Source organism: Prevotella sp. oral taxon 475 (genome assembly GCF_018127805.1).
Lineage (GTDB): Bacteria > Bacteroidota > Bacteroidia > Bacteroidales > Bacteroidaceae > Prevotella.
In genome coordinates, this window is the sequence record NZ_CP072334.1 from 1,467,400 (window position 1) to 1,698,085 (window position 230,686).

Consider the following 230,686-nt stretch of genomic DNA (forward strand, 5'->3'; position numbering starts at 1 on the left):
GCCTTGTTCAGACCGGCAATCACATCGTTGGTGATGTCAAAAGCCTTGTCGGCATAGAGCAGATTGTCGCCTGCCTTACTCAAGATGAGGCTGTAGCGTTTGTCTTTGTTATACTCGGCCAGGAAGTGGCGGATGCTGTCGCGCAGGGCAGCGTTATAGCGGTCGGTCTCCACCTGGAATTCGTTGGTCAATCGCTGGTTCAAGGCCTGCAGGTCATTGTTCTGCTTTTGCAGTCCGGCCTGAATCATCTCTGCCTGTTCGCGGGTGTAGGCATTCTGCTGCACCTTTTGCTGGAAGTTGGCGGCTGCCGTTTGCAGGGCCTGCTGCTTCGAGGCGAGGGTGTTTTGGATGTTCTGCCCCTTCTTCTGAAGGATGAGCGAATAGTCTTTGCAGAATTTGTACTGGCTCATGATGGAGTCTACCTCCACGTAGGCTATCTTCATGCTCGTGGGAGCACCCTTGGCTTTTGTGCCCGAAGGGCTCTCGGCCGGCTCGTTCGACTTGTTGCAGGCTGTGAACATCAGCACCGTTGCGCCCGATAGGGCCAGCGTTTTAAGAATGTTTTTCTTCATTGTTTATTTGATTGTCTTGTTTCGTTTTCGTGGATGGCTGTTAGGCTCTGTCGCCGTGCCTCTCTGTCCTGATCGATCACACAGCGGATACCTTGCTTTCTGAGTCCAGGGTTGTCGTGAATGTGCTGCGAAGAGAATTTTCCGTTTTTTCTTAGAATCAGTTTCACACTGAGCAAAGCGATGGCTATAGTAATTATTAACAGCGATAAAGCCAATGTCTCTTTCATTTTCTATATTTTTGCATTCCGTAAAATGCGCGTTTCAAAACGCTGCAAAGGTAACTAATAAATCACGAAATCACCAAACAAAGAAAGTAAAAATGAGTAAAAGCAACCTGACCCCCAGCTGTGTTTTCGAGCAGTTCAAAAAGATTAATCAGATTCCGCGTCCCTCAAAACACGAGGAAAAGATAGTGGCCTATCTGAAAGAGTTCGCCCAGCAGCATGCACTCGACGTCAATGTCGATGCCTCTAACAATGTCATCATTCGAAAACCTGCCACACCGGGCTACGAAAATCGAAAGACGGTGATCCTGCAAAGCCATACCGATATGGTGTGCGACAAACTCGTCGACATCGAATTCGACTTCTCCAAAGATGCCATCCAAAGTTATGTAGACGGCGATTGGATGAAAGCCAAAGGCACCACGCTCGGGGCAGACGACGGCATCGGAGTGGCCATGGAGCTGGCTGTGCTCGAGAGCAACGACATCCAACACGGACCGCTCGAGTGCGTCTTCACCAGCGACGAAGAAACACAACTCACTGGTGCCTCGGGCATGGAGGCGGGATTCATGACGGGCGACATGCTCATCAATCTCGATTCTGAAGACGAGGGGCAGATTTTCGTCTCCTGCGCAGGCGGTCGCAGCACGCATGCCGTGTTCCGATTCACCCACGAAGAAGCTCCCGCCGGATATTTCTTCCTCGAACTCTCTCTCAAAGGACTCACCGGGGGACACTCGGGAGACGACATCAATAAGAAACGTGCCAATGCCATCAAAATTCTTTCGCGCTTCGTCTACGCCGAACAAGAGAAGTTCGACCTGCGCCTGGCCAGTTTTAATTCGGGCAAATTGCACAACGCCATCCCGCGCGACGGTCGTGTCGTGATCGCCGTCCCCGACGAAGTGAAAGAACAAGTACGTGCCGATTGGAACATCTTTGCCGCCGAGGTGGAAGACGAATTCCACGTAACCGACCGCTCAATGGTGTTCGCTATGGAGAGCACCGGTGCAGAAAAGGTTCTTCCAAGAGAAACCGGTCGCCGTCTGATTCAGGCTCTTCAAGCTGTCACCAACGGCATCTTCGCTATGTGTCAAGACAAAGCTCTGGGCGATTTGGTAGAAACATCGAGCAATCTGGCCGTCGTTAAAACCACAGACAACGAGGTAGACATCCTCGCTTCGCAACGTAGCAACGTGATGAGCAACCTCACCAATCAATGCAATGCCGTGAAAGCCGCCTTCCAATTGGCCGGAGCCGACGTTGAACAAACCGACGGTTATCCTGCCTGGCAAATGAATCCCGACAGCCAGCTCACCCGCCTGGCCGTCGATTCCTATCAAAAACTCTTTGGCAAAGAACCCATCGTGCGCGGCATCCACGCTGGTTTAGAGTGCGGATTGTTCTCCACTCGATATCCGCATCTCGACATGGTATCGTTCGGTCCCACGCTACGCGATGTGCATACGCCCGACGAACGCCTCCTTATTCCTACCGTCCAAATGGTGTGGGATCATCTCTTGGAGATTCTCAAGAACGTTCCCGTCAAATAGCAACCATGAAAACGAACCGCAAAATCTTCGTCTTTGCCTGTCTTTCCGCACTCCTTATCTTAGGATGCGGAAAACAGCACACGGCGAAACAATTGGTTTCCGATTTCATCGAGCAAAACACCACCGTTGTGCCCTCTATCTCTGAAGTCGGTTCGCTTGATTCCGCACTCTACGTCACGGATGAAGCGATTGTTCGAATGAGGCAGTCTGCTGGAAAGAACGGCATCTTCAAACCCGGAATACGTTACGGCGAACGTCCCCAAAACACGTCAACGCTGATGATGCTGTCGGTTACTTACACGCTGGAAGGCAGCCAACGCGCACCGAAAGAATATCGACAAACGTTCTATCTCGACCCCAATCTCACGCGGGTAGTTGCCGTTAAGAGCGACAACCGATAGAAACGTTCCTCCTCTATGCAACATCCCCTGTTCGACACGACCGTCGGACAGGGGATGTTTTTTGTTTTGGCTCTGCAAAAAGAGATGTAGTTGCAAGGTCAGGGAGAGATTAATTAAAGAAATTCCAACTCAATCCGAAGTAGATCACTCGGTCGTTCAGCGGATAATGCGGCGTGAGAAAATAGTTCTTCCTTCCGCTTCCGGCATTGACATGACTGGCCATCAAGAAGAATCGCGCCTGCTTGAGTTGGAAATTGGCATAGACATTCACGATGGGATAGTTGCCGATCTTCGTCAGACTGTTACTTGCCTGAACAGCGAATTGTCCCAACGCCGGACTGTAGTCGGGGGCATAATAGCTGGTGAAATAACGCAGATCGGCTCCCAAGTCGCATTTCAACACGCGCGCAATCTTAAAGCGCAGATAGAGATTGGTGTAGACATTGAGAGTGGGAACGGGCAGAACAGCTTCCTTGCTCGACTTCTGCCAGGTCACGATACTTTCCCAATGAATCGGACCGAGGGTAACATCCTGATTCAGTTCAGCCGTGAGCAGATTGATGGGTGCACCGCTTTGCTCTACCGTCACCGTATTGGCTGTACGCGTAAAATCGTTATTAATGGTGTAACCCTGCGCAAAGTAAGTATAGTTTTTCAGTTCATCCACAGCAAAACGCAGCGTAGTTCGGGTCTTTTTGTAGTGAAAAATGCCTTGCAGACGCGTGTGAATGATTTTCGAGAGCGCATCGTTATCCCACCAAAAGTGACGCGAATGATAATGCCGATAATAGAATGTGGGATTGAGCCGATAGAAGAACGCACTGGCAGCGAGGGTTACCGTGTCGCCGAAAAGTCGGAAGTTGAGATCGGTCGTACCATCGATTTTCAGCTGCCCGGCATCCTTTCCCACCAGCCATGTTTCGGCCGTCACCCCGTAATGGAATGTTTTTCCCTGCGTTTTGCTAAGTTGTCCACCGATGCTAATATTGTGTTCGTTGTAGCTTTGAGCTCGAGCCTGCGTATCGGGGAGCATGAAATGGCGCAATTCGCTGGTCAGAAACGCCTTCAAGCCCGACTTCGCCCACTTGTTAAACCCCTCAAGCAAAGCCAGCGCAACGGTGTTTTTAAGAACGTAGTGCCGTGTTTCGTCGTAGATAGAATCGCCCGTAAGTCGACCCGCATTATAATAACTATTGGCATAATAGTTGGTTGGCGTTTGGTGTGCCTCGTAGATACGGCGGTAGTTGTCGAATTTCAGCGTATGGATAAAACTCGTCACCGGCACATACTCGTTTTTCAACCACGCCGTATCCTCCTTTTCCTTTCTCTGCATAGCCAGCAAACTATCAGCTGCAGCTTTCCCGTTAACTGCGATACGCTCTCCGCCAGCCGTCCCTTTAGCGGGTTCTGCACCCATAATCTTAGCATTATCGGGCCGGCCGGCAAAGCTTTTCTCCTCCTGTCGTTCTTTGTTCGAACTTCCTTCGCTGACTTTTCCTCCCCCTTTTCGTCGTTCACGCTCCTGCTGATCCTTCTTTGCCGCGATGGCAAACTTACGCGCTTCGATTTCTTCTTTCGTCATAGGCACCTTACGATGGAAGCCAATGTTGTAGCGATGAGAAAAGAAGAGGTGCTGATTGTCGTTGCGATTCCAGTTTTTTTGCAGCACAGTAGGGATTTCCGACGTGCTGAACGACTCATTGAACGTTTCCGGATGGGTGATATAATTGTCGTTAGTGATGCCCCCATTCTCGGTTATCTTCTGATGATTGGTAGAGAAAAGCAAGTGTGCCAGATAGCGATCGCCGATGTAAGAGGCGTACATGGTGTAGTTAAAGAGAGCGGTGCTCTGGTTTTGGTAATATCCCCGCCCATAGTCATAATCAAACTGAAACCCCGCCCCAATGCGTTTGCCGGCGTTAACGCCGAAGTTGGCCTTGAAACGATCCTCCCCATCGGTCTTGTCGCCGCAGCTATAATAGCTCAGATTGGTAATGGGCGAGAGCGTATTGGTAAACAGAAACCGCTCTACCGGCACAAGAAAAAAGCTGTAGGGCTGAGTGAAAATGAACTGAGAGCCATCCGTAGGGCGATGGATAAAGACCCGTGCGATGCGCGGTGCCCCCAAATTACCCAGCGAATTATACTCCCCATATCGCCCCATGGTGAATGTTGTGTTCATAAACAGGTGCGAGAGCGTGTCGGGACTTGCTGCATTTCTGTCGCCAAAGCGTGCATCCACCGTCCACACCTTCATCCCCTTAGGAATCTCTTTGTCGGTTCCCAGCGAGTCGGCACCGTTTTTTTGTTTGTCCGATGTAATGTTTCCATCCTCGTTGATCCTGTTCAGTTCGTTCTGTGCGAAGACGTTTGTCATCGTCAGGAGCAGTGTAGCGAGGAGTATCGATGTTTTTTTCATCTATCGTATAAAGCGTAAAATGCACTCCACAATCTTGAAAACCATGGCACCCAGCACCACAAAAGTGCCCATTTGCCGGTTGAAGAAGAAGTAGAGACCGACGCCTACGAGTGCGCCGAGAATAAAAATGAGATTCAAAACGTTGCGAATAGGGAGAAAACGGTCTTCCTCCCGACGATGTCTCTTTCTGTTAGCCTGATATTCCATAAAGATATTGATGTAAAGGGGATGCAAAAAGATCTGTCGCCAGAGCTATTTCAGCACCTGCCGACGGATGATGTCGAAGAGCTCCTCTTTGCGATCGAGAGTTTTTCGACGAAATTTCCCCGACATACGGTTCAGTTTCGTCTTGCTCTTGTTGAGTGCATATTCGTCGGTAATCCAATTTTCAGCCGTCGTTTCCAATCCATTTTTGCTGCCTCGGTTGGTTTCGTAAGCATAACTGATACGCGAAAGAGAGAGGTTGAGATGTCCGTCGCTGCATCTGGCAATAAGGGTATAGTTGAAGAGCGTTCTGTCTAAAGAGAGAAAAGTGCTTTGAAACACGAGCCACTCTTTGAAGCGAGCTGCGATGATATGCTCCCGTCGGTTCACCAAAGCCACATTGCTCTCGGACAATTGGTTCTCAGTTCGGGTCAGACTGTCCAGCGTCGTGTAAACAAGATCATAGATTTTTTGCGCGTTTTTGCCCGGAACATCGAGATCAAAGTCGAAAATCACCTTGCCCTCTTTGAGCGGTATGGCCCCTTGAAGATATTTTTTGTCTTCTATCTCTGCCTTTTCCTTACTGTTTTTACCGTCTTTTTCCTTTTGAGTGGATTGCTGTGTGGCGGGTTGCTGTGGTTTTTCCCAATCGTTCTGCGCCATGGCACAGAACGGCAGAGCAGCCCAGGCAATGAGGAAGAGTATTTTCATCTGTCGTTCTTTTGAGTATATATTTCGCACAAAATTACGAATTAATGCGATGGCTCGACTTCAATATTCAATATTTAACTATTGTTCGGAGCCGAATTCGCCAGCATCTGTAGGCCAGGAAAAGCATTTTCGGCCATCGCCAATCGCCGTTTCTCTTCCATCATAAAGTCCTTTATCATAACCTCCTTCAACAGATTTACGCATACTTTATAACACACTGAAAAACAGGCTGTTACAAACCATTACTTAAAACCTTAGTTTTTGGCATGCAAAAGCTAAGAAAACGCAACCCAAAAGCTAAGAAAACGCAACCCAAAAGCTAAGAGAACGGAAAACCAGCGAGGAGCGATGACAAAATCGACTCTGAACAAAGACCGACAGTGGAGTGGGGCGGTACACCGTTTTTCGAGAGTTTCGCACTTGCAGATTTCGCCGAAAAGAGGTAGTTTTGCAAATGTCAATCCATTTGAACAAGAAAATGAAAATAGCTATATTGCAAACGGATATTGTGTGGGGAAAGCCGACGGAGAATGTGAAACATGCTGAACAGCTGATGGAACGTTGTCCCAAAGCCGACCTATACATTCTCCCCGAAATGTTCTCTACGGGGTTTGCCGTTACAGGCGAGGCCTTGTCTGAGTCCGAAGACGGAGAAACGCTGCATTGGATGAGGACAACGGCCGCTCGATGGAATGCCGCTATTGCCGGATCGGTGGCTATAAAGCAGGGCAAACAGCATTATAACCGTTTTTATTTTGTAGAACCCAACGGGACTGTGCATCACTATGACAAACGGCATCTCTTTGCCTATGGCGGCGAAGATCGGCGTTACACCAGCGGAGAAAGGCGAGTGGTGGTAAGTTTTCGGGGTGTTCGTTTCCTATTGGAGGTGTGCTACGATCTGCGTTTCCCTGTTTGGAGTCGGAATCGGGGCGATTACGACGCTCTTCTTTATGTGGCCAATTGGCCCACTGTTCGCCTCTCGGCCTGGAAAACCTTGTTGCGCGCCCGTGCCATTGAGAATCAATGTTTTGTCGTAGGCGTTAATCGGGTGGGGAAAGATGCGGCCAACGAATACGGCGGTAGCTCTATCGTGCTCAATCCGCTGGGAGAACCGCTTGCCCTTTGCGGACCAGAGCGGGAAGAAACAGCCGTGGCAGAACTGGATATAGCCGAGTTGGCCATGCATCAACAGGCCTTCCCCGTGCTGAGAGATGCCGACAGATTTGTATTGGAATAGCCTCGGAAGGCTTTTTGGCATGGTGTTTGCTTTGGATAGCATGCAAATCCGCAAATCTTAAACATTATATATTCATATGCAAAAAGGAAATATTGGGGTTACAACAGAGAATATCTTCCCCGTGATTAAAAAGTTTCTCTATTCGGATCATGAGATTTTTCTGCGCGAACTGATCTCGAATGCAGTGGACGCAACACAAAAACTGAAGACGCTGGCCGACCGTGGCGACTTTAAAGGCGAATTGGGCGAACTGGCTGTGCACGTCAATCTGGATACCGAAAAAGGCACCTTGACCATCAGCGACCGCGGTGTGGGAATGACAGCAGAGGAAATCGACCGCTATATCAACCAAATTGCCTTCTCGGGTGTGAGCGATTTTCTCGATAAATACAAAGATAACGCCAATGCTATCATCGGTCACTTTGGACTGGGATTCTACTCTTCGTTCATGGTGAGCAAGAAGGTGGAGATTGTTACACGCAGTTATCAAGATGGTGCTGTAGCGGTAAAGTGGAGTTGTGATGGCTCTCCGGCCTACGAAATTGAAGAAGTCGAGAAAAACGACCGCGGTTCGGACATCATTCTCTATATCGACGACGACTGTAAGGAGTTCCTGGAAAAAGGGAAAATTGAAGAACTGCTCAACAAATATTGCAAGTTCTTACCCGTTCCCATTGCCTTCGGGAAGAAAACCGAATGGAAAGACGGAAAACAAGTGGACACCGAAGAAGATCATATCATCAATAACGTGGAGCCGCTTTGGACAAAAACACCCAGTACGCTGAAAGATGAGGATTACAAAAACTTCTATCACACGCTTTATCCAATGCAAGATGAACCGCTATTTTGGATTCATCTCAATGTGGATTATCCGTTCCATCTCACCGGAATTCTCTATTTCCCACGCATTCAGTCGAATATCGAACTGCAACGCAACAAGGTTCAGCTTTATTGCAATCAGGTGTTCGTAACCGATCAGGTGGAGGGCATCATGCCAGAGTTCCTTACGTTGCTGCACGGCGTTATCGATTCGCCCGATATTCCGTTGAATGTCAGCCGCAGCTATCTGCAAAGCGATGCCGATGTAAAGAAAATTTCTACCTACATCACTAAGAAAGTAGCCGACCGACTGCAAGCTCTGTTCAAAGAAAACCGGAAAGATTTTGAAGAGAAATGGGACCACTTGAAGCTCTTTATCAACTATGGTATGCTCTCACAAGAAGATTTCTACAACCGGGCAAAGGACTTTGCTCTGCTGAAAGATACCGAGGGGAAATATTTTACTTATGAGGAATATCAAACTTTGATTAAAGAACATCAGACCGATAAGGAAGGCCAGCTGGTTTATCTCTATGCCAACGACAAGGAAGAACAGTATTCTTACGTGGAAGCTGCTAAGGAAAAAGGTTACAGCGTGCTGTTGTTGGAAGGTCAGCTTGATGTTCCGGTCGTGTCGATGCTGGAACAGAAATTCGAGAAAAGCCGTTTTGTGCGTGTCGATAGTGACATTATTGAACGGCTCATACCCAAGGCAGACGACTTGAAAAGCGATCTGAGCGATACCGATCGTGAGAATCTGTCGCAGGTATTCCGCTCTCAAATGCCCCATATAAATAAGGTGGAGTTTATGGCAGAGGTTCAACCGTTGGGTTCAAAAGCACAACCCATCCTCATTACGCAAAGCGAATATATGCGCCGAATGAAGGAGATGAGCCGTTTCCAACCGGGTATGAGTTTCTATGCACAGATGCCCGACACGTTCAGCGTGGTACTCAATAGCGACCATCAACTGGTGAAGAGAGTACTGGAAGAATGCAAAGCCGATACGGCCGATCGTCTGAAGCCCGTAGACAGCGAGATAAAAGGACTTGAAGCACGTCTTGCCGCTCTGCGTCAGTCGCAGAAAGATAAGAAACCCGAAGACGTAACGGCAGAAGAAAAAGAAGAGGTGCAGAAGACGGAAAAGGACATCGCCGATCAGCGCAGCAAGAAACAAGAAGTGCTGAACAGCTATGCCAAAGACAACAAGGTGGTTCACCAGCTGATCGACTTGGCCCTCTTGCAAAACGGAATGTTGAAAGGTGCTGCGCTTGATGCCTTTTTGAAACGTTCGGTAGACCTTATTAAATAAGGTATATCATCCCATGAAAAGGAGATTTTTCAGAAGAAAGAAAACTTTTTTCAGAAAAATCTCCTTTTATATTTGGCAGAAACAAAAAAACATTTTACCTTTGCACACGCAATTCGGGACAAGGTTCCGTAGCTCAACTGAATAGAGCATCTGACTACGGATCAGAAGGTTGTGGGTTTGAATCCCGCCGGAATCACAAGAATTGAAGGCTGATACATATTTATGTATGAGCCTTTTTCGTTTCTATTGCCTTATCGCACACAGCGTAAGAGGTTGAGAGTTAGCCAGTTCGCGCTTCGAGAAAACAATAGACAAAAGGCAAAAAACCTCCGATAAATTTTCTTATCACGCAAAAAACTCGTATATTTGCAAACCCTATTCAGATAGGATGCAAATGTATAACAATAAATAATAGAGATATAATGACAAAGGCAGATATTATCAACGAGATTGCTATACAGACCGGTATGCAGAAAAAAGATGTTTCTGTAGCTGTTGAAAGTTTTATGGAAACAATCAAAAACAGTCTGTTAGACAAGAAAGAGAATGTTTACCTTCGTGGGTTCGGAAGCTTTATCATCAAGCATCGTGCAGCAAAAACAGCACGTAACATCGCAAAGAATACCACCATCACCATTGCTGCACACGATTTGCCATGCTTCAAACCGGCAAAAAGCTTTGTAGAACAGATGAAAGGTGAGAACTGACCAACTTGCTAAGATTATATAACAACATCATAATTAAACATTAAAAATTTAGAGCTATGCCAAGCGGAAAGAAAAGAAAAGGCCACAAAATGGCTACACACAAACGTAAAAAAAGACTGAGAAAGAATAGACATAAGAGCAAATAAAAGTCTGTTCTTAAAAAGGGGGACGTCAATGCATCCGTCGAGGACATCTTGACGCGCCCCTTTTGCATTTGAAAAGACCACTAAGTATTTGGAAAAAAGAGAAATGACCAGCGAAGTAGTAATTGATGTTCAACAGAAAGAAATCTCGATTGCTCTTCTGGAAGATAAAAGACTAGTAGAGTATCAAAGCGAACCGCGCGCGGTTTCGTTTTCTGTTGGAAACGTCTACGTGGCAAAAGTGAAGAAACTAATGCCAGGACTGAATGCCAGTTTTGTAGATGTAGGTTTTGAACGCGATGCTTTTCTCCATTATCTTGACTTAGGAAGTCAATTTGATTCTTATGCAAAGTATCTGAAACAGGTACAAAGCGACAGAAGAAAACTTTATCCTTTTGCCAAAGCTTCAAGGCTGCCCGACCTAAAAAAGGATGGCAGTGTGCAAACAACACTTACCGTTGGACAGGAGGTTTTGGTGCAGATCGTAAAAGAACCCATCTCTACAAAGGGGCCAAGACTTACGTGTGAACTTTCCTTTGCAGGACGGTATCTGATACTGATTCCCTTTAATGATAAAGTATCTGTTTCTTCAAAGATTAAAAGCGGCGAAGAACGCGCAAGGTTAAAACAGCTGATTCATAGCATCAAACCGAAGAATTGCGGAGTGATTGTGCGAACTGTGGCAGAAGGAAAAAGGGTTGCCGAACTGGACGCAGAACTCAAAACGCTGACCAAATATTGGGAAGATGCTATTGAGAAGGTACAGAAAACTCAAAAAAGACCACAGTTGGTTTTTGAGGAAACCAGCCGAGCTGTAGCCCTGTTGCGCGACTTATTCAATCCGACTTACGAAAACATTCACGTTAATGATGAAGATGTTTTCAAAGAAGTGAAGAACTATGTATCAATGATTGCACCCGAAAAGGTCGACATAGTGAAGCTATACAAGGGAAAAGTTCCCATCTTTGACAACTTCAACATTACAAAACAAATCAAGTCGAGCTTTGGAAAGGCCGTTAATTACAAGCATGGAGCCTACCTCATTATTGAGCATACGGAGGCGTTGCATGTAGTGGATGTCAACAGCGGCAATAGAACCCGATCGGAGAAAGGCCAGGAAGCCAATGCCTTAGATGTAAATCTTGGTGCCGCAGACGAGCTTGCCCGCCAGCTGCGTCTTAGAGATATGGGAGGCATTATCGTTGTAGACTTCATCGACATGAACTTAGCCGAAGACCGCCAATTGCTTTATGAGCGGATGTGCAAGAACATGCAGCAAGACCGTGCACGGCATAACATCTTGCCATTAAGTAAGTTCGGTTTGATGCAAATTACCCGTCAGCGGGTTCGTCCAGCAATGGATGTAAGCGTAGATGAGACCTGTCCCACCTGCTTTGGTAAGGGAAAGATCAAGTCGAGCATCCTGTTTACAGATCAACTTGAAAGAAAAATTGACCGATTAGTCAACAAAATCGGAGTAAAGAACTTCTATTTGCATGTGCATCCTTATGTGGCTGCGTACATCAATCAGGGATTTATTTCCTTGAAGCGTAGGTGGCAGATGAAATACGGATTCGGATTGCACATCGTTTCTTCTCAAAAGTTAGCTTTCTTGCAATATGAATTCTATGACAGCAAGAAAGAATTTATCGACATGAAGGAAGAAATCGAAACCAAATAGCAACTCATAGAAAAAGAGGAAAGCCGATCATGACTTTCCTCTTTTTGTTTATATATCCCTGTGTTTGTCAGCTATCTTGTTGCGTCTTACGGTCAACTCGGTTTTCGTGTCATCGATTATCGCCATTGCCATGAAGTTTTCCACGTTCATTTCTCGACCGAATCTTCTCAATGTTAAGGGCTACCACCTCATCGAGCGAATAGCCTAAGTCATTTGCTAAAACAGAGAGATACCATAGGACATCCCCCAGTTCTTTAGCAATTTCCAATCTATCGCTTTTCGAAAAGATACCATTTCTGTCACGAATCACCTTTTTAACCTTCTCCGCCACTTCGCCCGTCTCCCCGGTGATACCGATGAGTGGGTATATTGTTCTTAGTTCTTGCGGATAGATGGCAGTCTGCAAGGCTTGGCGTTGGAACTCGTTCATTTCCATGTTCTTATCTTTTTTTATTCCAGTTAATCATCAGATCGTTTTCAAAAGCTAAGCTTTTGCACACCGATCTCTTATCTTTTAGGGTGCATTTTCTTAGCTTTTGGCAGGTCATCTCTTAGCTTTTGGAAAACCATCTGCGACTTATCCTTCTCAAATATCACTATCAGATCTTAAAAAAGCACTTGATGAAGAACACCAAGTGCCAATCTACACCTTATTATATAGCGAGAGTCAGGATTTATTTTTCAGCAAGTCGCGAATCTCGGCCAGAAGTTTTTCCTCGTTACTGGGTTGCGGTTCCGCAGCCGGAGCCTCCGGTTCAGGTTTCTTTTTAACCAAAGTATTGACGCCCTTGATAAGCAAGAAGATACAGAAGGCAATGATCAAGAAGTCGATCACGTTCTGAAGAAAGTTTCCGTAGGTGATTTTCGCATCTCCGATAGGGAACGAGAGTCCCTTGAAATCAATCCCACCGATGATCATTCCCAATACAGGCATCAGCAAATCGTCTACCACGGAAGACACAATTTTTCCGAAGGCACCGCCGATAATCACACCTACAGCCATATCTAACACATTGCCTCGCATGGCAAAGTCTTTGAACTCATTTAAAATTTTACTCATTGTTTTTTTGTTTTTTATTAGAAAAATGCAATGCAAATGTAGAAATAAATTCGTAACTTTGCGGAGCAAATAAGGAAAAAAGCATTGTTTAGGCTAACATTTTGATTTTTAAGTTCATTTTGTCATGTCAACTTGCTAAAATGCAATAGATATTTATTTTCAACCCAATAAAATAAAAAAACAAAGATGATTAAAATTGGTATTAACGGATTTGGCCGTATCGGTCGTTTCGTTTTCCGTGCTTCTCTTGAAGAAGCAAATGCAAAAGACGTGGTAGTTGTTGGTATTAACGACCTTTGCCCGGTAGACTACTTGGCATACATGTTGAAGTATGACACCATGCACGGCATCTTCAAAGGTACGATTGAGGCCGATGTTGAAAAATCGCAACTCATCGTTAACGGCAACGTTATCCGCGTAACGGCAGAGCGCAACCCTGCCGATCTGAAGTGGAACGAAGTAGGTGCAGAATATGTGGTTGAATCTACGGGACTGTTCCTTTCTAAAGAGAAGTCTCAAGGTCACCTCGACGCCGGTGCTAAGTATGTAGTGATGTCGGCTCCCTCTAAGGACGACACCCCCATGTTTGTTTGCGGTGTAAACGAAAAGAGCTACGTAAAGGGTACACAATTTGTTTCCAACGCTTCTTGTACCACCAACTGCTTGGCTCCTATCGCTAAGGTGCTCAATGACAAATGGGGCATCAAAGATGGTTTGATGACAACGGTTCACTCTACCACTGCTACTCAGAAAACAGTTGACGGACCTTCGTTGAAAGACTGGCGTGGTGGCCGTGCTGCTTCGGGCAATATCATTCCTTCTTCTACCGGTGCTGCAAAGGCCGTAGGTAAAGTAATCCCCGAATTGAACGGCAAACTCACAGGTATGTCCATGCGTGTTCCTACACTGGATGTATCTGTTGTAGACCTCACCGTTAACCTGGCAAAACCTGCTAAGTATGATGAGATTTGCGCTGCCATGAAAGCTGCATCTGAAGGCGAACTGAAAGGCATCCTCGGTTATACCGAAGACGCTGTGGTTTCTTCTGACTTCCTCGGTGATGCACGCACTTCTATCTTCGATGCAAAGGCAGGTATCGCTCTTACCGATACATTTGTGAAAGTAGTTTCTTGGTATGACAACGAAATTGGCTACTCTCACAAGGTGGTAGAACTGATCAAGCACATGGCTAAAGTAAACGGCTAATCTGCAAATCGATTGGTCTTGACCATAAATAATAAGTCGTCCTGTTTTGCAGGACGACTTTTTTTGTTATCTTTGCCCTTGTGAAGATGATAACCGTTTTAGGACCGACGGCCAGCGGAAAAACCGGTTTGGCTGTTGCGCTTGCCGCAGAACTGAATGCCGAGATTATCAGTGCAGACAGTAGGCAGGTGTATAAAGGTATGGACATCGGTACGGGAAAAGACTTGGCAGACTATCGCTTGGGCAACAGACAGATACCCTATCACCTGATAGATATCGAGAAGCCGGGAGCAAAGTATAATCTCTTCCGTTATCAGCAAGACTTCAACACGGTTTACGAAGACCTCGCAGGGCGGGGCGTTTTACCGATTCTGTGCGGTGGTACGGGGCTTTATATCGAAGCGGTTCTCAAGGGTTATGCTCTTTCGCCCGTTCCACAATGTGCTGCATTGCGCAAAAAGCTTTCTCATCGCTCGTTGAGCCAGTTAAAAAGACTGCTCATCGATTTGAAGAAACGCAATCATTCGCATATGCACAACAATAGTGATGTAGACACAACAAACCGTGCTATACGGGCCATTGAAATAGAGTTTCACCAGTTGCACCATCCGCTCGACAGGCGAATGCTGCCCGGTATCGACTCGCTGATTGTAGGAGTAGATATCGATAGAGACTTGCGACGTCGTAAAATCACCGAGAGACTAAAAGCAAGATTAAACGAAGGGATGGTGGAGGAGGTGAGAGCCTTGCTCAATGGTGGCGTTACTGCCGCCGATTTGATGTATTATGGACTGGAATATAAATATGTAACCGAATATATAATAGGTAGAAGCAATTACGAAGAAATGTTCCGAGGATTGGAAATTGCCATTCATCAGTTTGCCAAACGTCAGATGACATGGTTCAGAGGAATGGAACGGAGAGGCTTTTCCATTCGTTGGCTGGACGCTACACTGCCTATGCAGCAGAAAATAGAGCAGGTGAGAGAATGGATAAGAATTGCCAATAAATGATGAGAAACAGGAAAAGGAGGAAAGATTGATGGCAGTAAATAGTACGCGTTGGGGGGTGTTGTATTGTCCTAAGAGAGGATTGTACAGTTCGGGAGTGCACTGGGACAAGATAGAAAAGAGTCTTGTCGACAATGATATTGAGTTTGATTTGATTCAAAGTGAAAACACTGGCAGTGTGGAACGACTCATTAAAATGCTAGTCAACAATGGATATAAAACAATTATTATCGTTGGTGGCGACTCCGCTCTCAACGATGCAGTGAACTGTTTGATGCAAGTTGAGAAAGAAATACGAGACGAAATCGCATTGGGAGTGATTCCCAACGGATTGATGAACGACTTTGCACATTTCTGGGGTTTGAAAGAAGGCGAGGTGGAAACAATCATCCAAGGACTGAAACAACGACGCATCCGAAAGGTGGATTTGGGCTATATACGCTATAAAAACAAGAAAGGAGAAACTTGCCGACGGTATTTTCTCAATTGTATCAATATCGGATTGATTGCTACCATTATGAATCTACGCCGAAAAACACGGCGATTTTTCGGTTCACGTACATTATCTTTTATCTTCTCTTTTATTCTCTTAATCTTCCAACGATTGGAATATAAAATGCGCTTGAAGATTAATGAAGATGAACTGAAGCGGAAAATGATGACCGTTTGTATAGGTAACAGCGTGGGATATGGACAGACACCCAATGCCGTTCCTTATAATGGATTGCTGGATGTCTCTGTGGTTTATCATCCACAGATGATGCAATTGTTTGAAGGAATTTATCTGTTCTTGCGCGGTAAGTTTCTCAATCATCGCAATGTGCACCCTTATCGCACACGCAGAGTGGAGGTATTGGAGGTAAACCGTGCCCCAATCGGTATTGACGGGCGACAGTTGGCAACTCCTGTAGGCCCTTTTACGATTGAGGTTGAACAGGAAATCATCAACTTTCTAATGCCTGATTAACCTATCCGGCTCACCTTCCTGAGATCTTTATCCTCTATAATTTTTATTTTTCTGCCGTCTATTTCGATAAGATCTTCTGCTGCAAAGGCGGACAATGTGCGTATGGCGTTGTTCGTTGTCATATTAGACATACTGGCTAGATCCTCCCGACTGAGGTAGATACATAATGTCACACCATCTTCTTCCACACCGTAACAATCTTTTAAGAAGATCAACGTCTCGGCCAATCTTCCACGAATGTGTTTCTGAGTAAGGCTCACCGTCCGATCATCAGAGGTTCCGAGCAATTTTGCCAAGTGCTTAAGGAAGAACATACTCATGGCGTTGTTCTCCTTCATCATATTAGCAATGAGTTCAATCGGAAAGAAGGCCACTTCACAATCATCAATAGCCATGGCTGAAGTCTTGTAATCTTCTTCGGCAAAGAAAGCCCGATAGCCAAAGAAGTCTATCGATTTGATGGCGCGGAGAATATGACTTCTGCCACTGACTCCCTCTTTGTAGACTTTCACCTTGCCAAAAACAAGGCACATCAAGTCTCTAGGGCTGTCGGAACCCCTATAGATAACTTCGTTCTTTTCGAACTTCCTTATCTTCATACTCTTCAAAAGCACTTTCCGTTGCGCCTTGGTGAGGGGATGCCATAAGGCTGCAATAATCTTAATTGCCTCAACCTTGCTGATGCCTATTTCTGTTGCCATAGCACAATTGCTTTTGTTTGTTAGATTTATTGCTCTATTTATGAAGTCACAAATTTACGACTTTTCTTCTGTAAGACAGTTTTTTTGTTCTCTTTTTTATTCTTTTCCATATAAAAACATCTCATTTCTACATTTAAACGACTAATAATTTGTTGGAGAAATGATTATTTTGTACTTTTGAAGTCAACAGAGGTGCAACTACCCTCCTCTGTTTAGCTACTAATATTTAAACCTAAAATATAGCTTATGAGTTATATACGATTTGAAAAATCCCTAATGACAAATCTTGAAGAAGCTTTGCCTAAGGAATTATTACGGACAAACAGATCGGGAGCTTACTCGTGTTCGTCTATCGTAGACTGCAATACGAGGAAGTATCACGGTTTATTGGTTGTTCCGGTTCCTGAACTTGACGATGAGAACCATGTGTTGTTGTCGGCACTGGATGTATCGGTTATCCAACATGGAGCAGAGTTCAACTTGGGATTGCACAAGTATCAAGGGGACAACTACAGTCCGAAAGGACACAAGTACATCAGAGAATTTAATTGCGATAAAGTGCCAACGACACTCTATCGCGTGGGTGGCGTGCTATTAAAGAAGGAAGTGGTTTTCCAACACTTCGAAGATAGAATCCTTATTCGGTACACCTTGGAAGATGCTCATTCGGCAACAATACTCCATTTCAAACCGTTTTTGGCTTTCCGCAGCGTGCGACAATTCACGCATGAGAATTCTGTGGCCTCGCGTGAATACTTCTCTGTCGAGAACGGAATCAAAACTTGTATGTATGCTGGCTATCCCGACTTGTACATGCAGTTCAGCAAGAAGAACAATTTTGTTTTTCAACCGGATTGGTATCACGGCGTAGAATACACCAAAGAACAAGAACGCGGTTACGCTTCTAATGAAGATTTGTACGTGCCGGGCTATTTCGAGGTGGATATTAAGAAAGGTGAGAGTATCGTTTTTTCGGCTTCTATCCAAGAGTTTAAAACCAAAGGGCTGAGTAAACTTTTTGAGACAGAGGTGGAAGAACGTAGTCCGCGCGACAATTTCTTTCACTGTCTAGTGAATGCAGCACACCAATTCCACATCAATACAAACGCAGGCGATCATTATTTGCTGGCTGGTTATCCGTGGTTCAAGTGTCGTGCCCGCGACACCTTTATTTCTCTACCAGGACTAACGCTTGCCATTGAAGAGGAAGATTATTTTGAAGCGGTGATGAAAACCGCCGAAAAAGGACTTCGTGAATTCATGAAAGGAAAACCCCTTACAGTGAAAATTGCGGAAATAGAACAACCAGATGTTTTGCTCTGGGCCATTTGGGCCATCCAGCAATATGCACGCGAGGTGGGAAAATCTAAATGTTTGGAGAAATACGGCCGATTGATAGAAGCCATTATCAATTATATCCTCGCCAGTAAACATCCTAATCTTTTTGTAGAAACAAACGGACTGGTAAGAACCAATGGAAAAAACCAAGCTGTAACTTGGATGAATTCTACCATTAACGGACGTCCGGCAGTTCCACGCTCTGGTTTTATCGTCGAGTTCAATGCTCTTTGGTTCAACGCTCTTAAATTTGCGGCTACGATGGCGGCAGAAAATAGAAACGAGAAGAGAGCCGAAGAACTAGAAAGACATGCTGCTTTATGCAAAAAATCTTTCGTGACAACTTTCTTGAATGAGTATGGCTATCTATATGATTATGTGGATGGCAACATGGTAGATTGGAGTGTTCGACCCAATATGATATTTGCCGTGGCGTTGGATTATTCTCCATTGGATCAAAATCAAAAGAAAACGGTGCTGGATGTATGCACTCGTGAATTGCTGACTCCAAAGGGATTGCGGTCTCTTTCACCAAAAAGTGGCGGTTATAATCCCATGTATGTGGGAGCGCAAATTCAACGTGACTATGCCTATCACCAAGGTACAGCATGGCCCTGGCTGGGCGGCTTTTATATGGAAGCTTGTCTAAAACTCTACAAACGAACACGACTCAGCTTCATCGAGCGACAAATGGTGGGTTATGAAGACGAAATGTTTTACCACTGTTTGGGTACAATTCCCGAACTCTTCGACGGTAATCCACCATTCCATGGACGCGGGGCCATTTCGTTTGCAATGAATGTTGCCGAAATACTTCGCACATTAGAATTGCTTGAAAGGTATTCATATCAATAACAGGAGGAACGAAAATGAAAGTACTAATGTTTGGTTGGGAGTATCCTCCTCACATCCTTGGCGGTTTGGGTACAGCGAGTTTCGGCATTACCGAAGGACTACATGCACAGGGTGACATGCAGATTACTTTCTGTCTGCCCAAACCCTGGGGCGATGAAGACAAGACGGCAGCTAATATTGTGGCGATGAACTGCGTGCCGGTAGTATGGAGAGACATTGATCATGAGTATCTGAAAGGACGGTTGAACAATGTCATGGATACCGATTTTTACTACCAACTACGCGACCATATCTATGCCGACTTCAGCTATATGAACGTCAACGACTTAGGTTGCATTGAGTTCTCAGGGCGTTATCCGGACAATTTGCACGAAGAAATCAACAACTATTCCATCGTAGCCGGTGTGGTAGCACGCCAACAGGAATACGATATTATCCACGCACATGACTGGCTTACCTATCCTGCGGGTATCCATGCTAAACACGTCTCAGGCAAACCGCTGTGCATCCATGTACATGCCACCGACTTTGATCGCTCTCGTGGAAAGGTAAATCCCACAGTCTATTCCATCGAGAAAGACGGAATGGATAACGCTGACTGCATTATGTGCGTATCTGAACTGACTCGACAGACCGTCATCAACCAATACCACCAAGACCCACGCAAGTGTTTCACCGTTCACAACGCCGTTTATCCCTTGGCACAAGAACTGATGGACATTCCGCGACAGAACCACGAAGGGAAGGAAAAATTAGTGACATTCCTCGGAAGAATCACTATGCAGAAAGGGCCCGAATATTTTGTCGAGGCTGCCAACATGGTATTACACCGCACCCGTAACGTGCGTTTCTGCATGGCAGGGTCGGGTGATATGATGGATCAAATGATCTATCTTGCTGCCAACCGCGGCATTGCCGATCGGTTTCATTTCCCTGGTTTTATGCGTGGAAAGCAGGTTTACGAGTGTCTAAAAGCCTCTGACGTCTACGTGATGCCCTCCGTGAGCGAACCTTTCGGTATCTCGCCACTTGAGGCCATGCAGTGTGGCACACCCACCATCATCTCTAAACAGAGCGGATGTGCCGAAATTCTAAATACCTGTATCAAGGTAGACTATTGGGACATCCACGCCATGGCCGACGCAATCTACTCCATCTGCCACAACGATAGTCTCTTCCACTATCTGCAAGAGGAGGGTAAAAATGAAGTAGACCAAATCACTTGGGAGAAAGTAGGCCGCTGGATTCGCACCCTCTACGAGAGAACCATCAACAACAACTAATAACAGCACATTAAAAAGAACAACAATGAAAACGATATGTCTATATTTTGAGATACACCAGATTATCCATCTCAAACGCTACCGTTTCTTCGACATCGGTACCGACCATTATTATTACGACGACTACGAAAACGAACGTACTATCACCGATATAGCCGAGCGGTCGTACATGCCCGCACTCAATGCCTTATTAGAGATGGTAAAAGCCAACGACCGATACTTCAAAGTAGCTTTCTCGCTTTCAGGTGTAGGTATCGAACAACTCGAAATGCACGCACCGCAAGTGCTCGATAAGTTACAGGAACTTAACGAAACTGGTTGTGTAGAATTTCTCGCCGAGCCCTATTCCCACGGACTCTCCTCACTTATCAACGAAGATTGTTTCGAGGCCGAAGTGAAAAAACAAAGCCAGAAGATCAAAGAATACTTCGGACAGAAGCCCAAAGTGCTACGCAACTCATCGCTCATCTATAACGATGACATTGGACTAAAAGCTTCGCAGATGGGATTTAAAGGCATGCTCACCGAAGGAGCCAAGCACATTCTCGGCTGGAAGTCACCACACTATCTCTATCATTGCACCCTTTCGCCTAACCTCAAACTGCTCCTGCGCGACGTGCGCCTTAGCGACGACATCTCCCTACGCTTCAACAACAGCAATTGGGAAGAATACCCCCTCTTTGCCGACAGTTACATCCGTAAAATCTCAGCCCTGCCCGACGAAGAACAAGTCATCAATATCTTCATGGAACTCTCGGCTTTAGGTATCGCCCAACCTCTCTCCAGTAATATCCTCGAATTTATGAAAGCCCTCCCAGGCTGTGCCAAAGCCGCAGGCATCACTTTCTCCACACCTACCGAACTCTGCACTAAGCTCAAGAGCGTAGGTTCTCTTGACGTGCCCTACGCCATTTCCTGGACTGATGAAGAACGCGATGTCAGCAGCTGGTTGGGTAACCCCATGCAGCGCGAAGCTTTTAATAAACTCTACAGTGTAGCCGATCGTGTACGCATTGCCAACGACGTCCGCATCAATCAAGACTGGGACTATCTCCAAGCCTCCAACAACCTGAGATTCATCACCACCAAAGCCTCTGGCGTAGGCGTAGATCGGGGCATCTACAGTAGCCCCTTTGATGCCTTTACCAACTACATGAACATTCTGGGCGACTTCATCAACCGTGTCAACAGCCTATATCCCGAAGACATTGATAATGAAGAACTCAACAGCCTCCTCACCACCATCAAAAACCAAGGCGACGAAATCCAAATGAAAGAAAAGGAGATTGCCCGCCTGCAAACCAAGATCGCTAAAATCGAGGCCGAAGGAGATAAACTCCGAGCAAAGATGGATAAAACGACAGCAAAGGTTAAAAAGAAAAAAGAAGATTGAATCTTATTAATAGAGGATTTTAATTAATAAGTTAACAAGGTTTCAGTTAACGAGTTAATCATTTGACGAGTTGGCAAGGAGGTTCCCCTATGGGTCGTTCTTGTCAACTCGTCATTTAAGCCCCAATCGGTCATTAGAGATTTTGCAAGCAAAGTGTTACAAACAAAAACTCTCCATCAAAGATATTAAACACTCTTCATCAAGGGTGTACTACACTCTTCACCAAGGGTGTACTATACTCTTCATTAGGGGTGTACTATACTCTTCATTAGGGGTGTACTATACTCTTCATTAAAGGTGTACTATACCATTATGAAAGTGGGTTGTACTCGCTTTGTTAACCTCCAATTGGTCATTAGGTCTAAAAACAACTATTCCCTTTGATTTCCTAATAACCAATTAAGGATTGTCAATTACTCCAATGGGCAATACAACTTCGTGCGCATCAATCATCGCGTTGAAAAGCATCACATACTGGAAGGATGGTAAAGCAGAGGCAGAGATATTGGCCTCGACCAAGAGTCCACTCGAGAGAAGAGCGTGGCGCATGGTGCCTTGCAGTAGAGGTTGAGCGGGGGTGAGCCAGCGATGGCCGTCGAAGAGCGCGATATTGGTGAAAGAGGTATCAGTGAGGAGTCCACGGCGCACGATGAGGATGTCATCGCAATCTCCACGGCATTCTAAAAGATGGAGTAGAGATTGTCGATCAGTACTTTTGTAGGCATAATCAATCTCATTGTCTATCACCAATCGCAAACGCTCTATCCGGCGTAGAATGTAGGGCTGGTAGGATTTTTCTACAACACCATCAGCTCCATAGACGATGCGTGCCTTGATGCGACCGACGGAAGAACGGGGTGCATCTGAAAGCAGTTTGTGTAGAGAAAGGGGGTGTGCCTGAGGGAAAAACCGGCTACGGGTAGTTTCCATTCGCGCTTGATGCAGAGAAAGATGCAAGGGACGACCATTCTCGATACGAATGGTTTCAATGAATGGGGACATACACTTTATCGATTATCTCTTGGTATTCGTCGCGGCAAAGACTCTTAGCAGTAATACCTCCACCGGCTTTAAAATAGAATTGGCCGTCGGTTTGGTCGATGAAGCGAATCATCACGGCACTATCGAGCGAGCCATTGCTCCAACGACCCATCACACCCGTGTAGAAATCGCGACGGTAGGTTTCAGCATCAGCGATAATGTCCACTGTTTTACGTTTGGGAGCACCAGTGATAGAACCTGCCGGCAATTGTGAGAAAAGGATGTCGCCGGGTCGATGGACGAGATGAGGAAAAAGCCGACCGCGAATCTCCGAACTGGTTTGCAAGAGAGGTCCCTTGTGAGTCTGTAGCGTCTCGAGATAGCGATAGCGCACCACCCGCACGCAGTCTGAGACAATACTCAGGTCGTTGCGAATCAGATCGACGATAGTGGCATGTTCGGCTGCCTCCTTTTCATTACTCATCAGACGGTCAGCAGCATCAAGGAGGGTTGCATCCGCCGTACCTTTCATCGGAAAAGACGAAATTTCTCCATGACAGATCCTAACAAACGGTTCTGGTGAGAAGCACACTAATGTGTTACGCAACCAAAGGCGATAGGGCGCATCGGCGCACAGAAATATGTCGCGCAGCGAGAGATCGGTTGTCAGCCCCACGCGACAGGTGAGATTCACCAGATAGCTATTCCCATCCAACAATTGTTTGCGAACGATATTGAAACTGCGAGCATACTCTTCGAATGTGGGAGGGTGAATCTGCCAATCTATTGGACCGATAGGCTGGCGGTGCAACTGTTCGGCATTGCCTACGCCGTTGAAGCTATAGAGTAGTTCGTCGGGATCAATATCCTGCTCAGCTTCCACCAACGCCCGGCTACCTTCATAGTCGATAACAAAAAGATAAGGAATACCTTGGCGGGCCAACTCGTTCATTCGACACCGGGCCTCAGTTCTGTCGTAAAACTTCATTGTTCTTCGTGTATTGAATGGCGCAAATGTACGAAGAATACACGAAATATGGCTGCATCGGAGACGAAGGCAAACAAATTTTCGTAACTTTGCAACACTTTTGAATCACGTAAAGAAATCCATTATGCATACGAAAGAAGAGAAGTTGGAGGCATTCGGCCGTCTGTTGGATGTGCTGGACGACCTACGCGAAAAGTGTCCCTGGGACAAGAAACAAACCTTTGAGAGTTTGCGGCCCAACACCATAGAAGAGACTTACGAATTGTACGACGCTTTGGCCAAACGCGACATGAAGAATATCTGTAAAGAACTGGGCGATGTGCTCGAACATGTTCTTTTTTACTCGCGCATCGGGAGCGAGACAGGTAGCTTCGACATTGCCGACGTCTGTCATCAAGAAGCAGACAAACTGATCTTCCGTCATCCGCATATCTACGGCGAACAAAAGGCCAACAGCGTGGAACAGGTACTACAAACTTGGGAACAGATCAAACTAAAAGAAAAAGACGGCAACACGAGCGTACTCTCGGGTGTTCCCGATGCGTTGCCCAGCGTGATCAAGGCTTACCGCATCCAAGATAAGGCCCGGAACGTGGGGTTCGACTGGCGGAATAAAGCCGAAGTGTGGGCAAAGGTGCGTGAGGAACTCGATGAGTTGGAGGCAGAACTAAAAAAAGAGGACAAGGAACGGTCGACAGAGGAACTGGGCGACTTTCTCTTCAGTATCATCAACGCCGCGCGGCTCTATCACCTCAATCCCGACAACGCCCTCGAACGCACCAATCAAAAATTTATCCGTCGCTTCAATTACGTTGAACAACACTCCATCAAAGCGGGCAAACCGCTCACCGAAATGTCGCTCGAAGAGATGGACCGACTCTGGAACGAAGCGAAGAGAATTGACAATTGAGTTCCCATTTAATTGAAAAGATATGAAGAAGAAGATTTTAACCACGCTATTGTTGATCACGGGCATATTAATAGCCATTTCATGTGTCGACTCTAAGAATAAAAAGAGTGCAGAAACCGATACCACTCTTACCGACGAAGCAGGCGATTCCACCCTCTATGGTGTGTGCGGGGAAAACACGGCCATGCATACATTGGAACTGATCACCACGCAGGGCGATACGCTGACCTATTTGATCGACCTCGACGAAAACTCGCCCGTTCGGGGTGGACTCCTGGCGGGCGACAAGTTGGCGGTGTTGGGCTTCCGGAATGCCGACGGTGAAAACATTGCCACCAGTGTGATCAATCTCACCACCCTTCTGGGCAAATGGGCAAGCATCGACAAGCAATTTGAGATCATGGAAGACGGAACGGTCAACTCTGCCATCAAAGAAGAAACACATCCGTGGACGTCGTGGAGAGTGTTCAACGGTAGACTGGTGCTCAACAAAGACACCTTTGAGGTGAATACGTTGGGGGCCGACTCGCTCTATCTCGAGAACGCGCACGGTATTTTCACCTTTAAACGACAAAAATAGAAAGGCCTTGGAACCCTTCAGAGTGCACATCTTAGGCTGCGGAAGTGCCCTGCCCACCCTCCGCCACAATGCCACCTCGCAGGTGGTAGAGGTGCGGGGGAAACTTTTTATGGTCGACTGTGGCGAGGGCACACAAGTGCAGTTGCGCCGTTCGCACATCCGCTTCACCAGGCTCCGGGCCATCTTTATCTCGCATCTGCACGGCGACCACTGCTTCGGACTCATCGGCATGATCTCCACCTTCGGACTATTAGGTCGAACGGCTCCGCTACAGATCTATGCGCCAGTCGATCTTCAACCTATCCTGCAACAACAGATCGACTTCTTCTGCACAGGACTCGAATTCGACATCGATTTTCATCCCGTAGATACGACCCAACGAAACATCATCTACGAAGACAAGAGCCTCACCGTAGAAACCCTCCCCTTAGAGCATCGCATTGCCTGCTGTGGATTCCTTTTCAAAGAAAAACCGCTACTGCCGCACATCCGTCGCGACATGATCGATTTCTACGGAATTTCACTGAGTCAGATCAACAACATCAAACAAGGAGCCGATGGGGTGGGGCGCGACGGACTCCCCATCCCCAACGCGCGACTCGTGCAACCTGCCACTCCGGCTCGTTCTTACGCCTATTGCAGCGACACACGCTATATGCCGCAGCTACATCAAGAGGTGAAAGGCGCAAATCTGCTCTATCATGAAGCCACATACGGTAGCGAGAGCGAGGGTAGGGCGCGGATGTACTACCACAGTACGGCAGCCCAAGCGGCTCAGGTGGCGGCGGCAGCGAAAGTGGGGCAATTGATGTTGGGACATTACAGTGCACGTTACGATAACGAAAAAGTGCTACTCAACGAGGCGAAAACCATTTTTCCCAACACCATCCTGGCACAGGAAGGACTCGTCATCAACGTATAGTCTCTCATTGAATCTGCCCCCGAATGGGCTTTCGTAGGGGTACGAAGACCCGTTTCTCCCATTTTCGAGCTTTCGTAGGGGTACGAAGACCTATTCTTCCCATTTTCGAACTTTCGTAGGGGTACGAAGACCTGTTCTTCCCATTTTCGAGCTTTCGTAGGGGTACGAAGACCTGTTCCTCCCATTTTCGAGCTTTCGTAGGGGTACGAAGACCTGTTCCTCTCATTTTCGAGCTTTCGTAGGGGTACGAAGCAGAAATCCCGAATCAACCACTTGTGCTTCACAAGTTTTTATAAGAGTCGGGCCTCGTTTTCCACCAAAAAGCCTTATATTTGCAAGCAAATTGCAAAACAAAGCCTACGTATGACAAAAGTTTTACTCACCCTATCCCTTCTCGCAACCATACTAATGGGCAATCCCATTGAAACAAGGGCGAATAACGCGATCGAGCTCATCGACAACGATTTTCAGAGTATCGTCATCACCGTCACCGAGTCCACCCTCCACGTTTCGGGAGCCGCAGGACAGATGCTGGCCATCTACGACGTGGCAGGCATTCGGGTAGTCTATCTCAAGGTGGAGAGTTCGGACAAACGCTTCGAACTCAATCTCCCCAAGGGGTGCTACATCGTGAAAGTGGGAAAAGTGGTGCGCAAGATCGCAATCAGGTAAGTTTTCTGATTTGAAAATAGGCAAATACACCTTTCTTGTTGTCCTCTGGGCGGTGGCGATTGTTTCCTGCCACGAGGAAAAGACCTCATCTAACAAGAATTATTCTTCGGCCGACTATCAAGAGTTAGACTCCTCGGCCTTCAGACTCAATTCCCATCGCATCCGAGCCAACATCGTGCGACTGGCACGGGCAGACAACGATTCGTTGCAGCCCGACAGTCGCACACGTCGTTATTATCGTGGCGGCGGGAATTTTCTGTGGATCGACCGACAGGGAGTAGATGCACGTGCCGACAGTTTGCTGGCCCATCTCCATGAAGTAGAAGCATTGGGCTTCAGTCGGCGGAAATTTAGGGTAGAGGAGATAGAAGCTGATCTGCGTCGGGTGCGCACGCTCAAGGTCGACACCGGTAGCAACGCACTCAACCTGGTGATGGCGCGACTGGAATACAATCTCACCAAGGCCTTTCTGCGGTATGTCTCGGGACAGCGATTCGGGTTTGTCAATCCCGCCTGGGTGTTCAATCGGCTTGACGTGCACGAGGGCGACTCGACCGGGAAATCCTACCGTGCCCTTTTCGACGTCGCCATGGAACACGCCACCAAAAATTTCTATTGGGCTGCGCTGCGCAAGATTTATAACGATTCGGTGGCCATCTTCCTGCACGAGGTTCAGCCGAAGAGTCCGCTTTATCAAACATTTTTAGCCAGACTTAAACGACAGAGCCTCTCGCCCTCCGAGAGAATAAAAACACTCTGCAATCTGGAGCGCAGCAGGTGGCGACTGGCAGACATCCCGCAAAACCATGATCAATACATCTGGGTGAACATCCCCTCCTTCCATCTCGACGCCGTGCGGGGCGACAGCGTGCTCACCATGCGCATGGCTTGCGGGAATGTCGCCACGAAGACGCCATTGCTCACCAGTCGAATTATGCGGATGGACATCAATCCGCAATGGGTTGTCCCGCGGAGCATCATCCGCAAGGAGATGGTGCGCCACGTGGCCGATCCGGCCTATTTCGAATCCCACCGCTATGTTGTGCGCGAAAGGAGGAGTGGTCGACCCGTCGATCTGAACCGCCTCACGACAGCCCTCCTGCTCAGTCCCGATCACTGCGTCGTGCAGTCTGGCGGCGAAGGCAATGCACTGGGCCGAATCATCTTCCGATTCGCCAACAACTTTTCCATCTTCATTCACGACACATCGTCGAAAGAAGCCTTCGCCCGCGACAACCGCGGCGTTTCGCACGGTTGCATCCGCGTTGAGCAACCGTTCGACTTGGCCGTATTCATGCTCGCCGACAAAGATGAGAGACTCATCGAGAAAATCAAATATTCGATGGAGGTGAATCTTTATCCTCCCCCATCGGATGCCCAGAGCACGGAATGGAAGAAGCCCGACAGGTCGAAACTGATGAACAGTCTGCGAGTGAATCCAGAGATTCCCGTCTTCATCGCCTATTACACGCTCTATCCCGACAAGCGGGGCGCGATGCGGTCTTACCCCGATGTTTACGGCTACGACCAGGTGCTGTATGGCTGGCTCAAGAATTATATCGAATGAGAGATGCACCGGAAGACACCCCCCACCAACCATCGCATGCTATTGGGGAGATGATCTCCCACACATCGGGAAGTCATCTCCCACACATCGAGAAGTCACCTCCTGCACACCAGGAAGTCATCTCCTGCATACCAGGAAGTCATCTCCTGCATACCAGGAAGTGATCTCCGGCAAGTAAAGCAATCCATCCTCTCCACAAATTTGACCATAAAAAATCCCGATGCTGTTGGCATCGGGATTTTTTTGCCATCTTTTCTTCGTACCTTTGCCGCCACTTATGACCATCATTCTTACCATCCTTTCGTATTTCAGCCTTCTGCTGCTCGTGAGTCGATTCACCTCGCGCCGCGCCACGAATGCCACATTTTTCCGTGCCGACAACCGGTCGCCGTGGTATATGGTGGCCTTCGGCATGGTGGGAGCCTCCATCTCGGGTGTCACCTTCGTGTCGGTGCCGGGCATGGTGAACGTTATCGGCATGACCTATCTACAAACCTGCATCGGTTTTATTGCGGGGTATTTCTTAGTGGCATTTCTACTTCTACCCGTCTACTATCGGTTGCGGCTCACCACGATTTATTCCTATCTGAACCATCGACTGGGTTCATCGGCCTATCGCACGGGAGCCTCCTTCTTCCTGCTCTCGAAGATGACGGGGGCGGCTGTTCGATTCTACGTCGTTTGTATGATTCTGCAACGTTTCGTGCTTGATGCCCTCGGTGTTCCGTTCGCCCTGACGGTGGTGGCGATGGTGACGCTGATCTGGCTTTACACCCGTCGTGGTGGCATCAACACGTTGGTATGGACGGATTCTTTCCAGACATTTTGCATGTTTGCGGCTCTGATTCTCATCCTCTACCAGGTGGTGGAGGCTTTGGGGATGACGATGGGCCAGGCGGCAGAGGCGGTGATGAGAGATGAGCGCAGCCGCGTGTTTGTGTTCGGCGACTGGCTTTCGACGCAGAACTTTTGGAAACAATTTCTCAGTGGAGCCTTCATCGTGGTGGTCATGACGGGGCTCGACCAGGATATGATGCAGAAGAATCTTACGTGCAAAACGCTGCGCGAGGCGCAGAAAGATATGTGCTGCTATGGATTTGCTTTTGTTCCGGCCAATCTGCTATTTCTCTCGCTGGGCGTACTACTCTCGATGCTTGCCACGCAGCGGGGGATCGCTCTGCCGGCATCGGGCGACGAACTCTTGCCGATGTTTGCAGCCAGCGGTTCGCTGGGCGGACTGGTGTTGGTGCTCTTCACCATCGGTATCGTAGCGGCCTCGTTCAGCAGTGCCGACTCGTCGCTCACAGCGCTCACCACCACTTTTTGCGTCGACCTCTGTGGGCGCGCCGACGACGAGTCTTTTCGCAAACGCGTGCACCTGGCGATGGCCCTGGCATTCGTGGCGTTCATTCTGCTATTTCGGGTGGTGAACTCCACCTCGGTGATCGATGCCATTTACATTCTCTGCTCCTATACCTATGGACCGCTGCTCGGACTGTTTGCCTTTGCACTTTTCACACGTCGCCAGGCAAACGGCGTGTGGGTACCGGCGGTGACGATTGCCGCTCCGCTGCTCTGCTTCGGTCTCGACAGTATGACGCAACGCCTTGCAGACTATCGATTCGGCTACGAACTGCTGTTGCTCAACGGTCTGCTCACCTTTGGCGGATTGCTGCTCGCCAGTCGTCGAGGTTCCCGGTAGATGCATCTCCCTTATTCAAGCCAAAGGGTGAAAAGACCATGCATGTCTTTTCACCCTTTGGCTTGAATAAGAATCTACGAGTTCTTAGAAGAAGGTCAGCGAATAGAGATAGACCACGGCGGCGGGGATGGCCATGAGCGAGGAGTCGAACCGGTCGAGCATACCGCCGTGTCCGGGCAGAATCCGACCGCTGTCTTTGATGCCGAGTGTGCGTTTGAAGAGCGATTCCACCAAGTCGCCCCAGGTGCCGAAGACCACCACGACCAGTCCCAATCCCACCCACTCGGGGATGGAGAGCCCCGAGAGGTGCTCGCCCTGCGTCTCTATATATCCGATGAGCGCGGCCACGAGTAGCACCAGGATTCCGCCGCCGATGCTTCCCTCCCAACTCTTGGCCGGCGAGATGCGGGGGAAGAGTTTGTGCCGCCCCAGGAGCGACCCGCTGCAATAGGCACCCGTGTCGTTTGTCCACAGGAAAATAAAGACACTCAGCGGCAGAAGATAATGAAAGTGGGTGATGCCGTCGGGGCTCTGTCGGAAAGCTAAAACGTTGATCATCGAGAGGGGGAGAGCGATGTACATTTGCGCCAGCATGGTATAGGCCCAGTTGACGACGGGGTGGTGGGCCTTGGTGTAGAGTTCGCTGATGAAGAGATAAACCACCGTCAGGAGATAGGGCACAAAAACGGCGTTGGTCTGCACCCATCCGCTGTTGACGCCGGCGATGGCAAGGAAGAAATAGGTTCCGGCCACGGTGGTGATGAAGGGGTTGATGCTGATGCCAGACTGTGCGTTGACCAGCGTGGAGAATTCCCACAGACTCAGCGCGGTGATGAGCGTGAAGAGCAGAATCATGGTCTGCGGGCGCAGGAAACTTGTGATCATCACGGCCAAAAAGAGAATGCCGGTGATGGTTCGCACCATCAGATTTTGTTTTTTCTCGTTGTTCATAATCCTTCGTTTGGGGTCGTCGTTATTTTTCTTGATGAAAAGATGTCGCTGAACAGTTCAGTAGCATCATTTTGGGCTCCGCGGCCGTTCTGAACAGCTCAGTAGCATCATTTTGGCCTCCGCGGCCGTTTTGAACAGTTCGGTAGCACCATTTTGGTCTCCGCGGCCGTTCTGAACAGTTCAGTAGCACCATTTTGGGCTCCGCGGCCGTTCTGAACAGTTCAGTAGCACCATTTTGGTCTCCGCGGCCGTTTTGAACAGTTCAGTAGCCTCATTTTGGCCTCCGCGGCGTTACTGTAGGGTACAGTAGCCTCATTTTGGCCTCCGCGACGTCATCGTAGGGTACAATCACGTCATTTTGGTCTCTGATGGCGGTTTTGTAGGGTACAGTGGCCTCATTTTGGCCTCCGCGACGTTATTGTAGGGTACAGTAGCACCATTTTTGTCTCCGTGATGGTTTTGTAGGGTACAGTAGCACCATTTCGGTCTCCGCGACGTTACTGTAGGGTACAGTAACCCGTCATAATCCGAGACTGCGGCGATGTTCTTCCTCGGCAGCGCGCACTTCTTCGGGCATATCCTCAAGACGGGGCGTATTGTCTTCGATAATCTCCTCGGAACGGCTCACCCAGGGACGTTTGCCAAAGATGGCTTCCACGTCTTCGGCGAAAATCACCTCACGCGAGATTAGTAGGTCGGCCAGGCGATTGTGCCCGTAACTGTTCTCCCGAAGAATCTGTTTGGCACGGGCGTATTGCTCGTTGACCATCTTCATCACCTCGTCGTCGATCACCTTTGCCGTCGTTTCCGAGTAGGGCTTTTGGAACTGGTATTCCTGGTTGTTGTAATAGCTGATGTTGGGCAGACTGTCGCTCATGCCGGCGTAGGCAATCATGCCATAGGCACTTTTGGTGGCCCGCTCGAGGTCGTTCATCGCCCCCGTGGAGATGTGACCGGTGAAGAGTTCTTCGGCCGCCCGTCCGCCCATCAGTGCACACATCTCGTCGAGCATCTGCTCCTTGGTGGTGATCTGTCGCTCTTCGGGCAGATACCAGGCGGCACCCAGGGCTCGGCCGCGCGGAACGATCGACACTTTTACAAGCGGATTGGCATGCTCGCAGAACCACGAAACGGTGGCATGCCCGGCTTCGTGCAGGGCGATGGTGCGCTTCTCGGCGGCGGTCATGATTTTGGTTTTCTTCTCGAGTCCGCCGATGATGCGGTCTACAGCATCGAGAAAATCTTGCTTACCCACAGCCGTTCGATTGTAGCGCGCGGCAATGAGGGCAGCCTCGTTGCAGACGTTGGCGATGTCGGCTCCAGAGAAACCCGGCGTCTGACGCGAGAGGAAGTCGATGTCTACCGTCTCGTCGATCTTGATCGGTCGCAGGTGCACCTGGAAGATCTCTTTCCGCTCGGGCAGGTCGGGTAGGTCGACGTTGATCTGTCGATCGAACCGTCCGGCACGCAACAGGGCACTGTCGAGCATGTCGGCGCGGTTGGTAGCGGCCAGAATAATGACGCCGCTGTTGGTACCGAAACCGTCCATCTCGGTGAGTAGGGCGTTAAGGGTGTTTTCCCGTTCGTCGTTGCCGCCCATGGCGGGATTCTTGCTTCGGGCGCGCCCCACGGCGTCGATCTCGTCGATGAAGATGATGCAGGGCGATTTCTCCTTGGCTTGGTGGAAGAGATCGCGCACACGACTTGCTCCCACACCGACGAACATTTCCACGAAGTCCGACCCGCTCATCGAGAAAAACGGTACACCAGCCTCGCCCGCAACGGCTTTGGCCAAGAGCGTTTTGCCCGTTCCCGGAGGCCCCACGAGCAGCGCGCCCTTGGGAATCTTTCCGCCCAGGTCGGTATATTTCTGCGGACTCTTCAAGAAGTCGACAATCTCTTGCACTTCCTGTTTGGCTCCCGCCTGTCCGGCCACATCCTTGAAGGTGACGCCTATCTCGTTACCCTTTTCGTACATCTTGGCTTTGCTCTTGCCCACGCTGAAGACACCTGCTCCGCCACCGGCTCCGCCGCCACCCATGCGCCGCATGAAAAAAATCCACACGGCCACCAAAGCAATGATGGGAAACAACGAGGTGAGAAGATTGACAAAGAGGCCGCCTTTCTCATTCTCGTAAGAAAAATCCTTAATCTTGCCTGCCTTCTGAACCTCGGTGAGATATTTCTCCAGCTCGTCGGTCGAACCGAACTCTACACTGACGTATGGATTCTGCCCAGCCTGCTTGGCATCCATATTGAAGACGTCGCGCACATGGGCGGGCTTGACATACATCTTGAGCGTGCTCTCGCTGTTGTTCACCACCACATTGTTGGCATATCCTTTGTCTACGTATTCCTTGAATTTGGTGTAGGTGGCCTCCTGTTTGGCACTGCCGGCCACAAGGTTCCCACCTCCGTTGAAGAGGAATGTTGCAGAGATGAAGATGAAAAGCAGAAAGAGCCAGCTCACGTTGAACCGCGGCATCTTCGGCTGCTTGTTATTAGAGGGTTGGTTGTTGCTCATAATTTTTGGGGTTGATGAAACGGATTTCTTATGAATGATATAGATTCGTTTTCAAATCCTGTGCCAGAAATCAGTCAAGGTCGGGTAGGTGGGTAAGTTTCGCGTCAGCCCAGAGATGTTCAAGGTCGTAGAAAGTACGCATTTCTGGCAGAAAAACATGAACCATCACATCCACAAAATCTATCGCAACCCATTGGTTGAGTCCTAACCCAACGACGTGAGTAGGCTTTTCTTTCAATTCCTTACGTACAGTTTCACCGATAGATTCGGCAATGGCTTCGATTTGTGTAGGAGAGTTTCCCTGGCAGATAACAAAATAGTTGGCAATGGCTCCATCAACGCCGTTGAGGTCTGCAACAACTATCTTTGAACCTTTTTTTTCTTGTATCCCTTTTGTAATCGTTTCAACTAATCTTTTTGTCTCTGTCATTGCGATATTATTTCTTTTTCATTCCTCAAAAGTACATTTTGCCTTTCCACTTCGCTAAAAACTCCGTGCCGGCGATTTTCAATTCTCGCCACGACAAAAACCTAAGCAAGCTTGGCTTTGTTCGTTTGGCTGAACGAAAACTTTGAGTACAAAGTTACGCCTTATTCTCGGAATAAAACGGAAAAGGCTTTTTTATTTGGTATTTTTTAGAAACCTACCAATCAACGTGTTGAGTCAGCCTATGATGAGCTTCTATCCCTGATAGATGGAGTAAAATCGGCAAAGGGGCCCCTCCTCTAATATAATGAAAAGAAAACTTTGCTTTATCCTGCAATTGGCGTACCTTTGCAGGCGTTAAAAACATCGGATAATGGTTTTCACAAAAAAAAGAAGATGGCACTGCCTGCCGGGACAACTTCCTACAGACCTGGACAAGCAAGTGATGTATTGGGAAAATAAAGGTAAACTCGTTCCTACACGAGAACTGATCAAAACACCCGAACAAATTGAAGGTATCAGACGAAGTGGGGTGGTGAACACCGGCGTGCTCAACGAGGTGGAACGACAAATCTGCGTCGGGATGACCACAGGCGAAATCGACCGCATCTGCCAAGCCTATTGCACTGCCCACGGAGCTATTCCCGCTTGCCTAAACTACGAGGGATTCCCCAAAAGCGTGTGCACGAGCATCAATGAGGTGGTGTGTCACGGTATCCCTAAAGATAACGAGGTGCTCCAAGAGGGAGATATCGTTAACGTAGACTTTACCACCATCCTCGACGGATATTATGCCGATGCCTCGCGCATGTTTATCATCGGAAAAACCTCGCCAGAAAAAGAACAACTGGTGCGCGTGGCAAAAGAATGCTTGGAAATCGGTGCTGAAGCCGCAAAACCCTACGGATTCGTAGGCGATATCGGGCATGCCATCTCAAAACACGCCGAGAAATATCATTATGGCGTGGTGAGAGATCTATGCGGTCATGGCGTGGGACTGGCTTTCCACGAAGAACCCGAGGTGATGCACTTCGGACATCGCGGACAGGGTATGTTGCTCGTTCCTGGAATGGTCTTCACCATCGAACCGATGATTAACATGGGCACTTGGAAAGTATTCATCGATGCCGACGACGAATTCGGCTGGGAGGTCATCACAGGCGACGAACTGCCCAGCGCACAGTGGGAACATACGTTCTTGATGACGGAACATGGAGTGGAAATCTTGACGCGATGAAAAAACACCTTATATATATATTAGGAATCGAAAGCAGCTGCGACGACACGTCGGCTGCCGTACTACAAAACGATATTCTGTTGAGCAACGTCACCGCATCGCAAGATGTGCATAAAAATTATGGTGGTGTGGTGCCCGAGTTAGCCTCACGCGCACATCAACAGAATATTGTACCGGTGGTTGATCAGGCTCTGAAACGTGCCAACATCACAAAAGAAGATCTCTCGGCTGTGGCTTTCACACGCGGACCGGGCTTGATGGGATCGTTACTCGTGGGTGTGAGCTTTGCTAAAGGATTCGCACGCGCATTAAATATTCCCCTGATCGATGTCAATCATTTGCAGGGGCATGTCATGGCACATTTCATCAAAGAAGAGGGAAATCAGACGCAGGTTCCACCTTATCCCTTTCTGTGTTTGCTGGTCAGCGGTGGCAACTCACAAATCGTTAAAGTGAACGCCTATAACGATATGGAGATACTGGGACAAACCATCGACGATGCCGCCGGAGAAGCTATTGATAAATGTTCAAAGGTGATGGGATTGGGTTATCCGGGTGGTCCCATCATCGACCGACTCGCTCGACAGGGAAATCCCAAAGCCTTTAAATTCGCAGAACCAAACATCCCCGGCTTAGACTATAGCTTTTCTGGTCTGAAAACATCCTTTCTCTATCAGCTTCAGAAGTGGGTAGGGGAGAACCCCGACTTCATCGAACAGCATAAGATAGACATTGCTGCAAGTCTCGAATTCACAATCGTAGATATTTTAATGAAAAAACTCCGACTCGCTGTAAGGCAGACGGGCATAACACACGTGGCTGTGGCTGGCGGTGTGTCAGCCAACAACGGTCTTCGCAACGCCTTCCACGAAGCAGCAGAGAAGTTGGGGTGGACTATCTATATTCCCAAATTTAGCTATACAACCGATAATGCTGCCATGATAGGTATTACCGGATACTATAAGTTCTTAGATAAGCAATTTTGTGCGATCGACCAACCCGCCTTCTCAAAGGTTACATTCGAGTAGAGATAAATAAACAAAATCATAAATATCAAAGATATGGAACTGGAAACAAAAGTCTTGAGCAGAGAATTACAACAACACCTCTATGATAATGGCAAATCTATTGCAACTGCCGAAAGCTGCACAGGTGGCAGAATCGCAGAGGCTATCATCGCGACACCTGGTGCATCGAAATATTTCAAGGGAGGTGTAATTAGTTATACCAACGAGATAAAAGAGAAACTTCTAAATGTCGATCCTGAAGTGTTGGAAGAAAATTCAGCCGTATGTGAAGCCGTTGCCATTCAGATGGTGCAAGGCGCATGCGAAACATTGAACACTGATTATGCTATTTCCGCAACCGGCTATGCAGGTCCCGTAGCTGGAGATTTTGATGGCATTCCCGTTGGAACGATTTGGCTCGCCTGTGGTTCAAAGGATAAAACCATGACATTGAAGTTAGAAGAAGATTTTGGTAGAGATATCAATCTCGCTATTGCCACCAATAGAGCACTACGTCTCTTCCTTAATTTTCTGAAGGAGGAAGAAATAAAAGAAAAATAACATTTTTTCAAGGAAAGAACGGATGTTTTATCTAAAGATCTCCCGATAAAAAAACTTAATTTCTTAGATTCACAATAGATTCTATTGTTTTTAAAAAGAATAATTCGTACTTTTGCAACCTGTTTGGAGTAAGTATTAAAAAGAAAACAAAAAATACAAATAGCAATGTCGAAGATTTGTCAGATTACAGGTAAAAAGGCAATGGTTGGCAACAATGTTTCGCACTCAAAGCATCGTACAAAACGTAGCTTTGATGTAAACTTGTTCAGCAAAAAGTTCTACTATGTCGAAGAAGAATGCTGGATTAGCTTAAAAATAAGTGCTGCAGGTTTGCGTTTAATCAATAAAGTTGGTCTTGATGCAGCCTTAAAGCAAGCTGTTGCAAAAGGTCATTGCGATTGGAAGGACATTAAAGTTATAGGAGAATAATTATCATGGCAAAGAAAGCTAAGGGTAATAGAGTTCAGGTTGTTCTTGAATGCACAGAAATGAAGAATAGTGGGTTGGCTGGTACAAGCCGCTATGTTACAACAAAGAATAGAAAGAACACACCTGAACGTATGGAATTAATGAAATACAATCCAATCATGAAGAAGATGACGCTTCATAAGGAGATAAAATAATATCGTCTAAATAGAAAATAAACTATGGCAAAGAAAGTAGTTGCAACCCTTCGTGATGGTTCAAAAGATGGACGTGCTTACACTAAAGTTATAAAAATGATAAGAAGTCCCAAGACTGGAGCTTACATTTTTGATGAAAAAATGGTTCCTAACGAAGCTGTACAGGATTTTTTCAAGAAATAAAAATCTTTCTTCTGTAAAGAGATCAATATAACAAGACAAGAGAATATCAATCCAAAATATTCTCTTGTCTTTTTGCATCCATTTGTATGTTCATCACTTCGCATTCATCACTTAACTTATGGTTAGTAATAATTTTATTTATCATAATGTTGATTATATTAGAAATAAAATACAATGATATTTATCCCAAACTGTAGCATACTCCTGTGTTAAAAAAACATATAATCATCCAGTGTCTTCATATTCCCTTGATAAACATAGGGTTATGTATTATTTTTATTATAACTTTGCAGGGATTTTCAAATCATATAAAGTCTAACTTTATTAATTTTATTATTTAATTTTTATGTCTAATTTTAAAGATGTGCAACCGTTGGCCGAGTTCAATTGGAACGAATTTGAGAACGGTAGCTCTGTAGAAGTAAGCAAAGATGCTCTTGAAAAGGCTTACGATGAAACCCTTAACAAGGTTTCTGAGCATCAGGTTGTTGATGGAACAGTTATTTCTATTGACAAAAAAGAGGTTGTTGTTAATATCGGTTACAAAAGTGACGGTATTATTCCAGCTTCAGAATTCAGATATAATCCTGATCTGAAAGTTGGTGATGTTGTCGAGGTTTACATTGAAAACCAAGAAGACAAGAAAGGACAATTGATCCTTTCACACAAGAAGGCGCGCTTGAGCAAGAGCTGGGAGCGTGTTAACGCAGCTCTTGAAAATGAAGAAGTTATCCAAGGATATATCAAGTGTCGCACAAAAGGCGGCATGATTGTAGACGTCTTCGGTATTGAAGCCTTCTTGCCCGGTAGTCAGATTGACGTTCATCCCATCAGAGATTATGACGTATTTGTGGGCAAGACCATGGAATTCAAAGTTGTTAAGATCAATCAGGAATTCCGAAATGTCGTTGTGTCGCATAAGGCTCTTATTGAAGCTGAGCTCGAAGCTCAAAAGAAAGAAATCATCTCCAAGCTCGAAAAAGGACAGATTCTTGAAGGAACCGTTAAGAACATCACTTCTTATGGCGTATTTGTCGACTTGGGTGGTGTTGACGGACTCATTCACATCACAGATTTGTCTTGGGGACGTGTCAGCGATCCACACGAAGTGGTTACTTTGGATCAAAAGATCAATGTCGTTATTCTCGACTTTGATGATGAGAAACGTCGTATTGCACTGGGTTTGAAGCAATTATCTCCCCATCCTTGGGATGCTTTGGATGCAGAATTAAAGGTGGGCGACCATGTTAAAGGTAAGGTTGTTGTCATTGCAGATTATGGAGCCTTTGTTGAAATTGCACCGGGTGTAGAAGGACTCATCCATGTTTCGGAAATGTCTTGGAGCCAACATCTACGCAGTGCGCAAGATTTCTTGCACGTAGGCGACGATGTTGAAGCCGTAATTCTTACCCTTGACAGAGACGAACGCAAGATGTCTCTTGGCATCAAACAACTGAAAGAAGATCCTTGGGAGACGATTGAGGTGAAATACCCCATTGGAAGCAAACATACTTCAAGAGTTAGAAACTTCACCAACTTCGGTATTTTCGTTGAATTAGAAGAAGGTGTTGACGGATTGATTCACATTAGCGACCTTTCTTGGACGAAAAAGGTGAAACATCCTTCTGAATTTACCCAAGTAGGAGCAGAGATAGACGTTATTGTTCTTGAAATCGACAAGGAGAACAGACGTCTCAGCCTCGGTCATAAACAACTTGAGGAGAATCCCTGGGATACTTATGAGACGGTGTATACCCCCGGAAGCGTGCATCAAGGTAAGATCTCCGAGATGATGGATAAGGGTGCTGTTATTACACTGAACGAAGGTGGCGAAGGTTTTGCAACTCCTAAACACTTAGTTAAAGAAGATGGAACCCAAGCTCAACTGGGTGAAGAGCTCGACTTTAAGGTGATAGAGTTTGTGAAAGATACCAAGAGAATCATTCTTTCGCATAGCCGTACCTTTGAGGAAGGTAAAGACGACATCAAGCCTGCTCGTAAACAACATGCTTCGAAAAAGTCTGAATCATCGGCTCAAATCAACAATGTCGCAGCAGGAACAACGCTTGGAGACATTGATGTATTAGCTGACTTGAAGGCAAAATTGGAAAAAGGGAACTAATCCCCCTACCCTTTTCGTTTGAATAAAAAGGATATGCCAAAAGGCATATCCTTTTTTATTTGTCAAATCATGATGAATGTTAATACAAGAAAATTTGAAACTACTCTCAACTACTTCCTACCCCTATAGGTGACAGAAGAGAATGTTAACGCAAAAGAATTTGGAATTACTCCCAATAAGCCTAACAAAGAGCTTTCCGTTCTCTTAGCTTTTGCAAGTCAAAAGCTAAGAGATTGCAGTGCGTTTTCTTAGTTTTTGAGATGCGAAAACTAAGAGATGGTAGACATAGTTGTAAAATACAGATTTTTAGATGGATAGACATTTAACAGAAAAGAGAAGCTTCAAGGTAGAAAGATTGATGAGATGGAAAGAAAAACAGAGGCCATCGTTGTTTTAAAACAAGAATGACCTCTCTTATTTTTTCTTTAATTGCAGACAGAAAGAAGGGTTGTTTTTTGTTCAGCGATGAGACAAAGGATGTTATTTGCCAGTTTCGCACCCACTGCGTTTTGAACGATGATAGCTACGATATTCGTCCAAAGGGATTTCAACATCCGGTTCTATCAATTCTCCAGTATGAGGTAACAGGAATTTCAAATACCGAATATTCAGTCCACGCTCTATCCACATATTTTCATAGTATGTGCGGATAGAGAGTATTTTGCGCGTCTGGGTATCGATACCCTCGGCATGATACAAGTCTTCAGTGCGAAACAATTGCGGGAAACCATTCTTTTCCACCATATAAGAAGTGTAGGTAAAGAGGAAATTAGAGTCGGTTTTTAGATGAATCACTCCCCTATCCTCTAAAAAGCGGCGATAACGAGCCATGAAAAACGTACTCGTAAGCCGTTTATGAACGTTTTTCATCTGTGGGTCGCTGAAAGTAAGCCAGATTTCTTGTACCTCATTTGCTCCAAAAAAATGGTCGATGAATTCAATATTTGTGCGTAAAAAAGCTACATTCGGCAGCTTTTCCTCTATCGCCATCTTGGCTCCTTTCCACATTCTGGCCCCTTTGATATCAACACCAATAAAATTAACGCAAGGGAAAAGGCGCGCCAATTCTACGGTATATTCTCCTTTTCCGCAGCCTAGTTCCAAGACAATGGGGTTGGAATTATGGAAATATGCTTCACGCCAATGCCCTTTCATCTCGAAGGACCTTTGTTTCAACACCGAAAAAGGATATTGGAAAACATTTGTAAAGGTTTCCATCTCGGCGAATTTCTCTAACTTTCCTTTGCTCATAGGTTGATTTGTTTACCTTGTATAATTGCTGTTTTAAGTCTGCCCCACATGTGCTTTCTCTCCCTTTTCGAAAAGAAGATTGCATCTTGAGGGGTGATGTGTATAGTTACAATTGTACCCGCAACCAGCTATAGGTTACGGGTACAAAGTTAGTTAAAATCCTCAAGAAAAGGGTGAGCTTTATGCTCTAACAGTCGCCTCTTCCATCATGAAACCTTCGGTCTCGGCTTTCAAATCCTCGTAGAAATGGGCACGGGTAGTTTGGATATAAGGAATGAGAAGTAAGAAACCCAAACCTAATGTGAGACAGGAAAGGAGAACCCAGCCAAGGAAACTCAAGTCGAGCAGGAAGAGCTGCATCTTATGTCCTTCCATCATCTTCATACTTTTCTCAATGGCTGCATTGTTCTTAAGCGTGGGGTCGTCTTTCAGAATGTAGGACACCATCGAATAAGAATAATATTTGATGATGCCGGGAACAATGAGCAGGAGCGACCACAGTATGATGTAGATACCTGAAAGGAATGTGGTGAGAAAGATTCTGACAAAGTCTCTATAACCATCGAAAAGTCTTTCATAAGACAGATCTTCTTCCCGACGAGCTATTGAGAGAAAATACACGGTAAGTCCCCAAGCCAAGGGTATAACCAACAGACTCCAAAGAGTTCCTGCGTTCTTGACGGCAACGTTCAATACGCCGGAAGGCAGTCCGGCGATGAGCAGATAAATCAGTGTGGCGATGACACCTTTGTCCCATTTGCCCTTCAAACTTTCAAGGGCACTGTCTTTGTAATTCGTAATTGATCTCATTATTGTTTTGTTTAAAGTGATGATTGCGGAAAGGTTTCTTCCTTTTGAGCAGAAGGTATATATGCTTTAGACAGAAGAGTGTATACCTTTTTGAGAGAAAAGGGGTGCTATTCTACAACAACTTGTGTCCAGCCGTGTACATCTTCTTCTATTCCATACTGAATGTTGCGCAAATGATGGTAGAGTTTTTGAGAGATGGGGCCGGGCTCTCCGTTCTTACTAAACTGGTATCGTGCACCGGTTTCCCAATCGTCGATATAGGAAATCGGACTGATTACTGCTGCCGTTCCGCAGGCCCCGGCCTCCTCGAAAGTAGCAAGTTCCTCTTCCAGAATGGCGCGTTGCTCCACTCTCAGGCCCATATCTCGGGCCAGTTGCATGAGGCTTTTGTTGGTGATGCTCGGCAGGATGGACGAAGATTTTGGAGTAATATAAGTGTTATCCTTAATTCCGAAGAAGTTGGCGGCTCCGCATTCATCGATATATTTTTTTTCTTTAGCGTCGAGATAGAATTCACTGGCGTACCCTTTCTCGTGGGCCAGTGCGTTGGCGCGGAACGATGCGGCATAGTTTCCTCCCACTTTGAACATACCTGTGCCCAAAGGGGCCGACCGATCGTAGTTGCGCACGATGACATACGGATTGGGTGAGAATCCGCCTTTAAAATAAGGGCCGACCGGTGTTACGAGAATCAGGAAGAGATATTCGTTTGCTGGACGGACACCTACCTGCGCACTTGTACCGATCATCAGCGGACGGATGTAAAGCGTAGCCCCACTCTCATAGGTTGGTACGTATTCTTGATTCAGACGCACCGCTTTGATGACCATTTCTTCAAACCGGTCGTCGGGCAAGGGCGGCATAAGGATTCCACGACAGGTGTCTTGCAGTCGGCGAGCATTCTCGTCCATTCTGAACACGCGTATCTTTCCGTCAGGACATCGATAGGCTTTCAGCCCCTCGAAGGCCTCTTGGCCATAGTGTAAACAGGTCGCAGCCATGTGCAACTTGATGTATTCGTCCGAACAAACTTCAATTTCTCCCCACTTTCCGTCACGGTAATAACAACGAACATTATAGTCGGTGGGGATGTATCCGAAGGATAAGCTGGCCCAATCTAAATTCTTCATAACGTCAAATTTCTTTTATCCTGTTTTATAAAAACAACACAAAAGTAGCAATTATAATGCAAACGGGCAATTTTTTATTGACAAATGATGCTTACAGCCGCGAGGGGAACCTCTGGAAGATGGGGTTCTCCTCGCTCCGGTGACAACGAAAGGCTACTCGTCGTTAAGCATTTTCTTTATCTCAGAATCTGTTTTTGTGAGTTTGTCTTTACAGAGTTTAATGAGTTTTTGCGCCATCTTCAGGTGTGTCGAAAGCGAATCGACGTCCAGTTCGCCTGTTTCCATCTTGCTGACGATTTCTTCAAGCTGGGCGACGGCTTCTTCATACTTCATTTCTTGTTTTGCCATATCTCAATAATTATTATTTCACAATGGAGGTAATTTGTCCCTTTTCTACACGGGTCTCGAGGACATCGCCCGGTTGAAGAACTTTTGCATCGTGTACAACCCGTCCTCTGTGTAGGGTGATGCTATAGCCGCGTTTGAGTAGCACAGCAGGGTCTTGTGCCTGACTGCGCTGTGTCAGCATTGTGATGCGATGTCCTTCTTGTGTAATTTTCCGATGAATGAGGGAAGGGATTTGCAGTTCGAGTCTGTCGACATACTGTTTCTCTTGTTGGATTCTTTCTTTGACGGCATGTTGAAGACGCAACGAGAGTTGGGTCATTCGTTCTTCTCGCCTACTTTTCACGAGGGAGAACAGCACGGGAATTTTTTCAGTCATTCGCTCAAGTCGCATTCCTTCCATTTCCATGCGATGTCGGACGAGGTGTGAGAGTTTTTCCTGGGCTTTCACCACGCGATGATACACCTCTGCAAGGTGTTCTACAAGGAGTGTTGCCGCTGCCGTAGGTGTTTTTACGCGTATGCAGGCCACCATGTCTAAGATGCTCTCGTCTCGGTCGTGTCCTATCCCGGTGATAACGGGCAGAGGGAAGTTGGCTACGTTTTCCGCCAGAAGAAGACTGTCGAAGCTGCTCAGATCGCTGGTGGCTCCTCCGCCTCGTATCAGTACGACGGCATCAAAGTCTTCTATCCTACTATTGATTCTGTTCAGTGCATCCACGATGCTACTCTCCGTCTGCTCGCCCTGCATCACGGCCGGGAAGAGCGAAACGTGAAACTGAAGACCGAGTTGATTGTTCTTCAGTTGTCGATAAAAATCGCCGTAGCCGGCTGCCTGTTCGCTGGAAACAACCGCAATGCGCTGTGCAAAGAGCGGCAGGGAGAGTTCTCTCTGAAGATCGAACACACCCTCTGCCTTCAATTGCAGAATGATTTCCCGGCGTTTGCGGGCCATATCGCCCAGTGTAAAGGTGGGATCAAGATCGTTGATGATCCACGAAAATCCATATGACTCATGAAAATGGGCATACACTTTGGCCCTCACCTTCAATCCGGCCCGCAAAGTCTGTCCTGCCGTGCGTTCGAAGTATGGACCGAGATACGCCCATCGATTTTTCCAGCACTTGGCAGAGGCTTTCGCCAGGGGGATATGGTTATGTGGGTCTTTCTGCACAAGTTCCATATAGCAATGTCCGCGTACTTCTCTAAGCTCGGATATTTCGGCCTCCACCCAGTATTCATCAGGCATAGTGAGGGTTAGGGCTTCCTTCACCAATTGGTTCAATTCGTATAATGTGAGCGTATCTGTGTGCATCGATTGATGATTTTTCTGTATCGTGCAAAAATAGCACAAATGAGTATGCGCCCAAAATAATGCAACATTATTTAGTTTTTGGGGATGTGGTCGTTTCCCGCGGCGGGGAATCCTTCCCTGGGTGCCAGCGGTCATTTCCCGCCACGGGGAACCCTTCCCTGGGTGCCAGCGGCTATTTCCCGCCGCGGGGAATCCTTCCCTGGATGCCAACGGCCATTTCCCGCCGCGAGGAACCCTTCCCTGGGTGCCAGCGGTCATTTCCCGCCGCGGGGAACCCTTCCCTGGGCGCCAGCGGCCATTTCCCGCCGCGGGGAACGATCTCATCCATAAAAAATGCTGCTCCCGTATGAAGAGAACAGCATATCTTTTTATTGGAAAACTTCGCTGCCAAATGCATGGGTGAGAAAGATCTCCGCCCCGTAACACATCAGTTGTTGACCGTTCCACCCATGATGTCGAGCAATTCGTTGGTGATGGCCTGCTGACGACTCTTATTGTATTGCAGATTGAGAACTCGCAAGAGTTCGTCGGCATTATCGGTGGCCGTCTGCATCGCTACCATCCGCGCAGCGTGCTCGCTGGCATTACTATCGAGCAAAGCAGTGTAGAGCATTAGGTTGAGCTCTTTCGGGATCAGCGTCTCTAAGATCGACTTCATATCCGGCTCTACAATAAAATTGTCATTCAGCGGCTTCGCTTCGTCCTTCTTCTTTTCCTCAGACGTACGTTTCTTTCGTAGATATTCTTGTGCCTTTGCTGTAACGAGATTCGAGGAGAGATCTCTGTCGTTGTAACGACCCACTTCGGTAGAGAGATCAATGGGCAGAAAGGTACGACGGGTGAGTATCTGCGAACCGGCACTCTTGAAGTGGTGATAAATCAATTCCACTTTGTCGAACTCTTGTCGAGCAAATTTTCCTGCCAGCTCGGTGGCTATGCCAGCACAGACCTGCGCACTGGGCTTTTCGGCCAAATGAGTGAAGTCACCTGCTAACGTAAGCCCCAGCTTCGCCGCCTGTTCAGCAGCCTTCCGCCCAATGGGATAAACCACGATGTCCGTCACGCCAGCCTCTCGATAGTGATTCACGGCCTGTTGCATCATCTTGATGATATTGGCGTTGAATCCACCGCATAGACTGCTATTGCTTGAATAAACCACCAGGGCTATGCGCTTCAGCTCCTTTCGCTCTCTGTTGAAAACGGTTTGAGCATCGGGCATCGAAACCAAGAAAGCTTTGAGGATATGTTCTAACATGCGTTCATAGGGCAACATGTTCTCTATCATCCCCTGTGCATGATGCAATTTGGAGGAGGCTACCATCTTCATGGCACTCGTTATCTTCCGAGTGCTGTTCACAGAGGCTATCCTGTTCTTTATCTCTTTTAAAGACATAAGGGAATTCGGATTACTTGTATTGTGCAGCGATGTCGGCCATCACATCTTCAATGGTCTTTGTTGCTTTCTCGTCTATCTGACCGCTGGCCAGGAAGTCGATAACATCCTGATGCGTGGAACGGAGCTTATCCAAAAATGCTTCTTGACACTCGCGCACCTGCTCAACAGGGACATCATGCATCAAACCGCGGGTTCCACAATAAAGAATAGCTATCTGCTCGCCCACCGGCATCGGACTGTATTGCGGCTGAATGAGCAACTGGTTATTCTTTCTTCCTCGGTCGAGTGTCATCGCCGTAACAGCATCCATATCGCTGGAGAATTTTGAGAAGGCTTCCAACTCACGATACTGTGCCATGTCTATCTTTAACGTTCCCGCTACTTTCTTCATGCTCTTGATCTGTGCCGATCCGCCCACACGACTCACCGAAATGCCGACATTGATGGCCGGTCGGAAACCTTGATTGAAGAGGTCGGTCTCAAGATAAATCTGCCCGTCCGTGATCGAAATTACGTTGGTGGGGATGTAGGCTGAAACGTCCCCAGCCTGAGTCTCAATAATGGGTAGTGCCGTAAGCGAACCGCCTCCCTTTACATGCCCTTTCAAACATTCGGGCAGATCGTTCATCTGCTCGGCCACTTCCTGCTGGTCGTTAATGCGCGCTGCCCGCTCAAGCAACCTACTGTGCAGGTAGAACACGTCTCCCGGGTAGGCCTCGCGACCGGACGGACGACGAAGAATCAACGACACTTCACGATAGGCCACTGCCTGCTTCGACAAATCGTCGTACACTACAAGCGCATGTTCGCCTCTATCGCGGAAAAATTCGCCGATGGCTGCTCCTGCAAATGGGGCGTAATATTGCATGGCAGCAGGGTCGGCAGCCGTTGCCGATACGATAATGGTGTAGTCTAACGCACCACGCTCTTTCAACGTCTGTACCAATGTTGCAACAGTCGACGCTTTCTGCCCGATGGCCACATAGATGCAATACACGGGCTTTCCAGCATCGTAAAAGCTCTTTTGGTTGATAATCGTATCAAGCGCAATAGCAGTCTTTCCCGTCTGTCGGTCGCCGATAATCAACTCGCGCTGTCCACGTCCGATAGGAATCATCGAGTCCACTCCCTTCAATCCTGTCTGTAACGGTTCTTTCACAGGTTGGCGGTAAATCACACCAGGAGCCTTTCTGTCGAGGGGCATCTCAAAAGAATGGGCTAAGTCAATCTCTCCATTGCCATCAATAGGTTCGCCTAACGGATTGATGACACGCCCAAGCATCTTCTCAGTGACACGAATGCTGGCGATGCGGTGGGTACGTTTTACTGTCTGCCCTTCCTTAATTCCCGAAGTAGAACCGAGAAGCACACAACCTACATTGTCTTCTTCTAAGTTCATGACAATCGCCATTGTTCCGTTTTCAAACTCAAGCAATTCATTCGCTTCGGCATTACGCAAACCATATATTCGCGCAACACCATCGCTAACAGTGAGAACCGTTCCAACTTCATCGAACTTCTCACTCTCATTCATCTGCCTAAGCTGTTGGAACAATATTTCAGAAACCTCGCTGGGCTTTATTTTGTCTGACATCTTAATTGTTTTTTAATTCTGTTAGAATGCGGCGAAGCTGTGTCTTCACACTCGCATCCATTCTATACGTATCATACTCCAGGACAAATCCTCCAAGAATATCAGGATCGATTTCTGTGTTAAACTCTACAGAACCTTGTGTGTACTTTTCCACCAATTGCTTCATACGATTTTCTATAATCGTATTTACTGCAGAAGCCGTAGTGAGCTTTCCACAAATAATATTCTTATGTTTCCGATAAAGCGTAATATACGATGCAGCCATAAAAAGTAATGCAGCTTCTCTACTTTCTTTTAAGACAAGGGAAATAAATCGTTCGGTCGATTCGCAGACGTTTTTTCCACAAGCAGCCTTAATCACTTCTTGCTTTTTGTCTTTCGAAAGCATCGGATTGTCTATCGTAAGTCGCAAATCGGGAACATGAAGATAACATTCCATCAAACATTGCATGTTCTGATAGACTATTCCCTCTTGTTTCTCGATAACAGCATTTTTGAGTAATGCTCGAGCATATCGAACTGATATTACTCCTACATCCATTTACTTAACCTTTCCTCTGACTTCAGAAACTTCATCCAATAATCGATCGATCATTTCCATTTGTTGCTCGTCCGACGACAGTCTTTCACGAAGTACTTTCTCTGCAATCTGCACACTGAGTTCTGCTACTTGCGACCGAATATCGCGAATGGCATTCTGCTTTTCTATCTCAATTTGCTTTTTTGCATCTGCAAGTAATCGTGCACTTTCATCACGTGCTTTTTCTTGTGCCTTTTCTACAATAGCATCTCGCGTCTCTGCTGCCTCCTTCATAATAAAGGCCTGCTTCTCACGAGCTTTTTGCAGAATGGTTTCACCTTCTTGTTGAATGTTTTCAAGTCGTTCGGAAGCCTCATGTGCCTTGCGCAAACTTTCGTCAATATACTTTTTCCGGTTTTCTACCATATCGATAATGGCCGGGAAACCGTACTTGGCAAGAATAAAAAAGACAACGACGAACGCCAAGAACATCCAAAAAAGGAGTCCTATATCGGGCGTTAGTATGGATGGCAAATTATCCATTCATTTTTTATTTAATAAGGAATGCACAAGCTGCAATAGCAAAAAGGGCACAGCCTTCTACAAATGCCGCTGTCAGAATCATGTTGGTTTGAATTTTACTTGTAGCCTCAGGTTGGCGTGCAATAGCGTCCATCGCACTACCACCAATTTTACCGATACCCAAACCTGCACCAATAGTTGCAATTCCTGCACCAATACCGCAGCCCAGCTGTGCCAGACCTTCTGCAGCCAATAATGTTGTAATCATCATAATTCTATTATTTATTGTTTTGATTAATTTATTTGCAATATGTAATTATTCTACACTGTGATGTTCCTTATGTGCTAAGCCAATAAACACTGCACTAAGCATTGTAAATACGTAAGCTTGAACAAAAGCAACCAAGACTTCCAATAGATTCATAAAGAGTAGCATCACAGCACTGAACAAGTTCAATCCCACTCCGTAGCCTATCCCCATTGACCATCCTAAAAAGATAACGCTCGTAAAACTCAATATGACAGCATGTCCTGCCATCATATTGGCAAAAAGACGAATCATCAATGCAAAGGGTTTAGTAAACACCCCAAACAATTCTATTACCGGCATTAATGGTATAGGGCATTTTAAAAACATAGGGACTTCGGGCCAGAAAATTTCTTTCCAATATTCTTTATTACCAAAAATATTAATGGTAAGCATTGTACAAAGTGCTAAGAACATCGTCACATTAATATTACCCGTCACATTTGCTCCACCAGGAAAAATGGGGATTAATCCGATTAAATTGCAAGTAAAGATGAAGAAGAAGACGGTCAGCAGATAAGGGGCATACTGTCTATAATACTTTTCACCAATAGAAGGACGTATTAAATCATCATGAATCGTAATAACGAACATCTCCATCATTCCCACAAATCCTCGTGGAGCATCACTTTTCTCATCCACCTTCTTATACCAGTGAGCACACGATAGAAAGACTGTTATCATCACAAAAACTACGATCCAAATCTGCGCAACCGTCTTAGTTATACTTAAATCTATAGGACGGACAGATCGGCCATCTTCCATTTTCTCGTAAATCTTACCATGATGATTAGCATCAAAAAAGAAGTTTGTCGGCAGATGATGAGCTGTACCCACATACCATTTTCCTGTAGCGGTACTACGAACAATAATTGGAAGGGGAATACTTAAATGTCTTCCTTCGTAAGAGGCTATGTGCCATTCATACGAATCAGATAGGTGCTCAAGCACAATCTCAGGTATGTCAATTTCGCCCTTTCCCTCTTGCTTATTACCCTGAGCAGGAAGTTGGAAAGAAAAAAGCAAAATAACGAGCAAAGAGAGAATTGACTTTATCTGTTTCATTTTTATTCTATCATTAATAGCAAAAGTCCTGTATTACTTACGTTCACATGCAAAAAAGGTTGTATGATGAACGAGGAGCACAACATAGAACATAGCAAAGATTAGGAAGAAAAGAAACATCGTATTTCGATCTGCAACAAGATAATAGACAAACATAACACCTATTCCCAACAACATGCGGAATCCCGATACCCCCATAAAAAAAGTAGGCAGGTTCTCGGGTGAACGTTTTGCAATACGCGCCCAAATCATAATATCGATATTCTCCACTATCAATGAAAAGACAGTGCTAACGATAAGAGGTGTGAGACTATCATTCTGAAACCAAACCTTCATTCCGATAAAAGCAATGAGCGTCAGTCCTGCAATCAACAATATGCTTTGCTTCCTATAGTACCAACTCAATTTATCGATATCTGCCATGAATCATTTTATTGTGTCTATAAAGACGTTAGACCTCTACACACAAACTCACTTCATTCTTTTGTACCTCCACAAATCCCCCTGCAATGTTGATCTCCATCTTACCTTCATTCGGTACAACAAACGTCATCTTACCGGCATTTAATGAAGAAATGATAGGAGCATGATTCTCAAGGACCTCAAATTCACCAAGTGTCCCTGGAACAGTAACACTTTCCACGTCACCATCGAAAAGTATCTTTTCAGGAGAGATAACTTTCAGTCTCAGCATAAGAATGTTCTATTTAGCATATTCTTTTGTTAGGCATTAGCCGCCTCAAGAAGTTTCTTACCTTTCTCTATTGCGTCCTCTATTGTACCGACATTGAGGAACGCCTGTTCAGGAAGATCGTCGACTTCACCATCTAATATCATGTTGAAACCTTTAATCGTATCTTCGATACTAACCATTGCTCCTTTAATACCCGTAAACTGCTCTGCAACAGTGAATGGCTGTGAGAGGAATCTCTGCACACGACGTGCTCGATTAACAGTCTGCTTATCTTCATCGCTTAACTCATCCATGCCGAGAATGGCGATGATATCTTGCAATTCCTTATAGCGTTGCAGTATTTGCTTTACCCGTTGTGCACAATCATAATGCTCCTTACCCACAATCAATGGATCAAGAATTCGAGAAGTAGAACCTAACGGGTCTACAGCCGGATAAATTCCCAGTTCGGTAATTTTACGACTCAATTCGGTAGTTGCATCCAAATGAGTAAATGTTGTTGCGGGTGCAGGGTCGGTCAAGTCATCTGCCGGAACATAAACAGCCTGAACCGACGTAATGGAACCTTTTTTCGTTGATGTAATACGCTCTTGCATAGCTCCCATTTCACTGGCAAGTGTAGGTTGATAGCCTACTGCCGAAGGCATACGTCCAAGAAGTGCAGAGACTTCAGAACCCGCTTGCGTAAAGCGGAAGATGTTGTCGATAAAGAACATAATGTCCGCGGCTTCTCCATCTTTACCGCCATGATCGCGAAATTCTTCTGCAACGGTGAGACCTGACAAAGCAACTGACGCACGCGCACCTGGAGGCTCATTCATTTGTCCGTAAACTAATGTGGCTTGCGACTGCTTCAGCTCTTCCGGATCGACGAGCGACAGATCCCATTTTCCTTCTTCCATTGCCTTGCGGAACTTTTCACCATAACGAATTACTCCCGACTCTATCATATCACGTATCAAGTCGTTACCTTCACGGGTACGTTCCCCCACTCCGGCAAATACTGAATAGCCGTTATGCCCTTTGGCAATATTGTTGATCAACTCCATGATGAGCACAGTCTTGCCCACACCGGCACCGCCGAACAAACCGATTTTTCCTCCTTTCATATAAGGCTCGAGCAAGTCTATCACTTTTATTCCCGTTGCCAACATTTCTTTATGGGTAGAAAGTTCATCGAACTTTGGAGCTTCTCTATGAATAGGATATGCGCCTTTCATTTCTAATTGTGCCATACCGTCAATGGGTTGACCGATGACATTCATCATGCGACCCTTAATTTGTTCGCCAGCAGGCATCATAATTGGATTCCCTGTCGGTACAGCCTCTAAATGACGTTGCAATCCATCGGTATTATCCATTGCCACACAACGCACGGTGTCTTCGCCGATATGCTGTTGAACCTCGACAATCAATTCACGCCCGTCAGGACGTGTAATTTTGATTGCATCATGAATTTTTGGCAACACTTTCTCCGGATCTTGTCCCTGAGTATCAAAATAGACATCGATAACTGGACCGATAATTTGAGAAATGTGTCCATTGAGCTGTGACATATAATATCTGATTTATTTTGTTATCTAATACTTCATCTATCTGCGGCAAAAGTAAACATAAAAACCGAAAACAACAAGCTGACTCCCGTTTTTAATCTTAAAAGAGTTAAATGAAGAAGAGGATTAGAGTATTCTTTTAAATGCTCAATTCGTCGAGAACCGTAATCAGTTTTTTATCGAAAGGTTTGTCGCTGCGGATAGCCTCAATCAGAGGCACGTATACGATTTCGTTGTTTCGAATTCCGATCATCACGTTGCGTTGTCCCTGCAAAATGGCATCGATGGCTCCGACACCCGTTCTACTGGCAAGGATTCGATCGTGAGCCGTAGGCCGTCCACCGCGCTGCAAATGTCCGAGAATAGACACCCGAACGTCATAGTCGGGGAATTCCTTTTTTACCCGATCGGCATAATAAAGCGCACCGCACTTCGGACTTTCCGAAACAATCACAATACAACTTTTCTTCGACTTGCGAATACCTCGTTCCATAAAGCGCGACAACTGGTCTACATCTGTCGAGTCTTCCGGAATGATGGCTGCCTCTGCACCGGCAGCGATAGCACTGTTTTGTGCCAGGAAGCCGGCATCGCGCCCCATCACTTCAACAAAAAAGATGCGTTCGTGGCTCTGTGCTGTATCACGAATACGGTCTACGCAGTCTACGATGGTATTCATTGTCGTGTCATAGCCAATGGTAGAATCCGTTCCGTACAGGTCATTATCGATAGTTCCGGGCAGACCGATGCAGCAGATGTCGTACTCTTCGGCAAACACTTTGGCACCTGTCAGCGAACCGTTTCCGCCAATCACCACCAAGGCATCAATTCCTTCCTTCTGAATATTTTCATATGCCTTCTGCTTTCCCTCGTCGGTCATGAAGTCATTGCTCCGTGCGGTTTTCAATATGGTTCCGCCCTGCATGATGATACCGCTCACGTTCTCAGTGGTGAAAGGTTTTATCTCGCCGTTGATAAGTCCATCGTAGCCTCGATAAATCCCTTTCACATTAAATCCATTACAGATACCTGCGCGGGTCACTGCTCGTATGGCAGCATTCATGCCTGGGGCATCTCCTCCCGACGTCATCACGCCTATTGTTTTTATTCTTGCCATTTTTATACCGTTTATTAAAAGATGTGTATCCGCCTGAGGATGCACCTTTTCTGATTATACAATACTCCACAAGAGAGCCATACCGACGATTCCGCCGATCAATGCCCGCCATCCCACATTGCGGAAATACCATCCTACGCGCATCCGCTCTGTTCTCAGCAGTGCCAAACCGCTAATAGAGCCTATCGGTAGAATATTTCCACCCGCCATCGACATGAATGCCACTACCTTCCAGTAGCTGCCATTCTGTACAAAATAGGCAAGATAGCTGCCGGCAGAGGAGCACAAGCCTTCTCCCTCGACAACTGAATGCATCGAGATGGCAGTCATCATCGTGGCGAATCCATCCAACACACTACTCGTCACACTGCACATCAGTCCCACGATCCAAATGTTGCCCACTTCTCTATCCACATATACCGATGCCTGTTGCAACACGCCCGTTTCGCCTACAACGCCCAGTGCCAGCATGATACCCATCACGAAGAGAATCATTTGAAACGAGCCATATTGCAGCACACGGGGGATGCGTCGCTGAATCATTTCGTCGGTGTTCATCAATTTGCGATTAAAGATTTCATTGACAACCCACAGAATTGAGAGCACGCAGAGTGCACCGAGGAACGGGCTGAGCTTGGTGATGTTGTGAAACGTAGGGATGAACCACAATCCGCCGATTCCAACGACAAGCATCAACAGTCGTTGCCACACGTTAAGGTTCGTATCGTCTCCCCGGTAGGGCAGTCTGCCAAACTCCATCTCAATGCGCTCCGGCATTGTGCGAGCGATGAGCCAAGTAGGCACAACCCACGCTGCCAGGCACGGCAGAGCCATATGAAGCGAATAGTCGGTAGCCGTGATGGCACCCATATTCCACAGCACCAATCCTTCGGGTGCACCGATCACCGTGAGAGCCCCTCCGCTATTGGCTGCCAACACGGCCACGCTTCCGTAGATCATGCGGTATCGACGATTAGGGATGAGGCGATGAATCAGCGTCAGTGTCATCACCGTCGTAGTGAGATTATCGAGATTGGCCGAAACAAGAAACACACCCAGGCCCATCAGCCACAACAGACGCCTACTGTTTCTCGTTCGAGCCCATACGCCCAGGAAGTCGAAACAACCGTTATTGTTAAGTATCTCAACGATTGTCATCGTAGACAGGAGAAAGAGAACGATCTCTGCCGCCTTTCCCACGTAACGTAGAAAAATATTCCGGGCGATAAATTCCTTGACGGCCGAACTGCTGTGCGCACTGCCTTCAAGGAAGTTGAGGTAGGCCGTTTGATGTTGTGTCATCACAAAGTCGGTGCCATACGAAACATAAAGCACCCACCCCACCGTACCCATGAAAATGGCCACGGCTGCCTTATTGACATTGGTCATATTCTCAGTGGCGATGAGAACATACCCAAGAAGTAATATGGCAACAATGATGAGCGTCATAACGATTGATTAAACTTAGGCAAAGGTAACAAATTCCAGGAAACACACAAACGGAGCGACTATTTTTTTAAGTCGACCTCTCACACCACCGTACGTGCCGTTTAGGCATTACCCCATTGATCTTCTCCCGCTATAGGACGGATGAGAGATTTACATCCATTAGAATCAAATACCCCTCACGCTAACAACCGTATAGCGGTTGCCCCATTGACAATTTATTCAGAACAGATGCCAAACATCCCTCGCACGAACAACCCCAAGGGGGTTAGTCCATTGATAACCTATTCAGAACAGATGCCAAACACCTCTCGCACGAACAACCACAAGGGAGTTAGTCCATTGATAGCCTATTCAGAACAGATGCCAAACACCTCTCGCACTAACAACCCCAAGGGGGTTAATCCATTGATAGCCTATTCAGAACAAATGCCAAATATTCCTCACGCCAACAACCGCGTAGCGGTTGGTCTGTTGGTAGAGCAGGGTTGGCGAGTGAAACGAGCCTACCCTGTCTACGACGTGCAAAGAGAAAACAAGGCCGTAGGTCTTGGTCTATTTAAATCTCTTAAGTTAGGGAGGGTGGAAGGGCATTTTAGCATTCTGAATTAGAGGAATGATCAATTAAAACAGACCAACCCCGTTGGGGTTGTTATGGGTGGGGGCCGCTTAAACAGGGTAGGCTCGTTTCACTCGCCAACCCTGCTCTACCAACGGACCAACCCCCTTGGGGTTGTTTATGCACAGTGTTCCCAATAGGTGGTAGATACGATTTTAATGCATGGCAGATGACCTCCTGATGCACGGCAAACATAAATCCAAAGCATAGCAGTTACGATTCCAATACATAACAAATGATTTTCTTATGCATGGCAGATGGTCTACCAATGTATGACAAATGCTATTTCGATATATGGCAAATGACCTCACGATTCATGGCAGATGATTTCCCAATATGCAGGAGATGACCTCCTGATGCGCGGGAGGTGACCTCCCGATACGCAAGAGGTGACCTCCCGATATGCGGGAAGTCACCTCTGCTATTTTAAATGATGGCTATAGGCCGTTTTGATGCCCTATTCCGTCACGGGTCGCACTGCGAAACCATAAGCCCGATCGGGGATGGCCAGCGGATACACGTTGCCCGAGCGGAAGCTCAGGCAGCAACTGCCGTTGTACAACACGTCGCTCGGAACGGCCGACCGATAGTAACCGCCGAACTTCACGCCGTCGACCGAACCATCGGCGATACTGCGAAAGCCTGAAGCGGGGAAATAAATCGTGGAGGCATTGCTGCCATCGGTAAAGAAGTTCCAACCAAAATTAGCACTGAAGTTGGTGGCATCCTTTGTGCCCTGCACGTTCATTTCTTCTGCTTGGGTGGAATTGACTCCCGTAGTAGTGAACCGCGTAAAGGCATTGTTAGCAGGCAATTTAAAGCCGACAGGGCTGGGGTCGTAAACGGTTTTGATCACAGGAAGGTCATTACCGGTGTTGGAATTCTGCGTAGTGGTATTGTTGGCCGACCACAGGTTGTAATAAGAGTAACCCGCAGGAGGAGTGCTATACCAGGAAGTACCCCAAGTGTAGAAGCTACCGGGGTTTTGAATACCCTTGGTGATGGACATGTTGTCGCCCGCATTCTTATTGAACAGCTGACCGGCGGGATAGAGGGTGGGCTCCGTGTTTCCAGTCAGTCCGCCGGGGAAGGCATCTTTGCGACCATATTGGTAGAACGTATTGCTGCCCTCTTTTGTGCTGCCGGCGTTCTGCGTGATAATGATGTCGCCCGGTTGATGAGAGCCTACCTGCTGAATGCGCACTTTTACCCGACGAGGCTGTTGTTGAGCTGAGCTATTCCAAGAGGTATATTTCCAACCCAGGTTTTCGGTGGAGAAGTTATAAGTGTAGGCTGTGGGTGTGCTGCGGTTGACCACGGGGATAGGATCGAGCACATTATCGGGTGCAAACCATAGGTGCCAAGACCATACGATGGTATTACCTTTCTTGACTGCTACCACGGCATTGCCGCTTTTAATGTCGGCCGCCTTTACTTCGAACTTTAAGTAGGTTTCATTGCCACTACGTTCAATGGGATTGGCATCGAAGTGTACCAAGTCTTTCTCGTCTTCCCAAACAATCTGTGCACCATCGATGCCGTTGTTGGCTCCGCCGTTCGTCTTTTCAATCCACGGGTCGGTGATGTTCTGTCCATTATGGTCTTTAAAGTTCTTCAACACGTAGCCAATGTTAGGGTCGGTGAGGCTGCCGTTATAGGTGTAGGACGCTGTATTGTTTATTCCATTAGTAATGGCGTTGCCATATACCAAGGGCAGTTTGTAAAAGCCCGGGTGAGAGATGACATAGCAGTTGGCCGTGCTACGCGCAGCACGGGTATGGCCCTTGATGTCATGCATCGAAAGGTCGTAATAATGGGTACTGCTGCCTTTGGGGTCGAGTTTGAGGGCATCGTTGCGCTCTTTGAGCAGGTCTTTCATAGGCATCTTCTTAATCGTAGCCTGACCCTGATCGGCTGCCACATAGTTCTCAGTTTGGGTGCGGACGTTACTCAAACCCTCCAACCAGTCGGGCTTGTTCATGCTCTTGTCCTCCCAGGCGTTCGTGGCATAGTTGTATTCCTCGTAGCCTACAATCTTCCAAGCCACGGCATGCTTGACGCCGGGTGCAGAGCCGTCGGTGCGGAAGCTCTCCACAGTGTACGTGCCACCGTTGGTCTCGTTGTAAGCAGCAGCAGTGGTGGGGCTCGTCACCGTAAAGCTATAGTTCCAATTGCTGGTGGTGTTGCTCAGTTTGTAGGTACGCGTGGTGGCAGGTCGCCAGGTACCGCTCAAAGGGATGTTGATGTCGGCTGCATCGCTGAACTCAATATGAAGGGTGATACCGGCCAGGGGTTGCGGAAGCATGTAGAACGTATAACTGTCGTTATCCTTGCCTACGAGCACCTGATTGGGCAGACTGCTCGTGCTGATGCCAGGCGTGCCCAGGGTGAGCGAGAAGTTCGTTTTCGAGCCGGCATCCACTGTCCATTGCAAGCCCTTACCGTTGGTGCTATCCGTGAGTTGAAGCCGACCTTTGCTGCAGGCGTTGCGCAGTTCTACCTTCGTGATGTGTTTGTTCCACGAGAGGTTCTGACCTACAGCGATCTTCACGGCCGTGAGGGCGTGATAGAACTCGAGGTTGGTCTTGGGGGCTTGGTGGCGTGTGGCATACTCTACTTCGCCCGAACAGGCCACCATGAGGTCGACTTGGTCGGTGATGTTCGGCTTGACCTCGAAATCGAGATAAGGGGTGCCGCTATGCGTGGTAGGCGAGAGGGCGATGCCGTTGGCCGTGGTGGCCTCGGGATAGACCGCATAGAAGCGGGCATAGCGTTGAGTCCAGGCCCATTGAAGCGGCGTGACCAAGGTACCGGCAGCGTTGGTGGGAGCACTGTAGAACCATTCGGGGCGGCCCACCGTAAAGCCGGCCGTCGCGCTGCGATAGCCCAGCGAACTGAAGCGGGCGTCGATGGCGGTTTTCACGCTGGCCCGTGTACCAGGTTGGGGCAGCACGGCGTTGATGCCCTCGGTGGTAGTTTCGATCAGGCAGGTGTTGGGCAGACCTTGCACTTCAAGGCGACGCGTGGCCAGGTCTTCACTCGAAAGGCCTTGTGCCTGCTGGCGGGCAATGATGGCAGCACGCGTGGCGGGGGCACTCTGCGGCTGGGACAGTCGGTTTTCCTGCGCGGTGCTCACATCGAAAGAGACGTTTACGCCGCGGTCGCCCTGCTCTTGTTGATTACTGATAGGGTCGTCGGCACAGGAACCGATGGACAGACAGGCGATGCCGGCCAGCATGGCGGCAAGGCATCGATGAAGAATGGAATAGGAATGTTTCATTGTTATTATTCTTTATTGGGGGTAGCACGCTTCGCCCTACCACATCTCACCGCCATGCAGCTGTGATCGACGGTGATGATCCGCAGTTGTTAGCGGAGAGGGCGTGAAGCGACTACTTACTACTTTACTACTTACTACTTTTACTACTTACTACTCAATGGTCTCTTCCTCCCAAACCCATCCGCTCCAGGGTTTGGCACCGGCCACTTCGTTGTCGCCGTCTTCGTTATCCTCGGGTGCGGGGTTGACATGAACGGTTCCGCCACCGCCCCCTCCGGGCTGCACCTGGGGACTGGCGGCCAGTAGGCCCACCTCCTGTTGCAAACACATGATTTGAATTTGGGGCGAGCAGTAGGCTCGACCGCTGACTTGATTTCTTTTCATAACACAATGAAAATTTATAGATAAAACATATGGGGAAAATACGATTCATTCTTCTTTCATCACTGCGGGTAGTGGACACGAAAAGAGAAGCAAAGGGAACTCCGAAGAGCCCTTTGCTAATAAGGGTTGCGCTCGCTTCTCGCGCGCGTAGGAAAAAGCTAAAAAGTGTTACACTACAATAGGTGCGAACATTGTGTGTGTGTGTGTGTGTGTGTGTGTGTGTGTGTGTGTGTGTGTGTGTGTAAGGTAGCGAATTCCTGTGACACTACCAAACAATGGGCGTTAAAAGATGCAGAAAAGTTCGCCCTTTTCTGCTCCGCTGTGATACCTGTATGGAGATGCACGCTACACATTATATATAATATATCCTTTGCGATATGACCTCAAACACGGTGGCAAAGGTAAGCAATATATCCTAAACGAACAAGAGAAGAAGCGAAAAAGGCCGCTCTGCGCGAGACAGAGCGGCCTTTTTGGTGAAAAGAAATCCTGTGAGCGACACGGCTAAAGTGTCGTTCACCAGAAGTTATGGCTTAGTCGAGCCACTTCACATAGGAGAAGTCTTGGCGATGCGGCAAGAGAGGATTGTTGGGGAACATACGCACGCAACTGCGGAAAGAGCCAGCGTTGGAGGGCTCGATTTCGGCTTCAAAGGTGAAGAGGTTGCCTTCACGAGCCACTACTCGGAAAGGATGAGTGCTGTAGACCTGGCGGTCGGAGGCGTTCTTGTCGTCATACAGCGAAACGAGTTCGAGGCCAATGGCATCGTCGAGGCCTTGTTCATCGATGACGTAGCGGATACGATAGGTTTTGCCCGTCTCTCCACCATTTTCAAGGAACGAGGTTTCTTTCGACACGACATGAATGCCGTCCCATCGCTCGGCAACGGTCTCTTTCCACAAAGCAATACGTTTGGCCAGAGCGTTGTTGTCGGCACGGAGCTGAGCTGAACGTTGAGCCTGACGGTTGTAGAACTTATCAAAGTAGTCGTCCAGTTGCCGCTTCATCGTGTAATGCGGCGCGATAGTAGCAATGGAGTTTTTGATGACTTTGATCCAGTTCTCACTGTATCCCTTCTTATTCTTGTGGTAGTAGAGAGGAATGATCTCGTTTTCCAGCAATCCGTAGATCGTAGCGGCATCAAGTTTGTCCTGATACTCCTGATTCTGATAGGTGCGCTTCTCGTCGAGGGCCCATCCTGCTCCTTTGCGGTAACCTTCGACCCACCATCCGTCAAGCACAGAGAGATTGACCACGCCGTTGAGCTCGGCTTTCTCTCCGGAAGTGCCGGATGCTTCGAGGGGACGTGTGGGGGTGTTCATCCAAATGTCTACGCCTGAGACAAGACGGCGGGCGAGTTCCATATCATAATCTTCGAGGAAGATAATTTTGCCAAGGAATTCAGGACGCTGACTGATTTCAAAGATTTTCTTGATGAGGCCCTGTCCGGCTCCGTCGGCGGGGTGAGCTTTACCCGAGAAGAAGAAGAGAACGGGGTGTTCGGGGTCGTTGACGATTTTGGAGAGCCGGTCGATGTCGGTAAAGAGCAGATGAGCGCGCTTATAGGTGGCAAACCGACGACAGAAGCCAATCATTAGGGCATTGGGATTGATGCGCTCGAGCAAGGAGACCACACGTGAGGGATCACCTTGGTTTTTGAGCCAGGTCTCGGTGAATTTCTCGCGGATGAATTGCACGAGTTTATTTTTCAGGGCCATGCGGGTGGTCCAAATCTCATCGTCGGAGACGTTGTAGATAGCGTGCCAAATGCTCTCGTTACTCTGATCGGCCATGAAAGCGGGATCGAAGTATTTGTCGTAGAGTTGTCGCCATTCAGTGGCGGTCCAAGTGGGCAGGTGTACACCGTTGGTAACATAGCCTACATGGTTTTCTTCAGGATAGTAGCCGCGCCAGATGGGAGAGAACATTTTTTGGCTCACCCAGCCGTGGAGCCGGCTCACGCCATTCACTTCCTGGCAAGTGTTGCAAGCGAAGACGGACATGCAGAAGCGTTCGTCGTGGTTGTCGGGATTTTCACGACCCATGCCGATGAATTCGTCCCAGGAGAGGCCAAGTCGCTGAGGATAGCCGCCCATGTATTTGCCGAAGAGCTGTTCGTCGAAGTAGTCGTGTCCAGCGGGAACGGGGGTATGGACGGTATAGAGCGAGGAGGCACGAACGAGCTCGAGGGCTTCGTTGAAAGGAGTCCCTGCATCAACGTAGTCGCAGAGTCGCTGTAGGTTGCAGAGGGCGGCATGGCCTTCATTACAGTGATAGATCTGCTTTTCGATACCTAATTTTTTCAGGGTGAGGATGCCGCCCATGCCGAGGAGAATTTCCTGTTTGAGACGATTTTCATTATCACCGCCATAAAGGGCGTGGGTAATGGGACGGTCGTACTCGGAGTTGAGTTCGTTATCGGTGTCAAGAAGGTAGAGGCTAATTCGGCCTACGTTCATACGCCATACATAGGCGTGAACCTGATAGTTCATATAGGGTACGTCGACAACGAGGGGGTTGCCTTCTTGGTCAAGCTGTCGCTCGATGGGCAGGGAGTTGAAGTTTTGAGCATCGTAGTTGGCAATCTGCTGTCCGTCCATACTGAGCGACTGCTTGAAGTAGCCGTAGCGGTAGAGGAAGCCAACGGCGCAGAGGTCAACATTACTATCAGAGGCCTCTTTGAGATAGTCGCCGGCAAGCATACCCAATCCACCCGAATAGATTTTAACCACTTGGTTAATGCCGTATTCCATACTGAAATAGGCAACAGAGGGACGTTTCTTATCGGGCTCTACATCCATATATTTGCGAAAGGCGGTGTAGACGTCTTTCACTTTCTTCATCAGGGCTTTGTCTTTAACGATGGCTTCTTTGCGATCGTAACTCAGACGCTCGAGAAGCAATACGGGATTGTGACCTACTTCTTCGTAGAGATTTTCGTCGAGACTCTTCCAGAGGTCGCGCGCTTCGTAGTTCCAGGCCCACCACATGTTGTGTGCCAGCTGGTCTAAGCATTGCAGTTGTTCCGGCAGACGCGACTTGATGGAGAATTCCTTCCATACCGGAGTGTTTGAATAATCGGCTTTAATCTTCATAATTCTCAAATTCTGTGGTTTATGATTTTGTATTCTTGTTTCTTTCTTCTGCACGGCGCAGAGCGAAGTCGTAGGCCGTTGCGTAATAGGCGATGAACCGGGTCCATAAGGCTTTTTTCGAGAGGGCCTTAGCGTTGCGTTGAGCGGTCTCCACTTCTGGTTTGGTTAGGGAGGCATATTGAACGATGGTGGACTGGATCTCGTCGGCTACGTCGTGGTAATTGTAGTCGGTTCGGTGAATCACCTTCACGCCGCTTTCGATTCCGGGTCGCGCCATCTGCGTATTGGCCCAAAGTCCAAAACCGGCCAAGTCGGTGGTGATGCAAGGGATACCGAAAGCAATGGCTTCAAGCGGGGTATAACCCCAGGGCTCGTAGTAGGAAGGATAGACGCAGAGGTCGTTGCCAAGGATGATGTCGTAATACGGTGCGTTGAAGATACCGTCTGTGCCGTTGAGATAGCAAGGCACGAAGATAATTTTTACATTGTCTTCGGCGGCGTTTCTGAAGTCGAGCGATTGCAACATCCGCAGCACATTATCTTGCTCCATGTTGTGTAGCCAGTGAGTAAGCATGGGATGATCGAGCGGCGTGTCGTAGATGCGCTCGCAATCCTGAAGACGCGCTTGCAGGTCGGCCCGCGGCTCGGCGACCCAAGCCGGTACGTCGATAAAGGCCAAGACGTTGCGCTGGAGCCGTTTGTCAAATCGTAATCGGTTGATGGCATCGATATAAACGTCGATGCCTTTGTTGCGGAACTCATAGCGCCCGCTGGTCGAGAGAATGAGCGTATCGTCATCGAAGGTTTGTCCAATCAAGGCGTTGGCCACGCGGAGCAATTGTTTCCGAGCTTGTTTGCGTTTCGCGGTGAAGGCTGCACCTTTCGGAACAAAGTCGTCTTCAAAACCATTGGGCAGGACAATGTCTGCGGGTCGATCCAGAAGTTCACGGCATTCGTTAGCCGTAATATCGCTCACGGTGGTGAAACAGTCTACGTGCAGAGCTGTTTGCTTCTCAATCGAGTGTTTGCTTTGCATGTTCAGCTCGCCAGCCATTTGGTCGCCGTTGTAAGCGAAGAGGTATTCGTAAAGCGGTTTATTGTTGCCTGCAATGCTTCTACCAATGCTGGTGGCATGAGTGGTGAAAAGGGTGGCTACTTCCGGCAGATGCTGGCGGAGATACAGCAACCCTAAACCTGTCATCCACTCGTTACCATGGTAAATCACTCGATGATCTCGGTTTTTAAGAACATGGCGATAGAAGCTTTCTACTACACGGGCTGCCGCATAAGAGAACATCGAAGCTTCGTCGTAGTCGCCATAGGCATGTAGGCTGTCCACCTGAAATGCTTCCCACATTTCGCTGTAAATCCGGTCTTTCTCGGAAAAGAACGGTCGGAAGTCTACAAGCACGGCAAGAGGAGAGCCCGGAACATTCCAACGCCCTACCCTAACATTTAGTCCTTCGTTGGCTGCTTGCGATTGCCAATCATCATAAAGACCTGGAGTTTCTTGAAAATCGAAGTTTGCAGAGCCTAAATCAGGACCGATAAAGAAAATTTTATCTGGCATCAGCCGTTGCAAAGTCAATGCTCTTGTAGAAAGAACGGTATAAATTCCGCCTACTTTATTGCACACTTCCCAACTCGATTCAAAAATATAGTCGGGGAATAGCTTGTCTCTATTCATTCAATATCTGTAAATAATGTGTGCAAAGGTAGTACATTTTTTATAGAACAAGAATCGAATGTCTCATTATTTTGTACGTTCGCTGTGCAAAGGTTATCTCATCACGAGGCCTCTCCCACTCTATTTCCAAGGCGGATTGACGGTGGGTCGGAGGATTGGAGAATTTTGTCGATGGAAGGTGTTGCAACTTTCCTGTGCGGGGAGAAACTTTCCATTATTTATCGTACCTTTGCAGCCGGGATTTCCTTTTAAAAAGATTGCACATGGAAGAGAAACTCATTTTTACGCAAGCAGAGGAGGAGAAGACGCAGGAGCTTCTGGATCGACTGTTGAAGAACGATGCCAACGGATTCCTGCCCGACGATTGTGACAAACTGCGCCGGCATCTCTCGGTCTCTATCGACGCCGGTTGTCTGCAACGCAACGCTTTCGGACTGAACCCCATCCTCCACGCTCTGCAAACAGCTGAGATTGCCGTCGAGGAGATTGGCGTACGTCGGGATGCCATCATCGCCGTAGTGCTTTACACGAGCGTCGTGGCGGGCAACTCTTCGGAGGAAGACATCGAGAAGGAATTCGGGGCAGGCGTGGCACAGATCATCCACGGATTGGCTCGCATTCAGGAGCTTTACAAGCGCAATCCTGTGATCGAGAGCGAGAACTTCCGCAATCTGCTCATTTCTTTTGCTGAAGACATGCGCGTGATTCTCCTCATGATTGCCGACCGGGTGAACCTGATGCGTCAGGTGCGCGACACGCTCAACGAGGAGGCCCGACAGCAAGTGGCCCAAGAGGCCAGTTATCTGTATGCGCCGTTGGCTCACAAACTGGGGCTCTACAAGCTGAAGAGCGAACTCGAAGACCTCAGTCTTAAATATCTCGAGCACGACGCCTACTATCTCATCAAAGAAAAGCTCAACGCCACCAAGCGAGTCCGCGACAGCTACATCGAGCGATTCATCGCCCCCATCCAGGAGAGCCTCGAGCAGGCCGGTCTGCATTTCCACATGAAAGGCCGGACGAAGAGCATCCACTCCATTTGGCAGAAGATGAAGAAGCAGAAATGTGGTTTCGAGGGCATCTACGACCTCTTTGCCATTCGCATCATCATCGATTCGCCCGTAGAGAAAGAGAAGATGCAGTGCTGGCAGGCCTACTCCATCGTGACAGACATGTACATGCCCAATCCCAAACGCCTGCGCGACTGGCTCAGCGTGCCCAAGAGCAACGGCTACGAAAGTCTGCACATCACCGTCTTGGGTCCTGAGAAAAAGTGGGTAGAAGTGCAGATTCGCACCGAGCGGATGGACGAAATCGCCGAAAAAGGCCTCGCCGCCCACTGGCGATACAAGGGCATCAAGGGTGAGAGCGGCGTCGACGAGTGGCTCTCCAACATCCGCGCCGCCCTCGAGAGCAACGACGACCTGCAACTCATGGATCAGTTCAAGATGGGCCTCAACGAAGACGAAGTGTTCGTCTTCACCCCCAAGGGCGAACTGCTCAAATTCCCCAAAGGAGCCACCATTCTCGACTTCGCCTACCGCATCCACTCCGGCGTGGGCAATCGATGCGTAGGCGGAAGCATCAACGGGAGAAACGTATCGCTGCGAACCGAACTCAAATCGGGCGACGAGGTGGAAATCCTCACCCAGAACAATCAGACTCCGAAGCCCGACTGGGTGAACATCGTCAAAACCCCGCGCGCCAAAGCCAAGATCAAGCTCTCGCTCAAAGACGCTCTCGTCAAAGACAGTCTCTACGCCCGCGAACTGCTCGAGCGGCGGATGAAGAACCGCAAGATCGATTTCGACGAGAGCACCATGATGCACCTCATCAAGCGGATGGGCTTCAAACTGGCCACCGACTTCTACAAACAGCTTGCCGACGGGAAGCTCGACGTGGGCGAGGTGATCGAGACCTACGTCGAGGTGCGCAACCACGACCTCAATCTCAACGCCACCCCCACGCGCAGTGCCACCGAATATAGCTTCGACCATCCCGACGAAGAAACCTCCCGCAGCAAAGACGACGTGCTCGTCATCGACCGCAACCTCAAAGGCCTGGACTTCTCTCTGGCCAAATGCTGCCAGCCCATCTACGGCGATCCCGTCTTCGGCTTCGTCACCGTGAGCGGCGGCATCAAAATCCACCGCGACAACTGCCCCAATGCCCCCGAACTGCGCCGACGATTCGGCTACCGCATCGTCAAAGCCCGCTGGAGCGGCAAAAACGCCGGTCAATACAGCCTCACCCTCAAAGTGGTGGGCAACGACGACCTGGGCATCGTCAACAACATCACGAGCATCATCTCGAAAGAAGAAAAAATCGTGATGCGTTCCATCAACATCGATTCCCACGACAGCCTCTTCGACGGAACCATCGTCATTCAGCTCGAAGACGTCTCCAAACTCGAGGCCCTCATCAAAAAAATCCGCGCCGTGAAAGGGGTCAAACACGTGAGCCGAATTTAATTGAGAATCGACCCTTAGATGTCACTGAGCGACTCAAAACCATCGCGGAGACAAAAACGACGCTACTGAGCGACTCAAAACCACCGCGGAGACAAAAACGACGCTACTGAGCGGCTCAAAACCATCGCGGAGACAAAAATGAGGCTACTGAGCGGCTCAAAACCATCACGGAGACAAAAATGAGGCTACTGAGCGGCTCAAAACCACCGCGGAGACAAAAACGACGCTACTGAGCGGCTCAGTGACGCCACGGAGACAAAAACGACGCTACTGTACCCTACAAAACCATCACGGAGACAAAAATGGTGCTACTGTACCCTACAATAACGCCGCGGAGACAAAAATGAGGCTACTGTACCCTACAATAACGCCGCGGAGACAAAAATGACGCCACTGTACCCTACAAAACCATCATCAGAGGCCAAAATGATGTAATTGTACCCTACAGTGACGCCGCGGAGACAAAAATGAGGCTACTGTACCCTACAAAACCATCATCAAAGGCAAAAACAGGGCTACTGTACCCTACAGTGACGCCACGGAGACCAAAAACGATACAATCTCACCGCGAGGAAATCCCTCCTCCAACCAAAAATATCAACCATCATGTGTTCAAACCAACCATCCGCCCCAGGGCGTTGCATCATCTTCTCGGCCCCCTCGGGCTCGGGTAAAAGCACCATCATCCGCTGGCTGATGGAAGAGCATCCCGAGTTGCGACTCACCTTCTCCATCTCCTGCACCAGCAGACCGCCGCGCGGAAACGAACAACACGGCGTGGAATACTTCTTCCTCTCGCCCGAAGAATTTCGCCGCCGCATCAAAGCCGGCGAATTTCTCGAGTACGAAGAGGTGTACAAAGACCGATTCTACGGCACACTCACCTCGCAAGTGGAACGACAACTGGAAGAAGGGCAAAACGTACTCTTCGACGTCGACGTGCTCGGCGGCTGCAACATCAAGCGGTTTTACGGACAGCGAGCACTGAGCATCTTCGTCCAACCGCCATCGGTGGAAGAACTGCGCAGACGGCTCAACGCCCGAGCCACAGACGCACCCGAGGTGATCGACAGTCGCATCGCACGCGCCGAATACGAACTGAGCTTCGCAACGCAGTTCGACCGCGTCATCCTCAACGACCGCCTCGACCAAGCCCAGCAACAAGCCCTCCAAGCCATCCAATCCTTCCTCACCCCAAGATGATACGCACCGGATTCTACGGAGGGTCGTTCAACCCCATCCACAACGGACATATCGCCCTGGCCCGACGATTTCTCGAAGACATGAAACTGGACGAGGTGTGGTTCGTCGTCTCCCCCCAAAACCCTTTTAAACGCGAGAGCAACGACCTGCTCGACAACCAGCTGCGACTCCAAATCGTCCAAACCGCCATCGCAGACGAACCCCGCTTCCACGCCACCGACTACGAGTTCCGCCTCCCCACCCCCTCCTACACCTGGCGCACACTGCAACACCTGGCACAAGACAAACCCGAACGCGAATTCACCCTCCTGATCGGAGCCGACAACTGGGCCTCCTTCAATCGATGGAATCACCACGAAGACATCCTCGCCCATCACCGCATCGCTGTCTACCCCAGACGCCACTTCTCCATCGCTCCGGCAACACTCCCTCCCAACGTCACACTGCTCCGCACACCGCTCTACGACATCAGTAGCACAAACATCCGCCACCGCATTCGTCAAGGAATGTCGGTGGCGGATGTCCTGCCGAAAAATATTTTGGAAATGGCCGTAGCCGCCTATCGAGTAAACGACTGAATCGCTCGCCCCTACTCGTATCGCATCGATCGGGCCGGATGAATCTTCGAAACCAAATAACTCGGCGCAATGAGTACCAAAACACAGATGCCCAACGTCGCCAAATTGAGAAGAAAAATCACCGCCGGATGAAATTCCACCGGCACCGTGCTCACATAATAAGTTGCGGCATCCAAACGCACCAGTCCCGTAAAACGCTGCAAAGCAATCAGTCCGATACCGATCACGTTGCCCATCAAGAGTCCCTTGCCAATCGTAAAAACAGAGAACCAAAGAAAAGTATGCCGGATGGTGCGGTTGCGTGCCCCAACGGCCTTGAGAAGACCTATCATCGCCGTGCGCTCGAGAATGATGATGAGCAAACCCGAAATCATCGTCACGGCAGCCACGGCAAGCATCAGCCCAAGAATGATCCAAACGTTGAGATCGAGCAGATCGAGCCAAGAAAAGATCTGCGGACAGGCCTCCTTGATCGTCTGCGAAGAATACGTCTCACCGTAACGATCTACCGTTCGATTCACCTTCTGGACAAGCAGACGCTCCGTCGCCGAAAGTCGATCGAAATCATCCACCGTCAACTCCGCCCCACTGGCCTGGTCGGACTCCCATCCATTGAGCTTCACCGCCGTATAAAGATCGATGAAACAAGTCACCCGGTCGTACTGCGAAAGATGGGTGCGGTAAATACCCGCAACCCGCAAGCGACGCACCCGAATGCCGTTATAGTCGATAAAGTAGGCAAAAATCTGGTCCCCAACCTGAAGCCTCAGTTCATTAGCCATGATGTCCGAGATAAGCAGTTGCTGCGTGCTGTGTGTATCGGAAAACCGAGGGATGGAACCCGCTATCAGGTTCTGATGAAGGAAAGTGGTGTCGTAGTCGGCCGCAATCCCCTTGAAAGCCACCCCGAGAAAATCTGTCTCCGTCTTCAAAACGCCTTGCTTCACCGCATAACGCTGCACATGCTTCACACCGGGAATCTGGCGAAGCAACCGCAACATCGAGTCACCCATCTGTATGGGGTATTGTTCGGAGGCCTGCAACGTCATAAAGTTGGCCACCTGAATATGACTGCCGAATCCCACCACCTTGTCGCGGATGGTGTGTTTAAATCCAAAGACAACGCTCACAGAAACGAGCATCACAGCCAGTCCGATAGCAACACCGGCAATGGCAATGCGAATAGCTGGACGCGCCACGCGGTTTTTATCGTCGCTGTTGTAGATACGGCGAGCAAGAAAGAGAGGTAGGTTCACAGAGCAGAACTTTTTAAGGAAAGACTTATGAATCGGCATTCTCACGCCCGGGATAAACCTCAAGGGCCTTGCGCAACACTAAAAGAGCTTGTTCAAGATCTTCTTTTTTCAACACGTAGGCAATACGCACCTGATTCCGCCCGGCTCCCGGCGTAGTGTAAAACCCCGAGGCAGGAGCCATCATCACAGTCTGACCATTGTAAGCAAATTCCTCTAAACACCATCTGCAGAATTTCTCACTATCGTCTACAGGCAATTTTGCTACAGTGTAGAACGCTCCCATCGGGATGGGAGAATAAACTCCCGGAATACGGTTCAGTCCGTCGATAAGGCATTTCCGACGTTCCACATATTCGTCGTACACGCTGCGGAAATATTCCTCCGGCGCATCGAGTGAAGCCTCTGCAACAATCTGTCCCAGTAGCGGAGGAGAAAGCCGGGCCTGACAAAACTTCATCACCGTTGCCCTCACTTCGGCATTCTTGGTAATCAATGCGCCAATACGAATGCCACATTCTGAATATCTTTTCGAAACGGAGTCGATAAGAATTACATTCTGCTCCACCCCCTCAAGATTGCACGCACTAACATAGGGCGAACCTGTATAGATATATTCACGGTACACTTCATCGGAAAAAAGATAGAGGTCGTACTTCTTCACCAGGTCGCGAATCTGGTTCATCTCCCGACGAGTATAAAGATAGCCCGTGGGATTGTTGGGATTACAAATCATAATGGCACGTGTGCGACTGTTAATCAGTTCTTCAAACTTCTCTACCTTGGGCAGTGCAAAGCCCTCTTCAATCGTAGTGGCGATGGTTCGGATAGTGGCACCTGCCGAAATAGCAAACGCCATATAATTGGCATAAGCCGGTTCAGGGATAATGATTTCGTCACCGGGATTTAAACATGCCATGAATGCGAAAAGCACAGCCTCCGATCCTCCCGAGGTAACAATGATATCGTCGGCTGTAATGTCGATGCCATATTTCTTGTAATAGCCCGTGAGTTTCTCGCGATAAGACAGATAACCCTGTGAAGGAGAATACTCCAGCACCGTTCTATCGATATTCTTCAGCGCATCGAGCCCTACTTGCGGCGTAGGAAGGTCGGGCTGTCCGATATTGAGATGATATACTTTTATTCCGCGATTCTTTGCCGCAACGGCAAGAGGAGCCAATTTTCGGATGGGCGACTCCGGCATTTCTATTCCGCGAACTGAAATTTCAGGCATATATAATCGTTCTAAAAATGAGTGACGTGCAAAGGTAACAATAAAATCCAGCTCGCTGCAGTAGCCCACTTGCATTTATTCAAATTGCAGAGCATTTTTTGTGTCTTACGGATTATTTTGTTACTTTTGCGCTATCAAAAAAAACAATCAATTCATCGCATTATGAGATCAAGAACAGCAGACTGGTTTGAAACAAAAATCAGATACGAAAAGACAATGGATGATGGCATGCAGAAACCCATCACCGAACAATATGTTGTGGACGCTCTGAGTTTCACAGAAGCAGAAAACTCGATTATTGAAGAAATGTCTACCTACATCAGCGGTGAGTTCAAGATTACCGGCATCAAACCCGCACCCTACCATGAAATCTTCTTCAGCGAGAACGCCAACGACGACAAGTGGTACAAAACAAAGCTGCAATTCATCACCATTGACGAAAAGAGCGAGAAGGAGAAACGTTCCAATATCAACTATCTCGTCCAAGCCTCTTCACTTCAGGGTGCAGTGAAGAATATCGACGAGGTGATGGGTGGAACGATGATCGACTATATCATCGCCAGTATTGTTGAAACACAAATCATGGACGTTTACGAGCACTCAGCGATAACAACGAAGAAACCAGTAGACGAACGTCCCGAATACGAGGAGGAAGATATAAAAGAATAAGGTAAAGGAGAGAAGGAAATGAGCACAGACGTGGCGAAAAACCTGCACAAGGTGCTGAACAGTCTACCGACGGGAGTCGACCTGGTGGCGGTGAGCAAGTTTCACCCTGCCCATGAAATTCGCGTTGCATACGACGAAGGTCAGCGCATCTTTGGCGAAAGTCACGAGCAAGAACTCTCTCAAAAAGCAGCCGCCCTTCCAAAGGATATACAATGGCACTTCATCGGGCATCTGCAAACCAACAAAGTACGCCACATCGCTCCCTACATTGCAATGGTAGAATCAGTAGATAGTTGGAAGCTGTTATGCGAAATCAACCGCCAGGCCGAGAAATGCCACCGGGTGATCGACGTTCTGCTCGAATTGCACTTGGCCGAAGAGGAAACGAAATACGGATTCTCGCCCGACGCTTGTCGCAAGTTGCTCGCCGCCGGAGAATGGCGTAACCTCACACACTCTCGCATCTGCGGACTGATGATGATGGCCTCACACACAGACGATGAAGAACAGATTCGCCGTGAAATGCTCACCGCCCGTCAGCTCTTCGACGAACTCAAACAGCAATATTTCCCTACCGACCCTGCCTTCCGTCATCGCAGCTGGGGCATGAGCCACGACTATTCCATTGCCATTCGCTGTGGTAGCACGCTGGTAAGAATCGGAACCTCCCTCTTTGGCGAAAGAACTTATTAGAACTCGTCAACTCATCAACTAAAAATATGAAACAGACCATCTTAGTGACCGGTGGAACCGGATTCATCGGTTCGCACACCACCGTAGAACTCCAACAAGCAGGCTACGACGTAGTAATCGTAGACAATCTCTCGAATTCCAACGCCGACGTAGTGGACGGCATCGAGCAGATCACCGGCATCCGACCCGCCTTCGAGCAAGTGGACTGTTGCGACAAAGCCGCCCTCGAAGCCGTATTCTCCAAATACCCCAGCCTCTGCGGCATCATCCATTTCGCCGCCTCGAAAGCCGTGGGTGAGAGCGTAGAAAAGCCCCTACTCTACTATCGCAACAACATTCTCTCATTGCTCAATCTCCTCGAGCTCATGCCCCGTCATAACGTGCGTGGCATCATCTTCTCGTCCAGCTGCACCGTCTACGGACAGCCCAGCAGTCAGCATCTACCCGTCACCGAAGATGCTCCCATCCAAACCGCATGCAGTCCCTACGGCAACACCAAGCAGATTAACGAAGAAATCATCCGCGACTGCATCCATAGCGGATCTCCCATCAAGAGCATCATCCTGCGCTACTTCAATCCCATCGGAGCCCACCCTACAGCCCTCATTGGCGAACTGCCCAACGGCGTACCCATGAATCTCATTCCCTTTGTGACGCAAACGGCGATGGGCATCCGTAAGGAACTGAAAATCTTCGGCAACGACTACGACACTCCCGACGGCACTTGCATCCGCGACTACATCTACGTGGTAGATCTGGCCAAGGCACACGTCAAAGCTATGGAGCGCGTACTCGATGCCCATACCCCCGACATCGACTATTTCAACATCGGCACAGGCCGCGGCGTGAGCACCTACGAAGTGGTGACCCAATTCGAGAAAGCCACCGGCACGAAAGTGAACTGGACCTATGCACCACGCCGCGAGGGCGACATCGAAAAGGTTTGGGCCAACCCCGACAAAGCCAACAACGTTCTGGGCTGGCGAGCAGAAGCCTCCCTCGAAGAAACGCTTCGCACGGCCTGGAACTGGCAGCTCAAACTACGCGAACGCGGACTGATGTAAGTCTCCTCGCCATAGGCAGAGCACGATAAAAACTCAGCATTAGAGACATAAAACTTGCTCATTCCGATTTTATTCTCTACCTTTGCCCCGTGAAACAAAACGTGTTGACATATCAGCCCAACAGATTGCAGAGAAATCTTCATTTCTCTGCATCTTTTAACGACTATTGTTTGGTAGTCTCCCAGAAAATGACTACCTTAAACACACACACACACACACACACACACACACACAGTATGCGCACCTATTGGTAGTGCAATACTTTTTCACTTTTTCATACGCGCGCGCGAAGCGAACGCAACCCTCATAAGCAAAGGGCTCTACGGAGTTTCCTTTGCTTCTCTTTTGTATTCTTTATCAACTCATACAAAAGGAAAATAACAACGAATATTCACCACAAAATGATTGCAATATGAATAGAAAAGAATTAGGGCAGAAAGACTATGTTAGGCCACATATAAAGGTCTTTGAGTCTGAATTTGGAAGTCAGCTATTACTGGGTTCTAAGGTAAACGGCGGACATGAGGATGCCGAGGACGAAGAATTTGAGAGTGGCTTTCCAAACGAAGGCGGACATGAAGATGCTGAGGATGAGGCTTGGTAAAGAAGTCCGCAAGAAACAGTTAACAACCAATTAAAAAACAAGACAATGAAAAGAGTAATGAAATGCCTGCTGCTGTTGGCAGGACTCCTAACAATGGTAGGATGTGCAAATGATGACACCACATCACAACCATCCATCAATAGAGGAATGACAGAGTTTGCCATGGTAGATGAGACTCCCCAAAGTCGTACCGCTGGTGAATACATTGGTACGAAACTAAAATTCTATTGGACAGCACAAGATCGTCTTTGGCTCAATGATGGCACCAATATGTTGCAAAGTGTGCGCGACAATCTTAATGAACAACTTGTTGGCGGTGTAACCAAAGTGCCCACAGCTAAATTTTTGTTCGCCGGTACATTTACTAACCCCACCTACCCTCTACGCTACACAGGCAAGAATGGTGCAAAAGACAAAGTGACTATCGCTGCCACACAAACTCAGATGTTGCCCGCCGATGCATCGCACATTGGTGAAAGCGGCGATTGCGGAACGGCTACCGCACAGAAAAACGGCGACCACTACGACTTCACCCTCGTCCACAAAGCGGCCTATCTCACTCTCATGCCTTTTACCTCAGACAGTAAACTAGTAGGAGGCAAGCTCACCAAAATCAAGATCACTGCCGACAAGCCTTTGGCTGGAACATTCGGTTTCGGCGATAGCGGTCTTGACATTGCCACTGCTCCCCAATCACCCTCTAACAGCATAACACTTAACATCAAAGGGGCTGATGGCACAGGTTTTCCTCTTGCCGCTACATCCTCACTAGGCGATAACTCTGCCACCATCGTGTTACCTCCCGGCAATTACGGCACATTCGATATAGAATACACAGTGATTCATCCCGTAACCCACTTTCCGGGCACAGCAACTGTCCACTATACCACAATCAACTTTAATGAAAGTAAAAACAAAAAGCTGGCTCCTGATGTTATCAATGTAGTTTTCCCCGCACGCTATCTTTTCAGCGATGGTACTACCGGTACATTGGCCGAAAAAGGTTCGCGCATAGCCATCGGGCTTGTCTTAGAAGAAAAGACATCCACCAAAGATGGTACAGCCATCGCATTGGATTGTTCGAAAGAATACGACACCTACAGTCATATATGGCGTGATAAGAAATTCCTTTGGGATAGAAGAGCTACAACTACACAAGCCAATAGTACCTTGTTCTCCACTTATGCTGCTGCTATTACTGATATGGACGGTTATAAATACACCTGGGAAGCAGCTGGAAGCCTTGACGGCACCATTAAGGGAAACAGTCTCGACTATCCTGCTTTCTATGAAGCCGGACACTGGGGTGATCAGCTCGCTGCAAAAGGTATCACAGTATCAGGTTCAATGGTCGGTCGCAAATGGTATTTACCGGCCTATGGTGAGGTGATGAAGTTTAGAAATGTATTTGGAAGCTCCTTATCCTTGCCTGCAAACTGGGGAGATCATGTAATTGACTTAACAACGATGGCTACCATCGATGCTGCATTTACAGCAGTTGGCGCGCCAGCATTTACCAGTCACGATAATCCAAGTTGCTCATGGACAAGTACGGAGACTGATTCTCAGAATGCGGTGAATTACTATCCCCCCGAACAACTCTATGCCGACAACTTTGCAGGGAAAGGCCTATCACTTGGTGCATATTTTACAGTGTTTGCTTTTGTACATTTCTAACCCCATGTTCGTCCGCAATCCAAATGAGCAATGGGGAAAAGAAAATGAGTCTTCTATACCTGCAGAAGAGTAGAAATTCTGAAAAATAACCCTTCGGCAGGTGCCGAAAGCTCAAAAATGAGAAAAATGGGCTTTCGGCACCTGCCGAAGACTTAAAAATGAGAAAAACAACGTTTCGGCACCCGCCGAAACCTCGGAAATAGAAAAAACAAGCTTTCGGCAGGTGCCGAAAGACGAAAAAGCCGAAAAACAACGCTTCGGTACCTGCCGAAGCCATTTTTTTATATCAATCTTATTAAAATCACAAATCATGGAAATGAAAACGATCAGAAAAGACAGGCTCCGCAACATGGAGCACTATTAGTTTGCCATTCACGTGCTGGAAATGGCCAAGGAGGCGAATCTGGAAAAGATGAAATTGCTCTTCAAACCGCTCGAAGAGGCCATTCGACACGAGGACGAGGCACTCAATCCGCCGCGCATCGATCCGGCTACCGAAGAGCTGCGGCTGCGCGACGCCGAGCGCGACCGGGCTTATCGATCCCTGCAGTTGGCCATCGAAATGGGGCTGCTGGCCGAAGAAAGTGCCACGAAAGAGGCCGCTAAGAAACTGCGGGAGATTCTCTCGCGCTATCCCGGCGTGCTCACCGCCGACTACGATTCGGAGACGGGTGCGCTGAAAAATCTGCTGGCCGATCTCAAACCCGCCGATGCGGCTTCGGCCCTCGTCGCGCTGGGAGCTACGGCCATTGCTAAGCGACTGGAAGATACGAATGCCGCCTTCGATGGTCTGTTTCGCGGTCGGTTCTCGGGGGCGAAATCCACCAACACGATCGACCTCAAGGCCCGTCGCGCCGCCACGGATGCGGCCGTCAATGCCATCGTGCGGCGGATGGATTCGCTCGACGATCTCGAACCCTCGGCCGACGTCTCCGAACTCATCAATCGCTACAACCAACTCGTCGACAATCGCCACACGCTGCTCTCCCAGCGCGCCACGCTCAACAAAGCGGCGCACGACAGGAAAATAGCCGGCATCGAGGCCATGCTCATTCCGCTCATTCCGGCCTTCGAGCGCGAAATCGGTTCGGCTCCCGGCTCGCTCTCCTTTACCGGCGAGGTGAAGGGCTCGGGCAAAGATCGCCGCTTTAAGTTCTACGACCAGCGTACCAAGGTATGGACCTGGGGCAAACTACGCGCCGACGGAACGCTCGCGCCGTGGGTGGGCTGACGAGTTGACAAGTTAACGAGTTGATTTGCTTTTTGATTGACGAGTTGGCAGGAAAGTAACTTCCTCGTCAACTCGTCAACTTGTTAACTTATCAACTAACACCGTTGACAAGTAGATTTGCTTTTTGATTGACGAGTTGGCAGGAGGGTAACTTCCTTGTCAACTCGTCAACTTGTTAACTTATCAACTAACACCGTTGACGAGTAGGACAGCTCCCTAACTTCTGGGGGCTACTCTCCACCTAAAAAGGTACATCGCCCATGGGAGGAGGCGGGAAGGCGGGATCGTCGAGGTTCATACGAGACTGGATGAGACCGCTTCCGTCGTCGGGCATGGGCGGCGCGGAGATGGAATACTGTCCTGGGTTTTCGAAACGGGTGTATTGACCGCGGAAGGTGAGAAGGACGTCGCCGGTGGCTCCCTTACGGTGCTTGGCAATGATGATTTGGGCCATTCCGTGAAGGTCGTTGCCTTTCTCGTCTTCATAGATGTGGTAGTATTCAGGGCGGTGGACGAAGAGCACCATGTCGGCATCTTGCTCGATGGCTCCCGACTCGCGTAGGTCGCTAAGCTGGGGGCGCTTGCCTTCGATCCCCTCGCGGTTTTCGACATTTCGGCTCAACTGCGAGAGGGCGATGATGGGGATGTTGAGCTCCTTAGCCAGTCCCTTCAGAGAGCGACTGATGGTGGACACTTCCTCTTGTCGGCTACCGAATTTCATGCCGTTGGCGTTCATGAGCTGAAGATAGTCGATCATGATGACGCCGACGTTCTTCTCGCGAACGAGTCGACGGGCTTTGGTGCGGAGTTCGAAGACGGAAAGACCGGGGGTGTCGTCGATGTAGACCTGTGCGCCCTGAAGATGGCGGAGGCGTTTGTCGAGGCGGTCCCACTCGTCGGGCGTAAGCTGTCCGTTGAGAATCTTGCTGCCCACAATCTCGCAGACATTCGAGATCAGACGGTTGACGAGCTGGACGTTGTTCATTTCGAGTGAGAAGAATCCGATGGGCACCTGCGCATCAATGGCAATATTCTTGGCCAGGCTCAAGGCAAAGGAGGTTTTTCCCATGGCAGGGCGACCGGCGATGATGATGAGGTCGGAGGGCTGCCATCCGGAGGTGATTTCGTCGAGCTTGGTGTAGCCGGTAGGCACGCCGGTCATGCCGCTGCTGTTGGCAGAGGCCTTTTGAAGAATGTCGATGGCTTGCTTGATGACGGGGTCGATCTGGGTAAAATCCTGTCGCATGTTTTTCTGCGAGAGCTCGAAAAGGGCTCCTTCGGCCTCCTGCATAAGTTCTTCGACATCGATGCTCTCGTCGAAGGCTTTCGTCTCGACGGTGCTGGCAAAGGTGATGAGCTGGCGGGCAAGGAATTTCTGGGCCAAGATGGTGGCGTGGTATTCGATGTGGGCCGAAGAGGCGACGTGCGCACTGAGCTCGACGACGTAGGGCGCACCACCCACTTCGTCGAGGGTGCCGTCGCGTTTGAGCTGCTCGGTGACGGTCATGATGTCGACGGGCTTCTCGTCCATGTTGAGGGTGCGGATGGAGGTGTAGATCTTCTGATGACGCGGCTCGTAGAAGGTCTCGGGACGGAGGAGCTCGCTGACGACGGAGAAGGCGTCTTTGTCGATCATGAGGGCACCGAGGACGACTTTCTCTAAATCAAGTGCCTGGGGCGGAAGATGTCCGTAGGTATTGTCTACGGGGGGCGACTTCCGGGCGCGCTTGTTGGAATTGTTTGTTTCTGCCATTTTTCCTTGTTTTCGGAGTGCAAAATTAGCAAATCTTTTGGGATTTCAACCGCAAAGGAAGCCAGGGGCCGGTTAAAAAACACTACCTTTGCAGACGAACAAATAAGACAAACAATGATTGCATTCCCTTGTGCTAAAATCAATCTCGGACTCAATATCGTGGCGCGACGAGAGGATGGTTACCACAATTTGGAGACGGTGTTCTACCCGATTCCGCTCGCCGATGCACTGGAGGTGACGCAAATGGACGAACGGTTCCCCTCAGACGATCCGTGCGACTTGAAAATAACGGGCAGTCGTATCGACGGACGCAAAGACGAGAATCTGGTATGCCGGGCGTATCGGTTGCTGGCAGAGGACTTTGATCTGCCGCGTGTTCATGTGCATCTCTGCAAACGAATTCCCTCGCAGGCGGGACTCGGAGGCGGATCGAGCGATGCGGCGACGATGATTCGGCTGCTCAACGAGGGCTTCGATTTGCATCTCAGTGTTGAAGAAATGGAAGGATATGCCGCTCGATTGGGGGCCGACTGTGCCTTCTTCATTACCTCAGAACCTGCTTTTGCTACGGGAATTGGCGAGCGGCTTTCGGCTGTAGACGAACTTCAGAAGCACTTAAGGGGTCGTTACGTAGCCATCGTGAAACCGGCTGTGGCCATTTCTACCCGCGAGGCGTTCGCGCATGTTGTTCCCGCTCAACCGGAAAAGTGCTGCCGAGAGATTGTATGCGAGCCTATCGACCGATGGACCGACGAACTCAGAAACGATTTCGAGTCGTCGGTCTTTCAACTGCATCCCAAACTCTCTGATATCAAACGGAGCCTCTATCGGCTGGGGGCACGCTATGCACAACTCAGCGGTAGCGGTAGTGCGCTCTTCGGCATCTTCGAGGAATGCCCGGGAGAATTGAAAGAGGCGTTCCCTGGAATGTTTACGTTCTCGGCTGTGCTGTAAATCTGTTTTATCATATTCATGTATTTAGAAATGAAATTTATCGGTATTATTCCAGCTCGTTACGGTTCTTCTCGCTTTCCGGGCAAGCCGCTCGCTCTGCTTGGCGGTAAGCCTGTCGTTCAACATGTCTATGAAAAGGTAGCGCAGGTTTTGGACGCAACTTTTGTGGCAACGGACGATGAGCGTATCTATCGAAAGGTTGTGGAATTCGGCGGACAAGCCGTGATGACTTCTCCTCACCATAAGAGTGGAACTGACCGCATCTGCGAGGCGGTGGAGAAAATCGGCGGCGACTTCGAGGTTGTGGTGAATATTCAAGGTGACGAACCGTTTATCCAACGGCGACAGATTGATTCGGTCTGTGCATGCTTCGACGACGAGAACACTCAGATTGCAACGTTGGGCATTCCGTTCAAGACGATGGAGGAGATGGAGAATCCCAATTCGCCCAAAATCGTGGTCGACAATCGAGGAGAAGCTCTTTATTTCTCTCGGTCGGTGATACCCTTTGTTCGCGGAGAAGAACGGAAGGATTGGCTCCGGGCTTATCCTTTTCTCAAACACTTGGGCATCTATGCCTATCGCCGCGAAATTCTCTCGGCAATTACTCGTCTGCCGCAGTCGTCGCTCGAACAGGCAGAAAGCCTCGAACAACTGCGCTGGCTGCAAAACGGATTCCGCATCAAGGTGGGACAAACCGATATTGAAACCGTAGGCATTGACACGCCCGAAGATTTACAACGCGCCGAGATGTTTCTCGCTCAATCAAAGCGGTAAACTTTTTCTCCTTATTCTCAATTATAAAAAGCATGAAGATCAAAGTATGCGGCATGCGCGATACCGAAAATATCTGCGCAGTGTCTCAGTTGGACATCCATTTGATGGGATTTGTATTTCATCCGCAAAACGAACGCTATGTAAAAATGATTTCATCGCGGGCGGGCATCATCCCCGACTATAGCGAAGAGCAATTCAAACGGGCTCGCGGACAGGCAGAGAAAGTTTTTCCGAGTCGCATCAAACGGGTCGGGGTGTTTGTAGACGATATGCCCCAAAATATTGTTACCCGCGTTTACAATTACGCTCTCGACTATGTCCAATTGGACGGGAACGAGTCGGCCGTGGCGTGCCGCAATCTGCGTAGTACGCTTCATCCTGATATCCAACCGGGTATTCAGCTCATCAAAACCATCGCCGTCAACAATGCAGACGATCTGCTGCGCTGCGAGGAATATACCGGAGCGGTAGATCTTTTTCTTTTCGACATGCTATGCGGACAGAAGAACTGGAATCTGCTCGAGGCCTATCACGGCGAGATTCCCTTTCTGCTCAGCGGCGACATCGGTCCCGACTCTCTCGAAGGACTCAAGCAGTTTTCTCATCCTCATTTCGAGGGAATCAACCTCAATCACTGTTTTGAAACTTCACCCGGAGTAAAAGATGTGGAACGCTTGCGCCAATTCATTGCCGAAGTGGGAAAGCTATCCTAATGTTCTGACAAAAGATCTGCTTGATATGCGCACCGTCATCATCGATAGTTACGACTCTTTCACCTACAACCTGGCACATCTTGTAAGAGAACTCGGCGCAGACGTGACCATCCTACACAACGACGAATTCTCGCTCAACGCACTCAAGTCTTTCGACAACATCATTCTCAGTCCCGGCCCCGGCATTCCCTCGGAAGCGGGTCTCCTCCTCGATGTCATTCGGACTTATGCGGACCGTAAGCCCATTCTTGGCGTTTGCCTCGGACATCAGGCGATAGGCGAAGCATTTGGAGCAAAACTCACCCGTCTCGAAGAGGTTTATCACGGTGTGGCTACCATGGGTACACAGCTCGGTAACGACCCCATCTTCGCAGGCCTACCCGCAAAAATCACGATGGGGCGGTATCACAGTTGGGTGGTAGATCGCGCCGATTTTCCCGACGCTCTCGAAATTACTGCTATCAGCGACGAAGGACATATTATGGCTCTGCGCCATCAAAAGTACCATCTCCATGGCATTCAGTTTCACCCCGAGAGTGTGCTCACCAAAGACGGACACACCATCCTTTCCAACTGGCTACGACTTTGATTCTGCTCCCCTCTCTATGCCAATTCAACCGAGATAAATCCGAAATATACACCTATTTGTCTTCCCTTTCTTTGGCCTTTCCAAAAGATTGTGTTACCTTTGCCGCCGTCTTTTTAACAGAAGAGCAAAAACAACAGATGGAAAGTGTGCATATATATAAAGGTATAACAAGAGGGCAGAAAGGCGTAAACTTTTCTGCATCTTTTAACGCCTGTCCTTTGGTAGTCTTCGAGAAAATGACTACCTTACACACACACACACACACACACACACACACACACACACACACACACACAATGTTCGCACCTATTGTAGTGTAAGATTTTTTAGCTTTTCTCTACGCGCGCGCGAAGTGAGCGCAACCCCTATTAGCAAAGGGCTCCACGGAGTTCCCTTTGCTTCTCTTTTCGTACTCTTTCGCCAAGTGTCGGAAAGGGAACTTACACCGAAGTTTCATCAATTAAATATTAGAGAATTATGAACAGAAAGCAATTCAAGAATCAACCTTACACAGCACCGCAATGTGAGGTTATTCAAACGGAAAGTGAGAGTTTTATCTGCGTCTCCGTTCGTCCCAATGGCGGCAACCCCTCGACCACCGACCCGTGGGATGAAAAGAACCATGAGGGCGGTTCCGTCTTCTTTGGCGATGAGAGCAACGTAGCACCCTCCAAAAAGGGTTTGTGGGAAGACGATGGAGAAGAAGAAAATTATTAAACGTAAAAGAGAGACAGACACAATGAAGACAAAGATGATTTTATCCTTCGCACTGTTAGCCATGCTGGCAGCTTGCAGCAACAATGATAACGTAAAGCCCGAGGATGGCGATAAAGGCAAAGTGGATATTACGCAAGGTATTGAGTTCAAGGTAAACTTCAAAGATTTCAATACTGAAAAAGAATATGCCGGAACACGCACCACGCCAACTTCCGACACCATCAGTCGCAAAACCATCGACCTGGGCAACAACCTGCTGGCCGAGGTAACCGTGCAACGCGACCCTGCCAGGGCTACCCGCTCCATAGCCGCCACCCGCGCATTGGAGAACGACGACTATACGATGCTCGTATTTCAAGGCTCTTTTCCCACCTACACGCTGAAAGGGGAGATTACCGGCACATTGAAAGATGGCAAATTCACTCCAAACATGCATTTGCGCCTGGCACCAGGCCCTTACATCTTCATGTTGCACAATAATCGTATGACCAAAGTCACCACCCCCATGGGCACGATTGGATTGAAGCTTACCCGTGACAACGCCGAAAAGGCCTTGCTGGCCCGAACCGATTATACTGTAACCGCCACACCCGACCCACAGTATGTCGATTTCCAAATGAGCCATGTGGGCTGTCGCATGCGCATTAAGTTCACCGCTTGGATGCCCATTCAAGCCTCCACCACAGCCAGCATACAAGCCTACAACTCCAATTTGCTGCCTGAGGATTGCACCTTTGAACTACCCTACAGTGGTGATAAGTTGACTGATGGCGAACTGAATCCTCTTAACGAACCCCTCACTTTCCCTGCCAGTGCTACCACTCCTAACGCCGACGGTACCTACACCACCCAGAGTAACGAATATCTCTACTTCGTGCCCGGTACCGACATGGAAGGTTTTAAACTCAAGTTCACCGGCGGACAGATCTACAAGATGAACATGGCCGGTGCCAGCGTCAACCTCATCAGTCTTGTCGACCCCAACATTCATTCAGCCCACGTCATGGACATCAACGAGTCGTATTTGGTGAACATTAACCTCAAATACAACTTTCTCTACTTGATGAGCGACGGCACCACCGACTTCCTTAACTCCACCCAATACACGGCCCTGCGCGCTAGCGATGGCAAAACGAAACGCTATGTCGACAAGCAAGGCACTGTGCTCGCCACTCCCAAAGTGCCCATCGCCGTGGTGTTAAGCCAAAGCAAAGGAATGGCTGTGGCATTAAAGAACGCCAATGGAGGAGCAACAATGCAGTGGTGCAACAGCTTATATCATTTTACAAAAGTCAATATGCAATCTGTAACTAATCTAACCGATGCCTTAAACGCTCATGAAACCAGCGGTATTGATGAAACCTGGAATGCGGGATATACTACCACTGCTGTTGTAGGAGATAAAGTAAAAGGAAACAACTCAGACTTCTACCCATTCTATGCTGCAGCTCATTATAGTCCCGACGTAACTTATACAGGCACACCTGCTATACAATGGTATTTACCATCGTATAGCGATTTTAGATGGATTCTCCCCTTAGGCTTTGGAGATAAGGCAACAGTACTATACGCCGGTCAAACTTACAATTGGTATGGTAGTTTAGCCAATATAGCTTTTACCCAAGTAGGCGGCACTGCTATTTTTAATAGTGATGCATACTGGTCGAGCACAGAATACAATGGAAACCGTGCAGGCTATGTCAGCATACTAAACTTTGGTATGTTTTGGGGAAATTGGAATACCAAATTAACAAGTCAGCTCGTCCGCCCATTCGTGAAGTATAAATAACAAAGATGCAACAAGATGGCAACACAAGTTCAAAACCTTTTATATAAGGAACTGTCGAGGATTGATATAAGGAAAGGTCGAGGACTCCTTATATCAAAGGTCGAGGATTCCTTATAGGAAAGGTGGAGAACTTCTTATAGGCGTTGCCAAGAACATCATAGACCCATATCACAAACGGAGTAGCGCACAGCTGTGCGCACTCCCTATTTAATAACTAAAATTTAAACCGTATGATTACTTTCAAAGTCATCGAGAGCGTCCTGCGTATAGGACCTCGCAAAGGCCAAAAGGCCTACAGTGCCGTGCCCAAAGCTCCTACAAAGTTTGGTGTAGACTGGTTGATTAGCCGCATTGTGCGCGAAACCTCGTTGAGCGAAGGCGATGTGCGCAACGTACTCATCACCCTGCGCAACATCATCATCGAGGTGGTGACCCTCGGCGGTTCGCTCGATCTGGGCGACATCTTCTCTTTACGCACCACCATCCCCTCGAAGATGGAAGCCAAAGAGACAGATGTTACCGCTCTCTCGCTGAAGCGGCCCCGCATCATCGTATCGTGGAAAGACCCCATTCGCAAAGCCCTTGGCAAAATTGAGGTAGAGATAGACAATCCCAAACGAAGAGAAATGAACAAAAAACCGAAAACGCCGAAGCCGTAGAGCCTCGCCCTGTCTCTTTAAAGGATATTCTCCTTTAGGTTAAGAGTATGAAGAAACGCTGTAGAGCTTTGGCTCTACAGCGTTTCTTTGTGCATTTGAATATGCTGTTCACCTCATCATGAAAGTCTTGATGTGGAGTTTGCGGAAGCTGGGGGATTCGAACCCCCGGTACGGTAACCCGTACGTCAGTTTAGCAAACTGGTGGTTTCAGCCACTCACCCAAACTTCCTTTATTTTACTTTCAAACAGCACATTGTTTGCAAATGCTGTGCAAAGGTATCGTTTTTTTTCATTTAGCCCAAATGTTTTCCTCTCTTTTTTCAGGGCTAAGGCCACTTTCTCCTTGGAAATGCCGATTGCATAGGTTCTCTTCATGGCCTCTTTCGGTTGGGGTCTTTCCTTCCTCGGCCTGGTTCTGCGCTATCTTGATGAGATCTTTCACCACCTCGGCTCCCACGATAATGCCCGCAGCGGCCGGCACAAAGGCGTTGCTGGCCGGCATTTTGCGACGCTCGGTGGGTTGTTGTGTCACGTCATCCAGACCGATAGCAGAAGCAGAAGAGACGTTTGTCTCGGTTTCCACCGGCAACAGGGGTTCTTCTTCGCTGTAAACCACTTTCAGACGATGGATATCCATCTTGCGCAGCTTCTTTCGTATCACCTTTGCCAGTGGGTCTATCTTGGTTTGGTAGATGTCGGCCACTCTAAAAGCCGTTGCGTCGAGTTTATAGGCTGCCCCCATACACGAAATGAGTGGCACGCGCAGGTGGTGACATCGCCGGATGAGTTCAAGTTTAGCCGTGACCGTATCGATACAATCTACCACGTAATCAAACTGTGAAAGGTCTACCTCGTCTGCATTTTGCGGCATGTAAAACATTCGATGCTTGTGCACTTGGCAACTGCTGTTAATGTCGCGGATGCGTTCTTCGGCTACATCTACCTTGTGTCTGCCCACGGTAGAGAGCAAAGCGTAGAGTTGCCGATTGATGTTGGTGGGGCAAACACGGTCGTCGTCGAAGATTTCCAGCGTTCCTATACCACTCCGAGCCAGCACTTCCACGGCATATCCACCAACGCCACCCATACCGAACACAGCTACACGTGCCCTTTCCAGGGCCTTCATCGCCGAGGTTCCGAGCAACATTCGGGTTCTTGAAAATTGATTTTGCATGTCTTCAATATTTATCTGCAAAGGTACGTAAAAGTGGATGACAAGGCTTCTGTGCCCTTTGTTTTTTACGCTTTCGGGCAGAAAGGCAAGTCTACGGCGTGCATTTTTTCGTAACTTTGCCCGTGATTATGAGAAAGATAGCCTGTTTATTCGGTCTTTTTCTCCTGATTGTGGCCTGCACGGGTAGGAAAACGGGAGAAAATCTGCAAGGTGGAGATACCTTGCCTATGAAGTATGCCGAGAATCTTTGTATCGTCAAATATCGGCATTTCACCCTTGTTGAACTCAAAAATCCTTGGAAAGCACATCGCCTTCTGCATCGTTACATTCTGCTCCATCAAGGCGATTCGGCCTACCGTGGAGCTTTGCCCAAGGGGACACTGATTTCTCGCACAGTGCATCGGGCGGTTGTGTTCACCACGGCACATGCTGCGCTACTTCAAATGCTGGGCGTGCAAAACAGAATAGCAGGTGTATGCGATTTGAAGTATATGCTTCTGCCGGAGCTCAAACGGAGAGTGAACAAAGGAAACCTCGTCGACTGCGGCGATGCGATGGCTCCGGATGTGGAGAAGATAGTGAGTTTGCAGGCCGATGCCCTATTGCTCTCGCCGTTTGAAAACAGCGGTGGATATGGCACGTTGGAGAAAACGGGGATTCCCATCATCGAGTGTGCCGACTATATGGAGACCTCGCCGTTGGGGCGAGCTGAATGGATGAAGTTCTACGGTTTGCTTTTCGGGTGTGAAGATCAGGCCGATTCGCTTTTCAAGGTGGTGGAAGCACGCTATCTTTATTTCAAATCAAGAGCCTCGAAAACCCGATATGCACCCTCTGTGCTCACCGAACGAAAGACAGGTAGCACCTGGTATGTACCGGGAGGAAGGAGCACGGTGGGAAGAATGCTGCGTGATGCGCATGCCGCCTACCCTTTCGCGGACGACCATCACAGCGGAAGTCTATCCCTACCCTTTGAAAGCGTACTTGAAAAAGGAGGCGAGGCTGACTTCTGGATGATCAAATACAACTCAACAACTCCGTTCACCTACGCCGATTTGCTGGCCGAATATCATGGATATGCCGCCCTGAAAGCTTTTAAAAACAAACAAGTGTTTGGCTGCAATGCCTCGGTTGTTCCCTTTTTCGAGGAAACACCCTTCCGCCCTGACCTTCTTCTGCGCGACTATCTCTTGATTTTACACCCCGAAGAACGAACTTTTTTAGGAAATCTTCGCTATTTCTCGCCCCTCCAACGATGACCAAACAACTGTTTCTTCTCCTCTTCATCCTTCTTCTTTTTGTGCTTCATCTGGCTATCGGCACCGTCAGTATTCCTCTAACCGACGTCTTTGACATCCTCTTAGGACAGCCTGCGAGGCACGAGAGTTGGCGATTCATCGTGCTCGAGTCTCGACTTCCACAAGCTCTGACGGCTCTTCTCTGCGGTGCGGCTTTGGCTGTGAGCGGTTTGATGTTACAAACAGCCTTTCATAATCCTCTTGCCGGTCCGGCCATCTTTGGCATCAACAGCGGTGCGGCCCTTGGTGCGGCCCTTGTAATGCTGCTTTTCGGCGGAAGTCTTTCCATCGATTCTTTCACCATCAGCGGCTTTGCAGCCATTCTTCTCGCAGCTTTTGCCGGTGCGATGCTCGTTACGCTCATCCTATTGGGCTTCTCTACGCGTGTTCGCAACAGTGTTTCGTTGCTCATCGTGGGTTTAATGATAGGCTATCTGGCCTCATCGGCCATCTCTCTGCTCAACTTTTTCGCCACCGAAGAGGGCGTTAAGTCCTATTTGATTTGGGGGATGGGCAACTTCGGAGGCGTTTCTCTTGCCCGTATGCCCCTGTTTGCGGGCATTGTCATCCTGGGATTGCTGGCCTCTTTGCTACTCGTCAAACCCTTGAATGCCCTTCTTCTGGGCGAGCAGTATGCCGAAAGTCTGGGCTTCCACATCCAGCACACGCGCCATCTGCTGCTATCTGTCACCGGTCTTCTCACAGCCGTAACGACAGCCTTTTGCGGTCCGATAGCTTTTATCGGACTGGCTGTGCCCCATTTGGCCCGACTCTTCATCCAAACAGAGAATCATCGCCGTCTGCTCCCCACCACTCTACTCCTGGGTTCGGCCATTGCTCTCCTCTGTTCCTTGCTTTGCTATCTTCCAGGAAGCCAAGGCATCATTCCACTCAACGCCGTAACACCTCTCATCGGCGCGCCGGTGATGGTCTATCTGATGGTGAAACGCTAACCGGAACAACGCCTTGCCCCATCGGCCAGACGAGCAAACAATCCGCAGAAAAACAGAAAAAGGGCAGGAAACATCGATGTCTCCTGCCCTTTTTGCCTATCACTTCAATTTTATCCGAGATATTTCATCAAGATTTTGGCATTGCCACTGTCGCGCAATTTGGCAATACTCTTCTCACGAATCTGCCGCACCCGTTCGCGAGTGAGGCCTAATCGGTCGCCAATCTCCTCAAGACCTTTCTCATGACAACCAATTCCGAAACACTCTCGGATAATGGTTATCTCGCGATCTTTCAGCACCTTTGCCAGCACCGAATTGAGTTCGAGTGCCATCGATTCATGATCCGCCTGCTTATCCGTACGACTATCATCGCCCGACGCCATGACATCGAGCATGCAATTGTCTTCTCCGTCTTGAAACGGCGCATCGATGCTCACGTGATGTCCGTCAGCCATGAGGCTCTGACCGATCTTTTCTTCATCCAAATTCGTTGCTTCCGACAATTCCGAAACCGAGGGATGGCGTTGATTTTCCTGTTCGAAGCGGTTGATTTCGTGATTGATTTTATTTAAAGATCCCACCTGATTGAGCGGCAGACGCACGATTCGGCTTTGTTCGGCAATTGCTTGCAGGATGCTTTGTCTAATCCACCACACGGCATACGAGATGAATTTGAAACCGCGGGTCTCGTCAAACTTCTGTGCAGCTTTAATCAAACCGATGTTTCCTTCGTCAATCAGATCGGTAAGCGTTAGTCCCTGGTGTTGGTATTGCTTGGCCACCGAAACGACAAAACGCAAATTCGCTGTAACCAACTTGTCTTTCGCTTTCTCTCCCTCAGGTCCTCCTTTCTTTATTTTTTGGGCTAATTCTATTTCCTCGTCGATGGAAATCAATGGTGCTCTACCAATCTCTACGAGATATTTATCCAAAGCTTCGCTCGAGCGATTGGTAATACTCTTCTGAATTTTTAATTGCCTCATCTTTTTTACCTTAACAATCTAAATGTTTGGCTATCAAATATATAGCCTGGAATATGCTGAAAAACCTTGCAAAGGTAATTAAAAATAAGGAGAAAATCAAATTTCGAGCCCTGCAAATCATCTAAATAACGTTAACACAGCGGTTTATTTCCCACATCGTAAAATAAATGTTCCAAATCAGCGCAGCATCAAAAAAAAGCCGTAACTTTGCCTTTAGAGTTGCCATTCGGCATGCCCTAACAACTCGAACAAACAGCCTTCTCACGAAGAAAGATCAACCGCTGAAAGCCAAGGACTTCAGAAGATGCTTTTCAAAACCTTAGCTTTTGACCTTCAAAAGCTAAGAGATGACACGCCAAAAGCTAAGAAAATGGAGTGCAAAAGCTAAGAGATGGGAACGCAGTGGGAAAAGCCAGACAAAGAGAAACCTCTTCAAGAGAGCTGTTCGGTTGGTTGGCGTGCAAGATATTTCGAGTGGCAATCGATAAAGACTTATGAGTATGAACAAGTTGAATCATTTAGTAATCATGGCCGGTGGCGTAGGTAGCAGATTCTGGCCGATGAGCACCGAGGAAAGACCCAAGCAATTTATCGACGTACTGGGCACAGGTCGCTCTTTGCTGCAACTCACCTTCGACCGTTTTGCAGAAATCTGTCTGCCCTCCAATATCTGGGTGGTTACCAATAAAAGATACCTCCGCTTGGTGGAAGAACAGCTACCCCAGGTAGACCGGAGCCACATTCTTTTAGAGCCTTGCAGACGAAACACTGCTCCGTGCATTGCCTATGTGAGCTGGAGAATCAAGAAAGAGTGCCCATCTGCCAACGTTATCGTGACGCCCAGCGACCATATCGTCACCCATGTGCCAGAGTTTACACGGGTGGTAACCTCGTGTCTTCAGTTCACGGGTGAGACTGACGCGATACTCACTTTGGGAATGAAACCCACTCGCCCCGAAACAGGATACGGTTACATACAGGCTGATCTCAGTTTCAATTCGGCCAGAAACCGAGAGATATTTCGGGTAGACTCGTTTAAGGAAAAACCCGATCTGAAAACAGCGACAGAGTATATCAGCAGGAATAATTATTTTTGGAATTCGGGCATTTTTATTTGGAGTGTTCATACCATTGTCAATGCTTTTAGGGTATATCAACCGGCCATCAGTAAGATTTTCGAGAGCTTGATGGACGACTATGGAACTCCGCAAGAACAGGAAAAGATTGACGCGGCCTATCCCGAATGCGAGAATATCTCGGTAGACTATGCCATTATGGAGAAGGCCGAGGAAATCTTTGTCTGTCCGGCCGAGTTCGGTTGGAGCGACCTCGGAACATGGGGAAGCCTCTGGACACAAACCCAACACGACTTGTATGGCAATGCCTGCATCGGAAAGAACATCCATCTCTATGACTCGCACAATTGCATTGTACACACCACCCAAGAGCAAAAGGTGGTCGTTCAAGGCCTCGAAGACTGTATCGTGGCCGAGCAGGATGGCGTTCTGCTGATTTGCAAACGAAGTGAGGAACAGAGAATCAAACAATTCAGTGAAACATAAAATGGAAAGAAAAGTTGCACTCATCACAGGTATCACCGGTCAAGACGGCAGCTATCTGGCAGAATTTTTAAACGAAAAAGGATACGACGTGCATGGCTTGCTTCGCAGGTCGTCGTCTTTCAATACGGGAAGAATAGAACATTTATATCTCGACGAATGGGTGAGAGATATGAAGAAACAACGCCCCATCAACCTACATTGGGCAGACATGACCGATTCTTCTTCCCTTATCCGCATCATCGGCGAGGTTCGCCCCACCGAAATCTATAATCTTGCTGCACAGAGCCACGTAAAAGTGTCGTTCGAGGTGCCGGAATACACTGCCGATGTCGATGCGACCGGCGTTCTGCGCTTACTGGAGGCTGTCCGTATCTGCGGATTGGAGAAAGAATGCCGCATCTATCAGGCTTCGACCTCCGAGCTATACGGAAAGGTTCAGGAGGTTCCACAGAAGGAAACCACCCCGTTCTATCCCCGTTCTCCCTACTCGGTAGCCAAACTCTATGGGTTTTGGATTGTCAAAAACTATCGTGAGAGCTACGATATGTTTTGTTGCAATGGCATTTTGTTCAACCATGAGAGCGAACGTCGAGGCGAAACATTCGTCACACGCAAGATTACCTTGGCAGCTTGTCGCATCAAACAGGGTTTTCAAGACAAACTCTATTTAGGCAACTTGGACGCAAAACGCGACTGGGGTTACGCCAAAGATTATGTGGAATGCATGTGGTTGATGCTGCAACAAAAGCACCCTGAAGACTTTGTGATTGCTACCGGAGAGATGCACACTGTGAGGGAGTTCTGCGATTTGGCTTTCAAAGAGGCTGGTATCGAACTGCGCTGGGAAGGAAAAGGCCTCGATGAAAAGGGAATCGACGTGGCTACAGGCAGGGTATTGGTAGAGGTAGACCCGAAGTATTTCCGTCCCTGCGAGGTAGACCAACTCTTGGGCGACCCCAGAAAGGCGAAAACGTTGTTGGGATGGAATCCTACCAAGACTTCTTTCAAAGAGTTGATCAAGAAAATGGTGGCACACGACATGACTTTCGTACAGAAGCTTTTCCTCAAAGCACAACAGCCTGAATAGGATTTCTGTGTGTCTTTATATATAAAAGGTGAAAGAAATGCTCGACAAACAAACTAAAATATACATCGCCGGACACCGTGGACTGGTTGGTTCTGCCATTTGGAACAACTTGAAAACCCGTGGTTATAACCGCTTAATCGGTCGTACCCATAGCGAACTCGACCTTACCGAGCAAGCACAAGTGCGCGATTTTTTCGATAAAGAACAGCCGGAAGCTGTTGTTTTGGCTGCAGCACATGTCGGAGGAATCATGGCCAATTCGCTGTATAGGGCCGATTTTATCATGCTGAATATGCAGATGCAATGCAATGTCATTAGCGAGTCATTCAGACATGGCGTAAAAAAGCTGCTGTTTCTCGGTTCTACCTGCATCTATCCAAAAAATGCCGAACAGCCTATCAAGGAAGATGCCTTGCTCACATCTCCGCTGGAATATACCAATGAAGAGTATGCACTGGCCAAAATCTCCGGACTGAAAATGTGTGAGAGCTACAATCTGCAGTATGGAACGAACTATATCGCCGTGATGCCCACCAATCTGTATGGACCCAATGATAACTTTCACCTGGAAAACAGTCATGTAATGCCGGCCATGATGCGAAAGATTTATCTCTCGAAACTCATCCACGAAGGGCGATGGGAGGCTATTCGAAAAGACTTGAACAAACGTCCGGTGGAGCAGATAGACGGAGGTGCCGATGAGAAAGCAATTCTTGAAACACTGGCCCAATATGGTATCGGCGATCATAAGGTGACGCTCTGGGGAACAGGACATCCGCTTCGCGAGTTTCTTTGGAGCGAGGATATGGCCGATGCCAGCGTGCATATCTTGCTAAACACCAATTTTAGCGATATCATTGGCATTCGCGAATATTCCTCTGTCTTGAAGGGTGCACCGGTAAATGGAAGGTTCGACCGTAATAGCAGCAACGGACGAGGAGGTGCTATTCCTCAACTCGGCGAGATACGCAACTGTCATATCAACGTGGGAACAGGCGAAGAAATATCCATTCGAGACCTGTCTGCCCTGATTGCAACAACTGTCGACTATCAAGGAGATATTGTTTTTGATGCCAAGAAACCTGATGGCACACCTCGTAAACTCACTGATGTGTCGAAACTTCACCGATTAGGTTGGACGCACAAGGTGGAAATAGCCGATGGCGTAAGAAGACTTTACGAGTGGTATCAAACTGATTTGCAATCCTAAATACACCACTCTCTCAATGAAGACGGACAATTCTTCCGCCAAATGAAGAGAATGTCCTCAAAATTCAGATTGAAATTCATCACGGCAAAGCAGTGAAATGATTTTCCTTTGCCGACAATCAACAATATAAAAATACAAAAAGAAAAATATGCTTACACTTAAACTCATCAGTGAGGAAACCGAACGCGTAATTAAAGGTTTGGAGAAAAAACATTTCAAAGATGCCGAAAAAGTGATTGCAACGGTGCTCGAGACGGATAAACGTCGCCGAGAAGCACAACAGAAGTTGGATAAGAATAAACAGGAAGCCAACCTTCTTTCAAAACAAATAGGACAGTTAATGAAAGAAGGAAAAACCGATGAGGCTGCGGATGTGAAGGCAACAGTGGCCGGATATAAGGAAAACGACAAGGTTTTGCAACAACAGATGGATGAAGCGGAAAGAGAACTCACGGCATTGCTTTGCACCATCCCTAATATTCCTGCCGATGAGGTGCCAGAAGGTAAGGATGCGGCGGACAATGTGGTGGTGAAAGAGGGCGGAACGATACCCCAATTGCCCGAAGACGCTCTCTGTCACTGGGACTTGTGCAAGAAATATAATTTGATTGACTTCGACCTTGGTGTGAAAATTACGGGTGCCGGGTTCCCTATATATATAGGTAAGATGGCCAGACTGCAACGGGCTCTGGAAGCTTTTTTCCTTGACGAGGCACGCAAAAGCGGCTATTTGGAGGTACAACCGCCATTGGTGGTCAATCAGGCATCGGGATATGGCACAGGACAATTGCCCGACAAAGAAGGTCAGATGTATCATGCCGAACAAGATGACCTCTATCTTATCCCTACAGCAGAAGTTCCGGTAACGAACATTTTTCGCGATGTGATTCTCGACGAGAAAGATCTACCTATCAAACGCTGTGCTTACTCAGCTTGTTTCCGTCGCGAAGCGGGTTCATATGGAAAGGATGTGCGCGGTTTGAATCGCTTGCACCAGTTTGATAAGGTGGAGATTGTGCGGATAGACAAGCCCGAGCACTCGCAGAAGTCGCACAAAGAGATGCTGACACATGTGGAAGGCCTGTTACAAAAGCTCGAGTTGCCCTACCACATTTTGCTGCTTTGTGGCGGAGATATGAGCTTCACCTCGTCTATCTGTTATGATTTTGAGGTGTGGAGTGCCGCACAGAAACGCTGGCTCGAGGTTTCTTCCGTTTCCAACTTCGATAGTTACCAAGCCAATCGTCTGAAATGTCGCTACCGCCACACAGAAGACAAAAAGATTGAACTTTGTCACACGCTCAACGGATCGGCTCTCGCCCTGCCTCGTATCGTAGCGGCTATCATCGAGAACAATCAAACGCCCGACGGAATCCGCGTCCCTCAAGTACTCATTCCCTACTGCGGCTTCGATTTGCTCGACGATAACAACTTCTGAACAGACAGAAGTTGCAGAAAACATTATGAAAACTAACCTTTATCATCTACCTTATGAATAAGATTATCCGAAAAGAACAATTCTCGGAGAAAGTGTTTCTCTTTGAGATAGAAGCACCACTGATTGCAAAAAGCCGAAAGGCAGGCAACTTTGTAATTGTGAGAGTGGGTGCGAAAGGCGAACGCATGCCGCTCACCATTGCTGATGCCGACACGAAGAAAGGTACCATCACGTTGGTCGTTCAAAAGGTGGGTCTCTCCTCCAACAAGCTTTGCAACCTCGGCGAGGGCGAATACGTAACCGATATAGTAGGTCCGTTAGGCAATGCCACGCACATCGAGAACTTCGGAACCGTGATTTGTGCAGGTGGTGGTGTAGGAGTAGCTCCCATGTTGCCCATCATTCGCGCATTGAAAAATGCGGGCAACCGTGTGCTTTCAGTCTTAGCCGGCCGGTCGAAAGACTTGATTATCCTGGAAGACGAAGTGCGCAAAAGTTCCGACGAAACGCTCATCATGACCGATGACGGCTCGTATGGCGAGAGAGGCGTTGTGACCGTGGGTATCGAAAAGCTCATCAACCGCGAACCAATCGACAGAGTCTTCGCCATCGGTCCACCCATCATGATGAAATTCTGCTGCCAACTCACCCAGAAATACGACATTCCCACCGATGTTTCGCTCAACACCATCATGGTAGACGGAACAGGAATGTGCGGAGCCTGTCGTCTGACCATCGGTGGAAAGACGAAGTTCGTCTGCATCGACGGTCCCGAGTTTGACGGATCCCTGGTAGATTGGGACGAAATGTTCAAGCGAATGGGAACTTTCAAGAAAGCAGAAGCCGAAGAACTGGAACGTTACAACGCACACATAGAGCATATAGAGGAGACAATTAAGCGGGAAACCTTCTGTATAACGATGGACGTGGTTCCCACCGATGCCACCATCGACGTGCTGACCGACCGCAATGCCGACTGGCGTAAGGAACTGCGTGCAACGACAAAGCCGAAAGAACGCACTGCCATTCTCCGCGTGCAAATGCCTGAACTCGATGCCGCCTATCGCGCCACGTCCCGTTTGGAAGAAGTGAACAAAGGCCTCACCAAGGAATTGGCCTTGATGGAAGCCAAGCGTTGCTTAGACTGCGCCAAACCCACTTGTGTGGAAGGTTGTCCGGTGAGCATCAACATCCCCTCATTCATTAAGAACATCGAACGCGGCCAGTTTCTTGCCGCCGCTCGCGTGTTGAAAGACACCTCGGCATTGCCCGCCGTCTGTGGTCGTGTTTGTCCACAGGAGAAACAATGCGAAAGTCGTTGTGTGCATCTCAAGATGAACGAACCCGCTGTGGCCATCGGTTATTTGGAACGGTTTGTAGCCGACTACGAACGCGAGAGCGGCCACACCTCCCTTCCCAAACTTGCTCCGGCTAACGGCATTAAGGTAGCCGTAGTAGGGTCTGGACCGGCTGGACTGAGTTTCGCAGGCGACATGGCCAAGCACGGCTATGACGTAACTGTATTCGAGGCCTTGCACGAGATTGGCGGTGTATTGAAATACGGTATCCCCGAATTTCGTCTACCCAACAAGATTGTCGATGTAGAGATCAATAATCTCAGACAGATGGGCGTGCAATTCGTTACCGACTGCATCGTTGGAAAAACCCTATCGATAGACGATCTCGAGGAACAAAACTTCCGCGGCATCTTCGTAGCCTCCGGAGCTGGACTGCCTAACTTCATGGGTATCCCTGGCGAGAACGCCATCAACATTCTCTCCTCGAACGAATACCTCACCCGCGTAAACCTCATGGACGCCGCCAATCCCGACACCGACACTCCCATCAACCTCGGTCGGCGCGTCATGGTTGTAGGTGGCGGCAACACCGCGATGGACTCTTGCCGAACAGCCAAGCGGCTCGGAGCCGAAGTAACGTTGGTCTACCGTCGGTCGGAAGCCGAGATGCCCGCCCGACTCGAGGAAGTGAAACATGCCCGGGAAGAAGGCATCGAATTCCTCACATTGCACAATCCGATAGAATATCTCGTCGATGAGCAAGGAGCCGTTCGCGCTGCCGTACTACAAGTAATGGAACTGGGCGAGGCCGACGCCAGCGGTCGACGTAGTCCGCAACCCATCGCCGGGCAAACAAAAACACTCGACGTCGACCAAGTAATTGTCGCCGTAGGCGTATCACCCAATCCCCTCGTGCCCACCTCCATCCCGGGGCTCACCCTCGGCCGTAAAAACACTATTATTGTCGACGACCGCATGCAATCCTCACGCCCCGAAATCTTCGCCGGCGGCGACATCGTTCGTGGTGGAGCAACCGTCATCCTGGCCATGGGCGACGGGCGACGAGCCGCAGCAAACATGCATCGTCAACTTTGTGGCGGCTCCAGTTCCACCGTATAAATCCAGCAATATGCCCCCTGCAACGCCACTAAACGAACTAACGTACACGTACAACAGGAAAAATCATAACACATGAGCAACAAAATAAGAATCAAAGACATCGCCCAGATGGCGGGCGTGTCGGTGGGAACGGTAGACCGAGTGCTACACAATCGACCGAACACGTCGAAAACCGCGACTGAGAAGGTAAAAAAGGTGCTGGAGCAAATCAACTATCAACCCAATATGTATGCCAGCGCACTGGCTCACAACAGATCCTACCGGTTCTGTCTACTCATCCCCCGACACGAGTCTGAAGCCTACTGGGACGAAATTGAAGAAGGTGCTATGCGAGCTAGCGATGTACGGCGAGACTTCCATGTCACTATCGAAACCTTCTTCTACGATCGCTCAAAAACCACCTCCTTCGACCAACAGTCGCAAGCCTGCCTCGGAACACAACCCGACGGTGTGGTGCTCGTCCCATCGGCACTTGAAGCCACACGAAAATTCACCGATCAACTCCACCAATCGGCCATCCCCTTTGTTATGCTCGACTCCTTCATGCCCGATCTCCACCCTCTCTCCTTCTACGGACAAGATTCCTTCGCCAGTGGCTATTTTGCCGCCAAAACGCTCATGATGATCGCCGGTGGCGAAACCGAAATCATGCTCATGAAACAAACCAAGGACGGAAAAGTAGTGAGCAAGCAACAAGACAATCGCGAAACAGGATTCCGACACTACATGCATGACCATTTCCCACACATCAACATCATCGAAGTACACCTCCCCCTAGAAACCAGTCGACAAAAATACACGATCATCCTCGAAGACTTCTTCAACACCCATCCGCAACTCCACCACTGTATCACCTTCAACTCCAAAGCCCACCTCGTAGGCGAATTTCTCCTGCATACCAATCGCCGAGACATACAAATCATGGGCTACGACATGGTAGAAAAAAATGCTACCTGCCTGAAACAAGGTAGCATCTCCTTCCTCATCGCCCAACATGCCTATATGCAAGGTTATGCCTGTATCGACACCCTCTTCCAAGCCATCGTCCTCAAAAAGAAGGTAGAACCCGTCAACTATATGCCCATCGAACTGCTCACAAAAGAAAACGTAGATTTCTACCGACGCACACAACTATAATTTCACATTATCATTTATCAATGCCCTCCCCCGTGGACATCATCAAAAGAAACTTTTTCCGATTACTGCAAACCGGCGCACTGGGTGAAAATACAACAGTAGAACCCATGTCCGCCTATAAATGGCAACGACTCTTCACCCTCCTTGATGCACACGACGTACTCAACTTCGCCCTCCAAGGCTACGCACAACAACAAAAGAAAAACGTACGCCACGCCCCACAACAACTCGTAAACGAACTTCAATCGAGACAAACTACAATACCCCAAACTGATTACACCCGCTCGCAACTCTCGAACAGCCTGCTTAACCGTCGACTACAAACCATCCGCACCACCGAACGCCACGCTATCGACACATCACTCGAAACCCTCCACCTGCTCAACATCATCGTACACAATGTAGAAAATACGCTCAACCAGGGCCTCCAAATCAAAGGTATTCTACACTTAGGACTCTATTTGAGACATCACGGCAACCGAGTAGACTTTATTAAGCTTGAACGCTGGCTTGCACAAATCTATCTCAAAACGATGGCACAGCTCCAAGGCAACATCCTCATCACTCTCTTTGGATTCGAACAAGCAGAAATCCCCTTCGTCAGACGCCTATCACCTAAAGTTCGCTCGCTCATTCTCCGCTCACTCACGAAGACAGAAAAAGACACCACTGAACATAGCCTCACACAAGATTCCTCCATATTGGTGCACGGCAATTCAACCACCATCCGCCACAGTATAGGCCACAATATGCACTACCTCCTCTACGCCCCCATTGAAACCATAAGCAACCTTACGTATAAATTTGCTAAAAATCTATCCGAACTGGAAGAATAGTCTCTATCTATCCCTGCTGCGCCGCATTCTTTTCGTACCTTTGCAGACATGAAGAAATCCATCACCCTTCTTATTGCACTTCTCCTCGCACTCGCAACAAAAGCACAAACTGGATACGATCTGCAATGCGAAGACACCTGCAATCATATTCATGGCATCGACATCAGTCATTACCAAAAGGATGTTTTTTGGGAAGTCGTAGGCGAAAACACAAAAATCACCTACGTCTACATCAAAGCTACAGAAGGCGGCGATCGAATCGACCCAAAATACGAGCGCAATATCGAATTAGCCCATCAATACGGACTGAAAGTGGGCTCCTACCACTTCTTTCGCCCGAAAACCGAACTCAAAAAGCAATTAGAGAACTTCAAAACTCAATGCCGCCCAGTCGATCAAGATCTCATTCCAATGATCGACGTCGAAACCAAAAGCGGATTATCCACCGAAGAATTCTGCGACTCACTTGCCAAATTTCTTGTCCTCGTCGAAGAAGCCTACAAGCAAAAACCTCTCCTTTACACTTTCACCAATTTCTATAACGCCCATCTCATCGGCAAACTCGACGGCTATCCACTCATGATAGCACAATATAACAGTCAAGAGCCCGAACTTAAAGATGGGCACGACATCATCCTGTGGCAATACACCGGTAAAGGCCGCATCAACGGCATCAACGGATTCGTCGACAAAAGTCGCTTTCTCAAAAGCCATAATCTGCATGAAATTAAATTTCATCATTCGCAGCATTGAGATTTCATCAACTACAACATACAGATTCCATCATTCACAACATCAAAATACAACAATATGGCAATGATCAAATGTCCAGAGTGCGGCCACTCCATCAGCGACAAAGCACACGTCTGCCCTTCTTGCGGCGTAGAAATCGCAAATCACATTACCACCTGTCCGCAATGCGGCGGCATCTACTTCAAAGACGAAGCGCAATGTCCGCACTGCCATCATCGCACAAGTTCGCCAGTAGAGCCCACCCCGCAAGCTGCCGCCAACCAGGACGCTCCCACTCCTATTACGCCACAGCAACCTGCATCCAGTGGAGAAACGGCGCAACAACCTGTACCAAGTTCTTATATCGTTGAAGATCCCATCCATCATCAAGCCACAGCCCCCACTCCACCGGATTCGGTCCAACGCAACAATAAAACCACCTTTGCCCTCATAGCTGTCATCGCGCTACTCATTTTAGGCTTCGGACTTTACTTCTATTCCCATTCGCGTGGTAATAACGAGCAAGATGCCTATGAATATGCGCTTAAGAGCAACGATCCTGCCGTGCTCGAGTCCTATCTTGCGAACTATCAAGACGCATCGTCCGAACATCGAGATAAAATCACCGACCTACTCTCGCAGCTGAAGCAAACCGACCAGGATTGGACCAACGCCGTCGTCAGCGGTTCAAAAGCCGCCCTCTCTGCTTATCTCGATCAATATCCCAACAGCATTCACAAGGCCGAAGCCCTGCACAAAATCGATTCACTCGACTGGGCCCTTGCCTCTTCGGCCAACACCATGGAAGCCTACAAGCTCTACACCGCCGATCACCCCAACGGCGAGCATATTGACGAGGCAAACACCGCTATGAGCTTGGTCAAAGCCAAAACGATAAGCAGCAAAGAGAAAGAAATGATTGCCGCCGTCTTTCGCCATTTCTTCCACAGCATCAACGAGCGTAACGACGAGAGTCTCACCGCTGCTTTCAGCGATTTCATGACCACCTTCCTGGGTAAGACCGGTGCTTCCAAGAGCGACGTCGTAGCCTTTCTCAACAAAATATACAAAGACGACATCACCGCAATGGAATGGCGTGCCAACAACGATTATAAAATCGCAAAACGCGAAATCGGCATCGACGAATACGAATATACCGTTGAATTCTCCGCACGTCAGAAGATAGAGCGCACCGATGCCTCGAAAGAAAAAGAAGCCCTCTATCGAATCAAGGCCAAAGTCAACCCCGACGGTAAGATCACAGAGTTGAACATGGTAAAAATCCTCGAATAAACGGTCCATTCGAGATCCTTTTCCAGCAAAACCACAGAGAATCGGCCCAAGTCTTGGCAAGGGTTTTCGCTCTCCACTGTTCTTTCCCAACCAGCCTCTTCACAGACGCCTTTCGCGCGTTTCGAAACATCCCCCAAACTCTTTCAACTCCACTGCGGCGAAGCTTCTTTCGTCGCAGTTTTAAATGACCCCTCAGATGAGAAAGCATTTTATTTTTCTTTTCACCGCACTCTGCTTATTTCAATCCACAATGGCACAAAGCGTAAAAATCAAAGTCATACAAACCAGTGATGTCCATGGGAGCTTCTTTCCCTACGACTTTATCAACCGGAAAGCCAAGAGCGGTTCGCTGGCTCGAGTCAGCACCTATGTCAAAAAGGCGCGTGCAACATATGGCCCCAACGTCATCCTGCTCGACAACGGCGATATTCTCCAAGGGCAGCCCACCTGCTACTATTGCAACTTCGTGAAACCCAGCATGCCCAATCTCGCTGCCTCGGTTATCAATTATCTGCACTACGATGCACAAACCGTCGGCAACCACGACATTGAAACCGGCCACGACGTCTACGACAAATGGATTTCCGAGGTAAAATGCCCCGTGTTAGGAGCCAACATCATCGACACCCGCACCGGAAAGCCCTATGTGCACCCCTATACCATCCTCTATCGCGATGGCGTGAAGATCGCCGTGCTGGGTATGTTGACGCCGGCCATTCCCAACTGGCTCAAGGAGAGTTTGTGGGCCGGACTTCGATTCGACAACATCGTCACCTCGGCAAAATCTTGGGTAGAATACATCCAAAAGAACGAGCAACCCGATATTCTCATTGGGCTCTTCCACAGTGGACGTGAAGGAGGCATTCACACCCCCGAATACGATGAAGACGCCTCGCTCACAGTGGCGCGCCAAGTGCCGGGCTTCGACCTTATCCTCTTCGGGCACGACCACACCCGATTCTCTGGCAGCGTCGTCAACAATGCAGGCCAAAGCGTGCTGTGCCTCGACCCCTCGTGCGATGCCCTCATGGTGAGCGATGCCACTATCCACCTCACCAAGAAAAACGGAAAGATTGTCGAGAAAAAAGTGACAGGAGACGTCGTGAGCATCACCGGCGAAGCAGTCGACTCCTCCTTCATTCGCCATTTCCAAGCCGATATCGATAGCGTTAAGGCATTTACAGACCGTCGCATCGGTCGTTTCGAGAACACAATTTACACGCGCGACTGCTACTTCGGCAGTGCCGCCTTCACCGACTTCATTCACGACCTTCAGCTCAACATCACCAAGGCCGACATCTCCTTCAACGCCCCGCTCTCTTTCGACATCAGCATCAAACAGGGCGACATTCACGTAAGCGATCTCTTCAACCTCTACAAATACGAGAATCAGATCTACGTCCTGCGAATGACCGGAGCAGAAGTGCGGCGGCACCTCGAGATGAGCTACGATCTTTGGTGCAACACGATGACCTCTCCCGACGACCACATCATGCTCCTGAGCGAATGGGCCAAAGACGACCGTCAGCGTTTCGGCTTCAAAAACCTTGCCTTCAACTTCGACAGCGCAGCCGGAATTATCTATGAAGTAGATGTCACTCAGCCCGACGGACACAAAGTGCGTATCTTAAGCATGGCCGACGGAACGCCTTTTGACGAAAACCGTTGGTACCGCGTAGCCATGAACAGCTATCGGGGCAATGGCGGCGGTGAACTCCTCACCAAAGGGGCCGGCATCCCGCGAGAGCAACTGAAAAGCCGCATCATCTTCGAGAGCGAGAAGGATCAACGTTATTATTTGATGAAAGCCATCGAAAAGGCTGGCACGATGAACCCGAAACCACACAACAATTGGCGGTTCGTCCCTGTAGAATGGGCGCAACCCGCCATCGAGCGAGATAAAAAGCTGATTTTTCATTAAACTCTCCCTCTATTAACAAAAAAGGGGATTGGCGCATCTATCAAACATGCCCAATCCCCTTATTTTTTAGTTTTATCTTCTACTATTTTTTCAACTTTCTTTCTACTGATTTCTTTTTCTTATTTCTTCTTTGCTACTACTTACTATTTTCTGTCTTTTTCTTATGAATTCTTCTTCATACTTTACGACTTCCCTTTTTCGTCTTCTTCTTCGGCCCAGTCGTCGGGCAGATTACCGCCTTTCCCGCCGGGAATAGGTCGCAAATTACCCGATTGCGCCTTGCTTCCTCGAAAAGTTGTCTTCGTTTCGCGAATAGCTTGATTAATTTTATCGATCAATTCGCTTAAAATTACTTTGTCGGCTGCGTTAGCAGAAGAATGTCCCAACTCGATGAAATGAAAAATCGCTCTCGAGGTAGCATCGTTCTTCTTACGAATAAATTTTCCCGAAGGAATCTTTGATAAATCTACTCGCTCATCGGCACGTCCCATACGCACCTCATTAAACTCCTCATTCATTGATGAAAGCATTGAGATAATCGGAACAAGTTGCAGAGCAATAGTAGCTGTCCTGGCCGGTTCCTGTTCCAAATCGTGAAGCAAACCAATGATATGCGCTGTTTTCTCTGCCGCCGACTCGTGTTGTAAACCTTTATAAGTATCTACAATCAGTTTCAGCCGCTTGCCTTCTACAGAACGCGTACTCACTGGTGATTTCGCAGCTAAACGAATCAAACCGAATAACTCCGTAATCAACTGATTACGAGTTTTGTTCTTTTTGTTTAGCGATTCCGTTAACTCGCTGATGCGTACAATCCGTGCCACATCGCTTTCCATGTTCACATCGGCTTTCCAAGTCTTGATGTCCTCTTCTTTCAGAAGAATCTTCTTGGGGTCGACATCTTTTACTAATGCATACAGTCGCATTTGCAAATCGGCATGCAAACCTAAGGGATAGTGCGTACTCCCTGTACTCATGATTTTCTTGATATTTTCCATACAATACTTAACTTGATTGTTATTATATGATGATTTTGCCAAAGTTAGAGATTTTTTCTTAACATCGATATATTTAAATGGCTTTTTTTTCGACTTTATGTTGTAAAACATATTTCCACTTCAAAAAGTAGAAGACTTTTTAAGCTCTACATTACCGAACCTAAATCATTCCATCGGAATTTGAATCATTCCATCGGAAATATTAATGGCTACATCGGAAATTTAACCCCGCCGTCGGAAATGTTAAGGACGACATCGGAAATTTAACCCCGCCGCCAGAAATGTTAATGGCGACATCGGAAATTTAACCCTGCCGTCGGAAATGTTAAGGGCGACATCGGAAATTTAACTTTTCCATCGGAATGAATAGAAAATCCGCCGGATTTCCAAGATTTTTTCTTGAGCGAGATAGAAAAATCAATGATGCCGGGAGATTGCATCAAGTGCAACATAGAAAAATCAATAGCAACGGAGTATGATTTTAGCAACGAGGTGGAAAAATCATTGATTTTTCCACCTCGTTGCTAAAATGATCTGTAGGTAATGATGGGGCTAACGGAATATTAAATTTGAAGGAGAGTAACGACGATGAAGTTGTTGGGAGGTTGAAGTTGAAGAGAGATGTTGATAGTGATACCGATTGGGTGTTAAAGATTGGAAAGGACAGAATCGTCGATTTCTATAATCTCGTTGCTATAAACATACCAAAGATAACCGGTAATATGGGTGTGCCCCATGCGGGAAAGCAGAGACATATAGCCGATGACTTGCTCGCGATGTTCGGGATGTGGGCGTCCGAACTTAAAATCGATAACCGAGAGTTGCCGACCATCGGTCACCACGCGGTCGGGGCGATGTTCTACCACCTGCCCTGTAAGGGGATGGACTGAGAGAATAACACACTCGTTGAAGAGCTGTAAACCAGGGGCAAACCAACGTTGTATGCGCGGATCGTGAAGTCTGCTGTTGAGCATTTCGAGCAATCGGGGTCGGGTGATCTGATTGTCGTAGAGAACACCTTCGAGTTCGAGTCGGCGCAGCACGGCGGGTGCATCGTCCAGTGTGCGTATCTGTGCAAATACGGCGTGTAGGATGGTGCCCAGTTGGATATAGGTCGATTGCGACGTAGCGGTAGCAGCATCCGATGGATCGTCGCTACTGAGAAACTGCGCACTTCGGTTGCTCTGGCGGAATTGGGCTCTACTGTCGTATACATGGATGTCGACGGGCAGAGGTGTGGCCGCTACATTGAAAACATTTTTGTCTTCGGCTTCTTCGGTGGATGTGGAGGTCATTTTTTCGATGCTGAGCGAACCGAAAGAGAAGAAAAGACTGCCATCGGCTGTCTCTTCCAAGCTGCTCTGCGGCAAATGGGCTTGGAGCTCTTGCAAACATTGCCCGATGAGAAAAGAACGGTCGCCCTGCTTGCCCTGTTTGCCATAGACAAAGAGGTTGTGGCCGGCGCGAGTAAAGGCCACGTAGAGCAAATTGAGATTGTCGACGATGTTTTGCAGATGTTCGTGCCGATAATCGGGTTCAAAGATGGTTTCCTGCATCTTTTTGGCAGAGAAATCTACGGGGATGATCGGCATCTCGGAAAAAGGAGCCTCGCGTGGAGTGCACCAAAGCATGCCTCCGGGTTTTTCGAGCTTCCAGTCGCAGAAGGGCACGATGACGTGGGCAAACTCCAGTCCTTTGCTCTTGTGGATGGTGAGGAGGCGAATGCCGTTGGGAACATCGCTTTGGATGGTGCGATTTTTAAGATCGGTGTCCCACTCGAGGAGCACGGCATCGAGATCGGCTGTGTTGTCGGAGAGGAATCGATTCAGACGGTCGTAAAACGTACAGACATAAGCGGCCTGCTCTTGAAGAGTGTCGAGACGGAAGAGGCGATAGATGTGCTCGATGATGAGGTGAATGGGCAACGAGAGTAATTCGTTGCGGCGGAGCCAGAAGTTGGGCGGAAGAAAAGATGCCAGGTCGGCCTCGGGAGAGAAGAGGCGATTGACGGCAGAATCGTCCTTCAGAATATGGCATTGATAGGCCGTAGCCAAATGGGCTAAGAAGAGCCGATCAGAAGGATGGGCCAGCACCCTAAGCGCGGCGATGATGAGATTCACGGCTAAGGAAGACGAAAGTTGAAAACCCTCGTCGGAAACAAGCTGCACATGGGGCATCTGCTGCATGAGATGGTCGGCAATGCGGGCGATGATGTGATTGCTGCGCACGAGGATAGCAATGTCTTTGGGTTGTGCTCCTGCCGAAAGCAATGTCTCGATGGTGTGCCCGATTTGGGTCAGCATCTGCTCTTCGGCATCATCATCAGCGAGAGTGGCATCGGAAGACTCTGATTTGCGGGTCTTGTCGGTGCTGAAAAGGCGAATTTCGACACGTCCCTGCTCGGGGCGGCCTGGTGGAAGGGATTGTTCTACGTCTTCATAGGCTGTTTGCAATTGAAGAGCCCCATCTGCATCTTCGTCGGCAAGCTGTCGATGCTCGATGGCGGCAGCTGTTTTGAAAAAGGCATTGTTAAAGGCTACGATGTGGCGTTGAGAACGATAGTTGGTCGTGATTTGTTCGACAGAGAAGGAAAAGGGTGCATTGCGAAACTGTGTTTCGATGTTGTTAAGCAATTGCCAATCGCCCGACCGCCATCGATAAATGCTTTGCTTCACATCCCCCACAATCAGGCTTTTCGAATGGCTGCGACTAAGGCATTCACGAAGCAATACTTTGAAATTTTTCCACTGAACGGTGCTCGTATCTTGAAATTCGTCGATCATGATATGCTCAAGCTGCGTTCCGATTTTTTCGAAGATAAACGGTGTGTCGCTGTCTTGGACAAGGGCATGAAGGAGCATCTGCGTATCGCTAAGGAGGAAACGGTTGGCGGTTTCGTTGAGTTCTCGCACTTTGGCTTCAACTTTTCCCAGGAGCCGGAGCTGGTCGAGGTGACACAAGGTGAGCACGGCGGATTGATAGAGGCGGGCTTGCCGACGGCGCGTCTTTTCGGCTGATTGCAGGTAGGGAAATAGTACTTCGCGAACCAGCATCAGAAGCGGTGCGTCCTCGTTTTGATCTTTCTTGGAGACCCACGCCTCGGGCCGCTCCATGGCATCGAGAACGCGGGTCTTTAACAGTTCGATTTCGCTGTAAATTCCTTTTTTGAGCTTGAGGAAATAGCTGCAAACGCCTGACTCTTTGTAGGAGAAATCGGAAATGGCAAGGTGGTTTTCGGTCAGTATCTGCTCGAAACCCGCGGCGAGGGCGGAAAGCTGTGCCTGAGCCTCAGTTTTGATGCCGCGGATGGTGTGGACGTATCGGTCGAAAGCTTGATCGTCGGAAATGAGGGCGTTGATGGTCTGCCAATTCTCTTTGTAAACGTCGCGGAAGATGTTTTCGCCAAAGTGTTTGATTTGCCCAATGACATTCCAATTCTTGTCGTCGGAAATATTCTGCCGAATGTATGACATTACCCAGGTAAGTTCTTTGCTCTGGAGGGTGAGCCCCTCGATGAGCTCGTCGACGGCTTGCTGCTCTACCTGAAGATCGTTGAGTCCGACGCGCAGGTTGGCTGTGAGGTCGAGCTCGCGGGAGAGATTGCGGAGAATGCTCTGAAAAAAGGTGTCGATGGTCTCTACGCGGAAGTAATTGTAGTTGTGCAACAAATGAGTGAGGACTTGCTCGGCACGATGAGAGACGATGTCGGCGGATAGGTGCAGTTCGGTGGTGATTTTGTCGAGATAGGGCTGCGAGGTGGGCAGCTTCTTCGACAATCCGTAGAGCTGACTGAGAATGCGAAGCTTCATCTCCTCGGTGGCCTTGTTGGTGAAGGTCACAGCGAGGATGCTGCGGAAACTGAGGGGATTCTGGATGAGAATTTTCATGTAGTTGACGGCAAGCGTAAAGGTTTTTCCACTGCCGGCACTTGCCTTGTAGATGGTGAGGGAAGTATGCATGATGGGAGGGGTGTTTCTGTTGAAATAGGCGCGGCAGGACTACCAATGCCTGAATAATTCGAAGCCGAACTTACAACCGAAGCCGTTGAAACGGCCATTTCGGTTGGAAACGAAGAGACCGATGGAAAATAGACGGGTGGTAAAGCCGTAACCGCACTCGAAATAGGGGGTGAGCTCTTTAACGGAAAGGGCACTGAGGTAGAGACGTTCCATCTCGATGTAATGGCCGAAGAAGGGGAGCCAACTCAGGGCCAAAAGCGGCGTTTCGTAGGTGAAATTGGCCCGGGCATAGTAGTTGGAGGTGTTGTACCAATTGGCGTCGAGCAACTCGAACTCGCCCGACCAGCCGTCGTTCCAGCCGCCGGGGATGTTGTTCTCGCGAAAGTTGGAATAATCTAAGAAATAGGCTCGCGAGGCTTTTTGCGTGTAGAAACCCGTTCCGAGACGCAGGGAGATGGCGCGCAGACGGGTGAGAGGTCGGAGATATTGGGCATCGATCTCCCAGCGTGCATATTCTGTGTTGGAATGCAGGATGTTTTTTAAGCTGCGCTCATAATCTATCGTAATGGCTGCTCCTTTCCAACCCAGGGGGCGATATTGTACCTCGAAAGATGGGGCAAAGGAGCGGTAGACCTCGGGCATTCCTACTTGGCGGAAGGCGCGTTTGTCTACGGCGGTGCGTTTGTGGAAGACGAAACCGACTTGCAGGCTCCATCGACTGGAGAAATCGTAGTGGGTGGCGAATCGAACGTATCGGTCTTTGAAAAGATAGAGGTCGTTTTGTGCCCGACGTAGCGAGTCGAGCTTATCGGCTCCGATGCGCTCGGCGATCGTCGTGCTGGAGATTCGGTTTCCCGTGCCAAGCTCTATCTGCGAGTAGAAATTGTGGCGTTTGTCGTAGAAAAAGGTGACGGGGAGATGGAAGTAGAGGCGTTGCTCACGCACGGAGTAGCCTGCCTTCATGCGGAGCGAGAGTTCCGTAGAAGATGAGAAGTTGTAGCTGCCGCGCACATCAGTTTTGTAGGTAAAACCTCGGCTGCGGCTATAGCCCATATAAAAAGGATTGAGGATGGGACTGATGCGGAAGTAGCCCTGATCGGCTGCGCCGAAGTTGGAGCTGATACGGTCGATGAGACAGTCGCCCAAAACGCGCCAGAATCCATTTCTACGGTGGCGGCCTTCTGCCTGTGGAACCGAGTCGCGAGCTGTTTCGTCGCGAAGGATTCGCCGATACAATTCTTCCTCGAAACGTGAAAGGGTGTCGGTTCGCAGCTGTCCCGCAGAGGCGACGGGGCGGCGAGGGTCAATCAAAGTGGTATCTACGGAGGGGATGCCGTATTGGGCCCGATAGGTGGAGACAATGCGATTGCCCAGAAACTTGAAGGTGGAGGTGAGCAGGCATTCACGGGCGAGGAGGGTTTCGGCTCCCTGCGTGCCAGGAACGACTTCGAGCTGAAAACGCAGCATGTCGTATTCTCCTTCCATATGACAGGTGAGCACTCGGCCCGAAGAGCGGTCGACAACGGCATTGCCCCTCACTAACTGCGTGTTATCAACTTTCGGCGTGAATGCGAGGATTACTCTGTCGTGCGTCCAGGAGAGGAAGCGGTAACGGTAGAACGATTTGTTCTGTATGTTGAAAGGTGAAAGGAGATAACGGTCAACAATAGTGACATTGTAGATGTGCGGAACTAAATAGCGCATCACTGTGGGCATGATATTGCCATGATGCGGGAGAGAGGTGTAGGAGAGGAAAGTTTTGTTGTTTCCCGGAGAGAGTTGCTGGTAGCTTTCGCCCATAAACCGCCGTTGCCCCTTGCGCGCCATGGCAAATAGAGAGGGAACGGCCAGGAGCGAGAAGTTTTTGCACTGGATGTCTACCGTGTAGCGGGTATACGAATGTACGACTGCGTCACTCGAAACAGTGGCTATGGTGCGAGCATAACCAAAGATACGGTTCAGCATCAACGTGTCGGGAACCTCGTTTGCCAGAACCTTATTGGCTGAACACAGCAGGAGAGTTGAGAGAAAATAGGCAAGTGTTGTTTTCAATTGACAATTGGGAATTGAGAATTGACAATTGAAGCCCTCATCGCAGGTCGATGACTTCGGCTGTAGGGAATTCTTTGGCGTTGAAAGTAAAAAGAGCGTCGGAGAGTTTTCGCTGTTGCAAATTGCTCACGGTGATCACGGTCCATTCGCCATTGCGCTTCATCTTCACTTCTCGAGGTCTGTAAGTAGCGGCATTCACCAAAATATAGAGTTCGGAGATGACGGCGGCACTCTTCTGCGCTTGCAGATGCACTCGATAATTACTCCCGACGCGCTTCATCGACAGAGTATATCCACTCTTATAGAGGTGGATGAAAGTGTAGGGATTCATCGCTGAGATTTGCGCAGGAGTGGGATTACTGATATTCACCTCGTTCGTAGCAGCAAGATAGCTCCATTGCGTTCTTCCATTGAACCACACGGTGGCTTTGGAAGTGCGAGCGAGGAATTTGTTCCCTTTAATAGAAAGGGTGCCGGAAAGAGTGCCAAGACGGCGGTTGGAGAGTTGGAAAGAAGCTGTAGCTCCACCGCGATGAGAGAGAACAGCAGCAGTTCGGTCGAGCACTTTGCGAGCTTCGGCGTTTGTCTGAGCTCGAAGACCGATGAAAGACAAGGCGAAAAAGGCCGTCAGAAACAATATTTTCTTCAACATAACGATGTTTTGCTTCATTTGATTTTATACTCTGCGAAACTTCCTTCATGTCTGCGGGAGTTCGTTATCATATCCCGCGAAACTTCATTTCATACCTGAAAGAATTCATGATGATGTCCCGCGAAACTTGACGAGTAGGGTATTCAGAGAATTTTCGTCGGTAATGAGTACGTCTCTCGGCTTACTTCCCTGTGCAATGCCCACGATACCGGCAGCCTCAAGCTGATCCATGAGTCGACCGGCGCGGTTGTATCCGATGGAGAAACGACGCTGAATCATACTCGTAGAACCTTGTTGCGAGATGACAATGGCGCGGGCAGCCTCTTCGAAATAAGGGTCGAGACTATTTATATCGGTCGAACCGCCGCCACTCATACCGCCATCCTCGGTGTTAGGCTCGGGAAGCTCCATCGGTTCGACGGGTCCAGGCTGGTCGGCGATATAGCGATTGATTTCCTCTACCTCGGGCGTATCGACAAAAGCACACTGTACACGCACGGGTTCGTTACCGTTGAGGAAAAGCATATCGCCGCGACCGATAAGCTGATTGGCCCCAGGACGGTCGAGGATGGTGCGCGAATCGATCATCGCACTCACCTTAAAAGCCATCCGTCCGGGAAAGTTAGCCTTGATATTACCCGTAATAATGCTCGTCGTGGGTCGTTGTGTAGCAATCACCATGTGAATGCCCACAGCGCGAGCAAGCTGTGCAATGCGGGCAATAGGCAGTTCGATCTCTTTGCCGGCAGTCATAATGAGGTCACCAAACTCGTCGATGATCACCACGATATAAGGCATATAGTCGTGACCACGGCTGAGATTGAGCTTGTGATGGATGAATTTGTCGTTGTACTCTTTCACATTGCGCGCACCCGCAGCCTTAAGCAGATCGTAACGCGTATCCATCAATTTGCAAAGACTATTGAGCGTTCGCACCACCTTAGTGACATCAGTGATGATAGGTTCCTCTTCGTCGTCGGGCACCTTAGCTAAGAAATGGTTAGCAATGGGCCCATAGATGCCAAACTCAACCTTTTTGGGGTCGATGAGCACGAGTTTGAGCTCGTTGGGATGTTTTTTGTAGAGCAATGAAGTGATGATCGCATTCAGGCCCACAGATTTTCCCTGTCCAGTGGCACCGGCCACGAGCAGATGAGGAATCTTGGCCAGGTCGACCATAAAGACTTCGTTGGTAATTGTTTTGCCCAACGCCAGCGGCAGGTCCATCTTCGTCTCCTGGAACTTACGCGAGTTGAGAATGCTCTCCATCGAAACGATATTGGGTTTGTTGTTGGGCACCTCGATTCCAATGGTTCCTTTACCTGGAATCGGAGCGATAATGCGGATGCCCAACGCCGCCAGACTCAGTGCGATATCGTCTTCCAGGTTGCGAATCTTATTGATGCGCACACCCTCGGCCGGCGTTATCTCATAGAGAGTGATGGTAGGGCCAACAGTTGCCTTAATTTCCTTGATTTCAACGCCGAAACTGCGCAACACCTCTACGATGCGTTTGTTGTTCGACTTGATTTCGTCCATGTCCACTTTAGGCCTTCCGTCGTTGTCGTAACGTTTAAGAAGGTCGAGCGTAGGATATTGATACGAGAGGAAAGGTTCGAGCGGATTGATAGGCGTACTGAGGATTTCGGCCACGGCAAGCCTCTCCCCGTCGGCAATTTCCTCGCCTTCGGGAATCTCGACAGTCAGAGCCTCTTCAAGATTCTCTTGGGTTGGATGCTGCGGTTGGTGTTGATTGGTCGTCTGTAGCGGAGCATCTTCCACGTCCATTTCAGTGAAATCTACCACTGTGGGGAGGTCGTCGTCTTCGGCTTCATCCGGATTCGGAGCCTGCGAAGACGGTTCGGGGACATATTCCACCTCGATATCGTCTTCACCCGATGCCTCTGCACCTTTCACATCGCTATTGGTGATCGTGAATTTGATTTTGTTTGTGATGTATCGAACGGGGTTCAGCGTCTTTCGAATGATGGCAATCGTCTCTGCACTGAGGTAGACCAAGAACGCGAGTGCCGCGAGAAAGAGAACAGCAGTGAGGCCCGGCGGACCGATCATATTTTCCAAACGCTGCACGCAAAACAAGCCATGGTTGCCACCGGGATTGAAAACGCGGTCGCCCATCAGCGGAGTGAGGAATTTGGCAAAGGCCACCGAGCACCAAATCATCACCAATGTCAAGTAGAGAAAATACTTCCAAAGATGAAGTCGATAAGCTCGCATCAACTGCAAACCCACCATAAAAATGAAGACAGGAATGAGAAACGACGGCAAACCGAAGTTCATCGTGATAAGCGTATAAGCCACTATCGCCCCCAACGACCCGCAATAGTTGGTAAAGATACGATCGGTGTTCATCCATTCGCCGGGTCGCAAGTCTTCCAGGATGCTTTGATCGGAGGCTCCCGTACTGAAATACGACACCATTGCGATGACCAAATACACCGCCACAGCTAAGAGCACAACCCCCAACACGAAGTCGGTTTTCTCGTTGCTCAATACGTTTTTCAGTCCAATCGCCTCACCTATATTTTTCGGTTTGTTTTCTGCTTTCTTTCTCGCCATCTGTTTTTAAAGTCTTAAAATCAACGGTTTTCAGCATTGAGACAAAGCTTTCTCATCTGCTTCGAGGGTATTTTCCATCCCGTTTACCGTCTGTCAAATCCACCTATCAAGAACCATCGGTTTGCCATCTCTTAGCTTTTGGCTTCCAATACCTAAGCTTTTGCATTCCGTTTTCTTAGCTTTTGCAAGGCTATCTCTTAGCTTTTGCAAGTCTGTTTCTAAATTCTTGTTACACAACGCTTCACAGCTCTTCCGGCCATTTCGTTTCTTCGGTGGATTAAATTTCTTGCAAAATTAGCGCAAAAAACCAAGAACAGCCCACAAAGTCGCAACTTTTTTCTAATTTTGCATGACGTTATCACAGGCTGAATAATGAGAAAAATCATCTATAATAAATTCGATAAAAAAGCGATTGCTACACTCCCCACGGTTGTCTTTCCCGGCAAAACAGTAGTGGTGATGAGCGAGAGCGAAGCAGAAAGGGCGGTAGACTTTCTGCTGTCGAACTCGATTCTCGGCATAGACACAGAAACCCGACCTTCGTTTAAGAAGGGAGAAACGCATAAGGTGTCGCTCTTGCAGGTGGCTACGCATACGGTTTGTTTCCTTTTTCGGCTCAATTATATCGGCATTACACCGTCTATTCTGCGATTGTTGGAAAACCAAGAGGTGCCCATGATCGGTCTTTCGTTGCACGACGATATTTTGTCGCTGCGCAAACGAACCGATTTCAAACCGGGCCTTTTCATCGACTTACAGGACATGGTGGGCGAAATCGGCATCGAGGATCTAAGTCTGCAAAAACTCTATGCTAACCTTTTCCATCAGAAAATCAGTAAGCGGCAACGACTCACCAATTGGGATTCGGATGTGCTCAACGACAAACAAAAGGCTTATGCCGCCTTAGATGCCTGGGCTTGCATCAATCTTTATGAAGAGATCGTTAAATTGAAGAAAAACCGAGACTACGATCTCGTGATACAAGAAAACGAAAACTGAGAAGTCGTCAAATATCTCCGAACCCAAAACCAAATACATCTGATGATTATATGTATAGAGAAATCTATTTGAAAAGAGGAAAAGAAGAAAGTTTGAAACGTTTTCACCCATGGATTTTCTCGGGTGCTGTTCATCATATCGCCGGAGATGAGCCGCTAAAAGAGGGGGAAGTGGTGCGAATTCTCACCGATGGGGGCGACTTCATCGCTGTGGGGCACTATCAGATTGGGTCGATTGCCATCCGGGTGCTCTCATTTCAAGATATAGAAATCAACGAAACGTTTTGGGAGAATCAGCTTCGCTCGGCTTTAGATGCACGTATGGCCATCGGCATTGCCGACCGTCCGCAGAACAACACCTACCGATTGGTGCACGGAGAGGGCGACCATCTGCCGGGACTCATCATCGACTGCTATGGCCAAACGGCTGTGATGCAGGCACACAGTGTGGGTATGCACCTGGCTCGACATGAGATTTGCCAGGCTCTGCTCAAGGTGATGGAAGGCCGGATTGAGCATGTCTACTATAAAAGCGACACCACCCTGCCTTTCAAAGCCGACTTAGGACAGGAGAATGGCTTTATTCATGGTGGCAGCGAATGTAACGTGGGATTGGAAAACGGACTGCTTTTCCAGGTGGATTGGCTCAAGGGACAGAAGACGGGGTTCTTTATCGATCAGCGCGACAATCGGGCTTTGCTGGAGAAATATGCACAGGGCAGAAGCGTCTTGAACATGTTTTGCTATACGGGCGGCTTCTCTGTGTATGCCATGAGAGGAGGGGCGAGGTTGGTTCACTCGGTAGACAGCAGTGCAAAGGCTATCGAACTGACCAACCGAAACGTGGAACAAAACTTTCCTTCCGACAACAGACACGAGGCGTTTTGCAAGGATGCATTCAAATTTCTTGCTGCCAACAATCATCGATATGACTTGATTGTGCTCGATCCTCCGGCCTTTGCAAAACATCGAAACGCGCTGCATAATGCACTAAAGGGGTATACCCGACTGAATGTGAAGGGCTTCGAGTGCATCCAACCGGGCGGTATTCTTTTCACATTCAGTTGCAGTCAGATTGTCACAAAAGATCATTTCCGCAATGCTGTCTTTACGGCGGCAGCGCAAGCGGGAAGAAAAGTGCGCATCCTTCACCAACTGCACCAACCGGCTGACCATCCTATCAATATCTATCACCCCGAGGGCGAATACCTCAAAGGCTTGGTGCTATACGTGGAATAATTGAGAGTTGACCATTGGGAATTGATATTTGGGAATGAACATGCCATTAGAATGCCGTGTAAAAGCATACATCGACCACCACCATTTGCTCGAAAAGGGCGAGAAATACCTCGTGGCCCTGTCGGGCGGAGCCGATAGTGTGGCGTTGCTATTGCTGCTTTCGCGCATGGGTTACGATGTGGAGGCGGTGCATTGCAACTTCAACCTACGTGGGAATGAGGCCCAACGGGATGAGGATTTCTGTCAGCAGCTCTGCCTTCGACTGGACATGGTGCTGCATCGGGCCCATTTCGACACACGTTCTTACGCCTCACTGCACAAAGTGAGCATCGAGATGGCAGCACGAGAACTGCGTTATGCCTACTTCGAAAGTCTGCGACGCGACCTTGATAGGACCGGCATCTGCGTGGCACATCACAACGACGACAATGTGGAAACGGTGCTCATCAACCTGATTCGAGGGACGGGCCTGCACGGTCTTACGGGGATGTCGCCCCGCAACGGACATATCCTGCGCCCGCTTCTCTGTGTCGATAGGCAAGATATCGTCCGCTATCTGCAACGAATGGAACAACCCTACGTCACCGACAGTTCCAACCTGACGAACGATGTGGTGCGAAACAAATTGCGGCTTGATGTCATCCCGCTGCTCAAAGAAATCAATCCGGCGGTGGTGGGCAATATTTCGAAAACCATTCACCGGTTGGATGAGGCTTCGAAGATGCTCGACAACGCTCTCGACACTGCAATTCAGAAGGTCGTTCTTCACCGTGAAAAGAACGAAGACAAGTTCCCAACTTCTTTGTCTCTCTCTATCGAAGCTTTGCAACGCACGCCTTCGCCTGAGTATACGCTGTTTCATCTCATCAAAGATTTTGGATTCACGCCGGCACAAATCGAACAGATCGCCACGAATCGAGACCTGCAAACGGGCAGACGGTGGACATCGGCCACGCACACGCTGGTCATCGACCGAGGAAAACTGCTCCTCCGCCCCACTCTATCTCAGGAAGAACAGAGCCGCGAGATGCGAATCCCCGAAGAGGGGACGTATGTTTTCAAACCGAACGAGCGATTTTACGTAACATCGGGCACAGCATCGCCAACGTTTCAACCAAGCAAGGAGCCTTGTCTTGTCCACTTAGATAAGGAGAAAGTGCGCTTTCCGCTCACGGTTCGACATCTGCGCGAGGGCGACCGGTTCGTTCCTTTCGGTATGAAAGGGTCGATGCTCGTGAGCGATTACCTCACCAACGGCAAACGCTCGTTTTTCGACCGCCAGTGCCAGCTCGTCTTAACCGATGCCGACGGCTGCATCCTCTGGCTCGTCGGCCAGCGCACCGACAACCGATTCCGCATCGATACCACCACCACTACTTATCTTCAAATCGCCTTCGAGAGGCGAGAAGAAGGTTGACCGATCGTTGCAAAAAACAAAAAAAACAAGATTGAAATACTTCGGAAAACACGCAAAAGCCCCATGATACATAAGGAAGGCGTTTCCCGTTGACTTAGATTTTGATGATTTTCCGTCGCAGTTGCTGCGCTCGTTTGTCGGCCAACGCCGGGACAGGCATAAAACCTTCGGTGAGACGGAGGAAGTGTTGCAGAACGTATTCGATGCGTCGGAAGAACGGAAGCAGACCTGCGCCTCGAAGTTGGGAAACGAAAAGAGCTTCATCGAAAGGTTCTAACCGAAGTTTGCAATAAAGATCGACAAGATGAACCAGCGGGAGCTGATGATCTTTTTCTTCCTGATAAAGATGGAACACCATATAACACAACTTCCGAACGGTTTCGTCTGAACAGGCTGCGAGCCGTCGAACCTTGTTGTTGAGCATACCCGAGACATGGGTAGGAGGCTCCGTTGAGAGGTGATTCAGGGGTTCATCGCCGGTGCGAAACGATTCGAAAGCGGCCCAATCGACATGCGGTGCGGGCAGAGACAGTTGCTTCAGTCCGGCATAAAGTCCCTCGAGCACTTGTTCCTGCTGGGCGTACATCAGGACATACCGCCAAGGTGTTTGGTCAAACTGTGATTCCAACTGTGGTTGCAGTTCCAAATCGGAGAACCATTCAGGGTCGACACCGGCCAGAAGCAGGTCGCCAATGAGCCGTTCGTCGGCCTCGGAGAGCATCGAAGCCGGTCTCGTGTCGAGCACTTTGTGATAAAGTCGTTCCCACTGTGCAGCCACCGCCCGTTCGTCCACAGCATTGCTCAGAAGAGGATTGTCGATTCGCTCACAAGCATCGTTCCATCTTCGTGCGCGAAAGAGGCTCTGTTCCAACTCGCCACAGACATGAACAGCGGTCGACCGGCACACCATTCGCCGCACACGCTTCCCAAGTAGAAGTCTACAAGCAGGATTCAATCTCCGGATATACCACGGAGTGAGTGTTCCCCAAAGGCTCAACAGCACGGGAATGTTTCGTTCCTCAGCCTGCTTTTGCAACCAAATGGTTCGCGCGTCCCAGCATCCGACGAGGTGTATCAGGGCATATTTCGAACGGTCGAGGTCGACCTTCGATGCAAATGGGGTACAACCAACCTGACCTGCCATCAGTGCATAGAGGCTTTGCAGATGCTGACGGTCGGCATCTGGAATGTCACGCGAGAAGTAGGTCAAAACATTCATTTTTCTAAAGAGAATGGAACTGCTGAATCAATTTTCAAGCTTTCCAAGTAGTTGGAAGCTTTGTTTTGCTCATTTTTGAGCTTTCCAAGTAGTTGGAAGCTTCGTTTTTTTCATTTTCGAGCTTTCCAAGTAGTTGGAAGCTTCGTTTTTTTCATTTTCGAGCTTTCCAAGTAGTTGGAAGACTCGTTTTTCTCATTTTTGAGCTTTCCGAGTAGTTGGAAGCTTTGTTTTGCTCATTTTTGAGCTTTCCGAGTAGTCGGAAGCCTTGTTTTGCTCATTTTTGAGTCATCCAAGTAGTTGGAAGCTTCGTTTTGCTCATTTTTGAGCCTTCCGAGTAGTCGGAAGCTTCGTTTTGCTCATTTTTAAGCTTTCCGAGTAGTCAGAAGCCTTGTTTTGCTCATTTTTGAGTCATCCGAGTAGTCGGAAGCCTTGTTTTTCTCATTTTCGAGCCATCCGAGTAGTCGGAAGCTATAGGCGATGACTGGTGAAGTCGAGTTTGTCGGCCCGGAGGTAGCGTAGGTAGGAAACGAACTGACGCAGACAATCGGTGAGCGCAAAAGGAAGAATGTGCCAGGCGGAGAGGTCTTCATCGAACGTGCGTAGCGTCTTTCGAGCTGAGATCATCGGGGCCAAGAGCGTAACGAGGAGGGCCAGCGAGGCTGCACCGGTCAGAATCCACTGCTCCGTATAGAGGCTCAAGGCCAGAGCGATGGCCGAAGAGAGCAGGTTGAAACGAAGGAGAATGTGGTCGGCATTGTGCCGTAGGCGAAACCATCGGCCATGCTTCAATTCTCGGCGCAGAGCCCAAAAAGAGAGATGTGCATTGCGCCAGTCTTTCGACGAGGGTGCGTCTATCTCAAGCCAAGCCTCGGGCTGCACCACTAAGGCTGCCGAACCGAACACACTATACTTGTTGGCCAGGAAGTCGTACTCGCCATAGAGCAGATGAAGACTCCCGCTGAATCCGTCGGCCTCCATGAAACGACTCTTTCGCAGGGCCATACAGGGACCGAGACTGCGGTAGACACGTCCGCGAAACAGTCCGGCCATGAGATAGTTCGAACGTATGAGCTGCTCCAATCGGTAGCCTCTCGGTGCCTCCGGCGAGAAACGTGCGTAGCACATCGCCACTTCTACATCGCCCGTGAGACGAGCGGAGAGAGCCCGCAGCCAAAGATGGGAGAGCGGCCGGCAGGTCGGTTCGAGAACGATGAGCCACTCTGTCTGCACAGCCTTAATGCCAATGGTGACGGCAAGCTTCTTGCGACTCATGTAACGCGAGGACGTTGGAATGAAGGTGCGGTAGATTCGACTGTCGCGCCCTCTGCCATCGACCAGTTCTTCCACACGGGCATTGTCTTTATCGGCTACGAGAATGATGCGGATGTCGGCCGGATAATCCTGCGAGAGCAATCGATCGAGCAGGTCGTCGAGCCGCGGAGCATCGCCCAAAATAGGGATGACGATGGAGAGAGGCGGACAATCTTCCGCATCGTCGGACTGAAATGGCGTGACCAGCTCTCGAACCTTACTGGCGCGGGCAAAGGGATTGCAAAAACAACCCACAAGGGCAAACAGCAGAAGAACGACACAGCCTGCAAGAGTAATGGGGTCGATGGGAATAGGAAACACGATGGATGTGGAATTAATGTTGGAAATCAAAACTGAAATAGCTTGCCGGCAGACGACGACAGTTGTATTGCGAGGCCATCGCTTCGCCGTAAGCTCCGGAAGAGAGGAGGGCTATGAGGTCGGAACGGTGACTCTCGGGCAACAGAACAGACTGGGCGAAGACGTCGCTCGACTCGCAAATCGGACCGACTACGTCGTATTCCTCCTCCCCGCTTCTTGCTTCCTCCCGGGCCGAAAGGTTCTCCATCCGATGCCGAGCATGATAGAGCGCAGGGCGGAGCAGGTCGGTCATACCGGCATCGAGAATCAAAAAACGCTTCTCCACGCCCACCTTTATATATAATACGCGCGAGATCAGCGCACCGCATTGCCCTACGACAGCGCGTCCCAACTCGAAATGCACCTGCTGGCCTTCGCGCAGACGCAGACATTGGGCGTAGGTGTCGAAGTAGACTTTGAAAGATGGCACGACATGGGCCTGCGGATCTTCGTAGTCGATGCCCAATCCTCCACCCACATTGATGTGTTGCGGCACGATGCCTTGAGCTTCAAGGCGATCCTGCAGGTGATTGATTCGGAAGCAAAGACGCTTGAAATCGTCCATCTCGAGAATCTGCGAGCCGATGTGAAAATGAAGTCCGATGAAACGAATGCTGGGCAGACACATGGCCAAATGGATGACAGACTCAAGGTCGGTCATGGCAATGCCAAACTTGTTTTCAGCCTTTCCCGTGGTAATCTTTTCATGCGTGTGTGCTCCCACTTCGGGATTGATGCGGAAACACACCTGCGCTGTCTTCCCCATTTGCTCTGCCAGCAGATTGATCACCTCCAATTCCTCCCTACTTTCTACGTTGAAACAAAAGATGTCATTGCGCAAAGCCAGTTCGATTTCCCAATCGCTCTTCCCCACTCCGGCAAACACGATTCCATCGGCCTTGAATCCGGCCTGCAAGGCGGCCTCGATTTCTCCGCCACTCACACAGTCGGCCCCGAGTCCGGCTTGCCTAATGCGTTGCAGAATCCGCGGGTTAGCATTCGCCTTCACCGCATAATGCACCGAAAAACCAGCGTGTGCGGCTGCTTCTCTCTGCAATTGGTGCAACGTCTGGTCGAGCACGTCTATGTCGTAATAATAAAATGGCGTGGGTATATCCTTCAAACAATCGAGGGGAAAATCTATCTTCATGAGTTGGCCGAACCTATATCAGTCGGCGGACAAGAAGAGAAAGCCCGTCTTGTCCGCCGTTTTTCATTTGTGTTCATGTTCAAACAGCACGTCGCTCAGGCTCTGCAAAGCGCGTTGCTTGTCTTCCTTGCGGATGAGAAACGAGATATTGTAGTTGGAACCACCATAAGAAATCATTCTTACCGGAATGCTTTTCATCGCATCCAAGGCCCATGTCTCGAAGCCTACATTGTTCCAATCTAAGTCTCCCACAACGCAGACAATGCACATATCGGCATCTACGCTGACGGTTCCATACTTCTTCAGTTCGTCTACAATCTCACCCACGTGCGAATCGTTGTCGATGCTCATCGACACGCCTACCTCCGAGGTGGCAATCATGTCGATCGGCGTTTGATAACTCTCGAATATTTCGAACACCTTTCTCAAAAATCCCGTTGCCAACAACATTCTGCTGGATTTGATTTTGATGGCCGTGATGTTGTCTTTCGCAGCAATTGCCTTGATTCTCCCATGTTCGATTTCGTTGTCGATGAGCGTTCCCTCGGCCTGCGGGTCCATTGTGTTTTTGAGACGGACGGGAATTCCGGCATATTTAGCGGGTTGCACACAGGTGGGATGCAAGATTTTCGCACCGAAATAGGCCAGTTCGGCAGCCTCCTCGAAATTCAATTGTCGCACGGCTTCGGTTTTTTCCACCACACGCGGATCGTTGTTGTGCATGCCATCTATGTCTGTCCAAATCTGAATTTCCTCTGCGGGAAGGGCCGCACCAATGAGCGAGGCCGTATAATCAGACCCACCGCGTTGCAGATTGTCTATTTCGCCATACGCATTGCGGCAAATGAACCCCTGAGTGATATAGATTTGCTGTCCGGAATGCGCTTCCATCAGATGGGAAAGATGTTCGCGGATGAAAGAGAGGTCGGGTTCGGAATTCTTATCGGTGCGCATGAAGTCGAGCGCGTCGAGCAACACCGCCTTCACACCCTGCTCTTGCAGATAGTTCACCATCATACGGGTACTGATCACCTCACCCTGGGCCACAATGGTCTTCTCTTCGAAACTCGTGAAGAGATCTTTGGTGAACGACCGCAAAAAGTTGAACTCTTCAGCGAGAAACTCTCGAGTTTTCGCCTGCCACTCATCGGTAGCCAACAGTTCGCCCACATGTTGCATGTATTTCTTTTCGAGCTGATTGATCACTTCGTTGGCACCTTCTGGATTCTTCTTATACAAATAGTCGGACACCTCTACCAGCGAATTGGTTGTGCCCGACATGGCCGAAAGAACCACAAAAGTGGGCTTTCCCGACGCTGTGACGAGCGAGGCAACATTCTTCATTCGTTCGGGCGAACCTACTGAAGTGCCTCCGAATTTCATTACTTTCATAAGCATTTATCCTTCCTCCTCCAATTCTATTTTACTATATGTTGCGGTAACATCCTTCACCTGCCCGTCTGCACACTGATAGACAACGCCCGGAAAACGACTCATCAAACCGATATTGTGCGTAGACATCACCACGGCTGTACCCGTATGGGCGATGTCGCGCAGCAAACTCACGATGTTAGCAGCCGTTTCTCCGTCTAAATTGCCGGTGGGCTCGTCGGCAAGGATGATTTTCGGCTGATTGAGCACTGCTCTCGCAATGGCGATGCGCTGTTGTTCGCCGCCCGAGAGCTCGTAGGGCATGCGGTGTTTGTGATCCAACATCCCCACGTCGGTCAGCACTTTTTCGATACGTTCTTCTGCCTCAGCCTTGTTTTTCCAACCTGTAGACTGCAACACGAAGAGCAGATTGGCATGCACGCTGCGGTCGTGCAGCAACTGAAAATCCTGAAAGATGATGCCCATCTCCCTTCGCAATGCAGGCACCTCTTTGCGTTTGAGGGCCTTGAGATTGCGTCCCAGCACCTCCGCCTTGTCTGCTGCGTCGTCAGCAATATCCAATTCGCAATAAGTGGTTTTGAGTAGCGAACTCTTTCCCGACCCCACCTTTCCGATGAGATAGACAAATTCGCCCTCGTCGACATGGAAATCCACGCCCTCGAGCACCACTTTATCGTCTTGACACACGGTTACATTTTTATAGTCTATCAACATAGAACATACATTTACATTCGTTTTCCAAACCTGTTGCGCAGTCGATGTCTGCGCATTGCACATTGCCTGCAAAGTTAGTGTTTTTCTTTCGATTCCTCTCTACAAAAGACTTACAAAATGGAATGTCTCGCCTCAGAACGCCTTTACTGCCCTTATCTCTCTCTTCTTTCCATCGACAAATGGCAAAACAGTACCCATTAAGAAGACCTCTTCAATCTTTTTCCCCACCTTTGCAATCCGTTGATATTCAACGGTTTTATCAACCACCTTTCAAAAGCTTAGTTTTTGCACTTCAAAAGCTAAGAAAACGCCCTGCAAAAGCTAAGAAAATGCCCTGCAAAAGCTAAGAAAATGCAACACAAAAAACAAGAGAATGGAAAGCCGGTGTAGAGCGTCTCCGTTTCTTTCTGTTCCGTTCTATTTTTCAAGAAAGATGTCTTGACATTTGTTTTTCCGGGTTCATACCTAAAAATAATGAGGGGTAAATACACATTTTGTAATATAGAGTTTGCAAATTAGAGAATTAACCACTACCTTTGCAACGGTTTAACAGCAAATAGAAGCAGCAATAAAGATGGAGGCTTTCTTTCGTACCCATACCTATCTTGTGGAGCATACCCATGCTACATTGCGTCGCACCCTGATGGATGAGATAGATTGGAACGACCGTATGATTGGCGTGAAGGGTACACGCGGCGTGGGAAAAACCACGTTTCTGCTGCAATATGCCAAAGAAATGTTTGGCCCGACAGATCGACAGTGCCTTTACATCAACATGAACAACTTCTATTTCCAATGCAGAGGCATTGCCGACTTTGCTGCCGACTTTGTGGCCCGCGGCGGAAAGGTGTTACTCATCGATCAGGTTTTTAAACAACCCAACTGGAGCAGAGAGCTAAGGAAGTGTTATGACCGGTATCCGAAACTGAAAATCGTCTTCACCGGATCGAGCGTAATGCGACTTAAAGACGAGAATCCCGAGCTGAACGGCATCGTCAAGAGCTATAACTTACGCGGATTTTCATTCAGAGAGTATCTCAATCTGCAGGTCGGCAGTCATTTCAAGCCCTATACGCTGAACGAGATTCTCGCCCACCACGAGCAGATTGTCAAAGAGATTCTGCCCATCGTGAGCCCTTTGAAATACTTTAAAGACTATATCCACCATGGCTTCTACCCTTTCTTCTTGGAGCAACGCAACTTTTCGGAGAACCTGCTCAAGACGATGAACATGATGACCGAGGTGGATATTCTGCTCATCAAACAGATAGACTTAAAATATCTCACGAAAATAAAGAAGCTGTTCTACTTGTTGTCGCTCAGCCCCACGAAAGCTCCTAACATCAGTCAGTTGGCATTAGATATCGAGACAAGTCGCGCCACGGTGATGAACTATATCAAATATCTGGCCGACGCACGCCTCATCAATATGCTGTATCCTGTGGGAGAAGAGTTTCCCAAAAAGCCCTCGCGCATCATGATGCAGAATCCTAATCTGCTGTATGCCATCTATCCCATTGTGGCAGACGAGCAAATGCTGATGGAGACCTTCTTTGTCAATGCGCTATGGAAAGATCATCTGGTGAATCAAGCTAACAAAGAACAGTACTATTTCGTAGATGCAAACAAGAAATTCCGCATTTGCGATGCGCAAACCACCAATAAAATCAGATACAATCCCGACATCATTTACGCCCGATACAACACAGAGGTGGGAAAAGATCATAAAATTCCCCTGTGGCTATTGGGCTTTTTGTATTGATTGGGCCTGGCAGACACACAGAGAAAGACGATAGAATGACACATGATCTATAAATACAAATACATTAATTAATATTTTATTGAAATGGCAAAAGAAAAAAAGTTTATCACATGTGATGGTAACGAGGCCGCTGCTCACGTGAGCTATATGTTCTCCGAGGTAGCTGCTATCTATCCCATCACCCCGTCTTCGCCTATGGCCGAGCACGTAGATACGTGGGCTGCAAGGGGTAGAAAGAACCTGTTTGGGCAGACGGTAATGGTTCAGGAAATGCAATCGGAAGGCGGTGCGGCTGGTGCTATGCACGGTTCGCTGCAAGCTGGCGCACTGACTACCACCTTTACGGCATCGCAGGGTTTGCTGCTGATGATCCCCAATATGTACAAGATTGCCGGCGAAATGCTGCCTTGCGTGTTCGACGTGTCGGCTCGCGCCATCGCATCGCACGCCCTTTGTATCTTCGGCGACCACTCCGACGTGATGGCTTGCCGCCAAACGGGTTTTGCGATGTTCTGTTCGGGCTCGGTACAAGAGGTGATGGACCTCACGGCTGTTCCTCATTTGGCAACGCTCCGCACAAGCATTCCCTTCGTCAACTTCTTCGACGGTTTCCGCACTTCTCACGAATATCAGAAGATTGAACTGATAGATCAAGACGAGATTGCCAAGCTGGTCAACCCCGAAGACATCAAGCGATTCCGCGATCGCGCGCTGTCGCCCGAACGTCCCGTTACTCGCGGTACGGCCGAAAACCCCGAAACGTTCTTCACACACCGTGAGGCTTGTAACCAATATTACGAGAACATTCCCGAGGTGGTTGAAGAATACCTCGGTAAGATTTCGGAAATAACAGGCCGCGAATACCACCTCTTCTCTTATTATGGCGCACAAGATGCCGAGAATATCATCATCTTGATGGGTTCGGCTACCGAAGCTGCCCGCGAAGCCATCGACTATCAGATGAAGCAAGGTAAGAAGGTGGGTATGATTTCGGTTCACCTGTACCGTCCTTTCTCTGTGAAGCACCTGTTGGCTGCCGTTCCCAAGACGGTGAAACGTATTGCCGTGCTCGACCGCACGAAAGAACCGGGTGCTGAAGGCGAACCGCTGTACCTCGATGTAAAGAGTGCTTTCTACGATGTAGAGAACAAACCGCTCATCGTTGGCGGACGTTACGGACTGGGTTCTTCGGACACGACACCGGCGAAGATTCTCTCCGTGTTCAACAATCTCGAACTGACTGAACCCAAGAACCACTTCACCGTGGGTATCGTAGACGACGTTACATTTACTTCGCTGCCTGCCGTACCCGAGATTCCGATGGGAAGCGAGGGGATTTTCGAGGCAAAGTTCTACGGATTGGGTGCTGACGGAACTGTTGGAGCCAACAAAAACTCGGTGAAAATCATCGGCGACAACACCAACAAGCACTGTCAAGCCTACTTCTCTTACGACTCGAAGAAGTCGGGTGGCTTCACTTGTTCGCACCTTCGCTTCGGCGATTCGCCCATCCACTCTACTTATCAGGTGAACACGCCCAACTTCGTGGCTTGCCACGTACAGGCTTACCTGAACATGTACGACGTGATTCGCGGTCTACAAAAGAACGGTACGTTCTTGTTGAACACCATCTTCGAGGGCGACGAGTTGGTTAAATTCATCCCCAACCGCATCAAACGCTACTTCGCCGAGAACAACATCACCGTTTACTATATGAATGCCTCGAAGATTGCACAAGAGATTGGGCTGGGCAACCGCACCAACACCATCTTGCAGAGTGCTTTCTTCCGCATCACAGAGGTGATCCCCGTAGACTTGGCCATCGAGCAAATGAAGAAGTTCATCGTGAAATCGTATGGCAATAAGGGTCAAGACGTGGTGGATAAGAACTATGCAGCCGTTGACCGCGGTGGCGAATACAAAACGCTTGCCGTTGATCCTGCTTGGGCTAACCTTGCCGATGATGCCGTGGCAGAAGAGGAAGACGTACCCGCATACATCAAGGAGATTGTACGTCCCATCAACGGTCAGTCGGGCGACTTGCTCAAAGTGTCCGACTTCGTACGCTACGACATGGTTGACGGTACGATGACCAACGGAGCTTCGGCTTTCGAAAAGCGCGGCGTTGAGGCCTTCAACCCCGAATGGACTGCCGAAAACTGTATTCAATGTAACAAGTGTGCCTACGTTTGTCCTCACGCTTGTATCCGTCCGTTCGTTCTCGACGAGGAGGAGATGAAGGGCTTTGAGGACAAGACACTCGAGATGAAAGTTCCCAAGCCGATGGCCGGCATGAACTTCCGCATCCAGGTGAGCGTACTCGATTGCGTGGGTTGCGGCAACTGTGCCGACGTTTGTCCGGGCAACAAGAACGGTAAGGCATTGGCGATGGTACCCTTCACGCACGACGAACAGCAGATTTCCAACTGGAACTACCTCGCTAAGAACGTGAAGAGCAAGCAACATCTCATCGACATTAAGAGCAATGTGAAGAACTCGCAGTTTGCCCAGCCGCTCTTCGAATTCTCGGGAGCTTGTGCAGGTTGCGGCGAAACGCCTTACGTGAAACTTGTTTCGCAACTCTATGGCGACCGCGAAATGATTGCCAACGCCACGGGTTGTTCGTCTATCTACTCCGCTTCTATCCCCTCGACGCCTTACACCACCAACGAGGCTGGTCAAGGTCCTGCCTTCGACAACTCATTGTTCGAAGACTTCTGCGAGTTTGGTATGGGTATGGCATTGGGTAATAAAAAGATGCGCGAACGCATCGTGATGCTGCTTTCCGACCTCTTGACCAACGACAAGGTGTCTGCCGAGTTGAAGGAAGCTGCCACCGAATGGCTCAACACCAAAGACGACGCCGACGCTTCGAAAGTTTCGAGTGCAAAACTCAAACCCCTTATCGAAGCAGGTGCTGCCAAAGGTTGTGAGACTTGTGCCGAACTGAAGACGCTCGACCACTATCTCGTTAAGCGTTCGCAATGGATTATCGGTGGTGACGGTGCTTCTTACGACATCGGTTACGGCGGACTGGACCACGTGATTGCTTCGGGCGAAGACGTCAACATCCTTGTGCTCGACACAGAGGTTTACTCTAACACGGGTGGACAAAGCTCTAAGTCGACACCTCTTGGTGCCATCGCCCAGTTTGCCGCCCAAGGTAAGCGCATCCGTAAGAAAGACCTCGGACTGATGGCCACCACCTACGGTTACGTTTATGTGGCTCAGGTAGCCATGGGTGCCGACCAAGCGCAGACCTTCAAGGCTATTCGCGAGGCCGAGGCCTATCCCGGACCATCGCTCATCATTGCCTACGCACCTTGTATCAACCACGGACTGAAGGCAGGTATGGGTAAGAGTCAGGCCGAAGAGGCTAACGCTGTTGCTGCCGGCTACTGGCACTTATGGCGTTACAACCCACTGTTGGCCGACGAAGGCAAAAACCCCTTCACACTCGACTCGAAAGAGCCCGACTGGACGAAGTTCCACGACTTCCTCCTGGGCGAGGTGCGTTATCTCTCCGTGAAGAAAGCTTATCCCAAGGAAGCCGAAGAACTCTTCAAGGCTGCCGAAGAGATGGCCAAACTTCGCTACAAGAGCTACGTTCGCAAGTCGAAAGAAGATTGGAGTAAAGACGAGGACGAGTCTGCGGCCTAACGCCACGTCTTGTCCCCGCCCCCTCAACCAAAGGGAGATGCGCCTTAACGAGCGCATCTCCCTTTTTTGTAGAACGTTTTTCTGTCAACGACAGAGGAGGCAGCGAGATCTGCGGAAGCTACTGTACCCTACGAAACCATCGCGGAGGAAAAAATGGCGTTACTGTACCCTACAAAACCGCCGCGGAGGCAAAAATGGCGCTACTGTACCCTACAAAACCGCCGCGGAGGCAAAAATGGCGTTACTGTACCCTACAAAATCGTCGCGGAGGCAAAAATGGCGTTACTGTACCCTACAAAACCGCCGCGGAGGCAAAAATAGTGCTACTGTACCCTACAAAACCGCCGCGGAGACCAAAATGGTGTTACTGAACTGTTCAAAACCGCCGCGGAGACCAAAATGGGGCTACTGAACTGTTCAGAACCGCCGCGGAGACCAAAATGGGGCTACTGAACTGTTCAGAACGACCGCGGAGACCAAAATGGGGCTACTGAACTGTTCAAAACCGCCGCGGAGACCAAAATGGTGTTACTGAACTGTTCAGAACCGCCGCGGAGACCAAAATGGTGCTACTGAACTGTTCAGAACCTCCTCTTCCTCCTCGATATTCAAAGATCAATTGGAAACTGATTGGTGTTCGGGGCGCAACAAGTCGTTCACCGTCTTGACGGGATTGAACGTAGAGAGCGGCACTTCTACAAAAATCGTGTTCCAACGGCTCATCGCGCCGTTCCACAATCCCGGCAGTTCGAGTGCCTTGAGCGTTCTTCCGTTCTTGCTCTTCGAACTGATGAAACCCGTGGCGGGATCGACGAAATCGGGCAGGTGGAAAGGCTGCCCCTGATAGTTGCGCAGACCGCAAACCAAATCGACGGGATTGAAGTGCGTGCCCTCGCGAAACATACGCATGGCATCGGCATTGGCACTATCGATCTGGCTGCTCTCGAGAATTTGCAGACTCACCGTCCCATCGGCCTCATCGATGAGGAAAGGACCACCGCCGGGTTCACCCACATTCTTTACCACACCGCATACGCGCAGGGGGCGATTGAGCTTGGAACGAAGATAGGTAGAGAGTTCGGCATCGGTGAGCGATCGGGTATCGTCACGACGACAACAGAGATCGTCGTTGAGGAAACGGGCCATCTCGTCGAGTTGCGGCCGGGAGCATCGACCCGAGTCGAGCAGTCGGAGATAGCCAAAGGCGCGTTGCTGCAATTCGACAAGGATTCCGGCCAAGAGCTGCTTGTAGACGACGGTATCGGGCTTGAGACGGTCGGGCACCACGTTGTCGATATTCTTGATAAAGACCACATCGCCCTCCACCTCGTTCAGATTTTGAATGAGCGCACCATGTCCGCCGGGTCGGAAGAGCAACGTTCCGTCTTCGTTCCGGAAAGGCGTATGGTCGGGATTGGCGGCGAGGGTGTCGGTGGAGGATTTCTGCTCGGAAAACGAGACGTTGAAGCGCACGCCGTAAGTGCGTTCATAGATGCCGACCTTTTCGGCCACCTTGGCCTGGAAAAGAGGCAGATGTTCGTGCGAAACGGTGAAGTGCACGTTGGCCTCCCCGCCCGAAGCGGCATAGAGCGCAGCTTCCACCAAATGCTCTTCGAGCGGCGTGCGCGGGCCGTCGTCATAACTGTGGAAAAGCAGCAGTCCTTTGGGCAGAGCTCCGTAGTTGAGCCCCTCCGCACCGAGCAACTCTCGCACCACATCCTTGTATCGGCCCGCCTCTACCAACGAGCAGACACTGGCCTGCATGTCGCGCTTGCACACCCGGCAGAGTTCTTTTCGGAAAGCAAATCCACGACGTTGTTCAAAAAATTCTTTCTCGAAATCGGTGGTCGGCTCGTCATAGTCGGCCTCGAGAAAGGCGAACAAATCCTTGAACATCCTACTGGCCGCGCCTGATGCCGGCACAAACTTCACGATTCGATGTCTCTCGTCTTTGTATCGATTCCAGGCACTGATGTAGTGCGCACGCTGACTTTCGGTGGGTGCCATAATACCATTGCCCACCGATGCCGCCGCCCGCAAACGCAGATAAGGGAATCCTTGACGATGCTGTTGCAGTTGCCGCTCCACCTCGGCTGGCGAGATGCCCAATGCGGCGATTTGTTGTAGATCTTGTTGTGATAGCATATTTGAGTGATTGATTTCTATTGTCTATTCTTAAAGGTTCATCGATTCTTTAATGCGTCCCAAAGTTAAGGATAAAATCCGTAACCGGCAAAACCACAGTAGAAAGTTGACAAGGGGACAAGTTGACAAGTTAACAAGTTAACAAGGGGACGAGGGGACAAGTTGACGAGGGGCTTAACCGTTTCCCTTCCGTCACAGCACAGGCCCCGCTCTTCCCACTGAAGATTTATCGATTATTTTTCTTACATTTGCAGTCGTATTGGCAATCCTATGTTCTATAGCTACAAAAGAATCATGATGCTCTTGGGCCTGACTTGCCTTATAAAAGTCGGAGCTGCACAGGAAAACGAGAGACGGCTCACCGCCGACTCTGTGCGGCAGGTAGACGAGGTGGTGGTGACTTCTAAAAACACATTTCGCGAAACCCTCCCGTCGCAAAAACTCTCGGGTGAGGCCTTGGAGCGACTCAATACTCATGGCGTGGCCGATGCGCTGAGATATTTCTCTGGTCTACAACTGAAAGATTATGGTGGCGTGGGCGGACTCAAAACGGTGAACATCCGAAGCATGGGCACCCATCATCTGGGCGTGTTCTACGACGGTATCGAACTGGGCAACGCACAGAACGGACAGGTAGACCTCGGGCAGTTCTCGTTGGACAACGTTGAAGAAATCACACTTTATAACGGACAGAAAAGTGCCATTTTTCAGCCAGCCGCCGATTTCGGTAATGCCGGTTCGGTGTATATCCGGACGCGCATGCCGCGATTCGCTTTTGGCAAATCCAATCATCTCAGACTAAGACTGAAACAGGCCTCGAGCGACACCTATCGGTTCTCAACGCTTTGGGAGAGCCGACTGCGAGGCGGATTTTGTTCGTCGCTCAATGCCGAGGTGCTCAGCTCCAGCGGCAAATATCGCTTTCGCTATTGCCGGCGCAACACAGACGGGACGGTGGCCTACGACACCACGGCCATTCGACAGAACGGCGACATCTGGGCTTTCAGAGTTGAAGGAAATCTCTACGGACTGTTCTCGCAGGGAAGCTGGAGCGTGAAAGCCTACAGCTACAACTCGGGACGAGGCATTCCCGGCGCCATCGTGAACAACGTTTGGCGACGCGGCGAACGTCAAAACGACCATAACCATTTTACGCAGGCGCGGTTGCAAAAAAGTTTTGGAGAACAATTCTCAACGCAGCTTTTGGCAAAATATGCCTATTATCACACACACTACCGCAACAACGACGAGACGCAATTGCTGGTGAATAACACCTATCGGCAGCAAGAGGCATACGTATCGGTAGCAAACGTGTATGAAGTGCGCCGGAACTGGTCGGCAAATCTGAGCTACGATCTGCGTTGGAATCAACTCCGAGCTGACGTGCCGCAGTTTGTCTTCCCCCATCGATGGAGTCACTTGCTTGCGTTGGCTATGGCGGCCGACTGCGGAAGACTCAAATGGCAAGCATCGCTTCTGGGTAGCTTAGTCAAAGATCACACCCGAACGCTGACCGAGCAGAAAATCATCCGCACACTCACACCAGCTCTCTTCGTTGGGTTTTATCCCCTAATGGGACGCACATTCTCACTCCGGGCCTTTGCCAAGAAGAGTTTTCGGATGCCCACGTTCAACGATTTGTATTATGCCGAGATAGGCAATGCGCGGTTGGAACCCGAGACAGCTATTCAGTACAATATAGGTTGTCTGCTTGATCAACCTCTTCGTCACATCTTTTGGAAGCATCTTCGTTTGCAAACTGATGTCTACTACAACACCGTTCACGGAAAGATTGTAGCTTATCCTAAAGGACAACAGTTTCGGTGGACAATGTTGAATCTCGGACGGGTTCATATCACAGGCGTCGATGCCGAGGGAGAAATCGCTGTCAAGCCTTGTTCCGATCTGACCCTCACCACCCGACTACAATACACCTATCAACAGGCACAAGACATGAGTTCGTCCTCCGCTTCCTACTATCGCCATCAAATTCCCTATATTCCCTGGCACAGTGGGTCGGCCATTATTACTACGACGTGGAAAGGCTGGACGCTGAACTACAGTTTCATCTACACTGGCGAGCGATATAACCAACCGGAGAATACGGCCTACAACTACATGCCGGCGTGGTACACAAGCGATCTCTCACTGACCTGCGCCTTTCGATGGCGCACCACACGTTGGAAATTCACTGCCGAGGTGAACAATCTCTTGAATCAGGATTATGACGTAATTCTAAACTATCCCATGCCGCAGCGCAACTTTGGTTTCTCGCTCGATGTGAATCTATAAGTAAACTCATTCATTTGAGAAATGACAACCTCTAAAATAGAAATAAAACAATGAGAAAAAACTTTTTTATTCCCCTCGCCATTGTCTTGTTCGTTACCGCCATGATGGGCTCTTGCCGCAAGGACGATCTTATCGTTCCCTCCGAAACAAATGACACAGGCCAGAAGGCTACACCCGGTAAAATCTTAGGCCTTTACGTACTGAACGAAGGAAACATGGGCAGCAACAAAGCTTCCGTCGACTTTCTCGACCTATCGGGACTGCACCCAACAATACGCTATCAGCGAAACATCTACGTCGAACGCAACCCCAAGGTGGTGAAAGAACTGGGCGACGTGGGACAGGATATTCAAATCTATGGCAGTCGGCTGTGGATGGTCATCAACGCCTCCAACAAAGTGGAAGTAGCCATGGCCAGCAATTGTCGGCGCATCGGTCAGGTACAGATTCCCAACGGTCGGTCCATCGCCTTTCACGGTCGGTTTGCCTACGTCTCGTCTTACGCCGGTCCTCTCAAAGACGGTTCACAACTTGGGCGAGTGTACCGGATCGACACGCTGACCCTGGAAAAGGTAGACTCACTTGTCGTAGGCTACCAACCCGAAGAACTCTGCGTCGTCGGCAATCGTCTCTATGTAGCCAATAGCGGCGGCTATCGCAATCCTCTTTACGATCGAACAGTAAGCGAAATTGATCTCAACGAGTTTCGCGAGAGTCGAAAGATTGATGTCGACATCAACCTCCATCGCTGTCAGGTCGATCGACACGGACAAGTTTGGGTAAGTTCGCGCGGCAACTACGCCGACCAGCCTGCTCGTCTACACTGGCTCGACAAAGATGGTTCGGGGCACCTGCAACTTGCGGGCAGTCTTCCAGCCCTCGTCTCGGGGATGTGTATCGTGGGCGATTCGCTCTACTACTACGGTGCGCAATGGAACAACGCCACAGGCAGCTATACCTTCTCCTCCGGCATCATCAACGTGCAGACACACCGAATCGTGGCTCACACCCTCTCCTCCTCGCCCGAATTCTCGGCCATTACCATGCCCTACGGTATCATCGTGAATCCCCTCCGCCGCGACTTCTACCTCATGGATGCCAAGGATTTTATCTCAAGCGGCGAACTGTTGCACTTCCACGCCGACGGAACTTTCGACTACAAAGTCTCCACGGGCGACATCCCCGGTCATGCCGTCTTTCTCTATAAGCCCTAATCCCATTTGACCGGATGCGTTTGTAACAGCCGACGCGTAACTACCCCATTTGGTGCCGACGTACCCCTACGCCGGCACCAAACAAATGCATTATTGAAAAGGAATCTTTTGCGAAAAAGAAAAAATCGATAACTTTGCTTGTGATATACATGAACCCCTAAACAATAACAATTATGTCTAACGAAAAAAGACACACCCTGAGTGAACGTTTCCACGTAACTAAGTTCACCCTCTTTGTAGTGGCCATGATCATCACCGCCATTTTGTGGAATCTGCCCTCGACGGCCTTCGGCATCGACGGGCTCACTGTGATTCAGCAGCGCGTCATCGCCATCTTCGCCTTCGCCACGATTCTTTGGGTGACAGAGGCCATTCCCTCCTGGGCCACCTCGGTGACCTTGATCGGTGCCCTGCTCTTCACTACCTCAGACAACGCTTTCCTTTTCTTCAGGTCGGGCATCGACAAAGCCGAACTCCTAGATCACGGAGCCCTCATGGCCACCTTTGCCGACCCCATCATCATTCTCTTCCTGGGTGGATTCATTCTGGCCATCGCCGCCACCAAATCCGGATTGGACGTATTCTTAGCCCGAACGTTGCTCAAACCTTTTGGCACTCGGTCGGAATACGTCCTATTGGGCTTCATTCTCATCACCGGTGGCTTCTCGATGTTCGTTTCCAACACGGCCACAGCAGCTATGATGCTCACCTTTCTCACGCCTGTATTCAAGGCTCTGCCGCCCGAGGGAAAGGGGCGCGTGGCCCTGACGCTGGCCATTCCGATCGCTGCCAACATCGGCGGAATGGGGACGCCCATCGGTACGCCTCCCAATGCCATTGCTCTAAAATATCTCAACGACCCCAACGGACTCAACCTCGGGCTCGGTTTCGGTCAGTGGATGGCCTTCATGTTGCCGCTCACCCTATTGCTGCTGCTCATCGGATGGTTTCTGCTGAAAAAATTCTTCCCTTTTAAGAAAAAGACCATCGAACTGAACATCGAAGGAAGTGTTCAGCGCGGTTGGCGAACGACGGTGGTGGCCGTCACCTTCATTCTGACAGTCCTGCTTTGGATGTTTGACAAATTCACGGGCGTGGGAGCCAACACGGTGGCGATGCTACCCATTGCCGTGTTCGCCTTGGCGGGAATCGTCAACGCAAGAGACCTGCAAGACATCAACTGGAGCGTCATTTGGATGGTGGCCGGCGGATTTGCCCTGGGACTGGCTCTGAACGAGTCGAAACTGGCCGAACGCGCCATCGAGAGCATCCCCTTCGGCTCGTGGTCGCCGGTAGTCATTCTCCTCATCTCGGGAGCCATCTGTTACATCCTCTCCAACTTCATTTCCAACACAGCCACGGCTGCTCTGCTCGTTCCCATCCTCGCCGTAGTGTGCAAAGGTATGGGTGAGAGTCTGGCAGGTATCGGCGGTACACCCACCGTGCTCATCGGTATTGCCATCGCAGCCTCTACGGCGATGTGTCTGCCCATCAGTACACCGCCCAACGCCATTGCCCACTCTACGGGACTGGTTCACCAGAACGAAATGATGAAAATCGGACTCTCGGTAGGTCTCATCGGTTTGATGTTGGGTTATCTCCTTCTCTTCTTTATCGGGAAAGCGGGGCTCATTTAAAGACTCATCCGCTCTTCATATATGAAATCGGCAAACCGTCGGCACAGACAGGTTTGCCGATTTTCATTTTCCAAAGCCTTGGATCGCCAAAAAAATGAGTGAAACAAAGCTTATCGCCTACCATTTTTGGTCAAGAATCAGTGAACAAACCCCTAACTTAGGGAACTTATCTCTCCAACAGAGGGGGACTTGGCCATTTTGCCAAAAAGCCGTAACTTTGGCCCCGCAAAAAAGACAGAAACGTATGGAGAAATACATAGAATTGAGAGGCGTCCGAGTGAACAACCTCAAAAACATCAACGTTGACATTCCGCAAAACAAACTGGTGGCCATTGCAGGCGTGAGCGGTTCGGGCAAGTCGTCGTTGGCCTTCGACACCCTCTACGCAGAGGGACAGAGACGGTATGTAGAGTCGCTCTCGGCCTACGCACGGCAATTTCTGGGCAATATGAACAAGCCCGAGTGCGACTTCATTAAAGGTTTGCCACCCGCCATCGCCATCGAGCAAAAGGTCAACACACGCAACCCGCGCTCCACCGTGGGGACAGCAACCGAAATCTACGAATATCTCCGACTCCTCTTCGCCCGCATCGGCAAGACCTACTCGCCCCTCTCGGGCTGCGAAGTGAAGAAACACACCACTGAAGACCTCATCGCTTGCACCCGCAGCTACTCGAAGGGAACACGATTCGTCGTGCTCGCCCCGATTCTCATTCCCGAAGGTCGCACGCTGAGAAAACAACTGGAAATGGCCATGCAAGAGGGTTACGCCCGACTCTGGCACAAGGGCGACTTCATTCGAATAGACGATTTTCTGGCCACGCCGTCGGCCGAAACCACCGAGGTAGCCGACCTTTTCCTACTCATCGACCGCCTCGCCATAGACGATACGAGCGAATACATCTCGCGTCTGTCCGACTCGGCAGAAACAGCCCTATACGAGGGTCATGGAGCCTGCCGACTGGTATTCCTGCCCTCGAACATCGCCTACGAATTCTCGACCCGCTTCGAGGCCGACGGTCTCACCTTCGAAGAACCCACCGAGAATCTCTTCGCCTTCAACTCCCCGCTCGGAGCCTGCCCCACGTGCGAAGGTTTCGGCAAGGTGATCGGCATCGACGAGGCCCTCGTCGTACCCAACACCTCGCTCAGCGTCTACGAAGGCTGCGTGCGATGCTGGAACGGCGATAAGATGGGCGTTTGGAAAGACGAGTTCTGCCGCAGAGCCGCCCAGGACAACTTTCCCATCTTCAAACCCTACCACGAACTCTCACGCCGGGAGAAAGACATGCTCTGGCACGGACTCCCCTCGGAGAAAAAACTCGACCCGTCCGACCAAATCTGCATCGATGCCTTCTTCCGCATGGTCAAGGAGAATCTGTACAAGATTCAATACCGCGTGATGCTGAACCGCTTTCGCGGAAAAACCCTCTGCCCCGACTGCAACGGCACACGCCTGCGAAAAGAGGCCGCCTGGGTGAAAGTGGGCGGAATGTGCATCGCCGACCTCGTGGAGATGCCCATCGGGAAACTCAAGACGTGGTTCTCACAGCTGCAACTCGAAGGCAACGATGCACGAATTGCCGACCGACTGCTTACCGAAATCAACACCCGTCTGCAATTCCTCCTCGACGTCGGTCTGCACTACCTCACCCTCAACCGCCCCTCCAACACGCTCAGCGGCGGCGAAAGCCAGCGCATCCAGCTGACCACCTCCTTGGGCAGTTCGCTCGTGGGCTCACTCTACATCCTCGACGAGCCGAGCATCGGTCTGCACAGTCGCGACACCCATCGACTCATCGACGTTCTGCGCCATCTCGTCGCCATCGGCAACACCGTCGTCGTAGTAGAGCACGACGAGGAGATTCTTCGCCAAGCCGACCATCTCATCGACGTCGGCCCCGATGCCGGTAGGCTCGGCGGCGAAATCGTCTTCGAAGGATCCCCCGCCCAACTCTCTACGAATGCCTCCCGGGAATACCCTCGCAGTCATACCGTGGCCTATCTCTCGGGAGCAGAGAAAATCACGCCTCCCGCATCCGGTCGCCGCCCCTGGAACCTCTTTATCGAGGTGGAAGGTGCACGGATGAACAATCTGCGCGGCATCGACGTGCAATTCCCCCTCAACGTGCTCACCGTGGTGACGGGCGTGAGTGGGTCGGGCAAGTCGACACTCGTCAAAGGCATTCTCTACCCCGCCTTGAAACGACTCCTGGGCGACGTGGCCGATGCACCCGGCGATTTCATCCGCCTCTCGGGCGATACCGATAAGATCGAACGCGTCGAATTCGTCGACCAGAATCCTATCGGCAGAAGCACCCGCTCCAATCCCGCCACCTACGTCAAAGCCTACGAACCCATCCGCCAGCTCTTCGCCTCGCAACCCCTGGCACAGCAGTTGGGCCTCTCGGCGCAACATTTCTCCTTCAATACCGAGGGCGGCCGATGCGAAGAGTGCAAAGGGGCCGGCGTAGTAACAGTGGAGATGCAGTTCATGGCCGACCTCGTGCTCGAGTGCGAAAGCTGCCACGGCGAGCGATTCAAACGCGAGGTGCTCGACGTGCGATACAAGGAAAAAAATATCAACGACGTGCTCAATATGACCGTCAGCGAGGCCATCGGCTTCTTTTCCACCCACCGGCAATCTGCCATCGCCGCTCGCCTGCAACCTCTCGAAGACGTGGGACTGGGATACATCAAACTCGGGCAAAACTCTTCCACCCTCTCCGGCGGCGAGAACCAACGGGTGAAACTGGCCTACTTCATCGCACAGGAGAAAGCCGCACCCACGCTCTTCATCTTCGACGAGCCTACCACCGGATTGCATTTCCACGACATCCGTCGCCTGCTCGAGGCCATGAGCGCGCTGATTTCTCGCGGGCATTCCGTGCTGGTCATTGAGCATAACATGGATGTCATCCTTTCGGCCGACCATGTCATCGACCTCGGGCCCGATGGCGGAGACGGCGGCGGCAACCTCATCTTTGCCGGTACTCCCGAAGCCCTTGCCGCCTGCCCCGAAAGCATCACCGGGAAGTATCTCCAATCCCATCTCATCGATCATGGGTCAGCATCGGATAACGTATGAACAAGATGGGTGAATAGGCCTCTGTGTCTTCATGACATCGACACGCTCTCGCCTCCATAGAAAGCATTCTAAGTGGGGGATAGTGGTGTTACTGAACAGTTCAGTAACACCATTTTTGTCTCCGTGGCCCTACTGAACAGTTCAGTAGCACCATTTTGGTCTCCCTGATCGTTTTGAACAGTTCAGTAGCATCATTTTGGCCTCCGCGGTCGTTCTGAACAGTTCAGTAGCACCATTTTAGTCTCCGCGGCCGTTCTGAACAGTTCAGTAGCCCCATTTTGGCCTCCCTGGCCGTTCTGAACAGTTCAGTAGCATTGGCGAGCAATCTTTTATAAATAATAAAATCAAAAAAAAGACATCTCCCTTTTAGGAAGATGTCTTTGATGGTTGGGATACTCGGACTCGAACCAAGAATGACAGGACCAGAATCTGTAGTGTTACCATTACACCATATCCCAATGTGAGCAATTGTCCTTTTATGACTGAATTGCGATGCAAAGGTACTATATCTTTTTTGAACAACAAACAAAAAGATCCTTTTTTTATTCGCGAAGTTCAAAAAGAAGAACGCTCTACAATAACGTATAAAGGATCCTTTTTGTTTGAATATTTTTAACAAGCAACTCCGGCTTTTCTTATGCTTATATTTGTCGTGTTCATTTTTTTTCGTTTACTTTGCAAGCTATATAACTAAAAAACTTTATTTTATGACGAACACAAATAAAGGACAAAATGTATGCGGACTGAAACCTGAGGATTTTCAGACAAGCATCAACGGAAAGGAAACAGAATTGTATATTCTCCGTAATCAACAAGGAAACGAAGTGGCAATCACCAATTACGGAGGAGCCTTGGTCGCTATTATGGTGCCAGACAGAGATGGAAAGCTGGCCAACGTGATTCAAGGACATGACAACATCCAAGATGTGATTCATTCGCCCGAACCTTACCTCTCAACGCTTATCGGGCGGTATGGCAATCGAATCGCACGAGGGAAATTTCAACTGCATGGCAAAGAGTATCAGCTACCCATCAACAATGGGCCCAACTCGCTACACGGCGGTAAGAAAGGATTCAACGCTAAGGTTTGGGATGCTTTGCAGATGAATGAAAATACAGTGGTGTTGAACTATATTAGTGCTTATGGAGAAGAAGGCTTCTCGGGCGAAGTGAAAGTAACGGTGATTTATACCTTTACCGATAACAACGAATTGGTGATAGACTACATGGCCAAAACAAACAAGAAGACGGTCATTAACCTCACAAGTCACGGTTTTTTCTCCTTAACAGGTATTGCAAATCCCACTCCCACCATTGAGAATCTTCAATGTGAAATCAATGCAGATTATTATCTCCCCATCGACGAGGTGAGCATTCCCACCGGTGAAATTCGCTTAGTGGAAAACACACCGTTCGATTTCAGAAAACCTAAACCTATTGGGCAAGACATCGAAGCCGACCACGAGCAGATCAGACATGGCGCAGGATACGATCACTGTTTTGTACTGAACAAGAAAGAGGAGGGCGAACTGAGTTTTGCAGCCCGAATCGTAGAGCCGACAACAGGCCGAACGATGGAGGTTTTCACCACGGAGCCAGGTGTACAACTCTATACCGACAACTGGGCAGACGGATATAAAGGTCAGAACGGGGCAACCTTCCCACGAAGAAGCGGAATCTGCTTTGAAGCACAGCACTTCCCCGACACGCCGAACCATCCTTATTTCCCCTCAGTGATACTGAATCCCGACGAACAATACAAACAAAAAACCATTTATAAATTTGGCGTTCAAGCCTAAAGAAGAGCCATTATTCTTAACTAAAAACATTTTACGATTACTCATATGGAAAATTCTCAAAGAAAAAGCGGAAGCATCGTTGCCATCATCACGATGATGTTTCTCTATGCGATGATTTCGTTCGTGACCAACCTTGCCGCCCCCATCGGCATTATATGGAAAGCCGCTTTCCAGGGCGACAGTGCCAACACCGTGGGCATGCTTGGAAATGCCATGAATTTTCTGGCCTATCTCTTCATGGGAATCCCTGCCGGAAAGCTATTGACCAAAATCGGCTACAAGAAAACAGCACTGACGGGCATTGCTATTGGCTTCATCGGTGTATTGATACAATTTGTTGCGGGAACATTCGATGCAGGCACGTTCAATGGAAAGTTAACCGGATTTATCGTTTACCTACTGGGTGCGTTTATTTCCGGTTTTTCTGTGTGCACGCTGAACACGGTTGTCAACCCGATGTTGAACCTTTTAGGTGGCGGCGGTAACCGAGGCAATATCTGTTTCTACGCAGCCGTGGGCAGCAAGAACGTGAACCGAGACATCCCCGTGGAATAAAAAACGACTGTTATCAACCTCAAACACGATACGCTTATGGATATTGAATTTGTAAGAAGTCGCTTCATCAAGCACTTCGACGGCAAGACCGGCAGCATCTATGCCTCGCCGGGAAGAATCAACCTGATTGGCGAACACACCGACTACAACGGCGGATTTGTCTTCCCCGGTGCGGTAGACAAAGGCATCATGGCAGAGATTCGACCCAACGGGACAGACACGGTGATGTGCTACTCCATCGACCTAAAAGACCGGGTAGAATTTAAAGTAAACGATCCGAAAGGCCCGCACACCAGTTGGGCACGCTACATCTACGGTATCATTCAAGAGATGAAGCAACTGGGCGTAGACGTCAAAGGCTTCAACACGGCCTTTGCAGGCGACGTTCCGCTGGGCGCGGGAATGTCGTCGTCGGCCGCATTGGAAAGCTGTTTCGCCTTTGCGCTGAACGATCTCTTCGGTGAGAACAAAGTCTCGAAGTGGGACATGGTGTTGGCCGGACAGGCTACAGAACACAACTACTGCGGCGTGAAGTGCGGCATCATGGACCAGTTTGCCAGCGTCTTCGGTCAGGCAGGCCAGTTGATGCGGCTCGACTGTCGTTCGCGCGAATTCGAATACTTCCCCTTCCACCCCGAGGGTTACAAGCTGGTGCTGCTCGACTCGAAGGTGAAACACGAACTGGCCTCCTCGGCCTATAACGATCGGCGCAAGAGCTGCGAGAATGTCGTAGCAGCCCTACAGGCAAAGTTTGCCGACCGGAAGTTTGAAACCCTGCGGGATGCCGACTGGGCCGACCTGGAAGCCGTGAAAGCAGATGTCTCGACGGAAGATTATCGCCGAGCCCACTTCGTACTGGGCGAGAAAGACCGCGTGCTGGCCGTGTGCGATGCCCTGACCGCCGGAGACTACGAGACGGTGGGCCAGAAGATGTATGAAACGCACGAGGGACTGAGCAAGGAGTATGAAGTGTCGTGCGAAGAACTGGACTATCTCAACCAGTTGGCTCGTGAGAACGGCGTTACCGGTTCGCGCATCATGGGTGGCGGTTTTGGCGGATGCACCATCAACTTGGTGAAAGACAAACTGTACGACCGGTTCGTGGCCGATGCCCAAGAGAAGTATACGGCCAAATATCACCGCGCCCCGGCCGTTTACGACGTAGTGATAGGCGACGGGTCTCGCAAAATCTGCTAATCACCCGCCCGTCTTTTGCGGTACACAACAAGGAGGAATGGACACAAGAGCCATTCCTCCTTTTTTTGTATGCCACTGAGCCACTCAAAATCGTCACGGAGACCAAAACGATGCTACTGAGCCGCGCAAAATCGCCACGGAGACCAAAACGATGCTACTGAGCCGCTCAAAACCGCCACGGAGACCAAAATGATGCTACTGAGCCGCTCAAAACCGCCACGGAGACCAAAATGATGCTACTGAGTGGCTCAAAACCGCCGCGGAGACCAAAATGGTGCTACTGAGCCGCGCAAAATCGCCACGGAGACCAAAATGATGCTACTGAGTGGCTCAAAACCATCACGGAGACAAAAATGGTGCTACTGAGCCGCTCAAAATCGCCGCGGAGGCAAAAAGGATGTTACTGTACCCTACAAAATCACCGCGGAGGAAAAAATGGTGTTACTGTACCCTACAAAACCGCCGCGGAAGAAAAAAAATGGCGTTACTGTACCCTACAAAACCATCATCCGAGGCAAAAATGGTGCTACTGTACCCTACAAAACTGCCGCGGAGGTAGAAATAGTGTTACTGTACCCTACAAAATCGCCATCCGAGGTAAAAATGGTGTTACTGTACCCTACAAAACCGTCGCGGAGGAAAAAAGGATGTTACTGTACCCTACAGAACCACGATCCGAGGCAAAAGAAAACGGAGCCTTCCGAGAACTGGAAAGGCTCCGCTGTATGTGTGTGCGTCTTACTTCTTGACGATTCGATTCTTCTCGGGAAACACCACGGTGGGTCGGAAGGCCTTCGCCTCCTCGAAATCCATTTGCGCGTAAGACATGATAATCACCGTGTCGCCCACGAGCACCTTGCGAGCCGCAGCGCCGTTCAGACAGATGCAACCGCTGCCACGTTCGCCTTTAATGATATAGGTCTCGAATCTCTCGCCGTTCTGATTGTCTACAATCTGCACCTTCTCGCCGGCAATCAGGTTGGCCGCCTCCATCAAGTCTTCGTCGATGGTGATGCTGCCCATATAATTGATATTGGCTTCGGTGACGGTGACACAATGCAATTTCGATTTTAAAACTTCTATCAACATGTTGCTTTATCCTTTATACGTAATGTGGTCGATGAGTCGGATGGGCGCGCTACCGCAGTAAACGGTGATGCAGCCAACGATGTGCTGCGAGTCGTCCCAACGGTCGACGGCCTCGAGCGTCTCCCCGTCTACGATGGAGAAATATTCCACCTCCAAGCCTTCGTGCGCGTTGATCTCGGCCGTTACCCAATCTCTCGTCTCCGATAGCGAATGCGACTTGGCCTCAACAAGACTCCGCTTCAATACATCGAAGATGTTGGCCGCCAAGACACGTTCCTCGGTTGTGAGCCGCTCGTTGCGCGAACTCATCGCCAGTCCGCTTGCTTCTCTCACGATGGGACATTCGACAATCTGAATCTGCGCCCCCATATACCTCACCAATTGCTTGACGACAGCAATCTGCTGCCAGTCTTTCTCGCCAAAATAAGCTCTGTCGGGCTTGACAATAGCGAAGAGCCGACTCAAAACCTGGCAGACTCCGTTGAAATGCCCGGGTCTTCGCTCGCCCTCCATCACCGTCGTTGCCGGCGGGAAGGAAAACTCCCGTGTGTCGGGCTGCGGATAAATCTCGGCGACGGAAGGAGTAAAGACGTAGTCGGCTCCCAAGCCTTCGAGCAAAGCACAATCGGCCTCAAGCGTCTGGGGATAGTTCTCCAAATCGCTTTGATCGTTAAACTGATTGGGGTTGAGAAATATACTGACAACGGTTGCTCCATTCTCCTCGACCGAGCGTCTTACCAATGAAGCATGTCCCTCGTGCAAAGCCCCCATCGTGGGGACGAATCCTATCTGAACGTGTTTTTTCCTCTGGCAAAACAACGCGTTTTGCAAATCTACAATCTTTGTAAAGACTTTCATTCCTGTCGTTTTATAAGCTCGTGCAAAATAACGGCTTTTTTCTTAAATAAGAAAGAATATCATTAAAAATATGGCAAAATGCAAGCCGGCAGAATGCAAAATCTAACGCCATATCCCCGTATCTGAATGTTTTTTTGTACCTTTGCGCCGGTAAAAAAGACGGGTGTCCGACATCCATATTAAAAAGAAAGAAATCAGGTATGTCAAAGAAAATCTTATTCATCAATCAAGAGATTACGCCATACGTTCCCGAAACGGAAATGTCTCTGATGGGCAACAAACTTCCCCAACATGTGCAAGAATCTGGCTGCGAAATCCGCACCTTTATGCCCAAATGGGGAAATATCAACGAGCGTAGAGGCCAACTCCACGAGGTGATCCGACTCTCGGGAATGAATCTCGTGATCGACGAGACCGACCACCCGCTCATCATCAAGGTGGCTTCCATCCCATCAACGAAAATTCAGGTCTACTTCATCGACAACGACGACTATTTCCTGAGACGACAGATGGCCGTAGACGAAAACGGAGAAGCATATCAAGACAACGGTCAGCGAGCCGTATTCTTCGCTCGCGGCGTGCTCGAAACCGTGAAAAAACTGAGATGGGCCCCCGACATTATCCACTGTCAAGGCTGGATGGCCGCCACGGTTCCCTTGCTCATCAAAAAAGCCTACCGCGACGAACCTACCTTCGCCGGCACAAAAGTCGTCACATCGCTATTCAACCATCAAATGAAAGGCAGTCTGGGCAACCACTTCAAAAAAACCATCGAATTCAAATCGGCCAAAGCCTCAGTCCTGGGAGAATTCAACGACGCATTCGACTACAACGAACTCGACAAACTCGCCATTGCCTACAGCGACGGCGTGATCGAAGGCGGCCCTGGCATCAAACCCGAACTCCTCGACTTCGCAGCCGCAAAGAAAGTGGCTCTACTCCCATACGCCGGCGAAGATTTTATCGAAGCCTACCAAGCTTTCTACGATCAAATCTCCACCGCGAAGAAATAATCTCCTCATCTCACCCCAGCATTCGATACGGAAAGAACATGAACTTTAGAAAACTCTTCGTCCCCGCTCTCGCCGCCATTCTTTTGGCGAGCTGCGATGACACCACAGACGAGATAGGCCAGTCGCTCATCAAGAAAAACAATGTCACCATCTCTACAGGGACTTTCGCCGTAGCCAGTCGGTCGATGAAAGTCGATTCCGTGCTGTCGCGCAACTCCACGGCCTACCTCGGACATGTGAAAGATCCCGAAACAGGTTCTTATATCACGGGCAACGCCATGCTTCAATTTCACACCCTCCCCAATATAGGCTTCCCCGTGAAAGACAGTATCGTGAGCCGTATCGCCAACGACATCGTAGCTGACTCCTGCGACATCTTCCTGGCCTGCGACGATTTCTATGGCGACTCCCTGGCCGTGTTCACCCTCACCGCCCACGAAATGGGAAAACCCATGCTCGAGACAAGGAAATATTATTCCAACTACGACCCCAATCATCTTCTTCGCACTGGCGGCATCCATCAGGATCAGAGCTACACGCTCACCTCCAGCTACGACAAGACGAAAGGTATCCGCATCTCCCTCAACGAGCCTTACACCGACAAGGACGGAACAACCTATAACAATTATGGTACCTATATCATGCGCACCTACTTCGATCATCATGAGTACTTCAGTTCCTCCTACAACTTCCTCACCAACGTCTGCCCAGGTTTCTATTTCAAAAACAAAAGCGGACTCGGAGCCATGGCCTACATCGCAGCCAGTCAAATGAATATTTATTATCGCGCACGAATCAACGGCAAAGACTCTGTTCGCTGGGTATCCTTCGCCGGAACTGAAGAGGTGCTGCAAACATCGAAGATCAGCCACGATGCAACCCTCTCCACACTCGCAGCCGATGCCTCGTGCACTTATCTAAAAACGCCCGCTGGCCTCTTTACCGAGCTCACCCTCCCCGTGGCCGACATCTTCGCGGGCCACGAGCACGACACCATTAATAACGTCAAGCTCAGCATCGCACGAATCAACAACACCACCCACAGCCCCTACACCCTCGAAGCTGCCACTCACCTGCTACTGCTGCCGACTGACAGCCTGCACGCCTTTTTCGAGCAAGACCGGCTCATCGACAATAAAGTCTCCTTCCTGGCCACACTCAACGCCAATACTTACACCTTCGATAACATCTCGGGCCTCATCACCGCCATGTCGAAAGCCGACAAGAGCAACGCCAACTGGAACAAAGTCCTACTCGTGCCCGTCACTGTCGTTACCACCAAGCGACGGACATCGTCGGGCGGAACCGAGACCGTCATCACCAACATCGTGCACAACATGGCCCTCACCAGCACCAGATTGGTGAGAGGAACCGGCAGCACCGACAGCCCCATCAAGGTGAGCGTCATCTACAGCACCTTTCAGTAAGTCATCAACGCAGGGGAACACAACACAGTACCTATACTATGGCCGATAACTTTCTTGAAACGAAGCAACAAGAATACGAAGCACGCAAACGCCGCTGGCAGAAATCGCAGTTGCGATTTCCTGTAAAGTCGCAAAGCCGAGCGCAAGAACCATAACCACCAGTCAAATTCCCCCTCCTATCCTTTGGCCTTTCCGAAAGATTGTGTTACCTTTGCCCCCGTCTTTCAAGCAGAAGAATAGACTCTTTCAGGAAGAAAGGCAAAAGAACAAAACAGGAACAATGCAACGTGTGAGCATATATAATAAAGGTATAACAGGAGAACAGAAAAGCTTGGACTTTTCTGCATCTTTTAACGCCTATCGTTTGGTAGTATCGAATATTTTCGCTACCTTACACACACACACACACACACACACACACACACACACACACACACAATGTTCGCACCTATTATAGTGTAAGATTTTTTAGCTTTCTCTTACGCGCGCGCGAAGCGTGGTGCAACCATAACCTGCAAAGGGATTCCCAGCGAATCTCTTTGCAGGCTTTTTCGTGTCCGACGGGATACGGAGCTAAGCGAAGAATCGTTTAAGTTTAACACAATAAAATCAAGAAAAATGAAGTACGAAGAAACTAGAGAGTTGCTCGAATTGCGAGCCTACGTTCGTCCGTTTTGCACGGTTGTAAAAATGGAACAGGAGTTCTTTATATGCACTTCGGTTGTTCCCAAGGTTCCAGGTTCTACGGAAGAGGAATGGGAAGACGAAGAGGTAGAAATTGGTGAGGAGGAACTGTAACCCAAGCAGATGCTACCATAGTAGAAAACAAATCACAATGAGAAAAATGAAAATCAAGCAGATTCTATGGCTGACCGGACTGATTGTCCTGGCAGCTTGCAGCAAAGAGGCTAGTATTAACGGCAACAATAACGACAATGTGCAGACCAACGCAATAGAGATAGAAAACATCACCATCACCGAAGAACCTTTCCTACCGGAAAACCCCAAGAAGGAGACTCGTGTGACGCAGGCTCCGCAAATCGTCGACCTTGGCGACGGACTCATGGCCGAAGTATCGCTCGCAGAAGATGTCCAAGAAGAAGCACCCGCCCAAACCCGTGCTGCGATTGCCGATGGGCACTACACCATCTACGCCACCAAATATGTAGCCGGTCGAATGCCGGGAGTCAGCGGCCCTATTGTAGGAACGCTCTCTGGTACCGTTCAGGGAGGAAAGTTTGTACGCGATGCCGGTTCTCGCCTACGTCTTTCTCCCGACACCTACACTTTTGTTTGCATCAACGATGCGGTCTCCAAAGAAGTGCATTCCTATCACGGCGACGTCTTCGCGCTGACCAACGACCAGGACAACCCCATGATGGGTGTCAACACAATGGCCATCAGCGGTCCGGGTGTTGAGATTCCCTTCGCAATGAAGCATCGCGAAACAGCGCGCGTCCGCTTCCAGCTTACCTCCTATACCGCCGAGGGACACAACGTAACGGGCACGCTCACCTTGAACAACATCGCAACGAAATCCTTCTTTGATATGGAAGGTCGACTATTCGGCGGCCTTGGCACTTCGTTCACTTCCAACACCTACACCTTCGCCGAGAGCCCCGTCACTTCCTCCGCCTACACGCAGGAGGTGAAGCGTACCACCGGTTATCGTTATTTCATTAGTGGATCTACAGGTGCCAATGCCCAGCTCACCCTGCAAAGCGGAACCCTCTACGGCAAATCGCTCGCCGGCAAGTCCTTCCCACTCACGGCCATCGCCACTCTGCAAGAAAACAAATCCTACACCTGTAACATCAAGTTTCGCACTATCTACTGCCTTTTCGAAGACGGAACTATCGGTTCCCTCGGCGACAAAGGCACGCGAACACCCATCGGCGTTGTTGTAAGAGAAAAAACCGCCACCACGCCGGGAATGGCCGTAGCCCTGCACAATGCCGGGAATGTGGTTTGGGGGCAGAGCATCAAAGCCACTAAGCAATACCTCAGTTTCGATAGCCCCTCCGACTTCACCTCCCTGTCCGACTATCTCTCGAACGGCTATACAGGTTACGAATTGACCTGGAAGGCGGAAACGTCTACCGACGCAAAAATAAAAGCCAACGAGCCCACCCTCTACCCCGCCTTCTATGCCGCCGCTCACTACACCTCCAGTCCCGCACCAACGGGCGCGAACATAGGCAAGTGGTTCTACCCTGCCGTAAGAGATTGGGTTGATTTGGGTCGCTACTTCAAAGGAACGGCCAACCAAAATAACGGCATTTCGTTGGATGGCATCAACCTCGCCTCACTCATCCAGCTCCTCTCCGACCTCGGAGCCGACCCCATCACCGGACAATATTACACCAGCACAGAACGAGGCGACGACCAAGGCTGGCGCGTGTATGTGTTCGACGATACCAACCTCAGCATTAAAAATTACGGCTATAAATATCAACAACATCCCGTTCGCCCATTTGTTTATTTCTAAAAAATAAATACCGTTGGCAAAACGGTGGGCGGTTTCAGCTGAAAATTTCGCAGAGAAGCAAAAACGCCCATCTTATTGCCTCAAAAATAAGAAAAACAAGTCGTCGTACCCCTACGAAAGCTCGAAAATGAGAAAAGCGAGGCTTCGTAGGGGTACGAACCCCCAAAAACGAGAAAAACAACGTTTCGTATCCCTACGAAACACAGAAAATGAGAAAAACAACCCGTCGTAGGGGTACGAAACGCAAAAACGCCTCAAAAAGCGGTCTTCGTACCCCTACGACAACTTTTTATTCATCATTTAAACCCAAAAACCTATAATGAACCTCAGTAGGCACCGCAAGAGCATTACCAGTTTGGCATTCACGTGCTGTAAATGGACAAGGAGATGAACCTGAAAAAGAGAATTGTACTGATATATAACAAAAAAGAGAACTGATATACGCACAGTGCGATCAGTTCTCTTTTTTTGTTTATTCTCCATTTGGTCGATTTTAAAGAGCAGCCCCTAACTTAGGGGATTCACGACTCAAGAACTATTAATATTATTTAGTTGCGAATATTCGGCCCTCTCTCTTTTATGTTGTACTTTTGCGGCCAAATCATACTTTACAAAAGTGACATGTTATGGCAGAATCGTTAGACATTCGTGAGTTGAACAGACTCATAGAGCAACAAAGTGCATTCGTTACCAATCTGACAACCGGAATGAAGGGCGTGATCGTGGGGCAGAAACACCTGGTGGAATCGCTGCTGATCTCGCTGCTCAGCGATGGGCATATTCTGTTGGAAGGCGTTCCTGGACTGGCAAAGACGCTGGCCATTAAAACGCTGGCACAGCTGGTGGATGCAGCCTATAGCAGAATTCAGTTTACACCCGACTTGCTCCCGGCCGATGTCGTCGGTACACTGGTCTACTCACAAAAGGAAGAGAATTTCCAAGTGAAGAAAGGACCGGTGTTTGCCAATTTCGTCCTGGCCGACGAAATCAACCGCGCACCTGCCAAGGTGCAGAGCGCACTGCTCGAGGCCATGCAGGAACATCAGGTGACCATCGGCGAGAAGACGTTCCCACTGCCGAATCCGTTCCTGGTGATGGCTACGCAAAATCCCATCGAACAGGAGGGTACCTATCAGCTGCCCGAGGCGCAAGTAGACCGATTTATGCTCAAAGTGGTGATCGACTATCCCACACTGGAAGAAGAAAAACTCATCATCCGCGAGAATATCCAGGGCAGACTGCCCAAGGTTTTGCCTGTAACCACAGCCGAAGAGATTCTCAAAGCCCGCGAAGTGGTGAACCAGGTGTACATTGACGAGAAAATTGAACAATATATTGCCGACCTGGTGTTCGCCTCGCGCTATCCCGAGCGTTATCAACTGGGCGAACTGAAGTCACTCATCAACTATGGTGGTTCGCCCCGCGCAAGCATCAATCTGGCTAAGGCCGCTAGGGCATACGCCTTTATCAAACACAGAGGCTATGTGGTTCCGGAGGATGTCCGAGCCGTGGTTCACGACGTGATGATTCATCGCATCGGCTTGTCTTACGAGGCAGAAGCAGGCAATGTGACAAGTGAAGAAATCGTAAGTAAGATCGTCAATAAAGTGGAGGTTCCTTGATGGATACGCTCGACCTGTTTAAACAAGTACGCAAAATCGAAATAAAAACCCGCGGACTGAGCCGAAATATCTTTGCTGGACAATATCATTCGGCCTTTAAAGGCAGAGGTATGGCTTTTTCGGAGGTGCGGGAATACCAATTCGGCGATGATGTTCGGGACATCGACTGGAATGTGACGGCACGATTTCGTCGACCGTATGTCAAGGTGTTCGAGGAGGAACGCGAACTGACGGTGATGTTGATGATCGACGTGAGTGGTTCGCTCGACTTCGGAACGACACAACGTACCAAGCGGACCATGGCTACAGAGATTGCTGCGATTTTGGCGTTCAGTGCTATTCAGAATAACGATAAGATCGGCGTCATCTTTTTTTCCGACCACATTGAGAAATATATCCCCCCAAAGAAAGGACGCAAACATATTCTCTATATCATTCATGAGATGCTCGACTTCCGGCCTGAAAGTCGAAAGACGCATATCGCAGCTGCAATCGAATATCTTACTCGAGTGATGAAACGTCGATGCATCGCTTTTGTAGTGAGCGATTTCTATACGCAGGATAGCTTTTTGAAAGAGATTCGAATTGCCAATTCTAAACATGACGTGGTGGCTATTCAGGTGTACGACCCACGCGCCAAGACTCTGCCCGACGTGGGACTGATCAACGTAAAGGATGCTGAGACGGGACACGAAATGCTGATCGATACATCCAGTGCAAAACTGAGAAAGGCACACACGCAATATTGGCAGAAACGAACAGAAACGCTGAAAGATACGTTTGCACAAAGCAACGTCGACTGGGTTTCTATCGCCACAAACGAAGATTATGTCAAGGCAATGATGCTTTTATTCATGCAAAGAGGACAGATAAGACAATGAAACGGTTTCTTTTGACGATAACAGCTTGCCTCCTGTCTATGTGGGGAGCAGCACAGGTGTCTGTGGAAGAAAAGATCGACTCTTTTGCCATCTACATCGGACAACAAACCTGTCTTCGGGTTGATGTCATCGCCCCAAAAGGTCAAGTGGTAAACTTCCCCACTTTCAAACCCTCGCAATACATCGTTGACGGTGTGGAGGTGTTGAATGCAAGCGATGAGGAGACTGCCGAACAGGATAACGGACTGGTCAAAACGTCTAAACGCTACACGCTGACCTCATTCAACGAAAAGCTCTATTCCATCCCCGGACTGAAGATAAAAGTAAACGGTAAAGAATATCAAGGCAATACCTTGGCCCTGAAAGTAATCACAATGGATGTAGACACGCTGCATCCCAATCAGTTTTTCCCACCAAAGGATGTACAGAACAATCCTTTTTCATGGACCGACGAAGACTGGGCTGAGATTTTCTATCTCAGCATACTCATGTTGCTGCTCGGTGTTGCGGGCCTATATCTGTTCGTTAGACTGAAACAGAACAAACCCATCATTACCCGTATACGCATTATCAAAAAGATTCTTCCCCATCAGAAAGCGCTCAACGAAATTGAACAAATCAAATCGGAGAAGATGGTGTCGTCGGAAAATCAGAAGGAATATTATACCCGCTTGACAGACACACTGCGACAATATATCAATGAGCGATTCGGCTTCAATGCTATGGAGATGACGAGTTCGGAAATTATCGAGCATCTCAATAGCAATGGGAACCAGGAAATGATGGAGGAACTGAAAGAGATTTTCCTGACGGCCGATCTCGTCAAGTTTGCCAAGTATTCGACTCTTATCAACGAGAACGATCTCAACCTTGTCAATGCAATTCAGTTTATCGACAAAACAAAAATAGAAAATCAACCGACAACAGAAAAGATTATGCCTCAACTAACGGAGGCAGACAAACGCGCACAACAAACACGCATCGTCATCAAGACTGTTATTGGAGGTATTGTCGTTGCTATTGTGGTTATCCTTTTCTACATCGTTAGTCATCTGTACGAAATGCTCGGTTAAACCGATACTGAAGAAACAAACATGGAATTTGCAAATAAAGAATATCTGTTGCTGCTCGTTCTACTGATACCCTACATCCTGTGGTATTTCATCTATAAGAAACGAGGCGAACCAACCCTCCGCATGAGCGACACAAATGCCTATCGGTATGCTCCGAGAAGTTGGCGCATCAAGTTGATGAATCTACCCATGTTCTTGCGGTGCATCACCTTTGTTTTAGTCGTTGTCATCTTGGCTCGTCCCCAAACGCATACATCATGGGGAAGCAAAACAGTGGAAGGCATCGACATTATGTTGGCAATGGATGTATCTACCTCTATGTTAGCAGAGGATCTACGCCCCAATCGAATGGAGGCAGCTAAAGAGGTGGCCGCCGAATTTATTGCCGACCGCCCCAACGACAATATCGGTCTGACCATTTTTGCCGGCGAAGCCTTTACGCAATGCCCCATGACAACCGACCACACCTCGTTGCTCAACATGTTGCAAACCGTGAGAACAGATATTGCTGCAAGAGGACTTATCGAAGACGGAACAGCCATAGGAATGGGACTGGCCAATGCCGTTTCACGTTTAAAAGACAGTAAGGCTAAAAGCAAGGTGGTCATTCTTCTGACCGACGGCTCGAACAACCGGGGCGACTTATCGCCAATGACCAGCGCCAACATTGCCAAGAGTCTTGGAATAAGGGTTTATACCATCGGCATAGGTACGAATAAGGTGGCTCGCTATCCTATGCCCGTTGCCGGCGGTGTACAATATGTCAACATCCCCGTAGAGATTGATACGCAGGTATTGAAAGATATTGCTGCAACAACAGACGGAAACTTTTACCGGGCTACAAACAATCGAGAGCTGAAGCAGATTTACCAAGACATCGACCAATTGGAGAAAACGAAGATGCGTGTAAAGAAGTTTTCTAAGCTCTACGAAGCCTATCAACCCTTTGCCTTTTTGGCCATTCTGGCTCTCTTTCTCGAGATATTGCTTAGAACCACTCTGTTCAGGCGTATTCCCTAATACGGCAGACAGATAAGACAGAAGAAACGCAGGTTAAAGACAAAAGCTCATGTTTAGATTTGAAGATCCGATATACCTTTGGCTGCTGTTAATCATCCCCGTATTGATAGCGGTTCGTTTTATCAGCTACAGGAAAAAGAAAAGCCGACTTGTATCCTTTGGCAACCCTGAACTGCTGCAACACCTCATGCCCGATGTCTCAAAGTACAGACCATCGGTTAAATTTTGGCTTTCAGTTTCAGCCTTGGCACTACTCATCATCGTGTTAGCTCGTCCGCAGATGGGAACAAAGATTTCACACGACAAGAGAAACGGAATAGAAGCCGTAATCGCTGTAGACATCAGTAACTCGATGATGGCGAAGGATGTGATGCCTTCGCGTATTGACAAGAGTAAATTGCTCATCGAGAACCTTATCGACCATTTTACAAACGACCGTATCGGACTAATTGTCTTTGCCGGCGACGCTTTCGTACAGTTACCCATCACCGGCGACTACGTCTCGGCCAAAATGTTTTTGCAAAACATCGATCCCTCACTCATTGCTACTCAAGGAACAGACATTGCCAAGGCTCTAAACCTTTCGATGCATAGTTTCAGTCAGCAGAAAAACATCGGTAAGGCCGTAATTGTCATTACCGACGGCGAAGACCATGAGGGCGGTGCCTTAGAAGCAGCAAAAGCAGCAAAAGATAAAGGCATACAGGTGTTTATCTTGGGAATTGGAGACACCAAGGGGGCCCCCATCCCATTGCCGACGGGTGGATATATGACCGACCGAAACGGACAAACCGTCATCACAGCTCTCAACGAGCAGATGTGTAAGGAGATTGCCCAAGCCGGCAACGGAACCTACATCCACGTAGACAACACCAACGATGCCCAGGAAAAGCTGAATAACGAACTGACGAAGCTTCAGAAGGCCGACACAGAAATGGTGACATACAGCGAATACGGCGAACAGTTCCAGGCAGTGTGCATTCTTATCCTCCTCCTTCTGATCACAGAAGTCTGCATCCTCGAGATTCGAAATCCGAAGCTGAGAAAGTTACATCTCTTCAGTCAGAAGAAAATGCTCGCCCTCCTGTTTCTACTTGCATCCACGACAGCAATGGCACAGAGCGACCGGCAGTTCGTCCGAAGCGGAAATCAACAGTATCGTCATCAAAACTATCCCAAAGCCGAGATTGAATACCGCAAGGCGATGTCGCAGAACCCAAACAATGCGCAGGCAATCTACAATTTAGGCTGTGCACTGATGATGCAGCAAAAAGATTCGATAGCCATCATTCAGTTTGAAAACGCCGGAAAACAAGAAACCAATAAATTTCGCAAAGCGATGTCCTACCACAACATCGGCGTAATCTGTCAGAAACACCAACTCTACGGCGATGCCATCAAGGCCTATGAGGAAGCGTTGCGCAACAATCCCACAGACAACGAGACGCGGTATAACTTAGCTCTTTGCAAACGTCTGAACAAGAATCAGCCTAACAACAAAAACCAGCAAAACAATCAGAACAAGAAAAAAGACAACAAACAGGACAAGAAGCAAAACAAAGACCAACAAAACAAAAATCAACAGGACAAGAAAGACAAAAACAAACAGCAGCAACCCAAGGAGCAGATGAGCAAAGACAATGCCGAGCAACTGCTCAACGCCGCTATTCAAGAAGAGAAGGCCACGCAGCAACGTTTAAAGAAGGCGATGCAGCAACCCAATCGGCGCACTGTTGAAAAGAATTGGTAAACCTCATTTCAAGGCGATGACAAAAGCAATAAAACGAGATGCTCAGAAAGCTTGAAGGAGATGATCAGAAAGCTTGAAGGAGGTGCTCAGAAAGCTTGGAATGGCTATACAACGGCAGAAATGCAAAACGAAAAGATGAAGAAGAACGTTATGAACCCAATCAAAAGATACGTGCTATGGCTCATGCTATTGGCGAACATCGGAAGTATGTCGGCACAGCGCATGTCAGTATCGGCCCCGTCGCGTGTTGCCGCCGGAGAAAACTTCCGCATCGCCTACACGGTGAACACGCAGAACGTAGACGACTTCCGCGCAGGCAATATTCCCGCCGCCATAGAGGTGATTGCCGGACCCTACACCTCGTCGCAGTCAAGTTTTCAAATGATCAACGGTCACACCAGTTCGTCTTCATGGGTGACATTCACCTACACACTCTACGCCACGAAGAACGGTACCTACACCATTTCGCCGGCCCGTGCCGTCGTAAACGGCAAGACCATTGCCTCCACTCCCATCAAAATCAACATCGTTGGAACGGCCAAACCCTCGAACGGTGCACCGCGGATGCACAACGAGGGAGATGACGAAACGGAAGTACGCACAGCGGGTAGCAGAATCTCGGGCAGCGACCTTTTTATCAAAGTGAGTGCCAACAAAAAGCGCGTACACGAACAGGAACCCGTGTTGCTCACCTACAAAGTATACACCACTGTAGAACTGACGCAGCTCGAAGGCAAAATGCCCGACCTGAACGGATTCCACACTCAGGAAGTAAAGCTACCGCAGCAAAAAAGTTTCCATCTCGAGAAGGTAAACGGACGAAACTACAAATGCGTGACATGGAACCAATACGTGATGTACCCGCAGATGAGCGGCGAGATGAAAATTCCGTCCATCAAGTTTAAGGGAATCGTGGTGCAGCGCAACCGCAACGTTGACCCTTTCGAAGCCATGTTCAACGGTGGAGCCGGATACGTGGAGATGAAGAAAGACATCGATGCACCGGGGTTCACCCTGAAAGTAGACCCGCTACCGGCACGCCCCACCGGCTTCTCGGGCGGCGTAGGCACGTTCACCATCTCAGCCCAGCTCGACAAACAGGAAGTCAAAACCGGCGACCCCATCAACCTACGCGTCGTGGTGAGCGGACTGGGCAACCTCAAACTGCTCAAAGCTCCGGTAGCCCACTTTCCCAAGAACTTCGACCGATACGACGTAAAAACCACCGACAAAACCCAGCTCACCGTCAACGGCATCGAGGGGAATATGATTTACGACTTCCTCGCCGTGCCCCAGCAAATAGGCAAATATCAGATTCCGCCCGTAGAATTCATCTACTACGACATTCAGACGCAGCGATACCGCACCATCAAAACCACCGGCTTCGAACTGAAGGTAGAAAAAGGTAGCAGCTCGAAATCGGAGATGAGCTCTTTTGAGGAGGAGCGTGAGAAAGACATCCGTCCCATCCTCACTGGTCCGGCCGAACTGCGCACCACCCATCGGCTCTTCTTCGCTTCGCCGTTCTACCTGCTCTCGCTCGTGAGCATCATCGTATTGGCAGCAGCGGCATTCATCTTCCTGCACCGTCATCGCGCGCTTTATGCCGATGCCATCCGGCTCCGCGGTTCGAGAGCCAACAAAGTGGCCGTGAAACGACTCAAGCAGGCCAGTCAATTGATGGCCAGACAACGGCAGAACGAATTCTATGACGAAGTGTTGCACGCCCTGTGGGGGTACATCGGCGACAAGCTCTCCATTTCGGCTGAAGAGCTTACCCGCGAAAACATCGCACAGCAGCTCGCCCTGTACGGCATCCGGGGTTCCGTTGTCGAGAGCTTCCTGGCCGCCCTCAACGAGTGCGAGTTTGAACGCTATGCTCCCGGCGACGCACAGGGAAATATGGAGAAAACCTACCAAACGGCCATGCGAGCCATTATGGACATTGAAGCAACGATGAAATCGAAACGAAACCACAGAGGGGCAATGCTCCTGTTGTTGCTCCTGGCGGTACTACCGATAACGGCGCAGACTGTGACAAAAGAAACGGCCGACCGGCAATACCGACAAGGCAACTATCAGCAAGCTATCGCCAGCTACAAAGAGATATTGAAACAGGGCGTAGCACCCGAGGTGTACTACAATCTGGGCAACGCCTACTTCCGCGCCGACAGTCTCACGCGCGCCATTCTATCCTACGAGCGGGCTCAGCAACTCGCTCCGGGGAATGCCGACATCCGTTTCAACCTGCAATTTGCCCGCAGCCGAACCATCGACAAGTTCGCCTCGCCCGACGAGATGTTCTTTTTCACCTGGTATCGGGCCGCCGTTAATCTCATGGGGTCCGACGGCTGGGCCGGCATCGCTCTACTCTCATTGGCTTTGCTTGCCGTGGGCGTGTTGCTCTTTCGTTTCAGCACATCCATCGTCTGGCGCAAAGTGGGTTTCGGCGGTGCGCTGTTCTTTGCTCCGTTCTTCCTGCTGGCCAATCTTTTTGCCTGGCAGCAACGGCGAATGTGGGAAAATAGAACGGGCGCCATCGTCGTCTCGCCATCGGTGACGGTGAAGAAGACGCCCTCCCGGTCTGGAGCAGACGAGACTACCCTTCACGAGGGCACCCGCGTAGATATTGCCGACCGCACCCTTCGCGGTTGGTTCTTCATCACCCTGCCCGACGGCAGAGAAGGCTGGATTCCGACACCATCCGTGGAGGAAATCTAACTCTTCCGGATAAGACTGAAGGGCTTCGGCACCTGCCGAAAGCTCAAAAACGAGAAAAACAAAGCTTCCGACTACTCGGATGACTCAAAAATGAGAAAAACGAAGCTTCCGACTACTCGGAAGGCTCAAAAATGAGCAAAACGAAGCTTCCAACTACTTGGAAGGCTCAAAAACGAGAAAAATAAAGCTTCCGACTACTCGGAAAACTCAAAAATGAGAAAAACGAAGCTTCCGAGGCCTCGGATGACTCGAAAACTCATTCATTCAACAGCCCCCTCAACTCAGGAGGGCTAAACAAGAAAAAAGATGAACGTCAACACACTTTTAGAACTCGACCGCGCCTGGCTTGCATTCTTCAATGGAAGCCACTCGCTCTTTGTCGACTCACTCGCCCTGACGCTCACCTCCGGTTTCACCTGGATTCCGCTCTATCTGGCCCTCATCTACGTCATCATCCGCAACAACGAAACCATGCCGCAAATCGCCCTCGCCATCGGCTGCGGTCTGTTCTGCGTTCTGGTAGCCAGTATCAGCGTCGAACTGCTCATCAAACCCTTAGTGGCCAGATTCCGACCCACGAACGACCCCGCTCTCAAATACACCATCGACACGGTGCGAGGCCTGCGCGGCGGACAGTATGGTTTCTTCTCGGCCCATGCTGCCAACACGTTTTCGCTGGCCGTATTCGTGAGCCTGCTCATGCGGAGCCGCGCCCTGGGAGTGGGCCTCGTGCTGTGGTCGGCAGCCAATTGTTGGACACGGCTCTATCTCGGTCTGCATTACCCCACAGACATCCTCTGCGGGCTGATTTGGGGCCTGCTCATCGCCCTGGGCGCATACCGGATTTACCTCCACTTCAGTAGTCGATGGGGAACCTATCGCCCTACGTCCACCGTACAATGCACTTCCTCAGGTTATGCCCTGGAAGACATTCGGAATCTGCTCGTGGTCCTCTCGACCCTGCTCTGCACCATTATCATCTACAGTTTGATCACGATATAAAAAGAATGGATACGAAACACATCAAAATAGCCGATTACAACTATACGCTGCCCGACGAACGCATTGCCAAATTCCCCTTGGCCCAGCGAGACGAAAGCAAACTGCTCGTCTACCAGGACGGACACATCAGCGAAGATTCCTTCTGCCGCCTCACCCGCCATCTACCCCAGGGTGCCCTCATGGTGTTCAACAACACACGAGTGATTCAGGCGCGCATCCGGTTTCGCAAAGAGACGGGCTCACTCATCGAGATCTTCCTCTTGGAACCCGCCAGTCCCACCGATTACGAACAGATGTTTCAAACTCGAGGCCACTGTTCGTGGTATTGCTTAGTGGGCAATCTCAAGAAATGGAAGACAGGCGCGTTGCAACTCCGCTTCAACCGAGCAGGACGCGAAACCACACTCACCGCCGAACGCTCTCTGGTCGAGACAGATGCCCTGAGAATCGACTTTTCTTGGGACGACTCCGGGCTTTCCTTCGCCGAACTGCTCGACACCGTCGGCGAACTGCCCATCCCGCCCTATCTCCATCGCAACACGCAGGAGAGCGACAAGGTGGCCTATCAAACGGTCTACTCGAAAATCAAGGGATCGGTGGCTGCCCCCACCGCCGGATTGCATTTCACCCAACGCGTGCTCGACGACATTGACGCGCACGGCATCGATCGCGAAGAACTCACCCTGCACGTGGGCGCAGGAACGTTCAAACCCGTCAAGAGCGAGGAAATCGAGGGTCACGCCATGCACACCGAATTCTTTTGCGTTCGCCGGCAGACCATTGAGAAGCTCATCCACCACAGCGGTAAGGCCATCGCCGTGGGTACAACGAGCGTTCGCACGCTGGAGAGCCTTTACTTTATCGGTTGCAAACTGCGGCAGAAGCCCGAAGTCGACGAGTCGGAATTGCACGTAGGTCAGTGGGAGCCCTACAGCAATCAGTCTTCTTCCCTATCACCGGTAGAAGCTCTTAGCGAAATCCTCAAATATATCGACCGTCATCATCTGGCCGCCCTGCATTCCAGCACACAAATCATCATCGCACCTGGTTATTCATATCGAATCGTTCGCATGCTCATCACCAATTTCCATCAACCGCAAAGCACACTACTACTCTTAGTGAGCGCATTCGTCGGGGGAGACTGGCGGCGCATCTACGATTACGCCCTGAAACACGACTTCCGTTTCTTGAGCTATGGCGACAGTAGTATTTTAAGTTTGGAGGAAAAACAATGAAAAAAGGAGATCAAGTAAGATTCTTAAGTGAGACGGGCGGCGGCATCGTGGCCGGTTTCCAAGGTAAAAATATCGTTTTGGTAGAAGACGCCGACGGATTTCAAATCCCAGTCAGTATCACCGAAGTGGTGGTTGTGAACGACGAGCAGGACCGTAGACAGGGGCGCACCAACACCATTCAAACTGCGCTAAGAGCAATCGATACAGAACAAAACGAAGGCGGAAGTCAGTCGATAAAGGCTTTATTGACCCGAAACGAGGATGACGACCACGCCAACGAACAGGAACCTACCGATCGAGAAATCACCTTCCGTAAGCCGGTGGAAGAACGGTTGGGCGGAAACAAGCTCAGTCTTTTCCTGGCCTTCCTTCCCGAAAACATCAAGAACTTGAGTAACACCCGCTTCGGGGTCTACCTCATCAACGACAGCAACTACCATCTTTTTTATACCTACGCCACGGCCGAGGGACAGAGTTGGCTGTTACGGTCTTCGGGCGAACTGGAACCCAACTCGAAACTACTGTTGGAGCGCATTGCTCACGAAGATGTCAACAACATCGAGCACACTGCTCTTCAAGCCATCGCCTACAAGCAGGAGAAAGATTATGCGCTCAAGCCGGTTGTAGACGCACAGCTACACATCGAACCGCTAAAGTTTTACAAGCAACATCTGTTCTGCGAAAATCCATTCTTTGAAACCGACGCTCTACTCTACCCCATCGTCGAGAACGACGAGACGGCCACACCTGAGCAACCTCATCTCAATGCCGATGCTTTAAAAGAAAGTATGCTGGGAGGAGGAAGCGCAGACAAATCAAACCACAAGAAACCATCGAAGGAGAACCGTCCGCTCCGTTCTCGTTCAGAGAGCGACATGCTTGTTGTCGATCTACATGCTGACGAGATTTTAGAAACCACGCAGGGCATGGAGCCTTTCAACATTCTGCAATATCAGCTCGAGGTTTTTCGGCGCACCCTTCAAGAACACGCCAAAAATTACGGACAAAAAATCATCTTTATTCATGGCAAAGGCGAAGGTGTGCTGCGCAAGGCTCTCATCACCGAACTGCGCCGCAATTATAAAGGCTATCTCTATCAAGACGCCTCGTTTCGGGAATACGGATACGGGGCTACACAAGTGATGATTAAGAAATAAGGAGGAGTTGAAAAAGGAAAGGAGTTGAGACATGAGAAAAGTTAGGGAGTTAAAACGCATGTTTACGTTCTTCATTCTTGGATATGTCTTAACTCCTCTCACTCCTTAGCTCCTTTAACTCCTTAACTCCTAAAAAATATGATACACGGATACATCAAAGTAGCAGCTGCGATTCCTTCAGTGAAAGTGGCCGACTGCCAACACAACATCGAACACATCGCCCGAGAGATGCGCGAGGCCGACCGACAGGGTGCAGAAATCATCGTCTTCCCCGAGCTGTCCGTCACGGGCTACAGTTGTCAAGATCTTTTTGCCCAGCAGTTGCTCATTGCACAGGCCGAGGCGGCGATCGAAGGTTTACTCTCGAAGACGAAAGATCTTGACCTCATTGCCATTCTCGGCGCACCGGTAGTGGTAGAAAGTTTGTTGCTCAACTGTGCCGTTGTCGTTCAGCGAGGTCGGATTTTGGGCATCGTATCCAAGACCTATCTGCCCAATTACAGCGAGTTTTACGAGAAACGCTGGTTCGCCTCGGCCCAAGACCTCAACGACGCAGAAATTCGTTATGCCGGTTGTCTGGTTCCAATCACTCCTGCCCATCAGCTTTTTGTCACGTCCGACGGCGTAAAATTCGGCGTTGAAATCTGCGAAGATCTCTGGTCTCCCAATCCGCCCGGAACGCATCTGGCCCTGGCCGGAGCCGACCTGATCTTCAACCTCTCGGCCAGCGACGAACTCATCGGCAAGCACGCCTACCTCCGCAGTTTGATTGCCCAGCAAAGTGCGCGCACTATTGCCGGCTACATCTACAGCGGTTGCGGTTTTGGCGAGAGCACACAAGACGTGGTCTACGGTGGTAATGCATTGATCTACGAAAACGGCGAAGAACTTGCCGCCAGTCATCGTTTCTCTTTCGACCCACAACTGGTAACAGCGCAGATCGACATCGACAAGCTGCGTGCGGAGCGGCGCACCAACAACACGTATGTCAATGCCCAACATGGGCAGACTGCCCGCCTGCGCCCCGCTCTGCCCGCCGTCGGGGTGCGAAGGCCCTTCGTTTTGGAACGCGACATCAACCCGTTGCCCTTCGTTCCTCGCGACGAACAGATGGCGGAGAGCTGTGAAGAGATTTTCAACATCCAGGTTTCGGGATTGGCACAACGACTGACTCACATCCATGCACAAACCGTGGTGTTGGGCATCAGCGGCGGACTCGACTCCACGCTTGCCCTACTCGTCTGTGCCAAAACCTTCGACAAACTCGGTCTCTCCCGCCGCGGCATCGTGGGTGTCACCATGCCGGGCTTCGGAACCACCGACCGAACCCACCGCAACGCTCTCGCCTTGATGCAGGCCCTGGGGGTCAGCACGCGGGAGATCGACATCTCGTCGAGCGTTCGTCAGCATTTTGCCGACATCGGTCACGATTTCAGTCACCACGATGTGGTTTACGAAAATGCACAAGCGCGCGAGCGAACTCAGATTCTCATGGATCTGAGCAATCAACTCAGCGGCATTGTCATCGGCACGGGCGATCTCTCCGAATTGGCCTTGGGCTGGGCAACCTATAACGGCGACCACATGAGTATGTACGCTATCAACGCAAGCATTCCCAAGACGCTCATCCGGCATCTCGTTCGCCACGTAGCCCACACCATCGAGGGCGACGAGGCACGCTCTACACTGCTCGACATTATCGACACGCCGATCAGTCCCGAACTGATTCCAGCCGACGAGCAGGGCCGCATTGCCCAGAAAACCGAGGAGTTGGTGGGTCCCTACGAGCTGCACGACTTTTTCCTCTACCACTTCCTGCGCTTCGGCTTCTCCCCAGCGCGTCTTTTTCTCATGGCTCAACGCGCCTTCAGCCAGGGGAAGAGGGGTGTGCAGACTTATTCGGTCGAGGAGATTGGTCGCTGGATGGCGGTATTCTTCCGTCGCTTTTTCAGTCAGCAATTCAAGCGTTCCTGCCTGCCCGACGGTCCGAAGGTGGGCAGCGTGAGCCTCAGTCCGCGGGGCGACTGGCGCATGCCCAGCGATGCCTCTGCCCGACTTTGGCTCGAAGAGGGATTTTTTAGGGAGGAGGAATTAAGGAGTAAAGGAGGGAAGGGGTTAAAGGAGTAAAGGAGTGAAAGGGAGTTAAGACAAATGCTTCGGTATAGAATATGACGAAAACGGCGTCTCTGAACATTTTCAGAGGCGCCGTTTTTATTTCTGTGATCTTTTCCCGCGGCGGGATTTCATCATTTTACTCTCCGCGGCCGTTTCCCGCGGCGGGAAATCCTTCCCTGGGTGCCAGCAGCCATTCCCCGCGGCGGGGAATTCTTCATTTTAATAAATGCGTATGTCTGTGATAACAAAAGCCCCGACGCGCTCGTTGAGCCGCTTCACCAGTTGTGTTCGCATCAAGGTGAGATCGCTGCGCAGGGCGGCATTGGTGATTTTCACAAAAAGAGTTTGATTCCTAATCGACGTCTCGCCCGTATAATCGGCCACCATCCGACCGGCCACCTCGGGCCAAGCCTCGACAAGTCGCTTTTGAAGCAGGGGCGTTTCCAAGCCCTCCTCGCGCAGAAGCCGTTGGAGAATCTCGCCCAGGGGTTTGATCTCGCGCCTAAACATCGGTTGCTCCTTTCTCTCTTACCTCGCCATTCTCCACCTCGAAAAGTTTGTAGTGCGAGGCCCCCAGATGGAGGATTCGGTCGAGATGGTCGCGGTTGGTGTCGGTGATGAAAATCTGCCCGTAGTTCTGGCCCGAAACCAAACGGACGATGCGCTCCACACGACGACTGTCGAGCTTGTCGAAGATGTCGTCGAGCAATAATAGTGGCGTGGTGTGCGAGGCCGTGCGTCTGAGAAAGTCGAACTGCGCCAGTTTCAACGCCAGAACATACGTCTTGCTCTGCCCCTGACTGCCCTCTCGCTTGAGCTGGTAGCCGTCGAGGAGCATCTCCAGGTCGTCGCGGTGAATCCCGTGCAACGAATATCCCACGGCACGGTCGCGGGCACGGTCGCGCCGGATCACCTCGAGCAATTCTCCCCGCTGGGCATGCGAGACATAACGCAACGATACCCGCTCAGAACCGCCCGAGAGCGTCTCGTAAATCTGTTGGAATACAGGAATCAACTCCTCCACAAAAGCCTCACGCTTACGATAAATCTTCTCGCCCTGCACGGCCATCTCCTCCTCCCACAACTCGAGGAGCGTAGGATCGGGCTCAGCCTCCATCCTCAACAAAGCGTTCCGCTGCTGCAAGGCCTTCCCGCAGCGCGTCAAAGCCTCGATGTAGGTATTGTCATATTGTGAGATGACAATGTCCATGAGTCGACGTCGTTCCTCGCTCCCGCCGTCGATAAGAATCGTGTCCGAGGGCGAGACAAACACCAACGGAATCAATCCAATGTGCTGCGAGAGTCGCTGATAAGCCTTCCGATTGCGCTTGAATTGCTTCTTCACGCCGCGCTTCATTCCGCAGTAGATGCTCTCCGGGTCGGCCTCCGATCCGTCGCCCACATACGCCCCCTCAAGCACGAAAAAATCCTGCTCGTGAGTGATGAGTTGCGAATCGATGGGATTGTAAGCACTCCTACAAAAAGAAAGATAATAAACCGCATCCAACAGGTTGGTCTTCCCCGCACCATTCTGCCCGATAAAACAATTCAACTTGGACGAAAGATCGAGCGTCACAGCCCGCAAATTTTTATAATTGAGAATGGAAATCTGTTTCAAAATCATAGCATAACCCCTGTGTTATCTCCCCTGCAAAGTTACGCCATTCGGGCAGGAAAAACGAAAAAAGTAACCGATATGTTTCACCATCTGCGGGAAAATAAGTAATTTTGTCGCACTTCAAACGCAATATCAACATTTAATATAATGGCAAACAAAAACAACCCAGGCGCACTCGACGCCAACGAAATGCTACAGACTTCTGAGGCATTTTTCTTCAAGAACAAGAAACTCATCCTCACTGCCGTGGCGGTCATCGTGCTCGTCATTGCCGGCATCTTCCTCTACAAATCGCTTATCGCCGCACCACGGGAAGAAAAAGCCAGCACAGCCCTGGCAAAAGGACAGGAATACTTTAATCAGGAACAATTCGATAAAGCTCTCAACGGAGATGGAGCTGGTTATGCAGGATTCGCAAAGATTGCCGACGACTTCGGCGGAACCAACGCAGCCAATCTGGCCAACCTCTACGCCGGTCTGTGCAACGCCAACCTCAACCGATGGGAAGCCGCTCAGAAATTTCTCGATGCCTATTCGCCATCGGCAGATGCCATGGTGAGCCCGGCCGCAGTGGCCGCTCTGGGCAATGCCTATGCACACCTCAATCAACTCGACAAAGCTGTTGACTTCCTCAAAAAAGCTGCCAAACTGGCAGATAGTAAAGCAGAAGACGGAACCAACAATAGTCTCTCGCCCCTCTTCCTGCTTCAAGCAGGCGAAATCCTTGAGTCGCAAAACAAAAAAGAAGAGGCCCTCAATCTCTACCAAGACATCAAGAAAAAATATGTCAACTCGCCCCTCGTACAGCGATCAGAGATTGACAAATACATCGAACGCGCTTCTACAAAATAATGGCAACAGCATTACACAACCTTTCGGAATACGACCTGACAAAAATTCCCGATGCAAGCAACATGTGCTTCGGAATCGTAGTCTCCGAATGGAATCCTGAAGTGACAGGCAGACTGCTCGAAGGCGCAGTTCAGACGCTGGAAAAGCACGGAACTCTTCCCGAAAACATACACGTAAAAACAGTTCCGGGCAGTTTCGAATTGGTTTATGGAGCTCATCAAATGGTGCTCAACGGCGGTTACGATGCCGTTATCATCTTAGGTTGCGTCATTCGCGGAGAAACGCCACACTTCGACTATATTTGCCAAGGAGTGACTTACGGTATTGCACAACTCAATTCGAATAGTGAAATCCCAGTTATCTACGGGCTCCTCACCACCAACGACCAGCAACAAGCCCTCGACCGTTGCGGCGGGAAATACGGAAATAAAGGCGATGAATGTGCCATCGTAGCTATCAAAATGGCAAAGTTCTAAATCATCTCAGAGCACAAAATCAGCCATTGCAAAATGAACCTTCCCTCAAAAGCGAAACAACACGCTTTTGAGGGATTATTTTATGTCTCATCAAGAGCTAAAGGAGCACTCTTTTCGCATGCGGATAAGGGTAAATGGGTATTTTTTCGTAAGTTTGCACCCATAATAAACAAGTGTAGAAATGAAAGTTTGCATAGCCGAAAAACCTAGTGTAGCAAGAGACATTGCCTCGGTAATCGGGGCCACTACCGCCCGCGACGGATATATGGAAGGCAATGGATACCAGGTTACATGGACATTCGGCCATCTCTGCACACTGAAAGAACCCAACGACTATACCGAAAACTGGAAACGGTGGAGCTTGGCAGCTCTTCCGATGATTCCACAACGATTCGGAATCAAACTCATTGAGGACAAGGGTATTGTCAAGCAGTTCGGCGTCATCGAACGATTGATGCAGAACGCCGACGAAATTATCAACTGCGGTGATGCCGGACAGGAGGGAGAATTGATTCAACGATGGGTGATGCAGAAAGCACAAGCCAAATGTCCGGTAAAAAGACTTTGGATTTCGTCGCTCACCGAGGAAGCCATCAAACAGGGCTTCGATAACTTGAAAGACCAACAAGATTATCAATCTCTTTATTTAGCAGGATTGAGCCGTGCCATCGGCGACTGGATTCTCGGGATGAATGCCACGCGTCTGTATACCCTCAAATATGGACAAAACCGACAGGTGTTGAGCATCGGGCGTGTCCAAACACCTACGCTCGCCCTTATTGTCAACCGTCAGCAGGAAATCGACAATTTTAAGCCAGAAGCCTACTGGGTTCTTTCCACCCTTTATCGCGACACGTTGTTCACGGCCATAAAGGGTCGATTCACCAGTAAGGAAGAGGGAGAAAAAGCCTTTTCAACGATTGCCGAGAAAGATTTTGAGGTGATGGAGGTCAGTAAGAAGAAAGGAACAGAAGCCCCGTCGCATTTGTTCGACCTGACTTCGTTGCAAGTGGAGTGTAACAAAAAGTTCAGCTATTCTGCCGAGACCACTCTCCATCTTATCCAAAGTCTTTACGAGCGGAAATTCACCACCTATCCGCGTGTAGATACGCAATTTCTTAGCGATGACATCTATCCGAAATGTCCGCTTATCTTAGCCGGCCTGCGGGGGTATGAGTCTTTCACGCAACCGCTTGCCGGGAAGAAGTTGAGTAAAAGTAAAAAGTTTTTCGACTCGTCGAAAGTCACCGACCACCACGCCATTATCCCCACCGGCGTACCCGCTCAGAGTCTGTCGAACATGGAAAGAAATGTCTACGACCTCGTGGTTCGTCGGTTCATCGCGGCTTTTTATCCCGACTGCCAATTCTCCACAACAACCGTTACAGGACGGGTGGAAGAGGTGGAACTGAAGGCTACCGGTAAGGAAATCATCGACCCAGGATGGCGCGTGATTCTTGCAAAGGATACCGACCCGACCGACGAGGAGAACGCCAAAAATACCACCGAAGAGCGCACGCTGCCCACCTTCGTCAAGGGCGAAAAGGGAGTGCATGTGCCAACGTTGGCCGAGAAGTGGACCTCCCCGCCGAAATATTACACAGAAGCCACTCTATTGCGGGCCATGGAAACAGCAGGAAAGTTTGTGGAAGACGAAGAATTGCGCAGCGCACTGAAAGAAAACGGTATCGGCCGACCTTCGTCGCGTGCGGGAATCATCGAGACCCTCTTCAAGCGGCATTATATCCGGCGCGAACGGAAGAATCTGTTGGCCACTCCGACGGGCATCGAACTGATTGGAATCATTCGTGAAGAGTTGCTCAAAAGCTGTGAGTTGACAGGTATTTGGGAGAAAAAGCTGCGCGACATCGAGCATAAGAAATACGATGCATCGCAATTTATCGATGGGCTCAAGGAGCAGATTACGGAGATTGTGAACGAGGTATTGCGCGACAACAGCAACCGGCACATCACTGTTACCACCGAGGAAGACCTGAAAAAGAAAATAGCAAGAAAGAAGACCTCTGCTGCAACATCCACCACAAAGTCTTCTAAGAAACAATCACCGACCGCCTCCTCTCCACGGTGTCTTCCTGCCAACGACAGTATCTTAGGGCAGGTTTGCCCCGTATGCCATCAGGGAACCATCATCAAAGGAAAATCGGCCTACGGATGCAGCCATTGGAAGTCGGGATGCGCCTTTAGACTGTCTTTTCAGCCTTAACTCTCCCCTCTACATGATTCGTTTTTCGTCGTCGTACCGGTACGATTGCACTGTCTGAGTTCACTTGGTCCAAACCGCCATGGCTGTTTGCATTGCCGGAATTTGTCTGGCCGAATTACTCATAGTCGTTGAGAGCGGCGATGATGTAGTCCACCTCATCATCTGTCAAGGCCGGATGTAACGGCAGACTGAGTTCCTGACAGTGAATCTGCTCGGTGATGGGAAGCGAAAGCTCATTCCAATGAGCGTAACACCGCTGCCGATGCGGCGGAATGGGATAATGAATCAAAGTCTGAATGCCCCTCTCGAGCAGATAGGTTTGAAGATAGTCGCGATGGCGGCAGAGCAGGGGGAAGATATGAAAAACATTATTGGAAAGATAATCGACAGTCGGCACGGTGAGCTTGGGATTGCAGATATGGGCTATATATTTTGATGCAATCGCTTGCCTGCGCCGATTGTCGGCATCGAGATAGTTGAGTTTAACCCGCAACAGAGCGGCTTGTATTTCATCGATTCGGCTGTTTCGCCCGATGAAGTCGAAGACGTATTTCCGATTCGAACCGTAGTTGCCCAACGCTCTGACAACCTCGGCCAGCTCGACACGATTGGTGGTGACGGCTCCGGCATCGCCCAAGGCTCCGAGGTTCTTCCCGGGGTAGAAACTGTGAGCAGCAACATCACCCAAGCCACCTGTTCGGCGATGTTGCCAGGTGCAGCCGTGCGCCTGAGCGTTGTCTTCGATGAGTTGGAGGTGGTCGTACCGGCGAAGAAGGGCGCAGATCTGGTCGTTATAGGCACACCGACCGTAGAGGTGAACGAGCATCACGCCGCGTGTGCGACTCGTTATTTTCTCCTCCATCCGCTCCGGATCTATCTGAAAGGTGTCGATTCGGGGCTCGACGAGCACGGGCGTAAGTCCGTTTTCACTGATGGCCAGAATCGAAGCGATGTAGGTATTGGCCGGAACGAGAATCTCGTCGCCCGCGTGCATCTCGCCCAGTTCGATATAGGCGCGGAGGATGAGCGTGAGCGCATCGAGTCCGTTGGCGCATGTGATGCAGTGGCGCACGGAAAGGTAGCGGGCATATTCTTCTTCGAAGGCGGCGGTTTCGCTGCCTTGCAGATACCAGCCGCCGGAGATCACTCGATTGGCCGCTCGATGAAGTTCCTCTTCGTGTCGGGCATTGATTTTTTGCAGATCCAGATATTTTATCATACGCAACAAGGTGGCGGGGATGAGAGCCGCCATTCGTAGGTGTCGTAACAGATACCTCGCCCGCCGAATCCTTCTTTCTGAAAGAGGAGCGAGGCGTTGAAGCCGTATTCGGTTTCAGCCGTAGAGGTGCCAAAATCGAAGTAAGGCGTAGCGGTGTAGACCTGGTCGAGAAGATGGTGAAAAAGCAGGTCGAGCGCACCCATCTGTCGTCCTTCCGCCGAGGCCGATATATATTGCGTGTGAGCGGTCTGTGGCGTTTCGTAGACAACGGTTCCGCCGAGTGCCGTCTCGCCCTGATAGACGATGTAGAGCCTGATGCGGGTGGGAAAGGCAGCGGCAAGGCGTGAGATTTCTTCGAGCGAATGCACGGGCTGTGTGCCGTATCGGCTTTCGAGATGGCGACAGAGGAGATGCCAAAACGTGGCATAATCGGTAGATTCTTCCACCCGAAGACCGGCGGCTCGGGCTTTCCTTAGACCCGACCGACGCGATTCGGCCAAGCGGATTCGGTTCCTCTGTGCGATGGTGGCCGAGAGTTCACGCCGAACGAGCTGAGCCCCACAAACGGCGGTGAGAGCGTAGAGATCTTCCTCGGCCGGGAGCCGGTGATAGATCCAGGGCGTGGGTTTGTAGACTACGTGTGAAAAACCTTCTGCGCGCAAAAAATCGTTCACACAGCGGAAGATGTGACAGACGTCGGTGGCCGTTGCCCGTTGGTCGAGAACGAGCCCGCCGTAGGTGAGTCCGCCGTGCGAGATCACCGCCCCGCCCTCGCCCCGACTCAGGGGAAGCAGAGCAGCCAGTCGGCTTTTGCGCCACACAAGGAGCGAGGCATCTGCAAATCGGTGGGCATGATAGTCCATATAATCGCGTTCGAGAAGGAATGTGCTGTTCTTCGATCGCTGCACAAAGTCATTCCACCGCTCTCGTTCACTGGCCGTGTATCGTGTTATTTCGAACATCCGATGTAGGTGAAGAAGTCGGCGTAGTTGCGGATATAATCTTCTTCGTCGAAGGGTTCGGAGGCCAGAACGAGGCCTACGGCTCCGGAGGAGAAGTCGTCGAGGGTGCGCCAGGTGTCTGTCTCCACGAGCAGTCCTTGGTAGGGGTGATTGAGCAGGAAGGTTTTCCGTTCTGTTCCGTTGTCGAGCGTGACATGAAAGCTGCCGCTCACGGCGACAATCAGTTCTCGACAGCGTTTGTGGGCATGTCCGCCACGGCTTTCTCCAGCCGGGACGTCGTACACCCAGTAGACTCGCCGGATGTCGAAGGGCACTTGTTCTTGTGCCTGCGCAACGGTGAGGTTGCCGCGGGGATCGAGAATACGAGGGAGGTTGATCAGGAGCATTTTCTTTTAGGAGTGAAAGGGAGTGAAGACGAATGTTCTTTTAGGAGTGAAGGAGTGAAGGAGTGAAAGGGAGTGAAAGGGAGTGAAGACGAATGTCTTGCCGTCTATTGTTCTTTTTATATATCGGTTCTGAACTTTTCAGAAAGCTTCCCTGAGTGCCAGCAGCCGTTCTGAAATGTTCAGAAAGCTTCCCTGGGTGTCAGCGGCCGTTCTGAAATGTTCAGAAGCTTCCCTGGGTGCCAGCGGCCGTTCTGAAATGTTCAGAAAGCTTCCCTGGGTGCCAGCGGCCGTTCTGAAATGTTCAGAAAGCTTCCCTGGGTGCCAGCAGCCGTTCTGAAATGTTCAGAAAGCTTCCCTAGGTGCCAGCGGCCGTTCTGAAATGTTCAGAAGCTTCCCTGAGTGCCAGCGGCCGTTCTGCACGCTGCAGAACCGGTGTCGACGACGACACAGAAAATCATTGACCTCTTGGCGTCTCCTTGTATGGTGTGCGAGGAGGGGAGGTCAATGATTTTTTCATGCACCCGAAGAAGTGGCTGCCGTACAGGAGGGACTAACGTCCGCCGTACATCTCTTCGTAATACTTCTGATAGTCGCCGCTGGTGACTTCCGAAATCCACTGCTGGTTCTCCAGGTTCCAACGGATCGTCTTGACGATGCCGTCGGCAAAACGGGTTTCGGGCAGCCAACCCAGTTCGCGACTGATCTTGGTGGGGTCGATGCCGTAGCGTTGGTCGTGGCCCAGGCGGTCGGAGACGTAGGTGATGAGCCGTTCGTCCATCCAGTCGATCGAGATCTCGCCCTGCGCGTTGCGCTCCTGCTTCTTGAGTATGCGACGCAGAGAAGGGTCTTCGGTCATCATCTGGCGGATGGTCTGGAGGGTGAGCTTCACGATGTCGATGTTCTTCATCTCGTTATGCCCGCCTACGTTGTAGACTTCGCCCTCGACACCACGACGCACCACCAGGTCGATGGCCTTGCAGTGATCTTCTACGTAGAGCCAGTCGCGGATGTTATCGCCTTTGCCGTAGACGGGTATCGGCCGACCGGCGAGGATGTTGTTGATGACAAGCGGGATGAGCTTCTCGGGGAAATGATAGGGACCGTAGTTGTTGGAACAGCGGGTGATGCTCGTCGGCATGTGGTAGGTGTCGTGATAGGCCATGACAATCATGTCGGCCGAGGCTTTCGAGGCACTGTAGGGACTGTGGGGACAGAGCGGAGTCTGCTCGGTGAAGTAGCCCGTCTCGCCGAGCGAACCGTATACCTCGTCGGTAGACACCTGGTGGTATCGCTTGCCGGCCTTCCACGTGGGGTAGCCGTCCTCGCCCTTGCCCGTTGTCCAGGCACGCCGGGCGGCGTCAAGCAGGTTCTGCGTACCGAGAATGTTCACCGAGAGAAAGAGTTGTGGATCTTCGATGCTGCGGTCCACGTGACTCTCGGCAGCGAAGTTCACCACATAGTTGATGTCGTGCTCAGCAAAAAGTCGGTCCACCAATTCGCGGTCGCGAATGTCGCCCCGTACAAAGAGGCAGCGACTCTCGTCGATGTCGGCTTTAATGGTGCCGAGGTTGCCGGCGTAGGTGAGCAGGTCGAGCACAATGACGCGGAGGTCTTCATTCCTGTACTTCTCATTGAGCAAATACTTGATGTAGTTGGCACCAATGAATCCGGCGGCTCCTGTTACTAAATAGGTCTTCATGCTTTTTCTATTTTTTGTTAATGATTTTTTCTATCGGATAGGGTGATCACTTCGCAGTCGGCGAATCTGTTGCCCTCGATGATGAGCCGCACAAGGGTCCGCTCCTTCTGCCAACCCTGCATCCCGGCCGCACCGGGATTGATGTGAAGCAGATTCAGAGTCTTATCATATTTCACCTTGAGAATGTGCGAGTGCCCGGAGATAAAGAGCTGCGGCGGAGAGGCGTAGATCTGTCCGCGGATGCGCGGGTCGTAGTTCCCGGGATAGCCGCCGATGTGCGTCATCAGCACGTCCACTTCTTCGCATTTGAAACGTAACCGCTCGGTGAACATCCGCCGCAGGTCGCCCCCGTCGATGTTTCCGTAGACGGCTCTCAAGGGGCAGATCTCGGCCAAACGCTCGGCCACCTCAAGACTTCCGATGTCTCCGGCGTGCCATATCTCGTCGCACACACCGAAGTAATGTCGATATTTCTCGTCCCAATAACCGTGGGTGTCGCTGATGATGCCGATGCGTTTCATTGTGATAGAGAATTTGCAGAGAGGTCATGGTTGCTGAAACCGACGACGAATGAAATCGCCCAGCAACTCGGCCGTGCCTTCCATTCCGAGAATAGACGAGTCGACACAGAGATGATAGGAAGCAGCCTGACCCCATCGTTTTCCCGTATAATAATTGTAATACGCAGCACGCCGTTCTTCTACCTCGACAATAAGAGCCGCTCCCTTTTCCCGATCACACCCTCTACGCTCGCACACGCGGTCGATTCGTTCCTGTCGATCGGCCGTTATAAAAAGGTTGACCACCCGAGGAAAATCACGCAACACATAGTCGGCACACCGCCCCACAAAAACGCAGTTGCTCTCAAGGGCTGCCTTACGGATGGCGTCGCTCTGAAACTGAAACAAACGCTCCTGCGAAAAGTTGTTGTTGCTGTAGAAATGATGGTCGCCCATCAACGGCAGATGATAATTAAGAAACGACCGACCAAACATCTTCTGCTCGTCGTTCTGCTCGAAGAAACGCTCGCTGAACCCACTTTCCCGAGCCGCCAGATTGAGAATCTCACGATCGTAGAACCGATATCCGAAGTTCTGTGCCAACATCTTGGCAATCGTCCTTCCGCCGCTGCCCAACTGCCGCCCCACGTTAATGATGATATTCCCTGTCTCCATCTGCCTGTTGTCTATCTTGATTTTTAAATTTCCGCATATACGCAAACATCATCGCTGCTGCCACAAAAGCCGAAACAACATCGGCCGCGGGCATCGAGGCCCACACGCCATCTGCACCAAACTCGCGCGGCAAAATCAGTAGCATCGGAATGAGAAACAGCAACTGACGAGAGAGCGACAGAAAAACACTCACCTGCGCCTTGCCGATGCTCTGAAAAAAATTGGCTATTACCATTTGGTAACCTACAATGGGATAAGACACCATCATGATTTGCATACCCCGAATCGACAATGCGATCAAAGTCTCGTCCGATGTGAATAGCCGGACACAGAAATAAGGAAAAAACTCTCCCACCACAAATCCCGCCGTCGTGATACACGTTCCGGCAATCGTTGCATACTTGAGTACCCGCAGCATACGATCGAACTTCAACGCACCGTAATTATAGCCTGCAATAGGCTGCATACCTTGATTCACACCGATGGTCACCATGATGAAGATGAAAGCAATGCGGTTAGCCACTCCAAAAGCTCCCACTGCCATGTCGCCACCATATCGAACCAAACTCGTATTGATGATAATCACCACGAAACAGGCACACACATTCATCGAGAAAGGCGACATACCGATGCCGATGATATTCTTCACCAGCGCACCTCTCAACCGATAGATGCCCCGCCTCAGATGAATCAACTCGTTTTGATTGCTAAAAATCTTCAACTGCCATACCAATGCCACCAACTGTGAAAGCACCGTTGCATAGGCAGCACCACGTATGCCGAGGCCGAACGGCCAAATAAAGATAGGGTCGAGTATGGCGTTCAGCACCACGGTAAACATCGTCATATACATCGCCAACTTCGGTTTGCTCGCTGCCCTCAGCAGCGCATTCATCCCGAAGTAGAGATGCGACACGACATTGCCCAGCAGGATAATCTCCATATAATCGCGTGCGAAAGGCAAAGTTTGGTCGCTTGCACCGAAGAAACGCAGTATCGGGTCGAGGAAAACCAAACTCACCAAGGTAAACGCCACGCCTATCAGTGTGTTCAACACCAACGTATTACCCAAGATGTGCTGTGCGGCAGCGTAATCTTTCTGTCCCAATTTGACAGAAAGCAACGTCGATGCGCCCACACCGATACCCGCACCGAATGCCGTAGACATATTCATAAACGGAAAGGTAATGGCCAAACCCGAAATAGCCATTGCCCCCACGCCCTGTCCAATGAAGATACTGTCCACCATATTATATAAGGAGGCAGCCGTCATGGCAATGATGGCCGGGATGGCATACTGCATCAGCAGTTGTCCCACCGGGTTTGTCCCTAATTCGAGTGTTGCTTGTCTGTTGTCCATTGAGCCGTTGAGCTTTACCCTGCAAATGTACAAAATATATTTGAGTTCTCCCTCGTCACGCCAGATTTTATAACGCCTGTATCCGTGTTTCCGCTCCTTTCTCTCTACGCCTTCATCCCCATTTCTCCCCGTACATTTGGTCATTTCAGAAGATTGTGCTATCTTTGCCGCCGTGTTTGAGGTCATATCGCAAAGGATATATTATATAATGTGTAACGTGCATCTCCATACAGGTATCACAGCGGAGCAGAAAAGGGCGAACTTTTCTGCATCTTTTAACGCCCATTGTTTGGTAGTGTTGCAAGAATTCGCTACCTTACACACACACACACACACACACACACACACACACAATGTTCGCACCTATTGGTAGCGCAACATTTTTTTACTTTTTCTTACGCGCGCGCGAAGCGAGCACAACCTCTATTAGCAAAGGGCTCTTCGGAGTTCCCTTTGCTTCTCTTTTCGTGCCCGCTGCTCGCGGTGATGAAAGAAGAATGAATCGCATTTTCCCTATATGTTTTATCTATAAATTTTCATTGTGTTATGAGAAGAAATCAAGTCAGCGGTCGAGCCTACTGCTCGCCCCAAATTCAAATCATTTGTTTGCAACAGGAGTTCGGCCTCCTGGCCGCCAGTCCCCAGGTGCAGCCCGGAGGGGGCGGCACCGGTAACATCGGTGTCAAACCCTTAGACCCCGACGAAGAGGAAGTGGCCGGTGCCAAACCCTGGAGCGGATGGCTCTGGGAAGAGGAGACCATTGAGAAGTAAGTAGTAAAGTAGTAAGTAGTAAAGGTACTAAAGTAGTAAGTAGTAAAGTCGTCGCTTCACGCCCTCTCCGCTAACAACCGCGGATCATCACCGTCGATCACAACCGTGTAGCGGTGAGATGTCTTAGAGCAAAGCGCGCTACTCCAATAAAGAATAATAACAATGAAACATTCCTATTCCATTCTTCATCGATGCCTCGCCGCCATGCTGGCCGGCATCGCCTGTCTGTCCATCGGCTCCTGTGCCGACGACAATATCAGTAACCAACAAGAGGTAGGCGATCTCGGTGCCACCGTCTCCTTCGATGTAAGCACCGCGCAGGAAAACCGACTGTCCCAGCCGCAGAATGCTCCCGCCACGCGTGCCGCCATCGCCGCGCGTCTGAGCACAGAGGGCCTCACCTTAGCAGACCTCGCACCGCGCCGCCACACCGTCAAAGGCCTGACCGATGCTTGCATCGTAGAGACCACCCTTGAGGGCGTCACCCCCGTGCTGCCCACGCCCGGCACACGCGGCAATGTCAAGACGGCCATCGACGCCCGCTTCACCTCGTCGGCCTGCCGCAGCAACACCCAAGGCGACACCCAAGGCAAGCCCGAATGGTTCGACAACCGACCCACCAACGCCACCGGCAGCCTCGTCACACCGCTGTACTGGATCTGGACGCAACGCTATGCCCGCTTCTATTCCGTTTTTCCTGAAGCCACCACAGCTAATGGCATCGCCATGACCGACGGCACCCATGCCGGTGCACCCCAAGTGACCTTCCAGGTAAAGCAGAACGTCAAAGACCAGGTCGACCTGATGACGGCTTGTTCGGGCGAAGTGGAGTATACCACACGCCACCAAGCCCCCAACACGAGCCTTGAGTTCCGACATGCCCTCACGGCCGTGCAATTTGCCGTGGGCCAAAACCTCTCGTGGAACAAACGCATCACCAAGGTAGAGATCAAGAATGCCTATAGCAAGGGTGTCTACACCCTGCCTGCCGACAAGAACATGGACGGTAGCTGGGATGACGGCAGCCTGACCGAGAGGAAAGACTTCGCCCTTGACCTCTCCGCCTCGCCCATCGATGTGAACAAAGCCCCCAACACGGTGCTGATGGGTAACACAGGCGACAACTACACCTTTTATATGATACCGCAGAGCCTGGCCGGCGTCTCTATTGTCATTACGCTGGAAAGCACACACTCCGGCAGCACAGCTCCCAACACTATCACGCTGAACTTCACCGGAGGAAAATGGAAACCCGGAACGACGAAGCGCTACAAGCTGAGTCAAACCTCGAGCGACTGGACCTACGACATCACCGTGACGAAGCTTCCCGCTGCGGCAGCTTACAACAAAAACAAGAGCGGTACCTACGGCATTACCAGCGCCCGCATCGCGCCCGACGGCACTCAGCAGTCGATCCCCTGGCGGGTAAAGGAGTATAGCTTCGATGGCGGACTGACGTGGGTGACGACGATCCCTGCCGGCCACTGGTTCAAGGGATTAAACAAGACCGAGGGCGGCACCAACTTCGGCCCCGTGGCTGAGGAGCAGGGTCAGGCCACGTTAGAGGCAGTCAGCCTTAAAGACCTGCTCAAAGAGCGCAACGACGCCCTTAAACTTGGCCCCAAAGGCACTTCCTCTGTCTATTACGACCTCTCGATGCACGACATCAAGGGCAACACCCGTGCTGCGCGCAGCACGGCCAACTGCTATGTCATCTCTCACCCGGGCTTCTACAAACTGCCCTTGGTGTATGGCAACGCCATCACCAACGGAACGACCAATACAGCGTCTTACACCTATAACGGCAGCAGCACCGACCCTAACATTACCTATGTGCTGAAGAAGTTCAAGGACCACGCCGGAGCTGACATCACCAACCCGTGGATTGAACAGACGAACGGCGGAGCCAACAACGGCATCGATGGTGCTCAGATCGTTTGGGAAGACGAGAAAGACTTGGTGCAGAACCTCGCTATCGATCACGATGCCGCAGGTGATGGTTACCTCCGGTTCGAGGTAAAAGCGGCCGACATCAAAAGCGGCAATGCCGTGGTGGCGGTCAAGAAAGGCAATACCATCGTATGGTCTTGGCACCTATGGTTCGCGCCCGACTACGTGCTCGACCCCATCCCCGTGGTCAACTACAGCGGCTCTCACACCTATAAGTTCAGCACTGAAAACCTGGGTTGGAAATACACCTCTTGGCATGGTACTGTCTATCAGCAACCGCGGAGCGTGAAGGTACGCGTAGAGCAGTTGGGCGGTCCCAAGAAGCAGGCAGAGTTCACCATCACGCAGAATCCCTACAGCACAAAAACGGGTTATAACACGTTCTACCAGTGGGGTCGTAAGGATGCCTTCCCCGGCGGATTGATCGGAAACACGGAGCCCACCCTCTATCCTGCCGGTCAGCTGTTCAAGAATAATGATGGCGACAACATGTCCATCACCAAGGGTATTCAGCATCCCGGTAGCTTCTACATCTTCGGTTCTTCCTGGAGCAGCACTCCTCCTACAGGTTACACTTATTATAACCTATGGTCGGCCAATAATACCACCACGCAGGTTTATAACAGCGGTAACGACCTTCCTGTGGTCAAAACCGTTTATGACCCCAGCCCTGTGGGTTTTAAGCTACCTGCCAATAACGTCTTCACGCGGTTCACCACTACAGGACTGAATGCCTACAATGCGACCGAGTTCAACGTGCAGGGTGCGAAAAAAGCCAGCAACTTTACGGCCAACTTTGGTTGGAACTTCTGGACCAACGCCAGCAAGAACGCCATGATCTATTTCCCCGCTTCGGGCTTTCGCAACTACATGAACGGTTCGCTCGGCAGCGTGAAGAGCAACGGTTGGTATTGGTCGGCCGTTCCGTGCGACGTGCAACTCGGTTGCTTCCTGCTCTTCAACTTGCACTCCGTGACCCCGCTGGGCACTGCCTTTCGGGCTGGTAGCTCCTCCGTGCGGCCCGTGACGGAATAAGGCACAAAAACGGCCTATAACCATCATCTAAAATAGCAGAGGTGACTTCCCGCACATCGGGAGGTCACCTCTTGCGTATCGGGAGATCATCTCCCGTGTATCAGGAGAGCATCTCTCATGAATCGTGAGCTCATCTGCTATATACTGAAATCGTATGTGCCACCTATTGGGAGCACTGTGCGTAAACAACCCCAACGGGGTTGGTCTGTTGGTAGAGCAGGGTTGGCGAGTGAAGCGAGCCTACCCTGTTTAAGCGGCACCCACTTATAACAACCCCAACGGGGTTGGTCTGTTTTTATCGAAAATCCCTCTAACTCAGGAGATCAAAACGATCCCTCCACCCCCCTAACTTAAGGGATTTAAACAGACCAAGATCTACGGCCTTGCTTTCTCTTTGCACGTCGTAGGCAGGGTAGGCTCGTTTCACTCGCCAACCCTGCTCTGCCAACAGACCAACCGCTACGCGGTTGTTAGCGAAAGAGCACTTGGTATTTTGTGCACAAGCATCATTTACACCACAAGAGGTGGTTTCTAGTACATCGTAAAGCACTCTTGTACATCGGGAGGCCATTTGTTATGCATCGGAATCGTACTTCTCATGTATCGTGAGGTCATCTGCTATATACTGAAATCGTATTTGTCACCTATTGGGTACACTGTACATAAACAACCGCATAGCGGTTGTTAGCGCGAGAGTACTTGGTACTCTCGCGCTAACATCATTTACACCACAAGAGGTGGCTTCCCAATGCGTCGGGAAACCACCTCTTGTGTATCGAGAAGTTCTCTCTTCGGTATGAGAGTTCGCCGTGTTGAGAGTCCCTGCGAGAGGGATTGTGTTTAAATCAGATATTGTGAAGAGATGCTTTCATTGCTCACGACACGGCGTATAGTCTCGGCAAACATGTCGGCAACGGAGAGTTGTTTCACCTTTGAACAGCGGTTGGTGTAGGGAATCGAATCGGTAAAGACGATTTCTTCAAGCATCGAATTCTGCACACGCTCTGACGCTGGACCGCTCATAACACAGTGTGAGGCACAGGCTCGCACACTTTCTGCTCCGGCTTCTTTCATCACGTCGGCGGCTTTGGCGATGGTTCCGGCCGTGTCGACCATGTCGTCTACGAGAACAACGTTCTTCCCTTTTACGTCTCCGATAATCTGCATACTATCTACGACGTTGGCGCGAGCGCGTGTTTTGTTGCAAAGTACGAGCGGACAGCCTAAGTATTTGGCGTAGGTGTTGGCGCGTTTGCTGCCGCCCACGTCGGGAGAGGCGATGACGAGGTCTTTGAGTTGCAAGGCCTGGAGATAGGGAAGGATGACGCCCGAGGCATAAAGATGATCTACGGGGACGTCAAAGAATCCTTGTATCTGGTCGGCATGCAGGTCCATAGTGATGAGCCGATTGATGCCGGCCGTACTGAGCAAGTCGGCCACGAGTTTAGCACCGATGCTCACGCGTGGTTTGTCTTTTCTGTCTTGGCGAGCCCAGCCAAAATAGGGAATCACGGCGATGATGTTGCGGGCCGAGGCGCGTTTGGCTGCATCGACCATCAGGAGCAATTCCATGAGATTGTCTGAGTTGGGGAAGGTGCTTTGCACGAGAAACACATCGCGTCCGCGGATGGATTCTTCGTAGGACACGGCAAACTCGCCGTCGGAGAATCGGGTTACGACGAGATTACCCAGCGGACATCCCAGACTGGCGCAGATCTTTTCGGCGAGATAACGAGTGTTAGTGCCTGAAAATACTAAAAAAGAGTTCTGTTCACTCATTTCTTTTGTTGTTGTTTATTGTTTGTGATGGATTGTTGTTGCGGAGGTGTTGAGAAGATATTTCCAGCGAGCGGGACTTGGGAATGGATCAGCTTGTGGCCCGTTGCAATTGACGGAAGTGGGAAATGAGGGCTCGGTAGTCGGTGGCGTTGTGGATGTCAAAGCGATTCCAGAGATCACTGCACACGACGACGCCGCCAAAACCTAAGTCTCGGGCTTGCCGAATATGGTCGAGGTCGACTCCACCTAAGGCGTATACCTTTTTGTCGATGAGTCCGCATTCGGCGGCCTTTTCGAGTTCTTCGCAGGTGAAAGAGGCGGATTTGTTTTTGTTATCGGGATGTGGGAAAATGCGTCTGAGGAAAACGTAGTTGGCATTTTTCTTCATTTCTTTCAAGAGGGCGAGATCTTCGCAGGTGCGTCCGATTTTGCCTTTTACCTTTCGTGGCGGCTGAACGGAAGAACTGTCGAGGTGGATTCCTGCCAGGTGGTATTCATTTCCCAATTGGAAATGGTTGTGCACGACGATTCTCTCGTGAAAGTTATCGGGAATCAGGGAGAGCAGTCTTTCAGAATAGAGAGCCGAGGAGTTGGGTTTATACAGATGTAGTCTGTCCATCCCCTCTTCGAAGAGCGTTGCGAGTATTTTGTCTTCTTCTACAAAGAATGTAGATTTTGTCATGATAACGAGCTTCATCGCAGGCGTTTTTACGATTGCAAAAGTAGGAATTTTCAATCAGTCCCGCAATTTAAACAATATAAAAGTTACCTTTGCACGCGAAATGAAGACAGACTTGAATTCCTTTGATGGGCTTACGGGCCCGATGTATGTCTTGGAAGAGACGAAGTTGCGGCGTAATCTCGCGTTGATCCAAAGTGTAGCCCAGCAGGCCGGAGTAGAGATCATCCTGGCTTTTAAGGCGTATGCGTTATGGAAGACGTTCCCTATTTTTCGTGAATATATTGGGGCGACGACGGCCAGTTCGTTGTGCGAAGCCCGACTGGCGACGGATGAATTCGGAGCTCTGGCGCACACTTTTTCACCGGCCTATACCGATTACGAAATCGAGGAGATAGCCCGCCATTCAAGTCATCTCACCTTCAACTCGCTCTCCCAGTATGAACGTCTTCATGCCCGGGCCCGAGAGGCCAATCCCCAACTCTCGTTCGGACTGCGCATCAACCCTGAATACTCCGAGGTGAGCACCGACCTGTACAACCCCTGCGCTCCGGGCAGCCGATTCGGCGTGACGGCAGAACGCATGCCCGCGCAGCTACCCACCGACATCGAGGGGCTACATTGCCACTGCCATTGCGAGAGCGGAGCCGACGTCTTCGAGCGTACCCTGAAGCACATCGAGCGGCGGTTCGGCTCGTGGTTCGCGAGCATGAAGTGGATCAACTTCGGGGGGGGGCATCTCATGACGCGAGCGGATTACGACGTCAATCTCCTCGTTCGTCTTCTGCGCGACTTCTGTTCGCGCTATCCACATCTCCGGGTGATACTCGAGCCCGGCAGTGCCTTTGCCTGGCAGACGGGGCCCTTGGTAGCACAGGTGGTCGATGTGGTGGAAGATCGGGGCCTGCGCACGGCCATCCTCAACGTGAGCTTTACCTGCCACATGCCCGACTGTCTCGAGATGCCCTACCAACCCCGAGTGCGCGGTGCCGAGAGCCTACCGTTGGATGCCACTGCCTCTGGTTCACCTTTATATATATACAGACTGGGGGGGAACAGCTGTCTTTCGGGCGATTTTATGGGTTCGTGGCGTTTCGACCACAAGCTGCAGCCCGGCGAGAATATCATCTTTGAAGACATGCTGCACTACACCACCGTGAAAACTCATCTCTTCAACGGCATTTCCCATCCCTCAATTGCCCTCCTGCATGCCGACGGCCAGTTGGAGTTGCTTCGGCGATATGGCTACGAGGATTATCGCGCGCGGATGGATTGAATCCGGTACGATTCGATCAAATCAACTCCGACGGTACAAACAGCTATGGCGGTTTGGATCAAATGATCTCCCGCAATGCAAACAGCCATGACTGACAAATGTAATAAAGTCGGCGTTGCAGCGTTTTAAAAAGCGATGAAAAAATCAAACACCACAACCAGCGCATATGCACACATCCTCACCTATACAGGTCTCTTCGGAGGCGTGCAAGGGCTCACAATTCTCCTGGGAATGGTGCGCACCAAGCTGGTGGCTATCCTCCTGGGACCGGCCGGCGTGGGACTGATTTCACTGTTCAACTCCACCCTTACGCTCCTGGCCAATGCCACCAACTTAGGACTAGCCATGAGTGCCGTCCGCAACCTCTCCGAAGCCTATGAGCGGGGATATCGGCAGTCGTTGCTCCACGCCATCGGCAGTCTGCGACAATGGACCCTACTCACTGCCCTGGTGGGCACACTGGCAGGAGCAGCGCTCAGCACGCAGCTCAGTCGATTCGCCTTCGGAGACGAGCATCACCGCCTGTCTTTCATTCTGCTCTCCCCAATCGTAGGTCTCACTGCTCTCACGGCCAGCGAGACGGCCATCCTAAAAGCCACTCGGCAACTGCGCTCCCTGGCCCGGCTCTCCATCCGTCAGCTCCTACTCTCGCTACTGCTCTCCGTTCCGCTATACTACTTTTTCCACCAAGCCGCTATCGTGCCCTCACTACTCGTAGTGGCCGTAGGGCAGATGCTGCTCACGGTGAGCCACTCGTTCAGGCAATATCCCCCGCGGTGGACCTGGTGTAGACAACTCCTCGCCGGCGGAAGCGGGATGGTGCGCCTGGGTCTGTCCTTCGTTCTGGCCGGCATCCTGGGCAGCGGGGCCGACCTGTTGGTGCGCAGCTTTCTCAATACACAGGCCTCGATCGAGGTCGTGGGTCTCTTCAATGCCGGCTACATGCTGACGATGGCCTATGCCTCAACCATCTTTACGGCGATGGAAACCGATTACTTCCCTCGACTCTCGGCCGTGGCTCATCGCCAGTTCACCACCAACCACACCGTGAACCGACAGGCCGAGGTCTCACTCCTGCTCGTAGCTCCCGTGCTTGTGGCCTTCCTTATCGGCCTGCCCGTTCTCCTGCCGCTACTCTACAGCGGACGATTCCTACCCGTTCTCGGAATGGTGCAGGTGATGGTGCTGGCCATCTATCTGCGCGCCCTCTATCTGCCGGTGGAATATCTCTCGCTGGCCAAGGGCGACGCTCGCTCGTATCTCTTCCTCGAGGCTGTTTACGACCTGTTGTTAGTGGGGCTCATCATCGTGGGGTTCCGTTGGAATGGACTCCTGGGAACCGGTATCGGCATCACGTTGGCCTCGCTCATCAACCTGACCATCGTGCTCGTCTATACCCGCAGGAAATACAATTTTCGTCTGTCGGGCTCCGTCGTCCGATACGCGCTCATGCAGGCTCCCATTCTCGCCGCCGCCTATCTACTTACCCTCACAGCCACCTCGTGGACGTATTGGCTGGTAGGCCTCTCGCTCACTGCCCTGAGCACAGCCCTCTCCGTGAATATCCTGCGGAGAAAAACGTCGCTCTGGAACTCGCTCACAGCAAAAGTCTACAAGAAAATCAAACATGCCTAAAGTCTCCATCCTCGTCGCCATCTACAACGCCGAAACCTTCCTGCACCAATGTCTCGATTCGCTTCTGGCACAAACCCTGCGCGATATTCAAATCCTCTGCATCGACGATGCCTCTACCGATACTTCACTCGAAATCGCCCGGCAGTACGCTCGGCGTGATCCACGCGTGGAAGTGATTGCTCTGAAACAAAATAGCGGTCAGGCACACGCCCGGAACCAGGGCCTCAAACAAGCCACCGGAACATACATCTGCATGCTCGACAGCGACGACTGGATGAGCTCCGACGCTCTGCAACTGGCCGTCGAGAAGATGGAAACACAGGCGGAGACCGACTGTGTACTCTTCCATCTCATCAACGTCTTCCCTCATCCTGCCAGCAATCATGCTCATCTCACCAACGATCATGCCCAACAACGGGAAGAAGAATATCCCATGCAGCCCTTCGAGAAGCTCTCCGGACAGGAAGCCTTCCTCAAAAGTCTCACCTGGGACATCCACGGACTCTATCTCCTCAAAACCCACATCCACCGCCAATACCCCTACGATGAAAGCGCAAAAGCTTATAGCGACGATAACACCACTCGTCTACATTACCTGCACTCACGACAGGTGAGTTGTTGTTCCGGCACCTATTTTTACCGCCAACATCCCCTCTCGGTGACACACCGCGTGAGTCTGCGCCGCTTCGACTACCTCAAAGCCAACGACAGCATGGCCGCCCAACTGCGTAACTTGCACCTCTCGTCCACCATCCTCTCCCTCTACGAGAACGTGCGTTGGCTCAATCTCATCGACACCTATCTGTTCTATTACCAATACCGCCACAAGCTCTCGCCCCAAGACAGACGCTACGGTCTCTCAGAAATTAAACGCGTGTGGCAGCTCATCGACACCAGTCAGCTCGCCCGCACCCATCGCTTGAAGTTCGGTTACATACCCTTCCGCTCCTCCTGGCTCCTCTTCCGCTTGCAAGAAGAACTTTATTTCAGTTTGAGAAGCCTCAAAGACCGAATCTCTAATATCCGTTTCTCCATTCTTTGACACGTGTTCTTCACTTCCTTGAAGCATACTTCATTCTCTTAAGGCATATATTTCAGCTCCCGTCATTCGTGCCTTTTATTCCCTTAAGATTCGTGCTTTTCATTCCCTTAAAAATAAAATTCCCCCTAAAGTCTTAGCCAACTTTTGGGAGAATCTCATTTATTTATCCACTTATATTTATCGAGCCTCTTGTCGGATTCGAACCAACGACCCCGAGATTACAAATCACGTGCTCTGGCCAACTGAGCTAAAGAGGCGGGGTGGGTGAGCTACTTGCATCGCGCCGCTACAACCAACTACCTTTGCTACGTTCCCGTCCTGGAGGATTCGAAGGGAGCTGGCCGTGCAAGACTCACCCGTTTTGCACGTGCAAAGGTATATAAATTTATCAATTTGAAGGGAACGCGCTCAAACGTTTTTTATCTTTTAACTAAATCCCCTACCCTTTCCATCCTCCATTTGTTCCTTTCAGTCGTTACCCTTCTCAAGATTTACCCACTTCTCTTCTGATAGGAAGAAAAGCCTTTCATCAGGCAAACCTGATTCTATGCTGAACTCTGCATGCAGCCTCCACAGAAAAATATTATCCAAATATTTGGTGAATTGTTCGGAAACTCATACCTTTGCAACGCAAAACAATAAGAAAACAAGTTTTCAACTTAACGGTGGATTCATCTAACGGTTAGGATACAAGATTCTCAATCTTGGCATAGGGGTTCGATTCCCCTATCCACTACAAAGAAAATCATCAGTTCTCACAGAGCTATCTGTGAGAACTGATTTTTATATTCCCACGGTTCGAGAAACAAAAAGTCTATTGCCACCATGTCGCAACAGACTTTTCGTATCATAGAAAAACACCTTTTCCTTAGACTTTAGGAGATGATTTGCAGCTGAAGCAACGCATTTCGAATACCGTCTGCATCGATATCGGTCGTCACAAAGTTGGCCATTTGTTTGAGTTCGTTGCCGGCATTGCCCATCGCCACACCCATTCCAGCCGTCTTGATCAAACTCATATCGTTTCCACCATCTCCAAAGGCCGCGCATTCAGAAAGGTCTACGCCGATATATCGGGCAATAGCCTCAAGCCCTTTGCCCTTATCTGCCTGGTCGGAAGTAAGGTCGGCAAACTCGGGATGCCAGCGTGCAGCGATGCAATGAGGCAGTCGAGATAGGAGTTGTCGTTCCTGCCGATGGTTCAGAAAAGGAGTGATTTGCAGAATATCCTGCTGCAGCACCTGCTCCAGTGGCAGATGATAGTCAATATTACCAATATCGAGTTTGCGTCTGAAGATCCGATCGATATTATCCTTATAATTAAAGGTGGTAATATCCTGCTCGCCCACCACCACGCACGAATAGTCCTGCTCCCGGGCATCCGCCAAAACCATTTCCACCTCTTGCTTCTGGAGCGGATGATGATAAACAACGACATCGCCCACGAAGCAATGGGCACCGCTGGCTGTGATGTAACCGTCAATAAGAGGCTCGATAGGTTCGATGTTATTAATAATACCAAACGGCCTACCTGTAGCAATAAACACTTTGCAATTCATGGCTTTAGCCTGTGTAATGGCCTGAACTGCCGACGGCGGAATCTGATGTGACGCCATACTGACGAGCGTCCCATCGATGTCGAAAAATAAAGCTTTTATCATATCCTGAGTTTTACGGCAAAGTTACGCAAAAGAGCCGAATACAGAAAAGATGTGTGAAAAAAGAGAACCCTTCCTATCCGTTTTCCTCGGATTTTTCTTTGAGTCTGCGAAAGCTAAGCTTTTGCATGCCAATCTCTTAGCTTTTGCACTCTGTTTTCTTAGCTTTTGAGTTGCAAAAGCTAAGAGAACGGAAGAGGTATGAGAAGACCTCGCCGAACAACTGGATATATCTCATATATATTTGCCTTTAAGATAAAGAAGAAGGAACCATAAAACGAAAAAAAATTGATTGTCTCACGACAACCAATCTTTCTTAACCTTAATAATCTAATACCATGAAAAACACGTTACAAAGTTACGGTTTTATTTCGTTGTTACAAGTTCGTAATAAGGAAAGGCTCTCTTGTATAACATTAATTAAATGTGAGTCCATTCCATTTATATTTCCTTTGCATAATGATCGGTTCTATCCGGTCTCGCTCTTCCTTACTGAGAAGAGTGGGTGAAAGTGTTGCCGTAAGTTCATTTCTTTCTGCCGACAAAGAGAACGACACCAAAAGCGGATCTAAGAGTTTCTTGCATGCCGTAAATTCTTCTGCGGTCATCGTGTCCGGACGGACGATCAACAGACTGAGATCCGGCTGCGGTACAGGCAATTCTTTCCAGTCTAAACTGTAGAATGAGATGCGGCTATCAACAGCCGGTGCTGCATAAGACTGCACCAGACAGAGAATCGTGTCTCTCTCTGACGTAGGCAAGAGCTTCATCTGCAAGGAAGAAACATCGCTCAATTGAACAGAGAGAAAACTGCCTGTGAGCGTATCGATCCTACAAGGTTCGCCCAAAGCGTTCGACACCTCGGCTATAGCCTTTATGTCTATCAGGTCGAGCATCTCCAAACGCTTGCTCTTATCTAAATAGGGGATGACGGATGGAGGCATGGAAATCCAAAGACTGCGCATACTGCGAGCTGTCATTGTGGCCGAAACGACCAACATAAATAAGAGAAGAAAGGTTTTTCTCATCGGTTTATATTTTAAAAGATAACTATTCGTATACTTCATCAATACCAAATTCGTCAACACCTGCGCTTTCTTTTTGGCACGGGTCGAAGCCCTTTGGCAGTTCAAATCCTACGCTTTGACGATAACCCAATCTCCGGTCGGCATAAACTTTCTGCATGAAATAGGCCCAAATAGGCAGTGCCATCGTGGCTCCTTGACCCATATTCATCGAGTCGAAGTGGATGTCGCGGTCTTCACCGCCCACCCAACAACCGCTCACCAACTGTGGTGTAAAGCCCATGAACCAGGCATCGGAGTTGCGATTGGTTGTTCCGGTCTTACCGCCGATGTCGCCCGTGAATTGATATTTGTAGCGAAGTCGGCCGGCTGTGCCTCCATTCACGACGCCTTGCAACTCTACGAGCATTTTGTTGGCACTGGCCTCGCTTATCACTTCGTTCATACGAGGCTGAAAAGAGGCTATCACGTTGCCCTCGTTGTCTTCGATACGGGTGACGAACAAAGGCGCACTGCGGATGCCATGATTGGCAAATGCTGTATAGGCACTCACCATCTCGCAGACGCTGGCCTCACAAGGACCGAGACACAAGGCCATGGAGGGATGGATGTCGGGGTTGTTGAGTCCGAAATCGCGCAGCAAATGAACGAACTGTTGCGGATTAAGTTTGCTCATGAGATAGGCCGAAACCCAGTTGCTGGACTGGGCAAGTCCCCATTTCAGCGTCACCATCTGCCCGTATCTGCTGCGACTGGCGTTTCTTGGCGTCCAGCTTTTTCCGGCCACCATATAGGTGCGTTGCACGTTAGGAGCCTCGTCGCAAGGAGAGAATCCGTTCTCCATAGCCAACGAATAGAGGAAAGGTTTAATGGTGGAGCCCACCTGTCGACGGCCTTCCGTGGCCATGTCGTACTGGAAGTGGGTGAAATCTATCCCGCCAACGTAGGCTTTCACCTGTCCGTTCTTCGGGTCCATGCTAACAAAGCCTGCTCGCAAAAACGACTTGTAGTAGCGAATACTGTCGATGGGGGTCATCACGGTGTCGATGTCTCCGTGATAAGTAAAGACGGTCATGTCGGTGGGAGTTCTGAACGAGCGTTTGATTTCTTCTTCAGACCATCCCGAGGCCTTCAATGTGCGGTAGCGTTCGCTTTGCGTAATCGAGCGGTTCAATATCGAACGAACCTGCTCCGAAGTGAGTTGTTGGGTGAAGGGAGCGTTGGGTTTCGCCTTATTCTCTTTGGAAAAGGCGGGCTGAAGAAACTTTGCCAAATGCTTATACACGGCATCTTCGGCATACTGCTGCATGCGACTATCGATGGAGGTGTACACTTTCAGTCCGTCGGTGTAGATGTTATACGGTTCGCCGTTCTTCTTCAGATTCTTATTACACCAGCCATAGAGCGGGTCGGAGACCCAGGCGATGGAGTCGAAGACGTATTGTCGTTTGTTCCACTCGGGATAATTCTTGAGCTCTGGCATCTTTGCTGTCATATATTGCCGGAGGAATTCGCGGAAATAGGTAGCCGCTCCGTCTTTATGGTCGGTGCGATGGAAGTTGAGAGCCATCGGTTCCAGACAGTATTCTCGGTATTCCGTTTCGGAGAGATAGCCGGCTTTCACCATCTGAGAGAGCACCACATTGCGGCGGGTTCGACTTCTTTCCGGATAACGGACAGGATTGAAGAGTGAAGGATTCTTACAGAGCCCGACGAGAGTGGCAGCCTCGGTGACGGAGAGATCTTTAGGTTCCTTATTGAAATAGGTGTTAGCAGCCGTCTTGATGCCCACGGCATTATGAAGAAAATCAAAATAATTGAGATAGAAAGCGATGATTTCTTCCTTGGTATAATTTCGTTCCAATTTAATGGCAATGACCCATTCGATGGGCTTTTGCAAGAGTCTTTCGAGGGTAGAATGGGCCGTTTCCGAATACAATTGCTTGGCCAACTGCTGGGTAATGGTGCTTCCTCCACCGGCACTGGCATACCCCATGAGTCCTCTTTTGACGAAGGCCCGGGCCAGAGCGATAAAGTCTACTCCGGAATGGTCGTAGAATCGGGCGTCTTCCGTAGCCACAAGTGCATGAACAAGATGGGGAGAGAGATCTGAATAAGGGATGCAAATGCGGTTTTCGCGGTTTTGGTTCCAGGTGCCCATCACCTTTCCGTCGGCGGAATAGATCTGCGTGGCAAACCGATTGATGGGGTTTTGCAATTCGGAGACGGGCGGCATATAACCGATCCAGCCGAACCATATAGCAACAAAGGCAAAACCCGAGGATAGAACGGCGAGCAACAACACGCTCCAAAGGAAATGAATGAACCTCTTTCTCATCAAAAACTAAATGATAAATATGTGCAAAAATACAACTTTTCCTACTATATACGTTCAATTCAAGAAAATTATACCTATCTTAGCACGCAAAATAAGACTTCGAAATAACCCCATGACAAATGGAAAAACATGATTTTGTGACGATTGCCGACCTGTCGAGAGAGAAGATCGAATATCTCATCAACATGGCACAAGAGTTTGAAACCCATCCCAATCGAGAGATTCTCAAGGGAAAGGTGATTGCCTCGCTCTTCTTCGAGCCCTCCACCCGCACCCGCCTCAGCTTTGAAACAGCCGCCCAACGGCTTGGAGCCCGTATCATCGGCTTTTCGGATGCCAAGGCTACGAGCGTAACCAAGGGCGAGACGCTCAAAGACACCCTTCTGATGGTAGCCAATTATGCCGACGTTATCGTGATGCGGCATTACATCGAGGGAGCGGCACAGTATGCCAGCGAGGTGTCTCCGGTGCCGATTATCAATGCTGGCGACGGAGCACATATGCATCCCTCGCAGTGCCTGCTAGACCTCTACTCGATCTACAAAACGCAGGGCACGCTCGAGAATCTAAACATCTGCCTGGTGGGCGACTTGAAATACGGCCGAACCGTCCACTCGCTCCTCACAGCTATGCGGCATTTCAATCCCACCTTCCACTTCGTTGCGCCTCAGGAGCTGGCCATGCCCAACGAGTACAAACTTTATTGCCAGGAGCAGGGTATCCGATTTGAGGAACACACCGACTTTAACCAAGAGGTGATCGCCGAGGCCGACATCCTCTACATGACCCGTGTGCAGAAAGAACGCTTTTCCGATCTGATGGAATACGAGCGCGTGAAAGATGTCTACATCCTGCGCAACGACATGCTCGGCCATGTGAAAGCCAACCTGCGCATCCTCCATCCCCTGCCACGCGTCAACGAAATCGCCTACGACGTAGACGGCAATCCCCACGCCTACTACATCCAACAGGCCCGAAACGGGCTCTATGCCCGCCAAGCCCTGTATTGCGACGTACTGGGCATCAGTCTTCAAGCAGTGAAAAACGATTCAACCATCATCCCATGACAACAGGAAAGAAAGAACGACTCGTGGCCGCCATCAAAAACGGAACCGTCATCGATCACATCCCCGCCGATAAAACTTTTCAAGTGGCCAGTCTGCTGGAACTTCACACCCTCGGCGAACCCATCACCATCGGCAACAACTACGCCTCAAAGAAAGTAGGCCGGAAAGGCATCATCAAAGTGAGCGACCGATATTTCACCGACGAAGAAATATCGCGCCTCTCGGTGGTAGCCCCCAACATCGTGCTCAACATCATCCGCGACTACGAGGTCACGGAAAAGAAAACCGTCAAAACGCCCGAAGAACTACGAGGCATCGTGCGCTGCCACAATCCGAAGTGCATCACCAACAACGAGCCCATGCCCACACTCTTTCGCGTGGTCGACAAGGCCAGTCGCACCCTAAAATGTCATTACTGCGACATGGAACAGGCCATCGACCAGGTGCAATTGGTGTAACGCAGAACTCAAGCAAGATGGAAGCTTCTGAACTTTTCAGAATCGTCGCTGGCACCCAGGGAAGCCTTCTGAACTTTTCAGAATCGCCGCTGGCACCCAGGGAAGCCTTCTGAACTTTTCAGAACGGCCGCTGGCACCCAGGGAAGCCTTCTGAACTTTTCAGAACCGCCGCTGGCACCCAGGGAAGCCTTCTGAACTTTTCAGAACCGTCGCTGGCACCCAGGGAAGCCTTCTGAACTTTTCAGAATCGTCGCTGGCACCCAGGGAAGCCTTCTGAACTTTTCAGAACCGCCGCTGGCACCCAGGGAAGCTTTCTGAACTTTTCAGAACCACCTCATCACTCCCCCATGATCAATTGTCAATAATGAATGGACCTCAATTTTCACTAACATAAACAATTAAAACAATGAAAAAAGATCAAGAAATCTTTGCGCTCATTGAGCAAGAACATCAACGGCAACTGAAAGGAATCGAACTGATTGCCTCCGAAAACTTCGTCTCCCCCGAAGTGATGCAAGCCATGGGATCGTATCTCACCAACAAGTACGCCGAGGGACTGCCCGGCAAACGCTACTACGGCGGCTGCGAGGTGGTAGACAAAGTGGAAAATCTGGCCATCGAACGAGTTAAAAAACTCTTCGGAGCCGAGTTCGCCAACGTTCAACCCCACTCCGGCGCACAAGCCAACGAAGCCGTTCTCCTCACCTGTCTCAACCCCGGCGACACCTTCATGGGACTTAACCTCGCCCATGGCGGACACCTCTCCCACGGCAGTGCCGTCAACACCTCCGGCATCCTCTACCACCCCATCGGCTATAACCTCGACCCCAAAACTGGACGTGTAGACTACGACGAAATGGAACAACTCGCCCTCGAACATCAACCCCGACTCATCATCGGCGGCGGATCGGCCTACAGCCGAGAGTGGGACTACCAACGCATGCGAAATATCGCCGACCGCGTCGGAGCCATCTTCATGGTCGACATGGCACACCCCGCCGGACTCATCGCCGCCGGACTTCTGGACAACCCGCTGCGCTACGCCCACATCGTCACCTCGACCACCCATAAAACTCTGCGCGGACCACGCGGGGGAATCATCCTCATGGGACGCGACTTTGAAAACCCCTGGGGCAAGAAAACACCTAAGGGCGAAGTAAAAATGATGAGCCAACTGCTCAACTCAGCCGTCTTCCCCGGTATCCAAGGCGGACCGCTCGAACACGTCATCGCCGCCAAAGCCGTGGCCTTCGAAGAAGCCCTCCAACCCGAATTCAAAACCTGGGCACAACAAGTGAAACAAAACGCAAAAGTGCTGGCAGAAGAACTCCTCAAACGAGGCTTCACCATCGTGAGCGGCGGAACCGACAACCACTCCATGCTCGTAGACCTGCGCGACAAATATCCCAAACTCACCGGTAAAGTAGCCGAAAACGCACTCGTGGCCGCCGACATCACCGTCAACAAAAACATGGTGCCCTTCGACACTCGCAGCGCCTTCCAAACCAGTGGCATCCGACTCGGAACAGCAGCCATCACCACCCGCGGTGCCAAAGAAGATCTCATGGCCTTCATCGCCCAACTCATCGAAGAAGTGCTCAACCAACCCGAAAACGAGACCGTCATCGCCGACGTTCGCAAACGCGTCAACAAACGAATGGCAGACTATCCTCTCTTCGCCTACTAACCTCCGAAAAAGTCCCCGAAAGCATCCTGCTCTCGGGGACTTTTCTTTTTTCTCTCTTCTATGCTCGTATCAAGCTCTTCAATCTTTTTATTCTTCAAACCTCCCTCCTGTTTCTTTACTCTTCATCCTTCTTCCGCCACGCAGCACCATCGACTCACCTTGATCATCACCGCAATACCGGGAATCTCCTTCAAAAGAAAATACTTTTTACTGCTGCGAACCAACTTTCCGCTCAAACCTCTCAACGGCCCATATCTCACCACCACTGGAGTGCCCGCCTTCAGCTTGGCCTCCTCCACACTTAAATATTGGCGCATTTCAATCTCCGGACTACACATCAGCATAAACTCCCGCATCTCTTTGGCCAAAATTTCATAATACGCTCTCTCCGTTCGAGTCTTGCGCACCACCGACAACTTATAAATCGATGCACCCGCAATGCGCCTCATCTCCCGTTCCTCTCGATCTTTCTTGATAAACACCAGATTGCGCACCACGGGTCGAAACACCGGTTTCCTCAGTTTCACGCCCCGATCAGCCAATGTATATTCCATCGGGACAAAACAAGTCAGCCCCTGCTCCTTGAAATACGACAGCACATCGTTCAACCTCAGCGAATAGAGCTTCACGGCATACCACGGACATCCATCCTCCGTCAATTCCTGCGGAGTTGCCAACAGTTCTTCGCTCTCGCAGTTTTCCCCATTTCCTTTTTCCTGTACGACATTCATTCTTGTTCTATCATTTTTGATTAAGTTACTGCAAATGTACCCAAAAACGACGGAAATTCAAAAAGCAGCTGCACAGGAATCGGCCTATCATCAACGTGTGCCAACTCTCCCAAGAGAATACAGAGAGAGGCATGTTAATAAGTCGTAAAAAAAGATTGGGTCTATCTGTGCACCTTCACACACTGGAATATTATTTGTATTTTTGCAGCCGATTTAGTCCGTGGAGGCTCATATAAGCATCGGAACGACTCCGATCGCCTTGCGGAAAACCGTTTTACAAATATAACAATGTACGCAATTGTAGAAATTAACGGTCAGCAGTTCAAGGTAGAACAAGGCATGAAGCTTTTCGTTCACCACATCAAGGATGTGGAAGCTGGCAAGACCGTTGAATTTGACAAGGTGCTGCTCGTAGACAAAGAAGGAGCAGTTACGGTCGGTGCACCCACAGTAGATGGTGCAAAAGTAGTGGTAGAAGTAGTGAACCCGCTTGTAAAGGGCGACAAAATCATCGTCTTCAAGATGAAACGCCGCAAGGGCTACCGCAAGAGAAATGGTCATCGCTCGCAGTTCACCGAGGTAGAAGTTAAACAAGTAATCGCTTAAACGGCAGGAGGAATTCAGAATGGCACATAAAAAAGGTGTTGGTAGTTCTAAGAACGGACGCGAATCAGCTTCACAGAGATTAGGTATCAAGATGTACGGAGGGCAGAAAGTGGTTGCCGGAAACATCATCGTTCGCCAGCGTGGCACAAAACACAATCCTGGAGAGAACGTTGGTATCGGTAAAGACGACACGCTCTATGCTCTTGTAGACGGAGTGGTTAATTTCCGCAAAACTCGAAGAGACAAAAGTTTCGTTTCTGTCATACCGGAAGCTGAAGCATAAATAAGAAACAAAACTTATTCCAAACAAACAACAGAATCCCAACTCTGCATCGCAGGGTTGGGATTTCTGCGTATAATAAAAGCCGAGGTTGCGCGTTGTATTCATAAACAAAGACCCACGATGAGATTCTACAAGATAAGCCTCCTCCTTTCTTCAGCATTGCTTCTGCTCACAGCCTGCGGAGCAGAACGAAACCTCAAGCAGGCCGAAAAACACCTGGCACTGGGCGAATACTTCGATGCCGCCGCCCAATTCAAGCAAGCCTACTCCAAAACACCGTCAAAAGACAAAGCCACTCGAGGCATCATTGCTGCCAAAATGGCTTTGTGCTACGAACGGACCAATGCCACACCGAAAGCCATCGCAGCTTATCAGAACGCAATTCGATACAGTAGCGTCGGCATCGACATGCATTTATCGTACGCCCGCCAACTACTGAAAAACGGAAGTTACAAAGCGGCAGAATCGGAATTCCGTTTGGTGCTCGACTCTCTCCCCAAGAATCAGCTGGCTCTCGACGGACTGGTCTCTGCGCAAAGAGCCAAAGAATGGAAAGATGCGGGATCTGGCTACACGGTGAAGCGAATGGACGTATTCAACTCTCACCGGGCAGACTATGCCCCCATGCTGACGGGCGACGGATTCGACCGACTTTACTTCTCCTCTACCAGAAATGAGGCTAAGGGAGACGCCTTAAGCGGCATCACGGGAGCCAAACCGGCAGACATCTTCTACTCGGAGCGCGACGACAAGGGGCGATGGAGCAAGCCCGAACCCGTCTCGGGAGCATTAAACACCGAGTTCGACGAGGGCACTTGCGCCTTTTCGCCCGATCAGCGCACCATGTATCTCACACAATGCACCACCGACCCCACCTATCCCCGTTACGCACAGATCATGACCTCGGCCCGTTCGGATGCCACATGGGGAAAGAGCACGTTGCTCGAGATCAGCAAAGACACACTATCGAGCTATGCCCATCCAGCCGTTTCGCCCGACGGACAATGGCTCTACTTCACCTCCGACATGCCGGGAGGACAAGGCGGACTCGACATTTGGCGCATCCGCATCACCCCATCGGGCCTTGGGGGAGTAGAAAATCTGGGAAAACCCATCAACACTGAGGGAAATGAAGAATTCCCAGCCTTTCGTCCCAACGGCGATTTCTATTTTTCTTCAGACGGGCACCCCGGCCTTGGCGGATTGGACATCTTCATTGCCAAGGCCGATCCCCAAGGAACCTTTCATCTTGAGCACCCCGGATTCCCGCTCAATTCCAGCGCAGACGATTTCGGAATGACTTTCGAAGGGCCCTACAATCGCGGATTCTTCTCATCCAACCGAAGTGACGGACGGGGTTGGGACCACATCTACAGCTTCGAGAATCCCGAGATTGTGCAGACACTCAAAGGTTGGGTATACGAACAAGAGGGTTACGAACTACCCACAGCTCAGGTATACATGGTGGGAACCGACGGAACCAATCTGAAACTGAGTGTTCTGTCCGACGGATCGTTCAGACAAGTAGTCAAGCCAGGCGTTGACTACGTGCTACTTGCCACCTGCAAAGGTTTTCTCAATCACAAGGAAGAACTCTCCGTAGGAGCTTCCACCGAGTCGCACGAACACGTCTTACAATTCCCTCTGGCCTCGATCACGGCTCCCGTACTCATCGACAACATTTTCTACGACTTGGATAAAGCCACGCTACGACCAGAGTCGAAACAAGCTCTCGACGAACTGGTAAAACTCCTTAATGAGAACCCCAATGTCGCCATCGAACTGAGTGCGCATTGCGATTATCGCGGGAGCGACGCCTACAACAAACAACTTTCACAGCGACGGGCCGAATCCGTCGTTTCCTACCTCATCGCCCACGGCATCGCCTCGGCCCGTCTCTCGCCCGTTGGTTATGGAAAAGAGAAGCCCAAGACCATCCGTAAAAAACTCACCGAGAAATATCCCTGGATGAAAGAGGGCGACACACTAACCGAAGACTATATCTTGAAACAGGATAGGGCCAGGCAAGAAATTTGCAACCAACTGAACCGGCGCACCGAATTTATCGTCCTACGTACCACCTATGGGCTATTCGACGAGAAAGGACAACTCAAAACACAACCCAAGCCACAGACGAAGAATCAAGAGAAAACAGATGATGATGATTTCGAATTTGTCGAGTAATCCTTGCTGGTTTCTCTATCTATCTTCCACAATCCAACCCAAACGTATAAAAAAGATCCTTGTAGGGGTACGAAAGCCTAAAAATGAAAGAAACAAGGCTTCGTAGGGGTACGAAAGCCCCAAAATGAGAAAAACAACGCTTCGTAGGGATACGAAAGCTCAAAAATGCAAAAAACAACATTTCGTAGGGGTACGAAAGCCTAAAAATGAAAGAAACAAAGCTTCGTAGGGGTACGAAAGCCCCAAAATGAGAAAAACGATGCTTCGTAGGGCTACGAAAGATCAAATACAGAGAAATCGACTCGTTTCCTTTTTTCGCAACCCTATCGCAAGATAAAAAACAACAAAACATATAATAATCCCCCACCCCATCCGTTTTCAATGATAACAAACCAACACAATGCCTATGAAATATTTTACAGCAGAAGAAATGAGACCGTCGGAGCAAACATTGCACATCATCCGGCAGATAGCTTACTACTACAGGTCCATAGCCATTAAAGGGAAAGAGAAGTCGTATTGTTTTAACTGAACCGAAAAGATGAAAGAAATCATCGTATCTCCCTCGCTGCTCGCAGCCAACTTCCTCGACCTTCGCCAGGAAGTAGAAATGATTAACCAAAGCCAGGCCGACTGGCTGCACATGGATGTGATGGACGGCGTATTCGTACCCAACATCTCGTTCGGTTTTCCCGTGCTGGAAGCCGTAGGGAAGGTCTGCACAAAACCAATGGACGTGCATCTGATGATCGTCCACCCGGAAAACTATATTGAACAGACCGCCCAAGCAGGTGCCATGCTTATGTGTGTGCACTATGAAGCCTGCCTGCATCTGCACCGCACCGTCAGTAAAATCCACGAAGCAGGCATGAAAGCCGGCGTGGCCCTCAATCCCTCTACACCCGTAAGTGTATTGGAAGACATCGTCAAAGACGTAGACCTGGTGCTACTCATGAGCGTCAATCCGGGATTCGGCGGACAAAAGTTCATCGAAAATACCATCGAAAAAATCCACCGACTAAGACAATTAATAGCCGCAACCGGAAGTACAGCCCTCATCGAAGTCGATGGAGGCGTACAGGCAGAGACCGCTCCGCGGCTCATCGTAGCCGGAGCCGATGTCTTAGTGGCCGGCAACTACGTCTTCAAATCCACAGATCCCACGGCGGTGATTCACCAACTGAAGCACCTGAGTTCATCGACCACCCTCTAAAAAAGCATCGCCTTGCCAAAAAGAACCCTCTCTCTGGCAAGGCGATGCCTTTTTCTCTCCCATGCAGTCTTTCTATCGTCAGTCTAATTGCAGTGCGACACCGTGCGACAAAGCCATGCGGCGCAAGTTGAGAACAGCATAACGCATACGTCCCAAAGCCGTGTTGATGCTCACATTGGTGAGTTCGGCAATCTCTTTGAAAGACAAATCCTGGTAAAATCGCATGAAAACCACCTCACGCTGAGCGACGGGCAACAAATTCATCATCCTTTTTACATCGCACAACACCTGTTCGTTGGTATAGCGATTCTCAACATTCGCATCCAAAACGCTGCTGTTGCTGATATTGGAAAGATCGTTATCCTTAGACACCTCAACCACCTTGTCGGTTTTCTGACTGCGATACCAATCCATCATCACATTATGTGCAATGCGCATCATCCAGGCAGCAAACTTCCCCGTTGTGGAATATCTGCCCTCTTGCAACTTGGTGATGATTTTAACGAAAGTTTCTTGAAAAAGATCGTCCGCCACATCGCGGTCGTGTACAATAAAAAATATATAGGAAAACAACTTTGTCTGGTTGCGTGACAGCAACAAATCAAAAGCCCTATTGTTTCCTCGAACATACAGCATGGCCAATTCTTCATCGGTCATTTCATTCAATTCTATCATTTCTTAATCATCTTTTTTATTAAGTAAATGTCAATCGATAGGCTCTGTATTTTCGTTGTTTATTGTATATGGATTGTTAAATGATGCTTGCAAAGGTATGTTTTTTCCTCTTTATCGCCAAATGTTTCGATGGGGTTTCTGTCAAATTCACCCCTGCAACGATAAGAATCGGGAACAGGTCATAGAAAAATGACCCATTCCCGACTTCAATTTGTCCCGATGATTTGTCTCTTGGCATCCCGAGTCGGGGGATTCATTGCCAAGCGTTCCTTTATTTTTTGATATGATAGATAAAGCCCGGGAAGCCGACGGTTTTGATGGCAGCGTTTTTCACTTTCTTGGTTGTGGGGTTATAATAGTAGAACCCCGTAGCCTCCTTATTGGTGCTGCCCCAGATGATTATATCCTTATATTTGCACACGCCGGTGCTGTAAGGATTGCCGATGGGCAACTCTTTAATGCGCGTTATCTTTTGAGTCTTGAGATCGATGGTCACAGGGCAGTTCACAATAGCGATGTAAGGATTCTCAGAAAACTTAGGGTCGAGCTTGCCGACACTCACATAGGCATAAAGCAGACCGTTGCCTGCGTAGTAAGAAGACACAACATAGTCGGCCCTTACGTCCAGTCCGTCAATCGCCGTTTCATCCAAGCGGAAACGATAAGTGGCATCGATTTCGGTCGCACCCTTCTTGATTCGCACGATGCCACCGGGATAATCGCTGTTAAACCCGAATGCACCCAAACACATGATGTAGATGTCTCCCTGCTCATCTACAAAGATGGAACTGGCGTCTATCGGACGTGTGGCACAACTCAAACCAAGCGTCTCGTTGGTAATCAATTTCTCTACCTTGTCCGTCTGTGCATCGATCATTACTAAGTCTACACTTTTGTAGGCCGCCTTATAGGTGTTATCAAACTGCGAAAGTCCCACAAACACCTTCCCATCTCGCTTCACCATCGCCGCCGGACCTACATTTACAGCACCCGTCCGGGCATAACTATTGAGGTCGATGTCGGTTGTTTTCGTCATCGTTTGTGGATTAAAGACAATAATTTTGCCCAATCCCTGACAAGTAAGATAAGCTTTCGTAGCACTGATCTCCAGCACCTCAGCCGCACCCGATGCTGCCGGAACAGCAAGAGCGGCCTGTTTCACCAATTTATTCTGTGCATTGAGTTGCCATCTCGTCACCTCCGACTTCGAGCCCCCCATAAAACTGGGCATGCTGTAGATGTTTTTTCCCTGTACCACCAATGCCGTTTCATAGCCTATCGGTTCGGCATTGCGGTTGTTGTAGGTAGCACTTGTCGTGTCGTTGATAGCCTGCATGTAAGCCACACCGCTCTTTCCGTCGGGGTTGGTTACGCTGGTGTTGAACAACAAGGCTTCGGTATAATGACCGTTTGCCGGACTTGGGGTGAGATTGTCGTTGTTGCTGCATGCTGTAAGCAACGCTGCGAGTGTCAAAGCACTCCATGTTTGTAATTTTTTCATTTGATGTTGGATCATAATAGATGAATAAAAAAAGTCTTATTTCAACAAATATCGCACCTTGATGGCGAAAGAACGACCAGGCAAGGGTCGATTCAGTTCCGACACGACATCGCGATTAGTGAGATTCTTCACTTTGAGAGAGAACGTCCAACGGTTGTTCATCATACTGTGTTCGAGACCAGCATCGAGAGTAAACGATGTAGGAATCTTACGGTCTTGGTTGACGCTCATCTCAAAGTCATAGAAATATTGATGGATGTAAGAGACATCCAACAGCAGGCGAGTGTTGCTTCCCTTAGCCCCAAAGAGGTTCTCCCGATGGTATTCCACGCCACCATTGCCCAAAAGATAAGGAATGTTGGGGATACGTTTGTTATAGGTAGGATTCTCCACATTCGATTCCGGCATCCATCTTCGCACGTCGCGGAGGTCTTGGTAAGTGCAGTTTGCATAAGCATAGAGCCAAGGCAGGATGTCGTATTTCACATCGACCTCAATGCCATAAGTGCGCACCTCGCCGAAGTTGGTATAGTGATAGAAGGCCGGAACCACATCGGGCGCATAGCGAATCATGTCTTTCAGTCTGCTATAAAAAAGGTTGAGCTCTGCCTCAAGCAATCCGTTTTGCTCATGAAAACGGCGATAGAGTGTCCCCAGGTTGATGCTCTTCACTCGTTCGGGTTGCAGATGGGTAGAGGCCAACACAGAATATCCGTTACCAATCAGTTCTTCCGAGGTAGGTGTTCGCACCTCCGAACTAAACGAAGCCTTAACCATTAAATGGTGAGTGAGCCGATATCGCATTGATTCGTTCCAGCCTATGTAATGGCGATGCAGGTTAATATTTTCGGCATTAGACATATAGAAATTGGGTAAATAGCGTGTCTTAGATGTAAAGAAATAGTCTTTCACGATGAAAGCACTCTGAAAACGATTGTCGAAGAGCATCAAATCGTAAGACAACCCCGTGGTGACACTGTTCATCCTGCTGTTGAAATTGGCCTTAAAGCCCAAGGCCTTTTCCATCAGTTCGTCTTTTGGCAGCAGACGGGTGTAGGCTTCATAGACATTCAGATTGAACGAATGGTGTGCATCGAGCGTGTAGTTGAGATTGAGTTTACTGATAAGATCGTGACTCCTATTGTGTCCATCGGCGGGATAAGCCCCCTGTTCGCCACCATATGGAGAGGTGGGAGGATAGGCCGTTCCATCCCAATCATATCGTTTCATCGCCTTGTCCGAGAGTCCGTAGCCGGCATAACTGTAAGCCAGATTGAAGTCGAGTGCCAGGGCATCGGCAAAAAATTGCTCGCGTTTGAGAGTCAGTTCGGTAGCGAAGCCCGAAGAATGGTTAAACGCCTCGCGGATGTCCGTATCGATACCCTGTATCTCTTGCCGTGTGTTAGAATAGAGTGCTTCTAATTTCAGTTCGTCAAACCACCATTTCGTAGCCTTCAACGAGCCACCGAAAACAGCCTTCCGGTAGGCATCGTGGTTGCGTCTCACACGCCGCCCGTCCAGGTTGTGCAGCGTCATGAGGTAGCTATTGTCCGAATAAGTAAACAATCCGCCCACCCCAAACTGCAATCCCAGCCGTTGATTGGTACGTTTCAGCACAGCATTTGCCCGATGGGTGTTGAATGAACCACACTCATACGAAGCGTCGAGATACATAGGCGGATATTCTTTTGTTACGACATTGACGGCCCCACCCAAAGCCGAGCCACCGAATTTATAAGGAACGATACCCTTGTAGACCTCAATCCGTTCGATCATGTCAGTGGGAATATCGTTCAGGGTAACGAAATTTGTGAGCTGCCCCATCGATGTTTCATCAACAAAAAGTCCCAGTCGCTTACCCTCAAGTCCGCGAACCGACAGTCGCGAGGCACTCCCAACGCCGCCCGTACTGCGAACGGTGATGCCGGCAGAACGAGCCAACACCTCGTCGATAGACGATGCCGTGCCTTGCAGTTCCTTGAATGTCATTACCGATACAGGCATGGCCGACTCACGCATCCTACGCACTTCATTACGCCCCACCACTGTCACTTCGTTCAGTTTGACGGTCGTGCTACTCATCACCACATCGTGTTGAAATTCCACGCCTTGAGCAATCGTGGCCTTAAAAGTCTCGGTCTTGCATCCCACGCAGTGAAAGGTTAAGTTCACCCGATTGCTTTTCACCGCGATGCGATAGTTACCTTCCTTGTCTGAAGACGTGCCTGTACGCCCATTATCAGCCGAAACGGCTACATCAGCAAGGGGCATTTGTGTGTCGGCCTGGGTTATTTTTCCGTATATAACGGCTGTTTGAGCACTCAATGTGGTGCAGACCAACAAGAGAAAGCTCGTTAAACGAACTCTGCTTTTTGTATGATTCATTGTTTGTATTGGCTCCAATAACATTTTTATTTTTCACTTAATTTCGAGCACCTTGTACCAACCGGCTGCGCCAAACTTGATATACTCCAAGAGAAACCGCTCGATTTCCTCATCGGTGAGTTGGTCGTCGGCCACGATTTCGGTCAGCACAGTGACCCACATCGCACCGCAAATGCGCATCAGAAAGGGCGAGAATTCCACTTTTTGTTGCGGAAACTTCTCTTTCATCAGTTCCAAATACTCCATGCTGCGTCGCATCTGTTGGTCGATCAGCCACTTTCGATAGCCTCCCAACGACGTTTCAGCCGTATCGAAGAAAAGAAGTCGCAGTTCGGCGCGGTAGGTCTTAATGATTTTCAGGAGTCGTTTCATCAACTCGCGCTGCAAACTCTCGATAGAAAAGATGCCTATTGTCAAATTGTCGTTGCTGTTGTTGTATGCCATATGCTCGTCAAGCGCATGGAGCAATGGAGTCAGAACGGTGTGGAGCAGTTCGTCTTTATTCTTGAAATACTTATAAATATTGCCCAGAGCCACACCCGATGCTTTAGAAATCACACGCATAGAAGTTTTCTTCACACCGTGTTTGATGAACTCGTTATGAGCCACAGCAACGAGTTTTTCTTTGATATCGTCTTTCTTCACCTGCATGACATAAGCGATTTTTCCAGACGAACGAAAAGCGAACATTGTTTAGAAATGTTCATAAAAAAAGCGCACTGTCTAAAAAAGAGACAGTGCGCTTTGATAAATGGGCCGCAGATTTGCAGCCTTATGCTATTTCTGTTGTGTATCATGTCGAATTGTTTACAGTTTGCAAAAGTACAAACACTTCGCCTAACCGGCAATACCTACAACTTAGTATTTTTCAAACCTTCTTGCATTCCCTCCTATTGATGTCTTACAATACTGCCCTTTCATCTTCTGTGAGTTAACCGTCTGATAATCAGTATTTAATAAACGAAGTTGCAAAAGCTTAGGTTTTGGCGTGCGAAAGCTAAGAAAATGAAATGCAAAAGCTAAGAAAATGCAAGGCAAAAGCTAAGAGAATGAAAAATGGACAGATAAAGATGGCTCCACCCTATTTATTATAAGAAAGAGAGATGATTGGCTTAAGAAAGGAGGATAATGTAGTTAAGAAAAGGGGATGGATTCCGATTCGGGGTACAAAAACAAGGTGAAGGTCAATATTTTTCCTCTCGTTTCTGCACAACAATATGGATGATGGTGCCCAAAACTACTAAGAACAACCCCATCCATAGGACTTGATTGTGGTGTGTCCAACCGGCTAAGTAACTGAGAAGAAACCATGCCACGCCCGCACATAATAAAAAAAGACCACAATAGGGGAGAAACTTTTTCATGCTGATACTTGTTATCTGGCAGCAAAATTACGAAAAACATTTGGTAGGCCGGATAAAAAGCCATACCTTTGCAACGCATTTTCGCAAATTAACAATTCATTATTTACATTTTTAGTATGAATCAATACGAAACCGTTTTCATTTTGACTCCCGTTTTGTCTGATGAACAGATGAAGGAAACGGTCGCTAAATTCAAGAAGCTCCTCACCGATAATGGTGCCGAGATTGTGAATGAAGAGGCCTGGGGATTGAAGAAGATGGCTTATGCTATTCAGAAGAAATCTACAGGCTTTTACTGCCTGCTGGAGTTCAAAGCAGAGCCGGAAGTAATTAAAACTCTCGAAACTGGCTACCGCCGCGATGAAAAGGTGATCCGCCACATGACGGTGAAACTCGACAAATATGCTGTGCAGTATGCCGAAAAGAGAAAACACAAATGGACTGAAAAATTGAAGGAGGCTTAAAAAAATGGCAGAAAAACAATCGGAAATACGCTACTTGACTCCGCCGTCAGTAGATACCAAGAAGAAAAAGTATTGTCGTTTCAAAAAGAGCGGCATCAAATATATCGACTATAAGGATCCTGAGTTCCTGAAGAAGTTCCTCAATGAGCAGGGTAAAATTCTTCCCCGACGCATCACCGGAACGTCTCTGAAGTATCAACGCCGCGTGGCACAGGCGATTAAACGTGCACGCCAAATTGCGTTGCTTCCTTATGTAACCGATTTGATGAAGTAATTAAAGGAGGAAACAGAATGGAAATCATACTCAAAGAAGATATTATCGGACTGGGATACAAAAACGATATCGTTAACGTGAAGAGCGGATACGGACGCAACTATCTCATTCCGAAAGGTAAAGGCGTTATCGCATCGGCATCGGCAAAAAAGATCTTGGCCGAGAATCTGAAACAACAAGCTCATAAACTGGCTGCTATCAAGGCTGAAGCCGAGAAGAAAGCAGAAGCTCTCAACGGCGTGGCTCTCGTGATTGCAGCAAAGGTTTCGGCAACAGGTGTTACCTATGGCTCGGTGAACACAGCTACCGTAGCTGAAGAACTGAAAAAGCTGGGCATCGAGGTAGACCGGAAAATCATCACTATGCGTGATATTAAGAAGGTTGGCGACTTCGAAGCTCTTGTTCACTTCCACAAAGAAGTTGAAGTGGTTGTTCCTGTAAAGGTTGTTGCAGAGAATGCTGAAGTAGCTGTTGCTGCTGAAGAAGCTCCCCAAACAGAAGCCTCTCAAGCGGAAATTGCTGCCGCCACAGAGACGGCTCCCGTAGCTGAAGATGTTGTTACAGAGACTGAAGAAGCTCCTGCAGCAGAATAATCGCTGACTGCATAAGCATATTTATAAAAATCCCGGTTGACCAATCGTCAACCGGGATTTCTCATATAGTCACCATTTGTCTGAAGATCGGTGAAAGATTAGGCTTTCCCTGAAACCATGTTTACAAACAGACGGTGGATGGAAAGGTCGGCATTAAGCTCGGGATGAAAAGAGGTAACAAGCTGATGCCCTTGCCTTGCTGCCACAATATGACCGTTCACTTCGGCCAAAACCTCTACCCCAGGGCCCACTTGAGCAATATAAGGCGCACGGATGAAAGTCATCGGTACAGCATGGGATAAGCCCTTGATGGCATTCTCTGCATAGAAACTGCCGAGTTGACGACCGTAAGCGTTGCGACAAACCGTGATATCCATTGTCGAAATGCGTTGCAAATCATCTCCTACCACTTTTTTTGCTAACAAAATCAGTCCTGCACAGGTACCAAAAACCGGTAAGCCTGCCTCGATTTCCTGACGAATAGGCTCAAGCAACGCCAATTCGCGCAGCAGCTTCAACATCGTGGTGCTTTCTCCGCCGGGAATGATGAGCGCATCTTTGGGCTGTTGCCAATCCGTGGCTTGGCGAACTTCAAAGAATTCAACACCCAGTTGTGTCAGCATTTTCTCATGTTCGAGAAAGGCTCCCTGTAGGGCAAGAATGGCAATTCTCATTCTCTTATTGTCCTCTCTCGGCCATGAGCAGTGCGATTTCCTGCTCGTTAATGCCTACCATCGCTTCTCCAAGGTCTTCAGAAAGTTCGGCCAGCATCTTGGCATCATTGTAATTCGTTACCGCTTTCACGATGGCTGCCGCACGTTTGGCAGGGTCGCCCGACTTAAAGATACCCGAACCAACGAACACACCTTCGGCTCCGAGTTGCATCATCAGGGCTGCGTCGGCTGGCGTAGCTACTCCTCCTGCTGCAAAATTCACTACAGGCAGCTTACCGTTCTCGTGTACATAACGCACCAACTCGTAAGGAGCCTGCATGGCTTTAGCTGCTTCGTAGAGCTCATCCTCGCTCATCGAGGTGAGTCGACGTATCTCACTCTGCATCATTCTCAGATGTCGAACGGCCTGAATCACATCTCCTGTACCCGGTTCTCCTTTGGTGCGAATCATCGTTGCCCCCTCGGCGATACGACGCAAAGCCTCGTTCAGGTTCTTGGCACCACATACAAAAGGTACGTCGAACTTGTTTTTGTCGATGTGATAAACATCGTCGGCCGGCGAGAGGACCTCACTCTCGTCGATGTAATCGATTTCGATGGCTTGCAGAATCTGTGCCTCGGCAAAGTGGCCGATACGGCATTTGGCCATCACAGGAATGGAAACCGCTTCTTGAATGCCTTTGATCATCTTCGGATCGCTCATGCGCGATACGCCACCGGCTGCACGGATGTCTGCAGGAATACGCTCTAAGGCCATTACGGCACAGGCACCTGCGGCCTCAGCAATGCGAGCCTGCTCGGGGGTTGTTACGTCCATGATGACACCGCCTTTCAGCATCTGTGCCAAATTTCTGTTCAATTCTTGTCTGTTCTCTTTCATGTTGTTATGTATTTAAACGTTTGTCTTTTCGATATTCACTGGGAGAGAGCCCGTTCATCTTCTTAAAGAACTTTGCAAAATGCGCTTGCGAGTGGAATCCAAAAGCGTAGGCTATCTCTTGCACGGTCTTGTCTGAGACGGCGAGCAACTGCTCGATCTCTTGCATCAGAAATTCATCAATGATATTTTTGGGCGACTTCCCGCTGATGCGCCTTGTCACCTGAGCGAGATAACGACTGCTGACATTAAGACGGTCGGCGTAGAATTTGACATCGTTATTGGTGCGATGGTGTTTGGCTATCTCGTCTACAAATTCGTTATAGAGCTCGCTGCTACGTCCCATTAGGCCCGTATTGAGAACCAAGAGCTGACTCATATAGTTGCGGGCATTCACCACAGCCTCGAACAACGTGTTGCCATTGCTGATGAAAGTGGCGATGGCCGAGGAGAGATTGCCACTCAAACCATGCCTGAACTCATCGGTTCGTCCCATCTGCAATGAAGAAAGGAAAGTGGGCTCATCTTGTTCCCTACAGGCAAAGACGTCGGTATTGGTGGCAGAAAGCAGATGTCCGCCCTGCAAAAGCACGGCTCCGCAGCCATAATTAAGCAACGTTTCTGTTGCCGATGTCATCTCTTGCGAGGTGGTGATCGCACTTTTCGTGAAGTATTCTGCGTCTGCTCTTTTAATAATCACCAGCGAACACAATGGAAGAAGTGTACGGATAATCTCCTCGATTACTTCGGTTGTCATTAGCATTTCGTTCTGACTGGAAATGATAACCGGGTCGTAGATCACGTATTGGGGTTTGTGTTTCTGCAACTGAGCTGCAATTTCGACCACTGCATCGGCCTGTCTCACCATTCCGACTTTCACCACTAAAGGTTGCATATCGTTGATGATGGCTTCTATCTGACCCGTAATAGCAGATACGGGCAGATCGTAAAACTCTTGGATGCCTAACGTGTTCTGTGCTGTTATCGAAGTGATAGCCGACACGGCATTACCACCCAGCGCAGCAATCATTTTGATGTCTGCCTGTATGCCTGCACCTCCGCTACCGTCAGAACCGGTAATGGTCAGAATGGTATTTCGCTGTTGTCTTTCCACTTCTTGCGTATCTTTTGTAGATATAAGTGTCTCTGCTTGTACGATACAAAGGAAACAAAAAAAAGGAAACCGACGAAATATAGTTCCTTTTTGTACAAATAATGCGACGATATGTATAAAGGATAACCTCTATGACCATGCAATAGAGCTGAGACGGAGGTATTTTTAGGACTTCAAACGGTTAGTTTTGCATCATATAGAGGCCCAATTTGTAGAGACTGAACAAAGAGAGAGAAGGATGTCGCCCCTGAAGATGCCTCCGCAGCAAGGGATGGAGGAGTTTGAAAGTGAAGCGGAACAATCTGCCGAGATGCCACCTTTCCAACTGCTGCGAACAGTGGATGATGGGAGAAAGATCCGAGAGTTCGTCCCGGAATTGGTACAACGTGTGCAGGCTTTCTTCGGTTTTCGACAGGAAATCGGCGTTTGAGTCGTAGTGGTTGAAGCCTAAAGGATTGTAGATGTGTGTGACGGTGATACCAGCTTGCTCTAAGGTTTTACCAAAGAACACATCTTCGTATCCATAGGTGCGAAAGCGATGATCGAATGGAATACGTTCGAGCACCGTCTGAGCGATGAGTACATTGGAAGTGTTGAAGTGACTGTTGGGCGACAAACTCCTTTGTGTTGGAGTGTGAAAGATTTCTGCCTGTCGTTCGTATTTGTACTTCAGTTCGCTCCCTTTCGGCATAAGATCTGCCCCGATGCTATTTCCACCGTAAACCACTCGTTGCTCTTCAGTAGTATTGAGATAACGTAATAGAAAGTCTTCTACCACTACCTTCATATCGCTATCCACGAAAAGCAACCAAGGATAGCGAGCCGTTGCTGCAAGAATGTTTCTTATCTGCGCACGCCCTACATTCTCCTGTCGAACGATGTGGCGACAGTAGGACAGATCTTTTATATGCTCGTTTGTTGCCATTGTTCGAGCATCGGAACTTCCATCTTCTGCCACCAAGATTTCAAAGTTCAGTCCCACAATTGCTGTAGCCTGTCGATACAATTCCTTCACCAGAGGCAGACAGGCATAATTATAGGTGGGAATCAATATGGATAATTGCTGTTTCATACGTTGCCTGCAAATATAACCATTTTGAACGGTAACGATTTCCTTTTTCCTCGGATTATCTTCTGCGTTCATTGGATTAGTCGTATCTTTGCAACCGATTTTTAAGAGAAAATAGAAATGAGAAAAAACATTTTGACGTGTGTCGCCATTGCGACATTGGCATGGACAAGTACAAACGCTTTTGCACAGTTTGATTTAGGGAAATTAGTAAAGAGCGGAGTGAATGCAGTTTCCAAATCTACCTCGACATCCGATTTAGTGTCGGGTCTTACCTCAGTCTTCTCCAGCAAGAAAGTGGCTACGGTTGAAGATTTGGTAGGATCCTGGACTTACACAGAACCAGCCGTGGTCTTCACCAGCAGCAATCTGCTCAAGAGTGCGGGTGGAAAGATGGCATCGGCTACCATCGAAAAGAATTTGCAGACTCAACTCGGCAAGGTGGGTATCACGAAGGGGAAACTGAAGATGAACTTCACAAAGGACGGAAAATTTACGCAGACTGTTGCAGGAAAGACACTCAAGGGCACGTTCACGGTGAACGGAAAGTCTGTCGTTCTGAAATATGCCGGACAGGTGAAACAGGTCATCGGTACGACGCAGGTAGACGGAAACAATCTACTCATTGTCATGGATATCTCTAAACTACTGGGATACATGAAGACTTTGGGGGCACTTAGTGGCAATCAATCCTTGAAAACAGCCACGTCTCTCCTCGGAAGCATGGACGGTATGCTTTGTGGACTGCGTTTGAATAAAGAATAAAACCCATTCTGCGTTTCTGCGGGTGCAGAAACGCAGAATAGCTCAAAAACGAAGTTTCTACACCTGCAGAAACGAAAGTATCGACATCAATTACAAAGACATATGAAAAGAACGGTGCTCGTTGGTCTGTTGGGAATATTGCTCGCAGACGGTTTCGCTCAAAAAGGAAAAGCCTTTCAAGGTTATCTCTACAACGCAGAGTATCAGGTGTACATGCGTATCAATCTGCACGAGAAAGATGTACTGGCTGAGGGACAAGAATTGTTCGGTCGGCTTCCTGGCTATCTCGGTTCGAAGCGCGACTCGCGCCTTTGGCTCATCACTGATGCCAAAATGACGGGAGACAAACAGGCCGAACTCTCCATTATCAATGATTACGGCAGCGAAGACCTCACAGCCAAGCTTTCCATGGAGAACGACAGTACCTACACCTTGAAACAGTTGCAGGGAAGCGCAATAAAGATTGTCGTCGACCAAAAATGGGTGAAACTACCTCGGCAGTTGCTCTTCAAAGTAAAAACACGGTAGATTTCTCACTACAAGGAATTCGAAAAGCCCCGAAAGCCAAACAGATGGCTTTCGGGGCTTTTTCTGTGTGGATGCCTCTGTCCTGTCTCTTCTGTGTAGAAGATGCAGCGGCGTAGCATAACATTATGAGTTCATCGACAAGAGGAATTCGTCGTTGTCTTTGGTGCGGCCCAATCGGTCGTGAATCACGTTCATGGCTTCTATCGGATTCATGTCCGAGATATATTTGCGGAGCACCCACATGCGGTCGAGCGTGGTCTTGTCGTGCAGGAGGTCGTCGCGTCTTGTGCTCGAAGCCACCAGATTGACAGCCGGGAAAATGCGTTTGTTGCTCAGCGATCGATCCAGCTGCAGCTCCATGTTTCCCGTTCCTTTGAACTCCTCGAAAATCACTTCGTCCATTTTACTACCCGTGTCAATGAGGGCAGTTGCGATGATGGTGAGCGAACCTCCGCCTTCTACGTTGCGAGCAGCACCGAAGAAGCGTTTGGGCTTTTGCAAAGCATTGGCGTCGACACCACCGGTGAGGATTTTGCCGCTAGCCGGACTCACGGTGTTGTAGGCGCGGGCGAGACGGGTAATCGAGTCGAGGAAAATCACGACGTCATGACCTGATTCCACCAATCGCTTAGCTTTTTCAAGCACGATGCCGGCGATTTTGACATGTCGTTCAGCGGGTTCGTCGAAGGTGGACGCGATAACCTCAGCGTTGACCGTGCGGGCCATGTCGGTCACTTCCTCAGGGCGTTCGTCAATGAGAAGCATCATGAGATAGGCCTCGGGATGGTTGGCCGCAATGGCGTTGGCGATATTCTTCATCAAGATGGTTTTACCGGTCTTGGGCTGAGCCACGATGAGCGCGCGCTGTCCTTTTCCGATGGGTGAGAAGAGGTCGACGATACGGGTGGAAAGGTTCGTGGTGGCGGGGTTGTTGCAAAGACTGAATTTCTCGTCGGGGAAGAGCGGCGTGAGGTGTTCGAAGGGGATGCGATCGCGCATGTCGGCAGGCAGCCGACCGTTGATTTTCTCGATACTCGTCAGCAAAAAATATTTCTCGCCTTCGTGTGGCGGTCGAACTTTCCCTTGGATGACGTCGCCTGTCTTCAGGCCGTATTTCTTGATTTGCGGCATGGGGATGTAGACATCGTCGGGGGAGGAGAGGTAATTGTAATCGCTCGAGCGAATGAAGCCATAGTTGTCGGGCATGATTTCGAGTACGCCATCAACGGGGATGAGATCTTCGAAACTATACTTCTCGGTTGTCTCTTTCGACAGATGAAGGCGTTGCTGGGATTCCACGGGCGGGATGCCGTTGGTGGGATTGTCGAAGATGTCGTAGTTGGGCAGTGCGCCTTGATCTTCGATGGGTAGATCGACCACGGTGATAAAATCGGTTCCGTCGCCGGGGTCGCCCTCCCAGATACCTTTTCCTGCGGTCGAAGATTTACCTTCTCCGGCATCCACGTTATGAGCATTGATTTTGGCTTGTAGCTGAGCGATGAGACTGTCATCTTCGTTTCCCTCAGGTAGAGAGTCTGTAGGAGATTGTTGTAAGAAAGAAGCTTCGGGCACGGAGAGATCTTCGGTGTCGCCCGTCATTTCGGTTGGAAGGGGTTCTTCGGTTTCAGCCGTCACCTCGACCGGTCTTTCCTGCGCTCCAACAGCCTTTGCAGGCAGAGCAGACAGCGAATCGGCTTCGCCCGACGGGGGCAGGATCTCTGCTCTGGTTTCATCGTTGCTGGCAAACTGATCTACAGCAGCGGCAGGTGTGTCTGTACTGACAGCCGTCATCTCGGCATTCTTAGCAGCCTCTTGAGCGGCCAATGCGGCGGCCTCAGCCTCTTTTTCTTTCTTCGATTTCCGTCCTCGCTTCTTGGGTTTGGCGGTTTCGTCTGCTGCGGGAGCGTCGTCTTTAAAGAGTGAGGGTTGTTCGGTTGTCGTCAGTTTATTGTTTTTCAGATCAAAATTCTCGCCTTCCTTACCGTTCACCGTATACACTCGGTCGGTATCTTTTTTAGCGATTCTGGTTCGTCTTTTTCTTTGGCCCAAAGGATTTTTGCTGCCCTCTTCAATGGCTTGTTGGTCGAGAATGGAATAAACCAAATCTTCGGTGTTCTTGCTGGGAATTTCGGCACCGAGTGTTTTTGCAATGTCCTCCAATTCAGACACCTCTTTTGATAACAGTTCTTCTTTGCTATACATATTGTATATCTTAAAAAATAATAAGTGTTGCTTGTTGTAATAAAAGTGCTTCAAGAAGAGAAACACGATAAAATAACGCTGCAAAAGTAATGAAAAAGAATTAGACAGGGGAGAAAGGGAAATATTACGACTGGGATATTAATATAATTTAATATTGTGTTCTTCCTGATGCCTTCTGAACTGTTCAGAACCGTCGCGGAGACCAAAATGGGGCTACTGAACTGTTCAGAAACGCCACGGAGACCAAAATGGGGCTACTGAACTGTTCAGAAACGCCGCGGAGACCAAAATGAGACTACTGAACTGTTCAGAAACGCCGCGGAGACCAAAATGGAGCTACTGAACTGTTCAGAAACGCCGCGGAGACCAAAATGGGACTACTGAACTGTTCAGAAACGCCGCGGAGACCAAAATGGAGCTACTGAACTGTTCAGAGCCATCTCGGTAGAAACACTCCCCTCCCTCAGCAAACGAATTGTGAATGATCAATTGTCTATTATCAATTATTTATACTACCTTTGCAACGACATTCAAACCCGCTTCTTTTCCGTGCCAGCCAATCAATTAGATAAAAAGGAGTACGGAGGAAATTGGGCCATACGCAGACAAAATAAAATCAAGTTTATGAAAGGAATCGTACTCGCGGGCGGATCGGGCACACGCCTCTATCCCATCACCAAAGGCATCAGCAAACAACTGATACCCATCTTCGACAAACCCATGATCTACTATCCCCTATCCGTACTCCTGCTCGCCGGCATCAGAGAGATACTCATCATCTCTACTCCACACGATCTGCCGGGATTCCAACGACTATTGGGCGACGGTAGCGAATGGGGCGTGAAATTCGAGTACGCCGAACAGCCCAGTCCCGACGGACTGGCACAAGCCTTCCTCATCGGCGAAGAATTTATCGGCACCGACAGCGTGTGCCTCGTCCTGGGCGACAACATCTTCTACGGCGCAGGCTTCACCGCCATGCTCAGTCGTAGCGTGCAGGAAGCTGAAAACGGACGGGCCAGCGTCTTTGGGTACTACGTCAACGATCCCGAACGCTACGGCGTTGCCGAGTTCGACAGCGAAGGCAACTGCTTGAGCATCGAGGAAAAACCCACTCATCCCAAAAGCAACTACGCCGTCGTAGGATTGTATTTCTATCCCAATAGCGTGGTAGACATTGCCAAAAACATCCGACCCAGTGCACGAGGCGAACTCGAAATCACCACCGTCAACCAAGAATACCTCTCGCGACAAGCCCTCAAAGTGCAAACCTTGCAACGAGGGTTCGCCTGGCTCGACACAGGCACACACGACAGCCTGAGCGAGGCCAGCACCTTTATCGAGGTCATCGAGAAACGACAAGGACAGAAAGTGGCCTGCCCCGAGGAAATCGCCTTGGAAAAAGGATGGATCACTCCTGAGCAGGTGCGACAGCTGGCTCAACCCATGATCAAAAACGGATACGGACAATATCTCATCAGAATCGCAGAGAATCGATAATCCCCCCACACACAGCAAACAATAGGTCAAACCATTATGGAAGAAAATATTAAAAACGAGACGCAGAACTCAGAAACCCAACAGGGCGGAAAATCCTTCCTGGACTTCCAAACTCTCTACGTCACCCTGATTCTCAACTGGAAATGGTTCATGCTCTCGCTCATCATCTGCCTCGGACTGGCAGCCATTTACCTGCGCTATACGACACCCGTCTACCAGGCCTACGCTAAACTGCTCATCAAAGACGAAAACGGCAGCCGAGGACGAAACAACCTCCAATACGCCACCAGTCTGGGAACGGTGTCGAACTCCACGGGAATGGAAAATGAAATGGAAATCCTCAAATCCAGCTCCATCGCCCTGCAGGCCGTCAAAGACCTTAAACTCTACGTCAGTTATATCGGAAAAGGTAAAGTCACCGACCGACTCATCTACAAAACCCAATACCTCTCTGTAGACCTCGACTCGGCCCACCTCAATCAACTCACTGCCCCCATCAACCTCTCCATCAAGAGAGAAGGAAAACTCTACCACGTAGAAGGCACCTGCGTTGGAAACAAATCGGGACGAATCGCCACCATCGACAAAACCTTCCAAATCCTTCCGGCCTTCATCAGTACACCGGCAGGAACACTCGCTTTCACATCCAACTCCACCTCGCCGATGAGAGACGGAATGGAATTCGAAGCCAGAATCAGTCCGCCCGATGCCATCGCCGCAGGATATGCCGCCGGACTGAGCATCACACAATCTTCCAAAAGCACCTCCATCGCCGTTCTCACCATCAACGACAAAAGTCCGCAAAGAGCCATCGACTATCTCAAACAGCTCACCGAATGCTACAACCGTCAGGCCAACAAAGACAAAAATGAAGTGGCCGTGCGGACGGAAGAATTCATCAACGGTCGACTTGAGAAAATCAATGGCGAACTGGGCAACACCGAAAGTCAGTTGGAAAACTACAAGAAAGCCAACAAAATGGTAGAACTGTCCACCAACGCCAATCAAGCCGTGACCAACAGCGACCGCTACGACCAACAGCTGGCCGAGGCCAATACCCAAATCGCCCTTCTCAACAGCATCAGCGAATACATGGGACAACCCTCCAACAAATACGAGACACTACCCTCCAACGTAGGTCTCACCGACCAGTCGGCCACATCCCTCATCAACAAATACAACGAGATTGTACTCGAACGCAACCGTCTGCTCCGCAGTGCCTCCGAACACAGCCCCACAGTCACCCCGCTCACCGCACAGCTCGACGACCTCACCAGCAGCATCCATCGCGCCATGGCCCAGGCCAAACGCAGCATGGAAATACAACGCAATGCCGTGGCCTCGCAGGTAGGGAAGTATAACATGAAGATTCAGCAAACCCCCGAACAAGAGCGCACCATGAAGCAAATCGGACGTCAGCTCGAAGTCAAAGCCGGCCTCTACCTCATGCTTCTACAGAAACGCGAGGAAAACTCCATCTCATTGGCTGCAACTGCCGACAAGGGAAAACTCATCGACAACCCCTCGGTTGTCGGGAAAGTAGCCCCACAATCCTCCACCATCCTTTTGGCCGGGCTCATTGCCGGACTATCTCTGCCCGCCCTCGCGCTCTTCCTCATCAGCTTCTTCAGATATAAGATCGAAGGTCACGACGACGTGGCGCGCCTCACCACCCTCCCCATCATTGCCGACGTAGCCGTGGCCAGCGAGACGGCCAAGACCAAAGCAGACATTGTGGTGCACGAAAACCAAAACAATCAGATGGAAGAAATCTTCCGCTCGATGCGAACCAACATCCAGTTCATGCTCAAGGAAGGCGAAAAAGTGATTTCGTTCACCTCGAGCATCTCAGGCGAAGGAAAAACCTTCACCGCGGCCAACTTAGCCGTATCGTTCGCCCTTTTGGGTAAGAAAGTGATCCTCGTAGGACTGGACATTCGCAAACCTCGACTGGCTGAACTCTTCGAAATCAAAGACCACCGGCACGGCATCACCAACCTGCTCACCAAGTCGGTCATCACGGAAGAAGACATCCGAGCCCAGATCCTACCTTCAGACGTGAACGACAACCTCGAACTGCTCATGGCCGGTCCCATCCCGCCCAATCCGGCCGAGCTCCTCACCCGCCAATCGCTTGACGACATCGTCGAGATTCTCAAGCAGAAATACGACTACATCATCATCGACACCGCCCCTGTAGGTCTCGTGACCGACACTCTGCAAGTGGGTCGCATCTCTAACATCACCGTTTACCTTTGCCGGGCCGACTACACCCCGAAAGAAAATTTCGACCTCATCAACAGTCTACACAACGACAGAAAACTGCCCAACATCTGCATCGTCGTCAACGGCATCGACCTCTCCAAAAAGAAGTACGGCTACTACTACGGCTACGGCAAATACGGCAAATACGCCAAGTACGGCTATTACGGACGCTACGGCCGATACGGAAAATACAGCAGTTATGGCAGCTACGGCAACTATGGCAATTTCGGCAACTACAGCAACAGCCAATACAGCAGCAAGAACGACACCTCCGTGAAACATTAATCCCCCTCAGAAGAAATGACCATAGCAGTAGACTTCGACGGAACCATCGTAGAGCACCGCTACCCCGCGATAGGCGAAGAAATCCCCTTTGCCATAGAAACGCTCAAGATGCTCATACGCGACCGACACAAACTGATACTCTGGAGTGTGCGCGAGGGTGAATTGCTCGACCAGGCCGTGGCCTGGTGTCGAGAACGAGGTGTAGAATTTTATGCCGTCAATCGCGACTATCCCGAAGAGGAACCCGAGAAAAACAACCACTTCTCGCGCAAACTCAAAGCCGACCTCTTCATCGACGACCGCAACATCGGCGGACTGCCCGACTGGGGAGAGATCTACCACATGGTGACGGATCGCCTCACCTACAAACAACTCCTCCACGACGCACTTCGGGCGCAAAACCCTTCTGACCGAGCGCAAAACAAGAAGCGATGGTGGCCGTTCTGACCCCACTCTCCGTAACAGCACCTCCTTTCGGGGTGAGTTGATGGATCAACTCACCCCGAAATCGTATCGCAACAATTCCCCTCTCACGCCGGTATAACAAAAAAAGCAGGCTTCCGAGACCTCGGATGGTTCGAAAATGAGAAAAATAAGCTTTCTGAGACCTCGGAAGACTCAAAAATGGGAAAAACAAGCTTTCCGAGACCTCGGAAGACTCAAAAATAGGAAAAACAAGCTTTCCGAGACCTCGGAAGACCCAAAAATGGGAAAAACAAGCTTTCCGAGACCTCGGAAGACCCAAAAGTTCATTTAAACAGCCCCCTAACTGAGAAGGCTTAGAAAAGAAAAGATGGAACTCAACCTGCAACCCCTTCACCTGCCCAGCGACAACGAACGCCCCATCGTCATGGCAGGACCCTGCTCGGCCGAAACCGAAGCACAAGTGATGCAAACCGCACAGGCTCTGGCCCGGAAAGGTTGCCACATCTTCCGCGCCGGTCTGTGGAAACCCCGCACCAAGCCCGGCGGATTCGAAGGTCAAGGCCAGAAGGCACTACCCTGGTTGAAGCGCGTAAAAGAAGAAACGGGTATGCTCATCGCTACCGAAGTGGCCACACCGCAGCACGTAGAGCTCTGTCTCAAACACAGCATCGACGTGCTATGGATCGGTGCACGCACCACGGCCAACCCTTTTGCCATGCAGGCACTGGCCGACAGTCTGCACGGCGTCGACATCCCCGTGCTCGTGAAAAATCCCGTCAACCCCGACCTCGAACTCTGGATCGGCAGCATGGAACGCATCAACCGAGCCGGCATCCGCCGTTTGGGTGCCATCCACCGCGGATTCTCCAGCTACGGCGGCAAAATCTATCGCAACTCGCCCATGTGGCAGATCCCGCTCGAGCTGCGCCGCCGCATCCCCGCACTGCCCATTCTCTGCGACCCAAGTCACATCGGCGGTCGACGCGAACTCATCGCCCCACTCTGCCAACAAGCCATGGATCTGGGCTTCGACGGACTCATTGTCGAAACCCACCACACCCCCGACCAGGCCTGGAGCGATGCCCAACAGCAGGTGACTCCCGACCGGCTCGACGTCATCCTCTCACACCTCGTCGTGCGCGACAAACAACAAACAGTGGAGGCCATCGACCAACTGCGCCGACAAATCGACGACCTCGACAACCAACTCATCGAGCTCCTTTCGAACCGCATGCGCATCTGTCGTGAAATCGGCCGATACAAACGCGAGCACAACATCACCGTTTTCCAAGCCAGTCGATACAATGAGATTCTCGAAAAACGCGGCGCACAAGCCACACGCTGCGACATGAGTGCCGAGTTCGTAGCCACCGTCTTCGAAAATGTGCACCAGGAATCGGTGCGCCAGCAAATGAAAATCATCAATCAATAATCTCCCCTTCACGATGGCAAAAGAAAAAATAGCATACGTCTGCTCCAACTGCGGACAAGAGGCAGCCAAATGGATTGGCAAATGTCCGAACTGCGGCCAGTGGAACACGTTTAGCGAGATTCGCATCGCCGCCCATTCGCCGGCAGTCAGCAATCGGGCTTCGCGACTTCAATCTACAGATTCCAACCTCCCGCAACCCATCTCGAAAGTGACGACAAGAGACGAACCTCGCATCGACCTACACGACGAGGAGCTGAATCGCGTGCTCGGCGGTGGACTCGTTCCCGGCTCCATCGTCCTCCTGGGCGGCGAACCCGGCATCGGCAAAAGCACCCTTGTGCTGCAAACCATCCTGCGAATGCCCGAGCGACGCATCCTCTATGTTAGTGGCGAGGAGAGCACGCCCCAATTAAAGATGCGCGCCGACCGCATCGAGAAAAACATCTCGGACGAGACGATCGTTCTGTCCGAAAATTCACTCGAACGGATTCTCCACCAAATCGATCTCGTACAGCCCCAGGTAGTTGTCATCGACTCCATCCAGACCATCCAAACCGAGAGCATCGACAGTTCGCCAGGCAGCATCGTCCAGGTGCGTGAGTGTGCCTCGGCCCTACTCAGGTTTGCCAAAACATCGTCTGTGCCAGTACTTCTCATCGGCCATATCAACAAAGACGGTGCCCTGGCCGGACCAAAAATTCTCGAACACATCGTCGACACGGTGCTGCAATTCGAGGGCGATCAGCATTATATGTACCGCATATTGCGGTCTATTAAAAACCGTTTTGGCTCCACTTCCGAACTAGGCATCTACGAAATGCAGCAAAATGGCCTCCGTCCTGTATCTAATCCCAGCGAACTACTGCTCACTCGCGACCACGAAGGCCTATCGGGCATCGCCATCAGCTGTGCCATCGAGGGCGTAAGGCCGTTTTTGATGGAAACACAAGCCCTGGTTTCAACCGCCGCCTACGGCACACCGCAACGCAGCACTACGGGTTTCGACCAACGCCGACTCAATATGCTCTTGGCCGTACTCGAAAAACGCGTGGGCTTTCAACTCATACAGAAAGATGTCTTCGTGAACATCGCCGGCGGACTTCGTGTCACCGACCTTGCCATGGATCTCAGTATCATCGCCGCCGTGCTGTCGAGCAACGTCGATACGCCCATCGAAAAAGAATGGTGCATGGCTGGCGAGGTGGGATTGAGTGGCGAAGTACGCCCCGTCAACCGCATCGAACAGCGCATTGCCGAGGCTGAAAAACTGGGCTTCACCGATATGGTGCTCCCCAAAAACAACATTAGCGGACTGGACACCTCGCGCTTCAAAATCCATCTCCATCCCGTTCGTAAAGTGGAAGAGGCTCTGCGAATTCTGTTCGGATAAAACAAAAGATAAGTTCCCTCGGTTGGAGGAGCGAAAGCTGTTCTGCTTCCTTTTTCGCTTTCCACCCCGGGGGAAAGCTCCATCTTTTGCCCGTTCTACGTTTCTCCACCGGGGGAAAGCTCAAACCTTTGCCCGTTCTGCATTTCTCCCCCGGGGGAAAACTCAATCTTTTGCCCATTCTACGTTTCTCCCCCGGGGGAAAGCCAAATCCTTTGCCTGTTCTACGTTTCTCCACCGGGGGAAGCCAAAATCTTGATAGAAACACCACACAAAAAGGTGCTCTTGATGAAAGAGGTCGCGCAGAGGCTGCATTCCACACTGCTCTCAACGCAAAAAGCCCCTGATAGACGAACTTTTATCGATTATATTCCGTAACTTTGTCGTGCTCATTTCAAACATTTAATTCATAACAACAATAAAGATGAAAATCGAACAATTTAACTTTGCCGGTAAAAAGGCAATCGTACGCGTAGACTTCAACGTCCCCCTGGACGAGAACGGAAACATCACCGACGACACCCGTATTCGCGGTGCTCTTCCTACTTTGAAGAAGATTTTGGCCGACGGCGGTGCCGTGATCATGATGAGCCACATGGGCAAACCCAAAGGTAAGGTAAACGCGAAGCTGTCGCTCTCGCAAATCGTCGGTAAGGTGTCAGAGCGTCTGGGCGTGGCTGTAAAATTTGCCGACGATTGTGCCAACGCCGCCGAAGCTGCCGCCAATCTCCAGATGGGCGAGGCATTGCTGCTGGAAAATCTGCGTTTCTACGCCGAGGAAGAGGGCAAACCCGTGGGCATCGACAAGGCCGACCCCGCCTACGACGAAGCGAAGAAGGAGATGAAGGCCAAACAGAAGGACTTTGCTAAAAAGCTGGCCTCATATGCCGATGTATATGTGAACGACGCCTTCGGTACAGCTCACCGCCGCCATGCTTCAACTGCTGTCATTGCCGACTACTTCGATGCCGACTCGAAGATGCTGGGTTACTTGATGGAAAAAGAGGTGACTGCTATCGACAACGTGCTCAAAAACGCTCAACATCCCTTCACCGCTATTATCGGTGGTTCGAAAGTAAGCTCTAAGTTGGCTGTTATCAAAAACTTGCTCGACAAGGTAGACAACCTCATCATCGGTGGCGGAATGGGCTATACCTTCGTGAAAGCACAGGGCGGAAAGATTGGTGACTCGCTGCACGAGGACGATTTGATGCCCGAAGCACTGAATGTTATGGCTGCAGCAAAGGAAAAAGGTGTTAACCTAAGCCTATCTGTAGCCACGGTAGCAGCCGATAAGTTTGACAATAACGCCAACCGTAAGATTGTGCCCATCGACCAAATACCCGACGGATGGGAAGGTATGGACGCCTCGGAAGAGTCGCTGGAGATTTGGAAGAAAGTCATTCTCAACTCTAAGACCATTCTTTGGAACGGTCCTGTTGGCGTGTTCGAGTTTGAGAACTTTGCTCACGGCACAGGCGAAATTGCCAAGTACGTGGCACAAGCAACGCAAGAAAACGGTGCATACTCGCTTGTAGGCGGTGGCGATTCGGTTGCTGCTGTAAACAAGTTCGGACTTGCCGACAAGGTTTCTTACGTTTCTACGGGTGGTGGAGCTATGCTCGAAGCCATCGAAGGGAAAGTTCTACCTGGCGTTGCAGCCATCGAAGGATAAGCAAAATTGATAACCTCTAAGAACATCGGCAAAGTCAATATCTCGTATATTGTACTTTGTCGATTTCTTTTACTCCACCTAACATGCGCACCATCTTTATTTTCCTTCTACTGATTTCGCTGGGAACCCGGGCGCAACGCCATCGTATTCTCACTCCACGCATCGCCACGCTACAGGTTGTGGCCGGAATCGATTGGCTCTCTCCACCCGTTATTCGTCTGAACGACAACGTACCGATCAACATTTCGTTCGACGATCTCACACACGAATACCATCGCTATGCCTATAAAGTAGAGCACTGCAACGCTGACTGGAGTCTTTCGAAAGAACTTTTCACCAGCGACTATATCGACGGATTCGACAACGACCACCTCATCGAGGACATCCAAGAGTCTATCAACACCGATGTGCTCTATACCCATTATCGTTTCCAGATTCCCAACAGTAGCTGTCGACTGAAGATGAGCGGCAACTATCGTGTCACTATCTACGATGCCAACAACGAGGATCAACCCGTGGCTGAATGTTTCTTCATGGTCGTAGAACCGATCATGGGCGTGACTCTCAATGTTATCTCCAACACCGACCGCGACATCAATGGCCGGCACCAACAGGTAGAGATGAAAGTAAACTACGGCGGTATTAAAATCTTCGACGTAAACAGTCAGATTCATACCGCAGTGCTACAAAACGGACGATGGGACAATGCCGTGCTCAATCCCCAACCACAATACACCACAACCGACGGACTGCAATGGCTGCACAACCGTGACTTGATTTTCACTGCAGGAAACGAATATCGCAAATTCGAACTCCTCAGCCTCAACCACACCTCCATGGGCGTGGAACGGATTCACTGGGATGGCACCATGTATCAGGCCTATCTCTGGCCCGATGAACCTCGCCGCAGCTACATCTACGATGAGGATGCCAACGGTGCTTTCTATATTCGCAACAGCGACAACATCGAAAATAACCACACTTCTCATTATCTCAACGTGCACTTCACCCTAAAAGCACCACGACAAAACGGGGAAGTCTACCTCAACGGCGCATGGACAAACGATCTCTTCGAACCTCCCTACAGAATGGAGTACGACGACATCCACCAGTGCTACAAGGCCTCTCTGTTGCTCAAACAAGGCTATTATTCCTACCAATACGTATTACAACAGCCCGACGGATCATCCACTTACGTTTCTTCAGAAGGCTCATTTTTCCCCACCGAAAATCGCTATCAAGCTCTGATTTACTTCCGAAAACAAGGCGAACGTGCCGATCGGCTCGTGGGTTACCAGCAAGTGCGCTATCCATAGCTTTTCAGATATCTTCAACCCACTGAAAAAATCATCCTGTCTCCCTCATATCATAAAGGGTGAAAAGGTCGATGGCGCAAGCCATTTCTCACCTTTTCACCCTTTACTTTTAATATAAATCGACACCTATCGCACGAAAATCATCCCCCTGCAGCCTCTTCAATGTATAAAAACAGGGTAAGAATCAGCCCTAATACTATCATAAGACAACATGATTCAGTCAAATAATTGCCGGTAGCACCCATCTATTTTATTTTCCTTATCCATCTATCGAAACGGTCAAATAGAGTCAAGAAAAAGTCAATACAGCGGAGAACTCGCCCTAGAAAAGTCGATAGATAACGGCCAAATAGGATAAAGGAAGTGTCAATGCACCTCTATTTACGTTCCGGATAGAACGATTCCCAAGTCTGATCGTCATAAAAGAGGCGAATTTCGGTGACACGTCGCTGCGGTTTCTCAATCACTTTGACGGCAACTGCCTCTGGCGTACGGGAGAGATAGTCTGCTTTCGGCACATTTCTCTCGATAGGCACGGTCTCTTGTCTCGCCTGCAACGATCCGTTATCCATCTCAGCAAAAAGCGATGGAGTGGAAACGGGGGAAGAGAAGTCGAGTTGTGGTTCTCCTGAAGTAGAAGGGTAGGTAGACGTTTCGGCAGTAGAACGTTCCGAACCGTCCACATACATTTCTCCCTTTCCAAACATCAGCCAATCGGTAGAAATCTTCGGAATCTTATTTTTAATAGCTTCAACAATGTTGATTGTAGGTTTGGTTCTACCATTAAAGATACTACTGAGTGACGCCGGAGACATTCCGATGGATTGTGCAAAGGTTTGTTGAGTCATGTGTTGACTCTCCATAATCCGTCTGATTCTATCTTTCATAAGCTTGCAGATAAGCGATTGGCCCCAAAATAGGCATTTTTTATTGCGTTTACAAAGGTAAAGCAAAAATTTAAGGTATACAAATATGTAACGAGTAATTTAGTATTCAAAAGTAAACATTTAGAAATCTGTTTATTTACAATCGTAAATCCACACAATAACACTTATACTTTAGATTTACAAACCTATATTTACATCTTTATTTTGCAACTTAACAAACATTGAACGAATAACGATTATCTGTTGATATATAACGGTTTATATCATCGCATAAAGCAAATATCGCACGATATTCACTGATTTGGCTCTCTAAACCTGATTAATAGCAATGAGATAGATGAAAGAAACTATATATACGACTGATATACAATAAATTATCCGATATTTACTTGAAAAGAATATGTATCTCTATAGGTTTCGACTCTTGAATATTTAGGTTTCGATATTTAGGTATTTAAGATTTAAAATCATGTATATAACAACAAATATAAACACAAAATGCTTTCTTGTTTATTGACGTGTTTAGATTTGCAAATCAAAACACACACCGCAAACGTATAAATAAAAGTTAACTGTAAATATTCGATGGGTTGGAGCATACTATTTTCTCAAGACTCGCGTATTCTGAAACGTAGGTCTGGAAGCTTGAAAATACGCGAGTATTGGAGAGGTAAAAATGGGCTAACTCCTAAGACTATAAGAGAGTTAACCTCGAAAAAGAGCGTCAGAAAAACACTTCATTCAGAGAAAAACAAGAGTAAAAATAGGGCTATTTTGTGAAAAAAGAGGAGGAGAGACCTTCAAATCGGACGGCCTATCAAGAACAAATAGGACATTCTTGGCAAACTTTTTCCTACCACAAACCATCAAACCTGATAGTCAAAAAGAAGAGCACAAGAATATCTCAATGCTACATAAGGAAAAGAAAGGATTCTATGATGAATGCAAATTCGGGATAAACCAAACTACATAGTGGTTGTTGCACTCCTGAACACTCCTATCATCCGATGATCAAAAAGAGGAACCGAAAAACGCCTTAGTGCAGAATAAAGAAAATTAGTTCCTTCATCAAATCGCCAACCGACGTATTGGGATTATCCAATCCCTTACTTTTGGCATCTATCTCTCTAAGCTTATGAATAATGTGCATCGTCTTCGTGGCCGGATAGTTTCTCATTCCGATGAGATAGTCTTTCACACCCCACACCGATTTCAGGTCGAGAAACTTCGCAACCTCCGCCTCATTATTTTTATGGGGTGCATAATAAGCAATCATCAGATTTTGAAAATAGCTGAACAACAGCGGCAGAAATGCGAAGATAGATCCCGCCTTAGGATTCTTCTCGAAGTATTGTATAATCTGATTGGCCTTGAACACATTCCGATTGACGATGGCATCGCGAAGTTCAAAACCATTAAACTCTTTGCTCACCCCTATCTGTTGCTCTACCACGTCGGGTGTAATGAGCAGATTGTTCTCGGGCAACGAGATCAGGACCTTATCCAGTTCGGAGGTCAAGCGGTTGAGATCGGATCCAATATGTTCAGCGATCAACACGGCCGATTTATCGTCGATGCTTGCCTTTTGCAAGCTGAGATAGCCCTTGATGAAAGCAGGCAGTTCGTAATCACGTTTTTTCTTACTCTCGAACACCACCCCCACCGCTTCGGCCTTTGCCAAAATCTTCTTTCTCCGGTCGATGGTTCCGTTCTTATAGCAAACCACCAAGATGGTGGTAGCCACAGGATGGTCGAGATATTTATCCAAAGCATCGAGTGAGCGCATGGCCTGTGCTTCTTTCACTATCACCAATCGATATTCGGCCATCATGGGATAGCCCTTACAAAGGTCTGCCACCTGTACGGCATTCGTATCTGCCCCGAAGAGAACCGACTGATTAAAGTCGCGCTCCTCGGGCTTCAGCACCGTTTCTTCGATCAGATGAGAGATGCGATCGATATAATAAGCCTCCTCACCCATCAGGATATAAACAGGCGAAAAGCGGCGTGCCTTGATGTCGCGCAGGATAGAATCGGCCCCTAATGCAGGTCTTTTTTCTGCCATGAATGCTTGATTGGTTGCGTGTTGGGTGTTGAAGTTGTCGTGAAAACGCAACTATCGCCCGACATTTTTTCGTAACTTTGCACAAGAGAGTGAGCCAAACGGCACTTCATCGATTTGTTTTTGTTGCGTTTGCCTGCACTTTCATCGTACTTCAACATTGCAAAGATAACAAAATGTATTCACTAAACCTACCTTCCTATCCAATAAAAGTGTCCGGCACAAAGACACATCCCACCGTCTTCGATCCCCTCCGCAGCAAATACGTTGCTCTGACTCCGGAAGAGTGGGTGCGGCAACACTTCGTGCATTTTCTCATTCACCACAAGGGATATCCCCGCCTATTGATGGCCAACGAGGTGCCGCTGAGCATCGGAGACAAGCATCTTCGGGCCGACAGTGTGTTGTATGACAGCGAGTTGAAGCCACGAATGATTATCGAATACAAGGCCCCGAGCATTGCGCTCTCCCAAAAAGTATTCGACCAGATTACAGTTTACAATATGCTTTTGCACGTAGATTATCTCATCGTGAGCAACGGAAGGCAACACATTTGCTGCAAGATGGATTACCAGAACAACAGTTACTCCTTTCTCGAAGACGTGCCTCCCTACAGCGAGATATAGCTGTTGGAGGATGAGCCCTTTTTTCTCGCGCGTACATTATATATATAATAGATGAACATCATTGCATTTATGAAAAGATGGACCCTACCCAGCGGACTCGTCATCGGAGCCGCAGTCTATCTTCTTTTCTCAAGAATCGCCGTCCTACAGCCTGTGGGCGATGCCGTCGGGCCGTTTTTGGTGAAACTCCTGCCCATTGTTATCTTCATCATGCTCTACCTCACGTTCTGCAAAATCCGGATGGACGACCTGCGTCCACGCATCTGGCACTTCCTTCTTCAAGGCATCCGCGTGCTGATGTCGGGCACTCTGGTATTGTTCATCACTCAGACTGCCGAACCAATGACCCGACTTGTACTCGAAGGAGCTTTCATCTGCGTGATTTGTCCCACAGCGGCGGCGGCTCCTGTCATTACCGAAAAACTCGGCGGAAGCATTGCTTCGCTCACCATCTACACCATTGTTGCCAACGTGGTGACCTCTATCATCATCCCACTGTTCTTCCCGATGATAGAGAAAAGTGCCGAAATCACGTTCTTCACAGCCTTTGTCCTGATTCTTCGGCGCATCACTTTCGTATTGATCGTACCCCTTTGCCTGGCCCTTCTCACCCGGAAATTGCGGCCATCCATAGCCGCACGCATCAAAGAGATGAGGAACATTGCCTTCTATCTTTGGGCTTTCAATCTGGCCATCATCATGGGTCTCACCCTCCGCAACATTCTTTCCACCCATGTTTCCGGCACGATTTTAGCTCTCTTGCTGATATTGCCACTCTTCATCGCTCTGCTTCAATTCTCGATTGGCAAGGCCGTGGGACACCGATATGGCGACAGTATTAGTGCCGGACAGGCTCTCGGACAGAAGAATACGGTTGTAGGCATTTGGCTCACCATCGCCTTTCTCAACCCCATTGCCTCGATAGCACCCTGCGCTTACGTGGTTTGGCAAAACCTCATCAACGCCTGGCAGCTATGGTATAAACAGAAATACGGTGCACTGAGATGGTAAGACCTTTTTCTCGCTCTTCGTCTTACGCGCTAAAAGCTAAGAAAACGACTTGCAAAAACTAAGAAAACGCAGTGCAAAAGCTAAGAAAACGCAGTGCAAAAGCTAAGAGATGGGAGACAAGTATCGCAAACTATTGATGTACAGGAGTTTCGGACGAAACAGAGAAAGATGGAACCAGCCGAGAGAACAGCCATTCCGCGGGCTTCCGTTCCATGCTTGAGGTTCTTTCATAATATTCATTTTAATTTAAAACGATATGGCAATTGGCAAATGGATTGGCGGATTCTTAGGGTTTATCAGCGGCGGACCGCTCGGTGCCTTGGCAGGAATCGCCCTCGGATCACTCTTCGATCTGGGACTCGACAAAGTGAACACACCCGACAACTACGGCTCTACCTCCAACGGCAGGCAGACCAACGAACGCTTCTCTGCCCACCGTCACCACACTACTGATGCCCGGGAACAGGAGGGAGAACGCAACTCGTTTCTCTTCTCACTGCTCGTTCTGGCGGCCTACATCATTCGTGCAGACGGCAAGGTGATGCACTCGGAAATGGAAATGCTACGCGGTTTTCTGCGAAACAACTTCGGCACGGCGGCAGTCGGTCAGGGTGAACAAATCATCCTCCGACTCTTCGAGCAGCAAAAGCAGATGGGCGTCTATCAATTTGAGAATATCATCCGGCAGAGTTGTCTGCAAATCCGGGCTCACATGGATGGTAGCCGCCGACTACAACTGCTCAATTTCCTGGCCCTCTTGGCCCAAGCCGACGGTCATATAGATGCCACCGAGGTGCAGGCTCTGCGCAATGTGGCTCTGTGGATGGGTCTACATGCGGGCGAAGCGGATGCGATGCTCAACCTAAAAAAGACCGACCTCAACTCGGCCTATACCGTGCTGGGTCTCACACCCAATGCCACCGAGGCCGAAGTGAAAGCGGCCTACCGCAAAATGGCTCTTCAACACCACCCCGACCGGGTGGCTACGCTGGGTGAAGATGTGCGTAAAGCGGCAGAAAAGAAGTTTAAAGAGATTGCCGATGCCAAGGAACGAATCTACCAAGCACGTGATTGGGCGTAGATAATCAATAAATAGCAATCTAACACTTTTCAGGTGATAATTCTGCAAACATACGTTTTATTTCCTAATATTCATTAACAAGTGATACTCTTTCAAGGTGAAAGACGTATTTTTGCGTCGGTTTTTCAACCACTCATTATCAACTTAAAAATTAAAAAACGATGAAAAAGATGATTTTCAGTGCTGCTCTTTTCGTTGCGGCCATAAGCTTTGCCAATGCACAAGAGGCTCAGACCAAACAGAAAGAATGCTGCAAAACTGAGCAATGCACCCAGAAGAAAGACTGTGGTAAGAAGGAATGCGGCGACAAGGACAAGAAGGCTTGCGACAAAAAATGTTGCGACAAAGGTGCCTGTGACAAGAAGCCTTGTGATAAAAAGGCCTGCGACAAAGGTGCTAAGAAAGACTGCCAGAAGGGCGGAGCTAAGAAGTGCTGCAAAAAAGAAGCTGCTCAGAAGAAATAAGCACTGACCCTCGGTCATAGCCGAAAAGGTCTTTCGCCCGAAAGGCGTTGACCCAACAGGCTCTATCCACAAAAGACTCTACATCCCGACAGAGGGACTTGTAGAGTCTTTTTCTTTTATTGCTATCAACCGTTTGTCCTGATGTGCACGCCACGCCCTACCCTTCGGTCTGCTCTTCTGCCAAAATCGTGCACCGTAAGGGCTTTCTTCTCCACCTCCTCTTTTTCTCAATAAGTATTGTTGCCCTTTTCAAGAGAATCCCTTACCTTTGTATCATCATCCATATTTTACAATTATGACAAACATGGAACTTCATCAAGAGCTTTTCCGCCAGCTTGCTATCGTTGCGGGCGATGAGAATCTGATGCGCAAAACCATTGAGGCGATCAAGCGCATTGTTGGGAAGAAAGAGCAACAAGATACCACCAAGATGACTCGCGAGCAATTTATAGAACGCGTGAAACAAGCTGAACGTAGCAAGACTCTCCACTTTGAACATGTAGAAGACATCGACCAATACGTACGCAGTTTATGAGATACGACGTACAAATTAAGGAACAAGCTACTAAAGACCTCAAACGTCTTTTGCATAGTGAGCCAAAAGCTTACAACAAGGCATTGCAACTGATATCCGAACTCTATGAGCATCCCACCAGTGGAACGGGGCATCCCGAACCACTCAAGGGTTGTGGTGCCAATCGTTGGAGTCGGCGCATTACGCAAAAGCACCGATTGGTTTACGATATTCACATCACAGAAGTGGTGGTAGTGGTGCTGACGACTTTTGGTCATTACGACGACAAGTAGCCGTTGCCCATCTTCTCGCCTCGCTTCATTTTCATTACAATCAATCGTATTTGCCTTTCTTTTTCTCCTTGGAACAGAAAAGGCGTCTCTCTTCCTGAAACAAGCGTCCTATTTCACTCGACGCATAAAAGGCAAAGAAAAGAGGATAGGCCTATTTCGGCCCATCCTCTAAAGAATAAAACTGTTTTGC

The 230,686-nt window shown here is 49.6% G+C and carries 189 protein-coding genes, 5 tRNA genes, 1 other RNA gene and 1 pseudogene (1 of these 196 cut by a window edge); 115 read left to right on the forward strand and 81 right to left on the reverse strand.

The features are described 5' to 3' along the window. Both J5A66_RS05770 and J5A66_RS05775 read right to left on the reverse strand, forming a co-directional pair. Positions 1-572: the 5' portion of an OmpH family outer membrane protein gene (locus J5A66_RS05770; RefSeq protein ID WP_211789725.1), read on the reverse strand. It extends 37 nt beyond the left edge of the window; only the first 572 of its 609 coding nucleotides appear in the window; its start codon is at positions 570-572; its stop codon lies off the left edge, out of view. Further along, positions 569-799 carry a hypothetical protein gene (locus J5A66_RS05775; RefSeq protein WP_211789726.1) on the reverse strand — a complete coding sequence of 77 codons (231 nt, stop codon included), beginning with the start codon at positions 797-799 and terminating at the stop codon, positions 569-571. The genes J5A66_RS05770 and J5A66_RS05775 overlap by 4 nt, the downstream gene beginning before the upstream one ends. Positions 800-891: 92 nt before the next feature. Between J5A66_RS05775 and J5A66_RS05780 the strand changes: the two genes are divergently transcribed. Together J5A66_RS05780 and J5A66_RS05785 are read left to right on the forward strand one after the other, a co-directional pair. Beyond that, positions 892-2,349 carry an aminoacyl-histidine dipeptidase gene (locus J5A66_RS05780; protein ID WP_211789727.1) on the forward strand — a complete coding sequence of 486 codons (1,458 nt, stop codon included), beginning with the start codon at positions 892-894 and terminating at the stop codon, positions 2,347-2,349. A 5-nt stretch (positions 2,350-2,354) separates the two neighbouring features. Continuing rightward, complete coding sequence (locus tag J5A66_RS05785) at positions 2,355-2,750, forward strand: hypothetical protein (RefSeq protein WP_211789728.1); 396 nt, start codon at positions 2,355-2,357, stop codon at positions 2,748-2,750. Positions 2,751-2,859: 109 nt separating this feature from the next. Here the strand turns inward: J5A66_RS05785 and J5A66_RS05790 are convergent, their stop codons facing one another. Continuing rightward, positions 2,860-5,169, reverse strand: coding sequence for a putative porin (locus J5A66_RS05790; RefSeq protein WP_211789729.1), 2,310 nt, complete (start codon positions 5,167-5,169; stop codon positions 2,860-2,862). Positions 5,170-5,421: 252 nt separating this feature from the next. Then, the gene (locus J5A66_RS05795; RefSeq protein WP_211789730.1) at positions 5,422-6,084 is read right to left on the reverse strand and encodes a DUF4468 domain-containing protein; all 663 of its coding nucleotides are present in this window, start codon (positions 6,082-6,084) and stop codon (positions 5,422-5,424) included. A 478-nt stretch (positions 6,085-6,562) separates the two neighbouring features. On the opposite strand from J5A66_RS05795, the gene J5A66_RS05800 reads away from it, so the two are divergent. The 5 genes from J5A66_RS05800 (at position 6,563) to J5A66_RS05820 (ending at position 11,986) form a co-directional block, all read left to right on the forward strand. Beyond that, positions 6,563-7,324 carry an amidohydrolase gene (locus J5A66_RS05800; protein ID WP_211789731.1) on the forward strand — a complete coding sequence of 254 codons (762 nt, stop codon included), beginning with the start codon at positions 6,563-6,565 and terminating at the stop codon, positions 7,322-7,324. Positions 7,325-7,400: 76 nt separating this feature from the next. Further along, entirely contained in the window at positions 7,401-9,455 is a 2,055-nt protein-coding gene (htpG, locus tag J5A66_RS05805; RefSeq protein ID WP_211789732.1) for a molecular chaperone HtpG, read from the forward strand. 122 nt (positions 9,456-9,577) lie between these two features. Then, positions 9,578-9,651, forward strand: a tRNA-Arg gene (locus J5A66_RS05810). A gap of 226 nt (positions 9,652-9,877) precedes the next feature. Next, positions 9,878-10,162: an HU family DNA-binding protein gene (locus tag J5A66_RS05815; protein WP_211789733.1), complete on the forward strand. Its 285-nt coding sequence runs from the start codon at positions 9,878-9,880 to the stop codon at positions 10,160-10,162. A 249-nt stretch (positions 10,163-10,411) separates the two neighbouring features. Beyond that, entirely contained in the window at positions 10,412-11,986 is a 1,575-nt protein-coding gene (locus J5A66_RS05820; protein ID WP_211791448.1) for an Rne/Rng family ribonuclease, read from the forward strand. Between the two features lie 109 nt (positions 11,987-12,095). On the opposite strand, the gene J5A66_RS05825 is transcribed toward J5A66_RS05820, so the two are convergent. Both J5A66_RS05825 and mscL read right to left on the reverse strand, forming a co-directional pair. Further along, complete coding sequence (locus J5A66_RS05825) at positions 12,096-12,422, reverse strand: nucleoside triphosphate pyrophosphohydrolase family protein (protein WP_211789734.1); 327 nt, start codon at positions 12,420-12,422, stop codon at positions 12,096-12,098. 231 nt (positions 12,423-12,653) lie between these two features. Then, entirely contained in the window at positions 12,654-13,046 is a 393-nt protein-coding gene (gene mscL / locus J5A66_RS05830; RefSeq protein ID WP_305792198.1) for a large-conductance mechanosensitive channel protein MscL, read from the reverse strand. A gap of 186 nt (positions 13,047-13,232) precedes the next feature. Between mscL and gap the strand changes: the two genes are divergently transcribed. From gap to J5A66_RS05845, 3 genes are all read left to right on the forward strand, one after another. Next, entirely contained in the window at positions 13,233-14,252 is a 1,020-nt protein-coding gene (gene gap, locus J5A66_RS05835) for a type I glyceraldehyde-3-phosphate dehydrogenase (RefSeq protein WP_211789735.1), read from the forward strand. Between the two features lie 86 nt (positions 14,253-14,338). Continuing rightward, positions 14,339-15,265, forward strand: coding sequence for a tRNA (adenosine(37)-N6)-dimethylallyltransferase MiaA (gene miaA, locus J5A66_RS05840; protein ID WP_211789736.1), 927 nt, complete (start codon positions 14,339-14,341; stop codon positions 15,263-15,265). 28 nt (positions 15,266-15,293) lie between these two features. Further along, on the forward strand, positions 15,294-16,229 hold the full coding sequence (locus J5A66_RS05845) for a diacylglycerol kinase family protein (protein ID WP_211789737.1): 936 nt from the start codon (positions 15,294-15,296) through the stop codon (positions 16,227-16,229). Here J5A66_RS05845 and J5A66_RS05850 read toward each other — a convergent pair. Next, entirely contained in the window at positions 16,226-16,930 is a 705-nt protein-coding gene (locus J5A66_RS05850; RefSeq protein ID WP_211789738.1) for a Crp/Fnr family transcriptional regulator, read from the reverse strand. The genes J5A66_RS05845 and J5A66_RS05850 overlap by 4 nt on opposite strands. 246 nt (positions 16,931-17,176) lie before the next feature. On the opposite strand from J5A66_RS05850, the gene J5A66_RS05855 reads away from it, so the two are divergent. Genes J5A66_RS05855 through J5A66_RS05865 form a run of 3 tightly spaced genes read left to right on the forward strand, consistent with a single transcriptional unit; the run spans position 17,177 to position 21,799 of the window. After that, entirely contained in the window at positions 17,177-19,123 is a 1,947-nt protein-coding gene (locus J5A66_RS05855; RefSeq protein ID WP_211789739.1) for a glycogen debranching enzyme N-terminal domain-containing protein, read from the forward strand. A gap of 14 nt (positions 19,124-19,137) precedes the next feature. After that, positions 19,138-20,406, forward strand: coding sequence for a glycosyltransferase family 4 protein (locus J5A66_RS05860; RefSeq protein WP_211789740.1), 1,269 nt, complete (start codon positions 19,138-19,140; stop codon positions 20,404-20,406). Positions 20,407-20,431: 25 nt separating this feature from the next. Continuing rightward, on the forward strand, positions 20,432-21,799 hold the full coding sequence (locus J5A66_RS05865) for a glycoside hydrolase family 57 protein (RefSeq protein ID WP_211789741.1): 1,368 nt from the start codon (positions 20,432-20,434) through the stop codon (positions 21,797-21,799). 399 nt (positions 21,800-22,198) lie between these two features. On the opposite strand, the gene J5A66_RS05870 is transcribed toward J5A66_RS05865, so the two are convergent. Then, a complete protein-coding gene (locus J5A66_RS05870; RefSeq protein WP_211789742.1) occupies positions 22,199-22,801 on the reverse strand; it encodes an aminotransferase class IV in 603 nt (200 codons plus the stop codon). Further along, positions 22,785-23,768 carry an aminodeoxychorismate synthase component I gene (locus tag J5A66_RS05875; RefSeq protein ID WP_211789743.1) on the reverse strand — a complete coding sequence of 328 codons (984 nt, stop codon included), beginning with the start codon at positions 23,766-23,768 and terminating at the stop codon, positions 22,785-22,787. The genes J5A66_RS05870 and J5A66_RS05875 overlap by 17 nt, the downstream gene beginning before the upstream one ends. 124 nt (positions 23,769-23,892) lie before the next feature. Between J5A66_RS05875 and mazG the strand changes: the two genes are divergently transcribed. From mazG to J5A66_RS05900, 5 genes are all read left to right on the forward strand, one after another. Continuing rightward, positions 23,893-24,678 (forward strand): nucleoside triphosphate pyrophosphohydrolase, encoded by a 786-nt coding sequence (gene mazG, locus J5A66_RS05880; RefSeq protein WP_211789744.1) that lies wholly within the window; start codon positions 23,893-23,895, stop codon positions 24,676-24,678. A 22-nt stretch (positions 24,679-24,700) separates the two neighbouring features. Beyond that, the gene (locus tag J5A66_RS05885) at positions 24,701-25,258 is read left to right on the forward strand and encodes a hypothetical protein (RefSeq protein WP_211789745.1); all 558 of its coding nucleotides are present in this window, start codon (positions 24,701-24,703) and stop codon (positions 25,256-25,258) included. A 7-nt stretch (positions 25,259-25,265) separates the two neighbouring features. After that, on the forward strand, positions 25,266-26,180 hold the full coding sequence (locus tag J5A66_RS05890; RefSeq protein ID WP_211789746.1) for a ribonuclease Z: 915 nt from the start codon (positions 25,266-25,268) through the stop codon (positions 26,178-26,180). Between the two features lie 363 nt (positions 26,181-26,543). Further along, positions 26,544-26,852 carry a T9SS type A sorting domain-containing protein gene (locus J5A66_RS05895; protein ID WP_211789747.1) on the forward strand — a complete coding sequence of 103 codons (309 nt, stop codon included), beginning with the start codon at positions 26,544-26,546 and terminating at the stop codon, positions 26,850-26,852. 10 nt (positions 26,853-26,862) lie between these two features. Then, entirely contained in the window at positions 26,863-28,419 is a 1,557-nt protein-coding gene (locus tag J5A66_RS05900) for a L,D-transpeptidase family protein (protein ID WP_249109922.1), read from the forward strand. A gap of 117 nt (positions 28,420-28,536) precedes the next feature. Here the strand turns inward: J5A66_RS05900 and J5A66_RS05905 are convergent, their stop codons facing one another. After that, on the reverse strand, positions 28,537-28,707 hold the full coding sequence (locus J5A66_RS05905) for a hypothetical protein (RefSeq protein WP_211789748.1): 171 nt from the start codon (positions 28,705-28,707) through the stop codon (positions 28,537-28,539). Between J5A66_RS05905 and J5A66_RS05910 the strand changes: the two genes are divergently transcribed. After that, positions 28,697-30,121 (forward strand): sodium:solute symporter, encoded by a 1,425-nt coding sequence (locus J5A66_RS05910; protein ID WP_211789749.1) that lies wholly within the window; start codon positions 28,697-28,699, stop codon positions 30,119-30,121. The two genes, J5A66_RS05905 and J5A66_RS05910, sit on opposite strands and share 11 nt — an antisense overlap. A gap of 84 nt (positions 30,122-30,205) precedes the next feature. On the opposite strand, the gene J5A66_RS05915 is transcribed toward J5A66_RS05910, so the two are convergent. The 3 genes from J5A66_RS05915 to rsfS form a co-directional block, all read right to left on the reverse strand. Continuing rightward, positions 30,206-31,072, reverse strand: coding sequence for a phosphatidate cytidylyltransferase (locus tag J5A66_RS05915; protein WP_211789750.1), 867 nt, complete (start codon positions 31,070-31,072; stop codon positions 30,206-30,208). A 520-nt stretch (positions 31,073-31,592) separates the two neighbouring features. After that, positions 31,593-33,596, reverse strand: coding sequence for an ATP-dependent zinc metalloprotease FtsH (gene ftsH, locus J5A66_RS05920; RefSeq protein WP_211789751.1), 2,004 nt, complete (start codon positions 33,594-33,596; stop codon positions 31,593-31,595). Positions 33,597-33,666: 70 nt separating this feature from the next. After that, positions 33,667-34,026 carry a ribosome silencing factor gene (rsfS, locus tag J5A66_RS05925; RefSeq protein ID WP_211789752.1) on the reverse strand — a complete coding sequence of 120 codons (360 nt, stop codon included), beginning with the start codon at positions 34,024-34,026 and terminating at the stop codon, positions 33,667-33,669. 370 nt (positions 34,027-34,396) lie between these two features. Here rsfS and map point away from each other — a divergent pair, with 370 nt between their 5' ends. From map to rpsA, 7 genes are all read left to right on the forward strand, one after another. Next, positions 34,397-35,260, forward strand: coding sequence for a type I methionyl aminopeptidase (gene map / locus J5A66_RS05930; RefSeq protein ID WP_211789753.1), 864 nt, complete (start codon positions 34,397-34,399; stop codon positions 35,258-35,260). After that, a complete protein-coding gene (tsaD, locus tag J5A66_RS05935; protein ID WP_211789754.1) occupies positions 35,257-36,288 on the forward strand; it encodes a tRNA (adenosine(37)-N6)-threonylcarbamoyltransferase complex transferase subunit TsaD in 1,032 nt (343 codons plus the stop codon). Before map ends, tsaD begins: the two co-directional genes overlap by 4 nt. Before the next feature lie 33 nt (positions 36,289-36,321). Beyond that, the gene (locus J5A66_RS05940) at positions 36,322-36,828 is read left to right on the forward strand and encodes a CinA family protein (protein WP_211789755.1); all 507 of its coding nucleotides are present in this window, start codon (positions 36,322-36,324) and stop codon (positions 36,826-36,828) included. A 165-nt stretch (positions 36,829-36,993) separates the two neighbouring features. Further along, complete coding sequence (rpmB, locus tag J5A66_RS05945; RefSeq protein ID WP_211789756.1) at positions 36,994-37,257, forward strand: 50S ribosomal protein L28; 264 nt, start codon at positions 36,994-36,996, stop codon at positions 37,255-37,257. A 5-nt stretch (positions 37,258-37,262) separates the two neighbouring features. Continuing rightward, positions 37,263-37,451, forward strand: a complete 189-nt coding sequence (gene rpmG / locus J5A66_RS05950; RefSeq protein WP_025815302.1) for a 50S ribosomal protein L33 — start codon at positions 37,263-37,265, stop codon at positions 37,449-37,451. A gap of 24 nt (positions 37,452-37,475) precedes the next feature. Further along, positions 37,476-37,634 (forward strand): DUF4295 domain-containing protein, encoded by a 159-nt coding sequence (locus J5A66_RS05955; RefSeq protein ID WP_211789757.1) that lies wholly within the window; start codon positions 37,476-37,478, stop codon positions 37,632-37,634. A gap of 346 nt (positions 37,635-37,980) precedes the next feature. Continuing rightward, positions 37,981-39,756: a 30S ribosomal protein S1 gene (rpsA, locus tag J5A66_RS05960; RefSeq protein ID WP_211789758.1), complete on the forward strand. Its 1,776-nt coding sequence runs from the start codon at positions 37,981-37,983 to the stop codon at positions 39,754-39,756. A gap of 480 nt (positions 39,757-40,236) precedes the next feature. On the opposite strand, the gene trmB is transcribed toward rpsA, so the two are convergent. The 16 genes from trmB to J5A66_RS06040 all read right to left on the reverse strand — a co-directional run bounded on the left by trmB (position 40,237) and on the right by J5A66_RS06040 (position 54,824). Next, positions 40,237-41,007 (reverse strand): tRNA (guanosine(46)-N7)-methyltransferase TrmB, encoded by a 771-nt coding sequence (trmB, locus tag J5A66_RS05965; RefSeq protein ID WP_211789759.1) that lies wholly within the window; start codon positions 41,005-41,007, stop codon positions 40,237-40,239. A 180-nt stretch (positions 41,008-41,187) separates the two neighbouring features. Then, positions 41,188-41,817 carry a DUF975 family protein gene (locus J5A66_RS05970; protein ID WP_211789760.1) on the reverse strand — a complete coding sequence of 210 codons (630 nt, stop codon included), beginning with the start codon at positions 41,815-41,817 and terminating at the stop codon, positions 41,188-41,190. Between the two features lie 107 nt (positions 41,818-41,924). After that, positions 41,925-42,947 carry a branched-chain amino acid aminotransferase gene (locus J5A66_RS05975; protein ID WP_211789761.1) on the reverse strand — a complete coding sequence of 341 codons (1,023 nt, stop codon included), beginning with the start codon at positions 42,945-42,947 and terminating at the stop codon, positions 41,925-41,927. A 153-nt stretch (positions 42,948-43,100) separates the two neighbouring features. Continuing rightward, positions 43,101-43,295: an exodeoxyribonuclease VII small subunit gene (gene xseB / locus J5A66_RS05980; protein ID WP_211789762.1), complete on the reverse strand. Its 195-nt coding sequence runs from the start codon at positions 43,293-43,295 to the stop codon at positions 43,101-43,103. A 13-nt stretch (positions 43,296-43,308) separates the two neighbouring features. Continuing rightward, positions 43,309-44,607 (reverse strand): exodeoxyribonuclease VII large subunit, encoded by a 1,299-nt coding sequence (xseA, locus tag J5A66_RS05985; protein ID WP_211789763.1) that lies wholly within the window; start codon positions 44,605-44,607, stop codon positions 43,309-43,311. 427 nt (positions 44,608-45,034) lie between these two features. Then, positions 45,035-46,000: a F0F1 ATP synthase subunit gamma gene (locus J5A66_RS05990; RefSeq protein WP_211789764.1), complete on the reverse strand. Its 966-nt coding sequence runs from the start codon at positions 45,998-46,000 to the stop codon at positions 45,035-45,037. A gap of 13 nt (positions 46,001-46,013) precedes the next feature. Then, entirely contained in the window at positions 46,014-47,597 is a 1,584-nt protein-coding gene (atpA, locus tag J5A66_RS05995; RefSeq protein WP_211789765.1) for a F0F1 ATP synthase subunit alpha, read from the reverse strand. Between the two features lies 1 nt (position 47,598). Next, positions 47,599-48,138: a F0F1 ATP synthase subunit delta gene (locus J5A66_RS06000; RefSeq protein ID WP_211789766.1), complete on the reverse strand. Its 540-nt coding sequence runs from the start codon at positions 48,136-48,138 to the stop codon at positions 47,599-47,601. Next, positions 48,139-48,660 (reverse strand): F0F1 ATP synthase subunit B, encoded by a 522-nt coding sequence (gene atpF / locus J5A66_RS06005; RefSeq protein WP_211789767.1) that lies wholly within the window; start codon positions 48,658-48,660, stop codon positions 48,139-48,141. Between the two features lie 7 nt (positions 48,661-48,667). Beyond that, positions 48,668-48,910: an ATP synthase F0 subunit C gene (gene atpE / locus J5A66_RS06010; protein ID WP_009162972.1), complete on the reverse strand. Its 243-nt coding sequence runs from the start codon at positions 48,908-48,910 to the stop codon at positions 48,668-48,670. Positions 48,911-48,955: 45 nt separating this feature from the next. Further along, entirely contained in the window at positions 48,956-50,011 is a 1,056-nt protein-coding gene (gene atpB, locus J5A66_RS06015) for a F0F1 ATP synthase subunit A (protein ID WP_211789768.1), read from the reverse strand. A gap of 33 nt (positions 50,012-50,044) precedes the next feature. Then, positions 50,045-50,434 (reverse strand): hypothetical protein, encoded by a 390-nt coding sequence (locus J5A66_RS06020; RefSeq protein ID WP_211789769.1) that lies wholly within the window; start codon positions 50,432-50,434, stop codon positions 50,045-50,047. Positions 50,435-50,462: 28 nt separating this feature from the next. Further along, positions 50,463-50,705, reverse strand: coding sequence for an ATP synthase F1 subunit epsilon (gene atpC / locus J5A66_RS06025; RefSeq protein ID WP_211789770.1), 243 nt, complete (start codon positions 50,703-50,705; stop codon positions 50,463-50,465). Between the two features lie 29 nt (positions 50,706-50,734). Beyond that, positions 50,735-52,261 (reverse strand): F0F1 ATP synthase subunit beta, encoded by a 1,527-nt coding sequence (gene atpD / locus J5A66_RS06030; RefSeq protein ID WP_211789771.1) that lies wholly within the window; start codon positions 52,259-52,261, stop codon positions 50,735-50,737. A 136-nt stretch (positions 52,262-52,397) separates the two neighbouring features. Next, positions 52,398-53,375, reverse strand: a complete 978-nt coding sequence (gene pfkA / locus J5A66_RS06035; protein ID WP_211789772.1) for a 6-phosphofructokinase — start codon at positions 53,373-53,375, stop codon at positions 52,398-52,400. Positions 53,376-53,429: 54 nt separating this feature from the next. Further along, a complete protein-coding gene (locus J5A66_RS06040; protein WP_211789773.1) occupies positions 53,430-54,824 on the reverse strand; it encodes an SLC13 family permease in 1,395 nt (464 codons plus the stop codon). Between the two features lie 426 nt (positions 54,825-55,250). Between J5A66_RS06040 and J5A66_RS06045 the strand changes: the two genes are divergently transcribed. Then, positions 55,251-55,433 carry a hypothetical protein gene (locus J5A66_RS06045; protein ID WP_211789774.1) on the forward strand — a complete coding sequence of 61 codons (183 nt, stop codon included), beginning with the start codon at positions 55,251-55,253 and terminating at the stop codon, positions 55,431-55,433. A 464-nt stretch (positions 55,434-55,897) separates the two neighbouring features. Here the strand turns inward: J5A66_RS06045 and J5A66_RS06050 are convergent, their stop codons facing one another. The 4 genes from J5A66_RS06050 to J5A66_RS06065 form a co-directional block, all read right to left on the reverse strand. Next, positions 55,898-58,720 carry a hypothetical protein gene (locus J5A66_RS06050; RefSeq protein WP_211789775.1) on the reverse strand — a complete coding sequence of 941 codons (2,823 nt, stop codon included), beginning with the start codon at positions 58,718-58,720 and terminating at the stop codon, positions 55,898-55,900. Between the two features lie 150 nt (positions 58,721-58,870). Then, the gene (locus J5A66_RS06055; protein WP_249109924.1) at positions 58,871-59,104 is read right to left on the reverse strand and encodes a hypothetical protein; all 234 of its coding nucleotides are present in this window, start codon (positions 59,102-59,104) and stop codon (positions 58,871-58,873) included. Between the two features lie 533 nt (positions 59,105-59,637). Further along, positions 59,638-62,199, reverse strand: coding sequence for an alpha-glucan family phosphorylase (gene glgP, locus J5A66_RS06060; RefSeq protein WP_211789776.1), 2,562 nt, complete (start codon positions 62,197-62,199; stop codon positions 59,638-59,640). A 19-nt stretch (positions 62,200-62,218) separates the two neighbouring features. After that, entirely contained in the window at positions 62,219-63,886 is a 1,668-nt protein-coding gene (locus J5A66_RS06065; RefSeq protein ID WP_211789777.1) for a glycogen/starch synthase, read from the reverse strand. Positions 63,887-64,149: 263 nt separating this feature from the next. Between J5A66_RS06065 and J5A66_RS06070 the strand changes: the two genes are divergently transcribed. The 3 genes from J5A66_RS06070 (at position 64,150) to nadD (ending at position 68,138) form a co-directional block, all read left to right on the forward strand. After that, on the forward strand, positions 64,150-66,357 hold the full coding sequence (locus J5A66_RS06070; protein ID WP_211789778.1) for a bifunctional (p)ppGpp synthetase/guanosine-3',5'-bis(diphosphate) 3'-pyrophosphohydrolase: 2,208 nt from the start codon (positions 64,150-64,152) through the stop codon (positions 66,355-66,357). Between the two features lie 606 nt (positions 66,358-66,963). Further along, positions 66,964-67,560, forward strand: coding sequence for a guanylate kinase (gmk, locus tag J5A66_RS06075; protein WP_211789779.1), 597 nt, complete (start codon positions 66,964-66,966; stop codon positions 67,558-67,560). Next, positions 67,557-68,138, forward strand: a complete 582-nt coding sequence (gene nadD / locus J5A66_RS06080) for a nicotinate (nicotinamide) nucleotide adenylyltransferase (protein ID WP_211789780.1) — start codon at positions 67,557-67,559, stop codon at positions 68,136-68,138. The genes gmk and nadD overlap by 4 nt, the downstream gene beginning before the upstream one ends. 11 nt (positions 68,139-68,149) lie before the next feature. Here nadD and J5A66_RS06085 read toward each other — a convergent pair whose 3' ends face one another. Then, a complete protein-coding gene (locus tag J5A66_RS06085) occupies positions 68,150-69,394 on the reverse strand; it encodes an FtsX-like permease family protein (protein WP_211789781.1) in 1,245 nt (414 codons plus the stop codon). Positions 69,395-69,419: 25 nt separating this feature from the next. Continuing rightward, a complete protein-coding gene (locus J5A66_RS06090) occupies positions 69,420-70,628 on the reverse strand; it encodes a pyridoxal phosphate-dependent aminotransferase (protein ID WP_211789782.1) in 1,209 nt (402 codons plus the stop codon). A 162-nt stretch (positions 70,629-70,790) separates the two neighbouring features. Between J5A66_RS06090 and J5A66_RS06095 the strand changes: the two genes are divergently transcribed. The 6 genes from J5A66_RS06095 to J5A66_RS06120 all read left to right on the forward strand — a co-directional run bounded on the left by J5A66_RS06095 (position 70,791) and on the right by J5A66_RS06120 (position 76,566). Next, on the forward strand, positions 70,791-71,297 hold the full coding sequence (locus J5A66_RS06095; RefSeq protein ID WP_211789783.1) for a DUF4494 domain-containing protein: 507 nt from the start codon (positions 70,791-70,793) through the stop codon (positions 71,295-71,297). 18 nt (positions 71,298-71,315) lie between these two features. Beyond that, on the forward strand, positions 71,316-71,990 hold the full coding sequence (locus J5A66_RS06100) for a YggS family pyridoxal phosphate-dependent enzyme (protein WP_211789784.1): 675 nt from the start codon (positions 71,316-71,318) through the stop codon (positions 71,988-71,990). A 26-nt stretch (positions 71,991-72,016) separates the two neighbouring features. Beyond that, positions 72,017-73,054: a UDP-glucose 4-epimerase GalE gene (gene galE, locus J5A66_RS06105; protein ID WP_211789785.1), complete on the forward strand. Its 1,038-nt coding sequence runs from the start codon at positions 72,017-72,019 to the stop codon at positions 73,052-73,054. Between the two features lie 412 nt (positions 73,055-73,466). Further along, positions 73,467-73,658 (forward strand): hypothetical protein, encoded by a 192-nt coding sequence (locus J5A66_RS06110; RefSeq protein WP_211789786.1) that lies wholly within the window; start codon positions 73,467-73,469, stop codon positions 73,656-73,658. Between the two features lie 45 nt (positions 73,659-73,703). Further along, positions 73,704-75,335, forward strand: a complete 1,632-nt coding sequence (locus tag J5A66_RS06115) for a hypothetical protein (RefSeq protein WP_211789787.1) — start codon at positions 73,704-73,706, stop codon at positions 75,333-75,335. 412 nt (positions 75,336-75,747) lie between these two features. Further along, the gene (locus J5A66_RS06120; protein ID WP_211789788.1) at positions 75,748-76,566 is read left to right on the forward strand and encodes a DUF6261 family protein; all 819 of its coding nucleotides are present in this window, start codon (positions 75,748-75,750) and stop codon (positions 76,564-76,566) included. A gap of 241 nt (positions 76,567-76,807) precedes the next feature. Here J5A66_RS06120 and dnaB read toward each other — a convergent pair whose 3' ends face one another. Further along, on the reverse strand, positions 76,808-78,319 hold the full coding sequence (dnaB, locus tag J5A66_RS06125; RefSeq protein WP_211789789.1) for a replicative DNA helicase: 1,512 nt from the start codon (positions 78,317-78,319) through the stop codon (positions 76,808-76,810). Positions 78,320-78,433: 114 nt separating this feature from the next. Between dnaB and ispE the strand changes: the two genes are divergently transcribed. The 7 genes from ispE to J5A66_RS06160 all read left to right on the forward strand — a co-directional run bounded on the left by ispE (position 78,434) and on the right by J5A66_RS06160 (position 84,517). Beyond that, positions 78,434-79,273 carry a 4-(cytidine 5'-diphospho)-2-C-methyl-D-erythritol kinase gene (gene ispE, locus J5A66_RS06130; protein ID WP_211789790.1) on the forward strand — a complete coding sequence of 280 codons (840 nt, stop codon included), beginning with the start codon at positions 78,434-78,436 and terminating at the stop codon, positions 79,271-79,273. A gap of 30 nt (positions 79,274-79,303) precedes the next feature. Beyond that, a complete protein-coding gene (kdsB, locus tag J5A66_RS06135; protein WP_211789791.1) occupies positions 79,304-80,050 on the forward strand; it encodes a 3-deoxy-manno-octulosonate cytidylyltransferase in 747 nt (248 codons plus the stop codon). A 32-nt stretch (positions 80,051-80,082) separates the two neighbouring features. Next, the gene (locus J5A66_RS06140) at positions 80,083-80,763 is read left to right on the forward strand and encodes a phosphoribosylanthranilate isomerase (protein ID WP_211789792.1); all 681 of its coding nucleotides are present in this window, start codon (positions 80,083-80,085) and stop codon (positions 80,761-80,763) included. 25 nt (positions 80,764-80,788) lie between these two features. Continuing rightward, the gene (locus tag J5A66_RS06145; RefSeq protein ID WP_211789793.1) at positions 80,789-81,352 is read left to right on the forward strand and encodes an aminodeoxychorismate/anthranilate synthase component II; all 564 of its coding nucleotides are present in this window, start codon (positions 80,789-80,791) and stop codon (positions 81,350-81,352) included. A 477-nt stretch (positions 81,353-81,829) separates the two neighbouring features. Further along, the gene (locus tag J5A66_RS06150) at positions 81,830-82,069 is read left to right on the forward strand and encodes a hypothetical protein (protein WP_211789794.1); all 240 of its coding nucleotides are present in this window, start codon (positions 81,830-81,832) and stop codon (positions 82,067-82,069) included. A 22-nt stretch (positions 82,070-82,091) separates the two neighbouring features. Beyond that, positions 82,092-83,858, forward strand: a complete 1,767-nt coding sequence (locus J5A66_RS06155; protein ID WP_249109926.1) for a hypothetical protein — start codon at positions 82,092-82,094, stop codon at positions 83,856-83,858. A gap of 230 nt (positions 83,859-84,088) precedes the next feature. Further along, a complete protein-coding gene (locus J5A66_RS06160; protein WP_211789796.1) occupies positions 84,089-84,517 on the forward strand; it encodes a DNA-binding protein in 429 nt (142 codons plus the stop codon). A 142-nt stretch (positions 84,518-84,659) separates the two neighbouring features. Here J5A66_RS06160 and J5A66_RS06165 read toward each other — a convergent pair. Further along, a tRNA-Ser gene (locus tag J5A66_RS06165) sits at positions 84,660-84,746 on the reverse strand. Between the two features lie 60 nt (positions 84,747-84,806). Then, positions 84,807-85,691: a ThiF family adenylyltransferase gene (locus tag J5A66_RS06170; protein ID WP_211789797.1), complete on the reverse strand. Its 885-nt coding sequence runs from the start codon at positions 85,689-85,691 to the stop codon at positions 84,807-84,809. A 128-nt stretch (positions 85,692-85,819) separates the two neighbouring features. On the opposite strand from J5A66_RS06170, the gene J5A66_RS06175 reads away from it, so the two are divergent. Both J5A66_RS06175 and J5A66_RS06180 read left to right on the forward strand, forming a co-directional pair. Next, positions 85,820-86,950: an ABC transporter substrate-binding protein gene (locus J5A66_RS06175; protein WP_211789798.1), complete on the forward strand. Its 1,131-nt coding sequence runs from the start codon at positions 85,820-85,822 to the stop codon at positions 86,948-86,950. After that, on the forward strand, positions 86,947-87,942 hold the full coding sequence (locus tag J5A66_RS06180) for an iron ABC transporter permease (RefSeq protein ID WP_211789799.1): 996 nt from the start codon (positions 86,947-86,949) through the stop codon (positions 87,940-87,942). The genes J5A66_RS06175 and J5A66_RS06180 overlap by 4 nt, the downstream gene beginning before the upstream one ends. A gap of 110 nt (positions 87,943-88,052) precedes the next feature. Here the strand turns inward: J5A66_RS06180 and J5A66_RS06185 are convergent, their stop codons facing one another. After that, positions 88,053-88,925 carry an RNA polymerase sigma factor RpoD/SigA gene (locus J5A66_RS06185; protein WP_211789800.1) on the reverse strand — a complete coding sequence of 291 codons (873 nt, stop codon included), beginning with the start codon at positions 88,923-88,925 and terminating at the stop codon, positions 88,053-88,055. Between the two features lie 494 nt (positions 88,926-89,419). Here J5A66_RS06185 and J5A66_RS06190 point away from each other — a divergent pair, with 494 nt between their 5' ends. From J5A66_RS06190 to J5A66_RS06235, 10 genes are all read left to right on the forward strand, one after another. Further along, on the forward strand, positions 89,420-90,487 hold the full coding sequence (locus tag J5A66_RS06190; protein WP_211789801.1) for a mannose-1-phosphate guanylyltransferase: 1,068 nt from the start codon (positions 89,420-89,422) through the stop codon (positions 90,485-90,487). Position 90,488: 1 nt separating this feature from the next. Then, positions 90,489-91,574, forward strand: coding sequence for a GDP-mannose 4,6-dehydratase (gene gmd / locus J5A66_RS06195; protein WP_211789802.1), 1,086 nt, complete (start codon positions 90,489-90,491; stop codon positions 91,572-91,574). Positions 91,575-91,611: 37 nt separating this feature from the next. Beyond that, entirely contained in the window at positions 91,612-92,784 is a 1,173-nt protein-coding gene (locus tag J5A66_RS06200) for a GDP-L-fucose synthase (RefSeq protein WP_211789803.1), read from the forward strand. A gap of 148 nt (positions 92,785-92,932) precedes the next feature. Then, the gene (serS, locus tag J5A66_RS06205; RefSeq protein ID WP_211789804.1) at positions 92,933-94,222 is read left to right on the forward strand and encodes a serine--tRNA ligase; all 1,290 of its coding nucleotides are present in this window, start codon (positions 92,933-92,935) and stop codon (positions 94,220-94,222) included. 53 nt (positions 94,223-94,275) lie between these two features. Further along, complete coding sequence (locus J5A66_RS06210) at positions 94,276-96,639, forward strand: bifunctional dihydroorotate dehydrogenase B NAD binding subunit/NADPH-dependent glutamate synthase (protein WP_211789805.1); 2,364 nt, start codon at positions 94,276-94,278, stop codon at positions 96,637-96,639. A gap of 72 nt (positions 96,640-96,711) precedes the next feature. Next, a complete protein-coding gene (locus tag J5A66_RS06215; protein ID WP_211789806.1) occupies positions 96,712-97,776 on the forward strand; it encodes a LacI family DNA-binding transcriptional regulator in 1,065 nt (354 codons plus the stop codon). Between the two features lie 107 nt (positions 97,777-97,883). Next, positions 97,884-98,612 carry a hypothetical protein gene (locus J5A66_RS06220; protein ID WP_249109928.1) on the forward strand — a complete coding sequence of 243 codons (729 nt, stop codon included), beginning with the start codon at positions 97,884-97,886 and terminating at the stop codon, positions 98,610-98,612. Positions 98,613-98,660: 48 nt separating this feature from the next. After that, positions 98,661-99,365: a glycoside hydrolase family 25 protein gene (locus J5A66_RS06225; RefSeq protein ID WP_211789807.1), complete on the forward strand. Its 705-nt coding sequence runs from the start codon at positions 98,661-98,663 to the stop codon at positions 99,363-99,365. 57 nt (positions 99,366-99,422) lie between these two features. After that, entirely contained in the window at positions 99,423-100,637 is a 1,215-nt protein-coding gene (locus J5A66_RS06230) for a zinc ribbon domain-containing protein (RefSeq protein ID WP_211789808.1), read from the forward strand. Positions 100,638-100,821: 184 nt separating this feature from the next. Next, positions 100,822-102,558, forward strand: a complete 1,737-nt coding sequence (locus J5A66_RS06235; protein ID WP_211789809.1) for a bifunctional UDP-sugar hydrolase/5'-nucleotidase — start codon at positions 100,822-100,824, stop codon at positions 102,556-102,558. A 182-nt stretch (positions 102,559-102,740) separates the two neighbouring features. On the opposite strand, the gene J5A66_RS06240 is transcribed toward J5A66_RS06235, so the two are convergent. The 5 genes from J5A66_RS06240 to J5A66_RS06260 all read right to left on the reverse strand — a co-directional run bounded on the left by J5A66_RS06240 (position 102,741) and on the right by J5A66_RS06260 (position 112,799). Continuing rightward, positions 102,741-103,556 carry a DUF6261 family protein gene (locus tag J5A66_RS06240; protein WP_211789810.1) on the reverse strand — a complete coding sequence of 272 codons (816 nt, stop codon included), beginning with the start codon at positions 103,554-103,556 and terminating at the stop codon, positions 102,741-102,743. A 647-nt stretch (positions 103,557-104,203) separates the two neighbouring features. After that, positions 104,204-107,515: an exodeoxyribonuclease V subunit beta gene (locus J5A66_RS06245; protein ID WP_211789811.1), complete on the reverse strand. Its 3,312-nt coding sequence runs from the start codon at positions 107,513-107,515 to the stop codon at positions 104,204-104,206. Between the two features lie 39 nt (positions 107,516-107,554). Beyond that, positions 107,555-109,567: a DUF5686 family protein gene (locus J5A66_RS06250; protein ID WP_211789812.1), complete on the reverse strand. Its 2,013-nt coding sequence runs from the start codon at positions 109,565-109,567 to the stop codon at positions 107,555-107,557. 37 nt (positions 109,568-109,604) lie between these two features. After that, the gene (locus J5A66_RS06255) at positions 109,605-110,219 is read right to left on the reverse strand and encodes a LolA-like putative outer membrane lipoprotein chaperone (protein WP_211789813.1); all 615 of its coding nucleotides are present in this window, start codon (positions 110,217-110,219) and stop codon (positions 109,605-109,607) included. A gap of 105 nt (positions 110,220-110,324) precedes the next feature. Beyond that, a complete protein-coding gene (locus J5A66_RS06260) occupies positions 110,325-112,799 on the reverse strand; it encodes a DNA translocase FtsK (protein WP_211789814.1) in 2,475 nt (824 codons plus the stop codon). Between the two features lie 372 nt (positions 112,800-113,171). Here J5A66_RS06260 and J5A66_RS06265 point away from each other — a divergent pair, with 372 nt between their 5' ends. The 3 genes from J5A66_RS06265 to tilS are packed head-to-tail and all read left to right on the forward strand — an operon-like array spanning position 113,172 to position 116,453. Then, positions 113,172-113,798 carry a 3'-5' exonuclease gene (locus J5A66_RS06265; protein ID WP_211789815.1) on the forward strand — a complete coding sequence of 209 codons (627 nt, stop codon included), beginning with the start codon at positions 113,172-113,174 and terminating at the stop codon, positions 113,796-113,798. 50 nt (positions 113,799-113,848) lie between these two features. Beyond that, on the forward strand, positions 113,849-115,036 hold the full coding sequence (locus J5A66_RS06270; RefSeq protein ID WP_211789816.1) for a class I SAM-dependent rRNA methyltransferase: 1,188 nt from the start codon (positions 113,849-113,851) through the stop codon (positions 115,034-115,036). Positions 115,037-115,076: 40 nt separating this feature from the next. Further along, entirely contained in the window at positions 115,077-116,453 is a 1,377-nt protein-coding gene (gene tilS / locus J5A66_RS06275; protein WP_211791452.1) for a tRNA lysidine(34) synthetase TilS, read from the forward strand. A 94-nt stretch (positions 116,454-116,547) separates the two neighbouring features. Here the strand turns inward: tilS and J5A66_RS06280 are convergent, their stop codons facing one another. The 5 genes from J5A66_RS06280 to J5A66_RS06300 all read right to left on the reverse strand — a co-directional run bounded on the left by J5A66_RS06280 (position 116,548) and on the right by J5A66_RS06300 (position 122,599). Beyond that, positions 116,548-117,672 (reverse strand): hypothetical protein, encoded by a 1,125-nt coding sequence (locus J5A66_RS06280; RefSeq protein WP_211789817.1) that lies wholly within the window; start codon positions 117,670-117,672, stop codon positions 116,548-116,550. A gap of 468 nt (positions 117,673-118,140) precedes the next feature. Beyond that, complete coding sequence (locus tag J5A66_RS06285; protein ID WP_211789818.1) at positions 118,141-119,334, reverse strand: glycosyltransferase; 1,194 nt, start codon at positions 119,332-119,334, stop codon at positions 118,141-118,143. Further along, complete coding sequence (gene lysA / locus J5A66_RS06290) at positions 119,318-120,493, reverse strand: diaminopimelate decarboxylase (protein WP_211789819.1); 1,176 nt, start codon at positions 120,491-120,493, stop codon at positions 119,318-119,320. Before lysA ends, J5A66_RS06285 begins: the two co-directional genes overlap by 17 nt. Positions 120,494-120,556: 63 nt before the next feature. Then, the gene (locus J5A66_RS06295; protein WP_211789820.1) at positions 120,557-121,885 is read right to left on the reverse strand and encodes an aspartate kinase; all 1,329 of its coding nucleotides are present in this window, start codon (positions 121,883-121,885) and stop codon (positions 120,557-120,559) included. A gap of 6 nt (positions 121,886-121,891) precedes the next feature. Continuing rightward, the gene (locus J5A66_RS06300; protein ID WP_211789821.1) at positions 121,892-122,599 is read right to left on the reverse strand and encodes a cell division ATP-binding protein FtsE; all 708 of its coding nucleotides are present in this window, start codon (positions 122,597-122,599) and stop codon (positions 121,892-121,894) included. Between the two features lie 574 nt (positions 122,600-123,173). Here J5A66_RS06300 and J5A66_RS06305 point away from each other — a divergent pair. Both J5A66_RS06305 and nifJ read left to right on the forward strand, forming a co-directional pair. After that, positions 123,174-124,361, forward strand: a complete 1,188-nt coding sequence (locus J5A66_RS06305; protein ID WP_211789822.1) for an ATP-binding protein — start codon at positions 123,174-123,176, stop codon at positions 124,359-124,361. A gap of 84 nt (positions 124,362-124,445) precedes the next feature. Beyond that, positions 124,446-128,021: a pyruvate:ferredoxin (flavodoxin) oxidoreductase gene (nifJ, locus tag J5A66_RS06310; protein ID WP_211789823.1), complete on the forward strand. Its 3,576-nt coding sequence runs from the start codon at positions 124,446-124,448 to the stop codon at positions 128,019-128,021. Positions 128,022-128,636: 615 nt separating this feature from the next. Here nifJ and J5A66_RS06315 read toward each other — a convergent pair. Further along, positions 128,637-130,166, reverse strand: a complete 1,530-nt coding sequence (locus J5A66_RS06315; RefSeq protein WP_211789824.1) for a DUF4301 family protein — start codon at positions 130,164-130,166, stop codon at positions 128,637-128,639. A gap of 294 nt (positions 130,167-130,460) precedes the next feature. Here J5A66_RS06315 and J5A66_RS06320 point away from each other — a divergent pair, with 294 nt between their 5' ends. From J5A66_RS06320 to uvrA, 4 genes are all read left to right on the forward strand, one after another. Beyond that, on the forward strand, positions 130,461-132,458 hold the full coding sequence (locus J5A66_RS06320; protein WP_211789825.1) for a TonB-dependent receptor: 1,998 nt from the start codon (positions 130,461-130,463) through the stop codon (positions 132,456-132,458). A 50-nt stretch (positions 132,459-132,508) separates the two neighbouring features. Beyond that, the gene (locus J5A66_RS06325) at positions 132,509-133,672 is read left to right on the forward strand and encodes a YncE family protein (RefSeq protein WP_211789826.1); all 1,164 of its coding nucleotides are present in this window, start codon (positions 132,509-132,511) and stop codon (positions 133,670-133,672) included. Positions 133,673-133,845: 173 nt separating this feature from the next. Then, positions 133,846-135,309: an SLC13 family permease gene (locus J5A66_RS06330; RefSeq protein ID WP_211789827.1), complete on the forward strand. Its 1,464-nt coding sequence runs from the start codon at positions 133,846-133,848 to the stop codon at positions 135,307-135,309. Between the two features lie 244 nt (positions 135,310-135,553). Next, complete coding sequence (gene uvrA, locus J5A66_RS06335; RefSeq protein ID WP_211789828.1) at positions 135,554-138,397, forward strand: excinuclease ABC subunit UvrA; 2,844 nt, start codon at positions 135,554-135,556, stop codon at positions 138,395-138,397. 384 nt (positions 138,398-138,781) lie between these two features. On the opposite strand, the gene J5A66_RS06340 is transcribed toward uvrA, so the two are convergent. Continuing rightward, a tRNA-Gln gene (locus tag J5A66_RS06340) sits at positions 138,782-138,855 on the reverse strand. Positions 138,856-139,104: 249 nt separating this feature from the next. Here J5A66_RS06340 and J5A66_RS06345 point away from each other — a divergent pair. From J5A66_RS06345 to galK, 3 genes and pseudogenes are all read left to right on the forward strand, one after another. Then, entirely contained in the window at positions 139,105-140,196 is a 1,092-nt protein-coding gene (locus J5A66_RS06345) for an aldose epimerase family protein (RefSeq protein WP_211789829.1), read from the forward strand. Between the two features lie 45 nt (positions 140,197-140,241). Then, positions 140,242-140,691, forward strand: a pseudogene (locus J5A66_RS06350) (MFS transporter); the annotation flags it as partial. A 96-nt stretch (positions 140,692-140,787) separates the two neighbouring features. Next, the gene (gene galK, locus J5A66_RS06355; RefSeq protein WP_211789830.1) at positions 140,788-141,948 is read left to right on the forward strand and encodes a galactokinase; all 1,161 of its coding nucleotides are present in this window, start codon (positions 140,788-140,790) and stop codon (positions 141,946-141,948) included. Between the two features lie 738 nt (positions 141,949-142,686). Here galK and panD read toward each other — a convergent pair. After that, entirely contained in the window at positions 142,687-143,037 is a 351-nt protein-coding gene (gene panD / locus J5A66_RS06360; RefSeq protein WP_211789831.1) for an aspartate 1-decarboxylase, read from the reverse strand. Positions 143,038-143,043: 6 nt separating this feature from the next. After that, complete coding sequence (gene panC / locus J5A66_RS06365; protein WP_211789832.1) at positions 143,044-143,895, reverse strand: pantoate--beta-alanine ligase; 852 nt, start codon at positions 143,893-143,895, stop codon at positions 143,044-143,046. A gap of 200 nt (positions 143,896-144,095) precedes the next feature. Here panC and J5A66_RS06370 point away from each other — a divergent pair, with 200 nt between their 5' ends. The 14 genes from J5A66_RS06370 (at position 144,096) to J5A66_RS06435 (ending at position 163,411) form a co-directional block, all read left to right on the forward strand. Then, the gene (locus J5A66_RS06370) at positions 144,096-144,908 is read left to right on the forward strand and encodes a glycogen/starch synthase (RefSeq protein ID WP_211789833.1); all 813 of its coding nucleotides are present in this window, start codon (positions 144,096-144,098) and stop codon (positions 144,906-144,908) included. Between the two features lie 38 nt (positions 144,909-144,946). Beyond that, positions 144,947-146,335 carry a DUF4270 domain-containing protein gene (locus J5A66_RS06375; protein ID WP_211789834.1) on the forward strand — a complete coding sequence of 463 codons (1,389 nt, stop codon included), beginning with the start codon at positions 144,947-144,949 and terminating at the stop codon, positions 146,333-146,335. Between the two features lie 618 nt (positions 146,336-146,953). Beyond that, a complete protein-coding gene (locus tag J5A66_RS06380) occupies positions 146,954-147,133 on the forward strand; it encodes a hypothetical protein (protein ID WP_211789835.1) in 180 nt (59 codons plus the stop codon). Between the two features lie 37 nt (positions 147,134-147,170). Next, positions 147,171-148,823 (forward strand): hypothetical protein, encoded by a 1,653-nt coding sequence (locus tag J5A66_RS06385; RefSeq protein WP_211789836.1) that lies wholly within the window; start codon positions 147,171-147,173, stop codon positions 148,821-148,823. A gap of 626 nt (positions 148,824-149,449) precedes the next feature. Further along, the gene (locus J5A66_RS06390; protein ID WP_211789837.1) at positions 149,450-150,445 is read left to right on the forward strand and encodes a MoxR family ATPase; all 996 of its coding nucleotides are present in this window, start codon (positions 149,450-149,452) and stop codon (positions 150,443-150,445) included. After that, the gene (locus J5A66_RS06395) at positions 150,445-151,326 is read left to right on the forward strand and encodes a DUF58 domain-containing protein (protein ID WP_211789838.1); all 882 of its coding nucleotides are present in this window, start codon (positions 150,445-150,447) and stop codon (positions 151,324-151,326) included. Before J5A66_RS06390 ends, J5A66_RS06395 begins: the two co-directional genes overlap by 1 nt. Beyond that, entirely contained in the window at positions 151,323-152,399 is a 1,077-nt protein-coding gene (locus J5A66_RS06400; RefSeq protein WP_211789839.1) for a hypothetical protein, read from the forward strand. The genes J5A66_RS06395 and J5A66_RS06400 overlap by 4 nt, the downstream gene beginning before the upstream one ends. A gap of 21 nt (positions 152,400-152,420) precedes the next feature. Continuing rightward, on the forward strand, positions 152,421-153,419 hold the full coding sequence (locus J5A66_RS06405) for a VWA domain-containing protein (RefSeq protein WP_211789840.1): 999 nt from the start codon (positions 152,421-152,423) through the stop codon (positions 153,417-153,419). 49 nt (positions 153,420-153,468) lie between these two features. Continuing rightward, the gene (locus tag J5A66_RS06410; protein ID WP_211789841.1) at positions 153,469-155,169 is read left to right on the forward strand and encodes a VWA domain-containing protein; all 1,701 of its coding nucleotides are present in this window, start codon (positions 153,469-153,471) and stop codon (positions 155,167-155,169) included. A 150-nt stretch (positions 155,170-155,319) separates the two neighbouring features. Then, the gene (locus J5A66_RS06415) at positions 155,320-157,890 is read left to right on the forward strand and encodes a BatD family protein (protein ID WP_211789842.1); all 2,571 of its coding nucleotides are present in this window, start codon (positions 155,320-155,322) and stop codon (positions 157,888-157,890) included. A 306-nt stretch (positions 157,891-158,196) separates the two neighbouring features. Next, positions 158,197-158,892 (forward strand): phosphatase PAP2 family protein, encoded by a 696-nt coding sequence (locus tag J5A66_RS06420; protein ID WP_211789843.1) that lies wholly within the window; start codon positions 158,197-158,199, stop codon positions 158,890-158,892. 5 nt (positions 158,893-158,897) lie between these two features. Beyond that, entirely contained in the window at positions 158,898-160,127 is a 1,230-nt protein-coding gene (locus tag J5A66_RS06425) for an S-adenosylmethionine:tRNA ribosyltransferase-isomerase (RefSeq protein WP_211789844.1), read from the forward strand. Next, positions 160,124-161,284 (forward strand): DUF2027 domain-containing protein, encoded by a 1,161-nt coding sequence (locus J5A66_RS06430; protein ID WP_211789845.1) that lies wholly within the window; start codon positions 160,124-160,126, stop codon positions 161,282-161,284. Before J5A66_RS06425 ends, J5A66_RS06430 begins: the two co-directional genes overlap by 4 nt. A 138-nt stretch (positions 161,285-161,422) precedes the next feature. Further along, entirely contained in the window at positions 161,423-163,411 is a 1,989-nt protein-coding gene (locus J5A66_RS06435; protein WP_211789846.1) for an NAD(+) synthase, read from the forward strand. A 207-nt stretch (positions 163,412-163,618) separates the two neighbouring features. Here the strand turns inward: J5A66_RS06435 and J5A66_RS06440 are convergent, their stop codons facing one another. Both J5A66_RS06440 and J5A66_RS06445 read right to left on the reverse strand, forming a co-directional pair. Next, complete coding sequence (locus J5A66_RS06440; protein WP_211789847.1) at positions 163,619-163,909, reverse strand: DciA family protein; 291 nt, start codon at positions 163,907-163,909, stop codon at positions 163,619-163,621. Next, positions 163,902-165,023 (reverse strand): DNA replication/repair protein RecF, encoded by a 1,122-nt coding sequence (locus J5A66_RS06445; protein WP_211789848.1) that lies wholly within the window; start codon positions 165,021-165,023, stop codon positions 163,902-163,904. The genes J5A66_RS06440 and J5A66_RS06445 overlap by 8 nt, the downstream gene beginning before the upstream one ends. Before the next feature lie 141 nt (positions 165,024-165,164). Here J5A66_RS06445 and J5A66_RS06450 point away from each other — a divergent pair, with 141 nt between their 5' ends. The 3 genes from J5A66_RS06450 (at position 165,165) to J5A66_RS06460 (ending at position 168,569) form a co-directional block, all read left to right on the forward strand. Then, the gene (locus tag J5A66_RS06450) at positions 165,165-165,869 is read left to right on the forward strand and encodes a tetratricopeptide repeat protein (RefSeq protein ID WP_211789849.1); all 705 of its coding nucleotides are present in this window, start codon (positions 165,165-165,167) and stop codon (positions 165,867-165,869) included. Next, positions 165,869-166,345, forward strand: a complete 477-nt coding sequence (gene ribH, locus J5A66_RS06455; protein ID WP_211789850.1) for a 6,7-dimethyl-8-ribityllumazine synthase — start codon at positions 165,869-165,871, stop codon at positions 166,343-166,345. The genes J5A66_RS06450 and ribH overlap by 1 nt, the downstream gene beginning before the upstream one ends. Before the next feature lie 181 nt (positions 166,346-166,526). Beyond that, positions 166,527-168,569 (forward strand): DNA topoisomerase 3, encoded by a 2,043-nt coding sequence (locus J5A66_RS06460; RefSeq protein ID WP_211789851.1) that lies wholly within the window; start codon positions 166,527-166,529, stop codon positions 168,567-168,569. Between the two features lie 115 nt (positions 168,570-168,684). Here the strand turns inward: J5A66_RS06460 and J5A66_RS06465 are convergent, their stop codons facing one another. From J5A66_RS06465 to J5A66_RS06495, 7 genes are all read right to left on the reverse strand, one after another. Then, positions 168,685-169,788 carry a DegT/DnrJ/EryC1/StrS aminotransferase family protein gene (locus tag J5A66_RS06465; RefSeq protein ID WP_211791453.1) on the reverse strand — a complete coding sequence of 368 codons (1,104 nt, stop codon included), beginning with the start codon at positions 169,786-169,788 and terminating at the stop codon, positions 168,685-168,687. Beyond that, entirely contained in the window at positions 169,785-170,750 is a 966-nt protein-coding gene (locus tag J5A66_RS06470; protein WP_211789852.1) for a GNAT family N-acetyltransferase, read from the reverse strand. The genes J5A66_RS06465 and J5A66_RS06470 overlap by 4 nt, the downstream gene beginning before the upstream one ends. After that, the gene (locus tag J5A66_RS06475) at positions 170,738-171,136 is read right to left on the reverse strand and encodes an FdtA/QdtA family cupin domain-containing protein (RefSeq protein ID WP_211789853.1); all 399 of its coding nucleotides are present in this window, start codon (positions 171,134-171,136) and stop codon (positions 170,738-170,740) included. The genes J5A66_RS06470 and J5A66_RS06475 overlap by 13 nt, the downstream gene beginning before the upstream one ends. A 550-nt stretch (positions 171,137-171,686) precedes the next feature. Further along, positions 171,687-172,835 carry a dTDP-glucose 4,6-dehydratase gene (rfbB, locus tag J5A66_RS06480; protein WP_211789854.1) on the reverse strand — a complete coding sequence of 383 codons (1,149 nt, stop codon included), beginning with the start codon at positions 172,833-172,835 and terminating at the stop codon, positions 171,687-171,689. A gap of 17 nt (positions 172,836-172,852) precedes the next feature. Then, complete coding sequence (locus tag J5A66_RS06485; RefSeq protein ID WP_211789855.1) at positions 172,853-173,356, reverse strand: metallophosphoesterase; 504 nt, start codon at positions 173,354-173,356, stop codon at positions 172,853-172,855. A 24-nt stretch (positions 173,357-173,380) separates the two neighbouring features. Beyond that, positions 173,381-174,010 (reverse strand): AAA family ATPase, encoded by a 630-nt coding sequence (locus J5A66_RS06490; protein ID WP_211789856.1) that lies wholly within the window; start codon positions 174,008-174,010, stop codon positions 173,381-173,383. Continuing rightward, positions 173,985-175,370 (reverse strand): MATE family efflux transporter, encoded by a 1,386-nt coding sequence (locus J5A66_RS06495; protein WP_211789857.1) that lies wholly within the window; start codon positions 175,368-175,370, stop codon positions 173,985-173,987. The genes J5A66_RS06490 and J5A66_RS06495 overlap by 26 nt, the downstream gene beginning before the upstream one ends. A 546-nt stretch (positions 175,371-175,916) precedes the next feature. Here J5A66_RS06495 and J5A66_RS06500 point away from each other — a divergent pair. Beyond that, positions 175,917-176,141, forward strand: coding sequence for a hypothetical protein (locus tag J5A66_RS06500; protein ID WP_211789858.1), 225 nt, complete (start codon positions 175,917-175,919; stop codon positions 176,139-176,141). A gap of 162 nt (positions 176,142-176,303) precedes the next feature. Continuing rightward, entirely contained in the window at positions 176,304-179,126 is a 2,823-nt protein-coding gene (locus J5A66_RS06505; RefSeq protein ID WP_211789859.1) for a fimbrillin family protein, read from the forward strand. Positions 179,127-179,966: 840 nt separating this feature from the next. On the opposite strand, the gene J5A66_RS06510 is transcribed toward J5A66_RS06505, so the two are convergent. Both J5A66_RS06510 and J5A66_RS06515 read right to left on the reverse strand, forming a co-directional pair. Then, on the reverse strand, positions 179,967-180,905 hold the full coding sequence (locus J5A66_RS06510) for a ribose-phosphate pyrophosphokinase (protein WP_211789860.1): 939 nt from the start codon (positions 180,903-180,905) through the stop codon (positions 179,967-179,969). An 88-nt stretch (positions 180,906-180,993) separates the two neighbouring features. Continuing rightward, positions 180,994-181,602, reverse strand: coding sequence for a thiamine phosphate synthase (locus J5A66_RS06515; RefSeq protein ID WP_211789861.1), 609 nt, complete (start codon positions 181,600-181,602; stop codon positions 180,994-180,996). Between the two features lie 85 nt (positions 181,603-181,687). On the opposite strand from J5A66_RS06515, the gene nspC reads away from it, so the two are divergent. The 3 genes from nspC to J5A66_RS06530 all read left to right on the forward strand — a co-directional run bounded on the left by nspC (position 181,688) and on the right by J5A66_RS06530 (position 185,537). Next, complete coding sequence (nspC, locus tag J5A66_RS06520) at positions 181,688-182,860, forward strand: carboxynorspermidine decarboxylase (RefSeq protein ID WP_211789862.1); 1,173 nt, start codon at positions 181,688-181,690, stop codon at positions 182,858-182,860. A gap of 135 nt (positions 182,861-182,995) precedes the next feature. Then, positions 182,996-184,495: an oligosaccharide flippase family protein gene (locus J5A66_RS06525; protein ID WP_211789863.1), complete on the forward strand. Its 1,500-nt coding sequence runs from the start codon at positions 182,996-182,998 to the stop codon at positions 184,493-184,495. Beyond that, positions 184,488-185,537, forward strand: a complete 1,050-nt coding sequence (locus J5A66_RS06530) for a glycosyltransferase family 2 protein (RefSeq protein ID WP_211789864.1) — start codon at positions 184,488-184,490, stop codon at positions 185,535-185,537. The genes J5A66_RS06525 and J5A66_RS06530 overlap by 8 nt, the downstream gene beginning before the upstream one ends. A gap of 183 nt (positions 185,538-185,720) precedes the next feature. Here J5A66_RS06530 and J5A66_RS06535 read toward each other — a convergent pair. Together J5A66_RS06535 and ffs are read right to left on the reverse strand one after the other, a co-directional pair. Continuing rightward, positions 185,721-185,794, reverse strand: a tRNA-Thr gene (locus J5A66_RS06535). Between the two features lie 2 nt (positions 185,795-185,796). Beyond that, positions 185,797-185,895: signal recognition particle sRNA small type (gene ffs / locus J5A66_RS06540), an RNA gene on the reverse strand. A 306-nt stretch (positions 185,896-186,201) separates the two neighbouring features. Between ffs and J5A66_RS06545 the strand changes: the two genes are divergently transcribed. Continuing rightward, positions 186,202-186,273: transfer RNA gene (locus tag J5A66_RS06545), tRNA-Glu, on the forward strand. Positions 186,274-186,412: 139 nt separating this feature from the next. Here J5A66_RS06545 and J5A66_RS06550 read toward each other — a convergent pair. The 3 genes from J5A66_RS06550 to J5A66_RS06560 all read right to left on the reverse strand — a co-directional run bounded on the left by J5A66_RS06550 (position 186,413) and on the right by J5A66_RS06560 (position 190,558). Continuing rightward, the gene (locus J5A66_RS06550) at positions 186,413-187,198 is read right to left on the reverse strand and encodes a Cof-type HAD-IIB family hydrolase (protein ID WP_211789865.1); all 786 of its coding nucleotides are present in this window, start codon (positions 187,196-187,198) and stop codon (positions 186,413-186,415) included. 413 nt (positions 187,199-187,611) lie between these two features. Further along, positions 187,612-188,223, reverse strand: a complete 612-nt coding sequence (locus J5A66_RS06555) for a DUF3256 family protein (RefSeq protein ID WP_211789866.1) — start codon at positions 188,221-188,223, stop codon at positions 187,612-187,614. A gap of 22 nt (positions 188,224-188,245) precedes the next feature. Next, entirely contained in the window at positions 188,246-190,558 is a 2,313-nt protein-coding gene (locus J5A66_RS06560) for a transglycosylase domain-containing protein (protein ID WP_211789867.1), read from the reverse strand. Between the two features lie 119 nt (positions 190,559-190,677). On the opposite strand from J5A66_RS06560, the gene pyrB reads away from it, so the two are divergent. The 3 genes from pyrB to glyA all read left to right on the forward strand — a co-directional run bounded on the left by pyrB (position 190,678) and on the right by glyA (position 193,770). Continuing rightward, a complete protein-coding gene (gene pyrB, locus J5A66_RS06565) occupies positions 190,678-191,625 on the forward strand; it encodes an aspartate carbamoyltransferase (RefSeq protein ID WP_211789868.1) in 948 nt (315 codons plus the stop codon). Continuing rightward, on the forward strand, positions 191,622-192,083 hold the full coding sequence (locus tag J5A66_RS06570; protein ID WP_211789869.1) for an aspartate carbamoyltransferase regulatory subunit: 462 nt from the start codon (positions 191,622-191,624) through the stop codon (positions 192,081-192,083). The genes pyrB and J5A66_RS06570 overlap by 4 nt, the downstream gene beginning before the upstream one ends. A gap of 406 nt (positions 192,084-192,489) precedes the next feature. After that, a complete protein-coding gene (gene glyA / locus J5A66_RS06575) occupies positions 192,490-193,770 on the forward strand; it encodes a serine hydroxymethyltransferase (protein ID WP_211789870.1) in 1,281 nt (426 codons plus the stop codon). Between the two features lie 122 nt (positions 193,771-193,892). On the opposite strand, the gene J5A66_RS06580 is transcribed toward glyA, so the two are convergent. Next, the gene (locus J5A66_RS06580) at positions 193,893-194,501 is read right to left on the reverse strand and encodes a UpxY family transcription antiterminator (protein ID WP_211789871.1); all 609 of its coding nucleotides are present in this window, start codon (positions 194,499-194,501) and stop codon (positions 193,893-193,895) included. Between the two features lie 288 nt (positions 194,502-194,789). On the opposite strand from J5A66_RS06580, the gene rplU reads away from it, so the two are divergent. The 4 genes from rplU to rpe all read left to right on the forward strand — a co-directional run bounded on the left by rplU (position 194,790) and on the right by rpe (position 198,787). After that, positions 194,790-195,107 carry a 50S ribosomal protein L21 gene (gene rplU, locus J5A66_RS06585; protein ID WP_211789872.1) on the forward strand — a complete coding sequence of 106 codons (318 nt, stop codon included), beginning with the start codon at positions 194,790-194,792 and terminating at the stop codon, positions 195,105-195,107. A gap of 19 nt (positions 195,108-195,126) precedes the next feature. Next, positions 195,127-195,390: a 50S ribosomal protein L27 gene (rpmA, locus tag J5A66_RS06590; protein ID WP_211789873.1), complete on the forward strand. Its 264-nt coding sequence runs from the start codon at positions 195,127-195,129 to the stop codon at positions 195,388-195,390. Between the two features lie 120 nt (positions 195,391-195,510). Then, positions 195,511-197,574: an OmpA family protein gene (locus J5A66_RS06595; protein ID WP_211789874.1), complete on the forward strand. Its 2,064-nt coding sequence runs from the start codon at positions 195,511-195,513 to the stop codon at positions 197,572-197,574. Between the two features lie 541 nt (positions 197,575-198,115). Further along, entirely contained in the window at positions 198,116-198,787 is a 672-nt protein-coding gene (rpe, locus tag J5A66_RS06600) for a ribulose-phosphate 3-epimerase (RefSeq protein WP_211789875.1), read from the forward strand. 78 nt (positions 198,788-198,865) lie between these two features. Here the strand turns inward: rpe and J5A66_RS06605 are convergent, their stop codons facing one another. The 4 genes from J5A66_RS06605 to J5A66_RS06620 form a co-directional block, all read right to left on the reverse strand. Continuing rightward, positions 198,866-199,462, reverse strand: coding sequence for an RNA polymerase sigma factor (locus J5A66_RS06605; protein ID WP_211789876.1), 597 nt, complete (start codon positions 199,460-199,462; stop codon positions 198,866-198,868). Positions 199,463-199,733: 271 nt separating this feature from the next. Next, positions 199,734-200,963 (reverse strand): hypothetical protein, encoded by a 1,230-nt coding sequence (locus J5A66_RS06610; RefSeq protein WP_211789877.1) that lies wholly within the window; start codon positions 200,961-200,963, stop codon positions 199,734-199,736. Positions 200,964-200,999: 36 nt separating this feature from the next. Beyond that, positions 201,000-203,348, reverse strand: a complete 2,349-nt coding sequence (locus J5A66_RS06615; RefSeq protein ID WP_211789878.1) for a TonB-dependent receptor domain-containing protein — start codon at positions 203,346-203,348, stop codon at positions 201,000-201,002. Between the two features lie 33 nt (positions 203,349-203,381). Continuing rightward, positions 203,382-204,038 carry a TetR/AcrR family transcriptional regulator gene (locus J5A66_RS06620; RefSeq protein WP_249109931.1) on the reverse strand — a complete coding sequence of 219 codons (657 nt, stop codon included), beginning with the start codon at positions 204,036-204,038 and terminating at the stop codon, positions 203,382-203,384. Between the two features lie 790 nt (positions 204,039-204,828). On the opposite strand from J5A66_RS06620, the gene rpsF reads away from it, so the two are divergent. From rpsF to rplI, 3 genes are read left to right on the forward strand one after another with little or no spacing between them, the layout of a single operon-like run. Next, on the forward strand, positions 204,829-205,176 hold the full coding sequence (rpsF, locus tag J5A66_RS06625; RefSeq protein ID WP_211789879.1) for a 30S ribosomal protein S6: 348 nt from the start codon (positions 204,829-204,831) through the stop codon (positions 205,174-205,176). A gap of 4 nt (positions 205,177-205,180) precedes the next feature. Further along, entirely contained in the window at positions 205,181-205,450 is a 270-nt protein-coding gene (gene rpsR / locus J5A66_RS06630; RefSeq protein ID WP_211789880.1) for a 30S ribosomal protein S18, read from the forward strand. A gap of 17 nt (positions 205,451-205,467) precedes the next feature. Then, a complete protein-coding gene (gene rplI, locus J5A66_RS06635) occupies positions 205,468-206,043 on the forward strand; it encodes a 50S ribosomal protein L9 (RefSeq protein ID WP_211789881.1) in 576 nt (191 codons plus the stop codon). 98 nt (positions 206,044-206,141) lie between these two features. On the opposite strand, the gene pdxT is transcribed toward rplI, so the two are convergent. The 4 genes from pdxT to J5A66_RS06655 all read right to left on the reverse strand — a co-directional run bounded on the left by pdxT (position 206,142) and on the right by J5A66_RS06655 (position 209,780). Further along, a complete protein-coding gene (gene pdxT / locus J5A66_RS06640; protein ID WP_211789882.1) occupies positions 206,142-206,717 on the reverse strand; it encodes a pyridoxal 5'-phosphate synthase glutaminase subunit PdxT in 576 nt (191 codons plus the stop codon). Between the two features lie 4 nt (positions 206,718-206,721). Further along, complete coding sequence (pdxS, locus tag J5A66_RS06645; RefSeq protein WP_009236169.1) at positions 206,722-207,597, reverse strand: pyridoxal 5'-phosphate synthase lyase subunit PdxS; 876 nt, start codon at positions 207,595-207,597, stop codon at positions 206,722-206,724. A 4-nt stretch (positions 207,598-207,601) separates the two neighbouring features. Further along, positions 207,602-208,708 (reverse strand): hydroxymethylpyrimidine/phosphomethylpyrimidine kinase, encoded by a 1,107-nt coding sequence (locus J5A66_RS06650; protein WP_249109932.1) that lies wholly within the window; start codon positions 208,706-208,708, stop codon positions 207,602-207,604. A gap of 181 nt (positions 208,709-208,889) precedes the next feature. Beyond that, positions 208,890-209,780, reverse strand: coding sequence for a glycosyltransferase (locus J5A66_RS06655; protein WP_211789883.1), 891 nt, complete (start codon positions 209,778-209,780; stop codon positions 208,890-208,892). Between the two features lie 117 nt (positions 209,781-209,897). Between J5A66_RS06655 and J5A66_RS06660 the strand changes: the two genes are divergently transcribed. Then, positions 209,898-210,542, forward strand: a complete 645-nt coding sequence (locus J5A66_RS06660) for a lipocalin-like domain-containing protein (RefSeq protein ID WP_211789884.1) — start codon at positions 209,898-209,900, stop codon at positions 210,540-210,542. A 102-nt stretch (positions 210,543-210,644) separates the two neighbouring features. After that, positions 210,645-211,070 carry a hypothetical protein gene (locus J5A66_RS06665; protein WP_211789885.1) on the forward strand — a complete coding sequence of 142 codons (426 nt, stop codon included), beginning with the start codon at positions 210,645-210,647 and terminating at the stop codon, positions 211,068-211,070. 123 nt (positions 211,071-211,193) lie between these two features. Here the strand turns inward: J5A66_RS06665 and rho are convergent, their stop codons facing one another. Then, positions 211,194-213,272, reverse strand: coding sequence for a transcription termination factor Rho (gene rho / locus J5A66_RS06670; RefSeq protein ID WP_211789886.1), 2,079 nt, complete (start codon positions 213,270-213,272; stop codon positions 211,194-211,196). Positions 213,273-213,896: 624 nt separating this feature from the next. Between rho and rfbA the strand changes: the two genes are divergently transcribed. From rfbA to J5A66_RS06705, 7 genes are all read left to right on the forward strand, one after another. Beyond that, positions 213,897-214,772 (forward strand): glucose-1-phosphate thymidylyltransferase RfbA, encoded by an 876-nt coding sequence (gene rfbA, locus J5A66_RS06675; RefSeq protein ID WP_211789887.1) that lies wholly within the window; start codon positions 213,897-213,899, stop codon positions 214,770-214,772. 36 nt (positions 214,773-214,808) lie between these two features. Next, positions 214,809-217,322 carry a polysaccharide biosynthesis tyrosine autokinase gene (locus tag J5A66_RS06680; RefSeq protein WP_211789888.1) on the forward strand — a complete coding sequence of 838 codons (2,514 nt, stop codon included), beginning with the start codon at positions 214,809-214,811 and terminating at the stop codon, positions 217,320-217,322. 15 nt (positions 217,323-217,337) lie between these two features. Further along, entirely contained in the window at positions 217,338-217,769 is a 432-nt protein-coding gene (locus tag J5A66_RS06685; protein WP_211789889.1) for a BT0820 family HAD-type phosphatase, read from the forward strand. 346 nt (positions 217,770-218,115) lie between these two features. Beyond that, positions 218,116-219,180: a bifunctional 3-deoxy-7-phosphoheptulonate synthase/chorismate mutase type II gene (locus J5A66_RS06690; protein ID WP_211789890.1), complete on the forward strand. Its 1,065-nt coding sequence runs from the start codon at positions 218,116-218,118 to the stop codon at positions 219,178-219,180. Positions 219,181-219,193: 13 nt separating this feature from the next. Next, positions 219,194-220,570, forward strand: a complete 1,377-nt coding sequence (radA, locus tag J5A66_RS06695; protein WP_211789891.1) for a DNA repair protein RadA — start codon at positions 219,194-219,196, stop codon at positions 220,568-220,570. Positions 220,571-220,991: 421 nt separating this feature from the next. Then, complete coding sequence (gene pgk / locus J5A66_RS06700; protein ID WP_211789892.1) at positions 220,992-222,242, forward strand: phosphoglycerate kinase; 1,251 nt, start codon at positions 220,992-220,994, stop codon at positions 222,240-222,242. A gap of 83 nt (positions 222,243-222,325) precedes the next feature. Then, positions 222,326-223,558, forward strand: a complete 1,233-nt coding sequence (locus J5A66_RS06705) for a DUF5103 domain-containing protein (protein WP_211789893.1) — start codon at positions 222,326-222,328, stop codon at positions 223,556-223,558. A 377-nt stretch (positions 223,559-223,935) separates the two neighbouring features. Here J5A66_RS06705 and J5A66_RS06710 read toward each other — a convergent pair whose 3' ends face one another. Beyond that, complete coding sequence (locus tag J5A66_RS06710; RefSeq protein ID WP_211789894.1) at positions 223,936-224,445, reverse strand: helix-turn-helix domain-containing protein; 510 nt, start codon at positions 224,443-224,445, stop codon at positions 223,936-223,938. 1,036 nt (positions 224,446-225,481) lie between these two features. Then, positions 225,482-226,510 carry a DNA polymerase III subunit delta gene (gene holA / locus J5A66_RS06715; RefSeq protein ID WP_211789895.1) on the reverse strand — a complete coding sequence of 343 codons (1,029 nt, stop codon included), beginning with the start codon at positions 226,508-226,510 and terminating at the stop codon, positions 225,482-225,484. A gap of 173 nt (positions 226,511-226,683) precedes the next feature. Here holA and J5A66_RS06720 point away from each other — a divergent pair, with 173 nt between their 5' ends. From J5A66_RS06720 to J5A66_RS06745, 6 genes are all read left to right on the forward strand, one after another. Then, positions 226,684-227,133 carry a type I restriction enzyme HsdR N-terminal domain-containing protein gene (locus J5A66_RS06720; RefSeq protein ID WP_211789896.1) on the forward strand — a complete coding sequence of 150 codons (450 nt, stop codon included), beginning with the start codon at positions 226,684-226,686 and terminating at the stop codon, positions 227,131-227,133. Positions 227,134-227,184: 51 nt separating this feature from the next. Beyond that, positions 227,185-228,144 carry a transporter gene (locus J5A66_RS06725; protein WP_211789897.1) on the forward strand — a complete coding sequence of 320 codons (960 nt, stop codon included), beginning with the start codon at positions 227,185-227,187 and terminating at the stop codon, positions 228,142-228,144. Positions 228,145-228,400: 256 nt separating this feature from the next. Next, the gene (locus J5A66_RS06730) at positions 228,401-229,225 is read left to right on the forward strand and encodes a DnaJ domain-containing protein (RefSeq protein ID WP_211789898.1); all 825 of its coding nucleotides are present in this window, start codon (positions 228,401-228,403) and stop codon (positions 229,223-229,225) included. A gap of 161 nt (positions 229,226-229,386) precedes the next feature. Then, positions 229,387-229,689, forward strand: coding sequence for a hypothetical protein (locus tag J5A66_RS06735; protein ID WP_211789899.1), 303 nt, complete (start codon positions 229,387-229,389; stop codon positions 229,687-229,689). Between the two features lie 304 nt (positions 229,690-229,993). Then, positions 229,994-230,224 (forward strand): hypothetical protein, encoded by a 231-nt coding sequence (locus J5A66_RS06740; protein WP_249109933.1) that lies wholly within the window; start codon positions 229,994-229,996, stop codon positions 230,222-230,224. Then, positions 230,221-230,496, forward strand: a complete 276-nt coding sequence (locus J5A66_RS06745; protein ID WP_211789901.1) for a Txe/YoeB family addiction module toxin — start codon at positions 230,221-230,223, stop codon at positions 230,494-230,496. The genes J5A66_RS06740 and J5A66_RS06745 overlap by 4 nt, the downstream gene beginning before the upstream one ends. Positions 230,497-230,686: the final 190 nt, after the last annotated feature.

What these genes read in the sequence shown, in the direction of transcription:
- J5A66_RS06320 (WP_211789825.1), top strand. Translation starts at nt 130,461, where the DNA reads ATGATGCTCTTGGGCCTGACTTGCCTTATAAAAGTCGGAGCTGCACAG.
- rpmA (WP_211789873.1), top strand. Translation starts at nt 195,127, where the DNA reads ATGGCACATAAAAAAGGTGTTGGTAGTTCTAAGAACGGACGCGAATCA.
- J5A66_RS06295 (WP_211789820.1), bottom strand. Translation starts at nt 121,885, where the DNA reads ATGAAAGTAATGAAATTCGGAGGCACTTCAGTAGGTTCGCCCGAACGA.
- lysA (WP_211789819.1), bottom strand. Translation starts at nt 120,493, where the DNA reads ATGAAGATAGATTTTCCCCTCGATTGTTTGAAGGATATACCCACGCCA.
- J5A66_RS06240 (WP_211789810.1), bottom strand. Translation starts at nt 103,556, where the DNA reads ATGGAAAATATCAAGAAAATCATGAGTACAGGGAGTACGCACTATCCC.
- J5A66_RS06475 (WP_211789853.1), bottom strand. Translation starts at nt 171,136, where the DNA reads ATGCTCCTGATCAACCTCCCTCGTATTCTCGATCCCCGCGGCAACCTC.
- J5A66_RS05860 (WP_211789740.1), top strand. Translation starts at nt 19,138, where the DNA reads ATGAAAGTACTAATGTTTGGTTGGGAGTATCCTCCTCACATCCTTGGC.
- J5A66_RS06065 (WP_211789777.1), bottom strand. Translation starts at nt 63,886, where the DNA reads ATGAATAGAGACAAGCTATTCCCCGACTATATTTTTGAATCGAGTTGG.
- atpA (WP_211789765.1), bottom strand. Translation starts at nt 47,597, where the DNA reads ATGTCAGACAAAATAAAGCCCAGCGAGGTTTCTGAAATATTGTTCCAA.
- J5A66_RS06525 (WP_211789863.1), top strand. Translation starts at nt 182,996, where the DNA reads ATGAAAAAATCAAACACCACAACCAGCGCATATGCACACATCCTCACC.
- J5A66_RS06430 (WP_211789845.1), top strand. Translation starts at nt 160,124, where the DNA reads ATGAAAAAAGGAGATCAAGTAAGATTCTTAAGTGAGACGGGCGGCGGC.
- rpsF (WP_211789879.1), top strand. Translation starts at nt 204,829, where the DNA reads ATGAATCAATACGAAACCGTTTTCATTTTGACTCCCGTTTTGTCTGAT.
- J5A66_RS06510 (WP_211789860.1), bottom strand. Translation starts at nt 180,905, where the DNA reads ATGAGTGAACAGAACTCTTTTTTAGTATTTTCAGGCACTAACACTCGT.
- J5A66_RS06555 (WP_211789866.1), bottom strand. Translation starts at nt 188,223, where the DNA reads ATGAGAAAAACCTTTCTTCTCTTATTTATGTTGGTCGTTTCGGCCACA.
- J5A66_RS06490 (WP_211789856.1), bottom strand. Translation starts at nt 174,010, where the DNA reads ATGGAGACAGGGAATATCATCATTAACGTGGGGCGGCAGTTGGGCAGC.
- J5A66_RS06620 (WP_249109931.1), bottom strand. Translation starts at nt 204,038, where the DNA reads ATGTTCGCTTTTCGTTCGTCTGGAAAAATCGCTTATGTCATGCAGGTG.
- J5A66_RS06330 (WP_211789827.1), top strand. Translation starts at nt 133,846, where the DNA reads ATGTCTAACGAAAAAAGACACACCCTGAGTGAACGTTTCCACGTAACT.
- J5A66_RS06180 (WP_211789799.1), top strand. Translation starts at nt 86,947, where the DNA reads ATGACCAAACAACTGTTTCTTCTCCTCTTCATCCTTCTTCTTTTTGTG.
- panD (WP_211789831.1), bottom strand. Translation starts at nt 143,037, where the DNA reads ATGTTGATAGAAGTTTTAAAATCGAAATTGCATTGTGTCACCGTCACC.
- J5A66_RS06155 (WP_249109926.1), top strand. Translation starts at nt 82,092, where the DNA reads ATGAAGACAAAGATGATTTTATCCTTCGCACTGTTAGCCATGCTGGCA.
- J5A66_RS06615 (WP_211789878.1), bottom strand. Translation starts at nt 203,348, where the DNA reads ATGAATCATACAAAAAGCAGAGTTCGTTTAACGAGCTTTCTCTTGTTG.
- J5A66_RS06655 (WP_211789883.1), bottom strand. Translation starts at nt 209,780, where the DNA reads ATGAAACAGCAATTATCCATATTGATTCCCACCTATAATTATGCCTGT.
- J5A66_RS06680 (WP_211789888.1), top strand. Translation starts at nt 214,809, where the DNA reads ATGGAAGAAAATATTAAAAACGAGACGCAGAACTCAGAAACCCAACAG.
- J5A66_RS06070 (WP_211789778.1), top strand. Translation starts at nt 64,150, where the DNA reads ATGGAAGAGAAACTCATTTTTACGCAAGCAGAGGAGGAGAAGACGCAG.
- J5A66_RS06740 (WP_249109933.1), top strand. Translation starts at nt 229,994, where the DNA reads ATGGAACTTCATCAAGAGCTTTTCCGCCAGCTTGCTATCGTTGCGGGC.
- J5A66_RS06345 (WP_211789829.1), top strand. Translation starts at nt 139,105, where the DNA reads ATGACGAACACAAATAAAGGACAAAATGTATGCGGACTGAAACCTGAG.
- gap (WP_211789735.1), top strand. Translation starts at nt 13,233, where the DNA reads ATGATTAAAATTGGTATTAACGGATTTGGCCGTATCGGTCGTTTCGTT.
- J5A66_RS05855 (WP_211789739.1), top strand. Translation starts at nt 17,177, where the DNA reads ATGAGTTATATACGATTTGAAAAATCCCTAATGACAAATCTTGAAGAA.
- J5A66_RS06550 (WP_211789865.1), bottom strand. Translation starts at nt 187,198, where the DNA reads ATGATAAAAGCTTTATTTTTCGACATCGATGGGACGCTCGTCAGTATG.
- J5A66_RS06415 (WP_211789842.1), top strand. Translation starts at nt 155,320, where the DNA reads ATGAACCCAATCAAAAGATACGTGCTATGGCTCATGCTATTGGCGAAC.
- J5A66_RS06410 (WP_211789841.1), top strand. Translation starts at nt 153,469, where the DNA reads ATGTTTAGATTTGAAGATCCGATATACCTTTGGCTGCTGTTAATCATC.
- J5A66_RS06190 (WP_211789801.1), top strand. Translation starts at nt 89,420, where the DNA reads ATGAGTATGAACAAGTTGAATCATTTAGTAATCATGGCCGGTGGCGTA.
- galK (WP_211789830.1), top strand. Translation starts at nt 140,788, where the DNA reads ATGGATATTGAATTTGTAAGAAGTCGCTTCATCAAGCACTTCGACGGC.
- ftsH (WP_211789751.1), bottom strand. Translation starts at nt 33,596, where the DNA reads ATGAGCAACAACCAACCCTCTAATAACAAGCAGCCGAAGATGCCGCGG.
- J5A66_RS06370 (WP_211789833.1), top strand. Translation starts at nt 144,096, where the DNA reads ATGTCAAAGAAAATCTTATTCATCAATCAAGAGATTACGCCATACGTT.
- J5A66_RS06050 (WP_211789775.1), bottom strand. Translation starts at nt 58,720, where the DNA reads ATGAAACATTCCTATTCCATTCTTCATCGATGCCTTGCCGCCATGCTG.
- J5A66_RS06720 (WP_211789896.1), top strand. Translation starts at nt 226,684, where the DNA reads ATGTATTCACTAAACCTACCTTCCTATCCAATAAAAGTGTCCGGCACA.
- J5A66_RS06580 (WP_211789871.1), bottom strand. Translation starts at nt 194,501, where the DNA reads ATGAATGTCGTACAGGAAAAAGGAAATGGGGAAAACTGCGAGAGCGAA.
- rpmB (WP_211789756.1), top strand. Translation starts at nt 36,994, where the DNA reads ATGTCGAAGATTTGTCAGATTACAGGTAAAAAGGCAATGGTTGGCAAC.
- xseA (WP_211789763.1), bottom strand. Translation starts at nt 44,607, where the DNA reads ATGCACACAGATACGCTCACATTATACGAATTGAACCAATTGGTGAAG.
- panC (WP_211789832.1), bottom strand. Translation starts at nt 143,895, where the DNA reads ATGAAAGTCTTTACAAAGATTGTAGATTTGCAAAACGCGTTGTTTTGC.
- rpsR (WP_211789880.1), top strand. Translation starts at nt 205,181, where the DNA reads ATGGCAGAAAAACAATCGGAAATACGCTACTTGACTCCGCCGTCAGTA.
- J5A66_RS06735 (WP_211789899.1), top strand. Translation starts at nt 229,387, where the DNA reads ATGAAAAAGATGATTTTCAGTGCTGCTCTTTTCGTTGCGGCCATAAGC.
- tsaD (WP_211789754.1), top strand. Translation starts at nt 35,257, where the DNA reads ATGAAAAAACACCTTATATATATATTAGGAATCGAAAGCAGCTGCGAC.
- J5A66_RS06665 (WP_211789885.1), top strand. Translation starts at nt 210,645, where the DNA reads ATGAAAAGAACGGTGCTCGTTGGTCTGTTGGGAATATTGCTCGCAGAC.
- J5A66_RS06260 (WP_211789814.1), bottom strand. Translation starts at nt 112,799, where the DNA reads ATGGCGAGAAAGAAAGCAGAAAACAAACCGAAAAATATAGGTGAGGCG.
- J5A66_RS06390 (WP_211789837.1), top strand. Translation starts at nt 149,450, where the DNA reads ATGGCAGAATCGTTAGACATTCGTGAGTTGAACAGACTCATAGAGCAA.
- J5A66_RS06040 (WP_211789773.1), bottom strand. Translation starts at nt 54,824, where the DNA reads ATGACGCTCATCATTGTTGCCATATTACTTCTTGGGTATGTTCTCATC.
- atpF (WP_211789767.1), bottom strand. Translation starts at nt 48,660, where the DNA reads ATGGATAATTTGCCATCCATACTAACGCCCGATATAGGACTCCTTTTT.
- J5A66_RS05895 (WP_211789747.1), top strand. Translation starts at nt 26,544, where the DNA reads ATGACAAAAGTTTTACTCACCCTATCCCTTCTCGCAACCATACTAATG.
- J5A66_RS06020 (WP_211789769.1), bottom strand. Translation starts at nt 50,434, where the DNA reads ATGGCAGATATCGATAAATTGAGTTGGTACTATAGGAAGCAAAGCATA.
- rpe (WP_211789875.1), top strand. Translation starts at nt 198,116, where the DNA reads ATGAAAGAAATCATCGTATCTCCCTCGCTGCTCGCAGCCAACTTCCTC.
- pdxT (WP_211789882.1), bottom strand. Translation starts at nt 206,717, where the DNA reads ATGAGAATTGCCATTCTTGCCCTACAGGGAGCCTTTCTCGAACATGAG.
- J5A66_RS06300 (WP_211789821.1), bottom strand. Translation starts at nt 122,599, where the DNA reads ATGTTGATAGACTATAAAAATGTAACCGTGTGTCAAGACGATAAAGTG.
- J5A66_RS06465 (WP_211791453.1), bottom strand. Translation starts at nt 169,788, where the DNA reads ATGATAAAATATCTGGATCTGCAAAAAATCAATGCCCGACACGAAGAG.
- J5A66_RS05790 (WP_211789729.1), bottom strand. Translation starts at nt 5,169, where the DNA reads ATGAAAAAAACATCGATACTCCTCGCTACACTGCTCCTGACGATGACA.
- glyA (WP_211789870.1), top strand. Translation starts at nt 192,490, where the DNA reads ATGAAAAAAGATCAAGAAATCTTTGCGCTCATTGAGCAAGAACATCAA.
- J5A66_RS06255 (WP_211789813.1), bottom strand. Translation starts at nt 110,219, where the DNA reads ATGTTGAAGAAAATATTGTTTCTGACGGCCTTTTTCGCCTTGTCTTTC.
- J5A66_RS06495 (WP_211789857.1), bottom strand. Translation starts at nt 175,370, where the DNA reads ATGGACAACAGACAAGCAACACTCGAATTAGGGACAAACCCGGTGGGA.
- J5A66_RS05820 (WP_211791448.1), top strand. Translation starts at nt 10,412, where the DNA reads ATGACCAGCGAAGTAGTAATTGATGTTCAACAGAAAGAAATCTCGATT.
- J5A66_RS06745 (WP_211789901.1), top strand. Translation starts at nt 230,221, where the DNA reads ATGAGATACGACGTACAAATTAAGGAACAAGCTACTAAAGACCTCAAA.
- J5A66_RS06175 (WP_211789798.1), top strand. Translation starts at nt 85,820, where the DNA reads ATGAGAAAGATAGCCTGTTTATTCGGTCTTTTTCTCCTGATTGTGGCC.
- J5A66_RS05975 (WP_211789761.1), bottom strand. Translation starts at nt 42,947, where the DNA reads ATGAAGAATTTAGATTGGGCCAGCTTATCCTTCGGATACATCCCCACC.
- J5A66_RS06325 (WP_211789826.1), top strand. Translation starts at nt 132,509, where the DNA reads ATGAGAAAAAACTTTTTTATTCCCCTCGCCATTGTCTTGTTCGTTACC.
- J5A66_RS06235 (WP_211789809.1), top strand. Translation starts at nt 100,822, where the DNA reads ATGACCCCTCAGATGAGAAAGCATTTTATTTTTCTTTTCACCGCACTC.
- J5A66_RS05775 (WP_211789726.1), bottom strand. Translation starts at nt 799, where the DNA reads ATGAAAGAGACATTGGCTTTATCGCTGTTAATAATTACTATAGCCATC.
- J5A66_RS06110 (WP_211789786.1), top strand. Translation starts at nt 73,467, where the DNA reads ATGAATAGAAAAGAATTAGGGCAGAAAGACTATGTTAGGCCACATATA.
- ribH (WP_211789850.1), top strand. Translation starts at nt 165,869, where the DNA reads ATGGCAACAGCATTACACAACCTTTCGGAATACGACCTGACAAAAATT.
- map (WP_211789753.1), top strand. Translation starts at nt 34,397, where the DNA reads ATGGTTTTCACAAAAAAAAGAAGATGGCACTGCCTGCCGGGACAACTT.
- J5A66_RS05990 (WP_211789764.1), bottom strand. Translation starts at nt 46,000, where the DNA reads ATGTCTTTAAAAGAGATAAAGAACAGGATAGCCTCTGTGAACAGCACT.
- pyrB (WP_211789868.1), top strand. Translation starts at nt 190,678, where the DNA reads ATGGAAAAACATGATTTTGTGACGATTGCCGACCTGTCGAGAGAGAAG.
- rfbB (WP_211789854.1), bottom strand. Translation starts at nt 172,835, where the DNA reads ATGAAGACCTATTTAGTAACAGGAGCCGCCGGATTCATTGGTGCCAAC.
- radA (WP_211789891.1), top strand. Translation starts at nt 219,194, where the DNA reads ATGGCAAAAGAAAAAATAGCATACGTCTGCTCCAACTGCGGACAAGAG.
- J5A66_RS06375 (WP_211789834.1), top strand. Translation starts at nt 144,947, where the DNA reads ATGAACTTTAGAAAACTCTTCGTCCCCGCTCTCGCCGCCATTCTTTTG.
- nadD (WP_211789780.1), top strand. Translation starts at nt 67,557, where the DNA reads ATGATACGCACCGGATTCTACGGAGGGTCGTTCAACCCCATCCACAAC.
- rsfS (WP_211789752.1), bottom strand. Translation starts at nt 34,026, where the DNA reads ATGACAGAGACAAAAAGATTAGTTGAAACGATTACAAAAGGGATACAA.
- J5A66_RS06305 (WP_211789822.1), top strand. Translation starts at nt 123,174, where the DNA reads ATGGAGGCTTTCTTTCGTACCCATACCTATCTTGTGGAGCATACCCAT.
- trmB (WP_211789759.1), bottom strand. Translation starts at nt 41,007, where the DNA reads ATGAGCAAAGGAAAGTTAGAGAAATTCGCCGAGATGGAAACCTTTACA.
- J5A66_RS06270 (WP_211789816.1), top strand. Translation starts at nt 113,849, where the DNA reads ATGTATAGAGAAATCTATTTGAAAAGAGGAAAAGAAGAAAGTTTGAAA.
- atpB (WP_211789768.1), bottom strand. Translation starts at nt 50,011, where the DNA reads ATGAAACAGATAAAGTCAATTCTCTCTTTGCTCGTTATTTTGCTTTTT.
- J5A66_RS06530 (WP_211789864.1), top strand. Translation starts at nt 184,488, where the DNA reads ATGCCTAAAGTCTCCATCCTCGTCGCCATCTACAACGCCGAAACCTTC.
- rplI (WP_211789881.1), top strand. Translation starts at nt 205,468, where the DNA reads ATGGAAATCATACTCAAAGAAGATATTATCGGACTGGGATACAAAAAC.
- J5A66_RS06220 (WP_249109928.1), top strand. Translation starts at nt 97,884, where the DNA reads ATGTCCGCCTATAAATGGCAACGACTCTTCACCCTCCTTGATGCACAC.
- J5A66_RS06280 (WP_211789817.1), bottom strand. Translation starts at nt 117,672, where the DNA reads ATGAATGTTTTGACCTACTTCTCGCGTGACATTCCAGATGCCGACCGT.
- J5A66_RS06570 (WP_211789869.1), top strand. Translation starts at nt 191,622, where the DNA reads ATGACAACAGGAAAGAAAGAACGACTCGTGGCCGCCATCAAAAACGGA.
- J5A66_RS06150 (WP_211789794.1), top strand. Translation starts at nt 81,830, where the DNA reads ATGAACAGAAAGCAATTCAAGAATCAACCTTACACAGCACCGCAATGT.
- J5A66_RS06385 (WP_211789836.1), top strand. Translation starts at nt 147,171, where the DNA reads ATGAGAAAAATGAAAATCAAGCAGATTCTATGGCTGACCGGACTGATT.
- J5A66_RS06095 (WP_211789783.1), top strand. Translation starts at nt 70,791, where the DNA reads ATGAGATCAAGAACAGCAGACTGGTTTGAAACAAAAATCAGATACGAA.
- J5A66_RS06210 (WP_211789805.1), top strand. Translation starts at nt 94,276, where the DNA reads ATGAATAAGATTATCCGAAAAGAACAATTCTCGGAGAAAGTGTTTCTC.
- J5A66_RS05885 (WP_211789745.1), top strand. Translation starts at nt 24,701, where the DNA reads ATGAAGAAGAAGATTTTAACCACGCTATTGTTGATCACGGGCATATTA.
- J5A66_RS06470 (WP_211789852.1), bottom strand. Translation starts at nt 170,750, where the DNA reads ATGTTCGAAATAACACGATACACGGCCAGTGAACGAGAGCGGTGGAAT.
- J5A66_RS05800 (WP_211789731.1), top strand. Translation starts at nt 6,563, where the DNA reads ATGAAAATAGCTATATTGCAAACGGATATTGTGTGGGGAAAGCCGACG.
- J5A66_RS05815 (WP_211789733.1), top strand. Translation starts at nt 9,878, where the DNA reads ATGACAAAGGCAGATATTATCAACGAGATTGCTATACAGACCGGTATG.
- J5A66_RS06450 (WP_211789849.1), top strand. Translation starts at nt 165,165, where the DNA reads ATGGCAAACAAAAACAACCCAGGCGCACTCGACGCCAACGAAATGCTA.
- J5A66_RS06145 (WP_211789793.1), top strand. Translation starts at nt 80,789, where the DNA reads ATGCGCACCGTCATCATCGATAGTTACGACTCTTTCACCTACAACCTG.
- tilS (WP_211791452.1), top strand. Translation starts at nt 115,077, where the DNA reads ATGCCATTAGAATGCCGTGTAAAAGCATACATCGACCACCACCATTTG.
- atpD (WP_211789771.1), bottom strand. Translation starts at nt 52,261, where the DNA reads ATGTCACAGCTCAATGGACACATTTCTCAAATTATCGGTCCAGTTATC.
- J5A66_RS05905 (WP_211789748.1), bottom strand. Translation starts at nt 28,707, where the DNA reads ATGATGGTCATAAGTGGCGGCAAAGGTACGAAGAAAAGATGGCAAAAA.
- J5A66_RS06710 (WP_211789894.1), bottom strand. Translation starts at nt 224,445, where the DNA reads ATGAAAGATAGAATCAGACGGATTATGGAGAGTCAACACATGACTCAA.
- serS (WP_211789804.1), top strand. Translation starts at nt 92,933, where the DNA reads ATGCTTACACTTAAACTCATCAGTGAGGAAACCGAACGCGTAATTAAA.
- J5A66_RS06160 (WP_211789796.1), top strand. Translation starts at nt 84,089, where the DNA reads ATGATTACTTTCAAAGTCATCGAGAGCGTCCTGCGTATAGGACCTCGC.
- J5A66_RS05865 (WP_211789741.1), top strand. Translation starts at nt 20,432, where the DNA reads ATGAAAACGATATGTCTATATTTTGAGATACACCAGATTATCCATCTC.
- J5A66_RS05915 (WP_211789750.1), bottom strand. Translation starts at nt 31,072, where the DNA reads ATGAACAACGAGAAAAAACAAAATCTGATGGTGCGAACCATCACCGGC.
- pgk (WP_211789892.1), top strand. Translation starts at nt 220,992, where the DNA reads ATGAAAATCGAACAATTTAACTTTGCCGGTAAAAAGGCAATCGTACGC.
- uvrA (WP_211789828.1), top strand. Translation starts at nt 135,554, where the DNA reads ATGGAGAAATACATAGAATTGAGAGGCGTCCGAGTGAACAACCTCAAA.
- J5A66_RS06690 (WP_211789890.1), top strand. Translation starts at nt 218,116, where the DNA reads ATGGAACTCAACCTGCAACCCCTTCACCTGCCCAGCGACAACGAACGC.
- atpC (WP_211789770.1), bottom strand. Translation starts at nt 50,705, where the DNA reads ATGCTGAGACTGAAAGTTATCTCTCCTGAAAAGATACTTTTCGATGGT.
- J5A66_RS06380 (WP_211789835.1), top strand. Translation starts at nt 146,954, where the DNA reads ATGAAGTACGAAGAAACTAGAGAGTTGCTCGAATTGCGAGCCTACGTT.
- rpsA (WP_211789758.1), top strand. Translation starts at nt 37,981, where the DNA reads ATGTCTAATTTTAAAGATGTGCAACCGTTGGCCGAGTTCAATTGGAAC.
- J5A66_RS05785 (WP_211789728.1), top strand. Translation starts at nt 2,355, where the DNA reads ATGAAAACGAACCGCAAAATCTTCGTCTTTGCCTGTCTTTCCGCACTC.
- rho (WP_211789886.1), bottom strand. Translation starts at nt 213,272, where the DNA reads ATGTATAGCAAAGAAGAACTGTTATCAAAAGAGGTGTCTGAATTGGAG.
- J5A66_RS06055 (WP_249109924.1), bottom strand. Translation starts at nt 59,104, where the DNA reads ATGAAAAGAAATCAAGTCAGCGGTCGAGCCTACTGCTCGCCCCAAATT.
- J5A66_RS06045 (WP_211789774.1), top strand. Translation starts at nt 55,251, where the DNA reads ATGCCAAATATTCCTCACGCCAACAACCGCGTAGCGGTTGGTCTGTTG.
- J5A66_RS06420 (WP_211789843.1), top strand. Translation starts at nt 158,197, where the DNA reads ATGAACGTCAACACACTTTTAGAACTCGACCGCGCCTGGCTTGCATTC.
- kdsB (WP_211789791.1), top strand. Translation starts at nt 79,304, where the DNA reads ATGAAATTTATCGGTATTATTCCAGCTCGTTACGGTTCTTCTCGCTTT.
- J5A66_RS05955 (WP_211789757.1), top strand. Translation starts at nt 37,476, where the DNA reads ATGGCAAAGAAAGTAGTTGCAACCCTTCGTGATGGTTCAAAAGATGGA.
- J5A66_RS06730 (WP_211789898.1), top strand. Translation starts at nt 228,401, where the DNA reads ATGGCAATTGGCAAATGGATTGGCGGATTCTTAGGGTTTATCAGCGGC.
- J5A66_RS06445 (WP_211789848.1), bottom strand. Translation starts at nt 165,023, where the DNA reads ATGATTTTGAAACAGATTTCCATTCTCAATTATAAAAATTTGCGGGCT.
- pdxS (WP_009236169.1), bottom strand. Translation starts at nt 207,597, where the DNA reads ATGAAAGAGAACAGACAAGAATTGAACAGAAATTTGGCACAGATGCTG.
- J5A66_RS06505 (WP_211789859.1), top strand. Translation starts at nt 176,304, where the DNA reads ATGAAACATTCCTATTCCATTCTTCATCGATGCCTCGCCGCCATGCTG.
- J5A66_RS06245 (WP_211789811.1), bottom strand. Translation starts at nt 107,515, where the DNA reads ATGCATACTTCCCTCACCATCTACAAGGCAAGTGCCGGCAGTGGAAAA.
- J5A66_RS06315 (WP_211789824.1), bottom strand. Translation starts at nt 130,166, where the DNA reads ATGCTATCACAACAAGATCTACAACAAATCGCCGCATTGGGCATCTCG.
- ispE (WP_211789790.1), top strand. Translation starts at nt 78,434, where the DNA reads ATGATTGCATTCCCTTGTGCTAAAATCAATCTCGGACTCAATATCGTG.
- J5A66_RS06595 (WP_211789874.1), top strand. Translation starts at nt 195,511, where the DNA reads ATGAGATTCTACAAGATAAGCCTCCTCCTTTCTTCAGCATTGCTTCTG.
- J5A66_RS06230 (WP_211789808.1), top strand. Translation starts at nt 99,423, where the DNA reads ATGGCAATGATCAAATGTCCAGAGTGCGGCCACTCCATCAGCGACAAA.
- gmk (WP_211789779.1), top strand. Translation starts at nt 66,964, where the DNA reads ATGTGTTCAAACCAACCATCCGCCCCAGGGCGTTGCATCATCTTCTCG.
- J5A66_RS06405 (WP_211789840.1), top strand. Translation starts at nt 152,421, where the DNA reads ATGGAATTTGCAAATAAAGAATATCTGTTGCTGCTCGTTCTACTGATA.
- atpE (WP_009162972.1), bottom strand. Translation starts at nt 48,910, where the DNA reads ATGATGATTACAACATTATTGGCTGCAGAAGGTCTGGCACAGCTGGGC.
- J5A66_RS06560 (WP_211789867.1), bottom strand. Translation starts at nt 190,558, where the DNA reads ATGAGAAAGAGGTTCATTCATTTCCTTTGGAGCGTGTTGTTGCTCGCC.
- J5A66_RS06140 (WP_211789792.1), top strand. Translation starts at nt 80,083, where the DNA reads ATGAAGATCAAAGTATGCGGCATGCGCGATACCGAAAATATCTGCGCA.
- J5A66_RS05870 (WP_211789742.1), bottom strand. Translation starts at nt 22,801, where the DNA reads ATGTCCCCATTCATTGAAACCATTCGTATCGAGAATGGTCGTCCCTTG.
- J5A66_RS06185 (WP_211789800.1), bottom strand. Translation starts at nt 88,925, where the DNA reads ATGAGGCAATTAAAAATTCAGAAGAGTATTACCAATCGCTCGAGCGAA.
- J5A66_RS06725 (WP_211789897.1), top strand. Translation starts at nt 227,185, where the DNA reads ATGAACATCATTGCATTTATGAAAAGATGGACCCTACCCAGCGGACTC.
- J5A66_RS06090 (WP_211789782.1), bottom strand. Translation starts at nt 70,628, where the DNA reads ATGCCTGAAATTTCAGTTCGCGGAATAGAAATGCCGGAGTCGCCCATC.
- J5A66_RS06400 (WP_211789839.1), top strand. Translation starts at nt 151,323, where the DNA reads ATGAAACGGTTTCTTTTGACGATAACAGCTTGCCTCCTGTCTATGTGG.
- J5A66_RS06170 (WP_211789797.1), bottom strand. Translation starts at nt 85,691, where the DNA reads ATGCAAAATCAATTTTCAAGAACCCGAATGTTGCTCGGAACCTCGGCG.
- J5A66_RS06515 (WP_211789861.1), bottom strand. Translation starts at nt 181,602, where the DNA reads ATGAAGCTCGTTATCATGACAAAATCTACATTCTTTGTAGAAGAAGAC.
- J5A66_RS05970 (WP_211789760.1), bottom strand. Translation starts at nt 41,817, where the DNA reads ATGAGATCAATTACGAATTACAAAGACAGTGCCCTTGAAAGTTTGAAG.
- J5A66_RS06485 (WP_211789855.1), bottom strand. Translation starts at nt 173,356, where the DNA reads ATGAAACGCATCGGCATCATCAGCGACACCCACGGTTATTGGGACGAG.
- mscL (WP_305792198.1), bottom strand. Translation starts at nt 13,046, where the DNA reads ATGAGTAAAATTTTAAATGAGTTCAAAGACTTTGCCATGCGAGGCAAT.
- J5A66_RS06000 (WP_211789766.1), bottom strand. Translation starts at nt 48,138, where the DNA reads ATGGATGTAGGAGTAATATCAGTTCGATATGCTCGAGCATTACTCAAA.
- J5A66_RS05825 (WP_211789734.1), bottom strand. Translation starts at nt 12,422, where the DNA reads ATGGAAATGAACGAGTTCCAACGCCAAGCCTTGCAGACTGCCATCTAT.
- rpmG (WP_025815302.1), top strand. Translation starts at nt 37,263, where the DNA reads ATGGCAAAGAAAGCTAAGGGTAATAGAGTTCAGGTTGTTCTTGAATGC.
- pfkA (WP_211789772.1), bottom strand. Translation starts at nt 53,375, where the DNA reads ATGGCAAGAATAAAAACAATAGGCGTGATGACGTCGGGAGGAGATGCC.
- J5A66_RS06395 (WP_211789838.1), top strand. Translation starts at nt 150,445, where the DNA reads ATGGATACGCTCGACCTGTTTAAACAAGTACGCAAAATCGAAATAAAA.
- J5A66_RS06265 (WP_211789815.1), top strand. Translation starts at nt 113,172, where the DNA reads ATGAGAAAAATCATCTATAATAAATTCGATAAAAAAGCGATTGCTACA.
- nspC (WP_211789862.1), top strand. Translation starts at nt 181,688, where the DNA reads ATGAAGACAGACTTGAATTCCTTTGATGGGCTTACGGGCCCGATGTAT.
- J5A66_RS06610 (WP_211789877.1), bottom strand. Translation starts at nt 200,963, where the DNA reads ATGAAAAAATTACAAACATGGAGTGCTTTGACACTCGCAGCGTTGCTT.
- J5A66_RS06100 (WP_211789784.1), top strand. Translation starts at nt 71,316, where the DNA reads ATGAGCACAGACGTGGCGAAAAACCTGCACAAGGTGCTGAACAGTCTA.
- rplU (WP_211789872.1), top strand. Translation starts at nt 194,790, where the DNA reads ATGTACGCAATTGTAGAAATTAACGGTCAGCAGTTCAAGGTAGAACAA.
- J5A66_RS06705 (WP_211789893.1), top strand. Translation starts at nt 222,326, where the DNA reads ATGCGCACCATCTTTATTTTCCTTCTACTGATTTCGCTGGGAACCCGG.
- J5A66_RS06500 (WP_211789858.1), top strand. Translation starts at nt 175,917, where the DNA reads ATGAGAAGAAATCAAGTCAGCGGTCGAGCCTACTGCTCGCCCCAAATT.
- J5A66_RS05850 (WP_211789738.1), bottom strand. Translation starts at nt 16,930, where the DNA reads ATGGCAACAGAAATAGGCATCAGCAAGGTTGAGGCAATTAAGATTATT.
- holA (WP_211789895.1), bottom strand. Translation starts at nt 226,510, where the DNA reads ATGGCAGAAAAAAGACCTGCATTAGGGGCCGATTCTATCCTGCGCGAC.
- rfbA (WP_211789887.1), top strand. Translation starts at nt 213,897, where the DNA reads ATGAAAGGAATCGTACTCGCGGGCGGATCGGGCACACGCCTCTATCCC.
- mazG (WP_211789744.1), top strand. Translation starts at nt 23,893, where the DNA reads ATGCATACGAAAGAAGAGAAGTTGGAGGCATTCGGCCGTCTGTTGGAT.
- J5A66_RS05910 (WP_211789749.1), top strand. Translation starts at nt 28,697, where the DNA reads ATGACCATCATTCTTACCATCCTTTCGTATTTCAGCCTTCTGCTGCTC.
- J5A66_RS06460 (WP_211789851.1), top strand. Translation starts at nt 166,527, where the DNA reads ATGAAAGTTTGCATAGCCGAAAAACCTAGTGTAGCAAGAGACATTGCC.
- J5A66_RS06215 (WP_211789806.1), top strand. Translation starts at nt 96,712, where the DNA reads ATGAGCAACAAAATAAGAATCAAAGACATCGCCCAGATGGCGGGCGTG.
- J5A66_RS06440 (WP_211789847.1), bottom strand. Translation starts at nt 163,909, where the DNA reads ATGTTTAGGCGCGAGATCAAACCCCTGGGCGAGATTCTCCAACGGCTT.
- htpG (WP_211789732.1), top strand. Translation starts at nt 7,401, where the DNA reads ATGCAAAAAGGAAATATTGGGGTTACAACAGAGAATATCTTCCCCGTG.
- xseB (WP_211789762.1), bottom strand. Translation starts at nt 43,295, where the DNA reads ATGGCAAAACAAGAAATGAAGTATGAAGAAGCCGTCGCCCAGCTTGAA.
- nifJ (WP_211789823.1), top strand. Translation starts at nt 124,446, where the DNA reads ATGGCAAAAGAAAAAAAGTTTATCACATGTGATGGTAACGAGGCCGCT.
- J5A66_RS05780 (WP_211789727.1), top strand. Translation starts at nt 892, where the DNA reads ATGAGTAAAAGCAACCTGACCCCCAGCTGTGTTTTCGAGCAGTTCAAA.
- galE (WP_211789785.1), top strand. Translation starts at nt 72,017, where the DNA reads ATGAAACAGACCATCTTAGTGACCGGTGGAACCGGATTCATCGGTTCG.
- J5A66_RS06120 (WP_211789788.1), top strand. Translation starts at nt 75,748, where the DNA reads ATGAAATTGCTCTTCAAACCGCTCGAAGAGGCCATTCGACACGAGGAC.
- miaA (WP_211789736.1), top strand. Translation starts at nt 14,339, where the DNA reads ATGATAACCGTTTTAGGACCGACGGCCAGCGGAAAAACCGGTTTGGCT.
- J5A66_RS06660 (WP_211789884.1), top strand. Translation starts at nt 209,898, where the DNA reads ATGAGAAAAAACATTTTGACGTGTGTCGCCATTGCGACATTGGCATGG.
- J5A66_RS05845 (WP_211789737.1), top strand. Translation starts at nt 15,294, where the DNA reads ATGGCAGTAAATAGTACGCGTTGGGGGGTGTTGTATTGTCCTAAGAGA.
- J5A66_RS06200 (WP_211789803.1), top strand. Translation starts at nt 91,612, where the DNA reads ATGCTCGACAAACAAACTAAAATATACATCGCCGGACACCGTGGACTG.
- glgP (WP_211789776.1), bottom strand. Translation starts at nt 62,199, where the DNA reads ATGAAGATTAAAGCCGATTATTCAAACACTCCGGTATGGAAGGAATTC.
- J5A66_RS05795 (WP_211789730.1), bottom strand. Translation starts at nt 6,084, where the DNA reads ATGAAAATACTCTTCCTCATTGCCTGGGCTGCTCTGCCGTTCTGTGCC.
- J5A66_RS06685 (WP_211789889.1), top strand. Translation starts at nt 217,338, where the DNA reads ATGACCATAGCAGTAGACTTCGACGGAACCATCGTAGAGCACCGCTAC.
- J5A66_RS06225 (WP_211789807.1), top strand. Translation starts at nt 98,661, where the DNA reads ATGAAGAAATCCATCACCCTTCTTATTGCACTTCTCCTCGCACTCGCA.
- J5A66_RS05940 (WP_211789755.1), top strand. Translation starts at nt 36,322, where the DNA reads ATGGAACTGGAAACAAAAGTCTTGAGCAGAGAATTACAACAACACCTC.
- J5A66_RS06605 (WP_211789876.1), bottom strand. Translation starts at nt 199,462, where the DNA reads ATGATAGAATTGAATGAAATGACCGATGAAGAATTGGCCATGCTGTAT.
- J5A66_RS06425 (WP_211789844.1), top strand. Translation starts at nt 158,898, where the DNA reads ATGGATACGAAACACATCAAAATAGCCGATTACAACTATACGCTGCCC.
- J5A66_RS06115 (WP_211789787.1), top strand. Translation starts at nt 73,704, where the DNA reads ATGAAAAGAGTAATGAAATGCCTGCTGCTGTTGGCAGGACTCCTAACA.
- J5A66_RS06435 (WP_211789846.1), top strand. Translation starts at nt 161,423, where the DNA reads ATGATACACGGATACATCAAAGTAGCAGCTGCGATTCCTTCAGTGAAA.
- gmd (WP_211789802.1), top strand. Translation starts at nt 90,489, where the DNA reads ATGGAAAGAAAAGTTGCACTCATCACAGGTATCACCGGTCAAGACGGC.
- dnaB (WP_211789789.1), bottom strand. Translation starts at nt 78,319, where the DNA reads ATGGCAGAAACAAACAATTCCAACAAGCGCGCCCGGAAGTCGCCCCCC.
- J5A66_RS05875 (WP_211789743.1), bottom strand. Translation starts at nt 23,768, where the DNA reads ATGAAGTTTTACGACAGAACTGAGGCCCGGTGTCGAATGAACGAGTTG.